Source organism: Phocoenobacter atlanticus subsp. cyclopteri, assembly GCF_018343795.1.
GTDB classification, from domain to species: domain Bacteria; phylum Pseudomonadota; class Gammaproteobacteria; order Enterobacterales; family Pasteurellaceae; genus Phocoenobacter; species Phocoenobacter atlanticus.
Genome location: NZ_CP074346.1, coordinates 1,441,787 through 1,672,472, shown reverse-complemented (window position 1 = coordinate 1,672,472; position 230,686 = coordinate 1,441,787). Strand labels below are relative to the sequence as shown.

Below are 230,686 nucleotides of genomic sequence, written 5' to 3'. Positions count from 1 at the left end.
CAAGAAATTAAAACTCAGGTTTTAGCTCAAAATGGTAAAACGATTGTACTTGGAGGGATCTTTCAAAATATGCTTTCTAAGGAAAAAGATGCAGTACCTTTATTAGGAAGCCTACCGATATTAAAGCATTTATTTAGTCATACCAAAGATAAGGTGGCTAAACGTGAACTCGTCATTTTTGTCACGCCACATATAATTAATCCTCAGTAGTAATATTGGCTGAAAAGTTTTTATAGTTTACTTATTTATTATGGAGTTTGTAAATGAAATCAGAGTTAGTTAAAATAAAAAAAGAAACAATAAGAGAAGCGGGTAAATTATTACTTGATTTTACCAAAATTATTGTTGCTATTGCAGTGATTACGCCATTTGTACAAAATAATAATGTTGAGGTATTTCCTTTTCTATCTGCAAGTATTTCAATGGTTACAGGTTTATATTTAATAAACAAAGGAGCAAAAAATGGATAGTTTAACGATTGTATCAGGTGTTATTGCATTATTTGGTCTTTTATTTGCATTATATGTGCATTTTTCTACTAAATGATTTATAAAAGACGGTCACTTTCTCAGTCTAATATTTTCCCCTATCCGTTGAATTTATGATAGAATTCGCTACCGTTCCACCTCATGTTTAAAAATAATACAGCCAGCGGTCAGATCTTTAACAAATTTTGCAAAATTATACTTTATAGAGGTTATATGAAAGTTTCTCCACGTCGTCGAGCTCGTGAATGTGCGGTACAAGCACTGTATTCTTGGTTTATATCTAAAAATTCAATTGAAGAAGTTGAAGTTTCGTTTATGACAGATCAAGATATGAAAGGTGTTGACGTTCCTTATTTTCTTAAATTATTACGTGGTACAGTTGAACATATCACAGAGGTTGATGCAGCTTTTCAACCTTATTTAGATCGTAGTCAAGATGATCTTGATCCTATTGAATATTCCATTTTACGAGTAGCAAGCTACGAATTAAAATTCCAACTTGATGTGCCTTATAAAGTGGTGATCAATGAAGCGATTGAAGTGGCTAAAGTATTTGGTTCTGATGATAGCCATAAATATGTAAACGGTATTTTAGATAAATTAGCACCTGCATTAGGGCGTAAATAAGATTTCTAAAATGAATGAATTTGATGTAATTAAGCACTACTTTAATCGTCAGAAAGCAAAACAATCTTCTGTATTCGCGATTGGCGATGATTGTGCCATCATCGAATTAGCATTACAACAACAGTTAGCCATTACCACAGATACTTTAGCTGTTGGAACACATTTTCTTCCTGAGATCTCTCCTTATGATTTAGCCTATAAATCTGTTGCTGTCAATTTAAGTGATTTGGCGGCAATGGGGGCAATACCCAAATGGATTTCATTAGCTTTAACCTTACCAAAGGTGGATCATCAATGGTTAGCCGAATTTAGCAAAGGGTTATTTGCTATTTTAGATCACTACAATGTAGAATTAATTGGCGGTGACACAACCAAAGGTGCATTATCCATTACAATTACCGCTCAAGGGGTATTAGACAAAGGTACGGGGTTATATCGTCATAAAGCACAACTGAATGATTTGATTTTTGTATCAGGAACACTCGGTGACAGTAAAGCAGGTTTAGCACTATTATTTAATCAAACTAAAAATGACACAGAGCAACAACAATACTTATTACAACGTCATTTAAACCCTACTCCTAGGATAGAACTAGGTCTGTTACTTAATCAATATTCGCAATGTGCGATTGATATTTCAGATGGACTGTTGGCAGATTTAGGACATATTTTAGCGCGTAGTCAATGTGGTGCAGAACTGAATTTGCAAGATTTGCCCCTGTCATTACCGCTTGTAAATGAATATCCACGACTAGCAGAAACTTTTGCTTTAACGGGAGGGGAAGATTATGAACTTTGCTTTACTATTCCTCCTAACAAGGTAGAGGCTTTTAAGCAAGCCCTTGCTCACTTAAACATAAAATGTAGCTGTATTGGTAAAATCATCCAATCTGGCTTAACTTTATTAAGAGAGGGTAAAGAAGAGCCGTTTCCTGTACAAGCAGGATTTGACCATTTTTCATAAAAAATAAAAGGTAACAAAATAATGAAACCGATTAATCTCAAAAATCCCATTCATTTATTCGCTTTTGGTTTTGGTTCAGGTTTAATCAAGCCCGCCCCAGGTACTTGGGGAACATTAGTCGGTATGATTTTTGCAATTTTTTTATGGAATCTTACCGCTTCCCCGCTTTTTTTTATGATCCTTACTGTGATTTCTTTTATTTTAGGTTGCTATATCTGTGAAAAAACCAGTCAAGACTTAGGTATTCACGATGATGGGCGTATTGTATGGGATGAAATTGTTGCTATATTTTTAATTTTTGCTTTTTTACCTCAGTATGATTATATCTTTTATGGACTTACGTTTATTGTATTCCGCTTTTTTGATATTGTTAAACCCTATCCGATAAAGCAGTTTGATCAAACACTAAAAGGCGGTTTAGGAATTATGGTTGATGATATTTTAGCTGCTGTTTATACTATTTCGATCCTTTATATTCTGAACTACATTTTGTAGGTATGATTTAGGTAAAATTATGTTATTAACCCTTTTCTTTGTACAACTAGCAGGACTAGTAAGCCCAGGTCCTGATTTTTTCTATATTAGTCGTCGAGCGGCGAGTAGTAATAGCCGTAATGCAATATTTGCTGCAATAGGTATTTCTTTAGGGGTCGCTTTTTGGGCAATTGTCGTTATTTTTGGATTTGGGCTTTTGATAAAAGAGATGCCTTTTTTGAACTGTCTTATTATGATTTTAGGAGGGAGTTTTCTTAGCTATACAGGTTTTAAAATGGCAAGAGTAAAAGAAAATGCTCAATTTGATGAAAAGACCTTTATTGAAAAAACGTCTGCTAAAAAAGAAATTTTAGATGGTTTAATGATTAATCTAGCCAATGCAAAAGTAGTGGTCTTTTTTAGTAGTATATTATCCGGTTATGCTTCTCAACTTGTTAATATTGAAGATTATTTTTTAGTGTTAGCAATGTTATCTTTTAGTACTTTAATCTATTTTTCCCTCGTTGCACTATTATTCTCTCGTCAAGTTATTTGTAAATTTTATGCAAAATATAACCGCTATATTGATAATGTAGCTGGGCTAGTTTTCCTCTTTTTTGGGTTGAATTTGATTTATAATGGACTACTGTTTTTTGTTTAAAGAAATAAATAAAATTTACCTAATAATAGTTAAAGAGTGTTAAACTAGTCTGTTAAATAAAAAATTATTTGATCGAAACAAAGAAAACAAGTTAGGAAATAAATTAAAATGATAACATTTGAAGAACTCGATTTAGCGCCAGAATTATTAAAAGCGGTAAAGCAAAAAGGGTATAAAACACCAACGGTCATTCAGCAAAATACCATTCCAGTAGCAATGGAAGGACGTGATTTGCTGGGTTCTGCCCCAACAGGAACAGGGAAAACAGCGGCATTTTTATTGCCAGCGATCCAACATTTATTAGATTATCCTCGTAGACATTCAGGTCCACCACGTATTTTAATTTTAACGCCAACCCGTGAATTAGCAATGCAAGTGTCAGGGCAGGCAAAAGAGTTAGCGGAATTTACTCATTTAGATATTGCCACTATTACAGGTGGTGTGGCGTATCAAAATCACGGTGAAGTGTTTAACCATAATCAAGATATTTTGGTAGCAACCCCTGGTCGATTATTACAATATATTAAAGAAGAAAATTTTGATTGTCGTGCGGTTGAAATCTTAATTTTTGATGAAGCCGACAGAATGTTACAAATGGGTTATGGGCAAGATGCAGAAACCATAGCTGCCGAAACACGTTGGCGTAAACATACGTGGTTATTTTCAGCCACCCTTGAAGGTGATTTGCTCACAGATTTTGCAGATCGTATTTTGACTGAACCAGAACATATTGATGCAGATCCTAGCCGTCGTGAACGTAAGAAAATTACCCAATGGTATTATCATAGTGATAATTTAGAGCATAAAACTAAGCAGTTAGCCCGTTTTATTAGTGAAAATAATGTAGAGAAAGCGATTGTATTTGTACGTCGTCGTGAAATGACCCGTGAATTGAGTGATATTTTACGTAAGCGTGGTTTACGTTCAACTTACCTTGAGGGGGAAATGGCACAAACTTTACGTACTCAAGCGATCGAGCGTTTGAAAGAGGGTGTAGTAAATATATTGGTTGCAACAGATGTTGCTGCACGAGGGATTGATATCGATGATATAGATTTTGTGATTAACTTTGATTTACCTTATAACGCTGATGCTTATTTACACCGTATTGGGCGTACTGCTCGAGCAGGTAAAAAAGGCAGTGCTATTTCACTGGTTGAAGCCCACGATTATAAATTATTAGGAAAAATTAAACGTTATACTGATGAAGTGTTGAAAGCACGTATTATTGAAGGGTTAGAGCCTCGCACTAAAGCACCAAAAGACGGTGAAACAGCCTCAAAATCGAAAAAAGAGAAAGCAAGAATAAAGAAAAAGAGAGAGACTAAAAAAGACGAGAAAAAAGTAAAAGTAAAAATTCGAACGAAGGATACCAAAAATATTGGTAAACGTAGAAAACCTAAGGCAGAAGCACCTAAAATCGAAACAATAACAGAGTAGTTTAAAATCAAGCGGTGAGATTTGATTAAAAATTTGCAAATTTTGATCTTGATCTTACCGCTTAGTTTATTCTGTCAGACATCAATTATGTTACAAATAAATGATGGCGTTTATACTAAAGTTGAGTACAATATAAACATCACAATGAGAGAAAATAGAGTGTTATTTATGATGAAATTTAAAAAGAATTTAAAACAATGGCTTGTTGCATTCGCAATGATCAGTTTAACGGCTTGTTCTTCTATCGATCCTGAAACAGGAGCAAGAAAAGATCCGTTAGAAGGATTTAATCGAGCGATGTGGGCAGTGAATTATAAAGTATTAGATCCTTATATTTTAAAACCTGTTGCAAAAGGGTGGCGTGATTATATGCCAAGTCCAATAAAAACCGGCTTAACAAATGTGTCAAGTAATTTGGCAGAACCTGCTAGTTTTTTAAATCGCTTATTGCAAGGTGATGTAGAAAAAGCGGTCGTACATCTTAATCGCTTTTTGATAAATAGTACCTTTGGTTTAGGGGGCTTAATTGATTTTGCGAGTTCTAGTGAGCCTTTAAAATTAAAAGAAGTACGCACTTTTTCTCATACGTTAGGTAAATATGGAATGGGTGATGGACCTTATATTATGTTACCCATTCTTGGACCTAAATCACCAAGGGATCTCTTGTCTGAAGTAGATTACACTTATCCTATTTTATCTTTACTCACTTTCCCTGCAACAATTGGTAAGAAAGTGGTGGATGGCGTAGATCAAAGAGCCAAATTATTAGAGCAAGATGAAATATTAAAACAATCTCAAGATCCTTATATCATTGTTCGTGAGGCTTATTTCCAGCATAAAAACTTTGAATTAAGAGATGGAAAGCCAAAGCAAGAAGAAGTGAAAGAGAGACAATTCTCAGAAGCCGAATTGGAAGGGATAGACTAATCAGTGTATTAATGATTATTTAATAAAGGACAGATAAGTGCATTTACGTTCAATTATTCGTATTATGGGGATTTTAGTGATGTGTTTTTCACTCACTATGCTTGTTCCTGCAGTGGTTGCGCTGATTTATGGAGATGGAGAAGGAACAACCTTTGTTAAATCATTTCTAATCAGTATTTCTGTCGGTTTTTTATTTTGGTGGAGTTGCCGTTATCACAAAGATGAGTTACGTTCTCGTGAAGGATTTTTAATTGTTGTTGCATTTTGGTTTGTTCTAGGCTGTATTGCAGCATTACCTTTGTTTCTTGCAAATAGCCTTGATATGAGTACCGCAGATGTGTTATTTGAATCCTTTTCTGCTTTAACAACAACAGGTGCAACGGTAATGTCTGGTTTAGATGAATTACCCAAAGCGATTTTATTTCACCGCCAGTTTACCCAGTTTGTTGGAGGAATGGGAATTATCGTGTTAGCGGTTGCCGTTATTCCTTTACTTGGGGTTGGAGGAACACAACTCTATAAAGCGGAGTCTTCAGGTCCTTTAAAAGATCAAAAAATTCTACCCAGAATTGCTGAAATTGCAAAATTATTATGGTTGCTTTATTCCTTTATGATTTTAGCTTGTGCGTTATCTTACTGGTTAGCAGGAATGTCTGTCTTTGATGCCATAGGACATAGTTTTTCGACTATCTCAAATGGGGGATTTTCTACCCACGATGCGAATATGGGATTTTTCCAGAATTCATCAATTCATATTATTGCCACTGTTTTTATGCTGATTGCGGGTTGTAACTTTTCACTGCATATTTTAGCTGCGATGAATTGGCGAAAAGGTCAGATTTCTAAAATCTACTTTGGTGATCCTGAATTTCGTTTTTTTGTATTATCACAACTCTTTTTTATCTCATTATTTTCAATTGGATTATATTTAACGACGTCAGATTATTCGTTTGCTAAAGCTTTTGAGCTAGGGTCATTACAATTAGTTTCAATGTCAATGACAGCAGGTTTCACCATTTTTGATTTTAATGAATTATCTCCATTTTTAGGGATATTGTTATTATTTTCTGCCGCTGTGGGCGGTTGTGCAGGTTCAACCTCTGGTGGATTAAAAGCCATTCGGGTACTTGTGTTATGGCTACAAGTTAAACGTGAATTAAAACAACTGGTTCATCCTAGTTTAGTTAATTCCATTAAATTGGATAAAAGTGCTTTGCCAATACGTATTATAGAAAGTATTTGGGCTTTCTTTATTGTATTTATACTGGTTTTCTTCGGCTGTACTTTTGTTGCAATGCTGTTTGGAATGGAAGCTTTTGATGCTCTTGGAGGTGTGTGGGCGACTATTACAAATGCAGGTCCAGGGATTGGAATGACGAGTTTGGGTTTTGCTAATACCCCAGATGGGGCAAAATATGTGTTTATTTTTGCAATGGTTGCGGGGCGTTTAGAATTTTTCTCTTTGCTGGTGTTATTTACTCCTGCATTTTGGAAGACATAAACAAATATTTTTGTAAAAAGTATTGACAAAGTGACCGCTTTGTTTCATTCTTAAACCACTTTAATTTTTACAACAATTTTAAAATGAATAAATTTATGACAATTATTACCACCACCATTACCATTATGGAAACATAGTGCGGGTTGTTGCGTTTTAATAATTGAATAAAAAATTACACAAAACAATAAATAAGAAACCCGCTAACAAGCGGGTTTTTTTATAACTAAATTTATAAAAAATAATGAGGGAAAAAATATGCGAGTTCTTAAATTTGGGGGTACATCACTGGCTAATGCACAACGTTTTATGCAAGCTGCTGATATTATTGAAAATGCACATTTAAGTGATCAAGCTGCAGTTGTATTATCCGCACCAGCAAAAGTCACTAATCATTTAGTCGCAATTATAGAAAATGCAAAAAATCAGCAACAAGTGACCGCTTGTTTAACAGAGTTAGAGGTCATATTTTTTGCGATTATTGAAGGATTATATCAAGCTAATGCAAAATTAGATCGTGAAGCATTACTTTCTTTGGTTAATACGGAATTAACTCAAATTAAATACTTAGCAGATGAAATTATCAAAACAGGAAAATGTGAAGATAAAATGAGTGCCACAGTACATTGTCGAGGTGAGAAATTATCTATTGCGATAATGCAAGGCTGGTTTGAAGCAAAAGGGTATGGGGTCACAAATATTGATCCTGTTAAAAACTTGCTTGCAAGAGGTGATTATTTAGAATCTTCTGTGGATATTGCAAAATCAATGGAACGTATTGATGTTAAGGCTATTCCTAATAAAAATTTAGTGTTAATGGCAGGTTTTACTGCAGGCAATGAGCAGGGAGAACTGGTCTTATTAGGACGCAATGGTTCAGATTATTCCGCTGCCTGTTTAAGTGCTTGTTTAAACGCAGAGCGTTGCGAAATTTGGACAGATGTTGATGGTGTCTATACTTGTGATCCTCGTCTGGTACCTGATGCGATTTGCTTAGAAACAATGAGCTATCAAGAAGCAATGGAATTAGCCTATTTTGGTGCAAAAGTGATCCACCCAAGAACCATTGCACCATTGGTTGCCCAGCAAATTCCTTGTGTGATTAAAAATACCGCCAATCCTGAAGGAAAAGGCACCTCCATTGGGCATATTAGCAATGATAATGTAATGGTAAAAGGGATTACTAATCTTGATAATATGGCAATGTTTAACGTCTCAGGTTCTGGTATGCAAGGAATGGTGGGAATGGCTGCACGTATTTTTTCTGTGATGTCTAGTGCAGGGATTTCTATTATTTTAATCACTCAATCCTCTTCAGAATACAGTATTAGTTTTTGTGTGGCGGATAAATATGCAAATAACGCCTTATCAGCATTAGAAAGTGAATTTGAACAAGAGCTATCTCAACAGTTACTCGATCCTATTGAGGTAATGCAAAATCTATCTATTGTGTCAGTCGTCGGAGATGGAATGCAGTCCGTCAAAGGATTAGCTGCTCGCTTTTTCTCTGCACTTGCTCAAGTAAATATCAATATTATTGCTATTGCTCAAGGTTCATCAGAACGTTCTATTTCTGCGGTTGTACCAATGAATAAAGCCGTTGAAGCGGTAAAAGCTACGCATCAAATTCTGTTTAGCAATAAAAAAGTGATTAACCTTTGCTTATTTGGTGTAGGGGGAGTAGGAGCAAATTTAATTGAACAAATTAAAAATCAGCAAAGTTACCTTGCGAATAAAGATATTGAAATTAATCTCTGTATGTTGGCAAATTCAAGCAAAGCCATTTTTAATAAAGATGGTGTGGCGCTGACAAATTGGCAATCACAACTTGCTAATGCGACACAATCATCAGATTTTGATACCTTATTAGCTTTTGTGAAACAACACCATATTGTTAATCCCGTCTTTGTGGATTGTACCACGTCGCAAGTGGTGGCGAATCTCTATGCAAAAGCATTAAAAGAGGGCTTTCACGTGGTGACACCAAATAAAAAAGCCAATACATCAGATTATGCGTACTATCAACAACTGCGTGAAAATGCACGTCGCAGCCATCATAAATTTTTGTATGAAACGAATGTGGGTGCAGGGTTGCCCGTAATTGAGAACTTACAACATTTACTTGCAGCAGGTGATGAAGTACAACGTTTTGAGGGTATTTTGTCAGGCTCACTCTCTTTTATTTTTGGTTTACTTGAAGAAGGTTTAACCCTTTCGCAAGCAACGGTATTGGCAAAACAAAAAGGATTTACAGAACCTGATCCTCGTGATGATTTGTCGGGTGAGGATGTTGCGCGTAAATTATTAATTTTAGCACGTGAAATTGGCTTACCTTTAGAACTGGCAGATATTGAAGTCGAAGGCATACTACCACAAGGTTTTGCACAAGGAAAATCAACGTCAGAGTTTTTACAATTATTACCCGAACTTGATCAAAAATTTGCAAAAAATGTTGAACAAGCCACCGCTTGTAATAAAGTATTGCGTTATGTTGGATCAATAGATAACGGTAAATGTAAAGTGTCAATCAAAGCAGTAGATAGTGATGATCCACTATTTAAAGTGAAAAATGGTGAGAATGCACTGGCATTTTATACCCACTATTATTCTCCAATTCCATTGTTATTACGTGGCTATGGAGCGGGTAATGATGTCACCGCAGCAGGTATTTTTGCCGATATTTTACGTACATTAAGATACGTACATTAAGATAAGGAGCAAAGCAATGGCATTACGAATTTATGCACCTGCAACCAGTGCAAATATCAGTGTAGGATTTGATTTATTAGGTGCTGCCGTTTCTCCAATAGATGGTTCATTACTTGGAGATATGGTCGAAATTGATGATTGTCACACTCTCTTTGAATTTGAAAGTGTTGGGCGATTTGTTAAAAAATTACCTAAAGAGCGAGAAAAAAATATTGTCTATCAAGCCTATGTTTTATTTAGTGAAAGGTTAAAATTACGAGGTGGAAAGGTTAAAAAACTACGTTTAACCTTAGAAAAAAATATGCCAATTGGTTCAGGATTAGGGTCGAGTGCCTGTTCTATTGTTGCGGCATTAGTGGCGCTTAACCAATTTCATCACAATCCATTTACTGAAATGGAATTATTGGAAATGATGGGGCAGTTAGAAGGACGAATTTCAGGCAGTATTCATTATGATAATGTTGCACCTTGTTATTTAGGTGGTTTACAGCTAATGGTTGACGGACAAGGGAGTATTTGTCAATCTTTACCTTTTTTTGAAAATTGGTATTGGATACTCGCTTATCCCGGAATAAAGGTTTCTACGGCGAAAGCACGAGCCATTTTACCAGAAAATTATTCACGTCAAGATATCGTCGCTCAAGCTCGTTATTTAGGGAGCTTTATCCACGCTTGCCATACTAAACAGGAGGCTTTAGCCACAGAAATGATGCGAGATGTGATTGCTGAGCCTTACCGTGAGCAACTATTACCAAACTTTGCTACCATACGCCAACAATCTAAAGATCTCGGCGCATTGGCTGTGGGTATCTCAGGCTCTGGTCCTACGATGTATGCAATTGCTTCAAGCCTTGAAGATGCTTATAGATTATCCAGTTACCTTGAAAATAACTATTTACAAAATGATTCGGGTTTTGTACATATTTGTAAGGTTGATAGCGAGGGAGCGAGAGCGTTAGGGTAATCAATACAAAGGGATGAAAAATAAATCCGATTTATAGGGGAGACTGCCCTATAAATCGGATTTGCTTTGATGAAAGTTATTACTAACTTACTTTAATTTTACTTAACTTAATTATAAAATACCTAAAAAGGATAATAGAATAGAAAGCCCAAATGTAATGGCAATCAACATAATAGGATTAAAACGTTTTTTAGTAAGCAGATAATACATACTTAATACATAGCCTAATCCTAAAATATTTGGAAAAATCTTATCAAAAAAGTCTGTTTGAACAGAAACGGTTTTTTGAGCATTGACCACTATCTCACTGATAACATTAATATGGACATAGGACGCAATTAAACCACCGATTACAGTGACCCCTAAAATAGTTGCCCCTTTTGCGATAATATCGGACTCTTTCTTAATGCGTTCAACAGCATTTATTCCTAAATTATACCCAAGATGGGTTAAAGGAATGCGTAATAGCCAAATGGCAAGGTAAACCGCAAAAAATAAAATGGGTCCAAGTACGCTACCTGACATTGCCAAAGAAGCACATACCCCTGCCATAATTGGTAACAAGGTGAACCAAAATATCGCATCACCAATCCCTGCTAAAGGAGCAAATAATGCCAGTTTCAGCCCTTTGATTGTAGCTCGTTTTTCTTTTGCTTCTTCTAATGAAACAAGTAATCCCATTAAAAAGCCAACAAGGTTTGGATGGGTATTGATAAATTCCAAATTATCATTCATTGCATCAGAAAGATCTTTTTTATCTTTATGAATTTTCTTTAACAAAGGTAATTGTGAGTATAGAAAACCACAAGATTGCATTCTTTCATAGTTAAAACTTGCTTGCAAAAATGATGAACGAATAGCAAGTTTGGTAATATCTGATTTGGTAATAACTTTATTAGATTCCATCTTCTTCGTCCTCCACTTTTCGTGTGATTGTACTAATACTGGATAATATCTGACTACGCTCTTTACCAATGTTATACATTAACATTGCAAGAGCAAACCCTACTGCTGCTACTGGAAGTAAGTTTGAGAAGGTTAAGAAACTCGCCATTACAAATCCAATAATGAGGTAAGTAACATATTCCAGTTTGAGTAATACTTTTAATAACATACCAAAACCAACTGCTGGTAAAATTCCTCCTGTTACTTCAAATCCGTGAGTAAGCCATTGAGGTAAACTATTCACAAACACTTTCATTGGTTCTTGAGCAATATAAACACATAAGAACACAACAATGGCATAAATACATCCAATAATTGCAGTAGTGGTTATGTTTATTTTTGCAATACTTTGTACATCTGCGTTATCAGCCGCTTCATCAGCTTTAACCATAAAAATAGTAAATGCCGAGTAGCAGAATAAAATGATATATTGCATTAAAAAGCTAAATGGTAAAGCCAAAGCCATAGAAGCCTGTGGGGTTGATCCTGTGGTATAAGCGAGTACCGTTCCCATTACACCTGCCAAAATAGGATTTGGTGGTTGTACGCCTCCTGCTGGTGTTAAACCTGCAAAAGCAAGTTCAGTTAAACCACCAACCATTAAACCTGTTTGTAAATCACCTAAAATGGTACCTGTTAAAGTGGCAACGATAATTGGTCTAAAAATAAAAAGTGCCTCAAACCAAAAATCAATACCAACAATTAAAGCCATTATGGCAATTCCAATCCCTTGTAACAAAGTAATTTCCATAATTTTCTCCTTAATCTGATGAGTTAAATTATTTAATAAATTCCTTACTATCTCCGGGAACGTCCTGTATATACAGCTCAACGCCATAATCTCGGATTTTGTGTAAATAGTCTAAGTCTGTTTCATCAACATAGACTTTTTTACTTAATTGTGTTTTTCCTTTTGAAAAGTGCATATTACCAATATTCACTTCTTCAATCGGTACACCCCCTTCAATCAGCTTCCAAGCAACTTCTGGAGTTGGAACAACAATAAAAATTTTCTGTCGATCTGAAGCTTTATGAATAACGTTAATCATTTTTTCAATACTGAAAAAACGCACACCAGCACCTGAGGTTTGCAAAACACTTGCCATAAGTTGCTGTTGAAGTGGATCTTCTGCGACATCATCATCAACGACTACAACAAGATTAGATTGAAGGGTCATTACCCAAGTCATTCCAACTTGTCCGTGAATTAAACGATTGTCTATACGAGTGAGTAAGATAGGCATAGTCTCTCCCTATTCGATTATAAAGAATAAATAAAAAGATTGACCGATTATAGATCGGAATTTTCCCATTAGTAATTAGTAATTAGTAATTATGTGATCAATGTCACACTTTTTCTACAAAAAATACCATTATTTAATAAAAAATATGTTTATTTTTGTTGTTTTGCTGTTATTTTTTGAAATTTTGGGTATTTTTAATTTCAACCACTATTGCCTGATAAGGATTTTCCGTATCGATTTTCCAACGGATATTACACTCAGCCAGTAACATTCCATATACTCGATCAGTCAGTTTACCTTGTTGATAAGCAGGGCGTGGATCTTGTGCGATAACGTCTCGGATAAATGCAATCGGATCATCGATCTGATATTTTGCAAATTTTTGACAAGATGTGACCGCTTGTTTCGCCTCTTGCGTAAAGGTGACGGTTAATTTTGGGGTAGGTTTATGTTGTGCAAAACCAGATTTGGCATTGACTTCGCTATCAGCATAGGCGAGATAAGGTTTAATATCTAAAATTGGCGTACCGTCAACTAAATCCACACTGCCTAAATAGAGCAACACGTCTCCATTTTTATAGTCGATTTTTTCTAATGTCACTTTTGATAAACCAATGGGATTAGGGCGATGAGTAGAGCGACTTGCAAATACACCCACTCGTTGATTACCCCCTAAACGAGGAGGTCGCACTGTGGTTTGTACTTTACCTTGTGGAATATGATGAAATTGAAATAATAACCATAAATGGCTAAATTCACTGAGTCCTCGAACACTCTCTTCTGTATTGTAAGGAGGAAGTAAACGCAATATCCCCTTACCCTCAGCCACTAAATTAGGTTGGCGTGGCACAGAAAATTTTTCACCGTAAGGCGTATGAATAATTCCCACTGGATAGCACGTAATTGGTTGAAGTTCCATCATATCGTCAATTTCCTTTAAAAAATTAAAAAATAATATGTCATTTTATAATAAAATAGCTCATTATAAGGAAACTAAATCATAAATAAAATTTTAACCCACAATGACGATGAATAAACTCTCTACACTTTCTATTTGGATTAGCACCGCACGTCCAAAAACCTTGCCTTTAGCTTTAGCCTCTATTTTAGTTGGCTCAGCATTAGCGTCATCGGTCGGTGCATTTAATGGTATTACCACTTTTTTGGCTTTTTTAACTACCCTGTTATTGCAAATTCTCTCTAACTTTGCAAATGATTATGGTGATCATATTCAAGGTTCTGACACTGCTGAGCGTATAGGTCCATTAAGAGCCATTCAACAAGGTGAAATTACCAAAGAGCAACTGAAAAAAGCGATTTATATACTAATAGGGCTTTCTTTACTTAGCGGTTTAACATTAATTATTTATGCTTATCAGTCGTGGCAGGATCTGGTTGTTTTTGGTGTATTGGGTGTGCTGGCGATTATTTGTGCAATTACTTATACTGTTGGTAGAAAACCTTATGGATATATGGGGTTAGGCGATATTTCTGTATTGGTTTTCTTTGGCTTTTTAGCCGTATCTGGAACATTCTATTTACAGGTTCATTCTTTATCAATGATTATTTTTCTTCCTGCCTTTAGCTGTGGATTACTTTCAGTTGCAGTACTCAATATCAATAATCTAAGGGATATTCATCAAGATAAAGTGGCAGGAAAAAATACGATTATTGTACGTTTAGGATCAAAAAAAGGCTGTATTTATCATATCTTATTATTAACACTAGCGGTCACTTGTTACTTAATTTTTGCAATTTTAACGCAACAATCTTGGCAAGGTTTTCTTTTCCTTATCACCACGCCGTTATTAGTTAAGCACGCTTTAACCGTTTATCGTCATCAAGATCCTTGCGAACTTCGTCCTTTATTGGGGCAAATGGCAGGCTTAGCTTTAATCACTAACTTTATTTTTAGCTTAGGAATAATGTTATAGCGTAAAGAATCAGATTGATGTTAATTCTGTCATTGACCAACGTGGTTTTACATTAATGCTTAAATCACTTTGCTCACCATTTTTAAGGCGTAAAAAACCAGCGTAAGCAATCATCGCACCATTATCTGTACAAAATTCAGGGCGAGGGTAAAAAACGTTGCCTTGTTGCTTTTTCATCAATTCTGCAAGGTTGTGTCGAAGTTGTTTATTGGCACTAACTCCACCAGCGACCACTAAACGTTTATAACCTGTTTGTTTCAATGCTCGGCGACATTTAATCATCAAGGTATCTACAACGGCATCTTGGAAGGCATAAGCGATATCACAACGAGTTTGTTCGTTTAATATACCTTGTTCAGCAATCTGTTTATGAATAGTATTAGCGGTTGCTGTTTTTAGACCAGAAAAACTAAAATCTAATCCAGGTCTATCTGTCATAGGGCGAGGAAATTTAAAACGTTCTGCTGTACCTTGCTCTGCCAATTTTGAGAGTGCAACACCTGCTGGATAGTCTAATCCAAGCAATTTCCCTGTTTTATCAAAGGCCTCACCTGCAGCATCATCAATAGATTCACCAAGCAGTTCGTAATTTCCCACATTTTCAACTTTAATTAATTGAGTATGTCCCCCTGAAACTAACAATGCAATAAAAGGAAACTCAGGAGGATTTTCTTCGAGCATTGGAGCGAGTAGATGTCCTTCCATATGATGTACGCCAAGTGCAGGTATATTCCACGCATAAGCCAATGAACGAGCGATGGTTGAACCCACTAATAATGCACCGACCAAACCTGGTCCAGCCGTATAAGCAATACCATCAATTTGATCAGCCGTTAAATTGGCTTCATCAAGAGCGGCTTGAATTAAAGGTAATGTTTTACGAATATGATCCCGTGAGGCAAGTTCCGGTACAACGCCACCATAATCAGCGTGCATTTCAATTTGACTATAAAGTTGATTGGCAATCAACCCTTGTTGTTCATCATAAATGGCGATGCCGGTTTCATCACACGAGGTTTCAATTCCTAAAATTCTCATTGTCAGTTTGTTATTCCTAAAAAATAAAGCCCTCTTTCATTAATGAAAGAGGGGGAGTGTAAATAAAAATTTGTAAAAAAGTTTAAAAATGTGACCGCTTAAAAACTTTCTCTATATGCTGGTTTTTTTGGCGTTTTAAATTTTTGTTTTTCAGTAGATTTAATTAGGTCTGCTGTTTTTTGTGCGGAGTCTTTAATTCCCATTTTCTCAAATGCATTTTTTAAATAAGGAAGTGCATCAATGGTTGCTTTACTATCAGGGAAATAACGAAGCATTTCTTCAATACGATTTACAATAGCAACATAAGCTTCACGTTTTTGGTAGTATTTAACAATTTCGAGCTCGTGTTCTGCAAGACGATTTTTTAAATAGACCATCCACTGTTTTGCTTCAGCAGCATATTTACTATTAGGGAAATTATTCGCAATAACTTGGAAATTTCCATAGGCATCACGTGTAGATTTAATGGCTCGAGAAGAACGATTAACTTTAAAGAAATCTTGAATAAAATTATCGCCTAAACGCACATTCGATAATCCTACAAGGTAATAAACATAATCCATTTTTGTACTATTTGGATTGTTGCGAGCAAAACGCTCTGCAGCTTCAATGACTTTGTAATATTCTTTAGTTTGATAATAAGAGTACATTAAATCTAATTGTGTTTGTGCTCGATGAGCATTATATTTAAAATTACCATCAATGGCTTCTAAATACCGAATAGCAGAACTGTAATTTTCGTCTTTTAAATAAGTTTGTGCTTTGTTATAAAGAGTTTGATAAGGAAGAGTTTCAAAGTCTTTTTTTGAACTTGAACAGCCTGTTAGCAATACTCCTGCTAAAATAATGAAAGACAATGATTTTAATTGTTGCATAATAAATTTACCTAAAGTTAATGTATAATTTTGTTAGACTTGCTATTATTCGCTAAGTTCATTTGTTCTATTTTATAGAACATCACTTAATAATACAATAAATTGGAATTTAAATGGCTCAAGAAATTACATTAAAAACTGAAATCTCATTAGATTTAATCGGTTCTCGCTTAGATCAAGCATTAGCACAAAGTTTTCCCGATTATTCTCGTACTCGTTTGAAGGCGTGGATTGATAATGATCGTGTAAAAGTGAATGGTAAAATTGTAAATAAAGCACGTGAAAAAGTTTTTGGTGGAGAAGAGATTGAAATTCTTGCTGAAATGGAAGATGAAGTTCGTTTTGAAGCACAAAATATTGCACTTGATATTGTTTATGAAGATGAAGATATTTTGGTGATTAATAAACCTAAAGGTCTTGTCGTTCATCCTGGTGCTGGCAATCCAGACGGTACGGTGTTAAATGCACTGTTACATCATCACCCTGCGATTATTGAAGTCCCTCGTGCAGGTATTGTACATCGTTTAGATAAGGATACCACAGGCTTAATGGTGGTTGCAAAAACCATTCCCGCACAAACTCATTTAGTCGCAGCATTACAAAAACGCCGTATTACGCGTGAATATGAAGCTATCGCCAGTGGTGTGATGACACAAGGTGGAAAAGTTGATGAACCAATGGCTCGTCACCCAACCAAACGTATTGCAATGGCGGTACACCCAATGGGAAAACCTGCGGTTACTCACTATCGTATTATGCAAAAGTTCCGTAATCATACACGTTTACGTTTACGCTTAGAAACGGGGAGAACCCATCAAATTCGTGTGCATATGGCACATATTGCTCATCCATTGTTAGGCGATCAAGTTTATGGCGGACGTCCACGCCCACCAAAAGGTGCGAGTGAAGAATTTTTAACTGTGCTACGTGATTTCCAACGTCAAGCACTGCACGCAGCAATGCTTCGCTTAGAGCATCCAATAACGAAAGAAATAATGGAGTGGCACGCACCATTGCCTGATGATTTTGTAGAATTACTAGAGGCTCTGAAAACGGATTATGAGTTGTATAAAGAAGAGTTAGATTATTAGCGATTATCTAGATGTGCTTTAATCAACTGAATAAACGCCTCACCAAAACGTTCTAATTTACGTTCACCGACCCCATTTATGGCTAACATTTCATTAGGGGTTTGAGGCGTAAATTCTGCCATCTCTTGTAAGGTGGCATCGTTAAACACAATATAAGGCGGAATATTTTCCCTATCGGCAATCTGTTTACGTAAAAAGCGTAAACGGGCAAACAGATCTTTATCATAACGACGATTAGTTGCTTTGGTTGATAGTATCGTACTACTTGAAATACCTAAGCGAGGCATTGCAAGAGCAAGTGGTTCTTCGCCTCGTAAAAATGGACGTGCATTTTTGGTTAATTGTAGTGAAGAATGCTCCATTATATTTTGTTTAATCAGCCCTAAATGAATAAGCTGGCGAATAACACTGATCCAATATTCTTGATTTTTTTCTTTACCAATGCCAAATACGGAAAGTTGATCGTGGTGATGATCTTTAATTTTCTGATTATTTAAGCCTCGAAGCACACCCACAATATGGTGTAATCCAAATACTTGACCTGTTCGATAAATTGCAGACATCACTTTTTGAGCATCGACTAAGCCATCGTATTTTTTAGGTGGATCTAAACAAATATCACAGTTTTTACAAGGTTCTTGACGTAATTCGCCAAAATAGTTGAGTAATACTAAGCGGCGACAAGTTTGTGATTCTGCAAAATCTTTAATGGTATTCAGTTTATGCTGTTCGATCTTACGTTGTTCATTTTCAGGTTTTTCCAATAAGACTTTTTGTAGCCAACCATAATCCGCAGGATCGTAAAATAGCATTGCCTCTGCGGGTAAGTCATCACGTCCTGCACGCCCTGTTTCTTGATAGTAAGATTCTATACTACGAGGTAAATCAAAATGTACCACAAAACGCACATTAGATTTATTAATTCCCATTCCAAAAGCTACCGTTGCAACGACCACTTGAATATCATCTCGCTGAAAGGCATTTTGTACGGTAGATCGCTCAAGCACTGACATTCCGGCGTGATAGCCCATTACCTTGATACCACGAGAGGCTAGTTTTTCCGTAATACTCTCTACTTTTTTACGACTACCACAATAAACAATGCCACTTTTTCCTTGCTGCTTGTCTAAAAACTTGGCTAACTGATTAAGTGGCTTAAATTTTTCTTGAATAGTGTAACGAATATTAGGGCGATCAAAACTACCCAAGTAAGTATGAGGATCGTTAAGCTGTAAATGGGTAATAATATCAGCACGAGTAGCTGGATCCGCTGTTGCGGTAAGTGCCATAAGCGGTATGTTTGGAAAGGTTTTTCGCAAACCGCCAAGCAAGGTATATTCAGGACGAAAATCGTGTCCCCACTGTGAAATACAATGTGCTTCATCAACCGCAATTAAATTAATTTTACAATGGGAAATAAAGTGATAAAAATTATTGGTCATCACTTTTTCTGGAGAAATATAAAGTAATTTTAGTCTTCCAGATATTGCTTTTTGTTCAATTTGTTGTTGTTCTTCAAAGCCTTGAGTTGAGTTAAGATAAGCGGCTTCAATACCGTCTGTTAAAAGTTGATCGACCTGATCTTTCATCAATGAAATTAAAGGTGAGATCACTAAGGTGATCCCCTCTAAGCATAGTGCAGGCACTTGATAGCAAAGGGACTTTCCTCCACCTGTGGTAATAATAACCAAACAATCTTTATTAGATAATACTGCCTCAATAACTTCTTGTTGCCCAGTTCTAAAAGATTGGTAGCCAAAAACACTATGTAAAATATTTTTGGCTTTGATCATTAAAGGATTAGTCATTATTGAAAAGAAACGATTTCACCGTGTTTTTTCACAGCTTGTTCAAGGTGAGTCCAAAAAGAATGACCTTCACGATCAATCCATTGTCCATTTTGATATTTAAAGTGTAAACCACCCAATTTACTCGCTAGCCATAGCTCTAACATCGCTTCTTGTTTGTTAATGACTATTTGTGAATTATCAGCAAATATAATTTCCATCACTGAACCGTGCATTTCACAATCTACATCACAATCTTGTTCTTCAAGTTGTTCTTCAATGGTGAGCCAAGTTTGTTCAACAATTTGATGAAATTCTTGAGTATTCATTTAACTATTCCTAAATTAACAGATAAAAAACGGAAGCGTTGAGCTTCCGTCTTTTAACCATAAATAAATTATTTTGCACGGAAAGTAATACGACCTTTTTGTAAATCGTATGGGGTCATTTCAACAGTGACTTTATCTCCTGTTAAAATACGAATATAATTTTTACGCATTTTTCCAGAAATATGAGCAGTCACAATATGTCCATTTTCTAATTCAACACGAAACATCGTATTTGGTAAGGTTTCTAAAATTGTACCCTGCATTTCAATGCAATCTTCTTTTGCCATTTATTCCTCTTTTGTTTGATTGACTTTATAAAATAATAAAACTTCGTTATTATACTCTCAACCGACCGAATTTCAATCATTAAAAAATAACAATTTAAGCCAACAATATAAAGGTTATTATGCAAAACATCATTTTTATCTACTCAAAAAATCTGACAACAGAAAAAATAGTACAGTTTGAGCAAAAATCAGGGTTGAAAATACTGAAAAAGTTAGATTACTTAGCGTATAAAATTGCATTTTTTAATGCAAATCTTACCGCTTCCTTGCAACAACTTGCCACACAAATTGAGTGTGATATTAGCTCGTTAGATATTACACCAACCTTAGCACAACAAGGATTATTGGTAATGGATATGGATTCCACCGCCATTAAAATAGAATGTATCGATGAAATTGCCAAACTGGCTGGTACAGGGGAATTGGTCTCTTCAATCACCGCAAGTGCAATGCGAGGCGAGTTAGATTTTGAGCAAAGTTTACGCCAAAGAGTAGCAACATTAGAAAATGCCTCGGAAGAAATTTTGCAAAAAGTTCGTCAAATGTTACCGCTTATGGACGGTTTTGAAACGCTGATTAACACATTAAAACAAGCCAATTGGAAAATGGCTATCGCCTCAGGGGGCTTTGATTATTTTGCGGATTACTTAAAACAGAAATATCAGCTTGATGATGCCGTTTCTAATCAGCTTGAAATACAAAATGGGAAATTGACAGGTAAAGTATTAGGCAAAGTGGTGGATGCACAATATAAAGCAGAAACCCTACAACGTCTTGCTCAAGAATTTAATATTCCGCCAACTCAATGGGTTGCAGTGGGTGATGGGGCAAATGATTTACCAATGCTCAACACTGCCAGTTTAGGTATTGCATTACACGCTAAACCAAAGGTTCAAGAACAGGCACAATTTGTGGTAAACTTTGGGGACTTAACCGCCATTGCATTATTATTAAATGCAAAGCACTTATTTAATCAATCATCTTTATAAATAGAAGGAAAATAAAATGCCATCTTTTGATATTGTATCTGAAATTACTATGCACGAAGTACGTAACGCTGTAGAAAATGCCAATCGTGAATTAACTAACCGTTGGGATTTTCGTAATGTTACTGCGACGATTGAACTCAATGAAGGGAAAGAGAGTATTAAGCTAACCTCTGAGTCCGACTTCCAAGTAGAACAGTTGCTGGATATTTTACGCAATGCAATGATTAAACGTAGCATTGAACCCTCATCATTAGAAATTCCTGATGATTATGAACATAGCGGAAAAATGTACAGCAAGGAAGTCACGCTGAAACAAGGAATTGAAAAAGAGATGGCGAAAAAAATTATTAAATTAATTAAAGACGCAAAATTAAAAGTACAAACCCAAATACAAGGTGAACAAGTTCGAGTCACTGGAAAGTCTCGCGATGACTTACAAAAAACGATTCAACTTGTAAAAGGTGCTGAATTAGGACAACCGTTTCAGTTTGAGAATTTTAGAGATTAAGTTGGTTTCAAAAAGCTATCTGGTTAATTATTTTAGTCAGATAGCTACAACATAATTAACCTAATACTGATTGATGCTTAGCATGTGTATTATACCAACCAGGTATTGGGCTTTCAGCAAATTCATTAACAATAGCTAAAATACCCTCAAAATCTGGGTGTCCTCTCAGCTTCCCATTATCTCCAAATAATTCATAGCCTCTAAAAATTTTTTGATATTGGGTAAATATTTGTGAATCAGTTTTCCAATTATTTGGTAAGTCTCTCCCAAATAAACCGCTTGAACCAAATGGAAATAGATGTTTAACATAATGACCTTCTTGTGTATTGCAAGGTTCTTTTTGTTGGGGGATGGTCATTTGATTAATGGCTTGAAAATGGTCATAACCAAGTTTCTTTAGTAATTTAATTTCTAAAATTAATTTCTCAAAACTTGTTTTTTCTGACTCTAAAGAAATATAGTCTGGTCTTTGCTCAAAATCTAATAAGGCTTTCAAACAAGCTAAATCCATTCCTTCAATATCGATTTTCAGATAATAAGGAATGCCATATTGTGCTAAACATTCAGAAAAATTAATAGCAGGTACCTCAATGGTTTCACTAGATGTAGAATACACTTGTGCATTTCTAATTGCCCACTCTTTTACTACAGTACCCCAAACAGGATTTTGATTATTTTTAAAAAATATGACGTTATAGTTAGTGTTGTTCCCTAAATCAGAGGTCTTAAAATCAATAATAGCCCCTTCAATAATGATGAGCTGTCCTGTCTGAATAGCATTTTTAAATCTTATTTTACATTGTTTAACTAAAGAAGGATTCGCTTCAAATCCAATCACATTAAACCCTTTTTTTAGGTAAAAATCGGTATCTTCTCCTTGACACATACCTACATCATAAATTAGCTTTTGTGTTGCGTGTTGCATCAGTGTTCCTTATTTGGCTTATTATAGGTAATAGTTATTGGTGTTCTTCCTTTTGTTGTACTTTGTAATGCCATTTGGCATTGTTTTAAACGTGTTACAATTGTATTTGTTATATTATTAGCATGAGCAATAACCTCTTCAGTGATAAGAGGATGATGTTCATTAAATAATACTGCGCGTAATAATCTTTCTGCGTGCATACCTTCTCGGCAATAGAGTTGAACACCTTGGTATTCTTCTTCAAATAATGTGCCTATCATTGCTGTTTTTTCAAATGCAATACCTAATGCACCATCTTCACCACCTAAATGTTTAAATAATTCATCTTGAGGAAAACCACCACAAGCCAATAAAATGTTCCGCCTAAAAATTGTGTTTCCTGCACCAGTCATTTGTAACGTTTCCCACGCTATTGGAAAATTAGGATGTTCTGACAATAGAGGAGATAAATTAATAGGTATAAATTTTAATCGAATTAAGCTCAATTCTGGTAAATAATGAAATGCCTCTGCAATAGGGTATAATGCTCCTTTCTGATAGGTATCATCAGCATCTAAAAAAGCGACTAACTCTGCTTGGCTATGTAATGTCGCCCAGTTCCTCGCACAAGCTACACCACTATTTTCTGGCATTTTTAAGGTAATAATATGCGGATGCTCTGCTTTTAGTCTTTGCATTATTTGCCAAGTATTATCTGTTGAGCCATCATCAACTAAAATAATATGTTGATAATTATTTTGTTGTAAACAGCTAGCAACAGCTCTTTCCAATGTATCACTTGCTTGATAACAAGGTATAACAATATCTAACGTAGGTAAAACAGAAATATTCATTATGCTCAATTATTGAAAAATAGTGTTGCACATTATAGCTAATAAAAAGCCATTGATCTAATTGATTATTAAACAAGCTCTAAGTATAATGCGAAAGAGTTTCTAATAAAAAATAAACCCTATAATGAATGAAAGTCGATTAGTCGGTTATGTTATCAATTTGGATCGTCACTCTGAACGAATTAAACGATTCTATCAGCAAGATGAGGCTGATTTTTTCACACGAGTCTCTGCTATTGATAAAAATATCCTTAACATTTTAGAAGATAATAGTTTATTTTTTAATCTGCAAAAAACCTTTGAATTGATTAACCGCTATCCAGCAACAGGTGAAATTGCTTGCACGTTATCTCATATAAAATGTTGGAAAGAGATTGCGAATAATTACACCCTTTCAGATAATGAATTTGCTTTAATTGCTGAAGATGATTTATTGTTAACACCTTATTTTAAACATAAAGTAAGAGCTGTTATTCAGCTATTAACAGAAATGCCAAATGTTGAATTGGTTATTTTACAAAAGTTAGGATTGCATAATCCAAGCTGGAGAATAACAGAAAGTGGTAACTCACTTACTTATTTTACGCCTCAAAACTATATGTACTGTAACAGTGATGGTTCTTCTCTTTATTTAATTAAAAAGTTGTTAGCAAAAAAATTGATATCATATTTACAATCTCAAAAACCTTATTGGCTTGCTGATCAATTTTCATTATTTGTAGAATTACAAAATATCTTAATGATCAAACCGTCAATTGGTTATGTTGATGAAACAATTGAGTCTGATATTGAGCAAGAAAGGGAACTTCTCAGGCAACAATACACTGACTTTAATGATTTTTTTCTTAAAAACACACACACAACAAATGAAAAATAAAACACAACAAAAATTTAACGTTGCAGTTATCAGTGCAACTGTAGGTAGAACTTCCTTACATAAGTGCATACAATCAGTGCAACAACAAAGCTATCCAGTGACACATTATATCTATATTGATGGTCCTGAATATGTGCAAGCGTCACGTGAAATTTTAAAAAATTATCCTAATGTTAACGTGATTGTGATGGAAAATAATACGGGAGCTGGTGGTTATCACAATAGTTATATTAATGCCAGAGCTTGTAATGAAATAGAAGCAGATATTTTTTGTTTTTTAGATGATGATAATTTTTATGATTCTAATCATATAGAAACTATTGTGAATGCTTTTAAGGAAGAACCTAACACAGATATCGCTTATGTAAACAGACGTTTTGTGGATAAATTTAATACTTATATTTGTGATGATAATTCATATAGTTTGGGGATCTTTGAACAACAAAATGAAGTTACCTTACCTATTAAATACAAAGGATATCAACAGACAATAAAAGCTATTATCAATAAACCTTTTATGAAATTAGTAGATACTAACTGTATGGCAATGTCAAAATCTTATGCCAAACGTCACGGTAGTGATTGGTCAGACAAAGGGAATGATATGTATGTATGGCAACAAGCCTTAGCTCGAAAAGCCAATTTGTTTGGTACAGGACAATGTACGGTTAATTATTTTATTGAATTACAAAGCACCTATGGTAAGGACTTTTTCCCTAGATTAGGTAAACTGTTAGGAATGGAAATCGTGACTGAACAAGATATTTTTGAGTTAGAAAAAGTATTTTTAATTGCAGTTAATAATACTGTTCCTAAAATGATAGGTCATAGTTTATGGCAGACTAAGGTGAAAGTAGGATATCTCACATAAATAGTTTTTCACTTTTTAGGCTAAACATACTAGAATAAAGAGGTTTGGTCGATTATGTTTAAAAAGGAAACAAAATGACACAAGAATATTTAGATTTTGAGTTACCTATTGCAGAACTTGAAGCAAAAATTGAAGCGTTACGTTCAACTGTAAATTCTGATGATAAAATTAATATTGATGATGAAATTAAACGTCTTCAAAAAAAATGTAATGAACTTACAAAAAAAACATTTGGTGATTTAGATGCGTGGCAAATCACCAAAATGGCTCGCCACCCAAACCGCCCCTATACTCTTGATTATATTGAGCGTATTTTTACTGAGTTTGATGAATTGGCAGGAGATCGTGCTTATGCAGATGATCGTGCAATTGTAGGTGGAATGGCTCGTCTTGATGGACGTCCTGTAATGATTATTGGGCACCAAAAAGGACGTAGTGTAAAACAAAAAGTATTACGCAACTTTGGAATGCCAGCACCTGAAGGTTATCGTAAGGCATTACGTTTAATGAAAATGGCAGAGCGTTTTAATATGCCGATTATCACTTTTATTGATACCCCAGGAGCATATCCAGGAGTAGGTGCTGAAGAACGTGGACAAGCTGAAGCCATTGCCCATAATCTTCGTGAAATGTCAAAATTATCTGTACCTGTTATTTGTACGGTAATCGGTGAAGGTGGTTCAGGTGGTGCGTTAGCCATTGGTGTGGGCGATAAAATTAATATGCTGCAATATGCGATTTATTCTGTGATTTCTCCTGAAGGTTGTGCGTCTATTTTATGGAAAGATGCAGAAAAAGCCTCAACCGCAGCAGAAACAATGGGTTTAACAGCGACGCGATTAAAAGAATTAAAATTGATTGATAGTGTTATTGAAGAGCCATTTGGCGGTGCTCAAAAGGATTTCGATGAAATCGCTCAAAATGTAAAACAGTGTTTACTTAAAGATTTAGACGATCTTGATACAATGTCTACAGAAGAACTTTTAGAGCGTCGTTATGCTCGATTAATGAGTTATGGTGCTTAAAATAAGTGGTAAGATGATGAAAGAATTTAATTATAAAAAAGGTTTATTATGAAAAATGTTTTGTCCATTCAATCTCACGTTGTCTACGGTTATGCGGGTAATAAAGCTGCGGTTTTTCCAATGCAAATGTTGGGCATTGATACTTGGGCGTTAAATACTGTGCAATTTTCCAACCATACCCAATATGGTAAATGGACAGGTATGGTTATACCCCAAGAGCAAATTACAGAAATTGTACAAGGTATTGATAATATTAATGCTTTAGCTGAGTGTGATGCGGTGCTTTCAGGTTATATCGGTGCGGCTAGTCAAGGTAGTGCAATTTTAGAGGCTGTGGCTAAAATTAAAGCCAAAAATCCAAATGCAATTTATTTTTGTGATCCCGTAATGGGACATCCTGATAAGGGCTGCATTGTGGCTGATGGTGTTGCAGAGTTTTTACGTGATGAAGCAATGGTAAAAGCAGATATTATTGCCCCAAATCTTGTAGAACTACGTGAGTTAACAGGATTGGAAGTAGAAAATTTTGATCAAGCCTTAAGAGCCGTTAAAGCTATTCAATCGAAAGGGGTTAAAAAAATCTTAGTTAAGCATTTAAGCAAAGTAGGGCAAGATCCTAATCAATTTGAAATGTTATTAGCAAACGAAGAAGGTATTTGGCACATTAGTCGTCCATTGCATACTTTTAAAGCAAAAGATCCTGTGGGAGTGGGTGATTTGACCAGTGGTATCTTTTTAGCGAATTTATTAAACGGAAAATCTGATTTAGAGGCTTTTGAACATACTGCTAATGCTGTAAATGATGTAATGACGGTCACTCAAAAAAGTGGTAAATATGAATTACAAATTATCGCTGCTCGTGAGTTTATTGCTCAGCCAATAAGCCAGTATAAAGCGGTAAAAATTAGCTAAATATGGGCTAAATTAAATATTAAGGGATACGTTTAATGAAACAGTATCCTTTAATTTTTTATCATTCTATGATTGACGACATAATGTTAATGTTTCCTCAATCAACCTTAACGCAATGGTTCCTTTTGGTGGTAATGGAGGTAACGGTTTATCATAATCAAACCATCCTGCATCAAAAATTTCCTCTTCTTGTAAGGTAATTTCGCCGCTCTCATAATCCGCTAAAAAACCTAACATTAAAGAATCTGGAAATGCCCAAGGTTGGCTACCAAAATAACGGATATTTTTAATTTTTATTCCTGTTTCTTCAAATACTTCACGTTCCACGGCTTGTTCTAAGGTTTCTCCTGTTTCAACAAAACCCGCTAAATTGGTATAAATGGTGCCTTTATGACGTAAATGGTTTGCCAATAAGATTTGATTATCTCGTTTTATTGCAACAATAATTGAGGGGCTAATTTTAGGATAAACACGGCTACCGCAAGCATCACAATGTAATGCCATTTCATCACTTGCTTTATAAAAAGGTTCTCCACAGCTACCGCAAAAACGATTTTTTGTAAAAAAATGATTTAAACTGACCGCTTTGTTTAATAAATAAAAATGTTGTTCTGATTGAAACAGTTGTGAACGAAGAGTAACAAAATGTTCATTTAATTCATTCTCTTGTGTGGGAATAAGCCATACAGGAAAACCATTATATTGAGCAATTTCAATTCCTTTTTTTCCTTCTAAACCACAGGATTGAGCAGTACCAAAGGGAATGTTATTATTGGGTAAATAAAGTTGAGATTGGTAAACGTGTAACCAATAACACTGTTGATGTTGAGGTAATAATTTCATCTAATTATCCTTAATATCAGTAAATTTTGCATTTGTGAGTTGGGCTAAATCTTGTGGAGCAAGTTCAATATCCAGCCCTCGCTTTCCGCCTGACACAAAAATAGTATTAAATTGCTGTGCTGAGCTATCAATAATGGTGGCTAGGCGTTTCTTTTGCCCCAATGGACTAATACCTCCCAGCAAATAACCTGTTGTTTTTTGTGCTACGGTTTTATCCGCCATTTCCATTTTTTTAATTGCTAATGATTGTGCCGCTTTCTTTAAATTAAGGTGAGAAGAAACAGGAACAATCATCACCGCCAATTTTTTCTGATCACCATTTTGAGCCACTAATAATGTCTTAAACACTTGTTGTGGATTTAATCCTAACTTATCTACCACTTCTTGTCCAAAATCAGATGTATTAGGATCGTGATCATAAGGATGAAGTATAAAGGGTATTTTGTGCTTTTTAAGTAAATTTACAGCGGGTGTCATTATTTTATTATCCTCAAAAATGAAATGAAGCGGTATGATTTTAATACTTTTTTGCAAAAAAAGGTAAATTTTTAATTTAATCATATCGCTTATTTTGATAATCAAATGTAGAATGAAGTGTTTATTATTTTAAAAGAGAATTAATATGTCAGATATTCAATTAGCAATTGTCAGTGATTTTCATACCGCTGAAAAATTATTGGAAGCACTAGAAAAAACGAACCTTAGTTTTGATAAAGTTTGTGCCGTTGAACTTGAAGTCTTTAACGAAGAGCAAGGGTTACGTTTTAATCATTCAAGTCTTGAGCAACTTAAATTAGATGAGGTAAATTGGTCACAGTTTAGCTATGTTCTTTTTGCGGGTAAGCCAAGTAATGCAGAACTGTTAGCTGAAATGGCTCAAGCAGGTTGTGTAGTACTGGATTTATATGGTTTAACAGCGTTAATTAGCGATGTGCCTGTTATTGTGCCTAGTGTGAATGATGAAGACTTAGTTAATTTACGTGAGCGTAATATTGTGGCGTTAGCTAATCCTCAAATTAGCCAGTTGGCTTTGGCATTAAAACCATTAAGAGATCAACCTATTCAACAAGTCTTTGTGACCTCTTTACTTTCAAGTGCCTATTTTGGTGAGAAAAAAGTGCAACAATTAGCAGGGCAAACTGCTCAGTTATTAAATGGTGTGCCATTAGATAGTGATATGTCACGAGTGGCTTTTGATACGGTCCCAAGTAATATGCAAGATGATGAGTCAACGTTACCTTTTTCTAAAGCTTTTGTATTGCAACTTGCAAAAATTATGCCAAATCTTACCGCTTGTACCACTTTTCATAGTGTTCAAGTTCCCTTGTTTTATGGTGCATCACAAATGGTAACTGTGCAATCTGAATTTCCACTTGATGCAATAGAATTAAGTGAGCAATGGAAACAGCAATCTTGGATTACCTTTAATGAAGAAGTGGTTATTACACCAGTAAAAAATGGTGAAGATGAAGAGACAAACACACTTCAAATTAGTCAATTAATCAGTAAAGATGAAAATGCTATTCAATTTTGGAGTGTCAATGATGAACAACGCTTTAGTGTGGCATTTTTAGGTATAAAATTATTAGAATTAGTACTTCATTATTAAAAAATATTGCTCTCAATAATCTATTTTATTTTTGGATATCCATTTAAGGCAGAAATTTGTTATACTTAGTGAAAATATCTGATGAGGTAAATATTCACAATGTATAGTAAAAAAATGTGGGGATTATTGGGAGCGATCATTTTGACAGGTTGTCACTTTCAAACAACAGAACCTTCTCAAGATGTTATTTCACCAGTAGCTACTCCAAAAGTAAATAATCAAAAAGCGTTGTCTCAGGTTGATGAAACCGCGGTAAAAATAAAAGCATTAGATTTTTCAAAACCTGTTAATTTTCAGCAAGCAGCAGATTATGTTTTACAACATTCTGATAAGTTACTGGCTGCTCAAACAGGCTGGCAAGCAAGTCAATTACAAGCGGATTCGCTAGATTTACATCAGCCTATGGTAATGATTGGTGGTATGGTGGGGCGTTATAATGTAGAAACGGATATAAATACAGCAGGTTTGACTGAGCGATTAGATAGTTATAAAAAACTTTTATCTAATCCTCAGATGTTAGGAAAATTACAGCAAATTGCACCAAATATGATAGGTAATATTGCTGAATTACAAAAACTCTCTAGTTTAGGCATAATGCCTGAAATTCCCTCTAATATTCATTTACAAAAACAAGATAATTTCTCAAATGCTCATTTGATGGCACTACTACCACTTTATACGGGGGGGCGTATCAATGCTATTCAAGAGTTTGCACAGGGACGAGCCGATGCAAATGCCACTGAAGTGGTAACCACCAAAGAAGAACTACTAAAAACCTTGATTAAACGTTATTTTCAGGTGCAGTTAGCGGAACGTGTTGTTAAAGTGCGAGAAGTTGCGTTGAAGTCAGTTAAAGGGCATAGTCATTCGGCAAAACGTATGCAGCAGTTGGGTATGATTTCCAAAGTACAACGTTTACAAGCAGTTGCTGCACTCTCTGATGCTGAATTTCAGTTAGATAAAGCCAAAGATAATTTACGCCTTGCACAACGAGCATTAAATTCCTTATTACAAGGTAAAAATATTAATACAGCAACAACATTATTTGTAAAAAACATAAATTAGCACCGCTATCCACATTTCAAACTAAGGCACAGGCACATTACCCCATTTTTGCTCAAATTAAAGCCAAAAGAAAGCAAGCAAAAGCAATGGAGCAGTTAAGTGATGCCGCTTGGAAACCAAGTGTTGCCGCTTTTGGTTCTTATCAACTTGATAAAGATCATAATTGGGTGGTTGGTATCAATGCTCGTTGGACATTACACAGTTCTGTGGATAGAAGCAAAATTCAACAAGCAGCACAAATGACATTAAGGCAAGTTGATGCGATTTATCGTCAGGTAGAAAAAGATATTAATTTGTTAGTAGAAAAAAACTGGCTTGCTGTTGATGATACTCGCCAACGTTATCAATCTCTTGCGAAAGAAGAAACGCTCGCACAACAAGTTCTTAAATTACATCGAGCAGGTTTTAAAGAGGGTATCAATACAGTTATTGAATTAAATGATGCACAAGCAAAATTAGTTAAAATTCAAACTGAACGTGCTAATGTGGCTTATGAGTATGTAATAGCATTGGCAGAATTATTAGAATCAACAGGAAATCTTCACACTTTTGTCGATTATATTCCAACAAGTTTAAAGCATTAAAATAAAGTGAGAAAACAATGAAAGAAAACACTAAAAAAGCACTGAAACCTATTTTAGGATTAGTTATATTAGGTCTTGTTATTGTCTTTATTATTTGTGGATATTTAAAGGTCTCTGAGCCTGAACCTGTAGTATTACAGGGGCAAATGGAAGCCCACGAGGTAAATATTGCCAGTAAAATATCTGGACGTATTGATAAAATTTATATTCAAGAAGGCGATAAAATCACAAAAGGCTCACCAATTTTACATTTTGATAGCCCAGAAATTGCCGCCAAAGTCGCTCAAGCTGAAGCTGTTCGAGATGCCGCCTCCTCGGTAGCAAATAAAGCGGAAGCTGGAGCAAGAACCCAAGAAAAAGAAATGGCATTTAAACAAATGCAACGTGCAAAAGCAGGCTTAGATGTAATGAACAAAACGTGGAAAAGGGTTAATACATTAACAAAAGAAGGATTATTAAGCCAACAAAAAGCCGATGAAGTCAAAGCGAAATACCTAAGTTCACAAAAATTATATGAAATAGCAAAAGCACAATATGAAATGGCACAAGAAGGCGCGAGAAAAGAAGATATTTCTGCTGCAAAAGCCAAAGCTCGTCAGGGGCAAGCGGTGTTTGATGAAGCGCTTGTTGCAAAAGATGAAATGCAATTAAAAAGTCCTGTTGATGGTGAAATCGCAGAAATCATACCAAATGTAGGTGAAATTATTGCTAAAGGTGTACCTGTTGTTACAGTCGTGAATTTACAAGAGCAACGTTTAGAGTTAAACGTCCGTGAAGATTACCTTAAATATTTTGCGATTAACCAAACCTTTGAAGGAACTATCCCTGCATTAGACAATTTAAAAGTGACTTTTAAAGTCTATGCAAGTTCTGTCTTACCTGATTTTGCGACGTGGCGACCAACTCGTACTGATCAAGGTTTTGATATGCGTACATTTTTAGTTAAATCACATCCTGAAAAACCGATCGAAAAAATGCGACCAGGGATGAGTGTATTGGTTGAGTTACCGAGAGGTAAGTAATCTATGTTGAGTTTGTGGCGTATCTTTGTACGTAGTGCGATATGGGAATGGCGAATTATCCAACGTCACCGAGTAGAGCGAGTATTGCTGGTTTTACTACCAGCACTGACTATTGGCATAATTTGGTATACCTTTTCAGCTTCACAAGTTCGTAATTTACCCATTGGCGTGATTGACAAAGATAATACAACGTTATCTCGAAAATTGATTTCAATGGTTGATGCTTCGCCGAATGTTGCAGTTACTACACATTTTCGAGATGCTCAAGAAATGAAACTCGCCATACAAGATACTGAAGTTTATGCAACATTAATTATTCCAGCAGATTTTTCACATCGTATTCATCAACTTAAAGTAAGCCCTGTTAATTTAGTTGTAAATGCACAATATGGTACACATTCAGGGATCATTCAATCTGGTGTTGGCAGTGCCGTCAGAACATTTTCAGCTGGTATTGAACTACGTTTACGAACCAAAATGGGAATGATGAAACAACAAGCTCTTGATAGTCTTATTCCAATTAAACCCAATGTCAAAATGGCATTTAATCAATCTCTTAATTATCAACAATTCTTGGCAAGTACGATTATTCCTGCATTATTGCATATCTTAGCCACAGTAGTAGGTGTTGGTGTGATAGGGCGAGAATTACGCCACAGTACGCTTGGTTGGTGGTTTGCAGGTGTATCCAAATACGAAAGTGAGCAAGTTCCTCGTATTTTAGCTCTTTTTGTGGCTTTAAAAGGTAAATTATTTTGGCACTCATTAATATTTTGTACTTGGATTACCATTGCAATTATACTGGCTACTTGGCACAATCCACCATCTTTTGAAAATTTATGTATCACCATATTGAATGGCTGGTTATTAATGATTATTTCCTTATGGCTTGGCGTGGTATTAACTGTAACAACAATGTCTAACCGAATGGGTTTATCTAATGCAGGAATTATCACTGCCCCTGCCTTTGCATTTTCAGGTGTAACCTATCCGTTAGTGGCAATGCCTAAAGTTGCGCAAATTATTGCAACAATGTTACCGCTTACCCACTATCTACAATCGCAAATTGCTCAAATTCAAACTCAACAAAATTGGCATTTAGGATTAGCAACCAGTTATGGTTTTATTATTGCTATTATTATAATGATGATATTAGCAACACTATTTACAGCAATAGCATTAAAACGTAAGCATCGTTGGGGTATGAGGTAAAAAAATGAATACATTTATTGCCGCAATACGAGACACATTTAAAAGTATTTTTACGGATGCTGGAGTATTACTTCTTCTCATTATTGCCCCCATTATCTATGGGTTATACTACCCCTTACCTTATAGCACTGAAATTGTACGAAATGTACCAGTGGCGATTGTTGATAATGCTCACGATAGTTTATCTCGTAAAATGATCCGAATGATCACCGCTACACCAACAGTGACAGCAAAGGTAGTTAGTGATGAAAGGCAAGCCAAAGAGTTATTACTTGAAGATAAAATAATGGCATTAATGGTTATTCCTGAAAATTTACAACGCAACGTAATTTTAGGGAAACCAGCAACCGTCAATATGATAGGTAATGGAAACTATGTTCTTGCCAGTAAATACGCACAACAATCTATGGCAAGTGCAGTACTCGCACTATCCGCAGGTATTGAAATTAAAAAATTATTACCTTTTGTAAAAAGTTATCAAAACGTGACCGCTATTAGAGATCCCGTCCCCTTACAAATTCAGCCTCTTTACAACCAAACAGAAGGTTATGGAAGTTATGTTGTACCTGCAGTAGCTTGGTTAATTCTACAACAAACGTTACTCATTGCCTGTGCAATGTTAGTGAGTACTTGGTATGAAAATCACAAAGCCTATGCTTCTGCAACTCAATGGTTGGGTCGATTAACTACTATTAGTATTATTCATTATGTTATCTGTTTGGGTTATACAGGGAGTATGTTTAGTTTTTGGGGATACCCTTCAGGAGCAAATCCAATCGGGAATTTATTTTTGATTGCATTATTCTCCCCTTGTGTGGCGACTTTAGGTTGCTTATTGGGGTTACTGATTAAAGACCGTGAACGAACAATGCAAATTTTAGTTTTTTCAGCCTTGCCAATGTATTTTATGAGTGGGTTTTCTTGGCCCGCAGATCTATTACCAATCCCCTTACAATATTTGCGTTGGATTTTCCCTAGCACCAGTGTTATTCAAGCAGGTGTTAGCTTAAATCAACTGGGTGGCACAGTGCTTGATAATCTTCATTATTTTATTGCACTAGGAATCATTACTTGGCTTGGTTTAGCAATGCTATTTTGGTTTGGAAAAAAAGAATAAAAATGTTAACATTTTGTAAATTTTTATAAAAATATGACCGCTTCAAGGAACAATTAATGAAATTATCTGTTACTCAACAGCTTCTTAAAGAAGCTCGCTGGGCGTTGGCTCTTACTGTTTTTTATATTGTGGGTTGGGTTGGATTTGGTTATTTTTCTCCAGCAGGCAAAGGAATGTTAGGTTTTCCTATTTGGTTTGAGTTTGCTTGTATTTACTTCCCTCTATTATTCATTTTTATCACCTTTACTGTTGTAAAAGTCGTTTACAAAGAAATGGACCTTGAGGTAGATGATGAATCTTGATATGTTAGTTCCCTTAATTGCTTACTTGCTATTTGTATTTGGTGTAGCATTTTACGCTTATCAAAAACGTAAAGGACAAAGTTTCTTAAACGAATATTATATGGGTAGTCGCTCAATGTCTGGCTTTGTATTAGCAATGACAACAGCGGCAACTTATGTAGGTGCAAGTTCTTTTATTGGCGGACCAGGTGCGGCTTATAAATTTGGTTTAGGTTGGGTTTTATTGGCAATGATCCAAGTCCCAGTGGTTATATTAACTTTAGGGGTGTTAGGGAAACGCTTTGCCATATTGGCACGTAAAACTAACAGCGTCACTATTAATGATTTACTTTATGCACGTTATAAAAATCGTTTTGTTGTTTGGGTCGCCAGTTTCTCATTACTGATTTCTTTCTTTGCAATGATGACGGTGCAATTTTTTGGTGCAGGACGTTTACTTGAAACAACTTTAGGTATTCCCTATCAAACCGCAATTTTAATTTTTGCGTTAACCGTTGGAATTTATACCTTTATTGGTGGTTTTCGTGCCGTCGTACTCACGGATACTATTCAAGGTATTGTAATGATAGTGGGAACCACCTTATTACTTGGTGGAGTCATTTATGCAACTGGTGGGGTAAGTGCTGCAATCAAAACATTAGAAAATATTGATCCAAATTTAATTAGCCCTTATGGGATTGAAGCTCGTCCGCTGGATTTTACTTTTATGTTATCATTTTGGGTACTTGTTTGCTTTGGAATTATGGGATTACCAACCCTTGTGGTCAGAAGTATGGCGTATAAAGATAGCAAGGCATTACATCAAGGCATTATTATTGGAACCGTTGTTGTCGCATTTTTAATGTTAGGAATGCATTTATCTGGTGTGCTGGGGCGTGCTTTAGATCCAAATTTAACGGTGTCTGATAAAATTATTCCAACACTAATGCTACAAGTAATGCCTCCTATGGTAGCAGGTATTTTTCTGGCAGCACCAATGGCAGCCATAATGTCTTCTATTGATTCAATGTTAATCCAAGCTTCTTCAACGTTAATTAAAGATTTATACATTGCCATCAAACCAGAAGCTATTCATAACGAAACCAAAATTAAACGACTTTCTACCTTAACCACCTTAATCTTTACCTTATTACTTATTATTGCAGCACTCAATCCACCTGATATGTTAATTTGGCTAAATTTAAATGCGTTAGGAGGATTAGAAGCGACTTTCTTTTGGGTAATTCTACTTGGTTTTTTATGGAAAAAAGCCAATGCAATGGGGGCTATTTTCTCTATGATAGGTGGTTTAGGGAGTTATGGTATGTTAGTGATAACAGAAATTAAACTCTTTAATTTCCACGCTATTGTACCAGCGATATTTGTTGGATTAATCGCATTTTTGATTGGGAATATACTACAAGCTAAAAAATAATTCATTTCTCCAAAAGAGGGGATATGAAAAAATAGGGTTCAAAACTATCTTTGAACCCTAAACCGAGACTGTCTCCTAAACTGTGTAACTGCAATTTAGTTAAAGATAATCAGCTAAGCGATCATCAAACTCAATCATAAACTTATTGAGAGCTAATTTCCAGTCTCTAATTGGCATTGTCCATTTTTTAGAGGCATTTTGAATAGCCAGATAAACAACTTTTTTTGCTGAGTCATCTGTTGGGAATAATTTTCTTTTATTGATGACTTTGCGAATAACACTATTGACAGACTCAATAGCATTCGTCGTATAAATGGCTTTTCTGATGTCCTGTGGGTAGTTAAACAAGGTATTCAGGTTATCCCAGTGTTTATACCAAGACCGTGATATTTGCGGATATTTATCATCATAAGTATTCGCAAAATTCTCTAATTCCTGCAAGGCTTCATCTTCTGTCGCAGATTGATAAATTTTCTTTAAATCTCGAGCAACTGCTTTATAGTCCTTATAAGGCACATATTTCATAGAATTACGCACCATATGGACGATACAAAGCTGGATTTTAGTTTTTGGATAAACGGTATTAATCGCATCAGGAAAGCCCGTTAAACCATCAACACAAGCAATAAGGATATCTTTTACACCACGATTTTGTAATTCTGTCAGCATCCCTAACCAAAATTTAGTTCCTTCATTTTCAGATATCCACAACCCTAGAAGCTCCTTTTGTCCTTGCATATTAATGCCTAAGGCAAGGTAAATTGCCTTGTTAATCACACGTTTATCTTGACGGACTTTAACAACGATACAGTCTAAATAAACAATAGGATAGACATCATCAAGGGGGCGAGATTGCCACTCGATAACATCATCTAATAGTGCATCTGTCACACGTGATACCAGTGTAGGTGAGATTTCAGTCCCATACAGGTCTGACACGGTTTCAGTGATTTCTCGGGTACTCATTCCTTGTGAATATAAATAGATAATTTTTGAGTCGAGTGTCGGTACTCTTGTTTGTCGTTTTTTGATGATTTCAGGTTCAAAAGTCCCTTCTCTATCACGCGGAGTATCGATAGAAAATTTACCTTCTTCGGTATAGACTGTTTTGGATGTCACCCCATTTCTGCTATTGCTACCTTTACGTATACCATTCTTTTGATAGCCAAGATGTTCATCTAATTCAGCATTGAGTGATTTCTCAAAGAAACGTTTGTGCAATAGCTGAGTTGCATTTGCGATATCTTCTTGTGAATCTAGTTGTTCAAGTAGGGCTTCGATTTGGTCGGTTATATTTGTTTTTTTCATGTTAGTATCCACCTTAATGTTTTTTGTATATTAAAACAGATACATAGTTATTTTTATAGTCTCCCTAAACCTATCAAACTACATTAAATCAACAGAATTACCATTGATAACCAGCACCTAATGTTGTACCAACGCTTCCACCAGATGTTGAATTAAGCGAACCTTTAATAATCCATTTTCCATCATTAGAAATTGTTGAAATACCTATTGCTATAGCATTCGCTCCTTTGTAGTTTGAGCCTGCAACAGCAACCATATTTTTACCCGGTAAATAAGCTTGTGGTAAACCTGCTACTGCCATTGAGCCAGCAATACCTTTATTAGCTTGTTTTTCAACATAGTTAATCGTATTTTTGACTTCATTAAGTTGAGAAACATTAACAGCATCCGTCGGGGCGGTACCGTTAGCTACACCGTGAATTTGATTTTTCCCCATATGGATAGTGATCTTACCAGTATCTGTTTTCTTCATAATCACATTACCAATATTTAGCTGATCAAATTTACTATTTGGTATTGTTGCACTATTATTAGTATGGCTACCTTTAGGGCTTTGGATACCTTGATCACCTTTATCTCCTTTGTCACCTTTCGGTCCTTGGATATCTCGGTCGCCTTTCTCTCCTTTGGCACCAGTATCCCCTTTAGGACCTTTCAGCCCTTGAATACCTTGGTCGCCTTTGTCACCTTTTGCTCCAGTGTCTCCTTTAGGTCCTTGAATACCTTGGTCGCCTTTGTCACCTTTTGCTCCAGTATCTCCTTTAGGACCTTTCAGCCCCTGAATACCTTGATCACCTTTTTCTCCTTTGTCCCCTTTATCTCCCTTAAAATTAGGATCATTTTTAAGTGCATCTTTATCTAATGTGACTAAGGCAATATCTTTACCGTCTTTTGTTGTTTTTTGAACTTTTAAGCCATCACCAAAATCAAAAGCAAGACTAGAAAGATTGATATCCGTTCCTTGCGTATAGTTTGCTCCATTTAAAGAACCACCATTATAAAAACTGATAGTAGGTAATGTCACCGCTTGTCTTAATTGGGCAACGTTAACCGCATCAGTATCATTTGTACCTGCCGCTAGTCCTGTAATTTGTCTTGTGTATTTACTTGTACCATCAGTATCACCAATTGCTAATGCACCTAATGTAGATTTCCAAGTTGCTGTATCATCTGCTCCATTTCTACCACTTACATCTATTCCTTTAGTACCCGGCATTCCTATAGCTTTTGCGTATGATCCTAATGCAATTCCACCTTGAATATTCGCTTCAGCATCAAAACCTAAGGCAATTGTTTTATTTGCCACTGCTTTTGATCTATAACCAATAGCAACGGCTTCTTCAGTACCTTGTCGCCATTGCCGAACAATATCTTCTGATGCAGATTTATCGGCGAAACCAGCTATTGTTCCCGCACCTATTGCAATTGCTCCTTTTGAAAGTGCTTGAGCACCATCAATAAATTTATAGGTTTGATCAGGTTGTTTATCGTTATAGCCCCCCATTGCAATTGAACCATCACCAATGGCTTTATTACGATATCCCAATGCTGTTGAATTAAACCCATAGGAGTGGTTTTCTTCGCCTAACCCAAAAGCATACCAGCCATCCACTTCATTTTGTTTACCTATTGCTACATAGCCATCTGATGTTGCTTTATTACTATTACTTTCAATCCCATCTCGATGACTTTTGTTATTATCTAAACCAACCATCAAGGAATGTTTTCCCTGTGCAATATTATTTTTACCAAATGCTAAAGCATATTCTCCTGCAACATAATTATTTTCTCCTCCTAAAATAGCACCATAAGTGCCACCATCAATTTTATTATTTACACCACCAATAAGTGTTGCCATATTTGCATTCACAATATTTCTCTGAGCAGAATTTGTACTCATTACAATACTATTATTTCCTTTCATAATATCTTCTGGTTTAGCATTTTGAGGTATATTTTCAGGAAGTGGATTAAAGGTTGTAAATGCCATCGAATGATCACCAATGACTTTTGCCCCTGCACCAACTGCTAATGAATTAATACCCATAGAATGAGCATCTCGTCCAATTGCAATAGCACTTGTTGGCTCTGGACCAAATTCCCGTTTCGTTGCTTGAGCATTATGACCAATGGCAATGGTGTTATCTGCTCCTACAATAGCATTGTGACCAACTGCAACCACATTATTAGGACGACAATCATCACTGTTTGGATTATTAGGATCTGTATTTACCATCGCTCCTTGACCGAGCAATACTTTAACAAAAGTGGTATCGGGTATTTTACCGTTACAGGTATCATTATAATGCCCCACATAACCATCTTGAAAATCAGTAGGAGCTGCATAAACCTGACAAGAGGCGAGGGCTAACCCTATAGCCAAGCAAAGAGAAGATTTTTTGTATGTATGTATGTATGTATGTATGTATGGTTTTTCATAAAACACCCCATTATATTAGTTGATTTATATAGTTTTGGATAAAGATTAACCTGCCCAAAAATATACATTTGATTGAGGGCATAGAAAAGGATGATTTTTTTACATTTTAGGGATGATTTTTTGATTTTTGTGATATATATCACAGATTAAAATTAAGATAATATCAATTTTTCATATAATTCATTGATGTGTAAGTATTGTATAGACAGGGTATGCCCTGTCTATTTGCTATATATTTTGTACAATCATACGTTTTACATTTATTAATTAGCCACTGCACTTTGCCATTCTGCTTGCCATTTTCTTAATGTATCTACATTAGGTAAAGATACATTTAAGGCTTTATATACAGGCATAGTCGCAAAAGCAGGATCAATATAATCCACAATAACAGGTTTCATTATGTTATGTGTCGCAATCACTTTTTGTACTTCTTTTTTGTGTAAAAAAGCCAAAAATTGGCGGGCTAATTTTTGTTGTTTACTGCTTTTCAAAATAGCGGCTACTTCAATTTGAGATAAATGCCCTTCAGAAAAATCTGCTGCAACATAATCATCATTTTTATCATACCAATGGTGATAGAGCGGCGAAGTGCTATAACTTAATACCATATCAGATTCACCTTTTAAAAATGCACCATAAGTTTCAGACCAACCTTTACCGATAGTCACAGTATGGTTAGCTAAATTTTGCCACGCTGTTTTTACTTTATCGCCATAAACACTGTTCATCCAGACTAATAAACCACGCCCAACTGTGCTGGTGCGAGGATCTTGATAAATGATTTTTATATCTTGACGATTGACCAATTCTGCCAAACTTTTAGGTGGGGTTTTTAATTTTTGTTTGTTATACACAAACGCAAACTCACCAAAATCATAAGGATAAAAAGTGTCATTCGTCCATTGTTGTGGCAAATTTAAATCAACGATTTTTAATTGATGTTTAGCGAATAAGTTTGATTTTTCCGCTTCTTGCAACGAAAAGTTATCTAATCCTAACATTACATCTGCTTTCGTTTTCTTACCCTCTAAACGAATACGATTAAACATTGTAATACCATCTTGAAATGGCATAAATTTCAGGTTACAACCACACTCTTTTTCAAAAAAAGGTGTTAATACTGGTGCCGCTCCCCATTCTGCCGTAAATGAATCATAGGTATAAACCGTTAATGTTGGCGTATTCGCTAAAACCGTAGTGGATAATACAAGTGTGGAAAGGATAACGAGTTGATGGTGTTTCATTTGATTTCCTTCTAAAAAATAAAAATAGAAGGATTTAAAACAGAATAATTAAATTGAACTGCCTCAAATCCCTACGCTGATATTACTCAGATCAGGTTCTATGGGTATTTCTCAGCTTTTGTAAAAAGTCACTAAAATGTAACCGCTTACCAGCACCCCAATGAGAACAGTAAGATTATAGAAAAAAGATCGTGATGATACAAGCTTAAACTTAATCAGTTAGAGGCGGTGAGATGTGATCAATTATTTGTAAATTTTTAGAATTATCTTACCGCTTATTTTATATAGCCACAAAAAAGTACGCCTGTCGCAGATAAAGCAAACAAAACCCTACAATAAAATTTAATTGCATCAACATCTGTTAAATTATGCTTAAAAACGAATAAGAAGTCTAGACGGCTATATTCATTATTTGTTAGAATGAGCCTTGAAATTTATTATTAAATTATAAGGACCCCTTAAATGGCAGATTGGAGTGGCGAATATATTAGCCCTTATGTTGAGCACGGTAAGAAAAGTGAACATGTTCGTAAAGTCACCGTTTCTATTCCAGTGAAAGTACTAGAAATTTTAACGAATGAGCGAACTCGTCGTCAAATAAATAATCTCCGCCACGCAACCAATAGTGAATTGCTTTGTGAGGCTTTCTTACATGCTTTTACAGGGCAACCCCTTCCAACAGATGAAGATTTAATGAAAGCCCGTCACGATGAAATTCCAGAAGAAGCGAAGTTAAAAATGCAAGAACTAGGTATTGATCCAAAAGACTGGCAATACTAAAGAATCAATTTGCAAATTTTGATAACTATCTTACCGCTTGATTTTAAAGGAGAATAAATGTTTCTATATATTGTCGATCTGCTTGGTACGGCTATTTTTGCGGTTTCTGGTGTTTCAATGGCATTTAGATTAAAAATGGATGCTGTCGGGGTTTTAGTGTTGGCGAGTGTCGTTGCCATTGGAGGGGGAACTATTCGAGATATTGTATTAGATGTTCCTGTTTTTTGGCTTACTGATAATAACTATATTTGGGTGGTCATTGCAACTTGTATACTAATGATTGTATTCACTAAAAAACCTACCCGTCTACCTTGGTATATCTTGCCCGTTTCTGATGCTTTTGGATTAGCATTTTTTGCTATTATGGGGGCTGAAAAGGCACTGCATTATGGTTTTTCCCCTACTGTTGCGGTATTAATGGGGACACTCACAGGATGTGGTGGTGGTGCAATTCGAGATGTATTGGCAGGTCAAATTCCCTTTATTTTTCAAAAAGAAATTTATGCCTCTGCTTGTATTATGGGCGCTACTGTATACTGTTTATTAGATTATTCTCACTTACCACGTTTTGTAAATGTTATTGTCGGAATTGTAGTAGTATTAGCTATTCGTTTAACCGCAATAAAATGGCAACTTTCTTTACCTACTTTTTCTAAAGATTAAAAATATCCATAAAAAAACCCACCAAAGCGGTGGGTTTTTCATAAGATTTTACTAATCCTTTAATTAGTGTACGCCGTGCATACGTTTTTTCAAGAATTTAGACATTAATACGATAATCACTGCTGCACCTACTGGAATTAATGTAAATAGCAAGAAGAAGCCTGATAATCCCATCATTTCATTTAATGCATCGATTGAGCTTGCAGTGTAACCTGATAATAAATTACCGATAAATGCGGCAAACAACCAAACACCGAACATTAAGCCTACGAAACGTTTTGGTGATAATTTACTTACATAAGATAAGCCGATTGGTGATAAACATAATTCGCCCATTGTATGTAAGAAGTAAGCTGCAATTAACCAGAACATTGAAACTGATGCCTCTGCAACACCTGATTTAATACTCATTGAACCATAAGCTAAGAAACCAAAACCTGCTGCGAGTAAGATCATTGCAATTGCGAATTTCATTGGACCTGATGGATTGAATTTAGTATCCCAAATTTTAGAAACTAATGGTGCAAATGCGATAATAAAGAATGAATTTAAAATACCAAACCAAGAAGCAGGTACTTCAATTTGATCCGTTGAGCTAAATTCACCGTATAATTTCCAAATCACAATCCCCCAAATAATCACAAAACTGGTCATTAAGAAACTGTTTGATAGTGCAATTTTTGAGAAAGTTTGTTTAACTAATAAACCTAAAACCCAAGTGACAATAATCACTGGTACAACCGTTAAGAAGAAGTTTGCCCATACAAAGATAGTCGCCCACTCACCCGTTAAAACACGTTGTGTATAGTCTTTTGCAAAAATGGTCATTGATGAACCCGCTTGCTCAAATGCCCACCAGAATACAATAGTGAATAATGCAAATACACCTACTGCAATTAAACGATCTTTTTCTGTTCCAGTAAGAGATTCTTTTGTTACTTCTTTGCTTTCTGCATTTTCAGCAACGACTTTTTTGTGCAGTGAACCGATTTGACCGAATAATGCTTTTGAGAAGTAGAATTGAAGTAAACCGAATAACATAAAGATACCCGCTAAACCGAAGCCGTAAGACCAACCCACAGTTTCACCTACATAACCACAAAGCATAATACCTAAAAATGCACCTGCATTAATACCCATATAGAAAATGGTATAAGCACTGTCTTTTTTCGATTCTTTTTTGTAAAGATCACCGACCATTGTCGAGATATTTGGCTTAAATAGACCGTTACCTAATACAAGCAAGGTTAAACCAAGATAGAATGACCATTGTCCAGCAAATTCAAAGGCAAGGGATAAATGCCCTAAGGTCATTAAAAATGCACCACCAACAATGGCAACTCTTGCACCCGTTAAACTGTCTGCAATATAACCACCGATTAAGGGTGTAAAATAAACTAATGAGCTGTACCACGCATATAACACACCCGCATCTTCACGAGACCAAGCCCAACCACCTTCATCAAGGGCTGAAACTAAGAAAAGCACTAACAATGCACGCATTCCGTAGTAACTAAAACGTTCCCACATTTCAGTAAAAAATAACACAAATAATCCCGCTGGGTGATTTAACACCTTAGGATTAATCTTATTATCAATAGTCACTTCCGACATAATTTAAACCTCCTAATAATAAAAAAACTTACGTAAATTATCGTTTTTTATAATAAAAAACAAGTATCAGATAGCATATTTCCGACATAAATTAGAGCAAGATCATACTTTTTAATAAAACTTTCTCATTTTTCATCAAAGTTTAAGATTGAACTTGAATACGTCTATATTTGAGTAAGTAAATTTTAGGGAAAAATATAATTTTTTATGATGTTCTTAAAGAAGATATCATTATGTTTAACAATTAGCTATTTACAAAATCGTTTTTTTATAGTAGAAATATTGAGCTTACTTTTGACTGGAAATAGAAGCAAATTTAAAATAAAAAAAAGGAGTTACTTATGCAAACATATTTTATTCGTTCTTTATTAGCCACAGCTGTTTTAGTTGGGCTTTCAAACTATTCAATTGCAGCAAATGTGCCACAAGGTACTGAGCTTGCAAAAAAACAAGAAATCACTATCAATAATGGGGCAGAGCCAGCTAGTTTTGATCCTCATAAAATTGAGGGGGTTCCAGAATCACAAGTCGTTTATCAATTATTTGAAGGGTTGGTAACTAAAAATTCAGATGGAAAAATTGAACCAGGAGTTGCTAAATCTTGGGAAAGTTCTGATGATTTTAAAACTTGGACATTCTATTTACGTGATGATGCCAAGTGGTCGAATGGCGATCCTGTGACTGCTCAAGATTTTGTTTATTCATGGCAACGTGTTGTGTCACCAAGTACCGCTTCACCTTATGCAAGTTATGTGACATTCTTACAAGTTGAAAATGCCCAAGATATTATTGACGGTAAAAAAGAGGCAAAAACTTTAGGTGTCGAAGCCAAAGACAATCATACATTTGTGGTGTATTTAAGTGCTCCTGTACCTTATGCGGTTGGCTTAGTGGCTCACTCATCGCTCCTACCTGTAAACCCAAAAGTGGTCGAGAAATTTGGGGAACAATGGGTTAAACAAGAAAAAATTGTCGGTAATGGTGCGTATAAATTAGCTGGACATGTCATCAATGAAAAAATTGAATTTGTTCGTAATCCATTTTATTGGAATGATAAAGAAACTGTGATTGATAAAGCCACTTTCTTAGAAATTCCTAATCCAACTACTGATGTGGCTCGTTATCGTGCATTTGATTTAGATATCACTAGCTACGCTTTACCACCAGAACAGTTCTCTACATTCAAAAAAGAAATTCCAGATGAATTATTTGTTGTAAGGACATTGGCAACTTATATTTATGAAATAAATAATAAAAAATTTACCGATATTCGTGTGCGCAAAGCATTAAATTTAGCCTTAGATCGTAAAATTATTACAGATAAAGTAATGGGACAAGGTCAAACCCCAACTTATGTGTTTACTCCAACTTATATTGAAGAAGGTGAAAAAATTCAACAGCCTGAATACAGTAAACAGAGTATGAAAGAACGTAATGCTGAGGCAATTAAGTTGTTAGAGGAAGCAGGATATAGCAAAGCAAATCCACTTAAATTCACAATTTTATACAACACTAGTGATAACCATAAAAAAGTGGCCATTGCAGCTGCTTCTATTTGGAAACAAAATACCAAAGGCTTAGTTAATGTAAAACTGGAAAACCAAGAATGGAAAACCTATTTGGATAGCCGTCATAATGCTAGCTATGATATTGCTCGTGCAGGTTGGAGTGCAGATTATAACCAAGCGACAACCTTTGGAAATTATTTCTTGTCTAATTCAAGTAATAATACTGCTTTTTATAACAGTAAAAGTTACGATGATGCAATAAATAGTTCTTATAAGGCAAAAGATGCTGCTAGTCGTGCTGAAGCATATGCGAAAGCAGAAGAACAGTTAGCAAAAGATTTTGCGATTGTGCCAATTTATAACTATGTAAATGTTCGCTTAGCAAAACCTTATGTGAAAGGTTATAGTGGTAAAGATCCATTGGATAATATCTTTTTGAAAAACTTATATATTATAAAACACTAAAAAAGTAAGCGGTCTGATTTTTACTAAAATTTGCAAATTTTAATTAATAACTGACCGCTTATTTTTTATCTTGGAGATATTACTTATGTTAAAATTTATTTTAAAACGGATTTTGGAAGCTATTCCAACATTATTTATTTTAATTACGTTTTCATTTTTTTTAATGCGTCTTGCACCGGGAAATCCTTTTTCATCAGAAAAAGCATATCCACCTGAAGTAATGGCAAATATAGAAGCGAAATATCATTTGAACGAACCACTTTATAAACAGTATGGTTTATATTTAGAAAATCTGGTTCACGGCGATTTTGGTCCTTCTTTTAAATATAAAGATCAAAGTGTAAATGACTTATTAGCTTCTGCTTTTCCTGTTTCACTTAAACTAGGATCAATTGCCTTTATTTTTGCTGTTTTATTAGGTATAACCGCTGGTGTTATTGCTGCATTAAAGCAAAATAGTAAATGGGATTATATTGTAATGGGTTTTGCAATGACTGGGGTAATAATGCCAAGTTTTGTATTTGCCCCATTGCTTGTATTATTTTTCGCCATTTATATGAAGTGGTTGCCTGCTGGTGGTTGGAATGGGGGCGAAATTTACTATATGGTGTTACCCGTGTTATCTCTGACAATCGGCTATCTGGCTGGAATTGCACGTATCACACGTGGTTCAATGATAGAAGTATTACATTCTAATTATATTCGTACTGCAAAAGCCAAAGGACTATCCCTTAGAAAAATTATTTTTACACACGCTTTAAAACCAGCTCTTTTACCTGTTATCACTTATTTAGGTCCTGCTTTTGTGGGGATTATTACAGGTTCAATGGTCATAGAAAGTGTATTTGGTTTACCTGGTATCGGACAACTTTTTGTAAATGGTGCATTAAATCGTGATTACTCATTAGTATTAAGTTTAACAATTTTGGTGGGTTCATTAACTATTATCTTTAATGCCTTAGTAGATATTTTCTATGCCATTATTGACCCTAAAATTCGTTATTCATAAGGAAAATAAAATGTTAGTGAATGATAAAAAGAATGAAGAATTTATAACCCAATTAGCAGAAAATGTCACAGAAAAAATAGAAAATAATGCTATTGTTGGGCGTAGTTTATGGCAAGATGCGAATCGTCGCTTTTTTAGAAATAAAGCAGCTGTAACTAGCTTAATTCTGTTGTGTTTAATTGTACTATTTATTATTTTTGTCCCAATGTTAATGCCGTTTAGCTATGAAGATACCGATTGGAATATGATGGGGGTTGCACCTGATTTTGAATCTGGACACTATTTGGGCACAGATTCATCAGGGCGAGATTTATTGGTTCGTATTGCTATTGGTGGCAGAATTTCGCTTATGGTTGGTATTTTAGGTGCGATTATTTCGGTATTAATTGGTACAATTTATGGTGCAATTTCAGGTTATGTGGGGGGAAGAACAGATTCAATTATGATGCGTTTGATTGAAATCCTTAGTTCATTTCCTTTTATGTTCTTTATTATTTTACTTGTTACTTTCTTTGGACAAAATATTCTGTTAATCTTTATTGCTATTGGAGCAATAGCATGGTTAAGTCTAGCTCGTATCGTACGAGGACAAACCTTGAGTTTGAAAAATAAAGAATTTATTGAAGCAGCAAAAGTAACAGGTGTAAGTAATACTAAAATTGTTTCTAAACATATTATCCCTAATGTATTGGGTATTGTTGCAGTTTATGCCTCTTTAGAAGTACCAAATTTAATTCTATTTGAATCATTTTTAAGTTTCTTAGGATTAGGTACACAAGAGCCGATGAGTAGTTGGGGAGCATTATTAAGTGATGGTGCAGCACAAATGGAAACATCGCCTTGGTTATTGATTTTCCCAGCACTGTTTCTATGCTTAACACTATTTTGTTTCAACTTTATCGGTGATGGATTACGTGATGCGTTAGATCCAAAAGATAAGTAATTATAACCTATTGATGCAAACACAAATAAAAAATAACAGGATATAAAAATGAAATTACTTAAAGTAAAAGATTTAAATGTTTTCCTTAAAACTGATGATGCATTAGTACACGCTGTGCAAGGTATCTCTTTTGAGGTAGAAAAAGGACAAACACTAGGTATTGTTGGAGAATCAGGTTCAGGAAAATCTGTTACCTCTATGTCTATTATGCAACTGTTACCTGAAAATATCGTCTCTTATGGTGATAACGCTGAAATTATTTTTGAAGATAAATCAATTTTAACCCTTTCAGAAAAAGCAATGCGTGATTTACGTGGTGGGCGTATTGGAATGATTTTCCAAGAACCAATGACGTCATTGAATCCGTTTATGCGAATTGGTTCTCAGATCGTGGAATCTGTGATGACCCACCAACCTCAACTTTCTAAAAAAGAAGCAAAACAATTAACACTAGACACCTTAAATATTGTAAAAATTCCAGATGCAGAGAAAAAAATGGATTGCTATCCACACGAATTCTCTGGTGGTCAACTACAAAGAATTATGATTGCAATGGCAATTATCAATAAACCAGATTTATTGATTGCTGATGAACCTACTACTGCTCTTGATGTTACAACTCAAGCTGAAATTCTTGATTTAATAATGGATCTTCAAAAAGAGATGGGGATGGCAATCATCTTAATTTCACACGACCTACGCCTTGTGCATAATTACAGCGACAATGTCTGTGTGATGCAAAATGGAAAAATTATTGAGCAAGGAGATACCGATGACGTTTTTAATAATCCTCAACATTCCTACACTCAAGAGTTGCTTAATCCAATTCCTGACACCTTAAAACCTGCTCCAGACGAAAATGCGAAAGAGCTGATCGTGCTTAAAAATGTAGATGTCGATTACATCGTACAACGCTCTTGGTTTGGTAAACCGAAGAAAGTATTTAATGCGGTTAAAAATATTTCTTTGAATCTTAAAAAAGGTGAAACACTGGGTATTGTGGGCGAATCAGGTTCTGGGAAATCCACACTTGGGCGTGCGGTAATGCAAATTTTAGATTATCAAGGTGACATTTATTTTGATGATCGTGATATACCTTTACTTTCTAAAGAAGATCGTCAAGCGCTGAAAAAAGATATGCAAATGGTCTTCCAAGACCCATTTAATTCTCTTTCTCCTCGTTTAACTGTAGGAGAAATCATTGGGGAAGGATTATTAGTTCATTTTCCTAAAATGAGCAAACAAGAACGCCGTGAACGAGTAATGAAAATGTTAGAAGAGGTTAACTTAGCGCCTTCTATGATTAACCGTTACCCTCACGAATTTTCAGGAGGACAACGTCAGCGTATTGCTATTGCTCGAGCAATGATTTTAGAACCAAAGTTTGTCTTACTTGATGAACCCACCTCTGCGCTTGACCGCTCAACGCAATTAACGGTGATTGAATTATTAAACAGTTTACAGAAGAAATATGGCTTAAGTTATTTGTTTATTAGTCACGATTTGTCTGTGGTTAAAGCATTAAGTAATCACGTAATGGTAATGCAACAAGGTGAAGTGGTGGAAAGTGGTGATACACAACAAATTTTCCATAATCCTCAACACCCTTATACTCAACGTTTGATTAAGGCTTCTAATCTATAACAAGTAAGCGGTTACTTTCTTATCAAAATTTACAAACAGCAAATCGGTTTATTTATACCATTTGCTGTTTTTAATTTATCTGATACGCAACTATTTAAACTTTACTGTTCCAGAGGCGTGACTAATAATGGTTTCTTTACCCGCTTCTAGTGGTAAGCTATCTTCATCTTGAAAACTTGATTTTGAAGTATAAGTCATTTGTGCCATTTGACCACGATAAAGTCTAGGCGTATTATTAATGCTATCTAATTGAATATTAACTAAAAGATAACTTTCCGCATTTAATCCTTTTTTAATGATTTCTGCTTTATGCTGTAATTTTTTGATCATCTCCGCCGTCATTTCATCTTCTAACACTGCACGCTTTTCAGGAGAAACACTAAAATCGATAGAGTTTAATGCAATTTCATCACCTAGCCCATTAAGTAATTTTTCCATTGCCTCAAAATCTTTACTTTTAAATCGAATATCTCCTTGTGCTTCCCATCCTTTTACTTTTTCTTTTTTGTAATGAGGATAGTTTTGGATACCTGTTGCTTCCACTTCAATGGTTGGGTATTTCTTTGCCAGTTCCAGTACTTCATTTAAATTTTTAGAAACAAAGGCTCTTAATTCAACTAAAGATTTTCCTGTTTTACGACTGTACACAGAAGCAGACATTAAATCTTTATCCACCGTACGACGCACTTCAGTAGAAAACTGGAACGTAGAGTTGTACTCATCATTACTCTTTTTTTCTTGTGCTAAAGCACTAAAACTAGCAATTATAAGCGGTAAGATAATAAGATATTTTTGCAATTTCATTGGTGCTCCTTAATCGTTTAAGATTGGTTTTGCTTGGATGAGTTATTGTGGAATGAGTTCCCATTTTTATTGTGTATAAAAATAAACCAAGCGGTAACATTTTGATCAAAATTTGCAAATTTTGAATAATATATTACCGCTTCAACACTACTCTAATGTAATAGCTTGTTTAATTTTTTTCAGTGCTGCCGCTTCTAGCTGACGTACTCTTTCCGCAGAAATACTGTATTTATCCGCTAAATCTTGTAATGTTGCTTTATTGTCGTCTAACCAACGAGTTTTAATGATTTCTTGACTTCTCTCATCTAAAGTCGCTAACGCATAGGCAAGTTTGGCTGTTGCTTGTCCGCTATATTGCTCATCTTCAATATCATCAGCAAAATTAGAGTTATCATCCTCCAAATACATAGAAGGAACATAAGCCTCATCACTATCTTCATTGGTAGGTAAATCAAATCCCATATCTTGACCCGTCATACGAGATTCCATTTCTTTCACATCAGAAGGCTGTACTCCTAACTCATTAGCAACGTGCTTAACTTCTTCTTCATTAAACCACGCTAAACGGTGTTTATTTTTACGTAAATTAAAGAATAATTTACGTTGTGCTTTGGTGGTGGCAACTTTTACAATTCGCCAATTTTTCAGTACATATTCGTGAATTTCTGCTTTTACCCAATGTACGGCAAAAGAAACTAAACGAACGCCTACTTCAGGATTAAAACGTTTTACTGCCTTCATCAATCCAATATTGCCCTCTTGAATTAAATCCGCCAGTGGTAAACCATAGCCCATATAACCACGAGCAATATGTACCACAAAGCGAAGATGAGAAAGGATTAATTGTTTTGCTGCTTCAATATCTTCATCATAGTATAAGCGTTCTGCTAGCTCTTTTTCTTCTTCAGCGGTTAAAACAGGATATTGATTAGCCATACGAATATAACTATCCAAATTACCTTGAGGAATTAACATACTGTTTGCAAAATCATCACGTTTTGCAGGTAAATGTTTTTCTTTTGCTTCAAGTAATTTAGTTTCTTGGGTATCACTCATTCTATTTCCTTAATTTGCAATCAAGTAGCTATATTAACATAGAAAACAAAATTGCAAAAAAGTTTACAGATCTTACCGCTTCTGATAGAATTGTTTTTCTTAAGATTTTTTAAGAATGGGGCTGATTCAGGATTCGACGGGATTAGCGAAGCCCAAAGTGCATGTCGAGGTGCGGTAGGCCTCGTAAATAAACCGCAAAAAAATAGTCGCAAACGACGAAAACTACGCACTAGCAGCTTAATAACCTGCTTAGAGCCTTCTCTCCCTAGCTTTAGCTTGTAAGACGGGGATCAAGAGGAGTCAAAACCAAACAAGATCGTGTGGAAGCCGCAACTTGAGGATCGAAGCATTAAATTAAACCAAGTTCGCTTACTTATCGCGTGTCTATCCGCAGTGAGTAAGTTAAATTAAAGATTAGACTAAACATGTAGTACTGACGGTAGAGAAATTTCGGACGGGGGTTCAACTCCCCCCAGCTCCACCAAATCAATAATTTCACATCAACGCACATTCGTTTTAAACCCTTATTTATCAATGCTTAAAGCCTCATTTATGCTCTCTCGTGCGTTTCCATTCGTACACGTAACCACAATTTTTAGTAACACAAATGGTAACACGGTGTTATAATCTTAAAATACTGTGTTACAAAAATCACTTTAAAGCCTTATATATCAATGCTTATAGCGTTTTACTTGAAAGTAATATTGTTCAATAAAATGTGTTACATAGATTTTTACAACTCTTGATAATACAAGGCTTATAGCTATTTTTCTTTATTGGGTGTTGTGTTACCAAAATTTACACTGTGTTACTAAAAATCAGAAAACTGTGTTACCAAAAAAGGGGTTATTATGGCTAAGGTAGTAAAATCACTTACTAATACCGAGATAGAAAAAGCAAAGCCAAAAGATAAAGAATATAATTTATCAGACGGTGGCGGACTTCAATTAAGAATAAAAACAAATAATAGCAAGGTGTGGCTATTTAATTATTGTCAACCTATTACAAAGAAAAGAACTAATCTCAAAATAGGAAACTATCCAGCCATTACGCTGGCACAGGCAAGAAAACAGAGAGACGAATATAAGGCGTTACTATCACAAAACATAGATCCACAGGCACATCGCCAAAAGTTACAAGATGAACAACTTAATAAAGTAACAAATACATTTAAAAAGGTGGCGTTTGATTGGTTTGAGCATAGAAAGACAAGGGCTAATTTTAGCGACAACACAGCAAAGGACGTATGGCGAATGATTGAAAAGCACTTGTTCCCACACTTTGCCGATTTGCCTATTACTGAAATAACCGCACCGCTTGCCATTAAAACATTTAAACCGTTACAGGATAAAGGAACGCTTGAAACATTAAAGCGTTGTATTCAAAAACTAAACGAGATAATGACATATGCTCTACACAGGGAAATAATACCCCATAATCCTACCGCCAATCTTTCAAAAGAGTTTGACAGTCCAGTAGTGAAGCATTTTAAAACAATTACGCCTGATGATTTACCTGAATTTATGAATGCGTTGAATAAGGCACAGATACACATATCAACACGCAATTTGATCTTATGGCAATTACTCACAATGACACGACCTAATGAAAGTGCCACAGCTAAATTTGAAGACATAGATGAAAAAAATAAGATATGGACCTTATATATTAAAAAAGGGATTAAAGAAAATAATCAAGGGCGTATCCACAAGGTTACTCTATCACGCCAAGTAATGGCATTGCTGCAGGAAATTAAAAAAACTAGTCACGGCGTTTATTTATTCCCACATTATTCTAATCCGATAACACATTGTAATACTCAAACGGCAAATAGTGCGATTAAGAGAATGGGTTTTAATGGTAAACTAGTGGCACACGGTTTACGCTCTATTGCTAGCACATATCTAAATGAAAAAGGGTATCCGCCTGATTTGATAGAGGTTGCCCTGAGCCATATAAATAGTGATAAAGTACGAATGGCATATAATAGAGCCGAATACATATCACAACGTAGAAAAATGTTGCAGGATTGGGCAGATTTTGTTGATGAATGTTCACAGAATAGAATACCGCAATATCATCTAAAAATAGTTAATGAGTAATATCAAGCCGTTAGTTTTCGCTAACGGTTTTTTTATATATATTTTTTATTACTCCGTAAAAATAATTTTTTTAAAAAGTTAAACAATTTTACAATTATACAACCTAAGCGTTGATTTATAAGGTTTTTTTAGGGTGGTAGAAAAGTTGTAAAGTTGTATATTTTTTTAGAGTGATAAAAAATGGTGAAAAAAGGGCTTTTTTTGTGTGATTTTGGGTGATAAAAAATGGTAAAAATAATGACCTTGCCTTTTGAAATACGGTTATTATGACCTTAGTTGAAAATTAGCATTGAGTAACCAAGCCAAATTTGGATCGGTTGATAATATCAAGGGGTATTCTCAAATTGAATACACCATCTTAATATACAGAACGCAATTTTGCGTTTTGTTCTAAAAACAAACAATTATTCGATGCGTATAAGAAAGCCTTTTACCCACCACTATCACAGAATAAAAGATAACGCTCCGTTCTTTCTCATTCTTTTACATTCATTTTTACGCTTGCAGGATAATTAAAAATAACTGATAATATATACAGTGACTTTAAATATCTTACTATTATGAAACTACTCAATGAAATAAACCGCTTAAAAACTGAAATTCAAGAATTAAGACCACTCTCACAGGCTGAACTAAAACGCTTGCGAGATGAGTTTATTATTGAAAATAGCTACAACTCAAACGCAATAGAGGGTAATACCTTAACCCTAAGAGAAACAGCCTTGATTTTAAATGAGGGCGTTACAATCGCAGAAAAGCCGCTTAAACATCACTTAGACATAATAGGCTATAAAGACGCATTTAATTATTTATTTGACGTGGTGGCGGATAATGAGTCATTAAGTGAGCGAGTTATCAAAGATATTCATAGCTTAGTTTTGATGAACGATAGTCAAAATAAAGGTAAGTATCGACAAATACAAGTGCGAATTATGGGAAGCCATCACGAGCCAACCGAACCGCATTTTATTACAGAGCAAATAACTAATCTTATTCAACACTACCGCCAAGAATTAAAGCTAAAACACCCCTTAGAAGCAATTAGCGAGTTTCATTTAGCTTTTGAAAGCATACACCCATTTATTGACGGAAACGGACGTACAGGGCGGTTATTATTGAATTTTGAGTTATTAAAGAATGGTTACTTGCCTATTGATATTAAATTCACAGATAGAGCCAAATACTACGCTTGTTTTGATGACTATCACGAAACTAAGCACGCTAAAATGTTCACGCAATTAGTGGCGGAGTATCAAAAATCAGAACAGGAAAGATATTTAAAAATTGTTAATGGTTAATACCTGATTTAGGTAATTTTTATACCTGATTTCGGTATTTTTTACCTGATTTAGGTAAATAAATTTGAGTGGCTAGGCGTGGATTAATTACCCAAGCCGAAAGAGTAAAACCCTATTACTTTGCCATTCTCTTACTTTAGGGGATACGCTAGGGAGCGTTTAATGGGATGTTATAAAAAGCCTGATTTTTGTCCTGAGTGGTTCGATTTAGGTAATTATGATGGATTAAAAAATGCAGAGAGTTCTTTTATAGATTTTCTTTTAAATCATAAAAGTATCGCTTATAGAAATGAATTAGCTCATAAAAATAGACAAGTTGATGAAAATGAACCAATTGATACAGAAGATACTACTCAATTTTATAATTCTGAAACAATTTTACCATTTTTAGAAGTAGCTCCAATAGTTCAGCATCCTTGTTATTCAATAGAGCCTAAATTCATAGATAAGGATTTTGTAGTAAAGAGTTTAGATTTTAAAGAACTATGCGATATATACATAGGCACATATGATTTTAATGAGCCTGGTGGTAAAAGAGCTATTTTAAATAAAATCAAAGAGCAAATGGATAATGGAGATACTCAACCATTGGGATATTATGACGATGATAATATTTTAAATAAAGAGATAAACGAATGTAATGACGTTATTGCGTATGGTAGTTATTGGAAAATTGATCTAGCTTATTCTGATGAAGTTATTATTGAAAATATTAAAAAGCACCTTTTAGAAATAAGAAGCAAGCAAGGTGATAAAAGACATAAACTATCGAATAGTAAGGTCAAGGCTATTTTACAATATAATATTATTCCTTGTATTGATTTGATTTTGTGGCAAACAGTTACAAATATAAAACTAACAGATCAACAAATGACAGATTTATTATTTCCTAATAGCGAATATTATATCGATAATTTTAGGCAAACAATAAAACCTAAAGCAATTGAATTTTTACAGAATGCTCATTTATATATAATAGGCAATAGATAAAAATATAAACAATAAATAAGAATAAGCACCAACAGAATTTACTGATAAATTTAGTTGGTGTTTTTTTATAAGTATTTTTCAACAACTAATTTTTATTAAGATAAATCATCTATTGGATTTTATTAAGAATAAATATTTATTTTTATTATCTCGAACCCCGCTATCAATCCCTTTAAATTACCCCAACACCACAGGCGAACTCACCGCCAAGCGTGGTTATTTAATTCATTTATTTAATTAAACAAGGGGGAAACCTTATGACAAATCAAAACGAAGTTGAAAAACTTTACTCAATCAAAGAACTTCAAGCGTTAGGTTTTGGTTCACGTTCTTACATTGATGAACTAGTAAAAAAAGGCAAGCTAACACGCATTAAATTAGGTGTAAATACACGATTTAAAGCAAGTGAAATCAATCGCTTTATTGCAGAGCAACAAGGTTAATAAGGTGGCAATTATGACAAATAGTGTTACTTACTTAGACCAACCAAAAAAGAAATTTAGAAAACCTGAACAATTTTTAAAGGTAACTAAATTATTAATCACAGGTAGCTTTTCAAGTCTTGATAGCCAAATGTTATGGCAAATTAGCCCACGCAACAAAATCTATGACTTAGAGAAAATGCTACCGCTAGGAATGGAAATCAAGCGAACTAAAACCAAGAACCCAAATTGTGAAGAATGTATTGCTTATAACGTTTACAGCATTCCTGATTTAAAAACAATGAAAAAGGTTATTGAGATTTACAAATCTAAAGGTGGCGAACTCACAGAGATTGAAGAACAGTACGCATTATCAAGATTTAAAGATGAACCAAAGGAACAGGGGGCAAATGATGAATTGTTTAACTAATACAACTGATTTAACTAATCCATTACAGGCATTTATCCCAGTGATTAAAGACTATCATCAAGGTGTGGCAGTTCAATATGTTAATGCTAGGGATTTACATTCATTTTTAGAAAGTAAACAAGAATTTGCTAACTGGATAAAAAACAATATCAAATTGTATGGATTTAAAAAGAATGCTGATTATTTTTTGCTTGATAAATTTGTCAAGCAAACAGGACGTGGCGGACATAATAAAATCGAATACAAAATCACGTTATCAATGGCGAAAGAATTATCAATGGTAGAGCGTAATAAACAGGGAAAACTTGCTAGACAGTATTTTATTCAATGTGAAGAAGCATTATCACAAATCGCCCCAAGTGTGGCGGAAGAATTACGCAAGCAGTGGCTTATTGAAAGACAAGCAACTAAAACAGCTTATCAAAGAATGTGTGACGCTCTTTATAAGCACCGCCAAAGACAAGGAAAAATAACCAACCCTTGCCATTATTCAAATGAAGCTAACTTAATCAACCGCCTTGTGTTAGATATGCCACTAGTTAAATGGAAGCAGGCTAATAATATCACTGACGATAAAGACCTAAGAAGCCATTTTAACGCTGAGCAGTTATCTAAGGTTGAATATTTAGAGAATGCTAACGGCTTTCTACTCGATGATAATCAACCGTTTGATGTACGCAAAGCAAAATTAAAAGCAATGCTAAATAATAGATTTATAGGAGCGTAAGAAATGACTGAGCTCACACTGAAGCAAGAATTATTTTGTAAAAAATATATTGAATTAGGTAACGCAAGCGAGGCATATCGACAAAGCTATAACGCTGAAAATATGAAAGATGACACAGTACACCGTAAGGCATTTGATTTACTTGAAAACGGCAAGATTACGGCAAGGTTGAACGAATTAAGGAAAGAGCATTTAAAACACCATAACATTACCGTAGATAGCCTTGTTTTAGGTTTAGATTTAGACCTAGATTTAGATTTAGATTTAGAAAGGATTAGAAGTGATGGAGATAACCTTTTTTCGGATTTAGAGCGAATTTTAAAAAGCGACTAAATGAAGCCGTAGAACAGGGTTTGTATCAAGTAATACGAGCAAAAAAAGGCTCTATTAAGCGTAGAGAGAGAATAACAGGCAACAAAAAGCCCTATCATACACAACAGGGCTATTAAACAGTGTTACTTAATTTTGACTACTTACATTTACGGATTGTTATCAAAGCAATCTTAAGGAATTAATAATGAAATTATCTAAGCACCTTGATAACGCTATGAATTATAGCAAATTATCATCAAAAAGTAACCGCTTATCACTGGAATATTTAGCGTATGCTTTATCAGTGTTGGCGGATAGAAATCAAACAACCGTTAGAAATATTGATTTATATCAATTTACAAATCAAGGCGAGTTAAGTTATATTATTAACGTTGTAGCAAAATCTACAACCGAGCCTGAGAACTCGAATAACTTAACCGTGGCGAACAGTAGCACGCCTTTTCATCGTGCTTTTTTTGTTCGTAGCATACGCACACCAAAAGAAAATAATCGCTTAAATTTAGCGGTTAGCTTTCTCTCAATGGTAGCGTGTAATGGGAAAGGTTCGCCCTTTGCTACATTCCACGGTTTTGTAGTTTCTCAGCCCGTTACACGTTACCGCCCAAACCTGAGAAATAAAGCGGTAACTTCAAATAATTTAATCGTGGAGTTATTAGCAATGATCTATTTATTACTATGTGTCAATCGCACAAAACCAACCTTTAATACTGAAGTAGTACGCATTAAAGCACCAAATGAAGATGAAGCACGTTTTAAACTAACGGCAGATTATCAGCTATTGGCAGTATGTGGGCGTATCAATTCACACAAAGCACAAAATTTAGTCGCTCAAATTGAGCCACTAAAATTTAATCATAGAACCCAACAAAGCCCAAATCTAAATACGATCACCCCTATAGGCATTGATAATAAAGGCATTAGGTCAGATTTGCCTCTCAATACGATCACCCTTAAAAACCAACCATCAATGATAGATAACGTATTCCAGCTACAAGGAGGAATTTATGCGTAATTCAAGCCCAGTTAATGACATTCAAAATATTTATTGCTCACTTGAGCAAGCTAAGTCAGTAATAGAATTAATGACAATTTATTACACAGACACAGGAGATTTAGATATTCCTGAAGATGTAAAAATCAATCTATTATGGACGGTTCAAGGCTTATTAGAGAAAAGCATAGAGCAAACTAAAAAAGCAGAAGAGAAAGCAATCACAACAGAAAGAAAGGCGGTACAAAATGGCTAATTTAACTCTTAAACAACAGGATTTACTATCACAAAATATTGACCAAGCACACTCAACCATTATGTTTTTACTTGACCATTTCGAAGAAAACGATCACGAGTTTAAATTTACAGGTGAGATAACGCATAATCAGTTATGGCTTGTTCAAACCTTATTAGAAAACGCCCAAAAAGCAATGAGAGGGGGTGAATAATGACAAAGCAAGCAACTAAAAAGCCCTTGAATATTCTTAGCTTTAAAATGGCACAGCTAAACAGGCAATTTGAGTTAACCAATCAAGCAAAAAAGCGTTGTAAAGAGAATTACCCTGATGACTATCATCACAAAATTAAAATGCGTGGTGAGTGTTTAGAATTGGTTAAACGCTTGAAAGCAGGTAAAGAGATTTACAAGCAATTAGCACAAGGGAAAACATTATCAAAAAATGAAGCCAAAGCATTTAAAGAATTTAAGCAAGCCCTTAGTTATTTAATCTATCATTATGAAAATGTGGCGGACTATGTAACTAAATGCGAGGATAAAAAATAGCAAAAGGTGGTTATATGGGAAAAACGGCTCAAGATAGACGATTATCAGTTAAGCGTAAGCGACAAGATGAGTTTAGCCGTTCTGTTAATGGTGCTACTTTTACACCATTTAGGCACGACCTAGCAAGGAGTGAAGAATTTAAAAACCTTTCACCCACAGCGGTCAAAGTATTTACTATTTTGCTAGGACAATACAACGGTAAAAATAACGGTGATTTATCCGCACCGCTTACCCAATCAAAAGAAGTGTTTAATCTATCTAACAAATCATTGCTGAAAGGCGTTAATGAACTGATTAAATACGAATTTATAGAGTTGACAAGGCAGGGCGGTAAAAATCAATGTAATCTTTATGCCCTGACTTGCTTACCGATTAACAGCCTAAGAAGTAAGATTGACTTAATTCCTAGTCAAAGACCCAGTGACAAATGGAAAAAAGCTAATTAATCAAATCAAAGGAGTGTAATTTCTTTACATTCCTTTTTATTATCCATTTAAACCGTCCTAAATCGAGCATAAAGACAACAAAACTACTCTTCCCTTGCTATTGTATTGGTTAATCAAAAAATCCCTGTATAAGCCGTTAAATTCGTTTTTGTGTTCAATCAATCATTACGCTAATTTTTTATTCTTCTTTGCCATTTTTTTGGCTAAAATGACCCAAATTATTTTATCACTCTATTTTTGACTATTTTTTATCATAAAAATATAAAAAGTGTCATTGTTAAAATAAGTATATGGTATAAGTTATATAAAGGTGTGTAAATTTTACATATCAGAAATAGTAAAAAATGGGCTGACATAAGTAAAATTTACTTATCAGAACGCTAAAATTGAACAAATAATAAACGATGATAAGTAAAAATTACTTATCAGATAAGTAAAATTTACTTATCAAAAAATCGAAATTATTTATAATAAAGTATATTACAATAAACAGACAGGGATAGCCGTTGCATTTGATAAGGATAACTCATATATAACAGCTTATATTCCAACTAATGATAAAAGACCGCAACTGGATAACTATCTTAAAACAGGTAATTTACAATGATTGAATACAAAGAAAATTATGAGCTATACAAAATGGCAAAGCTATTTGTGTCTGGCAAGTTGTCTGCTATACAGTTTGTTGATGATTATATGGATATGCACGATAATAGTCCATTCGGTAAGGAAAAAGTAACAATTAGTGATGATGACTTTGTGAAAGATCCTTGCTTGCTAAGTAGTATATATTTACATTGTGATACACACGAAAGTATGAATGTAAACAATCCATACACTGATGATGAATTAAAAGAAGTAGTTAAAATCTTTTTATTAGCTAATAGTGTTGATGATGGATACAAGGAAATAACTGAGAAAGGTTTATTGAAATAATGTAACAAACGATCTTAGAAATCAATCATTAGAATTTAAACAATTTAAAATTAACCGACCGTTTACATAGAGATATGTAAGCGGTTTTTTATGCTCACTTTTTGGAAGAAACAAATCAATGAAATAAGTTGCTTAGAAAGAGGTTTTTGAGCATTATAAAAAAAGAGAATATTACTAACTGTATAGTATCGCTTTCTAAACGAATATAACGAAGTAAAGTCATTTTTTATTTTGATATTTTAAGTTTTTAGTTATAAGATAAAAATACCCCGCCAAAACTAGAGATGAAAACAAATAAAAACTAGCATTTTTATAGGTGACTTTTGATTTTGGTAACACAAATGGTAACACAGCTCAAAACTGAATTATAAAAGATCTAGTATTTTCAATAGTTAAAGCTATGCGTTTCAACTCCCCCCAGCTCAATTCAATCAAACCCTTTAATTTTTTCTTTTGTTTCGGTTGCTCCAAAAATAAAAGTATGAAACAATCTATACCATTCAAGATTATTTTAAAATAAGGCGGTCAAATTGATCGATTCTGATGGATACCGCCCAAATGTTGGTATCGTTATTTGTAATAAAAATGGACAAGTTCTATGGGCAAAACGGTTTGGTCAAAACTCTTGGCAGTTTCCACAAGGGGGCGTAAAAGAAGGTGAAAACATTGAAACAGCAATGTACCGTGAGCTTTATGAAGAAGTTGGTTTAACAAAAAATGAAGTACGATTACTCTGGGCATCCAAATATTGGTTAAGATATAAATTACCTAAACGTTTAATTCGTAATGAAGGTACGCGTCCTGTTTGTATTGGGCAAAAACAGCGTTGGTTTTTATTACAACTGGTGGCACCAGAAAGCAAAATACGTTTAGATACAATGAAAAACCCAGAATTTGATGGATGGCAATGGGTGAGTTTTTGGTATCCTGTGCGCCAGGTCGTCTCTTTTAAACGTGAGGTATATCGCAAAGCGATGAAAGAATTCGCTCAAATTCTAATGATAAATAATACTGAGCAAACAGATAATATCAATAATAACTACCATCCAAAACGTAATCCTCACCGAAATTCGTGGAGGAAGCGTTGATGTCAGTAACACTCTTTATTGCATTTATAGTACTAGGTGCAGTATCTGGAATGTTAGCAGGGTTATTTGGTATTGGTGGCGGAATGGTGATCGTTCCTGCTTTAGTTTATTTATTGCCTAAAATGGGGATTCCAGATCAATTGATTATGTCAATGGCTCTTGGTATCTCTTTTTCTACTATTGTAGTCAATACCTTCTCAGCTGCTCAACACCACCATAAATTTGGTAATATTGATTTTTCAGTGGCAAAATTTTTTATTCCACCTTTGATGATTATGGGCTTTTTAACAACTTCAATAGTAACAGGCTTACCCAAGCATATTATTACCAAAGCCTTTGCTATATTAATGCTTTATTTATCGATAAAAATGTTTTTATCAATAAAAAAATCCCAAAAGGTAACAAAAGAATTAACCAAATCATCAATGATAATTGCAGGGGGAACTATTGGGGTTTTAGCAAGTATTGGTGGCATTGCGGGTGGTGGTTTTACCGTCCCTTTTCTAGAAAATAGAGGGCTTCCTCTCAAAAAAGCGATTGGCACCTCCGCATTATGTGGTTGTTTGCTCGGCTTAACAGGAATGTTTAGCTTTATTTTTCACGGCTATAATGCCCCTAATTTACCTGATTATTCATTAGGTTATGTTTATTTACCCGCTTTGCTATGTATTGTCTCTATTTCATTTTTTACTTCAAAATTAGGGGCAAGATTAACGACAAAATTACCCGTAAGCATATTAAAAAAGGCATTTGCATTATTGTTAATTGGCATTGCAATTAATATGTTTTTTAAATACTAAATTTCAAATAAAAGAGCAAAAATGTACGAAAATTATTTAATTTATCCAAATATCGATCCAATTATCTTTCAAATCGGTCCTCTTGCGTTACGATGGTATGGCTTAATGTATCTTATTGGTTTTGCTTTTGCCTATTGGTTGGGTACTCGCAGAGCTAAACAATCTGATGGCTTATGGACAGTTGAGCAAGTCGATCAATTACTTTATAACGGATTTTTTGGCGTTATATTAGGTGGGCGCATTGGGGATGTATTCTTCTATAGCTTTGATAAACTTCTTCAAGACCCTCTTTATTTATTCCGTATTTGGGAAGGAGGAATGTCGTTTCACGGTGGTTTGATTGGGGTAATCATTGCAATGCTTTGGACAGCTCGTCGCCAAAAAAATACATTTTGGGAAACCGCTGATTTTGCCGCACCACTGATCCCTTTTGGTTTAGGAATGGGGCGATTAGGTAACTTTATTAATGGTGAATTATGGGGAAGAACTACTGATGTGCCTTGGGCGATGATTTTCCCACACGTTGATTATCAACCACGTCATCCATCGCAAATTTATGAATTTTTACTCGAAGGCGTGGTGTTATTTACAATTTTAAATTTCTTTATCCGTAAACCTCGTCCACTTGGTGCTGTATCAGGGCTATTTTTACTGTGCTATGGGATTTTTCGCTTTATCGTTGAAAATTTCAGAGAACCAGATATGTCCCTTACCCTTGATTTAGGGATTATCACACGTGGACAAACATTGTCACTACCGATGATTGTTTTGGGAATTTTAATTATGGTTATTGCTTATAAACGCAACAAAAAATAATCCTAAAATATCACACATAAGCGGTCATTTTTTCCTGAATATTTACAAATTCTTAATAAAAAATGACCGCTTTATTTTTCTTATCAAAAAGATTAAAATTTTGCTACACATTTATTTTGAGGATAGTATAATGCAACCAGCAACCAGAACAGCATAGCTGTACAAGCCTTTCTTAGCAACCTTGATAACACACTTTGGAACGCTGCCGATAAACTTCGTAATAATTTAGACGCCGCCAACTACAAACATATCGTTCTCGGTTTTATCTTTTTAAAATACGTCTCCGACACCTTCACCGCTCATCAAGCCAAACTTTTAACACAATTTCAAGATCCTGATGACGAGCTTTATTTAGATCCTGAATTTTTTGATGAATCAATGCAACAAAGTGAACTCAGTCAGCGTGAATATTACACCAAAGACAATATTTTCTGGGTGCCTGAAAAAGCCCGCTGGGAGACCATAAAATCCCTGTGTAATACAAATATCGGCGATGAATTACCGTGGGGGAGCAAATTTAAAGGCGTAGCGTTGCTGATTGATGACGCGTTTGAAGCCATTGAACAAGAAAATCCAAAACTTAAAGGGGTATTGCAACGTATCGCCAGTTTTGGGGTGGCGGAGAACACCCTGATCGGCTTAGTCAATACTTTTTCAGATACCAACTTCACCACGCCAACCCACAATGGCGAACCGATCCACCTACACGCCAAAGATATTCTCGGACACGTTTATGAATATTTTTTAGGGCAATTTGCCCTTGCAGAAGGTAAAAAAGGCGGACAATATTTTACCCCAAAATCTATCGTTACCCTGATTGTTGAAATGCTCGAACCTTACCAAGGACGCATTTACGACCCTGCAATGGGCAGTGGCGGATTTTTTGTTTCTACGGATAAATTTATTCAATCCCACTCGGGCAATCGCAATGCTATTTCTATTTATGGGCAAGAATCCAACCCAACCACACGCAAATTAGCGGTAATGAATATGGCGATTCGTGGTATTGATTTTGACTTCGGCACTCGCAATGAAGACACCCTAAGAAATCCGTTACATATTGATAAAAAAATGGATTTCATTATGGCAAATCCACCTTTTAATATTAAAGAATGGTGGAGCGAAAGTTTGGCGGACGACCCACGCTGGAAATTTGGCACACCGCCTGAAAGCAACGCCAACTTTGCGTGGTTGCAACATATGATTTACCACCTATCCGAAAAAGGCAAAATGGCACTGCTACTCGCCAACGGCTCAATGAGTAGCCAAACCAACAACGAAGGGGAAATCCGCAAAAATATCATCAATGCCGATTTGATTGATTGTATGGTCGCTTTACCGGGGCAACTGTTCACCAACACCCAAATTCCCGCCTGTATCTGGTTTTTAAACAAAAACAAAACCCGCAAAGGCGAAGTGCTATTTATTGACGCTCGCAATATCGGTTATATGAAAGACCGTGTACTACGAGATTTTGCTGATGATGATATCCAAAAAATCGCCGACACCTATCACAAATGGCAACAATCCACCGACTATGAAGATATCGCAGGCTTTTGCAAATCTGCCACATTAAACGACATTGCCGACAATGATTTTGTACTCACCGCAGGACGCTATGTCGGCGCAGAAGAAATCGAAGATGACGGCATACCTTTTGCAGAAAATATGCAAAATCTCACCGCTTGCTTGCGTAAACAATTTGCACAAGGACAAGAATTAGAACAACAAATCGAACAAAACTTAAAAAGTTTAGGGTTTTAAATATCGTTGAAATTATCGAATGTAGGGGCGTATTGCATACGCCCAAACAACATATAAAAAATAATAGATTGAAATAACACGAAAAAATACAGGGCGTATGCAATACGCCCCTACAAAGCGGTTAAAAACATTTAGATTTTTACAAAAAATAAGAGAATAAAATTATGAGTAATTGGGAAAAAGTTAAATTGTCAGATATAGCCCTAAGCCTAAATACAGGTTTAGATGCTATTCGCAGAGCCCCTATTCTTGAATATGAAACAAACTTGAAATGTTTAAGAATTCAAGATATCTCTCAAAATAAACCATTTAATTTATGGGGATATACAGAAGTAAAGCCTGATGATTTTAAAAAATATCAATTAAAATATGGAGATATTATTATTGCTAGAACAGGAGGCTCTATTGGAGTAAATAAAATCATAGATCGTGATTTGCAAGCTGTTTTTAATAATGGCTTGGCAAGAATAAGAATTAGTGAAGATAAAATTACTTCACATTATTTATATTATGCAATGCAACTGGATAATTTTAAAAATCATATAAAAGCAATTTCATCAGGAACTGTTGCACAACCAAATATGAAAGTTGGAGATTTAGGATTATATGAATTTCTTTTGCCTGAAATTAAAACTCAAAAAGAGATTGTTGATATATTAGATAAATTAGACAAAAAAATCCAACTCAACACCGAAACCAACCAAACCCTAGAAAATATCGCACAAGCGATATTCAAAAGTTGGTTTATTGATTTTGACCCTGTACACACCAAAGCAAACGCACTCGCAAACGGTGACGATATCCAAACCGCCAACCGTAAAGCGATGATGACCCTATCAGGCAAAACAGACACCGAGCTTACCGAAATGGCACAACAATCCCCCACCGAGTACGCCCAACTACACCAAACCGCCCAAGCCTTCCCAAGTGAATTTGGAGAAAATGGATTGCCGTTGGGGTGGGAGATGACAACATTCGGTAAAGTTTCTCAATGTTTTGATAGTAAAAGAGTACCGTTATCAAAAAGACAACGAGCAGAAAGGCAAGGAAATATTCCATATTATGGAGCTACATCTGTTATGGATTATGTGAATGACGCTATTTTTGATGATACCTATCTTTTAATTGGTGAAGATGGATCAGTATTAAAAGAAAATGGAACACCTTTTATTCAGTATATTTGGGGCAAATCTTGGGTAAATAATCACGCTCACGTTTTACAAGGTATTGATAGTATTAGTACAGAGCAACTTATGTTATTTATGCAAGATACGGATATTACACCTTATGTAACAGGTGCAGTACAGCTGAAATTAAATCAAAAGAATATGAATAGTATTCCATTTATTAAAGCCACAGAGAAAATAAATAATCTATTCAATGAATATATTTCACCATTTTATAAAATTATTAAAAATAATCTTGAAAAAAGTAGAAATTTGGAGAGAATAAGAAATATACTATTACCTAAGTTATTAAATAGAAAGATTTGAATAAGAGGAAGATATATGAATATAGATACTTTTTTTAAAACAGTACAAAGAATGCTATCTACAAGCCCTACTATTATATGGGGATCTGGTGCAACAGTACCATTAGGATTGCCTACAATGCCTATGCTGAGTAAAGAATTAGCTGATAAAATTAAAAAATTTAATGGTAATAATAAAAATCTTGAACAAGAATTATCTGATCCTAAATATATTAATGATCTTGATGAGATCAGAAAAATTATATGGAATACTATCCACCAAAAAGATATAGAAGTCAGAAATAAAGTTATTGAAGATAGAGATGGTTATATTCAGTCTGTAAAAAATTTAGTGTGTTACCTTAAGAAACCACACCCTGAATTAGTTAATATTATAACTACAAATTATGATAGAGTTCTTGAAACTATATTATCATATTATGATATAACTTTTACTGATGGATTTATTGATAAAGATTTATCAACATTTAATGAAGATTTATTTTTAAATAAAAATATTGTGAATATTATAAAAGTACATGGTTCTTTAAACTGGTTTAACATATCAGGGAGTGTAAAATTTTCTCCTAGTTTAGTAGAGAATAAAGACTTAAAAATTATTATTCCAAGTAGCTTAAAGTATCAAGAAGCGTATGAATCTCCTTACAGAGAGCTTATACAAAAATCCGATCAAATTATTCAACAATCAAAAAGCTTTTTAATTGTTGGTTTTGGATTTAATGATAAGCATCTTACACCCAAAGTAAAACAAAGAGTTGAAAACAATATACCGATAGTTGTTATTACTAAAGAAATTACAGATAGTTGTAAAGCGGAATTAATAAATGCACAACAATATCTTTTAATTGAAGAAGGAAAAAGTACTAATACTCAAGTTACCTATAAAAATAATACCGATATTTCTGTAATGGAAATAGAGGGTGATTATTGGAAATTAGATAAATTTATGGAGATTTTACAATGAAAGAGCAACCACTATTAGGCAAGATACAAAGTGTAGATACTGGAACTGTAAGCATATCTTCTGACAATGAAGATATGCTTAATGGATTACAAATAAATCATATTGTGAAAATACAATCTACTCGCAATGGTGAAGAAATCATAGGTTTAATTACAAAAGTTATGAGAAAAGCAATTGAGAATAATGAAGAAAATGGAGGTCAAATATCATTAGAAAATATAATTAAAGTTAATCTTGTTGGAACATTATATAAAAAATCAGGAACAGAAAATAATAAATTTAAACGAACTTTAACTACCTTACCAAGTGTTGATGCAAAGTGTTGGCTACTAGCAGATGATGAGTTATCTGAATTTATGATGGCTATTTCACATAGTAGTAAAAATCCTTTGACCATTGGTAAATATACCCTATCAGAAAATGCCCTTGCAAATTTAGATGGTAATAAGTTTTTTCAACGACATGCCATAATTGTAGGAGGAACAGGATCTGGAAAGTCATACACAGTTGCTAATATTTTAGAAAAAACAGCTCTCCTCACTTCTTCTAATGCATTAGTATTTGACTTACATGGGGAGTATTCTCCATTATCAGAAATAGAAAATGTAATGTTATTAAAAGTAGCTGGAGCAAATGATACTTTAGATATGGATAATACAATATTTCTTCCATACTGGTTATTATCTTACGAAGAAATGGAGTCACTATTATTGGATAGAAGCGATAGTAATGCTCCAAATCAAGCTCGTGCATTATTTGATGCAATTATAAATGAAAAGAAATCATTATTAGCTGCCAATGGTCAAGCAGATATACTAGCTAATTTTACTATTGATAGTCCTATACCGTACGACATAACAAATGTTATTACATCATTAAAAAGTCTAGATGAGGAAATGATAGATGGAACTAGATCAAAAATAAAAGGACCTCTGAATGGAAAATTAGTGCGTTTTATTCAACGACTAGAAAGTAAAATCACAGACAAAAGACTTAATTTTATTTTTAATAATTATTCTCAGTTTTTAGATCATCATTGGTTTGAGAGTTTAGTTAAAAAAATAATGGGATTTGAAAATAAAAAAGGTTTAAAAATCATTGATCTTTCAGAAGTTCCTTCAGATATTTTACCTCTAATTACTGGACTAATTGCAAGATTAATATTTTCTATTCAACAATGGTCAGATAAAGATAAGCGTCATCCAATAGCAATGTTTTGTGATGAAGCCCATTTATATATTCCAGCTTCACCTAAAAGTAGTTCTGAAGAAAAAGGATTACATACTTTTGAACGTATTGCTAAAGAAGGAAGAAAATATGGTGTTTCATTAGTTGTTATTAGTCAGCGCCCATCAGATGTAAATAAAACAGTATTAAGTCAATGTGGAAATTTTATTGCTATGAGGTTGACTAACCCTGATGATCAAAATGTTATTAAAAGACTATTTCCAGATAATTTGGGAGGATTATCAGATATTTTACCAATTCTAGATATTGGAGAGAGTCTTATAGTTGGTGATGCTTGTATGCTTCCAAGTAAAATTATTATTGATGAACCTCAAATTAAACCTGCATCAGCAACTATTGATTTTTGGGATATTTGGGGAGAGGCTAATTCTAAATCTGATGAAAATCTATCTAATGCAATAAATGCATTAAGAAAGCAAAGTAAAAATTAAAGTGCAAAAGCCCCCTTTTGAAATAACCAACACAGCCCTTAATCTTGTCGTCCAAATATCCGAGAAAATCGGACGTTTGCAGGCGGATTATGACAAGCAGTTGCATTTGCGAAAAAATAACCGCTTACGCTCAATTCAAGCGTCTTTGGCAATTGAAAATAACTCGATGAGCCTTGAACAAGTTACCGATATTATCAATGGTAAACGTGTTTTAGGCGAGCCGAAAGACATTCAAGAAGTGAAAAATGCCTATGAGGCGTATGAAAAAATATTGCGTTTCTCGCCTTATTCCGTCAAAGATTTTTTAACGGCTCACCGTTTAATGACACAAGGGCTAATCAAAGACGCAGGAAAATTCCGTTTAAGCGATGTGGGGATTTTTAACCATAAAGGGGACGTTATTCATATGGGGGCAAGACCTGAATTTGTCCCTAAATTAGTAAAAGATTTATTTGCTTGGGCAAAAAATGATGATACACCTGCGTTAATTAAAAGTTGTGTGATCCATTATGAATTAGAACTTATCCACCCTTTTGCAGACGGCAATGGGCGAATGGGACGCTTGTGGCAAAATGTATTATTAAGCCAAAGTAACCCTGTATTTGCGTGGCTACCGATTGAAACTATGGTGTATGAATATCAAGATGAATATTATGCAACATTAAGACAAGCCGATAAAACAAGCAGTGCAACGGTGTTTATTGAGTTTATGCTTTCTATCATTTTAAAAGCCATTCAATCTTATCCTGAAAAACAAATGAGCGATATAATGAGCGATATAATGAGCGATAAATTTTCACTTCCTGAAAAAGAGGCTTACTCAAAAATTGTTCATTATTTAAAAAACAATGCAACGATCAACAATCAACAAGCCCAACAATTACTGAAAAAATCCGCCCCAACTGTAAGACGTTATTTGAATAAATTTGTGCTGAATAATTTATTGTGTGCAAGGGGGGAGAATAAAGCGAGGGTTTATTTTAAAAGTGAAACATAAAAACTACACCGATAGAAAAATGCACTTTTCTATCGGTGTTAGTTATTTTTTATTAAAAACAAGCGGTTAAATTTTAACAAAAATTTGTAAAATTAAGTTTAATCTAAGATGGTATCGAAGATTAAACTTAAAAATGGCGGAATTATTATTAACCAATACCCAAATAAATTTTTATTAGCAGAAAATTTAATGGCTCTGCCGATAACCTACATATAGGAAAATATTTTATGAAACTTAACACACCGATAAATGAAGATCTTATTGAGCAACTAGCAATTAAACAATTAAACAATTAAAAATGCTCGGTTGGGGGTATCAATATGGCAAGGATATTCCGATTGATGAGCAGTTATCCATTGATGGGGCGTGGCGTTCTCGTGGGTCACAGGTGGTGTTTAAGCCGTTGTTAAAGCAAGCGTTGGTGCGTTTAAATTCGGATATTCCTGAGTCTGTGATTGACGAAGTGGTGCAGAAAATTTGCTTTTCCGATAGTAGCGATTTGGCGTTACAAAATCAGACGGCTTATGGCTGGTTGCGTAATGGGGTAGCGGTGAGCTATCAAAAAGAGGGTGAGCAAATCAGTGATGTGGTGCGTTTGATTGATTTTCAAAATGTAGCGAATAATGATTTTTTAGTGGTTAATCAATTAACTATTGCGGGGCGAAAAGGCAATCGCCGTCCTGATGTCATCGCTTATATTAACGGCTTGCCGATTGTGGTGTTTGAGTTGAAAAATCCCCTTATCGAAGAAGCGGATATTAGCAAGGCATATTCTCAGTTACAAACCTATAAAGATGAAATCACGGATCTGTTTATTTTTAACCAAGTGTTAGTAATCTCTGATCACACCCAAGCTCGTGTAGGATCGGTTACAGCAGATTTTGAGCGTTTTACACCGTGGCGAGTGGTGGACGAGAAGCAAAACAGCGTGCGAGTGCATTTTGAAAATGAATTAGAAAGTTTGCTTAATGGTTTATTCTCGCCTGAGATTTTGTTGGATTATATCCAAAATTTTACGGTGTTTGAGAAGAATGAAAAAGGAAAAATCATCAAAAAAATCGCTGCTTATCATCAATATTATGGCGTAAATGAGGCAGTGCAATCCACTGAAATTGCGATCAAGGGGAATAAAAAAATCGGTGTGGTGTGGCATACCCAAGGCAGTGGCAAATCTTTATCAATGCTGTTTTATACGGGCAAAGTGTTATCTCAAAAAGCGTTAGGCAATCCAACCATTGTGGTGGTAACGGATCGCAATGATCTTGATGGTCAATTATTTAAAACCTTTTGTGAAGGGCAAGCGATTTTAAAACAAACACCGATCCAAGCCCAAAATAGCGAGGAATTACGCCTAGAACTCGCCAAACGAGAAGCGGGCGGTGTGATTTTTACCACTATTCAAAAATTTGGATTGAGCGATGAAGAAGAAAGCCACCCTGTTTTAAATTTTCGCTCAAATATTATTGTGATTACCGATGAAGCCCACCGCTCGCAATATGGTTTTAATCAAAAAATTAACGCACAAGGGCAATATCGTGCGGGCTTTGCTAAACATTTACGCAGTGCGTTGCCGAATGCCTCTTTTTTAGGTTTTACAGGCACGCCGATTGAAATGGAAGATCGTGATACGCAAGAAGTTTTTGGAAAATATGTGTCGATTTACGATTTTCAAGATGCAGTGGAAGACGGTGCGACAGTGCCGATTATTTATGAGGCACGTCAAATCAGTTTAAATGAAAGCAACGAGTTTGATCGCTTGATGAGAGAGGCGAGGGATTTGCTCGATGATGAGGATAGCCCTGAATTTCGCTTGCGTGAAAAACTAATGGGGACTGATGAGCGTTTGGATAAATTGGCGAAGGATTTTATTCATCATTTTTCAGAGCGTAATGCGGTATTTGAGGGCAAGGCGATGTTGGTGGCGATGAGCCGTGATATTTGTGTAAAACTTTATCAAAAAATAACCGCTTTACACCCAGAATGGCACAGTGAAGATGTTAATCAAGGAGCGATTAAAATTGTAATGACCAGCAATGCCAGTGATCCACAGACGTGGCAAATCCATAATAAAGATAAGAAAGTGTTAGAAAAACGCTTTAAAGACCCTGATGATCCGTTAAAAGTGGTGATTGTACGTGATATGTGGCTCACAGGGTTTGATGCCCCTTGTTGCCATACGATGTATATCGACAAGCCGATGAAAGGGCATAATTTAATGCAAGCCATCGCAAGAGTAAACCGTGTGTTTCGTAATAAAAGCCGTGAAAATGGCGGGTTGATTGTGGATTATGTGGGGCTAACGGAAGAATTACGAGAAGCAACCGCAAATTATACCAACGCAAACGGCAAAGGATCGGTTAAGCAGGATATTGACGCTATTTTTGACAAAATGTGTGAGTATATTTCTATTATTCGTGGGCAATTTGCGAGCGTGGTTGATGGCAAAAAATTCAGCCTTGATGAGGTGTTAAAAATCACAAATCCACAGCAATTATTGACGGAAATTTTAAAGGGGGCGAATCATATTGTTGGGTTAGATCGTGTTAGTTCATCTCCAAATGCTCCAAATAAAAAAGAAGCAACACCACGCAAAAAAGCCTTTTTAGAAGCGGTTCGCTTAGCTAAAAAAGGGCTTTCTTTATGCGGTGCATTACCCCAAGCTACACCTTATAAACAAGAACTTGCTTTTTATGATGCCGTGCGAGCGACCATTATCAAAAACAGTGCCACCAAAGATCCAAAAACAGGTAAAAATGGACAGCAATTAAAATTAGTCTCCTTGATCAACCAAGCAGTTACTTCTGATGGCGTGGTGGATCTTTTTGATTTACTCGGACAAGAACGCCCAAATATCAATTTGTTATCCGATGAATTTTTAGATGTGATCCGCCAAAGCCCGACCAAAGATTTGTGGACATCTGCGATTGAGCGTTATTTGAAATCTAAAATCAATGAATTAAGTGGTGCAAATTTAACTACCAAAGCAGATTTTGAGCAACGTTTAAAAGAGGCGATGAATCAATATCACAACCATAATTTATCGGTGTTAGACATAATCGAAGAATTGATCGGCTTGGCGAAAGAATTTGATGAACAAAGCAAACGTGGGCAAAAATTAGGATTAAGCGAAGCAGAATTAGCCTTTTATGACGCCCTTGCTAAAAATGAGAGTGCCAAGGCATTGATGGGCGATTTAACCTTAATTAAACTGGCACGAGAAATTACCGATAAACTACGCAAATCGGCGACGATTGACTGGCAATATAAAGAAGGCGTAAAAGCCAAAATGCGAATTTTAGTACGTCGAATGCTGATGATTTATAAGTATCCACCAGATAAGCAAGAAGATGCGATTAAGTATGTGTTAGAACAGGCGGAGGCGATTGCGGAGATGCTCTAATCATATAACATTATTGCTCCTTGTATAAAAGTATGAAACAATCTATACATATTAGTTTTTAAGTTGATGACTGCTTTAACAAAATAAAACAAGCGGTAAGATCTTAACAAAAATTTACAAATTTTATTAATAAGGAACGTAAATGAAAATTTTAATCAGTAATGATGATGGTATCCATGCGAAGGGTATCAATGTATTAGCAGAAACCTTACGTGATGCAGGACATAATGTAACGATAATTGCACCAGATAGAAATAGAAGTGCGGCATCAAGTTGTTTAACCTTGGTTGATCCATTGCGAGTAAAAAAACTCTCTGAACAGAATTATACTGTTGTCGCAGGTACACCAGCAGATTGTGTACACTTAGCATTAAATGGTTTTTTTGAAGAAGAATTTGATTTGGTTGTCTCTGGGATTAATCACGGTGCTAATTTAGGTGATGATGTAATTTATTCAGGAACAGTTGCCGCTGCCCTTGAAGGTCGTCATTTACCATTACCTTCGATTGCGGTTTCTCTAGTAGAAAAAAATGATTCAACTTATCTTGTATCAGGCGAGCATTATTTTGAAACTGCGGCTAAAGTGGTTCTTGATTTACTGCAAAAAATACAAGTCAATCTTCTTCCAAATAAACAAATTTTGAATGTAAATGTTCCAAATGTGCCTTATTCAAAATTAGCAGGTATCGAAATTACTCGCTGTGGAAATCGTCTTGCTGATGCAAAAGTGATTAAAGAAAAAGATCCGAGAGATGCAACTGTTTATTGGATTGGACCAAGTGGTACTCCGAGTGATAATGGAGAAGGAACAGACTTTTTTGCTGTCAAACAAAATAAGGTATCTATCACACCAATCCAAGCAGATATGACGGCTTATCAATCTATTTTAGCGTTAAAAGAAAAATTTTAAATGAAACTATTTGGCACAATTTATGATAAGGTAATGGAGTGGTCATCACACCGTTTGGCGTGGCTATGGTTAAGTCTTGTCAGTTTTATTGAGGCAATATTTTTCCCTATTCCACCTGATGTAATGCTTATTCCAATGTCGATGAGTCAGCCTAAATTAGCAACTCGTTATGCAATTTATACCACGATCGCCTCTGTAATGGGTGGAATGATCGGTTATGGCATTGGATTTTATGCCTTTGATTGGGTAAAAGACATTATTTTTGGTTGGGGTTATCAAGCTCAATTTGATAAAACACTCACTTGGTTTGAACAATGGGGCATTTTAGTTGTCTTTTTAGCAGGGTTCTCACCAATTCCGTATAAAATATTTACGATTTGTGCAGGTGTAATGCAAATGTTGTTTTTACCTTTTGTATTAACAGCGACAATCTCTCGTTTTCTACGTTTTTTGTTAGTAGCAAGATTATCAGCGTGGGGGGGAGAAAAATATGCACATAAAATTCGAAAATCTATTGAAATTATAGGCTGGGCGGTTGTATTATTCGTCGTCATCGTTTATTCTTTCTACCAATTTTTTAAATAAAAGGTACAAATACAATGAAAAAATCATTTTTATTATTTCCGATTATGGCACTGACTTTGACCGCTTGTACAACGTATGCTCCAACAATTGAAGATGATATTCCACCGCCAGCAGAAGTTGGAACAGTAAGTGGCGGTTGGCAGAATACTGACACCATTGAGCAACCCGCTCCTCCAGTATATCAACAAGAAATACCTGTTAGTCGTCCTGTATCTCAAGTGAATAATACTTTTAATATTCCAAGAGATGCCAATGGTAAACCTGATTATAGTCAAATTGCTAAAGGCTCTTATACTGGAGACGCTTACACAGTTCAAAAGGGTGATACTTTATTCTTTGTTTCTTATTTAGCAGGAAAAGATAAAGAAGAAATTGCACGTTTAAACAATTTAACTTATCCATACACTTTATCAATTGGACAAGTCTTAATACTTAAATAATAAATACAAAATAGAGATTGATGTAATGAAAAAACTTGTTTTATTTTTTCCACTCACGATGATTGCATTGACAGCTTGTGGCTCTAATCGAGCAGCACCTGTTGAATATGCTTCTGGTTCAGGACGCAATATACAGCTTCCACCACCAGTAAATGTAGTTAATCACAATGTAAGACTTCAACGTGCAAAAATGCCGTCTTCTATGAATACCGCATCAAAACCTATTCAGAAAGAGATTTTAAAACCATCGGCTATATCTACAAAAAAAGTAGTAAGAAAAATAACCCGAAAAATAAAAGTGAAAGAAAAGGAAATTGAGAGAAAAATAAAAATCCCTCGTGATAGTACAACACATAAACCAATTTATAGCCAAATTGATAAAGGCTCTTATGATGGCAATGTGTATACTGTTCGTAAAGGTGATACTCTATTTCTTGTCGCCTATATAGCAGGTAAAGATGTAAAAGAAGTCGCTAAATTGAATGGATTAAAAGAGCCTTACTCATTAAGTATTGGTCAAAAAATTAAACTTTCTAGTGGTTATACCGAAAAAGTAGTGACTAAAAAAGTGGTAGTTGAAAAACCTGTAAAACAAGAACCTAATGTTACTTATACACAAGCAGCTAATGGTACTGCTTATGGTTCAGATGGAACAGTCAAAGGACCAATAAAAGCAACCACAAATACAGCAACACCAACAGCAACACAAATAAGTGTCTCAAATAGTCACTCACTACCTGTTGCTGACACTGAATCCATAAAATGGCATTGGCCAACAGCTGGACGTGTTATTTCTTCTTTTTCTTCAGTAGATGGGGGAAATAAAGGAATTGATCTTACTGGTTCCAAAGGGCAAGCCGTTAAAGCAGCAGCGAAAGGTCGAGTAGTTTATGCCGGTAATGCACTACAAGGTTATGGCAACCTAATAATTATCAAGCATAGTGATAATTATTTAAGTGCTTATGCGCATAATGATGAAATTTTAGTGGATGAAAACGATACTGTAAAATTAGGACAACGTATTGCAACAATGGGTAATACAGGGACTAACACCACAAAATTACACTTTGAAATTCGTTATAAAGGTAAATCGGTTAATCCAATGGATTACTTACCTAGACGTTAATTTGTAAATTGTTGATGAGATCTTACCGCTTGCACTTTCTAGTGTTAGCGGTATTTTCATATTAGCAAATCATAAAACTTAAGGATTAAAAAATGAATTTAGCCTATCTAAATGGTGAGCCTAAGCAAGCGGGTCGATTAAAAGCAGAATTTGCAGATTTTATTGTGAGAGAAGAATTGGGTTACGATCTTGCTAATGAAGGAGAATTTGTTGCGGTTAAGGTGCGTAAAACCAATGCCAACACCTTATTTGTAGGGGAAAAATTAGCAAAATTTGCGGGTATTTCTGCAAAAAATATGAGTTATGCTGGCTTAAAAGATCGCAATGCCATCACAGAACAATGGTTTTGTTTACACTTAGCAGGTAAGGAAACACCAGATTTTAGCCAGTTTTCAGAAGAAGGTGTCGAGATTTTAGAGGTGACTCGCCATAATCGTAAAATTCGTGTGGGAGCGTTAGTGGGTAATCATTTTGAGCTTTTATTAAGAGAGGTAAAGCAAACGGATGAGTTGGTTCAACGCTTAACCCAAATCCAAGCGGTTGGATTTCCTAACTATTTTACCGAACAACGCTTCGGACGAGATGGCAATAATTTAATTCAAGCCCAACGTTGGGCGAATGGTGAAATTAAAGTTAAAGATCGTAAAAAACGCAGTTTTTATCTTTCAGCCGCACGTAGTGATATTTTCAATCAAGTGGTTTCAGCCCGTATTCAAGAAAACCTTATATCACTAGTTGTAAATAATGATTTACTACAACTTGCAGGCTCAAATAGTTTCTTTCAAGCGACAGAAAATGAGTTAGCAGAATTACAACAACGTTTAACGGATAATGATTTATTGCTGACTGCTCCACTGATCGGCGAAGACTCCTTAGACAAACCAGCCCCACAACCTGAGCAACAAATTATTGCACAACACCAATCTTTTATTGAATTGATGAAAGAGGTAAGAATGAAAGCTTCTCGCCGAGCAATGTTGTGTAAACCACAAAATTTTGAATGGCAATTTGTTGATGATGGACTGAAATTAAACTTCTTTTTAGAGTCAGGAAGTTATGCGACTGCGTTAGTGAGAGAGTTGGTTCTAACGGATTAACGAGTTAATTATGCAGTCATTTATATTTTAAAAATATCAGGAGCTAATAATGAAAACATTAATAACTTGCATATTTGTACTATCAAATTTTTTGATCAGTTATGAAAATGCACAAGAAAACCCATTAATGGATAAAGTTAATAGTGAAATCTTAAAGTTAGAAATGATGATTGATATTTCTAATATGCAGTTTGAAGTTGCGCCAATACAGGGTAAAAAATCTTTTTCTGTAAATGATGCGCCTACTTTTATAGATTTAAAAAGAAAAGTAAGTATTGATAAAAATAAAATTCAGCATTTCTTTGATGCTCTTGATGTTTATTCTAAAATATATTATCCCTACAATATCATTATTTTGAAACCTCATTTGTATGATTTAGTGAAAGTGATTAATAAAGATAATTCTTATTGGAGTCGTAATTACAATAATATCCCTATTTTTAAAGCAATATCTGTGGAATATCTTGATGGTAGTCATAAAAATATTGAAACTTTGGTGCTATCAAAAAGTTCGGTTGAGAAAAAATATATGGTTACTGACAAAGATAGTGGTAAAGAATATTCCTACTCAAAAACTGACAATGCGACTGAAATTGAAAAAATTGTATTAAACAGCAGTTTTGCTGAAAAAAAACTTTGTTTTAGAAAATCCAAAACCAATTAAATCAATAAAATTTACTATTGATTTTCCATTAGAAAATGTAGAAACAAAAACATTATCAGAAAAAAATAAAATCATTCATACTGAATTTGGTGATATTAAATTAATACAGATGGTAAATAACAAAGTGGTGCTTGAATATCCACAAACATTAAGTAAATTAATTAAGATTAGAGGTATTTATAAAGATGGAAGGATCTTAAGAGACAGAAGTGCTTCTTCACATACCGTGTTATCTGAAAAACAACAACAGTTTGTTCATCAGTATTTAGAGATGCTAAAAGAGGCAAAAAAACAGATCATTAATAAGACGATTAAAACGGAAAAATTATTACAACAATATATTAATAAACACACACCAATACAAGCACCTTTAAAATTAAAAATACGTAAAAGTCTTACATTTAGTGGGGAGTTGAATGAAATTGATGTGCTGATTTCAAAAGAAATGAAGATAGAAAAATTTACGAGCACTTATAAAATCAAACCCTTAGCGAATAAAAATCATCATCTAATTGCGATTGATTTTAACACAGGAAAGCAAGGCATTCTCAATAGCAAGGGTAAATGGGTGGTTAAGCCAACCTTTATAAGACTTTTTCATAAAATAGCCAATATTTATTGTGGAAAAATGACTGAAAATTCAGATATAGCTTATTTTTATCTTAATCCTAAAACTTCAAAAATGGAAAAATTGCCTTATTTTATCCCTTTTAATACTTATTATAATGATAAAAAATATGTACAAATTGCAGGTTCTGATATTAGCAATGCTAAACGAGGTTTGTTAGATATAACAAATATGAAAGTGTTATTAAGTCCTACTGTAAGAGATTTAGATGTTAATAAATATTTTTATGTTGAAACAATAAAAGAATCTTCTAATAAGATCACTAATTTATATCGTTTTTCTGATAATAAGAAAATCTTAAGTTTCGGTCAAAATGAATATAGTAGAATCGAATTAGCTGATGACAGAATAATTTTAAAGAAATTAATACCTACTGCTATAAGTAATGCATATTCAACAAAATATTATCTCTTAGATCAGAATGGGAAAAGACTCAATAAAATGACTATCAAAGATATTGAGTCTTGGTCAATGAAATTTCATAATGGTTATTTACTTGTTAAAGATAAAAATGATAAGTTTATGTTTATAGATAAAAATGCTAAAAAAGCACCTTTTGATGTTTCAAAATACAAAGATGTTGAGCCATTTAGAGAAGGTTATGCAAGAATTTGTAAGAAGTTTAATAAAGAGTGTGGCTTTATCAATACAAAGGGAAAGCTTGTGATACCAATAAAATATGGTTGGGGAGATAGAACGTTTTATAAAGGTTATACAAGAGTAGCGTTACTAGATGGACAAAATTTATTTTTAATTAATCAAAAAGGGGAAAAAGTCGCTGACTTTCCAAAATTCACAGAGTATGAACGAGGAAGGAGAAATACAAAAGATGATAATAAAACATATTGGTTTGATAACCGAGTTTTTAATTATAAAGGTGAAGAAACAACGGAAAGAGACAGTCAGTAAAGAGATTATTTATCAATGATAGCGGTAAGATGATCACAACTTCTTGCAAATATTTTAATAAAATAAAAATTTTTACCTTTATCAATATTGCTTTAAACTTTTAGAAGGAAACAGAATGAGAAGAAAATGTGGTGTAATCAGCTTGTTCTTTTTAATAGGAGCTATCACATTCATTTTTTATAAAGATAAAAATAATTTAGAAAATTCTGTATGGAAATATTGTGGTAATGGAAAGGGAGATATTGCAGATGTACTTGACTTCAGAAAGCAAAACTATTTTATTATAAAAAATAACAGTATTTATGTTAAAGAGACTTTAATTGGTATGATTGATAGAATCGAATATTACTACATAGAACGCAGGTTATTTGTTGAGAGTCTCGCAGGAGATATAGGTAGATATTGTGAAAAATAAGTTGATTTGTTGATGAAGGGTTGAAATTAAACTTCTTTTTAGAGTCAGGAAGTTATGCGACTGCGTTAGTGAGAGAGTTGGTTTTGACTGATTAAATAAGAAATACATACACATACTGAATATTAAAAAGAGAGAAGTTTATAAAAAGATATCAAAATACTTTTTACAATAGGTATGTTATTCATTATTACTGCCTATCACTCTTCTATTATATGGAATTACGTTTATGGAAAACAAGCGGTAAGATGTTGATAAAAATTTGCAAATAATTGATCACATCTCACCGCTTAAAACAAGAAAATCATTTTGAGAGTAGCACTGTGATAAAATATAAAGAGCTTAAACCAACAGGATTTTTACAAAATTTCATAGAATGTTTTTGGGATTATAAGACTGATAAAGCCATTCAACACACTATCCTACCAGATGGTTACTTTGATTTAATTGCTGAATTTGAAGATAACCTTTTAACAAAAGTAAAACTTACAGGCATTTGGACTACACCAAAACATATCGACATACCTAAAAATAAAACTTTTATTGCAATACGTTTTAAGATCTTAGCTGCTGAATATATTTTTCAAAGAGAGATAAAATCAATTTTAGATACTGAACACACTCTTCCTTTTCATTTTTGGAATCTTAACAGTTTCCAACACAATGAATTTGAACGATTTGTTAGTCATACTACACATCATATTGAGAATGTAATAACACAGATTAAAAATATAGATAATAGAAAATTGACATTATTTGATCTTATCTATCAACAGAATGTAAAAACAGTAACGGAATTATCGGAACAGGTTTTTTGGAGTAGCAGACAAATTAATCGTTACTTTAGTAAACAATTTGGTTTTTCGTTAAAAAATTTCTTAAAAATTATTCGTTTTAAATCCTCCTATAAACAGATTTCAGCAGGAAAACTAACTCCTAACAATGGATATTCTGATCAATCTCACTTTATCAAAGAAGTAAAGCAATACGCTGGTGTTACCCCTAAAGAACTATACAAAAATGAAAACGACCGATTTTTACAATTATCAACACTAAATAAATGATAATTTTGTGTTTGATTTTTTAACTGATAAAAAGAGGTAACTATGAAAATCAACAAATTATCACCCAATTTAGCGGTAAAGGACATTAATGAAACTGTTCATTTTTATACTGAGCATTTTGGATTTACATTAGTTATGGCGGTGCCTGAAAGCCAAGATGGTGTCGAACAGACATTAGATAAAAATAAAGCCTATGTGTACGCAATGATCCAAAAAGACAATATTGAATTAATGTTACAGCGTTTAGACTCTTTCCAACAGGATATGACTTTTTGCAAAGCCTCTACTACTGGAGCAACTGTTTCATTCTATATGGAAATTGACGGCATTAGTAAATTACATCAATCATTGAAAAATAAAAATCTCACCATCACTGACCTAAAAACAACTTGGTATGGAATGAAAGAATTTTATGTACAAGATTTAAATGGTTATATTCTTGGTTTTGCAGAAAAAGTGGAATAATGATGAAATCCCAAAATGATCAAGTTCAAACATTTTTGAATGACATATTAAGTGTTGATAACGAAAAATATCTTATTTTAAACCAAATACGTGAAATAGTTTTTGAAAACCATCAAGCAACTGGTGAAAGAATCATTTATGGTGGTATTATGTTTTCAATTAATAATAAAGATTTTGGTGGTTTATTTGTCAGGAAACAACATATTTCTTTCGAGTTTGTCGAAGGCTTTTTAATGGGAGATCCTAATAAATTATTGGAAGGTACTGGGAAATACCGCCGACATCTAAAAATTAGAACAATAGATGATCTTCAAAATAAAAATGTGGAATATTTTATAAAACAAGCGGTAAGATAATTCTAAAAATTTGCAGATTTAAAAAAATAAAGGCAGGGTTGAATTCCTGCCTTTCTATTTTAATCGAATTTATTAAGCAATAATTATTGCCCATAATAGGCATTTGCACCGTGTTTACGTAGATAATGTTTATCCAATAATTCTTGTTGCATTGATTGGATATTTGGACGAATTTGGGTGGTGACAAAGTTCATATAAGCCAATTCTTCTAGTACAACGGAATTATGCACCGCATCATTGGCGTCTTTGCCCCATACGAATGGTCCGTGTGAATGTACAATTACTGCTGGGATTTGATCCGCTTGAATATGGCGTTTTTGGAAAGTTTCAACGATCACTTTTCCTGTTTCTAACTCATATTCGCCAGCAATTTCAGCAGGGGTCATTTTACGGGTGCAAGGAATGGTACCGTAGAAATAATCGCCGTGCGTTGTACCGAGTGCGAGTAAATCTTCGCCTGCTTGTGCCCAAGCCGTTGCGTGACGTGAGTGAGTATGCACAATTCCGCCGATATTAGGGAATTGGCGATAAAGCTCCAAGTGAGTTGGCGTATCTGATGATGGTTTTAGTTTGCCTTCTACCACTTTACCAGTGAATAAATCTACTACTACCATATCATCAGCCGTCATTTCATCGTATTCCACACCTGATGGCTTGATAACCACTAAGTTTGTTTCACGATCAATTTCACTCACGTTACCCCAAGTGAATGTGACTAATTTATGTTTTGGTAATTCAAGGTTTGCTTTTAATACTTTTTCTTTTAACGCTTCTAACATTGGAAGCCTCCTTCTTTCATTTTTTGTTCGATCCAACGGCGTGCATTGATAATTTCAGCGATTGGCTCTTCAGCTTTTTCTGTCCACATTTCAATTAAGAATGCACCACGATAATTTAATTTATTTAGAATATTGAAGAATTTTACAAAATCCACACAACCATCGCCAAATGGGACATCTCTAAATTGCCCTTTGCAGGTTTCGGTGACTTTGTAGGTATCTTTTAGATGTAAGGCTGAAATTTTATTGATACCTAGGGTTAATTCTTCTTCAACGTTATCATTCCACGCTGAAAGATTGCCAATATCAGGATAAACGGTAAACCAAGGGGAGTCGATGATTTGATCCCATTTTTTCCAACGAGAAATTGAACTCATAAATTTGGTATCCATAATTTCTACTGCAAGGGTTACCTGATTACTTGCTGCAAGCGTTACCGCCCATTCAAGCCCTTCTTGAAAACGTTGGATTGTGCCTTCGTCTTGCTCTTCGTAATAAACATCGTAACCTGCAAGTTGAATGGTACGAATACCTAAATCCACCGCTAATTGAATGGCTTTTTCCATCATTGTGTAAGCTTCTTTGCGAATGGCTTCATCTCGGCTACCAAATGGGAAACGGCGATGCCCAGATAAACACATTGACGGAATAGTTACGCCAGTAGTCATAATCGCTTTTACTAGCTCTAAGCGTTGTTCTTTTGTCCAATCTAAACGAGCTAAACGCTCATCGGTTTCATCAATAGAAATTTCGACAAAATCAAACCCACACGCTTTTGCAATAGATAATCTATCTTGCCAACTGATATTTTTTGGCAAGGCTTTTTCATAGATCCCTAATTTATGTTTTCTCATTTTTTTGTCCTATTAAATTGTGCTTTTAAGCAAGAATAATGTGTAATCCTTGCTCTGTTAATTCTTTAATAATAGTTGGGTCTGCTTCTTTTCCTGTAATTAAAATATCGATATTTTTTAACTCAGCAAACAGCATTCCTACTCGCTTACCTAACTTTGAGCTATCCAGTAAAACAACCAACTTTTCCACTTTTTCTAACATTTTCTGTTCAGAATTAGCAATTAACATATCATTTTTATATAAGCCCTCGTGTGAAAGCCCTTTACCACTAGTGAAAAGAATATCCGCAGCATAATCATCTGAACTACTATTTAGAGAAAGCATAATGGCTTGATTTTTATTATATTGTCCACCCATAATGACGACATTATGATGATCATTACTAATAAGGGTATTTGCAAGCGGTAAGTAATTGGTAATAATTTGCAAATTTTTGCCACATAAACTTTCACCCAGCATCAACATTGTTGAACCACAAGTAAGGATTACGCTGGTATCCTCTTTGCACAACTTATTTGCTGCAATGGCAATGCGTTTTTTTTCTTCAAGATTATTGATATTTTTTTTTATAATAGGTGAGCTGGTTGAATAATAAGTCGCATTTAAAGACTCTGCACCATTGCGTACTTTTTTTAATCTACCTTGTTGATCTAATTTTGTAATATCTCGACGAGCAGTAGCAGGAGAAATACCCAACAAATCAATAATTTCAGCTGTGGCTAAATACTTTCGTTCATTAACTAATTTAAGCAGTTGTTGTTGTCTATAATTTTCATTCATATTTTTATTTCTCTAATTAAAATTTATGCCAATTATAATGAACAGCAAAAAAGAAACCACCCCAATTAAGGGGTGGTAAAGTATATTAAAGAATACTTTTAAATGGTACATTTGGCTCTTGCTCAAAACAATCATCAAAACCACGTGGGTGATGGTAATCAATTAAATCTTTATCACGAGGATAAACATATTTGCCGCCCACTTCCCAAATAAATGGGTGGAATTTATATTGTAAGCGATCTTTACGCATTCTATATAATGCTAAAATTTCATCGGTGCTTGCTTGGAAGTTTGACCATACATCGTGGTGTACAGGAATAACTACTTTTGCTTGTAAGGCTTCTGCCATACGAAGTAAATCAATAGAAGTCATTTTATCCATAATACCAACTGGATTTTCACCGTAGTTGTTTAATACAACATCAATGTCGTGTTCTTTACCGTGTTTAGCAAATTGAACAGAATAATGTGAATCAGCACCGTGATAAATATTACCACCTGGTGTTTTGAAAATGTAGTTTACACATTTTTTACCCATTTCTTCATCACTTGGGCAAAGACCTAATAATTCTCCACCTTGTGCATCAGCTCCTTGAACTGGAAGTGTGACTAAACAGGTTCTATCAAAACCGTCTAATGCAACAATTTCCATATCTTTGATTTTCACTGTATCGCCTGGTTTAACAGTAATACAACGCTCTGCTGGTACACCCCATTTTTGCCAAATATCAGTACAGTATTCTGGACCAATAAATTTAACGTGATCAAGTTTTGGGTTATTGATAACCGCTGCGGCAACATTGATATCAATATGATCACTATGATAGTGTGAGGCTAATAAGAAATCTAACTCTTCAATTGCAAATGGGTCAATAACAACAGGACTTGTACGTAAGTTTGGTTGTAATTTACGCACACCTGACATATTCGCCATTTGGTGTCCACGTACCATATCTTTTACTTTTTTAGTATTTTTTCCACGGAAACACCATAGATCCATACATACGTTTGCCCCTGCGGGTGTTTTGATCCAAATTGAGCAGTTACCTAACCACCACATCGCAAAACTTTTTTCTGGCACTACCTCTGCAGCAATTTCTTCATTTAACCACGTTCCCCACTCTGGAAAAGTTGAAAGAATCCAGCTTTCTCTTGTTATTTCTTGTACTTTTGACATTTTAATTTACTCCTGATAAAAAACGATAATAAGAAATCACAAATAATCATACATAATCATTTTGATTTATTCAATCTTTTTTTTCTAAACTGTGATTTAGGTCAAATTTTATATTTTTTTCATTTTTCAAAGGAATAAAAGCGATTTATTTATGATTTTCACTGAATAATAATCTTTTTTTATCAAAAATATTTAAATATAAAATGTGATCTTGTTCACAAATAATCAAATTTAATCTTTTTTAATCGTCTATTAAGGCGTATTATAGTGATGATTACGCAAATTTTGATTTTCTATATCATAATATAATAGTGATTATTGAAAATCGCTAATCGTTTCAACTACTATTTTTTACTCACAAAAAGGAAATGACTTATGGAGTTTGTTACAGAAATCCTGATTTTCCTAAAAGATCAAGTGCTATCTAAAGCACCACTCTTATTAGGTATCGTTGCTTGTATTGGTTATATTTTATTGAAAAAAGATACCACTACAATTCTTAAGGGAACTATTAAAACTATAGCTGGTTTTATGCTTGTACAAGTAGGTGCTGGCACACTTGTTAAAGGCTTTAAACCAATTATCTTAAAACTTAATGAAGTACATGGTTTAACAGGGGCAATTGTTGACCCATACACTGCTATGCAAGCGACCATTACCACAATGGCAGATAATTATGCTTGGGTAGGTTATGCCGTACTTGGAGCATTAGCATTAAATATTCTTTTAGTTGCATTTAGACGTTTCACTGGTATTCGTACTATTATGCTTACTGGACACATTATGTTCCAACAAGCAGGTTTAGTGGCGGTATTCTATATGATTATTGGTGCAACAATGTGGGAAACCATTATTTATACCAGTGTATTAATGGCACTTTATTGGGGTATTTCTGCAAATATTATGTATCAACCAACACAGGCTGTTACAGGTGGAGCAGGGTTCTCAATTGGTCACCAACAACAAATTGCATCTTGGATCGCGGTTAAAGTTGCACCTAAATTAGGTGATAAAGATGACAGTGTTGAACATATGAAATTACCAAACTGGTTGCATATTTTCCACGATAGCGTATCAGCAACTGCGATTGTAATGACCGTATTCTTCGGTATTATTTTACTGTCATTTGGTTTAGATAACTTACAAGTAATGGCGGGTAAAACACACTGGACAATCTATATTCTTGAAACAGGGCTTAAATTTGCGGTCGCTATTCAAATTATCGTAACAGGTGTACGTATGTTCGTCGCAGAACTTTTAGAAGCTTTCAAAGGTATTTCTGAGCGTTTAATTCCAAATGCAGTATTAGCGATTGACTGTGCAGCAATTTACGCATTCTCTCCAAATGCAATGGTATTCGGCTTTATGTGGGGTGCTATCGGTCAGTTTGTTGCTGTTGGTATTCTTCTTGGTATGGATGCGAGTATTCTTATCATTCCAGGCTTTATCCCAATGTTCTTCTCTAACGCAACAATCGGGGTATTTGCAAACCGCTTTGGTGGTTGGAAAGCTGTTATGAAAGTTTGTTTTGTAATGGGTATGATCGAAATCTTAGGTTCTGCTTGGGTAATCCAAATGCTTGCTGATCAAGGTACAATCTTTAATGGTTGGATGGGAATGGCTGACTGGGCATTATTCTGGCCACCAATCTTACAAGGTATCATCTCTATCCCATTCTTCTTCTTTGTTATTGTTGCCGCAGCATTAGTTTATATGTTCTTTGCATCAAAACAATTACGTACAGATGAAGCAGCAGCACAAGCTCAAGGTAAAACATTAGATCAATATTATGGATTTGGTATTGAAGAAGATGAAGCGGTCACTTCTGAGGAAGTTTTTACAAATTCTCAAAGTAGTGCAAAAGCTGTTCGTATCTTAGCAGTATGTGGTTCTGGTCAAGGCTCATCAATGATGATGAAAATGAAAATCAAAAACTACCTTGATAAACGTGGTATTCCAAATGAAATGGATTCTTGTGCGGTTACCGATTATAAAGGTAAACTAGCAAACGTAGATATCGTCGTTTCTTCACAGCATCTTGCGAATGAAATTGATGGTGGCGACAAAGTATCTGTATTAGGTGTTAAAAATATGCTTAACCCTAACTCATTTGGTGATGAATTGGTTGAATTAATCAATAAACACAACGCAAGTTAATCATCAACTGCGATTAATTTTAGAGCGAATCTAAAATAGTTAAAACAGCCCCTAGAGAATAATTTCTAGGGGCTCTGTTCTTAAAATTGAAAAAATATTAAAAAGGTATTTAAAATGAATTTAAAACAATCTCTGATTGAGAATAACTCAATTAAATTAAACCAAACCGCCACTAGCTGGGAAGAGGCAATTAAAATTGGTACCGATATGTTAGTTGATTCTGGTGCGATTGAACCTCGTTATTATGACAACATTATCAATAAAGTAAAAGAAATGGGGCCTTACATCATCTTAGCACCAGGGTTAGCAATGCCTCACGCTCGCCCAGAAGAAGGCGTAATTAAAACTGCTTTTGCATTAGTCACATTGACTGAATCCGTTTTCTTTGATGGTGAAGATGAAGGTGTAAAAGTACTGATTACTTTATCAGGTAGCTCATCTGACGAACATATGCAAGGCATTATGGAAATTACCCAAGTGCTAGAAGATGAGGATCCTGAAAGTGAAACCGGAGTTGATTTAGCAAAAATTTTACGTTGCCAAACAAACGAAGATGTATATAGCATTATTGATGAAGCATTAAATAAATAAGGAACACAAAATGTCAAAACCATTATTACAAATCGCATTAGATTCATTAAGTCTTGAAAAAGCAGTAGCAGATGCAAAAGCAGCGGAAAAAACCGTAGATATTATTGAAGTAGGTACGATTTTAGCTTGTGCCGAAGGAATGAAAGCAGTAAAAACTTTACGAGCATTACACCCAGATCACATTTTGGTGTGTGATTTAAAAACTACCGACGGTGGTGCAATTTTAGCAAAAATGGCATTTGAATCAGGTGCAGACTGGTTAACCGTATCAGCAGCAGCACACCCAGCAACCAAAGCAGCTTGTAAAAAAGTGGCTGATGATTTCAACGCAGCAAACCCTGATTTAAAAGTGAAAAAAGAAATTCAAATTGAAATCTACGGCAACTGGACATTTGAAGATGCACAAGAATGGGTAGATTTAGGCGTGAAACAAGCAATTTACCACCGCTCTCGTGATGCTGAATTAGCAGGTAAAGGCTGGACAACAGAAGACATTGAAAAAATGAAAAAACTGGCTGATTTAGGCTTAGAACTTTCAATCACTGGCGGAATCGTGCCACAAGAAATCCATTTATTCAAAGAAATTACCAATGCGAAAGTATTTATCGCAGGGCGTGCATTAGTGGGCGAAAAAGGGAAAGAAACTGCAGAAGCGATTCGTACAGAAATCAACAAATACTGGGTTTAAGAAACTTAAATTAGGTATAAAAAAACCTGCTTATTTTCACTGAATAAGCAGGTTTTTTATATGAATAATTAACTTGTTATGAGCGTTTCATTATTTCAAAAAATTCATTATTTGTTTTTGCTACCATTAATTTATCAATCAAAAATTCCATTGCAGAAACTTCATCCATAGGATTAATAATTTTACGTAGTACCCACATTTTTTGAAGCTCATCAGGAGTGGTAATCAGATCTTCCTTACGAGTACCAGAAGGGTTAAAGTTAATTGCGGGGAATACACGTTTTTCAGCAATTTTACGAGAAAGATGTAATTCCATATTCCCCGTACCTTTAAATTCTTCAAAGATAACTTCATCCATTTTTGAACCCGTATCGACAAGGGCAGTTGCAATAATAGTTAAGCTTCCCCCTTCTTCGATGTTACGAGCAGAGCCGAAGAAACGTTTCGGACGGTGCAGTGCATTCGCATCGACACCACCAGATAAGATTTTGCCTGATGATGGGGTAACCGTATTGTAAGCTCGAGCTAAACGAGTTATAGAATCTAACAAAATAACCACATCTTTTTTATGCTCAACTAAACGTTTTGCTTTTTCAATTACCATTTCCGCTACTTGCACGTGGCGAGAAGCTGGTTCATCAAAAGTAGAGGCGATGACTTCTCCTTTTACAGAACGAGTCATCTCTGTTACTTCTTCAGGTCGTTCATCAATAAGTAACACAATCAGTTCACATTCAGGGTAGTTTGCTGTAATGCTTTGAGCAATATTTTGTAGTAAAACTGTTTTACCCGCCTTTGGTGGTGCAACAATCAGACCACGCTGTCCTTTACCGATAGGTGCGGCTAAATCCAAAATACGAGCCGTTAAATCTTCACTTGAACCATTGCCTCGCTCCATTTTTAAACGAGAATTAGGATGTAGAGGAGTTAAGTTTTCAAATAATATTTTATTGCGGGAAATTTCAGGCTTGTCATCATTGACTTTGGCGACTTTAAGAAGGGCAAAATAGCGTTCTCCATCTTTAGGCGGTCTTATTTTCCCTTCAATACTATCACCGGTTTGCATATTAAAACGGCGAATTTGACTAGGAGAAACATAAATGTCGTCAGGACCCGCTAAATATGAGCTGTCGTTCGAACGTAAAAAACCAAAACCATCAGGTAAGATTTCTAATACGCCTTTGCCAAAGATGTCTTCACCACTTTTTGCGTGTTGTTTTAAAATCGCAAAAATGATGTCTTGTTTACGTAAACGACCTAGATTTTCTAAGCCTTGTGATTCGCCTAATTTCAGAAGTTCTGAGACTGGCATTGTTTTTAATTGAGTTAAATGCATAGGAAAGTTTTTTATTTTATAATTTAAATTAAAGTTTGAACAGAATAAACAAGTTTTGTCCAGAAATGGTTTTCACCAAGAATTTAGGTTGCCTAGATTACCTTTATTTTTGTCAATTTGCAAATTTTTTATTAAATTACGTGAAAGTTTTTTGAGTGAGATCGTGTTATTTTTTAAATAACGCTAAATAAACGGATAAACTTCGACTTTAGCTTACTTTTACGAAAGTAGTTTATATGAAAAATGGCAAATTATTCTATTTATTTGCCATTTTTTTGACACATAAATGTAAAATTTCATCATAGCCTTTTGATATATAATCATTATGTTTAACATTATTATTTTTAAGATCGTTTATTGCCTCATAAATACCCTGTATCATACTTTGAGTATCAGTAAGTGTCCAACACTGAGCATTTAAATGATAAAAATTTTGTTTTAAATCAGAAGCAAAAAGAATGCCGTTGTAATAAGCATAAATATTATGATCTAACATTTTATTTAATGTGTTTGCTCTAATTTGTTTAATTGGTTGGGTAATTTCGCCATTATAAAATTGTGTCACACCTTTAATAAAAGCGTCAATATCATAGGCGTTATCTACTTTATCTTGATAAGTCTGAGAGGCTGAACCATATCCAACAGCATAAGATTTTTGATCAAGTTTATCTTTTGCGATTGATTGAAAATAAGGTGATTGATTACAAGCAGTTATAATAAATAATCCCATTATTAAGCAGATTGTTGAAATAATTTTTTGCATTGTATTACCCTCTTTTATTAAAAATCTGCTACTATTCTATCCTAAATAATGTTGTTGAGGAAATAAAAAATGAAACAGTATTTAGACTTATGCCAAAGAATTATTGAGCAAGGAAAATGGATTGAAAACAAAAGGACAGGAAAGCGTTGTTTAACCGTCATTAATGCGGATTTAACCTATGATGTAGCACAGGGGGAATTTCCTCTTGTTACAACACGAAAGAGCTTTTGGAAAGCAGCAATTGCAGAATTACTCGGTTATATTCGTGGTTATGATAGTGCTGCCGATTTTCGTCAATTAGGCTCTAAATCGTGGGATGCGAATGCCAATCAAAACACAGAATGGCTAGCAAATCCTCATCGTAAAGGTGAAGATGATATGGGATTAGTTTATGGTGCTGTGGGACGAAACTTTCCTAAACCAGATGGTGGTAGTGTTGATTTATTACGCCAAATTGTTGATGATCTGAAACAAGGAATTGATAACAGAGGAGAAATCTATACTTTTTATCATCCAGGTGCTTTCCATTTAGGCTGTTTACGTCCTTGTTTGCATAGTCATCACTTTTCACTACTTGATGGCACGCTTTATTTAAATAGTACTCAACGTTCTGCTGATGTGCCACTTGGCTTAAATTGGAATATGGTACAATGTTACACTTTCCTTGCTTTAATGGCTCAAATAACAGGACATCAAGCAGGGCAAGCTTATCACAAAATTGTCAATGCACATATCTACGAAGATCAGCTTGAATTAATGAGAGACGTACAATTAAAACGGACACCCTTAAAAGCCCCTAAATTAAAAATAAACCCTAATATAAAAACATTAGAAGATTTAGAAACTTGGGTAACATTAGATGATTTTGATGTTGAGGGATATGAAAGTTACGATCCAATCAAATATCCTTTTTCTGTTTAGTGTCCTCAAGGCTATTTTGGTTTTTACCTAAAACACTTAATATAAAAAAGAGAAAACAAGCGGTATGATTTTCATCAAAATTTGCAAGTTTTCTCTTTCAAATCAAAAAAGTATTTAATTACTTCTCTTCAGTCACCGCAACTCTTGGTGCTGAATGTACGTGACTAACAGCACTTGAATGACCACCAAATCCTTTACCATAAAAATAGTAACGAGATTCTTGCCATTCAGTTACATTAACAGCATCATTTAACTCTTTTGATGATTCTGCTAATGTCATTACTGCTGTTGTATGCTGAACTCTTGAAATAGTGCCAAGTTTCCAATCAAATTGATAGCTACTTTGATATGCTTTAGTTTCAGTTTCAGTTTCAGTTTCAGTTTCAGGCGTAATTTCAACAATATTATCTTGGGGTTTTGATTTAGATACTCTATCATTTTTTTCTGCAACTAAATCTCTTTCCGATTCTTGAGAAATCACATTTCCTAAAGGTGTGGAAGAACTTGTATTACGCTCTTCTACAACAACAGGGGTGACTGGTGTTAAAGAACCATTTTTTTGTTGTGCTAACATCTCATCAACAGAAAGGAAACGAGGTTTTTCATCTGTTTTTACTTTTGCTGGTTTTTCAGTTTTAATCCAAACTTTTCCACTCGCAAATTCAGGTGACATTACTGCAGAAGTTAATTTCATCGTCGTATTATTAGATTGACGACGACGTTGATTGCCAATACGTAAATGACGAGGAGAGCGGCGACGAGAATGCTCTTTGTCACTATTCTCTTGCGGCTTAACAACTTCTGGTGCAACTTCTGGTTGTAATGGCGGTGACGCTACGATCACATTTTCTATAACAGGTTGAACTTCTATCGTTTCTTTAATCTCAGGAACAATATCTACGTTACTATTTTTACTGATTTCTGGTGTATTTGTGGCTCGAATTTTTTTACGTAGATCACGGCGCTGACGACGTTCTTCAATTTGAACTTGATTTTGCTCTTTAGCAACTTTTTTCTCAGGTTGTTTTTTTTCTGCTACCGTAACAACTTCTTCAATAACATTGTTGCCTTTTTTCGTCGTGTTATTGTTACTATGTTTTTTGGTTTTTACATTATCAGAGGTTGATTTAGGCTCATTATTACGAGCAGGATATTCTTTTCGGTTACGACGATCTCGCTGATTACGTCCTCTATTATTATTGTTACGTTTATTTTTCTTAGGTGTAACTTTTTCCTCTTCAACAGTAAATATACCTTTAATCTTACTAATGATGCGACTAAGCAATGATACTCTTTTCACTTTAGGTGTTGGTGCAGGTTGTAAATTTAAGTCACTGTTTTGCAATACTGTTTCAACAGTAATAATAGGTTCATTATTTATCGCTGTATTTTCTGTGGTGAATGTTGGTGTTGTATTTTCGTCATCTTTAACTTGGTAGAATTTAGCTAAATCATAACTTAATGTCGAAGAAATTTCATTTTCACGTAAACGATAAATATTAAAATGCGGTGTTTCAATATTTTCATTTGGTACAATCATAATATTGACATTATGACGTTTTTCAATACTATCCACAGCTTTACGCTTTTCATTTAATAAGTATGAAGCGACTTCAACTGGTACAACAGCGTGTACTTGTTTTGAATTTTCTTTAATTGCCTCTTCTTCAACTAAACGTAAGATTGACAGTGCAATAGAATCGTTATCACGCACTTTACCCGTTCCTTGACAACGAGAACAAATATGTGAAGAAGCTTCACTTAATGAAGAACTTAAACGCTGACGAGACATTTCAAGCAAGCCAAAACGGGAAATTCGACTAAATTGAATTCTAGCACGATCTTGTTGAACGGCTTCTCGAATACGATTTTCGACTTCACGCTGATGACGAATAGGTGTCATATCAATAAAGTCAATAACAATTAAACCGCCTAAATCACGTAAACGCATTTGACGAGCAATCTCATCAGCAGCTTCAAGATTGGTGGTTAATGCGGTTTCTTCAATGTCACTACCACGAGTCGCTCTTGCAGAGTTAATATCAACAGCAGTTAATGCTTCTGTCGCATCAATAACAATAGAACCACCAGAAGGTAAACGCACTTCTCTTTGGAAGGCGGATTCAATTTGTGATTCAATCTGATAATGGCTAAATAATGGGACTTCGCCTTCGTATAGTTTCACTCGATTGATAAAATCAGGACGTACTAAGCGGATGTGATTTTTTGCTTTCTCAAAAATCTTTTTACTATCTATTAAAATTTCACCAATATCGCGGCGTAAATAATCACGAATGGCACGTACAATAACATCACTTTCTTGATGAATTAAAAATGGTGCAGGACGTGAGCTTGCTGCTTTTTTGATGGCTTCCCAATGATGTAATAAAACTTGTAAATCCCACTGTAATTCTTCTGGTGATTTTCCAACACCAGCCGTTCTTACAATTAAGCCCATATCATTAGGTACATCTAAGTTACTTAACGTTTCTTTTAATTCTTGACGTTCTTCACCCTCAATTCGGCGAGAAATCCCTCCTGCTCGAGGATTATTAGGCATTAAAACTAAATAGCTTCCAGCTAAAGAAATAAAGGTTGTCAATGCAGCTCCTTTATTACCACGCTCTTCTTTGCTAACTTGGATAATAACTTCTTGCCCTTCTTTGATTACATTTTTAATGCTTGGGCTACCTTGAAATACATAACCATCAGGAAAGTATTCACGAGAAATTTCTTTTAAAGGAAGGAAACCGTGTCGATCTGTTCCATAATCAACAAATGCTGCTTCTAAACTTGGTTCAACACGAGTGATTTTTCCTTTATAGATATTTGATTTTTTTTGCTCGTGTCCCGGACTTTCAATATCTAAATCAAATAGGCGTTGCCCATCAACAAGGGCAACTCGCAACTCTTCTTTTTGGGTTGCATTAATAAGCATTCTTTTCATTGTATTTTCTCTTAATCTTTTTATGTCTCTTTTTAATGCCAATCTCACGACTGTTCAAAGAGATAAATTATTTTAAACTCATTATTACGTCTTACATTTATATTTTGCGTAATCTTTTATTTATTGCATATGGTGGTTGAAAATTAACCGTTAAATTTCTTTTATTTTTTATAAAATTTTTAAATAAATAAAAGAGGTTAATTATGACATTTATCGTGGTTGATAAGCAAGGGCATTATAAATTATTTTGAAATGTTTTATATGATAGGCAAAAAAAACGCTGATTATTTCTAATCAGCGTTTAAAATATGGCTCCTCCTGCTGGACTTGAACCAGCGACATATGGATTAACAGTCCACCGTTCTACCGACTGAACTAAGGAGGAATAGATGGTGCCTCGAGGCGGAATCGAACCACCGACACGAGGATTTTCAATCCTCTGCTCTACCGACTGAGCTATCGAGGCATCTCGTCGTTTGCGGAGCGTATTAAACCGTTTTTTCTTTCCTTCGTCAAATACTTTTTTTAAAAAAAACCAAAAAAACAGTTTAACAGATCGCTTTATATACAAATTGTATAAAAAAACAATATTTTATCTTGCCTTTTTATATTCTTCATACGCTTTATTTACTTTTAATAAATAATTTCTCGCTTGTGAAGATGGATGTGCAGTGGTTAAAATTCGATATACTGCACTTGGAGATAAATGATTAATTCTTTCAATGGCAGCTGACTTATTTCTATCAAAAACTTTTAATACCGCTCCTGCACCACTATTATAAGATGAAATCATTGCATAACGTTTTGAAACGGGATGAGTGATACCAGCTAAATATTCATTTTTCAAAATGTGTAAATAGTGTACTCCTGCATCAATATTCTTTTGTGGATTATAGAGATAATCACGACTCGGTTTTCCCCATTGTCCTTTATGTTCAAATACATCACGCCCAGCTGAACGAGGTACAACTTGCATTAAACCAATTGCGTTAGCATAACTTACAGCGTAAGGGTTAAAACTTGATTCGGTACGCATAATGGCTAAAATTAAATTAGGTTGAATACCATAAGTTTGAGATGCTTGACGAATAATAGGAAGATATTTTCTTGCACGAGCCTCTATATGATTTGCGATCATCATAATGGTGACATAAGTCACGGTTCGTCCATTTTTCAAACGACGTTGCTTTAATTTATTCTGTAATAAATAAGTAGCAAAGTTATTTGCTATTATTATATTTGTTACAGGATGATTTAAGTGATCAACTACCTGTTCTTGTAAGAATGGGCTGCTACTTATTGGCGTATCTCCTGCAGCAAAAAGATCGATGCCAGAAGCATCATTACCCATTAAAAGAGTATGAATAATCGCATTTCGTAAATGAGCTGTATTACCTAATGTTTCAATTGTAATACGCCCATCATCAAAACTAATATGTGAACGAGTATAAAATCTGTCGGTATATTTAACGTAATCTTTTTTACTGGCAACAAGTAACTCATTTACGCCCCAAATTTTATCGATATTACGTGAAAATTGTCCAGTTAAAATATCTAATCCACGTGTATCTTTAGTATAAATCTGCGTCTTATTTTTATTTGAACTTCCACAAGCAACTAAAAAGGGAATAATCAGAAAAGCACAAAACTTTTTTATTTTCATTTAGTTATCCTCAGGAACATAGCCTTCAATGTGAACATCTTTACCTTCAAATAGAAAGTTAACCATCTCTTGTTCTAATAATTTACGATGTTCAATATCCATCATATTCAATTTTTTTTCATTCACTAACATCGTTTGTTTTTTCATCCATTCAGACCACGCTTGCTTACTAATTGAATTAAAAATCCGTTGACCTAATTCTCCCGGATAAAGCTGAAAATCAAGACCTTCTGCTTCTTTTTTTAAGTACTCACAAAATACTTGACGAGCCATTGTTATACCTCTTTTTATTTATTCTTTAATTCATTTAAAATTCGTTTAATAGGTGTTGCCAACCCTACTTCGCTTGGATTTTCCAAATCATACCAATAATCTTGCTTTAAAGATATATTTACGCCATAAATTCCAGATTTTTCTGCCACTTTAAGCGGTATGATGTGATGATTTTTTTGCAAATCTAAATTAACCAAAACGGGAATAATATCCAAATGAAAATGGCTAAATGTATGACGAAATGCAATCTGTTGTTCTATTACAGTGTGTAAATTTTTATCATAAAGTGACCGCTTAAGATCCGTTAATGTATTAAATTGAGGGAAAGCAAATAATCCTCCCCATAACCCTTTATCTGCTCTTTTTTCCAATAAAACTTTTGAACCTTGTTTTAAAATGAGAAAATAACGCTGTTTTTCAGGTAATACTTTCTTTGGTTTTTTAGTGGGATATTGCTCCCAAAGTTGCATTTGATTTGTCTTACAATCCTTTTCTACGGGACAAAGGCGACACTTTGGTTTAGTTCGGGTACAAATCATTGCCCCTAAATCCATCATTGCTTGATTAAAATCAGTCGCTCCTTTATTAGGTGTGATTTGTGTAGAAAGTTCCCATAATTTATTTTCAACCGCTTTTTTTCCACTCCAGCCCTCAACCATAAAAAAACGAGCCAACACTCGCTTTACATTACCATCTAAAATGGGGTGAGGTTCTCCTAAAACGGAAGATAAGATTGCACCTGCCGTACTTCTTCCAATTCCTGATAATGCTAATACATCCTTAAAATCAGTAGGAAACTGACCTTCAAATTCATCTCGAATTTGAACAGCTGCCTTGTGTAAATTTCTTGCTCTGGCGTAATAACCAAGCCCTGTCCATAGATGCAAAACCTCATCAATATTGGCATTCGCTAAGTCAACAACGGTGGGAAAGCGAGCAATAAATCGCTCAAAATAAGGGATAACAGTGGCAACTTGAGTTTGTTGTAACATCACTTCTGAAAGCCATACACTGTAAAGCGTCTTATTGTGTTGCCAAGGTAAATTTTTGCGACCGTATTGCTGATACCATTTCAATACAGGTTCTGCAAAACAAAAATCTGACTTCATTTGAATAAATACTTAATAACTAAAACTAAGTATCTAACTTAGATTGTATTAATTTAACCATCTGTTGCATTGCTTCCTGTGGTGCTTGTTCTTGATTCATTAACCAACGAAACAGTTCAGGATCCGTAAATTTCAACATTTCCACAAAGGTATTTTGTTGTTCTTGTGACAAATTATCAAAATGATTTTTATAAAATGGCATTATCATTTCATCTAATTCACGCATACCACGACGGCATTCCCACTCAATTCTAAAACGATTAAAACTCATTATTTTACCTCTTTTATTCTAAGCTCTTTGGGTACTTCAAAAATAGTATTTTCTTCACAGCCCTCTAATTCTTTGATCGTATTTGCACCGAGAGATTTTAAATGTGAAACAACGGATTGTACCAACACTTCTGGTGCAGATGCCCCTGCGGTAATACCGATGGTTTCCACATTTTCAAGCCAATTGGGATCAATATCTTCTGCCCCATCAATTAATTTTGCAGGTGTTCCCATTCGAGAAGCTAATTCAGCTAAACGGTTAGAATTAGAAGAGTTTTTAGACCCCACTACTAACACCAGTTGTGATTGTTGTGCTAAATCTCGTACTGCCTGCTGACGATTAGTTGTAGCATAACAAATATCGTTTTTACGAGGACCTTGAATTGCAGGATATTTTTGCTTTAATTCTTCAATTACATCAATAGTATCATCAATGGATAATGTGGTTTGAGTCATAAAAGCCAAACTGTCATCTTCATTTACAGATAATTTTGCGACATCTTCGACAGATTCAACCAAATAAATTCCACCCTCTTGATTATCATATTGTCCCATTGTGCCTTCTACTTCGGGGTGACCCTCGTGTCCAATCAAAATCGCTTTCGTCCCTTTTCGGCTTGCTCTTGCTACTTGCATATGAACTTTGGTCACTAAAGGACAAGTTGCATCAAACACTTTTAAATTACGACTTTTTGCTTCATTTCGTACTGCTTGAGACACACCGTGGGCGGAAAAAATCACAATCGCATCATCAGGTACATCATCGAGTTCCTCAACAAAAATTGCCCCTTTCTGCTTTAATCCTTCCACCACAAAGCGATTATGTACCACTTCGTGACGTACATAAATTGGTGCACCGTGAATTTCTAAGGCTAATTCCACAATAGAAATAGCACGATCAACCCCTGCACAAAAGCCTCTAGGATTGGCTAATAAAATTTTCATTTAATCACTCTTTTTCTGTTTTTTTCCATCTAAAAAACTTTCTAGGATCAACAATCCCGCCCCCATCACAATACCAATATCGGCAATATTAAAAACAGGATAATGATAAATATCCCAATAAAAATCTAAAAAATCAACTACATAGCCGTTATATAAACGATCAATTCCATTTGCTAATGCACCACCAATAATCAACGCATAAGCACTATTTGAAAGCTTTTGTGAATAACGATTTTTGCGTAATAATACGATCAACACCGTAGAAATAATGACCGCTAAACTAATAAAAACGTATTTTTGCCAACCTGAATGTTCTGCTAAAAAGCTAAACGCCGCCCCAGTGTTACGTACATAAGTTAAATTAAAGATAGGTAAAAGAGTGATGCTCTCATAAAGTGCAAAACTTTTTACCACTAAATATTTAGTCAATAAATCAACCACAAGTACGACTACACTTAACCAAAGCCAATAAACGCCTGATTTTTCTGTTATTTTATTCATTAATTAAATAGCCTCTTCATTTTCTTCACTGGTACGAATACGGATGACTCGCTCAATCTCGGAGACAAAAATTTTACCATCACCAATTTTTCCAGTCTGTGCGGTTTCAATAATAGCTTCAATGCAAGGTTCAACTAAATCATTGGTTACCACAATTTCTAGCTTTACTTTTGGCATAAAATCAATCGCATATTCTGCACCACGATAGAGCTCAGTATGTCCTTTTTGACGTCCAAATCCTTTTACTTCGGTCACCGTCATTCCTGTAATTCCAATATCAGATAATGATTCACGCACATCATCAAGTTTAAATGGTTTGATTATTGCTTCTATTTTTTTCATCGTCTTATCATTCATTTAGTGGCTAATGGGAGGGATTATAATACATAAGCGGTCAGATTTTTATAAAAATTTACCAAATTTAGATATAAGTAGTTGAGAAATCTATAAGATTATAATTTCTGTTTTGACGTATCGATCACATTTTTAAAAAATTTATTATGTAACTATTGCCAAATCGTTTTTTTTGCACAATCCGATCGATTTTTAATCTAAGAAAATAACAGAGGTTTATTATGAAAAAAACATTATTAGTAATTGCAATATCAACGGTTTTAACTGCTTGTGGAAGTGGTGGCAGTGGTGGAAGTAATTCTAACAACAAAGTAGTTGATACTAAAAAGGATACACAAACGACAAATCCAATCGTTAATAACGATACGACCAAGAAAGATACAACCCTAAAAGGTGTGGTGCTAAAGGATATCTCTAAGGCAGATATAAATAAATTTGAGCTTAATGGTAAAACAATTATGTTAATTCCTAATGGTTTTAATGTAGCACGTTTCCTTACTAACAGTGGTGGTAGCTTTAATGGTGATACCTTAACTAAGTCTGTGAGTGGTACAAAATATGCTGAAACACGTTTTGGTATCTTAGCACCAAAAGGTGCTGATGTAGTTGGATTTAGCCAAGGTAAGGTGACAGCATTAAGTGATATGCCAACGAAGAATGCAGTGGTTAAATATCTTGGTGATTTTGTTGTCTATGAAAATAAGGAGTTTGAAACAGGTACCGTTGATATCGATGTAAATTTTGGACTTAAAATATTAAGATTGATGCCTTTGCAGATGGTTCGGATAAAGTAATTAAAACAGCAAAAGGTACAATTTCAGGAAACCAATTTACTGTTGATTCAGGGAGAGGTAAAGGTCAATTTTATGGCTCAAAAGCAGCTGAGTTAAGCGGTGTTTATAAAGATGGTGATATCGTAGCAAGTTTTGGAGCTAAAAAACAATAACCAAGCGGTACGATTTATATCAAAATTTACCAAATAAATTAACAGGGGAGCTTGCTCCCTTGTTTTGTCATTGTCTGTCCATAAATGAGTTTGTCCCTTTATTTATTTTAAATAGTTATTGATAAAACTCGTTATTTTTGTACAATCACTGATAGTTTTTTAGTTTATTTTAAATATAGGGCTTATTATGAAAAAATTAATATTAACAACAGCGATATCTTTAGTTTTAACTGCTTGTGGTAGTAGTGGAGGCGGTAACAGTAACAGTGGTTCTGCTGATAACATAAAATCTGCTAAGGTTGAAGGTGTTTTATTCGCTTATGATTTACAAAATCCTGTTAAGAAGCAATCAAAAGATCCTGCTGGAGATATTACCGAATATGACGATTATGAGTTAAAAATGACCCGATTGTCTAAAGATAAGGATATTAACCACATTCAAATCAATTCAGTATCTATTCAATTAGAGCCTAATGGAGATGAAAAATATACAGATTATTATGATGGGACTGGAATGGATACAGTAAAAGTGGGTCAGGTTTTACGTTCTGTTACAAGTGGTAATACGTATAAATATATGCGTTTTGGTGTGCATGATGTTTTTGATTATGATCCAAATAATCCAGCAGATCATGATGATGATCAAAAAACATTTGGAATATTTGTACAAGGCTATGCCACTCAAAATATGCCAACCGCAGATGCAGGTATCGTGACTTATACAGGTGATGCTTATGGTGGAACTGAAGCACTTACTAAAGGTAAAAGTAAGATCGATGTCAACTTTGGAAATAAAACGTTGAAAGGAACATTGTCTGATTGGCAAAATTATAAGTTCTTGGCTGAAGAAGATAAAGCACAACCTATTCATTTTAGTGCCAATATTAAAGGTAATAAATTTGAAGGACAAAATGTAAAAGGTAACTTCTTTGGAGATAATGCAGCTGAAGTGGGCGGTATTTATTATAATAAGCAAAAAGAAGAAGGAGCGGTTTTTGGTGCTAAAAGACCGTAACCAAGCGGTACGATTTATATCAAAATTTACCAAAAAACATTGTTGTAGAGACGTAGTATGCTACGTCTCTACGATATGAATGATATTAAAAGCTTAATTAAATAAAAGAATTTAAATGAAAAAAACACTAGTGAGTATTTTAACCCTTTCCGTCATTTCCACCTCTATGCTAGCAAAAGATTATACACCCGCAGATTATAAGTCTGAAACTAATCCAGATCTTCAGGTTATCGATAAAATTGATAAATTTGCAAAAAATGATCATAAAGCAACCGCTTCAATGCCTCAAAAAAAGAGTAATGCTGTAAAAGTAAACGCACAAAACTTACTGGCTAATCCTTCTTTATTAAAGCGGGCAATGCGAAGTGTGGTTTTGACTAAGCAGATAGAGGGGCTTTCGGTTATATTACCCATTTATCAAAAATTAGCTGATGCTTATCCATTATTGATCACTTATGCAAAAGGACTTTTAGCACACTCAAACGGGCAGTTTGATGAGGCAATCAATCATTATCGTAAAATTATTGCAAGTAACCCTGAAATGTCGGTGGTACGTTTAGATTTGGCGACAGCATTATACACTAATCAGCAAAAGCAAACCGCTTACGATCAACTTAAAAAATTACAAAGTGAACCTTTGCCTCCTAATGTGGAGAAAATGGTTAGTCAGATGATGATGAACATTGAACGTGAACAAGATTGGCAGTGGAATGCTAATTTTTATGTTCGCAATGAACGTAATATTAACAATGCACCCAAAGAGCGAGAAATTAACTATAAAGGCGGTAAAATAACCACACCACAACCAGAAAAAGCACAGGGCATACATTTAGATTTAAGTGCATCAAAACGCTTTAATTTAAAAGGCAATTTTTATAGCAATTTGCAGTTAGATTTGAATAGTGACTTATTTTGGAATAACCATAAATACGATGATGTTTCCGCTCAACTTGGGGTAGGAATAGGCTATCAAACAGCAAAATTTACGACTGAAATTCAACCCTTTGCTAAAAAACGTTTTTATGCAACGGATCCTTATTCTGTTAGCTATGGAGCAAGTGGATTTGAAAGTTATCAATTTACACCACGTTTTAAACTGTCTAATAATTGGTCGTGGGAGTACGAAAAATTTGATACCAGAAAACACTTAAATGGTCAGCGTCAATTTGTGGGGCTTTCCGCCTTTTTTATGCGAAATTCACAACAATATTGGCTAGCGGGAATTAATCTTTATAATAAACAAGCACGAGATCAAGATGACGCTTTTATTCGTAAGGGAGCTTATATTGGTTTAGGACAAGAGTGGCAAGGTGGTTTGTCATCTAAGTTGATTTTATCATTGGGAAAGCGTGATTATAAAGGTGTAGATATTTTTAATATTAAACGCTCTGACAAAGAGTATTCAGCAAAGGTGTCACTATGGCATCGTAATTGGCACTGGCTTGGTGTGACGCCTCGTTTGGTGCTATCTTGGAATAAGACGAGCAGTAATCATTTTTTATATAATACTCAAGACAGTAAAGTAAATATTGAGTTTTCCAGATCATTTTAAACTATCAATATAGCGGGTAGATGTTAGATAAAATTTGCAAATTTCAATCAACATCTGACCGCTTTATATATCATTATTTGCGTAATTTAACGGTTTCAACTTGATGGTTTATACCTTTGGTTAAAATTAGATTTGCCCTTTCTCTCGTAGGTAAAATATTTTTCTTTAAATTTAATCCGTTGATCTCATCCCAAATTTGTGACGCAGTTTCAATGGCTTCTCGTTCAGAGAGCTGAGAATAATGATGAAAATAAGAGTTTGGATCAGCAAAAGCACCACGTCTAAATTTTAAGAAACGATTGATATACCATTCTTTTAAATATTTTTCTTTTGCATCAACATAAATAGCAAAATCTACTAAATCAGACACAAACACATTATTAGATTTTATTCCGGTTTGTAAGACATTAAGCCCTTCTAAGATCAAAATATCTGGTTGATCGACAGTTTCAAATTGATCAGGGATGATATCGTAAGTAAGGTGCGAATAAACTGGCGCAGTAACATTAGGCTTCCCTGATTTTACATCGGAAACAAATTGAATTAAGCGTTGTGTATTATAAGACTCAGGAAACCCTTTTTTATTTAGTAAATTTTTTTCTGTTAATTCTGCAAGAGGATATAAAAAACCATCTGTTGTGATTAAATCGACTTTTCTTTCTTTCGGCCATTGAGATAATAACGCTTGTAAAATACGAGCAGAGGTACTTTTTCCAACAGAAACACTTCCTGCTAGACTGATAATATAAGGGAATTTTTGAGGAGAAACACCAAGGAAGCGATGTAATACTGCCTGACGTTGAATATTTTCATCAATATAATAGTTAATCAAACGTGCTAAGGGCAAGTAAATCGTACTTACTTCATCTAAAGACAAGTCTTCATCAAAACCCAGTAGTGGCTTTAAATCTTGTTCTGTTAATTTTAAGGGAACAGATTTTCTTAATTCTGACCACTGTTGTCGATTAAATGTTAAAAAAGGTGTTGTCTTGCTATTTGTTTTTGAAAGCATAATTTTTTATTAATCTATTATAGATAATTTGGTTATCAAAATTTAGGCAGAGATTTTACAGGATAAAGTGACAAAATAGTGTAAAAAGATGAAAAATCTCTCAATAAAGCAACATTTTGAACGGTAAATAATCAAAAGAACAAAAAAAAAGGATTTTTTTAAAAAAAAGACTTGCACAGTTCGTCAGAATTTCTATAATACGCACCACTTGCTTACGCAATGCCGACTTAGCTCAGTAGGTAGAGCAACTGACTTGTAATCAGTAGGTCACCAGTTCGATTCCGGTAGTCGGCACCATTATTACGTAAATAAGTAGTCTATATTTTGGAGGGGTTCCCGAGCGGCCAAAGGGGGCAGACTGTAAATCTGTTGGCTCAGCCTTCGAAGGTTCGAATCCTTCTCCCTCCACCATTTCTATTTACGCTAATAGGACAGATAAAATTTAGCCGCGGGCATCGTATAGTGGCTATTACCTCAGCCTTCCAAGCTGATGACGCGGGTTCGATTCCCGCTGCCCGCTCCAGTGTCGCTGATATAGCTCAGTTGGTAGAGCACACCCTTGGTAAGGGTGAGATCGGCGGTTCGACTCCGCCTATCAGCACCATCTTTTCCATTTTTATTTTCCTTATTTTAGTGTTATAATAGAAACTCAACAAATTTATTTTTATTTGGTTAATGTGGTGACTACCATTGTAACCGTGTTTGTTTTAGAGGGACTTTATAATGTCTAAACAGAAATTTGAACGTACAAAACCGCACGTAAACGTGGGAACAATCGGCCACGTTGACCACGGTAAAACAACTTTAACTGCTGCAATCACAACTGTTTTAGCTAAAAAAACAGGTGGTGAAGCACGTGATTTTGCACAAATAGATAATGCGCCAGAAGAAAAAGCGCGTGGTATCACTATCAATACTTCACACGTTGAGTATGATACAGAAACTCGTCACTATGCACACGTTGACTGTCCAGGACACGCGGACTATGTGAAAAATATGATCACTGGTGCTGCACAAATCGACGGCGCTATCTTAGTAGTTGCTGCAACTGATGGTCCAATGCCACAAACTCGTGAGCACATCCTTTTAGGTCGCCAAGTAGGTGTTCCATACATCATCGTATTCTTAAACAAATGTGATATGGTTGATGATGAAGAATTATTAGAATTAGTTGAAATGGAAGTACGTGAACTTCTTTCTGACTATGATTTCCCTGGTGATGACACGCCAATCGTACGTGGTTCTGCGTTAAAAGCGTTAGAAGGCGAAGCAGAATGGGAAGAAAAAATCCTTGAATTAGCAGACCATTTAGATAGCTACATTCCAGAGCCAGAACGTGCAATTGACCAACCATTCCTATTACCAATTGAAGATGTATTCTCAATTTCAGGTCGTGGAACAGTAGTAACTGGTCGTGTTGAGCGTGGTGTGGTTCGTACTGGTGATGAAGTAGAAATCGTTGGTATCAAAGAAACAACAAGAACAGTTGTAACGGGTGTTGAAATGTTCCGTAAATTACTAGACGAAGGTCGTGCTGGTGAGAACGTAGGTGCATTATTACGTGGTACAAAACGTGAAGAAATCGAACGTGGTCAAGTACTTGCTAAACCAGGTTCAATCACGCCACACACAGACTTCACATCAGAAGTTTATGTATTAAGTAAAGATGAAGGTGGACGTCATACGCCATTCTTTAAAGGTTACCGTCCACAGTTCTATTTCCGTACAACTGATGTAACTGGTACTATCGAATTACCAGAAGGCGTAGAAATGGTAATGCCAGGTGATAACATTCAAATGGTAGTAAGCCTAATTCACCCAATTGCAATGGACGAAGGTTTACGCTTCGCTATCCGTGAAGGTGGACGTACAGTAGGTGCGGGTGTTGTTGCTAAAATTGTTAAATAATTAGTTTTATTTAAAATAGTAAAATGCGAAAAGAAGGCGTATCGGAAGATGCGCCTTTTTGTATTTATATTTCTAGGTTTGAAGCGGTATGATTTTTATATAAATTTACGAAAATGAATGCTCAAATTTAAAACCTGTTATATCTACTTTTAGAATGGATATTCTATCCTTATGCCAATCACCTAATACAATACGAGTAAACAAGCGGTCAGATTTATTTGAAAATTTGCAATAATGAATATCTTGTTTATGGGTATGTCCGTGAATTAACCATTCTGCTTGATATTTTTGTACAATTTTAGTCGTAAAAGGTGTATTCACATCCATTATTTCATAAGCTTTAGATTGTTTATCCAAACGGCTTTTATTACGAATTTTATTGGCAATATTAATACGTAAACCTAATGGTAAGTACAGGAATAATTTTTGAATCCATTTTCGATGGACTGTTTTACGAAACTTTTGGTAGTTAATATCATCAATACATAAGGTATCACCGTGACAAAGTAAGGTTTTTTTACCAAATAAATCAATTAATTGGTAATCAGGCAATAGCGTTATCTTTGATTTTTTTGCGAAATCCTTTCCAATAAGAAAATCACGATTTCCACAAATAAAGTAGCTTTTTGTTCCCTGTTGAGCAAGGTTATTCAGTGCTTGTGTAATTGTTGTGATCAATTCAGATTGTTCATCATCACCAATCCAAAAATCAAATAGGTCGCCTAAAATATAAAGCGCTTTGGCAAGCGGTGCTTTTTTTTCTAAAAATTGTAAAAAATGTTGGGTGATCTCTGGTTGAGATTCACTTAAATGTAAATCCGAAATAAAATAATAATGCATATAGGTTATATTAAAAAAATTGAAAAGTTATAAAATTTTTTGAAAAAGTCACCGTTATGAGTGAATTTTTGTTAAAATAGCACAAATTAGAAAAAATACAAACGATACCTTATTATTTTGAAAAGGAATAGAAATGACAATAGCACGTATTCACTCTTTTGAGTCTTGTGGCACAGTGGATGGACCTGGAATTCGCTTTATTTTATTTTTACAAGGTTGTTTGATGCGTTGTAAATATTTTCATAACCGTGATACTTGGGATCTACACGGCGGTAAAGAAATTACTGTTGAAGAACTGATGAAAGAAGTTGTTACCTACAAGCATTTTATGAATGCAACTGGAGGAGGAGTAACGGCTTCAGGCGGTGAAGCTGTCTTACAGATGGAATTTGTCCGAGATTGGTTTCGAGCCTGTAAAGAAGAAGGGATTAATACTTGTTTAGATACTAATGGTTTTGTTCGAAATTATAATGAAGTTGTAGATGAAATGCTGGAAGTCACAGATTTAGTGTTATTAGATTTGAAACAACTTAATGATAATATTCATAAAAATTTAATTGGTGTTTCTAATAAGCGAACACTTGAATTTGCTCGATATTTATACAAAAAGAAAAAGCCTACTTGGATCCGCTATGTTGTTGTACCTGGTTATACCGATGATGATGATTCTGTACACCGTTTAGGTCAATTTATTGAGGGAATGGACAATATTGAAAAAGTAGAATTACTTCCTTATCATCGTTTAGGTGAACATAAATGGAAAACAATGGGCGAAGATTATGAACTTTCCGATGTGCAACCACCGACGAAAGAACAACTAGAACGCATTCAAAAAATTTTAACTGGTTATGGTCATATTGTGAAGTTCTGATAATCGTATAAAGATTTTGTGAAAGTGGTCCGACCGAACTCATCTCTCGTACATTAGTAATTGATTTATAAGAATTTATTTATGTATTAATTTAATACGTACTACAAAGAATACTACAAAAATATTTCTATTCTTTTGAACTATACTACGTTCAATAAATCGTACATATTGTAATAACTCTATTTTCTTTTATCAATCGTTTATACTTCTTATGCTTGCTTTATTTCTTACTTGATTTGTGTAAATTTCCACAAAATTAATGGAAATTTCCATTATTCTTATATAAATATATACATATTTGAAAATAATGCAAAATTTGCATAAAAATGCGTAATTTTTTCAGGATAAAAAGATCTAAACAAAGCCCCGTCTAGCCTGAAAGGATCACCTTTTATTATTTGCGTAATAAAAGCACGATTTGGTGCGCAAGCGTGGCGAGGGAATGATTGCCCAATTTTGCATTTAGACGTCTAAACATCCATACGCTTTGCTTTGGACTTCTAGACGTTTAAATGATGTGATTTTAGCGTTCTAGACGTCTATTTTCGCATAACAACACTAAGCCTTGCCTATTTTTTCAAAAGAATAATTATGCAGTTTTTAAGCATAAAAAAATACAGCACCTTGTCGCACTGTATTTTCTCTGTAAGGATCGGATTATTCTTTCTTGTTGTCTTTGCTTTCTATTCTTTCTAGCAACTCATATTCTTCAAAAGTGATCACTTCTCGCCCGAGCCAAGTGTTGATTTCTTTTAGTCGGCGTTGCAGTAATTTAATCTCGTTGATAAAAAAGACTTTCGCTGCTTTTTCTACGTCCCCAAATCCCCCCGTGTTGGTTGGGATTATTCCCATTAGTTGCGGTGGAACTCGGTGGGCGGCTAAAATATCATCTCGACTGGTGTTCTTGATATTTAAAAATTCATCTTTACCCACTGCGTCAGATAATGGAATGACTTTAATTCCGCCGTCCTTTCCTGCTGGGGCGTGAACAAATAGATTTTTAAAATTCCCTTTACCTTTCGCTTGCTCTAATTGTTTCTTGATTCGTTTCCCTTCATCTGTTCCTATTCCTGCGTCATTTACATAAATAATTGAACCCGCGTGAGCTCCATTCACATAATATTTACGGCGGAACAATGTCGCACTTTTATTGAGTAACAGGGATTGCAATGCTCCCAAATAAGACGGCATACCATAAACTTCTTGATTTAAGTCAGGTTGATATAAGTGAAAAATACTATCATCAGGAAATTCATAATCATCAACGCCATTCACCACTTGATAATATTTCCCTTGCTCAACACCCACACGCACATATTTCGCAAGCGGTGCAGTAACTTTCAGCGGTTCGCCTAATTTATTACGTTGTACTTGCAAATAAGCATTGCCAAAAAATAAAAAGTCCTGCACAAATTTTTCAAGTTGGGTGTAGCTTAAAAGGTCGGTTGTAGTAATAGTGCTAAGTAAAATATTTTTCTTCACATCAATCGCACTTTCGTGATGAGTGGACGCCCCTCGTAATTTTGCCAAGCTATTAAAACTAATCGGCGGTTCATAATATTTATCGTGCATTAACACGCTTTCAAAATAATTGAGAATATCCGCACGATCAAGCATTGGGGTTGGTTCGCCCAAGCTAAAAGAAAAGGTTTGTACACTTTCACAAGCGGTCGTTTTTCTGTGATTTTTTGCAAATTTTTTAGATTTTTTCATTGTTGATCCTGTTAGTAAGCAGAAATTGTGACACGGCTTGATGTTGCCGTTTCGCCAAATGGTACATTTAAAAGGGCGTGCATAATTGCCCAAGCAATATCGCCGTGACTAGCATCTTCCGAACGGTCAGATACATAGGTCATTTTCGTACCACTGCGGGTCGGTTGGCGTTTGATAGTCATAAAGCTAATTGGAATGACTTGGCTATCAAATTTTAAACTGCGTTTTTGAATTAAGTTACGAGCCTTCAACACCATTTCATTTTTTAATTTAGGGTTATAAGATAAACCGACGGCATCAGGACGGAATTTAAGCACTTCTTGATATACCCCTGTCCCCATACCTGTTGCGTCAATCGTGATTTTTGTGATGTTGTAGCTTTCGCAATAATGCTTAATATGTTTAGCTTGTTGTTCGTAATCTTCTGAATGATAGGTTTGCGTGTGCAATATTCGATATTCGCCCCCTTCTACTTTCGGCGGTGCAATTAACGCCAGTGCTGCTCTATCGCCAGTAAATGCTGGATCATAACCGAGCCACACTTCACGATTGCCAAATGGGCGAGCGTAACCTTCAAAAGGTTTATAATCCGTCCATTCTGTCATTGAACAGACTTGGCAATTTTCTAACTCTTTGTATTTAAAGACGCTCAGGTTATCGTCCATAAATTCACACATAAATAGCTGATTAAATTCTTCTTCCGAATTCTCGAATTTCAAATCTTCAATATTGAAAAGATTACAGCCTCCACGCTCCGCATCATAAATATTCACAATTTGTCGCCATTGACGGTCAGGGCATAATTTACCGTACATTAAATGTTCGTGAGAAATATTGATATTCACTCGGTCAGCTTTGGCACGTCCTTTATTAAATGCTTTACCACTCCAAAACGCATAGGCAGGGTGGGCTTTGGTGGTTGGGGTTGAAAAGTAAGTTTGGCGATATTGCTTTTGTGATGCCATCGCACTCGCTACTTTTCGCATTTCATCAAATTTCGGTACCCAAAAGATTTCATCAAAATATAAATTTCCGTGATAACTTTGGGCGGTGGCTGAGTTCGTGCCTAAGAAATACAACTCTGCCCCATTAGGTAATAAAATCGTTTCGCCTTTCAGTTCCACATCTGCCACACGTCTTGCATAAGCGGTAATATAAGAACGGAACATCAATGCTTGCTTTTTACTGGCAGATAAAAAGATTTGATTACGCCCTGTTTTCAGTGCGTCCACAAATGCTTCGTGGGCAAAATAGTAAGTTGCACCGATTTGACGAGATTTCAAAATGGTGCGAATGCGGTTAGTCAGCCCAGCTGTGTACCACATTTTTTGATAATCAAACATCGTCTTATCAAATTCAGTAATCAACAGCGTTTTTTGTTCTTCTGAAATTGGATTTTTATCGCCTGTTTTACGGTTCTCAACATTTTGATTACGGCGTTTTAGTTTAGGGTTTAAATCCGTTTCATTGCCTTCGCCATAAGAATATTTTTTAATTCTGGCGACACCTTCCATTTGACGGCGTAATAAATCAATTTCCTTGAAATCGCTCCCTGTCTTATTTTCTTTTAGGATCAATAAACAAAGGCGATTTTCAATCGCCATTTCCACACGCCCAACAGGGGCTTTATCTTCCCAGTTTTCTCGTTTTTTCCAACTTGCCACCGTGTTATAAGGCAAATCCAACTGTTTTGCGATTTCTGAAATTTTATAGCCAGCAAAAAACATCACTTGAGCTTTGCGTTTCTTTTCAGCCGTTTCTAATTCGTCGTTTTGTTCCATTCTCTTTAATAGGTTAATTATTTTAAGAGAGTGTAGAAAAGGGCATTTAATAAAAATATCGCTTTGATTTGTAAAAACTTTTTTCACAATCCAAAGGGATAGAACAAAGTAAATAACATTGGCAAGATTTAGCAGAATTCAATTTATGTTACTGAAACAGGAAAACGCAATGCCGAAAAAAACACAAAAATGGTTTGTTGTTGCAACAGAGGGGGCAACCACAGACGGACGCACAATCAATCGCACCTGGATTGAGCAAATGGCGAAAAATTATGACCCTAAAAATAAACTAGGGGCAAGAATTAACTTAGAACACATTAAGTTCAGATTTATGTATAAAGATGAACCCCATTCAAAATGCTACGGTGACGTAACTGCCTTAAAAACCGCAGAAAATGAAGAGGGCAAATTGCAATTACTGGCACAGATTGACCCAACCGATGAGCTGAAAAAGCTCAATAAAGAGCGTCAAAAAATCTACACTTCTGTTGAAATTGATCCAAATTTTGCTGATTCAGGTGAAGCTTATTTAGTTGGTTTAGCGGTAACGGATAACCCTGCAAGTTTAGGGACTGAAATGCTTACCTTTGCAAGTAAAGCAACTGATAATCCTTTTAAAAGTAAAAAAGAAAGACCTGAAAACTTATTTAGTGCTGCTATTGAGACCGCCTTTGAATTTTCAGAAGAAAAAGAAGAATTTAAAGTGTTGGATAAACTGAAAAACTTATTTGCCAAGAAAGAAAAAACCGACAATCAAGTTTTTGCTGATCACCAAGAAGCCATTGAGTTTTTAGGTAAAAAAATGGATGAACAAGCAGAAGAATTAGCAAGTTTGAAAAGTGAAAATGAAGCACTTTCTGCAAAATTTACAGAAAATCAGACCGCTTATGAAAAGCTACAAAATACATTTAATCAATTACGCAAAGAGCCTGAACAGGAGTTTACTCGTCCTGTTGTAACAGGTGCTGAAAAAGATACCACTTTTGAATTTTAATCAAGGATAACCGAATGAATAATATTACACGTGAACAACTGAATGCTTATCGTCAATGTGTTGCGGAAGCAAATGGTATTACATTTGCCGACACTAGCACCAAATTCACTGTTGAGCCAAGTATTCAACAAAAATTAGAAACCAAAGTACAAGAATCATCAGAATTTTTATCAAAAATTAACATTGTTCCTGTTGATGAAATGTCAGGCGAATTACTGGGTTTAGGGATTGCAGGCACATTAGCAAGCACAACAGACACTTCAACATCGAAAACAGGACGTGAAACCCAAGATTTAACAAATATGGATTCACGTCAATATCACTGTAAACAAATCAATTATGATACCCATATCACTTACGGTCAGTTAGATTTATGGGCGAAATTCCCTGATTTTAAAAAACGCATTGCTGACTTAAAAACTAAGCGAATTGCCTTAGACCGTATTATGATTGGTTTTAATGGAACAAGCCATTCTAAAACGTCAAATCGTACAACTAACCCTCTGTTACAGGACGTGCAAAAAGGTTGGTTACAACAAATCCGTGACGACGCCCCTGAACGTCATTTCAAAGAAGAAACACAGGGAACGAGTGTAATTAAAGTGGGTAAAGGGCAAACTTACCAAAACCTTGACGCCGTTGTTTATTCTGCGGTCAATGATTTTATTGCAACGTGGCACCAAGAAGATACCGAGCTTGTCGCAATTATGGGGCGTGATTTATTAGCTGATAAATATTTCCCATTAGTCAATGATATTGAACAGCCGACAGAAAGAATGGCTGCGGATATTATTATCAGCCAAAAACGTGTTGGGGGATTACAAGCGGTGCGTGTACCGTCATTCCCTAAAAATACCATTTTAATTACGCGTCTTGATAACCTTTCTATCTATTATCAAAACGGTAAAAATCGCCGAGCAATTATTGATAATGTGAAGTTTGATCGCATTGAAGATTATATGTCATCAAATGATGCCTTTGTGGTTGAAAACCTTGATTGTGTGGCGTTAATTGAAAATCTTGTTTTTGAAGATAAACCAAAAACTGAACCAACAGAGAGCGTAGGCGGTTAATTATGCGACCAACCCAAGCTCATTTTTTGCGAGTGAGTGCAGAAAAGGAAAGTAAAGCGGAACTAGAACACCTAGAAAACGCCACCGAGTATGAAAAAATGCTTTATCTACTCGCACGCTACAAAAAAGAAATCAGTAATATTCAGTCCCGTGAACAGCTGGCTGAAATTAAAAAGAAAATCCTGCCTGAATTTCTACCTTGGATAGAGGGGGCGTTGACAGGTGGCACAGGTAAGCAAGATCACGTCTTAATGACGTGGCAAGTTTGGGCGATTGACTGTGATGAATTTCATCTTGCACTGCAAATTGCAGATTATGCAATTCATCAAGATTTAGCATTGCCATCAAACTTTTCACGAACAGTACCGACTATGCTTGCTGAAGAATTTGCAGATAAAGCAAAGAAAAAACATAGTGCAAACCAACGCTTTGAAGTCAGTTATCTTGAGCAAGTGCAACGCTTAACAGCAGATTGTGACATCTTCGACGAAAGCCGAGCGAGATTACTGCGTGAACTGGGTCTTGAACAAATACATACTGATCCAAAGCAAGCACTAGCAACGCTTGAAAGAGCCTTGCAATTAGACAACAATATCGGTGTAAAAGGCGAAATTAAAAAACTACGCAAACAGCTAGAAAAAGCCGACAACACCGAATAACCGAGCATTCCTCGAAGCCAAGCAGGGCGGAAGTCTAAGAATAATTTAATTATTTTGAACGATTTCCCCACCCTGCTATTTTTTTAAGGATTTTAGAATGAGCAAAGTAATCTCAGTTCCTTTTAATGAAAGATATCAAAACACTGATAGCACAGAGCAACAAGAAGATCAGGTAATCACAAATAATAAGTTTTTTCCTGATATTTCTTTATTCAATGCTCGCAATTCAATGCGAATAGACGGCACTGTAACCAATCAACGTTTATTAATGGCATTAGTTGAAGCAATGGCAACTGTTAATCAAGATTTAAGAGCGTTTAGGCAAAAGTGTCAAGCAGATAATATTGCGACAATTTCAGAAGCCGATGATGAAGTAATTAACGGACAAAGTGTGCTGGAACAACGCTACCAGAGAGCCGTCTATTGCTATGCAGTGGCAAATTTATATGAACGTTATTCAAGCTACGATTTAACACGAGATGGCGAGAATAAAAGCGAGTTACTCAATCAAAGTGTGGACGAATTACGGCGTGACGCACAATACGCTATTAAAGATATTCTCGGCGAAATTAGAATAACAGCGGAGTTAATCTAATGAAAGTAGTAAAAGCAGTGCAGGGCGACACGTTGGACATAGTTGTCTATAGACATCTCGGACAACAGCAACAGTGTATTGTTGAACAGTGTTTAGAATTAAACCCTAAACTTGCAAACGATATAGTTTTGAATGAGGGGCAAAATGTGGTTTTACCCGCTGTTGCAATTAAAAAACCGACAAAACAAACAATACAATTATGGAGTTAATTTTATGCCAGATAAAACTGCAAATATGTCATTTTTTGGATCTATAGTCGCTGCAATAAGTGGTTTTACAATTAATGACTGGAGTGCAATCTTTGGTATTTTATTTGGACTTGGGACATTTCTAATCAATCTACACTATAAACGCAAAGAAGATATGCATAGAAAACTTGAACTTGAAATAGAAATACAGAAGCTAAGGAAACAAGAAAATGAAAAAAATTAAAATAGCAGGGGCTATTGTTTGCTCAGTAATAACAGTAATCGGCATTGTTAAAACACAATATCCGCAGATCAAAGTAAGCAAACAAGGTTTAGAAGTAATCGGCAATGCGGAGGGTTGCAGAGCCAAACCTTATACTTGCCCAGCTAACCATCTCACAGTAGGAATTGGCTCAACAGAATACAGCGGACATAAAATTCAACGCAATAAAACTTACTCATTACAAGAAATTGCAGAGCGTTGGAAAGACGATTTAATCATCGCACAACAATGTGTAGAAGACTATGCCAACGGAGATGAAATGCCACAAGGAGCTTATGACTCCCTTGTTTCTATTACGTTTAATGTTGGTTGCAGAACAATGAAAAAATCCACACTTTTTCGATTAGCTAAGCAGGGCTACAGCCCCAAAATGTGCGTCCAATTCCCTCGCTGGGTGTATGCAGGCGGACGTAAATTAAAAGGATTAATCAAACGCAGAGCAAAAGAAAAAGCATTGTGCTTAGGGGGTTAAGATGTGGCTAACAAATATCAAGATTTTCTTAAAAATAGGTGTGCTTTTTATATTAATCTCTCAGATGATTTATATTAAAAACTTACAACAATCAGTAAAAAAACATCAAGCACAAACAGAATTAGCACAACAAAAAGCAGATCACTACGCAGAAGCAAATCAACAGCTAGCACAGCGTAATATACAAAATATCGAAATGTTGGAACAGTTTCAACAACAAAATCAAGCGTTATCACAACAGATACTAAGTAAACTTGATGAGCAAGAACAACAGCAAGCAAGATTAAAAGAGGTACTAAATGAAAAGCAAAATAAAAATTGGAGTAATAGCGTTATCCCTGCTGATGTTAGTCGCTTGCTCAACACAAAAAACAGCAATTACAGAAGTCAGCAAAGTAAAACAAATACCCGTAATTTGCCCTCAAACTCCAATTTGCCGAATGCCACTAATAAAATTCAAAACAAATAAAAATTTGGTAATGGGAGTTGAAAAGCTGATGAATACAATCAGTTTATGCGAAATCAGATTAAACGCAATCAATCAATGTATTGCAAATTATAACAATAGTTTAAGAGAACAATAATGAGTGACGCAATAGATAAAGCACAAGAATTACAAGATTTACTAAATAAAAACGCATTAAAAAAACACAAAGACAAGGCGTGCCTTGTCTCTACGCATTTCTGTGAAGATTGTGATATTGAAATCCCTGAAAAACGAAGAGAAGCAATTAAAGGCGTATGCCGTTGTGTAAATTGCCAAGAAATTTTTGAAGCAAAAAACAAACACTGGAAAAGATAATGTATAAGCCTGACAGACTAAGAAAGCTATTAAGCAAGCGTATCCCATATTTTAAACAAAACCCCGACGCCTTACAGTTGTTCTATGCCAATGGATATATTCACAGCACAGGGGCAACAAGTTTAAGCTGGCAATATCATTATGATTTAGAAATTATTATTGAAGACTTTCCTGACTCTCCTGATCTAATTTTTCTTGCTGTGCAAGAATTTATAAAAGTTGAACAAGCAGAATTAGTACTTAATCCTAATAAACAGCAAGATGTTAAGTTTGAAGCAGATCCAAATAATAACGAAACATACGACTTATCAATTACTATTCCGCTTTCTGAACGAGTGATTGTCAGTGTCGAAAACAATGCGTATCAAATCAAACACGCTGAAGAGCCACAACCGACAGAATGGCAGGAAATAGAACGCATACAGATTTATGTCAGAAATGAACAAGATAAAAATAAATATGATAAACAGTTTGATAGTAACGACAAACAATGATGATTGGAACGGTTTTTAAGTAATGAGCGATTTAAACCAAGCAAACCAAATTACAGAGCGTTTTGACGCACTATTAAAAAGCATTGCCCCAACGCAACGCCGACAGCTGGCACGTGAAATTGGTAAAAAGTTAGCACAATCTAACCGCTCAAGAATACAAAAACAACAAAACCCTGATGGTACCGCTTTTGCACCCAGAAAAAAACGCATAAAAACCAAAAAGGGCAAAATAAAACGCAACGCAATGTTTAAAAAATTGCGTACTGCTCGATTTATGAAAATAGTTGCAAATGCTAATGGGGTAAGTGTGGGATTTAAAGGACAAACCGCCTATATAGCAAGCCGTCACCAGTTTGGGAAAGAGGGTTTTGTGGATAAGAAAAAGGGAATTAAGCACAAGTATGACCAAAGAGAACTACTAGGATTTGGTGATCAGGATCTAGAAATAGTGGAAGATGGAATTTTAAAGGCGTTGAGTGGGTAGATAGCTGAATAAGTAAGAAAGGAGATAATTAATGTTAAATAACTTAAAAATGAAATATCAATCCATTAAGCCCATTTCTTTCATTTTTTCTTCTAACTGCTCCATTTCTCTATTAAAATCAGGGTCTAGAAGAATTGATGAATCATCTACTATTCTTTGGCTCATTTTAATATATTGGTCAGTAAGTTCTATTTCTAATGCCTCTCTTTCTAATTCTCTCGTTCGTGCATCTGTTGTTCGAGAAGGAGTTGAGAAAAGACAACCTGCAACCACACCTAAAGCAAAATCACCTAAGTCCATAAACCACCCACTATTAAAAGTTAAATTTTGATTGATTATAAAAACGGGATTAAACAATGTCAAATAATTTAAAACTCCAAGTAATGCTTGAAGCAATGGATAAATTATCCGCTCCATTCAAAAATGCACAAAAACAGATTAGTAAAACAAGCAAGTTACTTAATGAAAGTAAACAAGCTCTAAGAGGGTTTGAAAAAGAGCAAGGTAAAATAGATTCATTTAAAAAAATGAGGGATGAACTTCATTTACAAACTGAAACTGTAAAAAAATTAAAAGACAACACAATAGAGTATAGAACATCATTAGATCAATTAAAAAACACAAGAACAGAATTATCTGCACAACAAAAAAAATTAAATCGTCAATTAAATTCTGCATTAAATGACAACAGAATAGACGAAGTAAAGAAACTTCAAGAAGAATTAAAATTAACAGATAAAAATTATGAAAAAGTGCGGTCATCTATCAACTCAATGAATAAGAGATTAAGAGAAGAACAAAGTGCTTTGAAAAACACATCCAAAGAAACACATAAGAAATATACTCAACTTCGACATTTAAAAAAGGAACTTGAAGCAAGCGGGGTTGATATCCATCAGCTTGGCAAATCTGAAAAAGATTTGGCTAATAAAATGCGTTCTGCAACCAAAGAAATCGAAAAACAACAAAAAGCGATAGAGCGATTAAATAAAGCCAAAGCACGACAGATACGCTATAAAGCAAACGTAGAAAAATTTAAAAATACGAGCCAAAACCTACAAGGATTTGGGCAAAAAAACTTAATGATGGCAACAGCGGGGGGATTTACCGGTGCTAAAATGCTAACACCTGCAATTAATTTTGAAGCTGAAATGTCGCGTGTTCAAGCACTGACTAACCTTAATAAAAATTCTGCAGAATTTAAACGCTTAAAAACACAGGCTGATAATTTAGGTGCAACAACATCTTTTACTGCTTCTGATGTTGCAAGGGGACAAGGCTTTCTTGCAATGGCTGGCTTTAAAGCAGATGAAATTGAAAAAGCAATGAAACCTATTTTAAATATGACCAAAGCATCAGGAATGGAAATGGGACGAGTTTCTGATATTGGAAGTGATATTTTAAGTGGCTTTGGTTTTGATGCTTCTCAAATGGGAAAGGTTGCAGATGTGCTTACTCATACAACCATTACTTCAAATACTAATCTTGAATTACTTGGCGACACAATGAAATACATCGGTCCTATTTCTGCTAAAACAGGGCAAAACTTTGAAATGATGGCTTCAATGGTTGGGTTATTAGGTAATGTAGGGATTAAAGGTTCTCAAGCTGGTACTGCATTAAGGGCAATGCTTAATAGACTAGCAGGACCTGCAAAAGCAGGAGCAAAAGAATTAAAGAAATTAGGGGTTTCTGTTTCTGATAAAAAAGGAAATATGAGAGAACTTCCTGATATTCTCACAGATATTTATAAAAAAACAAAACACCTAGGAAACCAAAAACAACTTGATTTAATTAAAAAAATCTTTGGAGAAGAAGCCGCAACAGCTGCAATTGAATTAATTCAAAAAGCAGGTGAAGGGCAAATTAAAAAAGTGGCTGATGCAACTAAAAAATCGCAAGGAACAGGTGAGCGAGTTGCTAAAACAATGAGTGATAACTTAAAAGGCGATCTTGCTAATTTAAATTCAGCTCGTGAAGCAATTAGTAATTCTATTTATGAAACAATAAAAGAGCCTTTACGTGAAACAATAAATAGTATTACAGGTGTTTTAAGAAAAATAAATGAGTGGGTAAAAGCACACCCTAAACTTACTGCAAAACTTGCAAAATTTGGTGGGATTGTGACCGCTTTGGCTGGTACGCTTGGGGCATTAGCAATATCATTTTCTTTTATTCTATACCCTATCGCACGTGCAGGATTAGGAATTGCAAGATATACTGGTTTATTAAAACTAGCAGAAAAAGCAAATGAAAAATTTACCCTTTCAAATATTAAAGCTAAAAAACATTTATTTACTTTTCAAGGTACAAAAAATGGAATTAAGTCTGTAATCACAGGGTTATCATCATTCCCAACTGCTTCAAAATCAGCCTTTACAAAAGCAGGTGGGGCTATGATGAAGTTTTTGGGAAATTTTAAAAAAGTAGGTTTTTGGATAAAGATGGTTAAAATTGCCTTGTTCAGTGCTATTTTGCCTATTAAAGCCTTATTATTAGGATTGAGTGTTTTATTCTCACCTATTGGGATTGCGATTGGATTAATAGGTGCTGCATTAGTCGGTGTAGGAATGATCATCTACAAATACTGGCAACCAATAAAAGCATTTTTTATCGGTTTTTGGCAAGGCTTAACAGAGGCATTATCACCAGTTTTAGAGAGATTTAAGCCTCTCGGCGAGTTGCTGGGCTGGATAGGGGAGAAAATCAAAGCCTGTTGGGATTGGTTTATACAACTTATCTCACCAGTAAGTGATGTTACAGGGAAATTTGAGGGGGCGACAAATGCAGGTAAACGCTTTGGTGAAATTGTCGGCGGTGCAATCGGTCTTATTATGACACCTTTAAATATTGTATTAGACACTATTAAAATGGTTAAAGAAAGCCTAGAAAATTTCTCTATTGACGGTATAACGCAAAGTGCGAAAAATTTTGGTAATTCAACCCTTGATACAATGACTGGATTTTGGAATAAAATATGGGGGGATGATGAACCACCTAAAACCGTGCAAAAAGTTCAAAAAACAAAACAGTTATCAGGTGCTGATGAAGTTTTAAATACTTTCTCATCAGGCGGTTTTGTTGGTCCAGGTGGAAAATATGAGCCAAAAGGTATTGTTCACGGCGGTGAATATGTAATGACAGCTGAAGCAACAAAACGTTTGGGAATAGCTAACTTAAATAAACTTAACTATGGCAAAGCGACCGCCCTCGCTACTCTTGCAAGTTCTGTGGCTTTAGCTCAGCCAATGAATGTAAAAGTTGATAATCGTCCTTTACTTTCTGCCAGCAAGCCACAGGCTCAAGCAGTTGCACCAGTGAACCAAAATATCAATATAACAATTAATGCAGGACCAGGACAAAGTGAACAAGAAATAGCAAGAATAGTTATGCGAAAACTGGAAGAAGCACAGCGACAAGCACAAGCAAAAGCAAGAAGTAGTTATTTCGATAGATAGCAATAAAAAAAGAGGTGTAGTATATACGCCTCTTTAAGATAAAATCAATTATTGCCAAGTCAGATCAGGTTTTCTATGATTTTTGGCACAATCCGTCAAAAAAGAATTGATAAGAGTTTGATAGGGTAAATCTGTTTCTATTGCTAATTGTTTAAAATAAGCAATAGCTTCATCATCTAGCCTAATTGTGACCGCTGTTTTCTTTCTAGTATAAGGATTTTTAACTGCATTACTAAAATCATATTCATTACGCATAACAACCTCCTAAATATTGTCTGCTCTCTTTCTTCGTTGCTTTACGTGCTGAAATAATACGTATTACATCTGAACGTTCACAATGCACAACAACAAGAATATTGTGTTTTTTACTACGTCCTAACAAAATAAAACGTTCTTCACCAAATGAGTGATCAGGATCTGGAATTAATAACGCCTCGCTATCTTCAAAAACTGTTTCAGCTTCTTTAAAGCTAACACAATGTTTAATTAGATTACTTTCTGCTTTGTTGTTATCCCATTCAAACTTTAACATTTCATCCCCCCTCTCTTTTGTACATATGTTATATGTACACTAAATTAGTGTCAATAGATTATTTAAAAAATATCGCTCATTGTTATATAAAAAATCACAACCAAAGAAACTTTTAAATTTGTCTCACATCATCAAAAATCATTTTATTTAAACCACTCTTTTATATAAATGAATTTTACGCTTTCAGATTTATCACGACGCTTAGAACATATAGTGCGGTTAGGCACTATTGAAAAAGTTGATCTTAAAAAAGCCCTTGTTCGTGTGAAAACTGGAGATATTTTAACGGACTGGTTACCGATTTTATCATTAAGAGCAGGTACAACAAGAACGTGGTCACCGCCGACAAAAGGTGAACAATGTATTGTTTTATCAGCAAGTGGTGAAATGACAACAGCAGTGGTGTTATACGGTATTTATGCTAGCAACGCACCGAGTACAAATGGCGATGAACATTTAATTGAATTTGAAGACGGTGCAATTTGTAAATATAACCAAAAAACACACCGCTTGGAAATGACAGGAATTGCAACGGCGTACATTCAAGCAAGCAAAAGCGTGACAGCAGATACCCCTTATTTTGAATGTACTGGTGACGCACATATCGGCGGGAAATTAACGGTGGGATCAACCATTAAAGCAGGGGGGGATATTTCAAGTGATAAATACACATTAAATACACACTATCACACCCCAGTTGTGCCACCAATAGGATAAATAATGAACAAACAAACAGGCGAACGTTTAACAGATGAAAAAGCACATATTCAGCAATCAATACAAGATATTTTATTGACTGCGGTTGGCTCTCGTGTAATGCGAAGAGACTACGGCAGTTATTTGTACAAACTGATTGACCGCCCCATCTCGCACGCTCTTACATTACAAATTAGTGCGTGTTGTGTAATGGCTTTGAAAAAATGGGAACATCGAATTGAAGTCACACGTTTTTTAGTGAGTTTTAATCAAGATATGGAAAAACCAGCAATCACCGCTGAAATTGAAGCAACGATAAAAGACGGTGGAAATACAAAATTGAAAGCGGGAATACAATTAGTATGAGTAATATAATCAATCTTGCTGAGTTACCAGCACCCAAAATTATTGAAGAAATAGATTTTGAAACATTGCTTGAAAGCAGAAAAGCACGCTTTATCTCACTTTTTGAAACAGAGCAAGAAAAAGCATTTTGGACACACCGTTTAGAGTTTGAGAGTGAACCCGTTGTTAAACTGCTAGAAGAGAATGCGTATCTTGAAATGCTACTTAGAGCAAGAATTAACAATGCGTCTAAGTCTGTAATGCTCGCTTATGCGTCAGAGTCAGAGTTAGATCATTTAGGTGCATTGTTTAACGTTAAGCGTTTGATTATACAGCAAGAAGACTTAACAACAGAATCACCAACATTGGCGATTTATGAAAGTGATGAACGTTTTAGAAAACGCATTCAATTAGCATTAGAAAGTAAAACAACAGCTGGCTCAGTCGGTAGTTATTTTTATCATACGCTCACATCAAGTGCCGATATTCAAGACGCTTATATTAGCACACCCAGTGCTGGAAAAGTCTTAGTGACTGTCCTAGCAACAAAAAAATACGGTAATGCAGACAGTTCTTTATTAGAAAAAGTGAAATTTTATCTAAACGAAGAAGAAATAAGACCACTTACAGATACTGTTATTGTTGAACCAGCGGAAACAGTGCAATACAACATTACTGCACAAATTACGTTATTTCACAATGCACTAGAAAGCGTAGTGCTTGAAGAAGTAAATAAAAAAATTAACAAGTACAAAGAAAAACAGTATGCACTGGGCAGAGATATTACAAAGTCAGGCATATTCTCAGCATTACATCAGAGCGGTGTCCAAAATGTACATTTAATTGAGCCAGCAAATGACATTGTGATAACACAACAACAGGTTGCAGATTGTCAGCAAATAAACATAACAGTGAGTGGACGAGATGAATAGAAGTCTATTGCCGCCGTCATCAAGTAAATTAGAAAAACGGCTTTCTTTAACATTTGCAGATATTAATAAACTTCCTGTTGAGATCAACAGACTGTGGAGTGCCGACAACTGTCCTGCTCATCTTTTACCTTATCTTGCGTGGTCACTTTCTGTTGATGAGTGGGACGAAAACTGGAGCGATGAACACAAGAGATAAACCATTAAAAATTCTACTTTTGTGCATAAACACAAAGGAACAGTGGCAAGTATTCGCCGAGTCTTAAAAAGTGCAGGTTATGGTGATGTGGAAATTATAGAAGGCATTGTTATACAGAAATATAACAACACCATTAAATATGATGGCAAACATACATACGGCAGTAAAAATAAACACTGGGCTGAATATCGTGTTTTATTAAAACGTCCTGTTTCAATAGGGCAAGCAGGACAAATTAAACGAATATTAAAACACACAGCCCCTGCACGCTGTGTCTTAACTGGTTTGGATTATGAACTAGCAAGCCACTTATACAACAATGAAATTAACTTTAACGGACAATACAATTACGGAGTAGCTTAAAATGGCAAATTTACAAGAAAACCCGAACTGGGCAGAAGGTATCTATCAACTTGAAAAAACCGATCCTGTGGTCGGTGGTGCAGATGGTATTGCAAATCGACAAGCAAAACAGCTTGCAGACAGGACTGCATATTTAAAACAACAATTAGAAAGTGATAAATTAAAGTTACAAAACTTAGAACAAGACTATGCGCCAAAGCATAGCCCAGAATTAACAGGTGTTCCAACTGCACCAACAGCTTCACAGGACACCAATAATACCCAAGTCGCTAATACCTCATTTGTAAAAACAGCAATTTCAAATCTAGTGGGTTCAGCCCCTGCTTCACTTAATACATTAGCAGAATTAGCAACAGCACTAGGTGAGGACGGAAATTTAAAAGAGACTTTGCTTAATTTAATAAGTCAAAAAGTTTCTAAATCTGGCGATACAATGACTGGTGACTTATTCATTAATATATCAAAAGTATTAACAGAAGATGATTTTCAAGTGAAAGCATTAACAAGTGAAAATTTTAATGATATCTGGAAAGTAGGAATATATCATCGCGGTAGACAATGGGGGAATGGTGATTTAACAGTTTTAAATTATCCCAAAAATATTGCAGGTGTTTTATTTGTTAAAGGATTTAGTGAAACATTCATTCATCAAGAGTATCGAACCAATGAGGGTGAACTTTATATACGTCACTTTGCAAATAATGAATGGTCAGAATGGGAATTATTAAATCCTAGGACTGTACAAAATTTAACACAAAATGGTTGGAAGAAATTACCTAGTGGATTAATTTTGCAATGGGGATATGTCAATAATCAGCAAGGCTATGAGCATTCTAGACGATATAATTTTAATATAAGTTTTACACAAAACTGCTTTGGTTTTTTTATCACAAGCATAGATAATTTGAAAGAATTAGGACATCATTATGCAAATACTCATAATGACTCTAGTTATACAACAAGTGCTACAGTTAAGAATGTAAATGCAAATAGTTTTGAGGCGTGGATCGATGATAATTCAGGAAGTTGTAAGTTTTACTGGTTCGCGATAGGACAATAAGTAAAGGAGGTTAATATGTATTTTTATGATGTAAATAGACAAGTATTTTTAACAGATGAAATTCATCAAGTACCAGAACTTTCAATAGAAGTTTCAGATGATGATTTTCAATATTTCATTGAAGAAAGAGCGAAAGGAAAAGAAATTTATATTAAAGATAATCAATTATTTTTAACACCCGTTAAACCGTCTAAACATCACAAGTGGAATGGTTCTGAATGGATTTTAACAGAAGAAGATAAAGCAAGAATTCTCAAAAAAGAACAAAAAAAGGCTTGGCTTAACATTCGAGAACACAGAGACAAAATGAGCGAGTCAGGAGTGAAAGTAAATGATAAGTGGTTTCACACTGATGAACGCTCACACTTGCGATTGATGACACTGCAACAACTCCCAACAATACCACCTGATCTACTTTGGAAAACAATGGACGGCTCTTTTGTGACAATGACAGAAGAATTACTCTCTAATGTAATTGATGCTCGTTTGTTGACGGAAATTGCAAACTTCAAAAATGGAGAGAAGCATAAAATGCGAATGTTGCAGTCAGAAAATCCACTAGAGTATGATTTTAGCGACGGATGGTGTGAAATTTATCAGGAGGTAGAAGATGAATAAGATTTATCTCGGATTCTACAAAGGTAAAGGAAACTTTGTAGATAGAATAATTAGGTTTTTTACCAAAGGCAAGTACTCACACTGTGAGTTAATTATAGAAAGAAAAAACATCTACGGCGGTCGTTATCACTTCAATGAAAAAATCTCTTATGATTGTTACTCATCAAGCCCAAGAGATGGAGGGGTGAGGCTTAAAAACATTAACATCAATTCTGAAAATTGGGATTTAGTACAACTAGAAAACGTTACAGAACAACAAATCATAAGTTACTTTCAACAAACCAAAGGCAAAAAATACGATCTTTGGGGAGCAATCGGAGTCTGTCTCGGAATTAAAGATGAACGAGATAAATATTTTTGTTCCGAGTGGTGTTTTAATGTGATATTTGGCAGTGATCAAGGCTGGCGATTTAGTCCTAACCAACTCTCAGCCCTTGTTTAATTTGTAGAAAACTCTTTCACAATCGCAACCGCTCGCTATCAAGCAAGCGGTTTTTTATTCTTTGTTTGACCTATTTTTTTAATTAAATCAAACAGGAATAAACGAATATGGCTGATGAATATCTACACGGCGTCCGAGTCACTGAAATTTCAGAGGGAACTCGTACAGTTCGAACAGTCTCAACGGCAATTATCGGTATTGTTTGTACCGCTGATGACGCAGAAGATGAGACATTTCCCCTTAACAAAGCAATTCTCACTACCAACCCACAATCTTTAATGAGTAAAGCAGGTAAAGGTGGCACACTTTATCGCACACTTGAAGCTATCTCAACAATTGTACGTACTCCGTGCGTTATTGTGCGAGTGCCTGAAGATGAAGAAAATCTAACCGCTAATATCATAGGGACAATCGGCGAGGACGGTGTCGGCACAGGTATGAAAGCGTTCTTATCTGCACAAGCAACACTTGGCGTGAAACCTCGTATTTTTGCAATTCCACAACTTGATACTCTTGATGTCGCCACTCAACTTGTTGCTGTGGCGAAGAAATTACACGGAATGGCATATATTAAGTGTAATGCAAATAATAAAGAAGAAGCTGTGCAATATCGCAGAAACTTTGGCGATCGTGAAGCAATGCTGATTTATGGTGATTTTACTAATTTCAATACACAAAAAAATACTAGTGATACGGCTTATGCAACCGCTTATGCAGTCGGTTTACGAGCGTATGCAGATAAAGAATTAGGCTGGCACACAACCATTTCAAATTTACTGATCAATGGGGTAAGTGGTGTTACAAAAGCAATTAGTTTTGATATTCAAGACAGCTCAACAGACGCAAACTTTTTAAACTCAAAAGAGGTGTGTTGTGTAATTAATTACAATGGTTTTCGAATTTGGGGAAGTCGGACTTGTTCAACAGATAGTTTATTTGCTTTTGAACAAGCCACACGCACCGCACAAATTATACGTGACACTATCGGCGAGGCGTATGACTGGGCGATTGATAAACCGCTCACACCGACTTTAGTTAAAGATATGCTTGAGATGATTAACGCTAAAATGCGTTTTTGGAAGTCACAAGGCTATATTGTAGACGGTAAAGCGTGGGTGGACTGGGACGAGAACACAAAAGAAACATTAAAAGATGGCAAGTTTTACATTAAATATAATTACTGCCCTGTTCCAAGTTTAGAAAATTTAAACTTAAAACAATATATTACAGATGAATATCTTGCAAACTTTGCAAGTGCTGTGGCAACGGCTTAAGGAGTATAAAAAATGGCATTACCAAGAGTCTTAAAATTAGCAAATGTCTATCTTAACGGCGATTCATTCTATAGCGTTTCAACAGAAGTGGAATTGCCAAAATTGAAAAGCAAAACAGAGGGTTATCGCTCAGGCGGAATGTTTACTGAAGTTGATATCAATTTAGGGATCGAAAAATTAGAGCTTACTCATAAATACGCAGGCACTGATGAACGTTTCTACACGGGTTTTGCAGAAGCAGAAATCAGCAAAGAAATGATTCGTTTTGCTGGAAGTTATGAGCAAGATGACACTGGAGAAGTAACCCCAGTTGAAGTACTAATGCGAGGAAGACATACAGAAATTGATGGTGGAAATAGTAAAGTAGGGGAAATTACAGATACTACAATTAAGTCTTCACTTACTTATTATAAATTAACTGTGGGGGGCAAGGAAATTATTGAGATTGATGCTCTCACTCCAGTAATCAAAAAAGAAGGAAAAGATATCTATCAAAAACATCGTGAAGCGATAGGTCTCTAATATTTAATTTAACGGGCGTGGAATACGCCCAATTCACAAAGGAAAAAACAAAATGAAAGAGAAAAAAGTAACACTAACTAAACCGATCAAACGTGGTGATAAAAAAATCACAGATATTACTGTCTTAAAGCCCAACGTTTTATCATTAAAAGGATTGAAATTGCTGGATGTTATGCAATTTGATGTTAATGCCTTAACAGTACTATTACCACGCGTGACCAAGCCAATGCTGACTAAAGCAGATATTGAACAGCTTGAAATTGCTGATTTCACAAAACTATCAACAGAACTTGCAGGCTTTTTTGGTGCAGAAAATGAAGATGGTGAAGAGGGAAAGGACGAAGCAACACTGAATGCTTAATCCCTGCCTGTGTTGAAGACGCCATTGCAGATATTGCTACCGTTTTTCATTGGCAACCCAGCGTTTTTGATGAAATGTACCTAGATGAATTGATGGAATGGCGAGAGCAAGCACGCAAACGTACGGAAACAGAAGAACAATAATTGTAGAGTCAGGGCAAGCCCTGACTTTATAGCAATATAGCAAAGGTTAAAATAATGCTACAAAATTCTGCAATGATGAGCTTGGGCTATTTTGTCTTTACACGCTCAACAATCCCATACCAATCAACCAGCAGTGATCTAAAATGGCGACACCCCACAAATTCAGTCGTGGGAAATTTACCACGGACACAATTCACTGGAAAAGAAAGCGAGACAATCACGATCTCAGGCACGCTTATGCCAGAAATCACAGGCGGTAATTTAAGCATTAAGCAGTTAGAATTGATGGCAGAAAAAGGCACCCCATACCCTTTAATCGACGGCTCAAGCTTTATGATCATTGGTTGGTTTGTGATTGAGAGTATCCAACACTCGGGCAGTTTTTTCTTTGGTGATGGTAAAGCACGCAAGATAGAATTTTCGATGACACTAAAACGTACTGATGATTCGATTTTAAGTGATATTGTTGATGATGTAATGAGTTATTTATAATGAAAACAAATGCTTTAATCAATGATTTATTAAAAAATAACAATCATAAAATCCCTGTTATTTCTCTTTCTGTTAGCACAAAAGAGCAAAAAACCGATATTTCACAATTAATTTCTCACCGATTAATTAATTTAACATTAACAGATTCCAGAGGCTTTGAAGCTGATCAGCTTGATTTAACTTTAGATGATAGCGACGGTTTACTTGAATTACCGCCTAGAAATGCGATTCTAACATTAGGCTTTGGGTGGCAGTCTGAAAGTATCGTTTACAAGGGCAAATATACTGTTGATGAGATTGAACACAGTGGAAGCCCTGACCAAGTCACAATCAGGGCAAGAAGTGCAGATATGCGAGGAACGTTACTTGATAGAAAAGATCGCTCCTTTCATAAAAAAACTATTAAACAGATTGTGGAATTAATTGCTGATGAAAATAAATTAACAGCAATGGTCGGGCAAAATTTTACGCAACAAGTTATTGACCACATCGATCAAACGGGTGAAAGTTCTATTAATTTCCTTAGTCGATTAGCAAAAGAATATGACGCAATCGCAACAGTTAAAAATGGCAACTTACTTTTTATTGAAGCTGGAGAATGCAAAACTGCAAGCGGTAAGATGTTACCTGAAATTTACATCACAAGAAATCAAGGTGATCAGCATAGATACAGTATAGCAGAGGGTGAAAATTACAAAGCAGTAAAAGCTTATTATCATAATACGGACACAGGAAAACGTGGCGAGGTGTATTTTGATGATAATACAAAAATAGAAAAGACACGTAAAAAAATAGCACTAAAACAAACCAAGCCAGCAATCACGGATTCAGATAATATTAAGCGATTATCACACACTTACAAAACTGAGCAATCAGCACGTAAAGCAGTGGTTAGAGAGTTTAAAAAATTAGGACGTGGGACCGCAAATTTTAGTTTAACATTGGCACAAGGAAACCCTGACTTAATGCCAGAACTTCCTTTAAAGTTGTTCGGATTTAAAAAAGAAATTGATATTAATAACTGGGTAATTAAACAAGTCGTGCATTCTATCAGTGCTGACAGCGGATACACTACTTCTATTGAGTGTGAGTTGAAGAGTGAATAAAAACGGTGCGATTGCACCGTTTCTAAAAATGGAATTATTACTTAATTCTATCAGATAAAATATCAAAATACTGCTCAAATAATTTTTGGTACCAAGCTATTTTTACACAATGTTTATCAGTATCAAAACCATCTGCAATAATCTGTTCATTATAACAACGCTGTTCTAACACAATCAGTGTTGGAGGCTCCTTGTTATCAATAGCAAACATTCTTGTTTCAATTTCTGTTATCAAATCATCAGAAAGCAAATTTTTAAGTAAATCTGTTTCTAATTGTGAAAATGTTTGTAAAAATGATTGATGATCTCGTGCTTTGTTGCCGAAGCCAATCACTAAGCTAAGAGCAGAAAAAATAGTTAAAATGAAACTCAATATCAGAGCTAAATTTGGGTAGGTCGTTGCATAAGAATAGACTGCACTAGAACTTAATACAATACTAATAAAATTAGTCATTCGTTCCCAAAAATTAAAAAAGCGAATACGATACTGATGATAACGTTGTGAACGGCGAATATCAAAAAGGAGAGATTTTTTACGTTGCTCCAAGACTTCTGTTGATTTTTTCATTTTTCTTATCCTCATCATTTGGATTTGGTCTAGTTCGTCTTGTGAAGTGATCATCTTCACACTGTGTTAGTCTATAACCATTCACCTTTTTTACTCCTCTTTTTAATTGTTTAATCAGCTTTAACAACTCTATCATTTCTTCTTATCTGCTTTCTTCCCTTTCTTCTTACTTGATTTTGCTTTTGGCATATTCTGACCATTTTTACCGCAAATTTTTTCGCAAGGAATACCGTCCTTATCTCTGTCTAACCTTGTCATACCGCACTGTTTTAAGTAATAAACGGCTTCAGAGCAAGATGTCATCTGCTTACAATATTTTTTATCTCCGCAAGAATAGGCAAAAGCAGAGGCAGAAAAAATGGCAAGAGTTAAGATTAAAAATTGTTTTTTCATTTTAAGTCCCTCTATTTATTTTGCAGAACAAAAAGCTGTACCTAAATTGACCCACTCACCTGTTTGTACTAATTTTTGTATATCAACAACTCTCACCATTACATTTTTACCTTTGAAACCTCTATCATAAAGTTCTAAGCAAACATATTGTGCATAACCATCACGATTAGTATTGTCATTAATTACACCAACTTTAAATGTATTTGAAGATGTCCATATAGCGTCTATTACTTTCGGTTCACTATCGCTGATAAAATAGTTTTTTACCTCTTCCCTTGCTTTATCTAAATTATCCGCACTTGCAAAAGGAACACAGGTAAATAAAGTAATAATTGTTAGTAGTTTTTTCATTTTAAGTTCTCCTTATTTTTAGTCTTGTAAATAAATATCCCTAAATTCTTCTTCACTATAAATAATTGCACCTTGTCTTTCTGCTTGGGCTTTTTTAGTTGGACCTGCATTGCTACCACAAACTAAAATATCTAAATTTTGCGTAACTGATTTCCTTATGATAAATTCACCTGTTAATTCAGTATCTAGTTCTAATCCTTCTCTATCTGCTTTTTTAAAGCCTGTAAAACACACTTCAAGAGTAGGCTCTTTATATTCATAATTTAAATAATCATCAAGTTCAATGTCATAATTATCTCTTAGCCAATCTTCTTTTGTTGAAATTAAACCTGTTTCTAATTCAATAATTTCATCGCCAATTCTTTCAATTTTAAAGGTTCGTGTATCTCGTCTATTTAAGTCATAACCTTCTAAGTAAGTTTCATCCACTTCTCTTACACGCACTTTTCTACGAGTTGGATTGCCGTGATAGTCCACATAATCAAATTCGATAACATCTCTATTGATAGTACTTTGTTTTAGTACTGTTTTTACTTTTTTAGGTTCTTTTATAATTTCAGGTTTTGGTTCAGGCTTAGGTTCAAAAATACTTTGTGTTGGTTTAGCCTCTAAGATACTTTGACTTTTATCAGATTTATTTCTAGGTTCTGTTTTAAAAGGCTTTATTGTTTTTTCTAGCACTTTTTCCTGTTTTCTATTTTTAATCTTCTCCCATATTCCATAACAACCACCAAAAACTAAGAAAAGAAGAAAAAGAACTGCTGTTACATCTTCACCTAAGATTTTACTCATTAGAGTAAGTACAAGGCATAAAACAATCCAATAGAAAAAACACTTTAACATTTTGAACCCCTTATTTGATTAAATAATAATTGCTACAAAATCTATTCTTTTTTAAACCGCTTATGATTATTTAAAAATCATCTTCATACGGATCATTTAAATCACTTATTGTGACTTTATCTGAAAAATTTTTATTCACAGTCATATCACCTGCACTTGCATTTATATTTTTAGAGTTATCAGCTGTTACATTTTGAGTTACTTTCTCAGGCTTACCTAAACTATCAACCCCCCCAATGAGAAAAGTTAATACTGTTGTTTTTTGTTCAGAAGCAAGTTGTCGGAATTTGTCTAATAAAAAGGCTTCTTCATTATCTAGGGTATTCATTGAAGGAGTGCCCGTTATTACATAGTTAATATCAACACCTAATTTTTCTGCCTTTTGTAAATATTCAATATTTGGAAGGCGAGTACCTTTTTCATAATTAAATTGAGAGTTTTTTGTTACTCCACATAAAATGCCGAATTCTTCCTGCTTAAAGCCTAATTTTAAACGTTCGTTTTTTAATCTATCAAAATACATAAAACCTCCAAAACACAAAAATAATTAATCAAATGATTTAAATTTTTCTTGCAATCACACAAACGAGTGATTAAAATAGACCTATAACGTAACAAAACGACGTTACACCAAAATAAAATATTCAGATTATAACACGCTTTTAAGCGTAATAGGGGGATTTTGTGGAACTAACAACAGACCATAAACAAAAAGTGCTACAAGCCAAAAAGATGATTTTAATGCAAGGATTAAGCATTAAAGAATGGGAAGAACAAAACGGATTTGATCCACGTAATGTGTATGCGTTATTTCAAGGACGACGCTCAGGACAACGTGGCGAAAGTTTAAAAATTGCATTGAAGTTGGGGTTTTATGATGAATGAAGAATTAAAAGAAGTGTTTCCTTTCGGAAATGAGAATGAAATAAGAAAAACGACACTAACTTATTTGAAAGGTAGAAAAGCTGAGTGCTTAACAAGAAAAGAAATTGATTTAATTAGAAAATTTTTAACAACAGCATTAGATAACGGTATAGAAAATGCGCTTAAAACTCTTGAAAAATTTGAAGATAAATTAAATCAAACAGAAAAAATGATTAAAGCAGAACAAGAAAACAGAGCGATAAGCAAGATGATGGTGAAACTTAAGGAACATCTTGAAGATCCCTCCTCCACGTTTGAAGATTTTATTGCAAGTGTGAGTAAGTAGGTTTAATTAGGTATTAGGGGAAGACGTAGAAACCTACGTCTTAAAAGGAAATAAAAATGAAATTATTTAGTTTTTCGCAACTGCTCTATTTTTTCAGGGTAGGTATAAATCAAGTCAATAATGGCTGTAAGCAAACTAATAATTTCTTGTGCTTGAAGTTCGGTAAATTCTTCATCTTCGTGAACTGCTTCATTTCCAAGTATTCGCAAGGTGTGAACCCAATTTTTAATAGATTCGGTTATTGCTTCACTTTCAAGCAACTGATGAAGCATTTTGTTGAGTTTGTCTTTTTTAATTGTTGGCAATTTATCTCGACAAATCGTTTCAAGTACTTTACGAGATTGTATAACTTGTAAAGTTGGGGAAGAAGTTGAATATAAATCATTAAGTGTTTTTTCAACTTTTTCAGGTAAGTATTTAGGTAGATTAAAATCTACTTTAGGGTAACGGTCAATAATTACCATTCTGTGATTAATCACCTGACCCCATTTATGATGTTTAAAACTAAATTTGGCACTAAAAGGCTCTTCTTTAAATTCGTACTTTATAGGATTAAAGACTATTTCAGGGCTAAGACAATTAAGAAAAGCGGATATTTCTCTGGCTTCTGGTGGGCGTTGATGAATAACACCATCAATTTTAACAAATTCTTCAAGCCAGCGAATATCAAAAATTTGTGGGTGGTTGCAATTACAACAACTGCACATTAAACGAAACAATTTGTTACTTTCACGAAAATAAGTTTGTTGGTTTTCAACATATTTTTCAGAGAAAGGCTGACAAGACATAACGTGGAAATTTGCGTTTACTGTTTTGCAGTTTGTACAAGTTTGATTAGTAATTTTATGGAAATAAGACATATGAACCCTAAAGAAATTGATGACTATTTGAGATTTATTTTAGCACTACCTTGTAGTAATGAGAAGAAAATAAGACAAATTATGCTCTATTACCTTGATGGTAATTCTCATCTTCACGCAGATGTTTTTTTAGGTTTGCTAGATATTTATTTTGAGAAAGAACAAGACAAACAACAAGACAAACAACAAGACAAACAAATCATCCCTACCGATATTGTGGCAAGTATGATTGAGTAGGTTTTTAACTAAGAGGAATGAAACAATGAACAACGAAGATAAACAGCAAATCACGGAAATTTCATTAATCGAAGCAACAGGGGAAACATTATGAAAACTAAAATAGCTTGTATTCAATGTGGAGATAGTCGCTCATTAATAGGATTTAAATATATTCCTAATAAATATAGATGTGATAAATGTAATTTAGAGTTCCACTTAAATTCAGCGGATATGAATATTCAAGATATTACACAAAAACAACAGGGCTCTAAAATGAATGAGAAAAAATTTACACAAGAAGAAATTAAGCGTATCGCAGAAACAACGGCTACACCAAAAGAAATTGCAATGATGAGAGCCGTTCTTAAAATTGCTAAAACAAAAGGTTTTGAGTTTGCACAAAGCGTTATTGATGATGAACAACAACGTTTGGATTTTGTTATTGCTTCTGCTCTTGTACCTGATTTACAGCTTGAAAATATACGCGATAAGGTTCCGCAGACATCTTTATCAACTGAATTAAGTCTTGAACATATTGATCATCGTTTGAAAAAGGTTGAACAAGCTCATCTAAACGATCAGAAAATTTCTGAAATAGTTTCTCAAAAGATGAAAGATCTAAATGAGACAAAGAAAGATAAACAGCCATTTCAGACTGAAACCTTGAAGATTCTGCAAGAAGAACACCAAACAAGTTGGCAATATCACGACGGCGATTCATTTGTGTCTCTAGGTCAGTCACACGTTTTAAAAGATCGTCTGTAGTCATAACTTAGTCCTTTTTAAGTAGTTAAAAATCGGATTATAAAACAAAATTTAGGTGTTAGGGGAAAGAATATGAATGTAGCGTTAAATTGTGGTAATTGTGGAAGTGCTAATTTGCGAGTTAGGACTTCCGAAAAAATCGGCTTACTTACGGTTGATATTGTCGGCTACTGCAACAACTGTGGCTCAAAGCACGAGATAGTGGCGAGTATTAAAAAAGTAAGTACTCCGATTTATCAAGAACGTCCTGAAGTGTTACGTATCAACAAGCCTTTAATGAAAGTTGATTTGAATACAAAAGACCTGTTCGAAGAAAAATAACTAATCCATAAACCGATTAATAAATAAACGGCTTAATGTAAAAAATTAGGTCGTGGTTTTTTACAACCTAAATTTAGTGATTTGAGTTTTTTATAAACAAATTTAGAACAATAGGAGTACAAAAATGAGAAAGCCAAATAGTAGAAAACAACGCAATTTGCAATGGCGTTTTTATCGCAATATGCGAAAGCATAGAGCAAATACGCTGGGATTAGAAAAGCAGGTGCGAGCATTAAAAGATGATGTTAATACATTAATGCAGGCAACAGAAGAACAGCGTAAAAAAATTAATGAAATAATTGAAGAGCGGAATGCGTGGGCTGAATTTTTTCGTGAATATTTTAAAGTTGGAGAAGAAAAGAAAGCCCCTTTTATTATCCGTGTTTGGAAAGAGGTTTTTGCTAAGTAGTTAGGGGGTTAGCAATGAAAATCAATAGTTGGACAGCATTGCGTCAGCAGTTTGAAAAAAACAGACAAGCAGAACAAACGCCGAAAACAACACAAGATTGGTTTTTATTGCGTGATCGTTGGGCAAGTTATACCGACTCTCATCGTCGGTTTGTTCTAAAAGTTGCAGGTGTCGAGGTTGATAGCTCGCAGTCATTAGATGTTTTGCCGAAAGATTACATTAAAGCAATTTCTCAGGCAATTGTAGATATTAATGTTTATTCGCAAGCAGATCGTTCTATTTATTATCGTTTAACTAAAGTGTTAAAACAGGTTTGGAAAGGGGATGAATAATGATGATTAATACAAATAAGCTAGATATAGCGGTTAGATTTTATCAGTTTTTTACATATTTATATTTTAAAACTGGCAACTATGAATACTGGATAAAGGGCATTAAAGCGTTAGATGAAGCAATTAATTTAAGAAAGGAGGGCTATTAAATGGGTATCAAAGTAAAACAGTTTAAAGAAAAAGTTGAGGGCGGTTTTCTCGCAAATCGTGACACATTAAACAGAGATTTAAAGCTCTATTTCGATAATCTTTATAACGATTTTTCAAAGATGTTCGACAAACATTCAACGTCACTAGAAGACAATGAAGAAGTCATAATTAAAGTAACTTGTACAACGAGGGTGATTAGAGATGAAGACTAAAACTATTTTAATATCAGGCAATTATAAGATTAAACAAAAAGAGTGTGAACCGTGTTTCGTCGTTTTTGCTAAGACTAATGTGATTGATTGTTTTTTTACTGAAAGCCAAGCAATTAATCATATTGAACGCTTAAAAGAGATTGAACAAAAAGGGAGAGCTTGCTAATGGCTGGCTGGGATTCGCAGGCTCAACAGCAACGAGCCGAAGAAGTTTATCAGCGAAATTTGCAAAATATTGCTGAAAAGTTACCGCTTAACAATAATGTTAAGCCACAGTTTGATGATAAACAAGTAACAAATAATCAGCTTGAATTGTTTGATTTGGTGGGGAAAGACAGTTTTGATTATGTCGAGGCATTGTTAAGAAAGCTACCGACAAAACGTCAGCGTGAGTATTTTCGTGGTTTGTATTTACGAGCTTATAAAAGCGTTAAAGACGATGGTTCTATTGGCTTTGCGATTGGGAATAAACAACGTGCTTATGCAAACTGTTATCTGCGTGATTTATTTGATAAGCATTTAAATTTGGTGTTAGACCAGTATCAGGTTGATTTTTCTTGGTTAGATAGAAGTGTTTCCGAACAACGTGCTTATGATATTTACCGTGAAATTGAAGAGGGTAAAAAAGCTGAAGCGATGGCAAAAGAAGTGGGAAAAGATTATCAAAAATTTTCAAGACCAAACAAAATCAAGGGGATTTTAAACCACTGCTTAGGGCGTAAACGCAAAAAGAATATGCTAGATAAAAAAGCAGAAATTCCTTTTTTCTTACTCAATGAGCAACGTTTAAAAGACATCTCAAAAAAATTAGCAGATATTTTTTTAAATTTGCAAACAGACTTCTTTACACATCTTGCGAATAGTGGCAAAGCATTTTCTGAAGAAGATATTGATCAGGTAATGGAAGATTGCTTTGTTGAATGCGGTGAGATGTGTAAAAAGGTTTGCATTGAAATGCCGTATTGGAAAACCTTTGAGAAAACCGATAACCCAAAAGTGAATCAAATGCAAATTGCATTGAGCAAAATCACCAGTGAAACATTTTGGTTTAAGCAACTTCGTACACTGCAAAAAAGAATGGTTGAACATATTGCGATTGCGTGCGGTGAAGTACAAAAGAAAGTTAGCCCTTATATTTCAAAAGACGGTTTGCGTGATTGGAAAATGCAAATGCGTAAAAACTATGATTTTTTAAAAGAGATGATCGTTGAAAACATTGAAGAGCCTGAGGAACAAGTAGCGTTGTTGGATATGTTTTTACGCTCTAATTCAAACCCACAACTAAGAAGAATTGAAATGATGACACGCTTAAGAGGTGTTGAGGAATGGGCAGAAGAAAACGGGCTTGTGGCTCTTTTCTTAACTTTAACTGCACCGAGCAAATACCACGCTCAGCTTTCAACTGGTGGACGTAACCCAAAATGGAATGGTGCAAGCCCACGAGCCACACATCTATATTTAAACACAGTATGGCAACAATACCGAGCATTACTGAATAAATATGGGATTAAAGGGAGTGGAATGCGAGTAGCAGAACCTCATCACGATGCAACTCCCCACTGGCATTTACTCTTTTTTGTACCCGTGCAACACAAAGAAAAAGCCATTGAACTTTTTAAGATGAAAGCACTAGAGGAAGACGGTGACGAAGCAGGAGCCAAAAAACATCGTTGCAAAGTGGAAGAATGCGACAAAAAGAAAGGGACCCCAACGGGCTATATTGCCAAATATATTGCAAAAAATATTGATGGTTTTGCTGATGATGACGTAATGAGTGATGAAGTAAAAGATATTGATTTAAAAGAAAACTCAAAACGTGCGAGAGCGTGGGCGAGTTTATGGGGCATTCGTCAATTTCAGTTTTATGGGGCAGGCAATATTTCGGTATGGCGTGAATTACGTCGCTGTTTAACTGGCAAGATTTCTGATAAGAAATTGGAAGAATTACGTTTATTTGCTGATATGGGGGAATATGCGTGCTACTTACAAGGACAAGGTGGGGCATTAGTTAAACGTACCGATCAATATGCAAATCTTTGCTATGAAGAGTGTGACGCTAATCAATATGGTGAAGTCAGCAAAAAAATCACAGGGATAAGATCTGCATTTGAAAGTGTGAAAACACGTTTAAAGAAATGGGTCATCAAAAAAGCAGTTAAGCAAGATGAACGTTCGCAAGATGAACGTTCACCAAAAATTGGTGAGCGTAGCGAAGCAAAAAATACGGAGCTTTGCTCCGCTTGGACTTGTGTCAATAACTGTAACCCTATTCATAGCAAGGGTTTAGGCTATATTTCAGTTAGTGATTACTTACATCAAAGACCTAAGGAGGTGGAAAAATTGAAAATGGCGTTAAGGTGGCGTGGCATTCCTGAAAATTGGATAAATAATAATCATATTTATTCATTATTAAAAGGTGGATCAGTTAAGTTAAACAATTATCAGAGTATTGAATACGATGGTAATGAGATTAGATTTTGTTAAAAAGAGGGGGAAAGTATGAATAAGTTCACGAATGAAGATTGTTTTGAAGGTATGAAAAAATACCCTGACAATTATTTTAATTTAGCCATAGTCGATCCGCCTTATTTTTCGGGTCCTGAGAAGAGAAAATTTTATGGCAAAAAAGAAAGCCCTATCGGTGTTCAAAGAATCTATAAAGAAACGGATACTTGGGAATTGCCAACTAAAGAATATTTTGATGAGTTATTTAGAGTAAGTAAACATCAGATTATCTGGGGCGTAAATTATTTTAATAATTACAAATTTGGTTCTGGCCGTATTGTTTGGGACAAGTGCAACGGTAAGAGTCCATTTAGTGATTGCGAAATTGCATACTGCAGTAAACACGATAGTGTGAGACAGTTCAAATATATGTGGAACGGGATGATGCAGGGAAAATCTATAGATGAAGGGCATATACAACAAGGAAATAAAAAATTAAACGAAAAAAGGATACATCCGACACAAAAACCAGTAAATCTTTATCTGTGGCTACTGCAGAAGTATGCAAAAGCTGGACATAAAATTTTAGATACTCACGTTGGTAGTGCAAGTAGTTTAATCGCTTGTGAACAACTAGGTTTTGAGTATGTCGGCTTTGAACTTAATTCACATTATTTCGAACTCGCTAAAAATAGAATATTAAGAGAAAAGGAGTAAACAATGACAAGACAAACAATGGACACTGACAGCTGGGCGACACCTTTTTGGGTAATCTGTTTTGCTGAAGTGTATTTTTTAAATTGTAACATATTGAACAATAAGGGCTTTGGATTAGATGCAGCTGCAAGTGAGTTTAATAGAAAGTGTAAGAAATTCATATCAAAAGAGGAAAATGCACTTAATGTGGATTGGACAAGTAAGAGTAAACGTATCTGGTGCAATCCACCTTACTCTAATCCGCTCCCTTTTATTGAAAAAGCAATTACAGAATCAGAAAAAGGAGCAAAAGTAGTAATGCTTTTAAATGTAGATAACTCGACCAAATGGTTTGCTAAATGTGTTCAACACGCAAATAAAATTGTATTTGTAACAGAAAGTCGCATTCCATTTTTACACAGTGAAACTGGGTTAGAAACGAAAGGGGCAAGACGTCCGCAAATGTTTGTCTTTTTTGATAAAACAAAAAGGGAGAAGCTATCAACAGACTATGTTCCTCTTAATGAAATAAGACAAATTGCACATTATAGAACTTAAAAATAAGGAAAAACTATGAAAAATAAAACAGTACAACAAACGATAGTAGATCGTGGTGCGGTTTATGGGGATTTTTGTGAAACCGCTTATATTTCTCAAAAATTAAAAGGAGCATTAAAAACTGGAAACTTAGATAAAGAAATAAGAATTACCACGCAACAAAGAGAGGCGTTAGAAATGATCTGTGTAAAAATAGCACGTATTGTTACAGGTGATCCAAATTATGAAGACAACTGGCGAGATATTGCGGGTTATGCGATGTTAGGGGGAAATTTAACAGGGGAAAATAACAATGAGTAAAACAATCACTTTAACCAAAATAAATAATAGTGAAATAGCAATTGATAAGGGCAAAACAATGGGTAAATTTATTAAATTAAAACGTGTTGAATGTGTTGATGATGAAGTCATTGACTTGAATAAACGTATTAATATTAATACTCAGCATATCTATTATTTTGAGTATGACGAAGATTTAAAAGCAACAAGAATTTACGTTCATAACGAGTATATTTTTGTTAAAGAAACAGATGATGAAATTATTAAGTTGATGGAGGGCTGTAATGATTGGGGTCATAAAATTTGTATAGAAGAACCAAGTCCAAAGTTGGTAGGTTCTGAATTAGCTAAAAAACTAGCAAAAGATAAGTATATTCTTGCTTATGTATCTGATACTAGTGATGATCACGCACGAGAAAATAAAATCATAGAGGCAATTATGTATGAAGAGCCAGAAGATTTTAATGATAAGATTTTTGTATCAGAAGACATGTGTGATTATAGTCATTTTGCAGTACCTGTGAAATTAACAAAAAATGGAACAGTTGAAATAACTGAAGAGGACCTAGAAAATGAATAAAGCAATTATTATAGGTCGTCTCGGTAATGACCCAACAATTCATCAAGGAACAAATGGCGATTGTATCGCAACTATCAGCATTGCCACTTCTGAAAAGTGGCAAGATAAACAAACAGGTGAGATGAAAGAGCATACTGAATGGCATAGGGTTGTATTTTATGGACGCCGTGCGGAAATCGTGCGTGATTATCTTAAAAAGGGATCACAAGTTGCAGTAGAGGGTAAATTACAAACGCATAAATGGACAGACAATGCGGGCATTGAACGTTACACAACAGAAATTATTGCAAGTAGTTTGCAAATGTTAGGAAGTAAGCAAGATAATGCAACGACTACACCGCAGAAACCAACGCAAAATCAATATGCAAAGGCAAAAGGTAAAGCTGAAACTTATCAAGCACCGAAGCCTAACAATAATTTTGATGATGATATACCGTTTTAAATTGGGGGTGAGTAATGAAAAAATCAACACAGATAAATCAATTATTAACATTAAGTGAAGTTGTGGAGTTGGTAGGTATTGGTGTAACAAGTATCTATAAATATATGAAACAAGGTAAGTTTCCACAGCCAAAAAGAATAGGTAAACGTGCGGTTCGTTGGCGTTTATCGGATATTGAAGAGTATATAAATTCTTAGACAATGAAAAATGACCGCATTAGGCGGTCTTTTTATTAAGAATAATCATAATCTAGGGCTACAATTTTCTACAAAATCTCCCCAAAGTTGCATTACTGGTTTTCTTTGTTCTAAGTAATCAGAGCGGTTATAAGCCTTTCGAACACTATTTTTTATTCCGTGAGATAGACAGGCTTCAATCACTTCGTGATTTAATAATTGTTCACTCAAGTACGTGTCGGCTAACGCTCGCAAGCCGTGAGCAGTGAGATGCCCTTTGTATCCCATTAAAGATATCGACCTATTTGCAGTTTGTGAACTCATTGGCTGTATTTTGTTTATAATACTCGTAAATACAAATTGTTGATGCCCTGTGATTTCTTTCATTTTTTCAAGTTGTGAAAGGGCTTGGGTAGAAAGTGGCACTGTATGCGGTTTCTTTCCCCCTTTCATTTTCTCGGCTGGAATAGTCCAAAGTTTTTTATAAAAATCTATTTCACACCATTCTACTGTTACAGCTTCTTTTGGGCGAACCATTGTAAGAAGTTGCCATTTTATGAGTATTTTTGTCATCGATGATACATTACTATATGTTAATTTACTTAAAAAAGTAGGTAACTCTTCAGGGCGAATGGTAGGATTATTTGTTATTGGCTGTCTTGTAAATGAGTTGCCAACATTTATACATTTATTAAACTCAAGTATTCCACAGTTCACTGCAAAATCCATAATTTCATTAAGTAAACGGGCGGTTCTGTGTAGAGTATCACCGACTCCCCTAGCCTGCAAAGGTTCCAATGTTTGGATCACAAGTTGTGGAGTAATTTCTGTGATTGGATAATATGCTAATTTAGGAAATAGATGATTTTCTAAACGTTGCCAGTTTTTCAGCATTGTTTGTTCTTTTACTTCTGGTGCTTTCTTCTTTTTCCATTTTTCAGCAATTTTTATAAACGTATTTTCTTGACTTGATAATGCATCATTCTCTAACTTCTGTCTATAAAGTTGTGGATCTATACGTTGAGCAAGTAAAGAAAGGTATTCATCTCTCAATGCTCTTGCTTGTAATAATGTTACTGCTGGATATTTTCCCAAACTTAAATCATTACGCTTCTTGTTAAACGGTCGTGAATAATTAAATCGCCACAGCTTGCTTTTATTGGGATTTACAAGCAAGTAAAGTCCCTTGCCATCATTCAGACGGTAAGGCTTTTCTTTTGGTTTAGCATTATTTACTTCAGTGTTCGTTAAAGGTTTTACTATCTTTGGCATTTTGTAGTACGTTATTTTATCTTTTGAGTAAGTTACTACAAAAAATACTACAAAAAAACACGAAAGTAAACAAAGGACAACAAAAGAGGGCGAAAGAAGTCAAAAAAACAAAATGTTTTAAGGGTTTATAAATAAAGAGTTTTATAAAAGATGGCGAAAGAAAACGAAAGATGACAAAATTGTTGATGGTCCCCCCGACCGGACTTGAACCAGTGACCAATCGATTATGAGTCGACTGCTCTAACCAACTGAGCTACGGGGGGATTTCAATGTTAAAAGCGAATGCATTATAGTGAAAAAAATCATAAAAAGCTATCGTTTATGGTGCGTTAGAATAAAAAATAGCCTTTATTTCTTAAATCTTTTTTATATCAAATTGAGTGAGATCAATATAATCCACGGTGTGATAAAATTTACTTAAAGCGTGACGAAGTTGCTCCGTTCGTATTGGTAGTCCATTTTCTGCATAATCTTTAACTTGTTGATACACCGCTTGTTTAAATAAACGATTATCTCCTGCATTTCCTGTTAAGTTATCAGCACTGGCAAAATAGCGAAAATTTGCAGCAGTTGAAAGTATCCATTCAATGGCTTGAGGTTTCACTTCAAATTTTTCAAATTCACGTTGCTGCTGCTCAGAGCGACCATCTGGCTCATACCAATAGCCAAAATCTTCTAATTTATGACGCTCTTTTCCTGCAATTAACCAATGTGAAACCTCGTGTAAGGCACTGCTGTAATAACCTTTAGCAAACAAAATAACATTATAATCACGTTCAGAAAGTTTACCATTTTCTTCTAAAAATTGAGGAAGGTAAATAGGATAGTCACCACCAAAATCAAGTTTGATGTTATATTCTTTAAAAAAAGTTTTATTGAAAATCTGGATTAAATCTTCAACATTATGGTTGTCTTGATTCATCATTAATTTGAATATAAAAATAAAGGGGATTATAGCCTAACTTTTGTAAAGAGATAATAGTTATTTTTTGATTGAGATTGTAATAATATTGATTTTTATTTAAGAAGACTTTGATTATCTCAAATTATCGAACATTTTTTCTGTGATATTTAAAAAAACGCTCCTAAAAAGAAGCGTTTGTAAAGAATGATTAAAAACGAATATTAGTTTTTACGACCCGAACGACGACGATCTAACTCGGTTAAATGTCTCTTACGGATACGAATTGATTTTGGTGTAACCTCAACTAATTCATCATCATCAATAAATTCAATCGCTTGTTCAAGCGTAAACTTAATAGGTGTCGTTAATGAAATAGCCTCATCTTTACCAGATGCACGCATATTCGTTAATTTTTTACCTTGTAAACAGTTTACTGTTAAATCATTTGAACGGCTATGAATACCGATAATTTGACCCTCATAAACTTCTACTGCGTGTTCAATTAATAATTTACCACGTTCTTGTAAATTAAATAATGCGAATGCCAATGCTTTACCTGTTGCATTTGAAATTAATACACCATTTTTACGCTGACCAATTTCACCTGCTTTAACATCATCATAATGGCTAAAGCTTGCATAAAGTAAACCAGTACCAGAAGTCATTGTCATAAATTCACTACGGAAACCGATTAAACCACGACTTGGAATAATATACTCAATACGAGTACGCCCTTTACCGTCTGAAGACATATCTTTCACTTCACCTTTACGCATACCCAATGCTTCCATTACAGCACCTTGATGTTGCTCTTCCACATCTACAGTCACTTGCTCAAAAGGTTCTTGTTTACGTCCATCAATTTCACGGAAAATTACTTTAGGACGAGACACTGCTAATTCATAGCCTTCTCGACGCATATTTTCAATTAATACTGATAAATGAAGTTCACCACGACCAGAAACACGGAATGCATCTGGATCTTCTGTTTCTTCAACACGCAATGCAACATTATGTACCAGTTCTTTACGTAAACGCTCTAAAATCTGACGAGAAGTAACAAATTTACCTTCTTTACCACAGAATGGTGAAGTGTTTACACAGAAGAACATTGTTACTGTTGGTTCATCAACACTTAATGCAGGCAAGGCATCAACATTATTCACATCACAAAGTGTATCAGAAATGTTTAATTCTCCTAAACCAGTGATTGCAACGATATCTCCTGCGTGAGCGATTTCGGCTTCATAACGCTCTAAACCTAAATGGCTTAATACTTGTCCAATTTTACCATTACGACGTTTACCTTCACTATTAATTAAAGTCACTTGTTGATTTGGTTTAACTGATCCACGTTTAATACGCCCAATCCCAATTACACCAACATAACTATTATAATCAAGTTGAGAAATTTGCATTTGGAAAGTGCCATTTGTTTCCACTTTTGGTGGTTCAACGTGCTTGACAATTGCTTTGAATAACGGCGTCATATCTGCTTCAAGGCTTTCGTGTTCAAGACCTGCTACACCATTTAATGCTGAGGCATAAATAATTGGAAAATCTAATTGTTCATCTGTTGCATCAAGATTGACAAATAAATCAAAAATTTGATCTACTACCCAATCAGGTCTTGCTCCTGGGCGATCGACTTTATTAATTACTAAAATTGGTTTTAAACCGTGAGCAAACGCTTTTTGGGTGACAAAACGAGTTTGCGGCATAGGACCATCAAAAGCATCAACCACTAATAGAACAGAGTCTACCATTGAAAGTACTCGCTCTACTTCACCACCGAAATCGGCATGTCCCGGAGTATCTACAATATTAATGTGGTAGTCATTCCAGTTAATTGCGGTATTTTTTGCTAAAATTGTAATTCCACGTTCTTTTTCAAGATCATTTGAATCCATTACTCGCTCATCAACGTCACCACGAGTTTCTCCAAAAGTACCAGACTGTTGAAGAAGCTTATCTACTAATGTTGTTTTACCGTGATCGACGTGAGCAATAATTGCGATATTACGCAATTTATTTATATCTAAATTTTGTGTCATTTTATTATCTTAAAGTTGTTTGTTTAAAAAAGTTGTGCAAAATATTTTTTACATAACAAGCAATTATACCGTTAATTGTGTTTAATAGATAGTCATTTCATTCGTTAAATAAAATAGCAAGTTAAGGTGAAACTACGTCGTTAATCTTACTTTTACTATATTTATTTCTTATTCTTATTTTTATTTTCTTATTATTGGTTTGTTTTTACATCAGAAACCCTTATTTCTATGATTTTTTATTGTATTTATTTTATTTTATTTTACAATGAGGAAAGTTGGTATGATTTTTTATATAACTATCAGCTAGTGATAAAAGGATATTATCAGACTCAAGCATCTAGGGAAAGATAATCAAATATCTAAGGAAAGATAATCAAATTAAAAAGGAATTTTTTATGAACCAAGTCTACAAAATTGTGTTTAATCAAGCAACAAAAACGCATACAGTAATTTCAGAGTTAGCCAAAAGCAGAACCAAAGCTCAAAGTCAACATTCTAAAAGTAAGAAAAGCTTAACTCTAGGATTAGTAACATCGCTTTTAATCAGTGGTAATTTGGCATTTGCGGAAGAATTGAACTCTCCATATGGAAAATCAATAGGAATAAATAGCCTAGCATTAGGTTATCAAGCAATTTCAACGGGACATGAATCTAATGCAATAGGTGAATATGCAGTTTCAGAAGGAAACTTCTCATCTGCATTAGGTTATCGAGCTAAATCTAAAGGAGATTCATCTCAAGCAATAGGAGCTTCTTCAGTTTCGGAGGGAGTTAATTCATTTGCAATCGGAAGAAATGCAAATTCGAAAGGGCTATCTTCATATGTAATAGGTGAAGATGCAGTTTCAGAAGGAAACTTCTCAACTGCATTAGGCTATCAAGCTAAATCTAAAGGAGAGTCATCTCAAGCAATAGGATCTGCTGCAGTTTCGGGGGGAGTTAGTTCATTTGCAATCGGAACACAAGCAAATTCGAAAGGGATATCTTCATATGCAATAGGTGAAAGTGCAGTTTCAGAAGGAGCTAATTCATTTGCAATCGGAAGAAATGCAACTTCGAGAGGGGAATATTCATATGTAATAGGTGAAAATGCAGTTTCAGAAGGAAATTTCTCAACTGCATTAGGTTATCAAGCTAAATCTAAAGGAAAGTTATCTCAAGCAATAGGAACTGCTTCAGTTTCGGAGGGAATTAATTCATTTGCAATCGGAACACAAGCAAATTCGAAAGGGATATCTTCATATGCAATAGGACATAAGGCAGTAGCATCAAATGAAAATTCGTTAGCGATAGGTAATGATTCATATGCTAAAGGAGTAAATGCAGTTGCATTAGGAACTTCAGCAACGACAACATTAGATAATGCCGTGGCATTAGGTTATGCCTCAGAGGCAACTATTGATAAGGGTAAAGCGGGGTACGATTTCTTGACAGACAGATCTAAGTTCTTTAGATATAATACAGGAATTTGGAAAGCAACTCACGCAGCAGTATCAGTAGGTAAATCAGATGCAAGTGTTACAAGACAAATAAATGGACTAGCAGCAGGTACAGAAGATGCTGATGCAGTAAATGTAGCTCAAATTAAAGCATTAGAAGTAGGAAAAGGTAAAATATTAGATACAACTCCTGATCAACATAAGACAGTTACAGGTAAAACAGTATTCGAACACTTAAAAGCTAATCACTATACTAAGACAGAAGTTACTAAGAAAGATGCAAGTAACTTGAATGATGTAGATGTAACTGCTTGGACAAACAAGTTAAATACGAGGGCAAATTTGACTACTCCAACAGGTAAATTAGTTACGGATGAACAAGTTAAAAAAGCCTTGGATACTAAACTTGAGACTAAGGATATCAAAGATATTACTAGTTCAGATCAGTCCATTAGTATTGGCACAAATAGAAATGTTGCTACAGGCAAGGTTGACTTGAAAGTGAATGTAGATGATTCAAGTATTACCGTCAAAAATGGTAAAGTATCTGTAAAAGATGGTGGCATTTCAACGAATAAACTTGTAGATAATGCAGTAACGACAGCTAAGATTAAAGATGCTAATATAACAAAAGTTAAATTAGCTACGAATGTGACAGATATTCTTAATAAAGTCGGTGCTGGAAAAATTGAAGCAGGCGATATGAACACTGTGACAGGTGATACTGTTAAAAAATATGTTGATAGAAAAGTGGACAATGTTGATAGAAAATTGGACAATGCTATTGCTGGAGTTAAGAAAAGTATAGTTAGAGTTGCCGATGATGTGAAAGAAATAAAGGCTGGAGTTGCAGGAGCAATGGCAACAGCTGGACTGCCACAGGCTTATTTACCTGGTCATAGTATGGTTGCAGCAGCAGGTTCAACCTATAAAGGAGCAACAGCTATCGCTCTGGGTGTTTCAACTATCTCAGATAATAGAAAATGGATTGTTAAGGGAACGGTCAATTCAAATTCAAGTGGAGATGTTGGTGCAACTTTAGGTGCTGGCTACCAATGGTAAGTTTTAATTTAATTATTGATATTTAGTTATTAATAATTGGTTATTATTTTGAATAAAATGCTCTCTTCAATTGAAGAGAGCATTTTATTGTTAGAGTGGATCGATTTATTTAAAAGAAAATAATTTTTCTTTAATCTATGTCATAGAAAAATTAATTTACTATAGGGAAAGTGAATGAAGCTGTAAAAATACTTCGAAAGAGACTGAAGTTGTGATGAATTATCTTTTTATGGGCTATGTCATCAAATAGTAATGAATAAATATGTAATCTTGCATTGTAAAGGTAGCATTATTCACAAAGCAAGTGGTAGAATACTGAACTCTATAAACTATTCACAATATTAGCGGTATGATTCTTGTGAAAATTTGCAAATTTTTACAAGAAAGTGACCGCTTTAACAAGAAAGAAAAAATTATGATTTGGTATAAAGCTCTATTTTCCTTCCAAGGTCGTTTAAATCGTAAAGGATTTTGGATTGGCGTTGGATTAAATTTTTTATTCTTATTGATAATGGCAAATTTTATTATAGAAATTGAGACTTTGACAACATTGACAGTTTTACCCTTATTCGTATCAATGTATAGTTTTATTGCGATTATTATTAAGCGATTACATGATCGCAATCGTTCTGCAAAAGCACTTTTTATCTTAGTGGTGCCGATCTTATGTTATTTTACTTCCTTCGGCGCTCAAGGCAAGATGGCTTGGGCGTTGGGAGTAGTAATGCCGGTGTTTATTTCCACAACGTTACTTTTAGAGTGGGGTTGTTTCAAAAGTTTTCCTGACGCCAATGAATATGGTGAGCAGGGACTTTCTATTACATTTAAAGAATAAATTATGACTATAAAATTAAATTATCAAAAAACGCACTTTTTAATGAGTGCTCCAGATATTCATCATCTTCCTGAAGATGTTGGTGTTGAAATCGCTTTTGCTGGGCGTTCGAATGCAGGTAAATCGACAGCATTAAATGTACTGACTAATCAAAAAAGTCTGGCAAAAACCTCAAAAACACCAGGGCGAACTCAATTAATTAACTTATTTGAGGTTGAACCAAATTGTAAAATTGTAGATTTACCGGGTTATGGGTATGCTGCAGTGCCAGAGCAGGTGAAAATAAAATGGCAAAAATCGTTGGGAGAATATTTACAGCAACGTGAATGTTTGAAAGGAATTGTGATTTTAATGGATATTCGCCACCCTCTTAAAGCACTCGATCAACAAATGATTGAATGGGCGGTAGCATCTGATTTACCCATTTTACTGTTTTTAACGAAAGCAGATAAATTAAATCAAAGTGAACGTAATAAACAGTTAAAAATAGTGAGAGAAGCTATTTTACCTTTTCAGGGAAATATTGAAGTAGAATGTTATTCTGCACTGAAACGAACAGGTATCGATAAGCTTGCCAACAAACTAAATAGTTGGTTTGCTGAAATAATGATAGAACAAACAGATGCAACAGAGGAATAAAATTATGTATAACCAAGCAGAGTTAGATCAAGAAACCAATGAAATTATCACTGATTTATTCAATGATGGCAGTGATCCTAATGCACTTTATATTGTAGAGCATCATATTGCCCATAGAAATTTTGATAAATTAGAAAAACTGGTGATTGATATTTTTAAATTAGGCTATGAAATTGCGGATGCAGAAGAGTTTGAGGAAGAAGATGGTTCGACAATTTTCTGTTGTGATGTTGTCAGTGAAATTGAATTGAAACCAGAATTAATTGCTAAACAGCAACAAGAAATTTTACCGCTTATTGAAGAAGCGGGAGCAGAATATGAGGGCTGGGGCACTTATTTTGAAGATCCAAATGCACCAGATGAAGACGATGATGATATACAATTTTATGATGATGAGGAATAACGGTTCTTAATTATCAATAAAGATTATAAGTAACAGGTTTTTCCATTTTCGATTTTTATTACATTATCAAATAGATTTTGTACTTCATTAAGTTGGTGGGTGACCATCAACAAGGTGAGATGGTGTGTTTCACACACTTTAGCGACAAGACTTTGAAGCTCTTGGCGACGTTGTGGGTCAAGAGCGGAAAAGGGTTCATCCAGTAGTAAAATAGGTTTATGTTGTAACAAGGTTCTTGCCAGTGCAACACGCTGTTTTTGTCCGCCAGAAAGTTGATCACAACGGCGATTTATCAAGTCATCAATTCCCATTTGAGTGGCAATATCTGTGACTTTTTCCTTTTGTTCCGCGGTTAATTTTAAACGAGGCTCTAAGCCTAATCCAATATTCTGCATTACCGTGAGATGGGAAAAAATATTGTTATCTTGAAATAACATTGCCACAGGACGTTGTGTCACAGAGGTGGAAAAATGATTTTCTCCATTAAGCCACAACTCGCCAGAAGTTGCTTGTTCAAAACCTGCAATTAAATTTAATAGTGTACTTTTCCCTGCCCCGCTTTCACCAACAATAGCGACTTTTTTACCTTTTTTAATCTGTAAATTAAATTGCATTGGCATTTGTGGATAATCGAAATTGAGGTTAAGTTTAATCATTAATAATTCTCTTTTCTTTAATACATAAAAAAGGTAACAAAGCACATAACATTAGCACTAAAGCGGTCACCGCAGCATCTTCAGTATGATAACTGCCAAGTTGTTGATAAAGCAAGTAGGGGAGTGAACTAAAATCAGGTGTACCAAAAAATGCAATAATAGAAAAACTGCCTAAACTGGCAGACATTGCAAAGGCAAACGCATTGATAAGCGGTCGAATTAAATAAGGCTTCTCTACAATCCACCAACGATTTACTCCTTTCAAATTCAAGGTTTGAGCCAGATTATTGTAACGAGCGAAAGCTTGATACATTGGTGAAAAGAGTAGCCGATAGATATAGGGTAGGAGTACTAAACCATTACACAAACCAACAATTAATAATAGCTGAGAAGTAGACAGTTCTGTTTCCATAAAAAATAAAAACAGACCAACCGCAAGTAAAAACACAGGTAAAATAAGCGGATAAGTTGTGACACCGGCAAGTAAACTTTGAGCCAATTTTTTATGATGAAAAGCTAATTGACGCGTTTCTAAAATTAATAAATAAGTAATCGTAATCACACTAATTGAGGCGATGATGCTAATAGATAAAGAGTAGCCAAATGCAATCCATAACGCAGGATTAAGTAATTTTCCTATAAAATTAGATACGATAACAGCTTCCCATACTATGCTCATAAGCGGTACGATTATTGCAAAAATTTGCAAAAATAATACCGCTTGTAAAAATAATTTAGACCAACCCAATGGCTTTGGTAACCAGTATTGTGTAGGGTGAGTAATAACTTTGGATGAAAAAGCGTAGCGTGTGGTGATATCCATTATAAGTTGTAAAAATACGCCTATAACAAGCTGAACCCCAATAAGTATTATTGCTTTTGTAAAATCAAATTCAAAAGTGACCGCTTGGTAAATGGCGACTTCTAAAGTGCTGTATTTGGGGCTACCACCAAGCATCAACACAATTGGAAAGCTAGTAAAACAGAGCAAAAAAACATTACTAAAGGCATAGGGTAAAATGCCTTTTAAGTGAGGTAATTCTACAATTTTAAAATAATTCCAACCTGTTAATCTTAGTTGAGAGGCGAGCTTAAATTGATTTTCAGAAATGAGTTGTAAACCTTCAAGGGTATATTTTGTTACCAGAGGAATGTTGAGTAGCAAATGAGCAATTAAAATACCCTGTAGTCCATAAATGGAAAATGACCATTGTATTCCCAAATAATCAAGGAGTTGTGCAATCCAGCCAGAATGCCCCCATATCCCCACGACGGCAAAAATAACAACAAGGGAAGGAAGTGACCAGACAAAACTGATGAGTCTATATAGAAAACCTTTACCTTTAAAATTCAAATAGAAAAAGGAGCGAGCTAATAAAATGCCAAGAAAAGTTGCAAGTACAGCAGATAATCCAGCTTGAATAACACTATATTTTACAATTTTTAAACTTTCTGAGACTGACCAAAAGGTATTTTCATTACTATGAGAGATAAAAGCATAAAAGCTGATACCATATAAGAATAAGATCAGAATATAAATGAGCCAAGCAGAAGATGTTGTAAAATAGCGTAACATAGTTTAATCAATGAAAAATAAGCGGTCAGATCTTAACAGTTTTTTGCAAATTTAGGGTAAATTGATCATCAAATTTTAGTTTAAATCTATTTTTTATATAAAAATTTTGATGAAACTTGATCTAATTAAAGATATTTGTATATTTTTGAATGCTTTTTTTTACTATTTGTAGTAAAGTTATTAAGATTTTTGGTAAATATAACCCAAAAACAGATTTTATTACTTTGAAAAAATCAATGAGGATTTAGTTATGTATTCAAAAGATGTAAAAATCGTTGGTGCTAATGGTTTGCACACTCGTCCAGCTGCTGAGTTTGTAAAAGCGGCAAAAGGTTTCGAGTCAAAAATTGAAGTGACAGTTGCAGGTAAAAGTGCAAGTGCGAAAAGTTTATTTAAACTTCAAACATTAGGATTAACGCAAGGAACCGTTATTACTATTTCTGCTGAAGGTGAAGATGAACAAAAAGCAGTGGATTTCTTAGTAGAACTTATCCCTACTTTAGAATAATTATTTCTATTTAAAAACAGCTTTCTGGAAACAGAAAGTTGTTTTGTTACATTTAAACATACACAAAGGATACATTATGATTTCAGGTATCGCTGCCTCTCCAGGTGTTGTATTTGGTAAAGCACTTGTCTTAAAAGAAGAACCTATTGTTCTTAACTCTCATAAAATTTTAGCGGATCAAGTTGAAGCGGAAAAAGCGAAGTTTTTTGCAGGTCGTGATAAAGCCGCCGCTCAATTAATTGCAATTAAAGAAAAAGCAAAACAAACGCTTGGCGAAGAGAAAGAAGCTATTTTTGAAGGTCATTTAATGATCTTAGAAGATGAAGAGCTTGAAGAAGAAATTTTAGCTTATTTAGAGGGAAATCTTGTTACTGCGGATGTCGCAACAAGTAAAATTATTGATATGCAAGTTTCAATGCTTGCTGATTTAGATGATGAATATCTAAAAGAGCGTGCAGGTGACATCAGCGATATTGGTAACCGTCTGTTACGCAATATTCTGGGTATGACAATTGTTGATTTGGGAGATATTCACGAAGAAGTCATTCTTGTTGCTTATGATTTAACACCTTCTGAAACAGCCCAGCTAAACCTTGATAAAGTACTTGGTTTTGTTACTGATATTGGTGGACGTACTTCTCATACCTCTATTATGGCTCGTTCATTAGAGTTACCTGCCATTGTAGGAACCAATAATATTACGTCTCTGGTAAAAACTGGAGATATGCTAATTCTTGATGCAGAAAATAATATGGTTCATATTAATCCTGAAAATGAATTAATTGAGCAATTTAAAGCATTAAAAGAAAAAGTTGAGCAAGAAAAAGTAGAGTTAGCAAAACTAAAAGACTTACCTGCTGAAACCTTAGATGGTCATCATATTGAAGTCGCATCAAATATTGGGACAATTCGTGATGTTGATGGTGCGTTACGTAACGGTTCTGAGGCTATTGGTTTATATCGTACAGAATTTTTGTTTATGGATCGTTCTGCTCTTCCAACAGAAGAAGAGCAATTTGAAGCCTATAAAGAAATTGTACAAGCAATGGATGGTAAACGTGTTATTTTACGCACAATGGATATCGGCGGTGATAAAGAATTACCTTATATGGACTTCCCTAAAGAAATGAATCCATTTTTAGGCTGGCGTGCTGTTCGTATAGGTTTGACTGATGAATATAGCCATATTTTAAAAGATCAATTACGAGCAGTATTACGTGCTTCAGCATTTGGGAAACTTGCAGTAATGTTCCCAATGGTTATTTCAGTAGAAGAAATTCGTACCTTAAAAGCATTAATTGAAGAGTTTAAAGCTGAATTACGTACTGAGAATGTGGCTTTTGATGAAAATCTTGAAATTGGTGTAATGGTTGAAACACCATCTGCGGCAATCAATGCTCGTCATTTAGCGAAAGAAGTGGATTTCTTTAGTATTGGAACCAATGACTTAACCCAGTATCTCTTAGCGGTGGATCGTGGAAATGAATATATCGCTCATCTTTATAATCCATTAGCTCCGTCAGTTTTAAATGTAATCAAGCAAGTTATTGATGCGTCACATAAAGAAGGTAAGTGGACCGGTATGTGCGGTGAGCTTGCTGGAGATGAACGTGCCGTTGCATTATTATTGGGTATGGGATTAGATGAATTTAGTATGAGTGCAATTTCAGTTCCTCGTATTAAAAAATTGGTACGTAATATGAATTATGCAGAGGCAAAAATATTAGCCGATAAAGCATTAGCTTGTCCAACAGCCCAAGAGATTGAACAACTAGTGGATAGTTTTTACGAAAAATTAAACTAAATACTTACAAATGGTCTATTTTGTATAGAATATACTTAGTTTTTATATTTTAGATATTATTAAGTCCCAACATACAGGAGATTATTATGGGTTTTTTAGATAAGTTATTTGGTTCAAAAAAAACAGAAGCCAAAGAAGTAAAAATTTATGCACCACTTACTGGTGAAATCGTCAGTCTTGAAGATGTGCCTGATGTGGTTTTCTCTGAAAAAATAGTCGGTGACGGTGTTGCAATTCGTCCAACAGGGGATACGTTAGTTGCACCAGTAAACGGTACCATTGGTAAAATTTTTGAAACTAATCACGCATTCTCTATTGAATCAGAAGATGGTGTTGAGTTGTTTGTCCATTTTGGTGTAGATACTGTTGAGTTAAAAAGTGAAGGTTTTACTCGTATTGCAGCTGAAGGGCAAAAAGTGAAAGTAGGTGATCCTATTATTAAATTTGATTTAGCACTACTTGAAGAAAAAGCAAAATCAGTATTAACACCAGTTGTGATTTCAAATATGGATGAAATCAGCAATTTAGTGAAAAAATCAGGTGATGTCGTTGAAGGTAAAACAGTTGTTTTAACGTTAACTAAATAATTTACCGATTATTTTAGGATAAACAAACCACGGTAAATACCGTGGTTTTTGTGTTTTAATCAGTAGGAGATAAAATGAATTACCAATCTTATCCAGCACCAAGTTATTTACAAAAATTAAAAATTGCAGTGCATTATATATTGCCACAGCTTGCTTTAACCCAAGTTGCAGGTTGGTTTGCAGAAAAAAAATGGGGAGTGGTCACTCATACGATTATTAATGTATTTGCGAAATTTTATAAAGTGAATTTATCAGAAGCAGAAAAAGAAAAACCACAAGATTACGCTTCTTTTAACGAATTTTTTATTCGTCCACTGAAAGCAAATGCCCGCCCTATCGTTGAACAGAAAAACGTTCTTTGTTTTCCAGCTGACGGTAAAGTAAGCCAATTAGGGCAGATTAAAGATAATCAATTACTTCAAGCAAAAGGGCATAATTTTACGTTAGAAACCTTACTTGCGAATGATGATGAATTAGTTGAAAAATTCCGAAATGGACAATTTATTACCACCTATTTATCACCAACAGATTACCATCGTGTACATATGCCTTGTGACGGTGTATTACGTAAAATGATTTATGTACCGGGTGAGCTTTTTTCTGTTAATCCATTTTTAGCAAACCATATCCCTGATTTATTTGCTCGTAACGAACGTGTCATTTGTGAATTTGATACTGAATTTGGTTCAATGGTACAAATTTTGGTGGGAGCGACCATTACGGCGAGTATGAGTACCGTTTGGGCAGGTGTAATTAATCCACCTCGTTCAAAAGAGGTAAAAGTATGGGAATATTCAGCAGAAGGTGAAGAGGCTATTTCATTGAAAAAAGGACAAGAAATGGGTGCTTTCCGTTTAGGGTCTACGGTGATCAACTTATTCCCACAAAGTAAAATTGAATTAGATAGTTCACTTGTTGAAGGAAGTGGAACAAAAATGGGTGAGAAGCTCGGTATTCAATTATAATTTTACTGACAAGCGGTGGGATAATATAAATTTTTTGCAAAATTTATTGAAAATCATACCGCTTGTTTTAGATTTTTTTCACTATTAACTGGTTTGATGTCTTTTTATTTCATCACAAAATGACATTAGTTATTTTATAATAGCCAGTGAAATCAATAAGTAACAAAGGATATAAAATGACAAATTTTGCAATGGTTTTTCCAGGTCAAGGTTCACAATCAATCGGTATGTTAAGTGAACTTGCGACACAATTTCCAATCGTAGAAGAGACCTTTAAAGAAGCCTCACAAGTATTGGGTTATGATTTATGGGATTTAGTTCAAAACGGTTCAGCAGAACAATTGAATGAGACACATCGTACGCAACCAGCACTGTTAACGAGTTCTGTGGCGATTTATCGTGTATGGCAACAACAATATCCAGATTTGAAACCAAGTGTAATGGCAGGGCATAGTTTAGGGGAATATTCCGCTTTAGTGTGTGCGGGCGTTATTCCTTTTAAAGAGGCGGTAAAATTAGTGGAATTGCGTGGTCAATTTATGCAACAAGCGGTACCTACAGGGACAGGGGCAATGTATGCAATCATTGGTTTAGACAATGAAACGATTATTAAAGCTTGTGAGCAGGCTCAAAGTCAAGCAAATGCCGGTGAAGTAGTATCTGCGGTAAACTTTAATTCTGTTGGACAAGTGGTAATTGCAGGTTCTAAAGACGCAGTAGAAAAAGCGGCTGAATTATGTAAAGAAGCAGGGGCAAAACGCACGTTACCTTTAGCCGTAAGCGTGCCTTCACATTGTGCGTTAATGAAACCAGCAGCAGATAAACTGGCAGAAGAATTAGTTAAAATTGAATTTTCAGCTCCGCAAATTCCCGTTATCAATAATGTAAATGTGGCGGTTGAAACTAATGTGGCGAGTATTCGTTTAGCGTTAATTGAACAACTTTACAGTCCTGTTCGTTGGACGGAAACTGTGGAAAAAATGGCAGAGCAAGGTGTGGAAACACTTTATGAAATTGGTGCTGGCAAAGTATTGACAGGTTTAACCAAACGTATTGTGAAAACCTTAAATGCTCAAGCTGTGAATGATATTGCTTCATTAGAAGCAGTTAAAAAATAAGGAAATTAAAATGACAAAAAAAATTGCATTAGTCACAGGCGCGACTCGTGGTATTGGGCGAGCAATTGCACAAGAATTAGTGACCAAAGGGCATTTTGTTATTGGTACTGCTACTTCTGAAAATGGAGCAAATACCATTTCTGATTACTTAGGCGAAAGCGGTAAAGGTTTAGTACTAAATGTGGCAGATGTTGAATCTATCGAAGCCGTTTTAAAACAAATTAAAACTGAATTTGGTGATATTGATGTATTAGTCAATAATGCAGGTATCACGCGTGATAATCTGTTAATGCGAATGAAAGAGGATGAGTGGTTTGATATTATGCAAACGAACTTAACGTCGGTATTCCGTTTATCAAAAGCTGTATTGCGTGCAATGATGAAAAAACGTTTTGGACGTATTATTACTATTGGTTCGGTAGTTGGTTCAATGGGAAATCCAGGTCAAACTAACTATTGTGCAGCAAAAGCAGGTTTAGTAGGTTTTTCAAAATCTTTAGCTAAAGAAGTGGCGGCTCGTGGCATTACGGTAAACGTCGTTGCACCGGGTTTTATTGCGACAGATATGACCGAAGAGCTAAATGAAGATCAGAAAAATGCTATTTTAAGCCAAATCCCAGCAGGTCAATTAGGGCAAGCAGAGGATATTGCTAAAGCGGTATCATTCTTAGCTTCAGAAGATGCTCGTTACATTACAGGGGAAACTTTGAATGTGAACGGTGGATTATATATGAGCTAATATAGTCTGATTTTAATTTGTTATAAAAATAAAATGGTTTCTCAATTTCAACAAAAATTGCAACAATTAATCACACCATCACAAAAGTTACTTGTAGCCTTAAGTGGTGGTGTGGATTCTGTTGTTTTGTTAGATTTACTTTGTAAAACTCAAGATAAATCAACATTGAGAGCCATTTATATTCATCACGGTTTAAGCAAAAATGCAGACGATTGGGCGGATTTTTGTCAGCAACTTTGCGATCAATATAGTATTGAATTAGTTATCAAAAAAGTTACCGTTGATGCGACAAAAAACATTGAAAATAGTGCCAGAACAGCACGTTATCAAGCCATTAGAGAAATAATTTCAAGTGATGAGATGTTGGTAACGGCACATCACTTAGATGATCAAACAGAAACCTTTTTTCTTGCATTAAAACGAGGCAATGGTTTAAAAGGATTATCTGCAATGCAGGAAGTTAGCTATTCACATCATTTCCCATTATTGCGTCCTTTACTTGCATTTTCTAAGCAGGAACTAACCGCTTATGCTAAAGAAAATCGTCTTAAGTGGATTGAAGATGAAAGTAATTTTAATACTGATTTTGATCGTAATTTTTTACGTCAAGAGGTTTTACCATTATTAAATCAACGCTGGAAACAGTTTCCCAGAATGGTGTCTCGTAGTGCGAAACATTGCGAAAACCAGCAATTACTCTTAGAAGAATTATTAAATGATGAGTTGCATAAAGTCGCAAATTTTGCAAAAAAATCATTAAATGTGACCGCTTTCTCTCACTTTTCAATACTTAAACAGCAACAGTTATTACGGTTGTGGTTAGAAAAATGTGATGTGATAATCCCTAGTGTGGCTCAATTAGCGCAATTAACGAATTTTATTCATATATCAGCAGATAAAAATCCACAATTAAAATTAGGTAAGCATATTATTCGCCGTTATCAATCACAGCTTTTTATTACTACCGAATTAGTGGATATTCCCCCTTTTTCAGAATACCTTGCTCCTAATAAGGGAATTAGGTTGCCCCATAACCTTGCAGAAATTACTCATTTTGGGGATCATCTTTTTTGTAAATTTTCACAACGAAGTGACCGCTATCTATTGCCTCAAGAATTGGCTAATCAAACACTAGAAATAAAATTAGGTTGTGTAGGTAAAGTAAAAGTACATAATAAATCACAACGTGAAGAGATGAAAAAAATTTGGCAACAACATCAAATTCCTACTTGGCTACGTTCTCGTACTCCTGTTGTTTTTTTTGAAGATCAATTATTAATGGTATTGCAATAAATTATATTCGCTTATTTATGTTTAAAATACACGAAATGCTAATATAAGTTTCATTTAATGAAAGAATAGTATTGATCCTAATTTATTTTTTACTACAATGGAGTTTCATTAAAAATATAACAATGGAGAAAACACAATGAATTTTCAAGATTTACACGCAGTTGCAGAGGAGTTTGGTGCTCCTATTTTTGTGTATGATGCACACAAAATCATTTCACAATATCAACGATTAACTAATGCGTTTTCTAATGTTCCAAAATTAAGGGTGCATTATGCAGTTAAAGCACTTTCTAATATATCCATTTTAGCGTTACTTAAAAAATTAGGTAGTTGTGTTGATACAGTCTCTATTGGAGAGGTCAAATTAGCCCTTAAAGCAGGGTTTGAACCTCAGCAGATTATATTTACACCCAATGGCGTTTCTTTATTAGAGATTGAAACTGTTGCACAGTATGGGGTACAAATTAATATTGATAATTTGAGTATGCTTGAAGAATTTGGTGAAAAATATCCAGCTATTCCTGTTTGTGTCCGTATTAATCCACATATTATGGCAGGAGGAAATTCTAATATTTCAGTGGGGCATATTGATTCAAAATTTGGCATTAGTATTCACCAGTTACCTCTTATTTTACGCATTGTTGAAAATACAGGAATGCGAATTAATGGCATACATATGCACACGGGGTCAGATATTTTAGATATTGAAGTTTTTTTACAAGCTGCAGAAATTTTATTTGATACAGCAATGCAATTTGCTGATTTAGAATTTATCGATTTTGGTAGTGGTTTTAAAGTGCCTTATAAGAAAGATGATATTGAAACGGATATTGAACTTTTAGGGGAAGAGCTTGGTGCTAGATTTAATAAATTTTGTACTGAGTATGGGCGAGAATTAACACTTGCTTTTGAACCCGGTAAATTTTTGGTGAGTGAGTCTGGATATTTCCTCGCGAAGGTAAATACGATTAAGCAAACGACATCCACAATTTTTGCACAAATCGATAGTGGTTTTAACCATCTTATACGCCCAATGCTCTATGGTGCGTATCATCATATAACAAATATTTCTAATGTTGATGGGAAACTAAGATTTTATTCGGTAGTGGGCTATATTTGTGAAACGGATACTTTTGCGTCTAATCGCCGTATTGCAGAGATCAAGCAAGAGGATATTTTGTGTTTTCATAATGCAGGTGCATATTGTTTTATGATGTCTAATAATTATAATTCACGTTTACGTCCAGCAGAAGTGTTATGGCACAATGGTAAAGGACATCTTATTCGTGAGCAGGAAACTTTTGAGGATTTGGTTCTTCATCAAAAAAGGGTAGAAATAGATATTTAGTGAAATTATTATGCTGAATAATCTCTTAAATTTAGAACTTGATCACAAAAAAAACTTTCTTTTAGTGCTAAAATAAACAAGCAATTAACATTTATTTAACTATACAATTTAACTATACGAAAGGATAAAAAAATATGAATAGTAAATTACGTCAAGCTGCTCTTGATTTTCACGAATTTCCAATTCCTGGAAAAATTGAAGTTACTCCAACTAAATCCCTTGCAACTCAACGAGATCTCGCTCTTGCCTATTCACCGGGCGTCGCAGAGCCTTGTTTAGAAATTGAAAAAGATCCTTTAACAGCCTATAAATATACGGCGAAAGGAAATTTAGTTGCGGTAATTTCTAATGGTACGGCTGTTTTAGGTTTAGGAAATATCGGTGCGTTAGCGGGTAAACCAGTAATGGAAGGTAAAGGCGTACTATTCAAAAAATTTGCGGGTATTGATGTTTTTGATATTGAAGTCGCAGAAAAAGATCCTGAAAAATTTGTCGAAATTGTGGCAGCCTTAGAACCAACTTTTGGGGGAATTAACCTTGAAGATATTAAGGCACCAGAATGTTTTTATATTGAACAGAAATTGCGTGAGCGTTTGAATATTCCTGTATTCCACGATGACCAACACGGTACAGCAATTATCAGTGCCGCTGCGGTTATCAATGCGTTGCGTATTGTAGATAAAAAAATTGATGAAGTGCGTTTAGTGGCTTCTGGTGCTGGTGCGGCGTCGATTGCTTGTTTAAATCTACTCGTTTCATTAGGTATGAAACGTGAAAATATTACCGTTTGTGATTCTAAGGGTGTGATTTATAAAGATCGTGACGATCGTATGGATGAAACTAAGAAATCGTATGCGATTGACGATAATGGTTGGCGAACATTGGCAGACGCCATTCCAAATGCGGATGTGTTCTTAGGCTGTTCAGCAGCAGGGGCATTAAAACCTGAAATGGTTAAACAAATGGCTGCACATCCACTTATTCTCGCTCTTGCTAACCCAGATCCTGAAATTACGCCACCAGAAGCCAAAGCGGTGCGTCCTGATGCGATAGTGTGTACAGGTCGTTCGGATTATCCAAACCAAGTAAATAACGTGCTTTGTTTCCCATTCATTTTCCGTGGGGCATTAGACGTGGGTGCAACCGCAATTAATGAAGAAATGAAACGTGCAGCAGTTTATGCGATTGCAGATTTAGCCCTTGCAGAGCAAAGTGATGTGGTTGCATCTGCTTATGGTGATGAAGCGGCGACTTTTGGGGCTGATTATGTTATTCCTCGTCCATTTGATCCTCGTTTAATTACTCGTATTGCCCCTGCTGTGGCGAAAGCCGCAATAGATTCAGGCGTAGCAACTCGTCCTATTCAAGATTGGGAAGCTTATAAAGAGAAATTATCGCAATTTGTGTATAAAACGAATCTCTTTATGAAACCCATTTTCAATCAAGCAAAAGCGAATAAAAAACGCATTATTTTAGCGGAAGGGGAAGAAAATAAAGCCTTACAAGCAACTCAAGAAATTGTATCTATGGGGCTTGCTTACCCAGTGTTAGTTGGTCGCCCCGCTGTTATTGAGGAAAAAATTCAAAAACTAGGTTTACACTTAGAAGTAGGTAAAGACTTTGAGTTAATTAATAATGATCATAACCCTTATTATGAAGAATGTTGGACACATTATTATAATAAAATGAAACGTAAAGGAATTACTCAAGCTATTGCTCAGCGTGTAATGACCTCAAATACAACGGTTATTGCTGCAACATTAGTTGATTTAGGTTATGCAGATGGTTTAGTTTGTGGCTTGTTTGGTTCATACAGTAAGCACTTAACTTCAATTAAAGATGTCTTAGGTTTGAAAGAGGGGGTGAAAACACCAGCTGCATTAAATAGTTTAGTATTATCATCAGGTAACGTATTTTTAACTGATACTTATGTTAATGCAAATCCAACCGCAGAAGAACTGGCGGAAATTACCTTAATGGCAGCAGAAGAAGTCTGTCGTTTTGGTATTCAACCAAAAGTTGCACTGCTATCTCATTCTAATTATGGCGCATCAGATCAACTGGGTGCACCAAAAATGCGAAAAACCCTCGAGTTAGTCAATGAAGCAGATCCAAGCTTAATGATTGATGGTGAAATGCACGGTGATTTAGCACTTTCTGAAGAATTACGTCAAGACATTATGCCTGATAGTCCATTAAAAGGATCCGCAAATTTATTAGTAATGCCAAATTTAGAAGCAGCACGTATTAGTTATAACTTATTGAGAGGAACAACTACTGCAATCACAGTGGGACCAATCTTAATGGGAATGAATAAGTCAGCACAAATTTTAAATCCAATATCATCAGTACGCCGTATAATTAATATGGTGGCCTATGCTGCAGTAAAAGCACATAGTGATAGTAAAGGATAATCGCAATTTAATTTAAAATATGCTAAATTAAATGCCATTCTTTCATTAAATAGAATGGCGTTTTTTTATGATTATTCAAGCTATCTTAGTTTCTATGGGTGCAATGTTTGGAGCGTTATCTCGCTGGCAAATAGGGGTCTGGTTACAACCTGTTTTTAATCACTTCCATTTTGGTACCTTGATTGCGAATCTTTTAGGTTGTTTTCTGATTGGCATTGCATTAGGGTTAAACTTACACGATTCTCATAAACTACTTTTTATTACTGGATTTTTAGGGAGTTTTACGACATTTTCTACTTTTTCAGCCGAAATTAGCACTAAAATTTTGGAAGATAAATGGTTGCATGCCATTAATATTTTAGGGTTACATCTAGTTTTGGGTATTGTCGCAACTGTATTTGGATTGTGGATCAGTAGGGTAATAAGCGGTTAGATTTATATAAAATTTTGCAAAATTCTATAAAATTGCTTAACAATTTGATCTATATTCAGTAAATCTTTTAAGAAAATGCTATAATCCCAATGTTTTTATTTTTAAATTATTAAGAGGAAATCATAATGTCAGTAACTAAAATGACCGATCTAGACCTTGCTGGTAAGCGTTTATTTATTCGAGCAGATTTAAATGTACCAGTTAAAGACGGTAAAGTAACATCTGATGCACGTATCCGTGCAACACTTCCTACATTAAAATTAGCCTTAGAAAAAGGGGCGAAAGTGATGGTAACTTCTCACTTAGGTCGTCCAACAGAAGGCGAGGTTGAAGAAAAATTCTCTTTACAACCTGTGGTTGATTATTTAAATGACGTATTAGATGTGCCTGTTCGTTTAGAAAAAGATTATTTAAACGGCGTGGATGTTAAAGAAAACGAAATCGTTGTATTAGAAAACGTGCGTTTTAACAAAGGCGAGAAAAAAAATGATCCTGAATTAGGTAAAAAATATGCGGCACTTTGTGATGTATTCGTAATGGACGCATTTGGTACAGCACACCGTGCACAAGGTTCTACTTATGGCGTGGCTGAATATGCACCAGCGGCTTGTGCAGGTCCATTATTAGCAGCAGAATTAGACGCATTAGGCAAAGCATTAAAAGAGCCAGCTCGTCCAATGGTGGCAATCGTAGGTGGTTCAAAAGTTTCAACGAAATTAGAAGTGTTAAATTCACTTTCTCAAATTGCTGATCAAATCATCGTAGGTGGTGGTATCGCAAATACCTTTATTGCGGCAGCAGGTCACAACGTAGGTAAATCACTTTACGAAGAAGATTTAGTGCCAGTTGCTCAAAAATTAGCAGAAACCACAGATATTCCAGTTCCTGTTGATGTGCGTGTGGGTACAGAATTTTCTGAAACTGCACCAGCCACTGAAAAATCAGTAACAGAAGTAACAGATGAAGAATCTATCTTTGATATCGGCGATAAATCAGCAGAACAATTAGCTGAAATCATCAAAAATGCAAAAACCATTCTTTGGAATGGTCCTGTGGGCGTATTCGAATTCCCTAACTTCCGTAGAGGTACAGAAATTATTTCAAATGCTATCGCAGAAAGTGAAGGTTTCTCTATTGCAGGTGGTGGCGATACCTTAGCTGCAATTGATTTATTTGGAATTAAAGATAAAATTTCATATATCTCAACAGGTGGTGGTGCATTCTTAGAATTCGTTGAAGGTAAAGTATTACCAGCTGTAGAAATCTTAGAGAAACGTGCCAAAGCATAATCAAACATCACCCCTATAAATGGCTTGTAGGGGCAAAAATATATTAAAAATTTTTAAACACAGAGGAAATATAAAATATGGCTAAATTATTAGACATCGTAAAACCAGGCGTTGTAACAGGCGATGACGTACAAAAAGTTTTTGCTTATGCAAAAGAACATAACTTTGCAATCCCAGCAGTAAACTGTGTCGGTTCTGATTCTGTAAACGTGGTTTTAGAAACAGCTGCTCGTGTAAAATCGCCAGTAATTGTTCAGTTCTCAAACGGTGGTTCATCTTTCTACGCAGGTAAAGGAATCAAACCAACAAGTGGTCAACGCCCAGATGTTCTAGGTGCGATTGCTGGTGCAAAACACGTTCATACCTTAGCAGAAGAATACGGTGTACCAGTCATTTTACATACCGATCACTGTGCGAAAAAATTACTTCCTTGGATCGACGGCTTATTAGATGCTGGCGAAAAACATTTCGCAGAAACAGGTAAACCATTATTCTCATCTCATATGATCGATCTTTCAGAAGAACCAATGAATGAAAATATGGCAATCTGTCGTGATTACTTAGCTCGTATGGATAAAATGGGAATGACCCTTGAAATCGAAATCGGTATCACAGGTGGAGAAGAAGACGGTGTGGATAATTCAGATGTTGATGAGTCAGAATTATATACAAAACCATCAGAAGTGCTTTATGTTTACGATCAATTAAGCGAAATCAGCCCACGTTTCACTATCGCTGCGGCATTCGGTAACGTTCACGGTGTTTATAAACCAGGTAATGTGAAATTAAAACCATCTATCTTAGGCGAATCACAAAAATTCGTTTCAGCTGAACGTAATCTTCCTGAAAAATCATTAGATTTCGTATTCCACGGTGGTTCAGGTTCATCTCGTGAAGAAATTCGTGAAGCAATCAGCTACGGTGCAATCAAAATGAACATCGATACAGATACACAATGGGCATCTTGGAATGGTATCTTAGATTTCTATAAAGCAAACGAAGCTTACCTTCAAGCACAATTAGGTAACCCAGAAGGTCCTGATGCACCAAACAAAAAATACTACGATCCACGTGTTTGGTTACGCAAAATGGAAGAATCTATGTCTAAACGCTTAGAGCAATCTTTCGAAGACTTAAACTGTGTAAACGTTCTATAATTTGCAAATTTTAAGCAAAATCAGACCGCTTGTTTAAGCGGTCTTTGTTTATTGTTGTATAGTTTCAGAGAAAGAGGATGAAATGACATCATTACTTGAAGTGAAGAGTCTCAATAAATGTTTTATTGAGTCGATTGGTTTATTTCGTAATCAGAAAATATGTGCTGTAAATGATATTTCTTTTAGTCTTGAGCGAGGTGAAACTTTAGCCGTTGTTGGAGAGAATGGTTCAGGAAAATCGACTTTAGTAAAAATGATTGCAGGTGTGATTAAGCCCACTTCTGGAGAAATACATTTTTTGGGTCGCCTGTTGACTTTTGGAGATTATAAATTTCGAGCCAAGCATATCAGAATGTTATTTCAAGATCCAAATAGTGCTTTCGATCCAAATTATAATATTGGACAAATTTTGGACTCTCCTCTTAAACTTGCCACAGATTTTGATGAAGCCACACGTAATACAAAAATTTTTGAGACGTTAGAACTTGTGGGGTTACACTCAGAACATGCCTTAATGCCAATTAGTGAAGCGTCAAGCAATCAAAAACAACGAGTCGCATTTGCTCGAGCATTAATATTAGAACCTGATATTATAGTTATTGATGATACTCTTAGTACTTTAGATTTTTCATTACGCATTCAAATAATCAATCTAATGTTAAAACTTCAACAAAAACAAGGTATCGCCTATATTTATGTAGGACAGCATCTCGGTATTGCTAAACATATTTCAGATAAACTTCTTGTTATTCAAGAGGGTAAATCCATTGAATATGGTAATACCAAAGATATTTTACTTAATCCTCAAACCACTTTTATGTCACGCTTAATCGATAGCCATTTTGGTAAAAAGCTAACAGAAGAAGCGTGGGCAGAGTAGTAAGAATTAATATTTAAACAACCGTTTGGATTAATGCTGAGACATCTTCTGGAAATTGTTGGGCATTAATCATTTTAATGACATCATTGTGTGTATGACGGTTATGATCATAGAGTACAACAATACTTGTGTCTTGTGGCTGTAAGAAATTAGTTTCACCAAATTCTGTATAGCGAGTTGCCCCAATACTAATAATAGCTTGGGTAGGGTAATCAGCTTGTTTTAATAAATTAGTAATATTATTCATTGGATCTTCATCAGGTTGATTATTCATTCTATCGATAATCCAAGTTAATAATTGTTGATGAAAGTAGCTATAACCCACAGTTGGGCTATCCACACCATATTCTGTTAATTTCCCATCACGTTGATGAAAACAAGCAATATGATAATGGTCTAAATTCCCTCCCCGTTCAAAGCGGTCAATTTTGATCCAATTTTTACTTATTCCCTTTGAATTTGTCCCCCAATTTTTCTTTTCACAAATTTTACGTGCATTTGGACGACGAATAGAGCAGTCATTATAAGCAGCAAAATGAGAGGGTTTAATTTCTACCACTTTATTATTCCGATAAACTAACTCACAAATGAGTGCAACTTCAGGCTCAATTTGGAGATTATCCGCATCTTCTAAGTGAGGAAAACTTAATTTATCGTTTGATAACGGATAAGTAGAGAGAAATTGCTCTGATTGACTTAACTTGTTACTCGGAATATAAAAAGGAAAAATGGCTTTTGGTTGAATAGCATTTTGAGTTTTTACCTTGACGAAATCAGCAGCTTCTCCTGCTTGTTCCAAATGTCCAGCAAAATTACCCGCTACACCCAATCCAATAAATTGTTGTTTTTTCATAATGACCATACCCCTGTGTATAAAATTAGATTTAATTATAAGAATAAAATAAGCAATGATAAATATAAACTTTCTTATTGACTTAAATTAATGAAAAAATATAATGCAGACACAAATTAACTTCCATCACGAAATACTTATGTCTAAAATATCAAAACATTCCATTTTCTTTCCTATTTTATTTTTTATCATCATTAATTTGGTCATTCTTTCTGTCAGCCGTGTAGGTTTATCTGTTTGGCAAATAGAGAGAGTGAGTGCAGTCAATGGTTGGTTACCCTTATTATTACAAGGTCTTCGTATTGATATTTCAGCACTCTGTTGGTTATTTGGTATTCCGACTTTATTAAGTGTTTTATTTCTCTCTTCAAACGTTGTTGGACAGGTTTGCAAGATGATATTAAGAGTATGGCTTACTGTTGGTAGTACCTTTATTCTATTTATGGAACTGTCTACTCCTGCTTTTATTGAAACTTATGATATACGTCCTAACCGTTTATTTATAGAATATTTACTTTATCCAAAAGAAGTGTTTACAATGTTGATTAATGGACATCTTGTTGCTGTATTATCAAGTGCCATTATTACAACCTTAGCCGCTATTCTTTATTGGAAATTGTCAGCTAAAGTGGTTAAATCGCTTTATTATCCAAATTGGAAATGGCGTCCCGTTATAGCGTTAATTGTTGCGGTAATTACCTTTGTTGGTGCACGTTCGAGTTTCGCACATCGAGGAATGAATCCCGCAATGGTTGCATTTTCAAGCGATCCGCTAGTTAATTCATTAGTGTTAAATTCAGGTTATTCTGTTTTATTTGCAGTTCAACAATTAAAAGATGAAAATTCATCTTCTGAACAATATGGGAAAATGTCTGCAAAAGAGATGTTTGCTACTATTAAACAGAGTCAGCTACGACCTATTTCAGACTACATTTCAGAAGACATTCCAACACTTTCTTATAATGAAGCAACTTATAAAGGTAAACCTAAAAATATTGTGATTATTTTAGAAGAAAGTTTAGGTGCTCAGTTTATTGGAATATTAGGTGGAAAACCACTTTCACCAGAATTTGATAAGTTAGCTCAAGAAGGTTGGTTGTTTGAAAATATGTATGCCACAGGTACTCGCTCAGTCAGAGGAATTGAGGCGGTGATAGCAGGATTTACCCCAACACCAGCACGTTCAACCGTTAAACTCGCCAAAAGCCAGCGTAATTTTTTTACTATTGCTGAATTATTAAGTAGAAAAGGTTATGAAACGTCTTTTATTTATGGGGGAGAAAAGCATTTTGATAATATGGCAAGTTTCTTTTATGGGAATGGCTTTGAGACCATTATAGATGAAAATGATTATACTAACCCTGAGTTTGTTGGCTCTTGGGGAGTGAGTGATGAAGATCTTTTTAAGAAAGCACATCACTTATTTAATCAGTGGAGCAAAGAAGATAAACCATTTTTTAGCTTAGTTTTTTCATCTAGCAATCACGATCCCTTTGAATTTCCTGATGGAAAAATTGCTTTATACGATAAAGAAAAACAAACACGTAATAATGCAGCAAAATATGCAGATTATGCGTTGGGACAATTTTTCAAATTAGCAAAGAATTCAACATATTGGGAAGATACCCTCTTTTTAATCATTGCTGATCACGACTCTCGTGTGGCTGGTGCATCACTAGTTCCTATTCAACATTTTCATATTCCAGCATTAATTTTAGGTAATGGTGTTGCTATTCAAAAAGATAAGCGATTAGTGAGTCAAATTGATGTTCCTCCCACTTTATTATCTTTAGCTGGAATTAGTGGTGCTTATCCGATGCTTGGTTATGATTTAACTAAAAATATTGATCCAAATCGTGCCTTTATGCAATATAACCAAACACAGGCAATGATGAAAGGTAATGATATTGTGGTATTAGAACCTAAAACTACTGCGAAAGGTTATACTTACAATCATCAAACTCAACGTCTAGAAGAAAAAGAATTACCTCAAAGTATGAAAAAAGAAGCCCTTGCTTATGCACTAGTGGGAAGCTATTTATATAATCAGCAATTATATAAATTACCTAAAGAGAAAAATTCTAATAAAAATTAATATTGGTAAGTGGTCACATTTTGAGTTGTATGTGACCACTATATGTTATTTGTTTTCATATAACTAATTGATATAAAAATTAAATTTGTAAATTTTTGATTTAATCTACCCGCTATATTTATGCTTAAGAATTGTGGAGTTGTTAGATTTTAAATACTACCTTACTCTAATTAAAGTATGTTCTTACCCTGCAAGAATAAAGGTAAATCATTAATAATTAATCATTCATATTGTGTATTTTATGTTAAAATTGGTCAATTAAAATTTACTAAGGATTTTCTATGAATAAATTAAAACTGTTTGGTGCATTGGCATTGGCATTGTTTTTATTGAGTGGATGTAGTCAAGAACCGGAGCAAATCAGTCTTGAAGGAAAAACGATGGGAACGACTTATCATATTAAATATATTGATGAGCATACCAAAGAATTGCTTAAACCAGCAGAGATAAAAAAAGAAATAGATCATTTATTGGTAGGGGTGAATAATGCGATGTCTACCTATCAAAAAGATTCTGAAATTAGTCGTTTTAATCAATCGATAGAAATAAATAAACCTTTTGTGATTTCTAAAGACTTTGCAACAGTTGTTAAAAGTGCATTTGAGTTAAATAAAATCACTCAAGGTGCGTTAGATATTACCGTTGGACCTTTAGTCAATTTATGGGGATTTGGACCTGATAAACGATTAAATCAAGCACCAACAGAACAACAAATCGCAGAAAAATCACAAGCAGTTGGAATTAATAAAATTAGACTTTTGTCTGAAAATAATCAATTTAGTTTAGTAAAAACTCACTCAAAGGTGTATATTGATACTTCTTCGATTGCAAAAGGATTTGGCGTTGATAAATTGGCACAATATTTAGAACAACTAGGCATTGAAAATTATCTTGTAGAGATTGGTGGCGAGCTAAGAGCCAAAGGGAAGAATATACATAAAGATGATTGGCAAATTGCTATAGAAAAACCAACTTTAGTGCAGGGTCAAGAAATTCAAATTTTAGTGCCGATTAGTAACTTAGGTATAGCTACATCAGGAAGTTATCGTAATTATTTTGAAGATGACGAAGGAAATCGTTTATCGCATATTATTGATCCAAAACAGCTAAAACCAATTAGCCATAATCTTGCCTCTATTACCGTATTAGCAAATACATCAATGAAAGCAGATGGTTTAGCGACAGGGTTGTTTGTACTTGGTACAGATAAAGCATTAGAAATTGCAGAAAGAGAGCATTTAGCGATTTTTTTAATTATTAAAACAGATAATGGCTATGAGACTAAAATGTCGAGTGAATTTAAGAAATTAACACATTTATAATTGATTATTTGGAGTGATAAATGGAAACTATTTTATTAACCTTTGGCTTTTTTCTTGCAATCATTTTTGCAATGTCAATTGGCTATATTGTTAAAGGTAAAACAATTAAAGGAAGTTGTGGGGGGATTTCTGCATTAGGAATGGAAAAAATGTGTGACTGTGAAGAGCCTTGTGATAACTTAAAAGATAAGGTTGAAAAAGGTCAAGCTGATCCAGCAGAACTTGAGCGTTTTAATCAAGATCCTTCTTTTTATGAAGTGAAGTAAAGGGTATGAAATCACAAACATTTGTAAATAATTGCTCACAAGTGACCGCTTGCCAGTTAACTGAAAATGCGACGAAAAAGGTTATCTGTGGAATGTCTGGTGGTGTGGATTCTTCCGTTTCTGCTTTTATTCTTCAACAACAAGGTTACCAAGTGGAAGGCTTGTTTATGAAAAATTGGGAAGAAGATGATGATACCGATTATTGTACCGCTGCGGCTGATTTAGCTGATGCTCAAGCGGTATGTGATAAGTTAGGCATTAAACTACATAAAATTAACTTTGCCGCAGAATATTGGGATAATGTCTTTGAACACTTTTTAAGTGAATATAAAGCAGGACGAACACCAAATCCTGATATTTTATGCAATAAAGAGATCAAATTTAAAGCCTTTTTAGAATATGCAGCAGAAGATTTAGGTGCTGATTATATTGCAACAGGGCATTATGTACGTCGTCGTGATCTTGAGGGACAATCTCAATTATTACGTGGTTTAGATAGTAATAAAGATCAAAGTTATTTTTTATATACTTTAAGTAAAGATCAAGTAGCTCAAAGTTTATTTCCCGTCGGTGAACTAGAAAAACCGATTGTTCGCCAAATTGCCGAGGATTTAGGTTTAGTCACTGCGGAGAAAAAAGATTCCACAGGGATCTGTTTTATAGGTGAGCGTAAGTTTAAAGACTTTTTAGCCCGCTATCTTCCTGCTCAAGTCGGTAATATCAAAACCATTGATGGTGAAGTAATAGGTCAACATCAAGGCTTGATGTATCACACCTTGGGGCAGCGTAAAGGTTTAGGTATTGGAGGCTTAAAAAATAAATCTGAAGAGCCTTGGTATGTGGTAGAGAAAGATTTAATCAATAATGAGCTGATTGTGGCACAGGGACACGATAACAGTGCATTACTTTCAACAGGTTTAATTGCTCAACAATTACATTGGGTCGATCGTCAACCTATTCGTAAAAATTTACGTTGTACTGTCAAAACACGTTATCGCCAAACTGATGTTGCTTGTGAAATTCAGCCTATTGATGATGATACCATTAAGGTCATTTTTGATGAGCCTCAAATTGCGGTTACACCCGGTCAATCCGCTGTTTTTTACCTTGATGAAATTTGTTTAGGTGGTGGAGTAATTGAGGAACAATTAAAAATCTAATTTTATTAGATAAGTTTTGGTTAGATATTATAAAGGTTTTGGCGTTGGAGCAATCAGATAACGTGCTAATTGTTCACTCCATAAAATATTCATATCCATTTGATATACTTCTGATAGTGCATTATTTTTAACTAACTCTTCAGGGGTAAAATCACCCACTTTTTTTCCTTTATTTAATAGCAAAATATGATCGCTAAATTGCAAAGTAAGGGATAGATCGTGCATAACAGCAATAATGGTTAAGCCTTGTTCTTGAAGATCTTTCAATAAATACATTAGATTATATTGATGATGAATATCGAGATGATTAGTGGGTTCATCTAAAAAGAGAATTTTACCCGTTAGATCTTCATCAGGATAAGCCAAAATTTGAGCAAGGGTTCGAGCAATCTGGACTCGATGTTGTTCTCCACCAGATAATGTAGCATATTCTTGCTTTCTTAAATTAAGAATACCCATTTTTTCTAAACAGTGTTGAACCACTGCTTGATTTTGTTTTTTACAACATTGATAGCGATAAGGTTCACGTCCGAGATCAACAATATCTTCAACCTGAATATTAAAAGGAATATGAATAAGTTGTGGCAAAACGGCTCTTTTCTTAGCAAGTACCAAGCGGTCAGTTGTTCGTAAGTTTTTACCATTTAATGAAATAGTCCCTTTGTTAGGGGGAATATCACCGTTGATCAGATTTAAACAAGTGGTTTTTCCTGCACCATTAGGACCAATAATAGCGTTAAATGAGCCCTGAATAATCTCTAAATTTAGGTGATCGATTAAATTTTTATGCTGTACAGTAAAGGTTAAATTTTCAGTCGCTAGAATAATACTCATCTTGTCCCTCGCCAAACTAAGAAACCTAAGAATGGGGCACCAATCATTGCCGTTAAAATACCAATAGGAAGTTCTGCTGGCATTATAATTGTACGAGAAATCACATCAGATAAGGTCAATAATATTGCCCCAAATAAAAAAGAAGCAGGCAGTACAACTCGATGGTCACTTCCTACTAATTTACGCACAATATGGGGAACGATTAGCCCAATAAAACCTATTCCACCCGAAAATGCCACGCAAACCCCCACGAGCAAAGCGACTAATAGGATTTGACGTTTTTTGGCTTTTTCAATATCAAAACCTAAATGCCCTGCCACATTTTCACCAAGCATTAAGGCATTTAAAATTGCGGAATCTTGCCACAAAAGAGGAAGGGTAACAATACAAACTAAACTTAAAACTGCTAATTTTTCCCAATCAAAAGCGGTTAAACTTCCCATCCCCCAAAAAGCGATGGATCGTAATTGAATATCATCGGCAACATAAGTCAGTAAACCAGTTAAAGCACCAGTTAAGGCACCAAAAGCAATACCTATTAATAGCATTGAAGAGATATTGAGTACACCGCCTCGTTTAGAGAAAGAATACAGTAACATCGTCATTCCCCAACCACCTAAAAAAGCAAAAAAAGGTAATGCAAAATTACTTGAAACAATGGAGAGAGGTAAAAATAAACTGCCTAAAACAATAAATAAGGTGGCAGAAAAGGATGCACCAGACATTACACCAATAATACCTGGATCAACAAGGGGGTTGCGAAATAACCCTTGCATTACTGCCCCTGTAATCGCTAATGTACCGCCCACTAATACAGCGGCAATCACACGAGGAAAACGAATATTGACTAAAACTTGCCAAATCGTATTATCTGTTGTTGTCGCCTCACCACTGAGTAAGCGGATGATAGTGGCATTCTCTACCTCTATTGCCCCAATACGACAGCCTAAATAAATACTAAATAATAATAAAAAAATAAATAGACTAAAAATGGATGTTCTAGAAAAAAATATTTTTTTATATTTAGAGCAATATTCGTCAATCATTACACTATGCTTTTGTCATTTTAACTAACTGAACTCGTGCGGCATTAACGTCTAAAGCCTCTTCTTCAAAAGCAATAAAATGAAGATGATTATGATATGAAATAGTGACACCAAATTGATTGACCGCAACCATTTCAGGTGCAACAGCTAATTGTAACTTGATATCATTTTGAGTAAGGCATTTTTCCATTGCTTCAATATGATCTTTATTCATATGCTCAATAATTTTTAACTCCGTTTCTTCATCAAATGATGATGCTCTTTTTATTACTTCAGGCTCTACCCACGCAATTCGTCCAAACCCTAAAATTACTCGAGCCATCTTTACATTTAAACGATAAAACTTAAATTCGTGAAATTTTTCATACATTTTTGCTCTTGGATAATGACGAAAATAACTGTGTTTTACTCGCATTAAATCTTCTTGATCTTTAATTTCAAGTAAATCGCCCATTACCCCTAATCGCCAGCCTGTTTCAATACGATGATTACGTTTTACTTCACGCATAAATAATGAAACCTTTGAATTTTCAGTAATATTTTTGGTACGTTCTGCAACCGCTGCGGTGTAAATAACAGGACAACCAGTATGATCAATAATAAAAGGGGTAACCGATCCCATTGGATAACCTGCAGATTTGCTCTCTTCACGACTAATTGTACTTAATTCACCTGCAAAGTTAGTGAGATAAATCTTCTGTGCATCAATATCTCCTGTACTATAACGGTCGTGTTGCTTTATATTTTTGTCTGTAATTTTTGGCTCTGATGATCCCATCATTTTATTTCTCCTCTTGAGAGACACATTCTTTTGCTGCTTGAGCAACCTCTTTTGCTGGTTGAGTAAGATCCGGACCAAAGCCTAACCCTTCCACAATTCCAATAGTAAAAACACAGCCTTTCTGACCTGCTTTTGTTACCGCAAGTTTAGTATATTTATCTAATGCTTTGGTTAGTGTTGCTGGATTACGATCTTTCCCACTATGAGAAGCAATAATAATCATATCCATATCACTCACAGATAATGCTTCTAAAGATACTGGCTTAACACTTTTAAACTGTGATTTGAAAATATTTTGACTGCCTACAATATCAATCATTCCATCACCTGCGGTTTCATCACCAAATCCCATAAATCGATCAACCCCACCATCCATAAAGAACGCTATTTTAGGTTGAGTAGGATAACTCTCAATAATTTTAGTTATTTCTGCTTTATCTTTATTGATACGTTCAATCAGTGGTTTTGCTTGCTCTGTTGCATTTAAGGTACTCGCAATTAACTGAATATCATCAATAACGCCATCAAGCGATTTTTTATCTGTTATTGTAATGGTTTTGACTTTTGATGATTTTAATTGAGAGATCACATTTGGTGGACCAGTATCAGGTGCTAGAACAACTAAATCAGGATGCATTGCTAAAATACCTTCCGATGATAATGCTCGGCGATAGCCAATTTTAGGCTTCTTCTTCATAATATCAGCAGGTAAAGTACTTGTGGTATCCACTGCAACCAAGTCATCTGCCAATCCTAATTCAGCAATAATTTGAGAGGCATTGCCAGTCGTCGAAACAATACGATGATAAGATTCTGCATTGATTGATGCAGAAAGTGTTGTTAAAACAAATAAAGCACTGATTTTTCTTTTATTCAATGCTTCTGAGTGTAAATTAGCGATCAGTGTTTTTATAAACATAAAATTAGCTTTCCTTTTCAAAATTTAATTATCCGTAAATATTATCATTTGTATTTATTATGGTGTCAATAAATTTTATGAAAATGTTTCATTTGTTAATAATTTGTGTAAAATAAACTTCGTTAACCAGCTCTTGCTATTTTTGAAAAAACAAGTAAGATACGCTTCCTAATTTTCACTTGGGTTCCCTAACCCCAAATTTATTTTTCATCAAAAAGGACACAATTATGCTTTTAAATATTGACTTTTCAGATCGTCAAAAACGTCGCTCATTATTACTATTATCGCTTTTTCATATTTTTATTCTTGCAATTAGTAATTATCTGGTACAACTTACCTTTGAAATAAAAATCCCCTTTACTGATTTAGCGATACCAACCACTTGGGGAACGTTTTCATTTCCTTTTATTTTTTTGGCGACAGATTTAACTGTACGAGTATTTGGCACAAAATTGGCACGCCGAATTATTTTTTTAGTAATGTTTCCTGCTTTAATTGTTAGTTACATTATGTCTGTTATTTTCTTTGAAGCACAGTTTCAAGGTTTTAATTCATTAGCTAATTTTAATTTCTTTGTTTTTCGTATTGCCCTAGCAAGCTTTACTGCTTATATTATTGGGCAGCTAATGGATATTTTTATATTTAATAAACTTCGTCAAAAATCACGCTGGTGGATTGCTCCAACGTCATCAACATTATTTGGTAGTTTGGTTGATACTTTAGTGTTCTTTGCAGTGGCATTTTATCAATGTGCAGATCCTTACCTAGCAGAACATTGGTTTGATCTGGGTATTGTCGATTATTTTGTCAAAATCTCGGTGAGTATGGCACTTTTCTTGCCACTTTATGGTGTCTTATTAACCATTATTATTAAGAAGTTTGATTTAGCAACAGCGGAATAAATTTGCAAAAAATATACAACAAGTAACCGCTTATGATATTATCCACAAACTGTAAATTTATTTTGCTAAATAAAAGGGAGTATTTTATGAAATTAAGACAATACATTTGTATCGTTGCTTTATCAATATCTGCGATTGGTATAACAGGCTGTACATCAACAAGTCAAATTAATAATGAAGCGGCCAATAGTTATATGAAAGTGGTTTCACAAGCTAAATCAAAAGGTGTTGTTGATACTCAATCTCAAACTGCTAAACGAGTTAAAACGATTTTTAACCGAATGGTTCCTTATGCTAAAAAAGCCAACCAAACGGGCGTGCCATTTAATTGGGAAATGACCGTAGTCAAATCTAAAGAGCTGAACGCTTGGGCGATGCCGGGTGGAAAAATGATGGTTTATACTGGGTTGGTTGATAAATTAAACCTTTCTAATCCTGAAATTGCGACTGTTATCGGACACGAAATGGCTCACGCATTAAAAGAACATAGTAAATCTTCTCGCTCTGTAAGTGTGGTTACAGGTATTGCCGCAACTATTGGTAAGGTCGCACTTTCAACGCAAGGTATTTCAACAAATGTAGGTGGCTTTGATATCGTTGATATTACAAAAGATCTTGCATTAGATAAACCTTTCTCTCGTCACCACGAAACAGAAGCTGATGAAGTTGGTTTGATGTTGATGGCTCAATCAGGTTATGATCCAAGTGCTGCTCCAAATGTATGGACAAAAATGAGTAAAGCTGTTGGTGGAGCAGGGATTTCTATTTTTTCTACTCATCCAACTAATGCTGAGCGTCAAGCCAATTTACAACGCTTATTACCTGAAGCAATGAAACTTTATAAAGCAGCGAAAAAATAATTCTTAATACACAAAAAAGCCCTTATTGATTAAGGGCTTTCTTTTAGTTATTTTAATTTACACAATTAACGCATCGTCACAAATTCTTCCGAACCTGTTGGGTGGATTGCTACGGTGTTATCAAAGTCGGCTTTTGTTGCACCCATTTTGATTGCCACCGCAAAACCTTGAATCATCTCATCCACACCAAAGCCGATACCGTGTAAGCCGACAATTTTCTCATCTTTACCTGCACAAACCAACTTCATTTTGCAAGGCTGACGGTGTTGAGTTACCGCAGTGTACATTGCCGTAAATGATGAAGTGTAAACTTTCACGTTTTCTTCGCCATATTGCTCAATCGCTTGTGGTTCGGTTAAACCGATCGTACCAATCGCTGGGTGGCTGAATACCACCGTTGGAATCAAGCTGTAATCTAAATGCTCGTTTGGTTTATTATTGAATAAACGCTCAGATAAACGACGTCCCGCTGCCACTGCCACAGGGGTCAATTCCACGCCACCTTCAATAATATCGCCGACCGCATAAATGCCTTCAACGTTGGTATTTTGGAATTTATCCACTTTGATAAAGCCACGTGCGTTTGTTTCCACGCCTGTTACATCAAGGTTGATCACGTCCGTTGCTGGCTGACGACCGATTGCCCAAATTAAGCAATCTACGGTTTGCTCACGACCGTCTTCTAATTTTAAGGTTACTGAACCATCTGCATTTTTAACCACTTCTTGTGGAATTGCTTGGGTGTGTAATTGAATGCCGTCTTGGGCTAACACTTCTAATAAGGTATCCACAATGAACGGATCAAAAGTACGCAATGGACTATGCTTACGCACAAATAAATGAGCCTCAGCGCCTAAGCTATTTAATACGCCTGCAAGTTCTACGGCGATATAACCTGCACCCACCACAGCCACACGTTTAGGTAATTCGGTTAATTCAAAGAAACCGTTAGAATCAATACCGTATTCTGCCCCTTTAATATTTGGACGTGTTGGACGACCACCCGTTGCGATCAAAATATGCTCCGCCGTGATTTGTTCGCCGTTCACTTCAACGGTATTTTTATTCACAAATTTCGCAAAACCCTTGATCACATCGATATTATTTTTGGCTAACACATTGTTATAAGACTGATGAATACGCCCGATATAAGCTTGACGATTTTCGATTAATTTTGAAAAATTAAAGTTTTTCAAATCAACATTAAAACCATAATCAGGAGCATAAAGTTTAATTGCTTCTGCAATTTGTGCCCCGTGCCACATTACTTTTTTTGGCACACAGCCTACGTTCACGCAAGTACCACCTAAATCTTGTGCTTCAATAATCGCACATTTTTTGCCATAGCTTGCTGCACGGTTAATTGAGGCAATACCACCGCTACCACCACCGATAGCGATATAATCATAATGTTTTGTCATAGTTTGTTCCTGTTGTATAAGTGTATAAGCGGTAACATTTGATAAAGATTTTACCAAATTTAAAATAGAAAAGAACCCTTTTAATTTGATAGGATTTATTGATTGATTATGAATATGGAAAATAGAGCGTATAGGAAGTCACGATGAAATTGTTTAGTTTAGTTTAGTTTTTGGTTTTTTTCAGCTATAATTTCACAAAGATTTTTATACTACATCAATCATTTTAAGGAAACAATATGGGTTTTTTAACAGGTAAACGTATTTTAGTCACAGGTTTAGCAAGTAATCGTTCTATTGCTTATGGTATTGCTCAAGCTTTTGCTCGTGAGGGGGCTGAGTTAGCCTTCACTTATCTAAACGATAAATTAAAACCTCGTGTGGAAAAATTTGCACAAGAGTTTGGAGCAAAAATTGTATTGCCTTTAGATGTGGCGAGTGATGAAAATATCACGGAATGTTTTTCAGAATTAAATAAACATTGGGATAAATTTGACGGTTTTGTTCACGCAATTGGTTTTGCTCCAGCGGATCAATTAGAGGGTGATTATGTCAATGCTGCCACTCGTGAAGGATTTAAAATTGCACACGATATTAGTGCATATAGTTTTGTTGCGATGGCTCAAGTGGCTCGTCCTATGTTAAATCCAAATTCAGCATTATTAACCCTTTCTTATTTAGGGGCAGAGCGTTCAATTCCTAACTATAACGTGATGTGTTTAGCAAAAGCGTCACTTGAGGCGAGTACACGTGTGATGGCGGCAGATTTAGGTAAAGAAGGCATTCGTGTCAATGCAATTTCAGCAGGTCCAATTCGTACTTTAGCGGCTTCTGGCATTAAAGATTTCAAAAAAATGCTTTCTACTTTTGAAAAATCAGCACCACTGAAACGTACTGTGACTATTGAAGATGTGGGTAATTCAGCTGCATTTTTATGTTCTGATTTAGCCTCTGGTGTAACTGGCGAAATTTTACACGTTGATGCAGGCTTTAGTACTACGGCAATGTCAAATTTAAGTGAGTAAGTATGAGTGTAAAGACATAGCATTAGGCTATGTCTTTACACAATTTTTATCAAAATATATCACTAGGATTATTGAAAGAACTGTTCAATTTGTTCATTAGTTAAATGCCCAGCTTGAGATTTTTTGATGTTAAGATCTTTATCTAAAATGATACTTGAAGGATAACCACGAATTCTGGCTCGTTTAATAATTTCCCCTTTTTCATCAAGTAATACGGTGATGTTTTTATACTCTAATCCTTTATACCATTGAATAAATTTCTCAGTCGGTTTTTCACCTCTGTGAGTTGGCGAAACAAGGGTAATTACTTCAAAATTTTTGCCTTTTTCTGCACTTAATTTATCAATATCAGCTAATCCAGCTAAACAGAATGGACACCACGATGCCCAAACTTTCACATAAACGTCTTTACCCTTATATTGATTAAGAGAAATAGACTGATTATTCAAATCTTTAAGTGGAATATCCGCTAAGCTTATTTGTGCATTGGCAGTGATTGAGAATAGTGCCAGCAATATAGAAAAATATTTTTTCATTTTTTGTTCCTTACATAAAGATATTTAAGTTATTCGTAATCAGCAAAATACCCATTAAGATAATCAGTACGCCACCAAAAATTTTGAATTTACCAAGATGATTATTTAATACTTTGGCTTTTTTCAATAATTCTTCTGAGAAGAATGAGAAAATCACAAAAGGTGTGGCAAGTCCAAGTACATATACAAACATCATTGTTACTCCATAAAATGCCGAACTATCTTGGCTTGATAGAGCTAATACTGAAGCTAGAATGGGACCGATACAGGGTGTCCAACCTAAGCTAAATGTTAGTCCTAAAATAAAGGCTTCAATCGAGGCACTTTTGCCTGAGGTTTTAATTTCTACGGTTTTGGTTCTTTCTAAAAATCCGAATTTAATGATATCTAATTGATGAATACCAAGAATAATGACGATTACCCCTGCGACAACAAGGGTGGTATCATTAAAGAGCAGGTCACCTAAAAAACTAAAACTAAATCCGAGTCCAATAAAAGTAACAGATAAGCCTAAAATAAATAGAAATGTATTGAGGATTTTTTTGCCCCCTTTACTTAAAATACCAAAATAGATCGGCATAATCGGAAAAATACACGGCGATAAAAAAGAGGCGAGCCCCGCTAAAAATACACTACTAATTACTAATTGTTGTTCAATCATTTTATTTTGCTTGTCCTGTTATTTGGTTGATTAAATAGCCATATCCTTCGGCTTCCATTTGTTCTAATGGAATAAATTTAATTGCGGCACTGTTAATGCAATAGCGTAAGCCACCTTTGTCTTTTGGACCGTCATCAAAAACGTGTCCTAAGTGTGCTTGACCACTACGGCTTAAAACTTCGGTTCTGACCATATTAAAGCTGGTATCGTCATCATAATTTACGACATCTTTATCGATTGGCTTGGTAAAACTTGGCCAACCACAGCCCGATTCAAATTTATCCATTGATGAAAATAACGGTTCGCCAGTGGTGACATCTACATAAATACCGTCTTTAAAATTATCCCAATATTCATTACTGAACGAATGCTCAGTGTTTTTCTTTTGGGTAACGCTGTATTGTAACGGCGTTAATTTTTCTTTTAATTCGTTATCGCTTGGCTTTGGGTAATCATTTGGATCAATGATGACCTTGTTCGCTTTCTCTAAATCAATATGGCAATAACCATTCGGATTTTTTGCTAAATAATCCTGATGATAGTCTTCCGCTAATACATAATTTTTTAACGGCTCAACTTCGACTTGAATTTTATCTTGATATTTTTTCTGTTGTTGCTCAATCACTTTTGATACAACGGCTTTATCCATCTCATTTTGGTAGTAAACGCCAGTACGATATTGTCTACCACGATCGTTGCCTTGTTTATTTACACTGGTCGGATCGATCACTTGAAAATAGTATTTTAATAATTTTTCTAACGAAACTTTATTGGCGTCGTAAGTAACTTTTACCGTTTCAGCGTGATCGGTTTTCCCGATAAGCTGATAAGTGGTTTGAGATGTTTTGCCATTTGCATAGCCTGAAACCGCATCTTTTACGCCATATATTTTTTCCATATAGGCTTCAATACCCCAGAAACAACCGCCCGCTAAGTAAATATGTTGCAAGTTTTCAGTTTGTGTTTGCGTCATCATTGTATGCTCCATTGTTTTTTCGTTTTCATTATTTGCGGTTACCTTTAACGATAATAGCGTTAAAGGAATGAATAATAAATAGCTTAATTTCATTGAGTATCCTTTTATTTAAAAATAATTTCTGCTTAAAAGTTTTTATCCTTTATAATGTTAGTCGTAGTAATCACAAAATGCTTACACATTTTTTTATATTTTTTTAAGGAAGTAAAAATAGTGATAAATAATGCAATCAATAATTCCTTTTCTGATCAGCAATTAAACGAAATTCGAGAGCAGATGTTAAAATTTGCTTACTTACAACTTAACAATAGTGATATTGCAGAAGATATGGTTCAAGAGGCATTATTAGGTGCTTTAAATAATATTACTCACTTTAAACGTCAAGCAGCACTTAAGACATGGATCTTTGCAATTTTAAAAAATAAGATTATTGATTATCTGCGTCAAAAAGATCGCTTAGTGCTAGAAAGTGATTTAATCACAGAAGAGAATGAAAATACATTTTTTGATCAAAAAGATCACTGGAAACCACAATATAGTCAAACGTCGTGGCAAGATAATGAAGATAAAATTTACTCAAAAGAATTTTGGTTGATTTTTGAAGCCTGTTTAACTCATTTACCAGCAAAGCAAGCTCAGGTCTTTATGATGAGAGAGTATTTAGACTTTCCATCCAAAGAAATTTGTGAAACCGTTAAAATCACAACGAGTAATTTACATATTTTTTTATATCGTGCCAGATTACAATTACAGCATTGTTTGTCTAGAAAGTTAAAATTGGAGGATTAAAAATGAAATGTTTACAAGTCACGCAATTAGTTTCACAATCCCACGAAAGAAAATTAAAATTCAATGAAAAGTGTGGAGTGATGGTTCATTTAGTTATTTGTCCTCAATGTCGTCATTTTAAACAAAATTGTCAACAAATGAGTGAAATTATGAAAAAATTTGCGAATGAAGAGTAAAACAAGCGGTAAGATAAAAAGAAAAATTTGCAAATTTTGTGTTTTATCTTACCGCTAGGGCAAGGCAAGATAGCACTTAAAACCTAATAAAAATTTTTACAAAATATTATGGGTATAAATCTAGCGGGTAGATTAAATCGAAAATTTACAAAATTCAATTCCTTATTTTGTAAATTTCTGTTTCTTTTTTGAGTCATAAGGCGATATAATGTAAACAGTTAGATTGAATTTTAACTAGTTTTTTTTATTTTTTTCTTCTTGCTATAAGGAAACTTGCAATGAATACTCTAAACAAACAAACAAACAAACAAACAAACAAACAAACAAACAAACAAACAAACAAACAAAGCTAAAATTTGCCTATCTTAGTTCCTTTGTGCTTTTCTCTTTTCACCAGCTTTTGCAGATGCTCAACCTATTATTGCTCAAAAAATAGATTTAGGAGTGTCATCTGGAGAGGTTTCTGCTTTTAGTGGTGATAACACAGTTGTGGGTATTTTTACTTTTGGCAACCACCCTAACGACAAGTCCATAATTTTATCAGGTCCAAATTGGACAAAACGAACTACATTAGGGACATTTAACCCAGATAATAGTGGGTCAAGTACCCTTCTCTATTTAAATGATGATGGCACTGTTGCGGCGGGTAATGCGAAGAATGATAATGAACGAGATCCTAGAGGGCGAGGCATCATTTGGTCAGGTCCAAATTGGGCAACTAAAACAGAGTTAGGTTCATTAAGAGCAGATAATACGGGAATTTCTTCGGTTGCGGGCTTAAGCAGTGATGGTACTATTGCGGCGGGGGATACTAAAAAAGATGGTGAGAATAAATTTAGGGCGATCGTTTGGTCAGGACCAAACTGGGCAACAAAAACAGATTTAGGAACATTAAAAAGAGATAATAGAGGATACTCAGGTGTCAATGGTTTAAGTCGTGATGGTACTATTATAGTGGGTTCTGCTTTCAATGATAATAATCAAACAAGAGGCATTGTTTGGTCGGGACCAAATTGGGGTACAAAAACGGACTTAGGCACATTAAAAACCGATAATAGTGGAGAATCTTGGGTAAGTACTTTGAGTGGTGATGGTATGGTTGTAGGTGGAGCGGCTCAAAATGATAATAATGAACAGAGAGCCACCCTTTGGTCAGGACCAAATTGGACTACCAAAACTGACTTAGGTACATTAAAAGCCGATAATAGTGGAGGAGCTTGGGTTTGGGTTTTAAATGATGATGGTACTATTGCTGGAGGCACGGCTCCAAATGATAATAATGAACAGAGAGCCATCCTTTGGTCAGGACCAAATTGGACAACCAAAACTGACTTAGGCACATTAAAAGCGGATAATAGTGGAAATTCTAGCGTTACTGCTTTAAGTCGTGATGGCCGTTTTGCGGGAGGGACTGCTGAAGATGAGAATGGTGTTTCTAGAGCAACCGTTTGGAAAGTGAAAAACATAAATAATCTAACAAAAATAGATATTGAACACACCAAATTAAGTATGGTGTATTTGGGTAATGATGCACTTGGTGTCACTTCTTTACAAACGCATATCTTACAACGCTTACAACAAAGTCGCTATTTAAAAAAAGGTAAAATAGGTTACAGCATTCGTCAAGATGTAGCAGGTCAAAAAGGTAATAAAACAGCCAGTGTTGGGTTGGGTTTATCTTATGGTTTTGGAAAGGGGATAACAGCAGGAATTAACTTTGATAAAAGTTTATCACGCCAATTACCAGAAAGTTATAAAACAGACGGAAATACAGGATTAGGGCTGTTTGCTAACTGGAAAAATAATCATTGGTTTATTGAAACAGCAGCAGCGTGGCAAAGAGACAGAGTAAAAGTGAAACGCCCATTATTGCCAAATACAGAAGAGGGAAGTAACAAAACCACAATGAAAGGTTCTGCATTTTCTTTCACAACTGGATATGATTTTGGCAAAATATCGGTTTATAGTTCATTGCGTTATAACCACATTACTCGTGATGCTTATGTAGAAAAGAATGCTGAATTTGCGGCGAGTTTTGAAAAAATTAACTATACAGATACTGCTTTGGCATTAGGGGTTGAAGGCAGATTGCCATTAACACATAAACTAAGTTTATTAGCCAGTGCGGAAGTAGAGCAGCAATTAACAGGAGATAATCCAACCTATACAGTTTCAATGCCTTTTGTGGGAGGATTTAGCAAGACAGCCAAAATCACTAAAACACGTGGACGAGTACAAACAGGGTTAAGCTATAATATCAACCCTGCTCTTTCAGTGAGTTTTATGCCTTATTATGAACGAACTGCTTTTGGTTACAATGGCTGGGGAACATCGTTACAGTTAAAAGGAACGTTTTAATTTAATTGTTAATTAAAATTAATCTGCACTCAATTGGGTGCAGATTTTTTTATGCTAGAAGAAAATGAAGAGAACTTAATATCTTTTCGTTGTAGTATTTGTCAGGTATATCAAAAAATAGTATTAGTTTGCCTTAGGGTAACCATAAATTTTTACCTATTGATTTTTATTAGATTTGAATATTATCTTGCTCTAATTAAAGTATGATTTTGCCTCCCCGCTAGGGTTATTGCATTCATTTTATTGAAATAACAGAAAAGCCCCCCATATTAGGGTTTTATTATTGATATATTTAAAATAGAGTTGGAGATTAAGTTATGATGAGAATGTTTTTATTCCTCGCAACCAATATGGGAGTTATGGTTGTTTTAGGAATTATTTTAAGTTTTACAGGAATTGAGCGTAGCAGTTTAACTGGCTTGTTATTAATGGCAACAATGTTTGGATTTGCGGGTTCTATTATTTCGTTATTTTTATCCAAAACAATGGCACTGCGTTCTGTGGGAGCGGAAATTATTCAAACCCCTCGCAACAATGCAGAGCAGTGGTTAATGGATACCGTACAACGTCAAACAGAGCAAGCAGGTATTCCAATGGTTGATGTCGCTATTTATCATTCTGCCGATGTGAATGCTTTTGCAACTGGGGCAACGAAGAAAAGTTCCCTTGTTGCAGTAAGTACAGGTTTACTTAATACAATGACACAAGAGGAAGCAGAGGCAGTGATTGCTCACGAGGTATCACATATTGCCAATGGTGATATGGTGACAATGACTTTATTACAAGGTGTGTTAAATACTTTTGTGATTTTTATCTCTAGAGTGATTGCAAGTGTGATTTCTCGAGGCGAGAATGGGCAAAGTCGCAGTACTGGAATGTATTTTCTGGTTTCGATGGTGTTGGAATTTGCATTAGGTATATTAGCGAGTATGATTGCAATGTGGTTTTCTCGTTATCGTGAATTTAGAGCAGATGCAGGTTCAGCCAGTTTAGTTGGAAAAGAAAAAATGATTGCAGCATTGCAACGGTTACAATCTATTCACGAACCACAAGAAATGCAAGGTTCATTGTCTGCTTTTATGATTAATGTAACAAGCAAAGAATTATTTAGCAGCCATCCACCATTAGAAAAACGAATTGAAGCATTAAGAAATTTATCTCAGTTTGAACAAGCAAAGTAAGGAAAATAAAATGGAAAAACAGTATCCAGAAACAATCTTTAGTAAAATTATTAGCAAAGAAATTCCTGCAGATATCGTCTATCAAGATGAGTTAGTCACGGCTTTTAGAGATATCTCGCCTCAAGCTAAAACACATATTTTAATTATTCCTAATAAATTTATTCCAACAGTTAATCACGTGACTACAGAAGATGAGTTGGTACTAGGACGCTTGATGACAGTAGCCGCAAAGATTGCCAAAGAAGAAGGCATTGCAGAAGAGGGCTATCGCTTAGTAATGAATTGTAATAAACACGGTGGACAAGAAGTGTTTCATATTCATTTACATCTTATTGGCGGTGAGCAACTGGGAAAAATGGTTTAAAAAATAGGTAAAGTTCAGTGAAAAAAGCAACCTTATTCCAAATAGCCACAATATTTATTTCTTTGATATTGTTAAGTGGTTGTATTAGTAAAAACACCGATTCACTCGGTGTGACAACCAATCGACCATTAGTTAATATTGCAGAGAATATTGCCTCACAGCTTGATGTAGATGCAGATGTGGAGTATTTGGCTATAAAAAACAGTTCAACTAAAGAAGTGAGTTTAGCCTATAAATTGTTTTGGTATAGTCAACGAGGGACAACCCAAGTTGGAACAGATGAATGGCATAATTTAGCGTTAAAGCCTTCCCAAAAACAACAGATTGAGCTAAATAAACCAACACAGCAAAGTTATTATTATCGTATTTATATACGTAAAAACTAATTTAAATGAACCTAGAAAATTGGCTTGAAAACTATTTTAAACAAGCGGTCACATTTGTAAAAAATTCTGCAAATCTAACCGCTTGTAGTCAAATAATTGAGCTGGAGAATGGCGAGTGTTATATTCTTCATCAACAAAGTGAACGAGCAACAAACTTAGGGATTAATTATGGATTAGAATGGCAAATTTTAAACACTATCACACCGCTTAATATTGCTCCTAACGTGCTTTATCATAATCAAGAATTTACGCTATTAAGCTATATTAAAGGGGCAGAAGTTACTCAATTTTCACTCCCTTTACTCTCTCAATTAGCACAACATCTTGCTAAGTTACATCAATTTAATGATCAACAAGCGGTACGATCTTTACAGAAATTTGCAAATTTCGATATTGTAGAGCGTTGTTATTTTTTGTATCAACAGTTATCACCACAACAAAAAAAGCATATTGATATCTCCATATTAAAACAGATCAAATTAAAACCAGTTAAACCTTTTGCAAAGGGTATCTGTCACCACGATTTACATTTAGGTAATTTTATAGAAAACGATGGTCAATTATTTTTAATTGATTGGGAATATGCCGCTGTTTCAGATCCTGCGTTGGATATCGCTCTTTTTTTTAATGCCAATAAGCTGACAACAAAGCAGAAAAATTATTTTTTTGATTATTATCTGGAGCTAACCAAATTTAATCAACAGGCATTTAAATCAAAAATTAATGAATACCAAGTGGTGGTTAACCTATTAAACCAAGTGTGGGAAGAAGTAGCGAAATAAAAAATCCCTCATCTTTCTAATAGAATGATGAGGGAAGTAAATTTTTTATTAAACTACATAAACCAACCTGTTGTAGTGACAGTCTTCTTATCAAAGAATTTTATCATACCGACGACTACACGAAAGATGTACCATATTCCAATGATAAATAGCAGGATAATTCCAATACCGATAAAAGAGAGAATGAAACCAATAATAGTACTAATAAATACCATAAAGAAAGTACGAATTAAGTAAGTAATATGTGATTCATAAAAGGTTCCTTTCATTTCATCACGCTTTACATAAGCAACAATAAAGCCAACAAAAGCTAGTGTAACACCAGAAAAAATACTTATCGCATATAAAATATAGATAGCTAACATCCAATTTTGTTGAGATTGATTTGCTGAAACTAAATCTGTTGTATTTTGATTAAGAACAGTCATTTTTCTTTCCTTTTTTACAACAATAATAAAAATCCCTTTAACTTATGTGGTTAAAGGGACGTTGTTTAATTAAAAATTCGCATTTCGTGGTGCACGTGGGAATGGGATAACATCACGAATATTTTGTAAACCTGTTACATAAACAATCAAACGTTCAAACCCTAATCCAAAGCCTGAATGAGGTACTGAACCGTATTTACGTAAATCACGGTACCACCAGTAATCTTCAGGGTTTAATCCCATTTCTTCCATACGTGCATCTAACACCTCTAAACGCTCTTCACGTTGTGAACCACCGATGATCTCGCCAATTCCGGGTGCTAAAACATCCATTGCAGCAACGGTTTTACCGTCATCATTTAAACGCATATAGAAAGCTTTAATATCTTTTGGATAGTTTTTTACCACCACTGGCGATTTAAAGTGTTCTTCTGCTAAATAGCGTTCGTGTTCTGATGAAAGATCAATTCCCCATTCAACGGCAAATTCAAATTTTTTGCCTGATTTTAATAATACATCAATCGCATCAGTGTAATCAATTTGAGCAAAATCAGAATTCACAAAACTTTCTAAACGTGCAATAACGCTTTTATCAATGTGTTTAGCGAAGAATTGTAAATCATCAGCACGTTCTGTTAAAACGGCGTTAAATACATATTTCAACATTCTTTCTGCAAGGGCTGCATTGTCTGCTAAATTAGCAAAAGCCACTTCAGGTTCCACCATCCAAAATTCAGCGAGATGACGTGTAGTATTTGAGTTTTCCGCACGGAATGTTGGACCAAAAGTATATACTTTACTTAATGCACAAGCATAGGTTTCAGCATTTAATTGACCAGATACCGTTAAAAATGCTTCTTTACCAAAGAAATCTTCATTAAAGTCAATCTCACCTTTTTCTGTACGAGGTAAGTTTTCTAAGTCTAAGGTAGAAATACGGAACATTTCGCCCGCACCTTCGGTGTCAGAAGCAGTGATTAGTGGTGTTGCCACCCAGTAAAAACCTTCTTCGTGGAAGAAACGATGGATGGCTTGTGCTAAACAGTGGCGAACACGAGTCACCGCGCCAATTAAATTTGTACGAGGGCGTAAGTGGGCAACTTCACGTAAATACTCCATAGAGTGACGTTTTGCTGCCATTGGGTAAGTATCAGGATCTTCAACCCAACCCACCACTTTAACTTGTGTTGCGTGAAGTTCAACGGCTTGCCCTTTTGCAGGTGATTCAACAACCGTCCCAGTTACCTCGACAGAGCAACCTGCGGTAAGTTTTAATACTTCTTGTTGATAATTTTCAATATCGTTATTAACGATAGCCTGAATAGGATCAAAACAAGACCCATCATAGACCGCAAGGAAAGATAATCCTGCTTTAGAATCACGGCGAGTACGTACCCAACCACGAACAGTAATTGTTTTACCAACGGTAATTTTTTCTGATAACACATCAGAAATAGAAGAAAATTGTGACATTATTACCTCAATATATTTTAATTATTTTGTTAGTTTAAATGGAAAATTGGAATATGGCGTACCATTTACTTTTATTGTTAAAGTATAGTCCCCTAAAGGGTCTTCTTTTGAAAAATACCAACAGTTATTACTGATAAAACCATCTTGAGAACTTTCTTTTTTTGAAAGAAGAGTATGTTTTGTTTTATTACTATTTGTGATTATTTTACTTATTCCATTATCAAAATAGCCATTTGGTGGAGAGGTAAATTCCTCTACAATGTCATACTGAGTATTAGCTTCAAGATCACTGATATCCCAACATAAACGAGTCTTTTTCTTTGAAATAGAAATAGTATTTGTTTCTGAAGAATTATCAATGTGTATTTTTACGTTCGGTTCTGCAAAACTTGTTTGAGTACTAAATAGTAAAATAAGACCAGTAATGAGTGTTGCTAAGTTTAATTTTTTCATAGTGATTTCCATTATAGAGTTAAATTTGTTTGCTAGATTGTTCACGTAACTGTTTTGCAACGAGATTAATTGCTTCTCCGTGTGCCATTCCTTGCTGTACGAGTTGTTGAATTTTTTCAACTGCTTGTTGCTGTTGTTCGTGGGTTAACTCAAGCTGAGTATCATTATACATCTTTTCTTTCCTCTTTTTCTAGTATTACCAACTTCCACCAGCACCACCGCCACCAGAACTTCCTCCGCCGAAGCCACCGCCTCCGCCAAAGCCTCCACTTCCAAAACCACTGTTGCCCCCACCAAATCTACCAGAATGATGAGACATTGAGCCAATACCCCCTAGTGAGCTTGGACTTATATAGTGATTTTTACGTCCAATACTATTAAAAATAACAAATAATAGGAATGCAACGCCTAAGAAAATAAAGAAACCATCAAAGGGATCGGCTTTCTCTTTTTCTAATTCTAGCGGTTTATATTCTCCCTTTGTTGCTTGAATAATGGCAGATAAGCCACTTGCAATACCTTCTGCATATTTGTTCTTTTTGAAAAAGGGAACAATATTATGGCGAATAATGGTTGAAGCGATTATGTCAGGCAATGCACCTTCTAAACCTCTACCTGTTGCAATAAAAAGTTTATGATCATTTTTGGCAATCAGTAATAATACGCCATTATTTTCTTTTTGGCGTCCAATTCCCCATTTATTAAATAAATTAAAGCTATAACTAGAAACGTCTTCTCCCTCAGTAGACGGAATAATTACAACTGCAATTTGTGAACTGGTTTGTTGTCCATAATTTACAAGTGCTGTTTCTAATTGTTGTTGTTCCGATTGGGTTAATGTTTTGGTGTAATCAGAGACATATTGAAAAGGTTTTGGCACATCAGGGTAATTTGCTTGAGCAGATAAACTGATAAAAAGAGCAAAGATAATGCCAATATGTAATAAAATACGCTTTATCATTTTATAATGACCTCATTTGAAAGTTCATCAATATCATCAGTTTGAATTGGGTAATATTTTACGAGTTGAGTTTCCACTTCTTTAATCCCATTGCAAATTGCTTGGGTAAAGTTACCGCGTTGACATTGCTGTTTCATTGCATCATACACCGCTTGCCAAAACTCATCACCGACTTTCTGATGAATACCTTTATCACCAATTACTGCCACATAATGCGGTTTAAAAGATAAATAGATTAACACCGCATTGTGTTGTGCCGTTTGATACATTTCTAATTCATTAAACAGTTGTTCAGCACGCTCAATCGCAGAATGGGTTTTTGCTTTACGTTCTACCACAACCCGTAATTCAGCGGAGGTGTGTTGTTCTAAATGAGCAATGGCTTGTTCAATTTGTTGTGTATCAACAGGTAATTTTTTACTAAAAAAAGAAAAGAGTTTCATCGTGTTACCATTAGTATAAATGACATCAAGCGGTTAGATTTTTACAAAAATTTGCAAATTTTTCATCAGATCTTACCGCTTGCTAAGTCAATCATTTTAATTAAAGTTTACCGTTGGTGCATTTTCCGCACCTGCACTTGCTTTAAATTGTGGTTTTGATTGAAAACCAAATAAAGCTGCAAACAATTTAGTTGGGAATTGACGTACTTTTTTATTATATTCTTTTACGGCATTATTAAAGTTATTGCGAGCCATATTAATACGATTTTCTGTTCCTTCCAATTGAACTTGAAGATTTAAAAATCCCTCGTGTGCTTTTAATTCAGGGTATCTTTCTACACTAACTAATAAACGAGCTAATGCTGAGTTTACGCCTTGTTGAGCTTGTTGGAATTTTTCCATCTGTTCTGGTGTTGCTTTGCTTGGGTCGATAGTGGTTTGCGTTGCTTTCGCACGAGCTTCAATCACTGCACTTAAGGTCTCTTTTTCAAAATTAGCTTGCCCTTTGACGGTATTCACTAAATTAGGAATTAAGTCTGCACGGCGTTGATAAGCTGACTCCACATTTCCCCAAACAGAATTGATATCTTCTTCTGCTGTAACTAAACCGTTATAACTATTTTTTAAGGTAAAACCACCCAAAACAGTGATAACGACTAAGCCGATTAAAATCCACTTTTTCATAAATTAAGCTCCCAATAGATAGAAAAAAACAGATAGAAAAAAAGCGAGCATTTAACCGCTCGCTTCGTATTAAGTTTTGAAATTAACGACGTAAACCTAAACGTGCGATAGTGTCTGCATAACGATTTAGATCCGTACGTTTTAAGTAATCTAAAAGTTTACGACGGCGTGAAACCATTTTCAATAGACCACGACGACCGTGATGGTCTTTTTTGTGCTCTTTAAAGTGATTTTGTAAATGGTTAATTTGAGCAGTTAAAAGAGCGATTTGAACTTCAGATGAACCAGTATCTTTTTCATCACGACCAAATTCAGCAACGATTTTTGCTTTTGCTTCTGCACTTAGAGACATATTTTTACTCCTAAAATAAGTAAGTTAAAATTCATCAATAGCCGATCTCTAATTCAGCTATGACACAGAATAGCTAATTTTAAAGTAATATGATAAAAAATCAATAATTATTATTGTATATTACTATTAGAAAAATAAGCATAAAAATGTGATCATGCCTACAAAAGTCAACAAAAAATGTGAAAATATGATTTAGAATGAGATACAATCGAAATTAATTTTGAAACAGAGTATTGTTATGAAAATAAAACTGCTATTTTTAACCTTATTTTATGGTACTTCTTCACTAGCACAAAATCTTCCAGTATCAGATAATATCTTAAAACAGTCTGAGTTACGGCAAGCAACTATTAATCGTCAATTAGAAAAAACACCAAATAAGCCTACTACTTTATCTGTACCACGCTCTCAACATATCTCTCAAAATAATCATTCAATATGTTTTCCAATTAAAAAAATTGATTTTAATGTGTTAGGTAATACAGCACCTATTTCAGATTTTTATTCTATCATTACTAATGCATTAAATTCACAGAATTTAACATACCAGAAAATAACATCGTTGAAGTTTGAATTATTTGAACAGCCCCATTTTATTCCTTGCTTAAGCCTAAATGATATACGTATGTTAAATACAACTATTCAAAATAATATCATTACCAAAGGGTGGATTACCAGCCGCCTATTTATACCTAATCAATCATTAACTGATCGTACTTTAGAATTCTCTTTAATGCAGGGATTACTGAATAATATTGTTATCGATAAAAATAATATAGAAAAGACTTATGCGAATAGAGCAAATTTATTTACAGCATTTCCAAATGATAAAAATAAACCATTAAATTTACGTGATTTAGAGCAAGGGTTAGATAATTTACGTCGCTTACAAACTGTAAAAGCTGAAATTAATATTATCCCAAGCACACAACAAAATATGAGTGATGTAAAAGTACTTTGGCAACAACAAAAATATCCTATCCGAGTTAATTTTTCTTTTGATGATAGTGGTAGTAAATCAACAGGTAAGTATTTAGGCACAATTTCTATAGTGTGGGATAATCCTCTACACCTTAATGATATATTATCGGTAAGTTATACGCATAATTTAACATCAGGAAAAAAAGCAACAGATCCTAATGGTAAAGTAGACAAAGGAAAAACATCAAGTTATTCCATTGGGTACAGCGTTCCTTTTGGTTATTGGTTAGTTGATATGGGTATTAACCATTATTTTTATGACCAAGCAGTTATAGGAGTTAATCGTAATTATCATTATACTGGTACCAGTAATCAAGCTCACCTTAATTTATCAAAAGTGATATACAGAGATAATCAGCATAAAATAACTGCCCAATTAGGCGGTTGGTTTAAAGAGAATAAAAGCTATATTGATGATGTGGAAATTGATGTTCAACATCGTCGTACAGCAGGTTGGCAAGCAAATATTTCAAGTCACAGTTATTTTAAACTTGGGACACTTATTAGCAGTTTAACTTACAAACGAGGTACTCGAGCATTTAATGCTATTACCGCACCTGAAGAGTTATTTAATGAAGGTACTGCTAAATCTAAAATATGGATAGCGAATATTGATTGGCAAATGCCGTTTAAAGTTGGACATCAACAGTTTAGCTGGCATAGTCAATTACAAGGACAGTTCAATCAAACAGCACTGACCATACAAGACAATTTTAGTATAGGTAGTCGTTACAATGTACGAGGTTTTACTGGTGAACAAACATTATCAGCAGAACAGGGTTGGTATTTAAGAAATGATATTGTATGGCAATATAATGATAATCATCGAGTTTATCTTGGGTTAGATGTTGGAAAAGTTTTTGGAGATAAAAATAAAAATTTAGTAAGTGATACTCTTAGCGGTATGACATTAGGTTTTAATGGACAATACAAACATTATGGTAATTGGCATTATGATCTATTTATTTCCACACCTCAGGGCAAAATCATACTTGAACAATAATTAACCAAATATAAGTTGCTCTCTTATTTTATCTGACCATCCAGCTCGTTGTAGTTTACTCTTCATACTATCTTTGATTGGACTTAAACGAGCTAAATTCATCGCAAAACGCCTAAATATCGCCATATTTTCAGGGGCATTTTCTCGACGAATTCTTGATTCATCTTCTTTAAAAATCACATCAAGTACCCAGTGTGAACTGTTTTCAATACTCCAATGACTTCTTATTGCTTTTGCTACTATCTCAGGTGCAACAGGCAAAGAACTTATATAATAAGAGACTTCTTCACTCTTTTTTTCTTTGATTGTTCGTTTTCTAACAACTTCTATAATTGAATTTAAATTTGACCAACCATTTGTTTGTTCTAACCAGTCAGTTACAGCTAATTGTGTATAGGTTCTTTCTTCTAATCGCCCATGTTCACCATCAATCTGTTCAAATTTATTTTGTTCAATTAAAACAGGTGTATCTCGACGAGTTTTATGATAAAAACTTTCTATTTCTTGCAGTAGTTTTTTTTGATTATCTTTTACTTGAAGGACATAATCACCGCCTTTTTTATCAATTGCTTTTGTCACTTTTTTCAAGCAATGCATAGCATCAGCAGTAACAATATTTCCTTTTATTTCTAGGATTTCAATCAACTCTAAAACCGTTTCAACTTCATTCTTTTTACCTTTAGATTTACTTTGACTTAGCACTAGTTTCTGATCTGTCGCATAGGCTGAAACACTGTGTAATGCAGTCTTTCTATCACCATCAAAGGAATGACGAAGTGTTTTTCCATCAAATGCAATGACACTTTGTCCATTGGCTTCTCGTATTTCATTAACCCAACGCATAAAACAATGAGTTAACTCTTGTGGGTCTAGGGAACTTACAATCCTAGCAATCGTATCATCGACTGGAATACCATTTTCAAATGCCCTAAATTTACGTAACCACTGGAGTTTTTCATCACCAAATAACTTAATACCTTTCCAACCTTCCGCCCCTGATAAAATGGCGGTTACTGTTAGAAATATAATATCCAGTAAGTCATGTTTTTTATTAATATGTGAACGAGTATCTTCTAATTGATTAAAGTGCTCAATAAATGCCATTTTATGTCTCCTTTTATATAAAGGAGTATTTGATCATAAATTAAAGTTATATTCAATTAAAGTATGATCTTGCCCTGAATACGTTAGGTAATCAACCTACGGATGTATATAAGTTATACGATAAAGATGGAAATTTCCTTAAATATGGAATTTCTAAAGACCATAACACTAGATATAGTAAAAAAGAGTTAAACTTAGGGCGAACTAAACAATTAGGAACAAAAAAGATACCAAGGAAACGAGCAGAAAAAATAGAGCGTTATTTAACGGAGAAAAAACCAGGGATAATGAATAAAGAATCTTGGGCAGGAAAAAGAGATCCTAATCATCCTAATTATGATCCGAATTATATTCCTAAGTATAAAAGAAAAAACAATAAATAATAATTGGAGGTATTAAAAATGAGTTTAATCGGATTTAGTGCACAAATATGTGCTTATAATAAAGAGTCCCAAAGAATATTTGGAGCATCTCATGTGCTACTTAATAGAATTTTTCTTTCAGATGAAAAAATGTGTGGATATTTTAAGAATTTAGAGTATTTTTCTATTATTTTTCGTATTTGTGGTAAGGAAGGTGACTTTGATGGCGGAGAAGGTCCTGAGTTTTTGAAGAAAGTTCGGGGTGAGCAGGTTTATACCATTGATTTAACAATTCCAGTTTCTGCTTGGCAAAATAAAACAGAAATAGAAATAAGAGAGTATTTGGTTAATGGCATAAGTCAGTGTTTTGAATTGCTTAAGAAAAAAGCAATCAAAATAAAAGAAGTCATTGATGAAGAAAAATTAGATAATGATTTTAAATTAGGGTTACAAAAATATATGAATACACCTTTGCCTGAAATACCAGATTAAATTCGGATATTAAAAATATAAAGGATATAAAATATGACTAAAAAATATTTTTTACTACAAATAATGTCAGTAATATTATTTATTACTGTAGGTAATACTTCATTAGCAATAGATATGCAAGAAGCAAATCAAGAAACTATTGATGGAATAGTTGTTGGTTCTTTTACTCTTGGCAAAGAGCCAAAAGAAGAAGATTATAATAAGAAAAAAGCACATCAAGATGCTGAGTCTTTTGCAAAAATAAGTTTTAAGGAAATAAATGATCTCTTTGATATAGATGAAGAAAAATAACAGGTGGTTATTTTGGTGGAATAGTGCGAGCTAAAGATAGAAAATTTGTATTTTTATATATAAATATGGGGGTTACTTTAAAGAATGGTGAAAAAATTAATATTTATAAATCATCATTTATGGGTAAAACTAAGAAAAATACTAATGAATATTTTGTTGTATGTGCGAGTGATGAAGAAATGAAGCCACTGACAGGTGCTTGCCTTAAAAAAGTAGAAGAAGTTTTTGATATTAAGAGAAAAGATATGATTATGGAATAAGAGTATTTTTAGTAAATTCTTTTAGGTTTTAATGGTAGTTTTCAAAATTTACTTCAAAAATCTAGGTTTTGAGCATTACTATTCCTTGTTTTTGAGGGCAGTTAAAAATTGCAAATTTTTATTTAAATCACACCGCTCTACACGTATCTTTATTATAGATATTTTTTATTCTATTAAGATAGTTAATATGTTCTTTAAAAACTTAGTAAACTTAAAGCTATTCATTTTGCATATTTAGATATTGATACACCAAATACCAATATCACAGGTGAAATCAGTATTGGCAATGCTAGTTGGGAAATGAGTGAGTTACAAAGTGAAGATGTAGTAGCTAAAAATACTCACACCGCTTCACCAAATGAATTAATGGATTCAGCTAAAAATAATTTAGCCAATCAATCCTCTACTTTAAGTCATTTAAATGTTAATTTTGATGATGGCAAAAAGGACTATTTAACGCCGAGTTTAGCAGATAAAAGAAATGAGTATTTGAATAAAATTTCAGAGAAAGATTATTCATTTAATCATAAATCATCAAAAATAAATTGGTCTTCAAATACTAAAGAGATTAAGATTAAGATTAAGATAAAGGCGATACCTTCAACCTCATTCGAGCCATCAAATAACTCGTTACACAAAGTTGGAAAAATCACCACCGAGGCTATCCCATCAACTTCATTGGGACAATCAACTGATACACAATTAAGTGTCAATATGTCATCCACTCATTCTCCAGAATTGGACGAATTTAAAGCAGATGTCTCCTCTATCGCATCGTTGATTAATACGACACAGAAAGTGAATTGGCCTTCCATTACTTCACCAAAATTTAATGGCGGTGAGTTGAAGATAAATACATCTAAAATCACTTCTGTTGAAAAAAATAATGGGAGTCGTTTATCAATTGATGAAATTTCGCCTATTACTCCTTCAAAAGATTATATTCCTAATATCAAACTGAATATAGATAACAGTATCAGTATAAATACCAGTTTAGAAAGAAAACTACATCCAAAGATTAATGCGGATATTCATTTTGATAAAAATAATGTTGATAGGATTGATAATCAAAATAAGGTAAATGGTTTTAAAGATGACTACTCTGCTCGTCAGAAACAGCCAAAACCAAAGGCTTTTGAAAGTAATGGTGGTGTGGATTATGAGAGTGGGTTGGCAACAAATACATCTAGAAATACCAATAAATATAAACCTTCTGCTATAGGAATGGGGTATGGTGAAGAAGATGTATATAAAAAGGTTGCTCCTAGAGTAGATAAAATGACTAGTAGTATGGAGATTACTGATGAAGCTAGAGAGTTTAGTGAGATGGTACTTAGCTTTACTCCTGTAGGTGATTTTCAAAATATAGTAAACAAAAGTGGGTGGGAATTTGCAGTTGCTTGTATTAGTGCAATTCCTGTAGCAAAAGTAATTAAATTTGTGAAAAAATTAAATAAGACTCCAATAAATAATATTGGTAAAAATAATATTCATTTTAATGAAGAGCTACATAAGAAAATTAGTAATAAAGGGCAAGTAAAGAAAGCTTACTCTGGTAATAATATAGGAAAAAATAATCGCAGATTTAATAAAGAGTTACATAAAAATATTAATAAACGAGGAGAAATTGAAAAAGCTAGAAATAAGGCAAAGGCACAAAATTGGAAGGATGAAAAAGGTTGGGATATATATCCTGATAACACCAAAGATTTTGATGGATTACCAGGTACATATAAGAAGCAGCAATTTCAAGAGGGAGATATATTAACGAGGTATGTTCATAAAAAAAGGAAAAATTATAATCCAATAGAAGATACAGGTAGATATACTGCTCCAGAAGGCGTTCCTTTTGAGAAAAGAGCGATGCTAGGTAAAGAATCTGATTATGAAATTTTTAAATTCAAGGTTAAAAAACCTTTTGATAGTTCAAGAAGTAAGGTAACTCCTTGGTTTGATAAAAAGGGGTTGGGAATACAGGATCATCATACTCCTATTAATAAGTTGGTAGATCCTGATAGAGGTTATTTAGAATTTATAGGAAAGTAGTATGAAAACAGAAGAATTAATGCAGTTTTATTTGCTTGATTTTATGAAAAAATCAACTCAAGAGTGGTATTCAATGGTTGCTAATACCTTATGTATTTTTGATGATGCAGACGAATATGGTTTCTATGATTATGTAAATTGTTTTTTTATAGATGAAAAACAGTTAATTATTAAAAATAAATCTCCTCGAGATAGTTTTCTTTTGCTCTGTTTTCTTGCCCAAAAAGAAAATTGTAAAGCCCCTGATATTATGCAGTGGCTTAGTGGGATATCTTCAAAAGAAGAATATATTCAGCGAGAAAAATATATCAGGAAAAAAATAGCGTACCTTCAGCCTTGTAGCGTAGTATTTGAAGAAGAAGGAAAAGATATTTTTGAAGAGGATATAAGCTATGATTGGTATGGACCGACTCTTTTTGTAAAGGAAAAAGCAGACAGCTATGAAATTTATCATGATTATTACCCAGAAAGAAGTAATCATAGAATACAAGAGACTGTCGCAATTATTTATGATAAATCTTTGCTTTATCCTTACCTATTAAATAAGCAATTTTTTCTGTTACTTAATCGTGCTAGAGGTGAGTTACCATTACTTGATTAATAAACTAAATTATTATGCTTATTTTATGACCCAAAGAGTAGATAATACTATTTTAATAGCGGTTAGATTTACTTTATTTTTTGTAAAATAGAGTGAGTTATTTAACTTAATTATTTCTGATAAATTAGGAGATTAGAGAAATGAAGAAAACACAAATAATTTTATTGCTCGCATTATTTACTACTATTGGTAATAGTGTACAAGCAGTGATAAAAAAATTAACTGATGAGACTATTGATGGAGTTCGTGTAATATCTTTTACAAATGATAAGAATATACCAAAAGAAGAGTATAATAAAAAAAGGCACATTCAGAGGCTAAGTTTTTGGCAAAAACAAATCTTATTGATATTAGTAATTTGTATGAAATAGATAAAACTAAAATAGGGGGAGGTTATTCTGGGAATATAGTGAAAGTTAGAAATCGGAAGTTTGTATTTTTGTATGCAAAGACAGATTTTTATTTAAAAAATGAAGAGGGAATGATTACAGTTTATAAATCTGCTTTTATCGGTCAGACTCTAAATAAAGCTAATGATTATTTAGTTGTATGTTCTAGTTATGAAGAAATGAAGCCACTGACAGGATATTGTCTTAAAAAAGTAGAAGAAGTTTTTGATATTAAGAAAAAAGAGCTGTTTGTAGAATAAGTGTAGTTTATGCTTATTCAGTCTTTAAACCGTAAAAAATAATTCTATATTTAAGAAGGATTTAAAATGAAAATTAAATTAATTGCTTTTTTTGTATTACTTTTTCCTGTGTTATCTATAGCAGAAGATAGAGTAAATAATTTAGGATATAGTGAATATAGGAAAATTGTTAATGAAGAGTTTAAAGCTAAACAAATAAATTATTACCAACTTCCAAAGTCTATAATCCGTAAAGAAAAAGAGGGGTTGTATAAATTTAATGATGACTTTTTTGTGGGATTAAAATTTGATGATAAAGATAATATAACCACTGTTTTATCTACATTATTTATTAATGATGGAAAGAGAATTGAAACTGATTTATCTCCATTAGTTATATTAGCTTCATCAGTACAAGGAAAGCCAATAAATGATGATGTGAGTAGGCAACTTTTGGAGATCTTATCTCAAGCAATAAAAATGTCTAAAAAGGACAAAGAAAGAGTAGATTTATATTTTACTTATCAAAAAAGAAATTATGGTGTTAGTTTTGAATATAATGATCCCGTTGTGGTTATTTATTCTAAGACTAAATAAAGAGACTTAAGAGTATAAAAATGGTAAATTTCGAACTGAATGTAACCGCTATATTTTATCAATTATTAAACCCATTGACGTATTATGGAAGCAGGATATGGCTCTATTTGACAACATATATTTATGGAAATATTAAATTTAATATTCCCATATATGATGACGATAATATTAGATTAGTAATAATAACTAAAATTAGAAAGTATAGCGTAAACCTGTTGAAAACTCGTGGCTATTAATTTTTACCTTACTATTATCTATTTTAAATTTACCCCAATAGTTGTAATGATAACCTACATCAAGATCTAAATTTGGCATTAAGTTGTAACTTGTACCAACTAAAAGACCTAAACCAACTTTCGATTTACTATATTTGTGAGTATTGATATTTTGGTTACGTGTATTGCTCTCTTTAGAAATAAATTTCCAATGATTTGATGAAATTCTTGCACCGATATAAGGTGTTACTGGTAGATCAAGAGAAAAGTCATAGATAGCAGATACACCAAAACTATTAAATTTCTGAGTAAATTTATCCATTCTATTATTATTTAATTTTTCAGAGATTGTTTTATTTTTGTAATGTGTATAGTCTAACGCTACACGAACATCACCAAAGTTATAACCAAGACTAAGGCGTGGTGATAAACCTTTTGATTTTTCTTTGTGATTTTCAGACTTTATTTTGATTGATGAATAACCTAAATCACCTTGCACATAAATTCCTTGTTGTGCAATTACTGACGTAGTTAGACCCAAAGATAACGCTGTAATTAAAAATGCTTTTTTCATTTGTTTACTCCATTAGTTAAAATTTAAAAGCGGAGGCATTATGCAGAAGTAATCTTAATCATACAACAATAATTTTTGCTATTTAGCATAATAATTCAGCGTATGGTTGATAGAACGTTGTATTTTGCATAATTTTATAAAAATGTTACCGCTGATCTTTAAATAAAAATCTGTTATTATTATAGTTATTCTCATTTGTTTAGAAAAATAATGAATATTCAATCAATTTTAAAGTTAAGTTTAATTAGTAGTATTTGGATTATTTCTGCTTGTACATCAATATTAGATGCGCCTACGCAGGTTAAAAATAAAGTCACAATTTCACATTCCGATTCTCAATGGAAGGCACAACTAACTCAACTTAAAAAAATAAAATCATACCAAACCAAAGGACAATTTGGGTATATTTCAACACAGCCGAAAGAACGTTTTTCTTCTTTATTTAATTGGAAATATCAAGATCCTCAACATTTTAATTTTATTCTTTCTTCAAGTTTATCCAGTCAATCTCTCACTCTCAATCGTCACCCACAAGGTCTGACAATTTCAGATAATAAAGGTCGAACACGAACAGGCAAGGATACAAATCAACTTATTAAAAATATGGTAGGATTTAGTTTTCCCATTGAACAATTTGGTGATTGGTTAAAAGGCTTGCCAAGTGCCACTTCTGATTATATTGTGAATGAAAAACGTCAGTTATCTCAATTTAACTATGCGTTGAATGGGCAACGTTGGCAAGTGAGTTATGTGGCATATCACGAAGATAAACAACCGAATTTACCTAAATTAATCATTCTACAAAACAGTCAACAAACCTTAAAAATTCGCATAGATAACTGGAAATATTAAGATGATTTTACCAAGCCCCGCCAAGCTAAATTTATTTTTATATATTAATGGTCAACGACCTGATGGTTATCACGAGCTACAAACCCTTTTTCAGTTTTTAGATTTTGGCGATGAAATTGAAATTGAAGTGACTCAAGAAAGTAAAATTGAATTATTAAATGAAATTGAAAGTGTCCCTACTGAGCAAAATTTAATTTATAAAGCGGCAAAATTATTACAAAATCATCCCGCTTACACTAATCCTAAATTGGGTGCAAAAATGACTGTTACTAAAAGGTTACCAATGGGGGGAGGATTGGGGGGAGGCTCATCCAATGCAGCAACAGTCTTAGTGGGTTTAAACTATTTATGGAAATTAGGACTTTCATTACAAGAATTAGCGGATTTAGGTTTGATTTTAGGAGCTGATGTGCCAATTTTTGTACAAGGGCGAGCAGCTTTGGCTGAAGGAGTGGGGGAGCGATTAACTTTTTGTGAACCCCAACAAAAGTGGTATTTAGTTTTAAAACCAGATGTACACATTTCGACTAAAACAATTTTTAGTAATCCTAATCTTCCAAGAAATACCCCAAAATTTACGTTAGATCAATTATTAATAAAAAAATGGGAAAACGATTGCGAAAAAGTTGTTAAAGATCACTATTCAGAGGTTGAATATCTTATTAACTGGTTGGTACAATATGCCCCGACTAGGCTTACAGGTACAGGTGCTTGTATTTTTTCTGAATTTGATACAAAGGAAGCAGCAGAGAAAGTCTTTTTATCAAAGCCAGAAGGAGTGACTGGCTTTATTGCAAGAGGGAAAAACATCTCTCCTTTGCATCAAAAACTGAATTTATTTTTTTTAACTACTAGAGGTTCTTACACAATGTCCGATCTTCAAATTTTCGCAGGGAATGCGGTTCCTGAACTTGCAAACCGAATTGCAAACCGTCTTTATACTTCGCTAGGAAATGCAACGGTTAGCCGTTTCAGTGATGGTGAAATTCAAGTACAAATTAATGAAAATGTCCGAGGTGGAGATATCTTTATCATTCAATCCACTTGTGCACCAACTAATGATAATTTAATGGAATTAGTGGTAATGATTGATGCCCTTCGCCGTGCATCTGCAGGTCGTATTACCGCAGTTATCCCTTATTTTGGTTATGCAAGACAAGATCGTCGCGTACGCTCAGCGCGTGTTCCAATTACCGCAAAAGTAGTGGCAGACTTTCTTTCAAGTGTAGGCGTCGATCGAGTGTTAACTTGTGACCTACACGCAGAGCAAATTCAAGGTTTCTTTGATGTGCCTGTTGATAACGTATTTGGTTCACCAGTATTAATTGATGACATTTTAAAGAAAAGTGATTTAGTTAATCCAATTGTCGTCTCCCCTGATATTGGTGGTGTAGTACGAGCAAGAGCAGTAGCAAAACTGTTAAACGATACTGATATGGCGATTATTGATAAGCGTCGTCCAAAAGCAAATGTCGCACAAGTAATGCACATTATTGGTGATGTTAACGATCGTGATTGTATTTTGGTTGATGATATGATTGATACTGGTGGCACATTAGGTAAAGCGGCGGAAGCCTTAAAAGAACGTGGTGCAAGACGAGTATTTGCTTATGCAACACACCCTGTCCTATCTGGTAATGCAGTTAAGAATTTAAGTAATCCTGCATTAGATGAAATTGTGGTGACGGATACTATTGGTTTAACACCAGAAATCCTTGCATTAGGTAAAGTAAGACAATTAACTTTATCAGGAATGTTGGCAGAAGCGATTCGTCGTATTAGCAATGAAGAGTCAATTTCAGCAATGTTTGGTGCTTAATTGTTATAAGACCCGATGGAAACATTGGGTTTTTTATAGGAAAAAATCCATAATATGTCCCAATATAGCGGTCATATCAAACCAATAATTTGCAAATTGATAATAAAACGCTGTAAATAAATTGATGGGGCATTTAATTTTACGACAATATTCACACCCTGTACGTTGCGGTCAGATATACGCAAACTAACGTTTGCTAATGCTGATCCTGCAATTATTTATTATAAATCAAAAGCTTATAGAAAGTATCCTCCCACTGCTCAATATAGAAACGTCCACAAAACATCATTAGACATAAAATATAGCGGTCACATCAGACTAAAAATTTACAAATTGATAATAAAACACTGTAAATGGATTGACAATATTAATAGTTTTATTTAAATTACTAACCAGTCAGTTAGTAATGGTTTTGATATAGGGTAAGTAATGAAAAGAGCAAATAATGAAGCTGGAAAAATTTTTAGAGAGCAAACCATCTTAGATGCAGCCCTTACTCTATTTGCTAATAAAGGTTTTCAAGCAACTAAGATGGAAGACATTGCTACTGTTGTAGGTATTTCCAAAGGCACTATTTATCTCTATTTTGATAATAAAGAAGCATTGTTTCGTAAGCTGATTACTCAACAAATTGGTGAAAAAATGCAAGATTGGGTAATAAAACTTCAAGAAGCACAAACGTTATCAGATGTGTTTGAACAAATGGCGGATGAAATGGTGATTCTAATTACTGAAACACCTTTACCAAAATTATTGCGTATTTTAATCAGTGAATCAGCAATTTTTCCTGAAATGGTTATGTTTTACCGTAAATCTGTGATTAAACCTTGGCAGATCGCTTGGAGTCAAAAATTGGGAAATGATGAGCAGGCACAATGCTTGTTTAAATTAATAATGGCTCCTTATGTTTTTAGTATTTTATCGCAGGAAATATTTTTTGCTGATCAACCAAATGATAAAGAAGCATTACGGCACTTGTTTATGACTCAATTTAAGATGATTGAAAATTTGTTGCAGGCAAAAAATTAAACTATTTTACTTAAATATACCCATAAAATGGAGGAACTCTATGTTTAATGATAATAGAAAGAATAGTTATCAATATGGGATATGGTCTGGCTCATTATGGAGTTTAGCCTTTATTTTTGTATTAGGTATAATTTCTCTTATATTAATAGCACCATTCTCTCAAGCAACTTCCCCATCATCAACAAACCTTAGTGAAACTAGCAAAAATACTGCTCATTATTATACTGGTTATATCGAAGGGGATTATCGATTTATTGCTGCACCTAGTTCAGGTTGGTTAGAAGTAATACCTCATCGTGTGGGGGAACACTTATCAGCGAAAGAGCTTGCTTTTGTTATAGAAGATGAATTACAGCAGTTAGATGTGGATAAAGCACAGGCACAGGTTAATACTGCAAAAGGGCAATTAATGGATTTAAAAAGTGGTAAACGTGATGAAGTTATCGCTAAACTTAATGCTCAACGTGATGTATTACAAACTAAACTTACTCAAGCTATTATTGATGCTAAGCGTAACAAAAAGTTAGTGGCACAAAAATCGATTTCTTTGATTGAAGCACAACATTCACAAATAAAAGTTGATGAGCTTAAGAAACAGATTGACGTTATTGATGCGGACATTGCACTTGCTCGGCTTTCTGCACGTGATGGGGCATTAATGAGTGGACAATCACAATTAGCATTAGCACAGGCGAGGCTAGCACAGGCTAAAATAGCACAAGCACGGCGTAAAGTTTATAGTCGCATAGAAGGTGAGATTAGTGCAATTTATCGTCATACAGGTGAATGGGTACAAGCAGGTCAAGTTGTCATAAAACTGTTACCCACAAATGCTCGAAAAGTAGTCTTTTATGTGTCAGAAGAGGAAATCAGCCATTGGAAAATTAATGATAAAGTTATGGTGAGTGCTGATGGTGCTTCGCCACGAATGGCGACTATTCGTGAAATAGATGATAGAGCGAGTTTTACACCTCCTGTGATTTACAGTGAAGATACTCGTACCAAGTTAGTATTTCGTGTGGTGGCATATTTTGATAATGATGAAGAAAGTTTACCTGTAGGATTACCAGTGAGTGTTTATGATGTCTGATTTTGCAATTGATGTAACAGGTTTATGTAAATCATTTAATGGTAAAGTTGCTGTAGATAATATCTCTATTGCTCAACCTAAAGGCAGTGTTTGGGGATTTTTAGGTCCTAATGGTTCAGGTAAAACAACTTGTATTCGTTTATTGTGTGGTTTGCTACAGGCAGATAAGGGAGAGGGGCAATGTTTGGGGTTTAATTTTCGTCAGCAATCAAGGGAAATTAAGCGTCGTACTGGTTATATGACACAACATTTTAGCTTTTGGCAGGATTTAACGGTACGAGAGAATTTAATGTTTGTTGCTCAGCTTTATAATTTACCTAAAGCTCGTCAGTTAGTTGCAGAACAAATGGAAACCTTTGGACTAACACTACGCCAACACGAACTTGCTGCAGCATTATCAGGAGGTTGGAAGCAAAGACTGGCATTGGCAGCAGTAACCCTCCATAGACCACAGCTTCTGCTACTAGATGAACCAACTGCTGGTGTAGATCCACGAGCAAGACAAGAGTTTTGGGCAATGATCCACGATTTTTCTCAATTACAAGGCATTACTGTTTTAGTCTCCACACATTATATGGACGAAGCAGAACGCTGTGATCATATTGTTTATTTAGCTTATGGTCAGCTACTGGTACAAGGACGAGTTGATGAAATTATTTATCGTTCAGGTTTACAAGCACGACATAGTCGTTTGGGTGATGATGTTAGGCAGTATTTACCTATACTGCAAGCAGATCCTAATATTGAAAGGGCAACGTTTTATGGTGGTAGATTACACGTAGTAAACCGTGATCCTCATCTGCTTGATACAACATTACACCGTCTTTATCATCACCTTGAATGGGAGTCTGAAACGCCTACACTTGATGATGCTTTTATTAGTTTAGAATTAGACAGTGGAGGGGATAAGCGATGAAAAACTCTTTCCGTTCTGTATTGGCTCGTATTGGTGCGATGGTGTATAAAGAGTGGCAACAAATGCGTCGTGATCGTCTAACTTTTGGTATGTTAATTGGGATTCCAGTTATCCAACTGATTTTGTTTGGCTATGCGGTTAATTTACAACCAAAAAATTTACCACTTGCGGTACATAGTGAGGAACATACTGATATTACTCGAAGTATTATTGCGACTATGACGCACTCGGATTATTTTGATTTAGTTATCGAAGAGCCAAATGCCTCGAAAACAACGGCTTTGTTGCAAGCAGGTAAAGTTAATTATGTTCTCTCCATTCCAGCAGGGTTTTCTCAAGCAGTTGTTCGTGGTGAGCGACCTTCTTTATTACTTGAAATTGATGCCAGTGATCCTGCTACAAGTGGTGTAGGTGCGTATTTTTCAGGAATGATTACTTATGCACTTCAACCTTTTATGAATGATCCTCGACAAATTCCCCCAACGGTTTCACCTGTTAATATTGTGGTTCACAATGTTTTTAATTCACAGCTTGAAACTCGATTTAATGTTGTTCCGGGGTTGTTAGGAGTTATTATTACAATGACAGGTATTATGATCACGGCTATTACGATGACACGTGAACGAGAGCGTGGCACGATGGAAAATTTACTTGCAATGCCTGTTCGCCCATTTGAAGTAATGATCGGAAAAGTCATTCCATATATTATGGTGGGTTTATTGCAATCACTAATGATTATTGGTGCTGCTCTGTGGCTATTTAATGTACCTTTTATTGGCGATACAACTGTTTTAATTGCTGGATTATTACTGTTCTTATTTACTAATCTGACATTAGGATTTACTTTTAGTACTATTGCCACTTCGCAGTTACAAGCACTACAAATGACGTTCTTTTTCTTTCTGCCCTCAATAATGTTATCAGGTTTTATGTTTACTTTTCGTGGTATGCCAATTTGGGCACAGTATTTAGGAGAAGTCTTACCCCTTACCCATTTTTTACGGATTATTCGTGGGGTAATGCTAAAAGATGCCAGTTGGCAGATGTTAATAGCAGAATTTGGTGCAATTTTAGTATTTTGGTTATTCTCTATTTCAATTGCGATGTTACGCTACAAAAGAACATTAAACTAATTTTAATCATACAAACTTGGGTCATCTTCATTTGGACGAGTTTTAAAGCGTCTATGTAGCCACATATACTGTTCAGGAGCATTCATTATTTCTTTTTCTACCACTTTATTCATTAAGGTAGCGGTGTCAATATCATCTGTACAGTGACTGAAATCGACAGGGGGGCTGACCGTTAATGTATAACCTGTTCCATCAGTGTTACGAATAGGTGAAAATGGAATAACAACAGCGTTGGGAGCAGAACGTAGTAACATTCTCGTACCAGTCGTTGTTGCTGTTTTTTTTACGTTGAAGAAAGGAACAAATACACTAGACTTGCTACCATAGTCGTGATCAGGTGCATACCAAATCATCTCTCCTTGACGCAGTGCTTTAATCATTCCTCGTAAGTCATTGCGGTTTAACATTGCTTTATTAGAACGCACTCGTCCACGAAATTGAATCCAATCAAGCAAAGGATTATCATTAGGGCGATAAACACCAATACCTTGATGGTGTAATCCCATAATTCTTGCTCCTAACTCTAAGGTTAAAAAATGTACGCCAACTAAAATAATCCCTTTTTGATCTTTTTCAGCTTGTTTAAGGTGTTCTATTCCTTCAAATTTTGACCATTTTAGAATTCGTTTATCCGACCAAAACCACGCCATTCCTGTTTCAATGATAGCCATTCCGACAGATTCAATATTTTTTTCAACAAGCTGTTCGATTTCTTGTTTTGAATAATTAGGAAAGCAAGGTTCAAGGTTACGTTTTGCAATAGCGGTACGATATTTTCCGAATTTTGCAATTTTGAAAATAGCACTTAGTCCTTTACCGATTTTTAGCAAAATAGGATAAGGAAGCAATAAGATTAGGTGAAAAAAAACTAATCCAAGCCATAGTCCCCAATATTTGGGGTGTAAAAATTGCATTTGAAAAGGAGGAAACTGTGTTTTATTTGCCATTTTTATTATTTATTAAATAAAATTTCCTCAATTTTACCTGAATTTTGTCATTATTGTAATAAATTGTATGCATAAATATATTGCAAACAAGACAGTGCATATTCTGTCTCTACGTGAAGCATTGAATTTATAAATATATCGTAAAGACAAGGCATACCTTGTCTTGTCCCTACATACAATCTCACCCTATTATTGACGAGTACTATCTATTCTATTTAACAGAGAAATTACCTTTTCATCAGCAAAAATTTCATCTACCGTTCTACTCAATTTCCGACGCCAGTTTGGGTATTCATCACTCGTCCCTGGAATATTCACTGGTTCAAGCATATTCAACCAATCTTCAGGTTGTGTACCAAATAACGCACTGTTGGTATTCGCCACATAATGTTGTAATTGATGTGTGAAATTTTGGCTCACATTTTTGCAAGTTTCTTCTAAAATGTGACCGCTTGTTTCTACAGCGTGACGGATTTTTTGCTTCGCAACTACACGATCTTTTCTTAGTTGTTTAAGTAGATCTTCATTCGGATAGATCCCAAATTTTTCGCCTAATTCAAAATCGTAATCTTGCCAATACCCTTTAACTGTTGCTAAATCGTGGGTACTTAACGTGGTCATTGCTTGATAAGGGTAATCTTGTAATCGCTTGCTACCGTTTTCATCAAATTCAAAATAGAAAATGTTATACGCCAAAATGCCTTTTTGTTCTAAGGCTTCAAGCATTCCATCAGGTACAATCCCTAATGCTTCCGCAATAATTAAGCATTGATGACGCTGACTTTCAAGGGCTAAAATAGCGAGTAAATCATCTAGTGGGTAACGTACATAAGCCCCATCTTTGGCTGGTACGCCTTTGGTTGCCCACCATAAACGTGCAAAACCTAAAATATGGTCAATTCGCAACGCGCCACAATGTTGCATATTGGCACGCAATAAATCAATAAAAGGCTGATAACCACGTTGTTGTAGCACATCTGGGTGCATTGGTGATAATCCCCAATTTTGTCCTTGTGGTGCCATAATATCAGGCGGTGCACCAACAGAGGCATCTAATACATAAAGTGCTTTATCTGCCCACGTTTCTGCACCATTGGCTGAAACGCCCACCGCTAAATCACGGTAAAAACCTATCGGCATTTTTAATTTTTTCGCTAATTTATCGCACTCAGCTAATTGCTGTTGGGCGATAAATTGTAGCCACATATAAAAACGTACTAAATCGCTGTGTTCTTGCTTAAATTTTGCAACCGCTGGGGAATGATAATCGTGATATTCGCTGTCCCAAGAATCCCAGCCCCATTGATTTTCTAATTGTTCACAACGGTATTGATGAAGTGCATCAAAGGTCGCTTGAATAAGAAAATTTTCGCCATTTTGTTGAATAAAGCCTTCAAAATCAGCTTGATTTTGGGTTTTAAAAGTTTCAAAAGCGAGTTTTAAGCCTTGTAATTTTAGCTGTATAACTTTTGTGTAATCCACATAATCGGCATTTCTGACATCTGTCAGTTGTTGCTGAATTTCTTGTGAATTAAACCAACTTTGTGCTTTTTTACATTGTTGAAAAGCGGTCACTTTGTTTACGTCAATATAGATAATATTTTGCCATAAACGAGAAGAAGGACTATAAGGACTGGCACTTTCAGGGTTTGCAGGGAATAAAGAATGAATAGGATTTAACCCCACAAAATCGCCACCTTGCTGTGCAATTTTCGTTAAAAATTGTTGTAGATCCCCAAAATCACCGATTCCCCAGTTCTCTTTTGAGCGTAAAGTATAAAGCTGTAAAATCGATCCCCATAGTTTTTTACCCTGTTGCAATTCAACTGGTTGAAACGCTTTTTCTGGGGTAACGATAATCTGGCATTCAAAGGTCTGTTTTTCCGCTTTAATAGTTAAAATGTGATAGCCCAATGGAAGATTTCTCGGCAAATTGACTGAATAATTAAAAATATAGCCTGAACGTGTTTCACCATTTTCTAATGTCAGCTGCCAATAGTCGTCCACTTTTTCATTTTTAGTAAAATTAAGATCAAAAGTGACCGCTTGATTTTGTTTGACGACTTTTACAAAAGGTATGGCTCGCTGAGATTGCGGCTCGCCCAACAAGTTGGCAATGCGTTGATATACCTCTGGACTTGAATAACTACGCTCTCCTTTTTCATCAATAAAATAAGGGTAAATATATGGGTGTTGTTTTATCATTTTTATTCTCCTAACCTTTTACACCACCAGATGTTAAACCACCCACTAACCAACGTTGTGCCAAAATAAAGACTAAGGTAATTGGAATAGCAGAAAGAATAGCAGCAGCGGCAAAATCGCCCCATAAATAATTTTGTGGGTTTAAATACTGTTGCATACCCACCGCTAAAGTATAATTGTCCACATCTCGTAATAGTAACGAGGCAACGGGTACTTCAATAATAGAAGAAATAAAAGATAAAATAAAGACCACCGCTAAAATAGGGACTGATAATGGCAATAAAATTAAGCGGAAAGTCTGCCAAGGGGTTGCACCATCTAAGGCTGCCGCTTCTTCTAAAGAAACATCAATGGTTTCAAAATATCCCTTAATTGTCCAAACGTGCATTGCAATTCCACCTAAATAAGCAAAAATTACGCCACCGTGCGTATTCAATCCTAAGAATGGAATGTAATCACTTAAACGGTCAAATAACGCATATAATGCGACTAATGAGAGTACCGCAGGGAACATTTGAAAAATTAACATTCCTTGTAACAATACGCCTTTTCCTGCAAATTTTAAACGTGCGAAAGCATAAGCTGATGTTGTGGAAAAAATTAATGTTAGAACAGCGGTCACTGTCGCCACTTTTACAGAGTTCCATAACCATAATAAAACAGGAAAAGGAGGTGGTGTGACTGTTCCATCAGCGTGTGTCACAGGAAGTCCCAATGCTAACTTCCAATGCTCAAAAGAGATCGTACTAGGAATAATTTCTCCTAGTGCTAAATTACCCGGTCTTAATGAAATGCCGATAATCATCAACATTGGGAACAAAATTAATGCACAAAATAAAATTAAAAATAAGTGTGTTGAAAATAAACGTACTTTTATGGATTTTTCTTGAACCATTGCCATTTTATCTTCCTCCTAATCTTGCTGTAATTTGGTTAAACGAATTTGGAATAAGGCAAGAATACTGACCAGTAAGAAGATAATCACTGCAATTGCCGCTGCTAAACCAAAGTCTTGTGATCCGCTACCTTCAAAGGCGATACGGTAAGTATAACTTACAAGTAAATCAGTATGCCCTGCTGGGGTGGTTGTGCCAACCATATTTGGACCGCCTAAGGTTAATAATTGAATTAATACAAAGTTATTAAAGTTAAACGCAAAACTGGCAATCATCAATGGCATCAGTGGTTTTAATAACATTGGCATTGTGATTTTGGTAAAATTTTGCCACATTGTCGCACCGTCAATGGCAGAGGCTTCATACAAATCATTTGGAATGGCTTTGAGTAAGCCCATACAAACAATCATCATATAAGGGTAACCCAACCACGTATTTACAATTAATAGCATTGATTTGGCTAAAGTTGGATCATTAAACCATTCAGGGCGAATACCAAATAATTGGTTAAGAATTAAGTTTATTTCCCCAAAACTTTGGTTGAACAATCCTTTAAATACCAGAATGGAAATAAAACCTGGTACGGCATAAGGTAAAATTAGCAATAAGCGATAAACGGCTTTACCTTTCAGAGGCTCCCACTGCACCAGTGAGGCAAAAATCATTCCTAAAAATACAGTAAAAATAACAGTTAAGAAAGCAAAAATCACTGTCAAAATAAAGATTTTAACAAAAGGTTCTTGTACGCCTTTATCCGTTAAAATTTTAATGTAATTACTCCAACCTGCCGCAACGATATAACCCGGTTCTAAACGCTGTTCAACAAACTGCCCTTGTTCATCAATTTTTTGAAAGAAACCAATTTCATTATTTGCTTTATATTTTTCGCCTGTTTCATTATTGATTAAAATTTGCGAATTTTGATCAAAATCGTACCGCTTCTTCTGTTCCGTAAATTGACGTAATGAACTCATTGTTAAGCTTTCATTTGATGGTAGTACAACATTAACCGCTTGTAAATGAGTACGATTTTTTATGATAACTTTTAATGGTGCAACTTTACCTTCTGGTAATTGTGCCACTTCATTGACGGATAATTCTTTTGGTAATTTTGCTAAATCAATTGGTGCAGAAAGATAATTTTTTTGTAATTTTGTATTGTTAAGTATAAGTTGATATTGATTGTTTTCGACTGCGAATAGTTTAAAATTAAAACGCTCTCCAAAAGCAAATTTTTGTGATTGTAATTGTGATACAACTTGTTCAAAGCTCAATCTATTTGCACCACTATAATTAGTAAATGCAATAATGACTGTCATCAATAACGGAAAAACAATAAAAATTCCAATTGCGGATACACCCGGATAAAGATAACGCCAACGATATGCTCTGCCATTACTGAACACATAAATACCAGAGGTTAAAACAACCAACACAAGCAGTGCAAATATAATCTCACCTTGTAAATAAATGGTAAAAACAAGATAAAAGGCTAATAAATAAAGCAAACCAATGCAGAGGCGTTTTCCCCAAATTTGAAGATTTGTTGGTGGTGTTTCAATGGAAGTAAGCATATTTTCGTCCTAGCAATAAACTTATGATGGGATTTGTAGAGACAGGGCATACCCTGTCCCTACGGTTTAATTTATTATATTTTAATTTTAGACAGGGCGTGCCCTGTCTCTACGGAGTATTTTAATTACTCTTTTTCGATCTTCGCTTGTGCTTCATCAAGTGCTGCTTTAACACTTTGACGACCTGTTACCGCATTCGTAATCGCCGCTTTTTCTGAATACCAGAAACGGCTCATTTCAGGAATGTTTGGCATCACTTCACCGTTTTCCGCATTTTGCATTGTTGCTGCAATACGTGGATCTTTGGCTAACACTTTTTGATAGCTTTTTAGTGCTACCGCACCTAATGCAACATCTTTGTTTACTGTTTCTAAACCGCTATCTGTTAATAAATAGTTTTCCATAAACTCTTTAACCAGATCTTTATTTGGACTTGCTGCATTAACTCCTGCACTTAATACGCCAACAAATGGTTTACCTGCTTTACCGTTTAATTTAGGTAATACTGCTACGCCATAGTTGATACCGCTTTTCTCAATATTTGCCCAAGCCCAAGGACCATTAATTGTTAACGCTGTTTGACCTTTATTAAAGCCCGCTTCTGCAACGGCATAGTCAGTATCTTTGTTGATCACTTTTTGTTTCACTAAATCAACCACAAACTGTAACCCTTTTTGTGCTGCTTTATTGTTCACGCCAATATCTTTTGCATCATAACCTTTATCGGTTAATTTGAATGCGTAAGCACCTTGTGAAGAGATAATTGGCCAAGTGAAGTAAGGTTCAGCTAAGTTCCACATAATCGCTGATTTACCGTCTTTTTTAAGTTTTTTATCTAACTCAACGACTTCTTTCCACGTTTTAGGTGGTGTTGGCACTAAGTCTTTGTTATAGATTAAAGATAAAGATTCCACTGCGATTGGGTAAGCAATTTGTTTACCTTTATAACTTGTTGCTTTCCAACCAATATCAGATAATTTTGCTTTAAACGCGGCACTTGGTTGAATTTCTGCAAGCAAACCTGCTTGTGCATAGCCACCAAAACGGTCGTGAGCAAAATAATCACATCTGGACCATCACCAGAAGCGGCTACTTGTGGATATACTTCTTCTAATTTAGAAGGATGCTCGACAACAACTTTTACACCTGTATCCGCTTCAAACTTTTTACCCACTTCAGCTAAACCGTTGTAACCTTTGTCTGCATTGATCCAAATGTTGATTTGACCTTCAACCATTTTTGCATACACACCTTGTGCCACAGATAAACCTGCTAATACGGCAAGGGCTGTTTTTGTTAAATTTCTCATAACATTTTCCTCTTTGTTTGTTGATATATAAAGAAACTAAGATAATTCGAGCAGTATAATGAAATAATTAGATTTAAAAGACCTCATCCCCCCTTCTCATCCCCTATTATTTTTTTTGTGAACTTGATCATACTTCTTACATTATTATCGAATATTTGTGACAGAGATCACAAAAAAATAATCTAATTTCGTGATCTATATCACAAAAAAACACTTTATTTGCACAAAAAAAGACCGCTTATATTTTATGATTTTTTTTATCCAAGTATGATTTTTTTGCTAGATAATATTATTATATTAGTTTTCAATAAAAAAGAGAGGATAAATACAATGGCTGATGTTCGATTAGTAAATGTAAGCAAATCTTATGGTGATATCCATATTTCAAAAGATGTAAATCTTGAGATAAAAGAAGGCGAATTTGTGGTTTTCGTTGGACCTTCTGGTTGTGGAAAATCAACGTTACTGCGTATGATAGCAGGCTTAGAAGATATTACAACGGGAGATCTGTTTATTGGTGATACAAGAATGAATGATATTCCACCTGCCAAACGTAATATTGGTATGGTGTTCCAATCTTATGCTCTTTACCCTAATTTAAGCGTGGCTGAGAATATGTCTTTTGGATTGAAATTAGCGAAAGCAAGTAAGTCAGATATTGATAAAAGAGTTAATCAAGTGTCTGAAATCTTGCAACTTGCTCACTTATTAGAACGTAAACCAAAAGAGCTTTCAGGGGGACAACGTCAACGTGTGGCGATTGGGCGAACCTTAGTTTCTCAACCAGAAGTGTTTTTGTTAGATGAACCACTTTCTAATTTAGATGCGGCATTACGTGTGCAAATGCGTGTCGAAATTTCAAAGCTCCACAAACGTTTAAACCGCACAATGATTTACGTTACTCACGATCAAATTGAAGCGATGACCCTTGCGGATAAAATTGTCGTTTTAAAAGCAGGAGGCGTGGCACAAGTCGGTAAACCATTAGATCTTTATCATTATCCAGCTAATCGCTTTGTGGCAGGGTTTATTGGTTCACCAAAAATGAATTTCTTACCTGTGAAAGTCATTGATGTGCGTGAGGGAGGAGTAAAAATTGAATTACCAGATTCTACGCATCTTAATTTTTGGGTACCTGTGGAAAGTTGCGGTGTAAAAGTGGGTGATAATCTTTCACTTGGACTTCGCCCTGAGCATTTATTACCTTCTGATCAAGCTGAAATTTGTATTAAAGGAAAAGTAAAAGTGGTGGAACAGCTTGGTAATGAAACCCAAATTCATATTGAAATGCCACCGATTAAACAAAACCTTGTTTATCGCCAAAATGATATTGTATTAGTCTCAGAAGACGATGAGATAGCTATTGGGATTGATCCAAATCGTTGCCATCTATTTAAGGAAGATGGTACAGCTTGCAAGCGATTATTTAAAGAGCTTGGGGTGTAAGTATTTTTTCATAGTAATCACAAAAACAAAAACTTTATTCTATTTACTTAATCATAAGGAGTCTGTTATGAATAAAAAAACTTTACTTGCAGCGGTTATTTCTGGTGCGATTATGTCAAGTTCTGCTTTTGCGGTAGATTTTCACGGTTATGCTCGTTCAGGTATTGGCTGGACAAGTGGGGGTGGGGAAAAAACTACTTTTAAAGCTGACGGTGCTGGTGCTAAATACCGTTTAGGTAACGAAAATGATACCTATGCTGAATTTAAGTTAGGGCAAGAATTATACAAAGACGGTGAAAAAAGTATCTATTTTGATACAAACGTAGCCTATGGTGGTATTTTACAACAAAATGACTGGGAAGATACCAAACCTGCACTTCGTGAGATTAACGTTCAATTTAAAAACTTTGCAGATAGCTTACCGGGTGCAACACTATGGGCTGGTAAACGTTTCTATCAACGCCATGATGTACATATGAACGACTTCTATTACTGGGATATTTCAGGTCCAGGTGCAGGGGTTGAAAATATTGATCTAGACTTTGGTAAACTCTCTCTTGCTGTTACTCGTGATACTGAACACGGTGGAGCGGTACTTGGTGCAGATAAAAATGTTTATAACGATATTTTTGATGTGCGTTTAGCGGGTATTGAAACTAATGAAAATGGTTCATTAGAATTTGGTATTGATTATGGTAGAGCTCACGTTAAATATGGTACTAAATTTGCAGATGGTGCTTCTAAAAATGGTTATATGCTAACCGCTGAGCATACTCAAGGTAATTTCTTTGGTGGTTTCAACAAATTCACTGTTCAATATGCCACAGATTCAATGACTTCTTGGAACAATGGTCACTCACAAGGAGCAAGTGTTAATAATAAAGGATCTATGTTACGTGTAATTGACCAAGGTGTGGTTAAGCTAGGTGATAAAGTTGAAACAATGTATGCTTTAATTTATCAAAAAACAGACTTAGATAATAAACAAGGTAGTACTTGGTATTCAGCAGGTATTCGTCCAATGTATAAATGGAATAAAACAATGAGTTCATTGCTTGAATTAGGCTATGATGTTGTTAAAAAACAATCAAATAAAGAGGAAAATCACGTCTTTAAAACAACTTTAGCTCAACAGTGGCAAGCAGGTGACAGTATTTGGGCAAGACCAGCAATTCGTGTATTTGGAACCTATGCAAAATCAGATAATGCAGGTAAAAAAGACGATGACTTTGTTTACGGTGTTCAATTTGAAGCGTGGTGGTAATATTTCCACAATACACCTTTAAGTAAATAATAAGCGGTTACATTCTTCCATTTTTTTGCAAAAAATTGATAAGATCTAACCGCTTATTTTGTATAAATACTACAAAACCATAGGAAATATTATGAAAAATAAAATTACTCTTTTGATTTCAACCTTCTTCGCAGTGTCAGTATTGGCAAGTCCTTCTCAGTTAGATCAAACTAAGTTACAAAATCTTAATTGGCAAAATGTGAATTTATCACAACAACAAGTGACTGATATTACATCAAATCAAGTTAAACATTTTATTTCTTCTATTGCAGGTTTTGATAGTGCAGTTATTGGCTATAAAATTCCTGCTAATCAAGGAACAATAAAAGTAAATATTAGTAGTTTAGTGGTTGATAACGATCATATTTTTGTTCCTAATATGTTAGTACTTGATGCGAATTTTAATCCATCTGTTACTTATCCTGCCTCAACCTTTAAACTTGCTGAGGCTCGTGGTTTGGATGAACCTCAATTAACAGCACAATTAAGTTTAACTCCAACAGCAAATCAAGATTATCTTTACTTATTGATCTATACTACAAAACAAGATTTAGAAAAAACAACCACTATTACTCACCCAGCCAAACTTTATGCAAAAGCAAAAGGTAATCAACCGCCAGCAATTAATGATCTTCAAGTCAAACATACTAATTCTGGAAAAATCAAAATTGAAATTGATGGTGTACAAACCAGCCAATTTATTGGGTTAAATGGTCCACTTTTTGAAGCCAAACAACCACAAGCAACGGTTGTAGGGAAACAACAAAAAGCAACCCCAAAACGCACTCAAAAAGTAGAAAACAGCACTGAACAATATTTTAATAATGCCGTTCTTAGTGCATTGAAAAATAACGATATTAGTAAAGCAATGAACCTAGTGAATGAAGCAGAACAGTTAGGATTAACGCAACCACGTAAAATATTCCTTAAAAAAGTTGCTGCTAAGAAATAATATTCAAGGAGTAGCACAATGAAAAAATGGTTATTATTACCTGCCGTTATATCGAGCATTGCCTATGCTGAACAATGGCAAAACACACTGTTTCCTCATTTTGAAAAACAGCAAAAGTCTGTTTCTCAAGCTAGAGCAGATTTGGAAAAAGGTAATTATCCACTACAATTTCATTTTGATAAAAAATGCTATCAGCCTGAAAAAAATATCAAGTTAAATACCGCTTTATCCCTTGTTCCTTGTAAGGATAAAAAGGTAAATTTGCGTATTTTTAGAAAAGGGCAATATATCGCCACTATCAATATGCAAGAGGCTACTCCTACATTAAAAGTAACGGTCAAACCTATTGAGGCACCTAAAAAAATAACCAAGACTTGTCCTGTTTGGAATAAAAAACCTATCACTATTGATGTATCCTCTACCTTTAAAAATGGTGAAAAAGTACGAGATTTCTATTCAGGACAAGTTACCTCTGTAAAAGAGGGAAAAATTACAATGTTCCCCGATCCTAATGCAAACGGATTATTACTTTTAGAGCCTGCTAATTCGATGATTAAACCTACTTTTGATTGGCATAATGCCATTGTTTATTTTGTACTGACTGATCGCTTTTATAATGGCAATACTGCCAATGATCATAGTTATGGACGTAAAAATGATGGAATGCAAGAAATTGGTACTTTTCACGGTGGCGATCTCAAAGGTTTAACCCAAAAGTTAGATTATTTATCAGAACTTGGTATCAATACCATTTGGATCAGCTCACCCTTAGAGCAAATTCACGGTTGGGTTGGTGGTGGCTCTCAAGGGGATTTTCCACACTATGGCTATCACGGTTATTATCATCTGGATTGGACAAAAATCGATGCCAATATGGGGACAGAGCAAGAGTTAAAAGCATTTGTTGATCAAGCTCATAAAAAAGGTATTCGTGTACTATTTGATATCGTAATGAACCATACTGGCTATGCAACGTTGGCGGATATGCAACAGTTTAAGTTTGGTAAACTTTATTTAGATGATCAAGAAGCCGAAAAAACATTGGGTAAAAAATGGACAGATTGGACACCAAAAGCCAATGAAAATTGGCATAAATTTAATGAGTATATTCATTTTGGCAATAAAGACGGTTGGAAAAACTGGTGGGGTAAAGCTTGGGTGCGTTCCGATATTGGCGATTATGATGGAGCAAAATTTAATGAGCTGCAAATGTCACTTGCCTCATTACCTGATTTGAAAACAGAGGCGGAACAAGCGGTAACATTACCTGCATTTTTTGCAAAAAAAGAAACTAATGCTAAAAATTTAGACAATGCCAAAGTACGTGATTATCTGATTACTTGGTTAAGTGATTGGGTACGTAAATATGGTATTGATGGTTTTCGTGTTGATACGGCGAAACACGTTGAAAAAAGTACGTGGCTCGCCTTAAAAAATGCCTCTTCAAAAGCTTTAAAAGAATGGCAAAAAAATCACAAAAATTTTGGTAATAATTTTTGGATGACAGGAGAAGCGTGGGGTTTAGGCGTAATGAAAAATGATTATTACCAAAATGGTTTTGATGCGATGATCAATTTTGATTTCCAAAATGAAGCTCAAAAATCCTTAGATTGTTTTGCAAATATTGGAGAAACCTATCAATTAATGAGCAACAAATTAACCGATTTTAATGTGTTAAGTTATCTTTCTTCCCACGATACAGAGCTGTTTTTTGATAAAGCGAGTAAACAAGATTTAAACAAACAAAAAATAGCAGGCAGTTTATTAATGCTCTCTCCGGGTGCAGTACAAATTTATTATGGTGATGAAACCGCTCGTCCATTTGGTGCAACAGGATCAGATCCATTGCAAGGCACACGCTCAGATATGAACTGGGAAGATCTAACCAAACCAGAGCATCAAGCATTATTTAACCATTGGAAAAAATTAACTCATTTCAGAAAAAAACATATTGCAGTTGGAAAAGGAAAAAATATCACACTTGAAACCCAAAATTATTTTGCATTTAGTCGTCAGTATGATAAAGACAAAGTAATGGTTGTTTGGGTGGGTAAATAAAAAATTGAAACTTGATTTTAATAGCATTTTTGACTATCTTGTATGGTTTGATTTAAGCATAGTCTTAAATAAAATTTAATCAATGGAGAAAAAACACAATGCCAAATGGCACAAATCTAAATAAAGGTAATATTAAAGGCTTATTTCCTTTATTTGCTTTTTTAATCACTTATATCCTTGTTAGGGTAATCTCGGGAAGTTTTGAAACAATGCCGATTATGGTCGGTATTTCTATCGGGTGTTTAGTTGCTTTTTTCTTAAATGATAAAGACCATAAAATTTCGTTCACTAAAAAAGTTGCTATTTTTTGTAAAGGTGGTGGCGAAGAAACCCTTATTTTGATGGTGATTATTTTCCTATTGGCTGGAGCATTTTATAGTGTCGCTAATTCAATGCACGCCGTAGATGCTATCGTCAATATCGGATTGAGCATCTTGCCTTCAAATATTATTTTACCCGGTTTATTTGTGGTGTCTTGTATCCTTAGTTTTGCAATGGGAACGTCAATGGGGACGGTTTCAACCTTGGCACCGATTGCCATTGGTATAGCAACTAAAATCGGGATTGATATTCCATTAGTTGCGGGTCTCGTAATTGGTGGAGCAATGTTTGGGGATAACCTTTCTTTCATTTCGGACACCACCATTGCAGCAACTCGAACCCAAGAAGTCACAATGAAAGAGAAATTTAAAGTCAATTTCTTAATGGTACTGCCTGCGATTATTATCAATATTGCCTTATTATTGCTTGTTGATGTAAATACAACTGCTGCTACGGAACACCTTGATTTTAATTTACTGAATATCCTACCTTATGCAATTATTATCGTACTTTCTTTGGTGGGGATGCACGTGATTCCTGTAATGGGATTGGGGATTTTATCAGGTTTAATTATTGGTGTTATTCATCAAGATTTCACTCTGCTTGAAAGTTTTAAAGTAATTCATACAGGAATGGTTTGGATGGAAGATATGGCGTTAATTGCCGTATTAGTGGGTGGTATGGTGGCATTGATGAAATATTTAGGTGGGATTGATTACCTACTTTATCACTTAACCAAAAATGTAAAAAGTGTAAGAGCAGGTGAATTTAGTATCGCAACGCTTGTCAGTTTATTAGATATTGCGACCACGAATAATACCATTTCAATTATTGTATCTGGTCCGATTGCTAAAAATATCGGCAATGAAATTGGGATAAATAGAAGTCGAATTGCGGCAATTTTAGATCTCTTTTCTTCGGCATTTAGTGGTTTATCGCCATTTGGTGGGCAATTATTGGTAATGGCGGGATTATGCTCTATTTCTCCAATCGATATTATTCCTTATGTTTGGTATTGTATGCTAATGTTAATTTTTGGTATTTTCTTTATTATGATTGGTTGGCCAAATATTAAAAGAAAGAAGTAAGCTAAAAAACTTTATACTTGTTTAGTGGCTGTATTTTATTGCAGTCATTATATTAATACAACGGAGGTAAAATGCAGTCACTAGCAAAATTGATTCCAACGAAACTGATTTCAAGTAAACAAAACCAAACTCATTCTAATCATAATATTGAACGGACACTTTTGTTGACAGAGCTAGATAAGGTATATTCTTATCCACTCACCCTCATTATCGCTCCTGCTGGTTATGGTAAAACAACCCTTATCTCTCAATGGAAAGAGCGCCAGTCTCATACAGGTTGGTATGCGTTAGATAAAAGTGATAATAAAGCAGAGCAATTTTCTCGCTATTTTACTGCCGCATTGGTGCAAGCCTGTGGTATAGAAATTAAAAATCTAAATTATCAAAATGATTTGATTGATTATTTCTCACAATTATTAGTAAAATTAAATAACATCAACATTAGTTTTAGTTTAATTATTGATGATTATCATCATATTGAAAATAGTGAAATTCATAATGCGTTACGGTTTTGGTTAAAAAACCAACCAAGCACGATGAATTTAATTATTCTTTCTCGTTTAGTCCCTCCTTTGAGTATTACCAATTTACGTATTCACGAACAACTTTTAGAAATTAATATGACTCAGCTAGCTTTTACTCATAAGGAAGCGGGACAATTTTTTGAATTAAAATTAAATGATAGTTTTTCACAAGAAGCGATATTTACGGTATGTGAACAAGTGGAAGGTTGGGCTACTGGTTTACAACTCGTTAGTTTTATTTTGCAACAAAATACCGATCTTATTAAAACACCACAAAAGTTATTTGCTAAACTTAATCAACACCATATTGCAGATTATCTTAATGAAGAGATTTTTCATTATATTGATCCTGAATTAAAACAATTTATGCAACGTTGTGCTATTTTACATTCTATGAATGAAAGATTAGCCATTGCGATTACACAAGATAAGAATAGTGCCAGAAAATTAGATGAATTGGAAAAAAAAGGGCTATTTATTCAGCGAATAGATAATAATGATGGTGATATTTGGTGGAAATTTCATCCTATTTTGTCCTCTTATCTTACTCAAAGTTGCCGTTTAGAATTGCCAGATGAATGGAAAAAACTTAATCAATGTGCAGCAATGGAATGGTTAAAGTTGGGCTTTTGCCAAGAAGCGATTTATCATTCTCAACGAGTAGCAGACACCGAAATGTTATACCAAATTCTTCAACAGCACGGTTGGCCGTTATTTCATCAAGGACAATTAAAGTTATTAGAAGATAGCTTAAATAATCTTCCCTCAGAGTTAATGTGGCAATATCCTACCTTAGTTCTGCTTAAAGCGTGGGTGACCCAAAGCCAACATCGTTATCAAGAAGTCAGTGGAATTTTGCAAAAATGTAATACAAACTCACCGCTTATGGAACATTATCAAGGCAAATTTGATGCACTACGAGGACAAGTTGCGTTAAATGAAGGTGATGATGAACTGGCTTATAAACTGGCAAGTAGTGCTCTTTTAGCTCTTCCTCAAGAATTTAGCTATGCTCGAATTGTGGCGATTTCAGTGATTGCAGAAGCTCAACATTGTCGTGGTAATTTGAAAGTAGCAATGACACAAATGAAACAAGTCGAAAAAATGGCACTTTCACAACATACTTGTCATCACTGGTTATGGTCTAAGTTGCAACAAGCAGAAATCCTTTCGGCTCAAGGTTTTTTGCAGTCGGCTTATGATTTGCTAAAAGAAACAACATTGCAGGCAGAAACTTTTCATCAAATTCCGATGCACGAATTTTTATTACGCTTAAAAGGGCAAATTCAATGGGAGTGGCATAATCTTGAACAAGCAGAAGCAATGGCAAATGCTGGGATTGACATTTTAGAAAAAGAAGATGAAAAACTACAATGTTTAGCACTCCTTGCTAAAATTTCATTGGTACGAGGTGATCTTGATAATGCTAAACGCTTGATTGAAGAGTGCCAACATTCAATCAATTACTTTCCAGCCCATAAAGACTGGACAGCAACACTTGATGAAATTCAGGTGCTTTATGCTCAAATGACCAATGATCCTTCTCAGTTAGATAGCTGGTTAGTAAAAACAACTTTACCAACCAGAGCCTCAAACCACTTTACACAGCGTCAATCTCGTAATATTGCACGTGCTTATTTATTACAAAATAAACCAGAACAAGCACTTGATATCTTAAATACCATTTTGCATACGGCAGAAAATTTAAAATTAACCAGCGATATCCAACGTGCGTTAATTTTAAGAAATTTAGTTTTTGTTCATCAAAACAAAAAAGAGTTAGCTCAAAAAGATTTAATTCGAGCATTGGAAATGAGCCAGCAAACGAATTTTATTAGTGCTTTTGTGATTGAAGGCGATGTGATGGCACAACAAATCCGCCAACTGTTACAGATGAATATTTTGGATGAGTTTTCAACACCTAAAACACAATTTATTTTACGCAGTATCAATCAACATAATCGTCATAAATTTGCACACTTTGATCAACAATTTGTTCAAAGGCTCCTTGAAAATCCACAAGTGCCTGAACTGTTGAAAATTAGTCCTCTTACTGCTCGTGAATGGCAAGTGTTAGGGCTAATTTATTCAGGTTATAGCAACGAACAAATCTCTCAAGAACTTGTAGTAGCAATGACAACAATTAAAACCCATATTCGTAATTTATACCAAAAAATTGGGGTAAATAATCGCAGTGAAGCCATTGAATATACTAAAAATTTATTGGTGTTAATGGGATACCATTAAAAAGAGGTAAACCTTAAAACTAGATAAAGGAAATTTAAGGTTTTTATGGCGTTCTTAAGGTGTGGAACAGTGAATTATTTTTTATTTTATCTGTCTTATGCTAGCTAATGTTTATATTAATATTAAGGAAAATATAATGAAAAAATCATTTTTAAGTTATCTTATTTCAACAGTATTTGCGGTGACAGTGACTTCACAAGCAGTCAGTGATGAAATAAAAAATACTGAAACCTCTATTTTTCAAAATCAACAACTATCTGGCTTTAAAATTATCAGTAATAATATTAAAAAAAGCCCAGCAGATAATGCGACTTATCAAGGCATTCAGCTTGATAATGGAATGACAGTGTTGTTGATTTCTGATCCAAAAGCGAATAAATCGTTAATGTCAGCGGCGTTACCAATAGGTTCAATGGAAGATCCTGTTTCCCAACAAGGTTTAGCTCATTATTTGGAGCATATGGCATTAATGGGTTCAAAAAAATTCCCAGAAACCAATGGGTTAGATCATTTTTTAAGTAAGAATGGAGGCAGAAATAATGCCTCTACGTCAAAATCTCGTACCGCTTATTATCTAGAAGTAAATAATAATGCTTTTAATGAAGCCGTTACTCGCTTAGCGGATGCATTGGCGGAGCCTCTATTGTCAGAAGTAAATGCAAAAAAAGAATTGAATGCGGTTAATGCTGAAATGGTTCGAGCCAAATCAAGTGATGGTTATTTGATGTATAGCGTGAATTTAGCCACGTCAAACCCAAACCATCCAATTACTAAATTTGCAGTGGGTAATAAAGAGAGTTTGTCTGATAAACCAGAAAGTAAATTACAAAATGAATTACAGCAATTTTATCAAAAATATTATTCTGCAAATTTAGTTAAAGCAGTGCTTTATTCTGACCAGTCAATCGAAAAATTACAGCAATTAGCCGTTAAAACATTAGGGTTAATGAAAAACAAACATTTGCAAAAACCAACTATAAACGTACCGCTTTATCGTGAACAGGATAAAGGGATAATGATTTCTTATAAGCCAATTAAACCACGTAAATTATTGGCGGTGAGTTTCGATTTTCCTAATAATGAAGACAAATTTAAATCTAAAACAAATACCTATATTAGTTATATGCTAAATAATAATACAGAAGGCACATTGTCTGATTATTTAATTACACAAGGCTTGTCTTCAAGTGGTATTCAAGCAGGGGCTGATCCAAATGTAAGTCGCAATCGTGGTGATTTAACGATTTATGTTGAACTGACCGAGAAAGGTTTAGAGCAAAAAGATCAGATTATTTCATTGATTTTTCAACAAATTGAACAGCTTAAAAAAGCAGGCATTCAAGAAAGCTATTTTAAAGAAATGAAGCAAAGTTTAGCTCAATCTTTTGAGCATTTACAGGTAGAAAAGCATTTAGGCTTTGTGGAACAAATTACGGATGCAATGCTTTCTTATCCATTAGAAAATGTGATCAATGCAGGTTTTGAAACCCAAGCAATGGATCAAAAAGAAATTGCTGAAAAATTAGCAGAAATGACATTAGATAATGCACGTATTTTGTTGATGAATAAAAAGGTGAAAACAGATAAACAAACACCTTATATGAATGCCCCTTATTCTGTGATGAAATTTAGCCCTGAACAAAAATCAAAATGGTTAGACTTTAGTCATAACCCAACCATTAAACTACCTAAGTTGAATCCTTATTTCGTGGAAGATTTTTCACTAAATAAAATGGAACAGTCTCGTGTAAAACCACAAAAACTGAAATATGATAAAGGTGAAAAAATTTATGCAATGGGCAGTCATTATTTTCCAAAAGAACCTAAAGCGATTATTAGTTTAAGTTTTGGAATTTCCCCTAAAAATAAAGCATTAAAACCTCAAATGACGGTGGCGTTGTTAAACTATATGAATGGCTTAGCTCAAACTAAGCTAGCATTTCAATCTTCTGTGGCGGGTATTGAGACCTCATTTTATTACGGTGAAAATGGAGTCGGTGCTAATCTATCGGGCTATACACAAAATTTTGAAAAACTATTACAAGACGGTTTAATACAAATGAAAACTTTTGTTTTAACAGAGGCTGATTTGCAACAAGGGAAGCAGAAAATTTTAGAGGCGTTAGCTCGTGAGAAAAAAGAGAATAGTTTAAATCAAGCAGCAGGAGTTTTTTACAAGTTAGCAAGTTATCCTTATTTTGATAGAGAGAAGCAGAAAAAAGCACTTGCGGAGGTGTCGTTAGAAGATGTTAAGCAAATGCGAAATCATTTATTGAATGATACGACTGGAATTGAAGTGCTTTCTGTCGGAAATTTAACAGATAAGCAGGTAAAAAACTTAACTAAAACCGCAGAAAAAATAGTAGCCAATAGTAAAACAGCATTAAATTATAATTATTTTGTTGATTTTCGTGATGTCACACAAAAAATTAATTATGTGCAACAAGTACCCAATGAAGATAACGCATTAGTATTGATTTATTTGGTAAAAGGAAATGACAGATTAATGGATAATGTTCGTTCTATGTTATTAAATGACATTATTTCTCGCTGGTATTTTAATGATTTGCGTACAGATAAGCAGCTTGGTTATGTTGTTGCTTCTCGACGTATTTATACTGGAAAAACTTCTGGCTTATCATTTATGGTGCAAAGTCCAAATACAACACCAAAAGGGATAATGCAACACAATGAACGCTTTTTTAAGGAAAGTGAGCAGAAACTCAATGCTTTAACAGATAAAGAATTTGAACAATATCGTGCGAGCTTGTTAGAAAAATTACAACGTAAACCAGAGTCTTTGGAGCAAGAATTTAGTCACTTTGTGACTGATTTTAATCACAATAA

Annotated in this window: 242 protein-coding genes, 7 tRNA genes, 1 other RNA gene, 5 pseudogenes and 1 riboswitch (2 of these 256 cut by a window edge); of the genes and pseudogenes, 177 read left to right on the top strand and 78 right to left on the bottom strand. The window is 34.7% G+C overall.

The genetic code is table 11. The features are described 5' to 3' along the window. The 11 genes from pilQ to thrB all read left to right on the top strand — a co-directional run. Positions 1 to 210, top strand: partial view of a type IV pilus secretin PilQ gene (pilQ, locus tag KGI96_RS08070; protein WP_211599087.1) — the 3' portion only. It extends 864 nt beyond the left edge of the window; the window shows 210 of its 1,074 coding nt (coding positions 865–1,074); its start codon lies beyond the left edge, outside the window; it ends in the stop codon at positions 208 to 210. A gap of 53 nt (positions 211 to 263) precedes the next feature. Further along, positions 264 to 470: a hypothetical protein gene (locus KGI96_RS08065; RefSeq protein WP_211599086.1), complete on the top strand. Its 207-nt coding sequence runs from the start codon at positions 264 to 266 to the stop codon at positions 468 to 470. Positions 471 to 701: 231 nt separating this feature from the next. After that, positions 702 to 1,115 carry a transcription antitermination factor NusB gene (nusB, locus tag KGI96_RS08060; protein ID WP_211599085.1) on the top strand — a complete coding sequence of 138 codons (414 nt, stop codon included), beginning with the start codon at positions 702 to 704 and terminating at the stop codon, positions 1,113 to 1,115. Positions 1,116 to 1,125: 10 nt separating this feature from the next. Next, positions 1,126 to 2,079, top strand: a complete 954-nt coding sequence (thiL, locus tag KGI96_RS08055; RefSeq protein WP_211599084.1) for a thiamine-phosphate kinase — start codon at positions 1,126 to 1,128, stop codon at positions 2,077 to 2,079. A gap of 21 nt (positions 2,080 to 2,100) precedes the next feature. Further along, positions 2,101 to 2,574 (top strand): phosphatidylglycerophosphatase A family protein, encoded by a 474-nt coding sequence (locus KGI96_RS08050; RefSeq protein ID WP_211599083.1) that lies wholly within the window; start codon positions 2,101 to 2,103, stop codon positions 2,572 to 2,574. Between the two features lie 19 nt (positions 2,575 to 2,593). Beyond that, positions 2,594 to 3,214 carry a LysE family transporter gene (locus KGI96_RS08045; protein ID WP_211599082.1) on the top strand — a complete coding sequence of 207 codons (621 nt, stop codon included), beginning with the start codon at positions 2,594 to 2,596 and terminating at the stop codon, positions 3,212 to 3,214. A 108-nt stretch (positions 3,215 to 3,322) separates the two neighbouring features. Further along, positions 3,323 to 4,654, top strand: coding sequence for an ATP-dependent RNA helicase SrmB (gene srmB, locus KGI96_RS08040; RefSeq protein WP_211599081.1), 1,332 nt, complete (start codon positions 3,323 to 3,325; stop codon positions 4,652 to 4,654). Positions 4,655 to 4,825: 171 nt separating this feature from the next. Beyond that, positions 4,826 to 5,581, top strand: a complete 756-nt coding sequence (locus KGI96_RS08035; protein WP_211599097.1) for an MlaA family lipoprotein — start codon at positions 4,826 to 4,828, stop codon at positions 5,579 to 5,581. A 37-nt stretch (positions 5,582 to 5,618) separates the two neighbouring features. Beyond that, positions 5,619 to 7,082 carry a TrkH family potassium uptake protein gene (locus tag KGI96_RS08030; protein WP_211599080.1) on the top strand — a complete coding sequence of 488 codons (1,464 nt, stop codon included), beginning with the start codon at positions 5,619 to 5,621 and terminating at the stop codon, positions 7,080 to 7,082. A 255-nt stretch (positions 7,083 to 7,337) separates the two neighbouring features. After that, on the top strand, positions 7,338 to 9,788 hold the full coding sequence (gene thrA / locus KGI96_RS08025) for a bifunctional aspartate kinase/homoserine dehydrogenase I (protein ID WP_211599079.1): 2,451 nt from the start codon (positions 7,338 to 7,340) through the stop codon (positions 9,786 to 9,788). A 16-nt stretch (positions 9,789 to 9,804) separates the two neighbouring features. Beyond that, entirely contained in the window at positions 9,805 to 10,752 is a 948-nt protein-coding gene (gene thrB, locus KGI96_RS08020; protein ID WP_211599078.1) for a homoserine kinase, read from the top strand. A 111-nt stretch (positions 10,753 to 10,863) separates the two neighbouring features. Here thrB and agaD read toward each other — a convergent pair whose 3' ends face one another. The 4 genes from agaD to tsaA form a co-directional block, all read right to left on the bottom strand. Beyond that, positions 10,864 to 11,658 carry a PTS galactosamine transporter subunit IID gene (gene agaD / locus KGI96_RS08015; RefSeq protein ID WP_090920479.1) on the bottom strand — a complete coding sequence of 265 codons (795 nt, stop codon included), beginning with the start codon at positions 11,656 to 11,658 and terminating at the stop codon, positions 10,864 to 10,866. Beyond that, positions 11,648 to 12,448 (bottom strand): PTS galactosamine transporter subunit IIC, encoded by an 801-nt coding sequence (gene agaC / locus KGI96_RS08010; protein ID WP_211599077.1) that lies wholly within the window; start codon positions 12,446 to 12,448, stop codon positions 11,648 to 11,650. The genes agaD and agaC overlap by 11 nt, the downstream gene beginning before the upstream one ends. Before the next feature lie 28 nt (positions 12,449 to 12,476). Then, positions 12,477 to 12,941: a PTS galactosamine transporter subunit IIB gene (agaB, locus tag KGI96_RS08005; protein WP_090920488.1), complete on the bottom strand. Its 465-nt coding sequence runs from the start codon at positions 12,939 to 12,941 to the stop codon at positions 12,477 to 12,479. 169 nt (positions 12,942 to 13,110) lie between these two features. Next, positions 13,111 to 13,863 carry a tRNA (N6-threonylcarbamoyladenosine(37)-N6)-methyltransferase TrmO gene (gene tsaA, locus KGI96_RS08000; RefSeq protein ID WP_211599076.1) on the bottom strand — a complete coding sequence of 251 codons (753 nt, stop codon included), beginning with the start codon at positions 13,861 to 13,863 and terminating at the stop codon, positions 13,111 to 13,113. A gap of 106 nt (positions 13,864 to 13,969) precedes the next feature. On the opposite strand from tsaA, the gene KGI96_RS07995 reads away from it, so the two are divergent. Then, positions 13,970 to 14,875, top strand: a complete 906-nt coding sequence (locus KGI96_RS07995; protein WP_211599075.1) for a 1,4-dihydroxy-2-naphthoate polyprenyltransferase — start codon at positions 13,970 to 13,972, stop codon at positions 14,873 to 14,875. 9 nt (positions 14,876 to 14,884) lie between these two features. On the opposite strand, the gene tsaD is transcribed toward KGI96_RS07995, so the two are convergent. Both tsaD and KGI96_RS07985 read right to left on the bottom strand, forming a co-directional pair. Then, positions 14,885 to 15,913 (bottom strand): tRNA (adenosine(37)-N6)-threonylcarbamoyltransferase complex transferase subunit TsaD, encoded by a 1,029-nt coding sequence (tsaD, locus tag KGI96_RS07990; protein ID WP_211599074.1) that lies wholly within the window; start codon positions 15,911 to 15,913, stop codon positions 14,885 to 14,887. Positions 15,914 to 16,011: 98 nt separating this feature from the next. Next, positions 16,012 to 16,788 (bottom strand): outer membrane protein assembly factor BamD, encoded by a 777-nt coding sequence (locus tag KGI96_RS07985; protein ID WP_211599073.1) that lies wholly within the window; start codon positions 16,786 to 16,788, stop codon positions 16,012 to 16,014. Positions 16,789 to 16,901: 113 nt separating this feature from the next. Between KGI96_RS07985 and rluD the strand changes: the two genes are divergently transcribed. Next, the gene (gene rluD, locus KGI96_RS07980) at positions 16,902 to 17,879 is read left to right on the top strand and encodes a 23S rRNA pseudouridine(1911/1915/1917) synthase RluD (protein ID WP_211599072.1); all 978 of its coding nucleotides are present in this window, start codon (positions 16,902 to 16,904) and stop codon (positions 17,877 to 17,879) included. Here rluD and recQ read toward each other — a convergent pair. The 3 genes from recQ to infA all read right to left on the bottom strand — a co-directional run bounded on the left by recQ (position 17,876) and on the right by infA (position 20,282). Further along, positions 17,876 to 19,687, bottom strand: coding sequence for an ATP-dependent DNA helicase RecQ (gene recQ, locus KGI96_RS07975; protein ID WP_229577149.1), 1,812 nt, complete (start codon positions 19,685 to 19,687; stop codon positions 17,876 to 17,878). The two genes, rluD and recQ, sit on opposite strands and share 4 nt — an antisense overlap. After that, positions 19,687 to 19,995, bottom strand: coding sequence for an iron donor protein CyaY (gene cyaY / locus KGI96_RS07970; RefSeq protein ID WP_211599071.1), 309 nt, complete (start codon positions 19,993 to 19,995; stop codon positions 19,687 to 19,689). The genes recQ and cyaY overlap by 1 nt, the downstream gene beginning before the upstream one ends. Positions 19,996 to 20,063: 68 nt before the next feature. Further along, the gene (infA, locus tag KGI96_RS07965) at positions 20,064 to 20,282 is read right to left on the bottom strand and encodes a translation initiation factor IF-1 (RefSeq protein WP_211599070.1); all 219 of its coding nucleotides are present in this window, start codon (positions 20,280 to 20,282) and stop codon (positions 20,064 to 20,066) included. A gap of 119 nt (positions 20,283 to 20,401) precedes the next feature. Here infA and serB point away from each other — a divergent pair, with 119 nt between their 5' ends. Together serB and KGI96_RS07955 are read left to right on the top strand one after the other, a co-directional pair. After that, positions 20,402 to 21,271: a phosphoserine phosphatase SerB gene (gene serB, locus KGI96_RS07960; protein WP_211599069.1), complete on the top strand. Its 870-nt coding sequence runs from the start codon at positions 20,402 to 20,404 to the stop codon at positions 21,269 to 21,271. Between the two features lie 16 nt (positions 21,272 to 21,287). Then, positions 21,288 to 21,779 carry a YajQ family cyclic di-GMP-binding protein gene (locus KGI96_RS07955; protein WP_211599068.1) on the top strand — a complete coding sequence of 164 codons (492 nt, stop codon included), beginning with the start codon at positions 21,288 to 21,290 and terminating at the stop codon, positions 21,777 to 21,779. A 55-nt stretch (positions 21,780 to 21,834) separates the two neighbouring features. Here the strand turns inward: KGI96_RS07955 and KGI96_RS07950 are convergent, their stop codons facing one another. Next, the gene (locus KGI96_RS07950) at positions 21,835 to 22,704 is read right to left on the bottom strand and encodes an FkbM family methyltransferase (protein ID WP_213156427.1); all 870 of its coding nucleotides are present in this window, start codon (positions 22,702 to 22,704) and stop codon (positions 21,835 to 21,837) included. Continuing rightward, complete coding sequence (locus KGI96_RS07945) at positions 22,704 to 23,537, bottom strand: glycosyltransferase family 2 protein (protein ID WP_211599066.1); 834 nt, start codon at positions 23,535 to 23,537, stop codon at positions 22,704 to 22,706. Before KGI96_RS07945 ends, KGI96_RS07950 begins: the two co-directional genes overlap by 1 nt. A gap of 124 nt (positions 23,538 to 23,661) precedes the next feature. Between KGI96_RS07945 and KGI96_RS07940 the strand changes: the two genes are divergently transcribed. From KGI96_RS07940 to pdxY, 4 genes are all read left to right on the top strand, one after another. Then, positions 23,662 to 24,414: a glycosyltransferase family 25 protein gene (locus KGI96_RS07940; protein ID WP_211599065.1), complete on the top strand. Its 753-nt coding sequence runs from the start codon at positions 23,662 to 23,664 to the stop codon at positions 24,412 to 24,414. Then, complete coding sequence (locus KGI96_RS07935) at positions 24,404 to 25,285, top strand: glycosyltransferase family 2 protein (protein ID WP_211599064.1); 882 nt, start codon at positions 24,404 to 24,406, stop codon at positions 25,283 to 25,285. Before KGI96_RS07940 ends, KGI96_RS07935 begins: the two co-directional genes overlap by 11 nt. Before the next feature lie 74 nt (positions 25,286 to 25,359). Beyond that, positions 25,360 to 26,310 (top strand): acetyl-CoA carboxylase carboxyl transferase subunit alpha, encoded by a 951-nt coding sequence (accA, locus tag KGI96_RS07930; RefSeq protein ID WP_211599063.1) that lies wholly within the window; start codon positions 25,360 to 25,362, stop codon positions 26,308 to 26,310. Positions 26,311 to 26,358: 48 nt separating this feature from the next. Then, on the top strand, positions 26,359 to 27,222 hold the full coding sequence (pdxY, locus tag KGI96_RS07925) for a pyridoxal kinase PdxY (protein WP_211599062.1): 864 nt from the start codon (positions 26,359 to 26,361) through the stop codon (positions 27,220 to 27,222). Between the two features lie 66 nt (positions 27,223 to 27,288). Here pdxY and nudC read toward each other — a convergent pair whose 3' ends face one another. Both nudC and ybaK read right to left on the bottom strand, forming a co-directional pair. Next, a complete protein-coding gene (gene nudC, locus KGI96_RS07920; RefSeq protein ID WP_211599061.1) occupies positions 27,289 to 28,065 on the bottom strand; it encodes an NAD(+) diphosphatase in 777 nt (258 codons plus the stop codon). Then, positions 28,066 to 28,542, bottom strand: coding sequence for a Cys-tRNA(Pro)/Cys-tRNA(Cys) deacylase YbaK (gene ybaK / locus KGI96_RS07915; protein ID WP_211599060.1), 477 nt, complete (start codon positions 28,540 to 28,542; stop codon positions 28,066 to 28,068). 145 nt (positions 28,543 to 28,687) lie between these two features. On the opposite strand from ybaK, the gene KGI96_RS07910 reads away from it, so the two are divergent. The 8 genes from KGI96_RS07910 to panF all read left to right on the top strand — a co-directional run bounded on the left by KGI96_RS07910 (position 28,688) and on the right by panF (position 36,390). After that, positions 28,688 to 29,674, top strand: coding sequence for an oxidoreductase (locus KGI96_RS07910; protein WP_211599059.1), 987 nt, complete (start codon positions 28,688 to 28,690; stop codon positions 29,672 to 29,674). A gap of 99 nt (positions 29,675 to 29,773) precedes the next feature. Beyond that, on the top strand, positions 29,774 to 30,739 hold the full coding sequence (locus KGI96_RS07905; RefSeq protein ID WP_213156425.1) for a TolC family protein: 966 nt from the start codon (positions 29,774 to 29,776) through the stop codon (positions 30,737 to 30,739). Next, positions 30,715 to 31,323, top strand: a complete 609-nt coding sequence (locus KGI96_RS07900; protein WP_213156590.1) for a TolC family protein — start codon at positions 30,715 to 30,717, stop codon at positions 31,321 to 31,323. The genes KGI96_RS07905 and KGI96_RS07900 overlap by 25 nt, the downstream gene beginning before the upstream one ends. A 17-nt stretch (positions 31,324 to 31,340) precedes the next feature. Further along, positions 31,341 to 32,345 (top strand): HlyD family secretion protein, encoded by a 1,005-nt coding sequence (locus tag KGI96_RS07895; RefSeq protein WP_211599057.1) that lies wholly within the window; start codon positions 31,341 to 31,343, stop codon positions 32,343 to 32,345. A gap of 3 nt (positions 32,346 to 32,348) precedes the next feature. Further along, on the top strand, positions 32,349 to 33,557 hold the full coding sequence (locus tag KGI96_RS07890) for an ABC transporter permease (protein ID WP_211599056.1): 1,209 nt from the start codon (positions 32,349 to 32,351) through the stop codon (positions 33,555 to 33,557). Between the two features lie 4 nt (positions 33,558 to 33,561). Beyond that, the gene (locus tag KGI96_RS07885; RefSeq protein WP_211599055.1) at positions 33,562 to 34,674 is read left to right on the top strand and encodes an ABC transporter permease; all 1,113 of its coding nucleotides are present in this window, start codon (positions 33,562 to 33,564) and stop codon (positions 34,672 to 34,674) included. A gap of 56 nt (positions 34,675 to 34,730) precedes the next feature. Next, on the top strand, positions 34,731 to 34,976 hold the full coding sequence (locus tag KGI96_RS07880; RefSeq protein ID WP_211599054.1) for a YhdT family protein: 246 nt from the start codon (positions 34,731 to 34,733) through the stop codon (positions 34,974 to 34,976). Beyond that, on the top strand, positions 34,966 to 36,390 hold the full coding sequence (panF, locus tag KGI96_RS07875) for a sodium/pantothenate symporter (RefSeq protein ID WP_211599095.1): 1,425 nt from the start codon (positions 34,966 to 34,968) through the stop codon (positions 36,388 to 36,390). Before KGI96_RS07880 ends, panF begins: the two co-directional genes overlap by 11 nt. A gap of 99 nt (positions 36,391 to 36,489) precedes the next feature. Here panF and KGI96_RS07870 read toward each other — a convergent pair whose 3' ends face one another. The 3 genes from KGI96_RS07870 to thiB form a co-directional block, all read right to left on the bottom strand. Continuing rightward, complete coding sequence (locus KGI96_RS07870; protein WP_213156424.1) at positions 36,490 to 37,698, bottom strand: IS256 family transposase; 1,209 nt, start codon at positions 37,696 to 37,698, stop codon at positions 36,490 to 36,492. Positions 37,699 to 37,795: 97 nt separating this feature from the next. Beyond that, positions 37,796 to 40,081 (bottom strand): YadA-like family protein, encoded by a 2,286-nt coding sequence (locus KGI96_RS07865; protein WP_213156423.1) that lies wholly within the window; start codon positions 40,079 to 40,081, stop codon positions 37,796 to 37,798. 320 nt (positions 40,082 to 40,401) lie between these two features. Further along, a complete protein-coding gene (gene thiB, locus KGI96_RS07860) occupies positions 40,402 to 41,385 on the bottom strand; it encodes a thiamine ABC transporter substrate binding subunit (protein ID WP_211597006.1) in 984 nt (327 codons plus the stop codon). 50 nt (positions 41,386 to 41,435) lie between these two features. Beyond that, positions 41,436 to 41,555, bottom strand: a riboswitch (TPP riboswitch). A gap of 292 nt (positions 41,556 to 41,847) precedes the next feature. Here thiB and metJ point away from each other — a divergent pair. Both metJ and KGI96_RS07850 read left to right on the top strand, forming a co-directional pair. Further along, entirely contained in the window at positions 41,848 to 42,165 is a 318-nt protein-coding gene (gene metJ, locus KGI96_RS07855; RefSeq protein ID WP_211597007.1) for a met regulon transcriptional regulator MetJ, read from the top strand. Positions 42,166 to 42,222: 57 nt separating this feature from the next. Next, a complete protein-coding gene (locus KGI96_RS07850) occupies positions 42,223 to 42,828 on the top strand; it encodes a trimeric intracellular cation channel family protein (RefSeq protein ID WP_211597008.1) in 606 nt (201 codons plus the stop codon). Positions 42,829 to 42,891: 63 nt separating this feature from the next. Here KGI96_RS07850 and KGI96_RS07845 read toward each other — a convergent pair whose 3' ends face one another. Beyond that, complete coding sequence (locus KGI96_RS07845) at positions 42,892 to 44,442, bottom strand: peptide MFS transporter (protein WP_211597009.1); 1,551 nt, start codon at positions 44,440 to 44,442, stop codon at positions 42,892 to 42,894. A gap of 341 nt (positions 44,443 to 44,783) precedes the next feature. Here KGI96_RS07845 and KGI96_RS07840 point away from each other — a divergent pair, with 341 nt between their 5' ends. The 4 genes from KGI96_RS07840 to KGI96_RS07825 all read left to right on the top strand — a co-directional run bounded on the left by KGI96_RS07840 (position 44,784) and on the right by KGI96_RS07825 (position 50,011). Next, positions 44,784 to 46,415: an ABC transporter substrate-binding protein gene (locus KGI96_RS07840; RefSeq protein ID WP_213156422.1), complete on the top strand. Its 1,632-nt coding sequence runs from the start codon at positions 44,784 to 44,786 to the stop codon at positions 46,413 to 46,415. Positions 46,416 to 46,500: 85 nt separating this feature from the next. Next, a complete protein-coding gene (gene oppB, locus KGI96_RS07835) occupies positions 46,501 to 47,424 on the top strand; it encodes an oligopeptide ABC transporter permease OppB (protein ID WP_211597011.1) in 924 nt (307 codons plus the stop codon). 10 nt (positions 47,425 to 47,434) lie between these two features. Further along, positions 47,435 to 48,367, top strand: a complete 933-nt coding sequence (oppC, locus tag KGI96_RS07830; RefSeq protein ID WP_211597012.1) for an oligopeptide ABC transporter permease OppC — start codon at positions 47,435 to 47,437, stop codon at positions 48,365 to 48,367. 48 nt (positions 48,368 to 48,415) lie between these two features. Further along, on the top strand, positions 48,416 to 50,011 hold the full coding sequence (locus tag KGI96_RS07825) for an ABC transporter ATP-binding protein (RefSeq protein WP_213156420.1): 1,596 nt from the start codon (positions 48,416 to 48,418) through the stop codon (positions 50,009 to 50,011). A 90-nt stretch (positions 50,012 to 50,101) separates the two neighbouring features. Here the strand turns inward: KGI96_RS07825 and KGI96_RS07820 are convergent, their stop codons facing one another. Together KGI96_RS07820 and rpoH are read right to left on the bottom strand one after the other, a co-directional pair. Continuing rightward, positions 50,102 to 50,815, bottom strand: a complete 714-nt coding sequence (locus tag KGI96_RS07820; RefSeq protein WP_211597014.1) for an SIMPL domain-containing protein — start codon at positions 50,813 to 50,815, stop codon at positions 50,102 to 50,104. 147 nt (positions 50,816 to 50,962) lie between these two features. Continuing rightward, a complete protein-coding gene (gene rpoH / locus KGI96_RS07815; protein WP_211597015.1) occupies positions 50,963 to 51,871 on the bottom strand; it encodes an RNA polymerase sigma factor RpoH in 909 nt (302 codons plus the stop codon). A 117-nt stretch (positions 51,872 to 51,988) separates the two neighbouring features. Here rpoH and ssrA point away from each other — a divergent pair. The 34 genes and pseudogenes from ssrA (at position 51,989) to KGI96_RS07645 (ending at position 82,986) form a co-directional block, all read left to right on the top strand. Further along, positions 51,989 to 52,355, top strand: a transfer-messenger RNA (tmRNA) gene (gene ssrA, locus KGI96_RS07810). A 367-nt stretch (positions 52,356 to 52,722) separates the two neighbouring features. Next, entirely contained in the window at positions 52,723 to 53,973 is a 1,251-nt protein-coding gene (locus tag KGI96_RS07805) for an integrase arm-type DNA-binding domain-containing protein (RefSeq protein WP_211597016.1), read from the top strand. 560 nt (positions 53,974 to 54,533) lie between these two features. Next, positions 54,534 to 55,271 carry a Fic family protein gene (locus KGI96_RS07800; RefSeq protein WP_211597017.1) on the top strand — a complete coding sequence of 246 codons (738 nt, stop codon included), beginning with the start codon at positions 54,534 to 54,536 and terminating at the stop codon, positions 55,269 to 55,271. A gap of 162 nt (positions 55,272 to 55,433) precedes the next feature. Continuing rightward, positions 55,434 to 56,261 carry a DUF6387 family protein gene (locus tag KGI96_RS07795; protein WP_213156419.1) on the top strand — a complete coding sequence of 276 codons (828 nt, stop codon included), beginning with the start codon at positions 55,434 to 55,436 and terminating at the stop codon, positions 56,259 to 56,261. Positions 56,262 to 56,518: 257 nt separating this feature from the next. After that, positions 56,519 to 56,704 (top strand): helix-turn-helix transcriptional regulator, encoded by a 186-nt coding sequence (locus KGI96_RS07790; RefSeq protein WP_211597019.1) that lies wholly within the window; start codon positions 56,519 to 56,521, stop codon positions 56,702 to 56,704. Positions 56,705 to 56,717: 13 nt separating this feature from the next. Then, positions 56,718 to 57,113 carry a hypothetical protein gene (locus KGI96_RS07785; RefSeq protein WP_211597020.1) on the top strand — a complete coding sequence of 132 codons (396 nt, stop codon included), beginning with the start codon at positions 56,718 to 56,720 and terminating at the stop codon, positions 57,111 to 57,113. After that, positions 57,094 to 57,840: an antA/AntB antirepressor family protein gene (locus tag KGI96_RS07780; RefSeq protein ID WP_213156417.1), complete on the top strand. Its 747-nt coding sequence runs from the start codon at positions 57,094 to 57,096 to the stop codon at positions 57,838 to 57,840. Before KGI96_RS07785 ends, KGI96_RS07780 begins: the two co-directional genes overlap by 20 nt. Positions 57,841 to 57,843: 3 nt before the next feature. Next, positions 57,844 to 58,173 (top strand): terminase small subunit, encoded by a 330-nt coding sequence (locus tag KGI96_RS07775; RefSeq protein ID WP_211599450.1) that lies wholly within the window; start codon positions 57,844 to 57,846, stop codon positions 58,171 to 58,173. 184 nt (positions 58,174 to 58,357) lie between these two features. Further along, positions 58,358 to 59,185: a host cell division inhibitor Icd-like protein gene (locus tag KGI96_RS07770; protein ID WP_229577146.1), complete on the top strand. Its 828-nt coding sequence runs from the start codon at positions 58,358 to 58,360 to the stop codon at positions 59,183 to 59,185. Continuing rightward, complete coding sequence (locus KGI96_RS07765; RefSeq protein ID WP_211599451.1) at positions 59,178 to 59,420, top strand: hypothetical protein; 243 nt, start codon at positions 59,178 to 59,180, stop codon at positions 59,418 to 59,420. The genes KGI96_RS07770 and KGI96_RS07765 overlap by 8 nt, the downstream gene beginning before the upstream one ends. Beyond that, the gene (locus KGI96_RS07760; RefSeq protein ID WP_211599452.1) at positions 59,413 to 59,613 is read left to right on the top strand and encodes a hypothetical protein; all 201 of its coding nucleotides are present in this window, start codon (positions 59,413 to 59,415) and stop codon (positions 59,611 to 59,613) included. Before KGI96_RS07765 ends, KGI96_RS07760 begins: the two co-directional genes overlap by 8 nt. Next, positions 59,613 to 59,948, top strand: coding sequence for a hypothetical protein (locus KGI96_RS07755; RefSeq protein ID WP_211599453.1), 336 nt, complete (start codon positions 59,613 to 59,615; stop codon positions 59,946 to 59,948). The genes KGI96_RS07760 and KGI96_RS07755 overlap by 1 nt, the downstream gene beginning before the upstream one ends. 14 nt (positions 59,949 to 59,962) lie before the next feature. Then, positions 59,963 to 60,394, top strand: a complete 432-nt coding sequence (locus tag KGI96_RS07750; RefSeq protein ID WP_211599454.1) for an ArsR family transcriptional regulator — start codon at positions 59,963 to 59,965, stop codon at positions 60,392 to 60,394. A gap of 639 nt (positions 60,395 to 61,033) precedes the next feature. Further along, a complete protein-coding gene (locus KGI96_RS07745) occupies positions 61,034 to 61,330 on the top strand; it encodes a colicin immunity domain-containing protein (protein ID WP_213156415.1) in 297 nt (98 codons plus the stop codon). Positions 61,331 to 61,860: 530 nt separating this feature from the next. Then, positions 61,861 to 62,361, top strand: a pseudogene (rppH, locus tag KGI96_RS07740) (RNA pyrophosphohydrolase); the annotation flags it as partial. A gap of 56 nt (positions 62,362 to 62,417) precedes the next feature. After that, on the top strand, positions 62,418 to 63,218 hold the full coding sequence (locus tag KGI96_RS07735) for a sulfite exporter TauE/SafE family protein (RefSeq protein WP_211597538.1): 801 nt from the start codon (positions 62,418 to 62,420) through the stop codon (positions 63,216 to 63,218). A gap of 21 nt (positions 63,219 to 63,239) precedes the next feature. Then, positions 63,240 to 64,034 (top strand): prolipoprotein diacylglyceryl transferase, encoded by a 795-nt coding sequence (gene lgt, locus KGI96_RS07730; RefSeq protein WP_211597539.1) that lies wholly within the window; start codon positions 63,240 to 63,242, stop codon positions 64,032 to 64,034. Positions 64,035 to 64,187: 153 nt separating this feature from the next. Then, positions 64,188 to 65,798, top strand: a complete 1,611-nt coding sequence (locus KGI96_RS07725; RefSeq protein WP_213156589.1) for a class I SAM-dependent DNA methyltransferase — start codon at positions 64,188 to 64,190, stop codon at positions 65,796 to 65,798. Between the two features lie 164 nt (positions 65,799 to 65,962). Beyond that, entirely contained in the window at positions 65,963 to 67,291 is a 1,329-nt protein-coding gene (locus KGI96_RS07720) for a restriction endonuclease subunit S (RefSeq protein ID WP_211597540.1), read from the top strand. 15 nt (positions 67,292 to 67,306) lie between these two features. After that, positions 67,307 to 68,254 (top strand): SIR2 family protein, encoded by a 948-nt coding sequence (locus KGI96_RS07715; RefSeq protein WP_211597541.1) that lies wholly within the window; start codon positions 67,307 to 67,309, stop codon positions 68,252 to 68,254. Continuing rightward, entirely contained in the window at positions 68,251 to 69,933 is a 1,683-nt protein-coding gene (locus KGI96_RS07710; protein WP_211597542.1) for an ATP-binding protein, read from the top strand. Before KGI96_RS07715 ends, KGI96_RS07710 begins: the two co-directional genes overlap by 4 nt. 1 nt (position 69,934) lies before the next feature. Beyond that, positions 69,935 to 70,930 (top strand): Fic family protein, encoded by a 996-nt coding sequence (locus tag KGI96_RS07705; protein ID WP_211597543.1) that lies wholly within the window; start codon positions 69,935 to 69,937, stop codon positions 70,928 to 70,930. Positions 70,931 to 71,213: 283 nt separating this feature from the next. Beyond that, entirely contained in the window at positions 71,214 to 74,330 is a 3,117-nt protein-coding gene (locus KGI96_RS07700; protein WP_370685842.1) for a type I restriction endonuclease subunit R, read from the top strand. A gap of 142 nt (positions 74,331 to 74,472) precedes the next feature. After that, positions 74,473 to 75,240, top strand: coding sequence for a 5'/3'-nucleotidase SurE (gene surE / locus KGI96_RS07695; RefSeq protein ID WP_211597544.1), 768 nt, complete (start codon positions 74,473 to 74,475; stop codon positions 75,238 to 75,240). Beyond that, positions 75,241 to 75,825, top strand: coding sequence for a YqaA family protein (locus KGI96_RS07690; protein ID WP_211597545.1), 585 nt, complete (start codon positions 75,241 to 75,243; stop codon positions 75,823 to 75,825). Between the two features lie 14 nt (positions 75,826 to 75,839). After that, positions 75,840 to 76,265 carry a LysM peptidoglycan-binding domain-containing protein gene (locus tag KGI96_RS07685; protein ID WP_211597546.1) on the top strand — a complete coding sequence of 142 codons (426 nt, stop codon included), beginning with the start codon at positions 75,840 to 75,842 and terminating at the stop codon, positions 76,263 to 76,265. 25 nt (positions 76,266 to 76,290) lie between these two features. Further along, positions 76,291 to 77,391: a peptidoglycan DD-metalloendopeptidase family protein gene (locus KGI96_RS07680; RefSeq protein ID WP_211597547.1), complete on the top strand. Its 1,101-nt coding sequence runs from the start codon at positions 76,291 to 76,293 to the stop codon at positions 77,389 to 77,391. Positions 77,392 to 77,483: 92 nt separating this feature from the next. Continuing rightward, on the top strand, positions 77,484 to 78,488 hold the full coding sequence (truD, locus tag KGI96_RS07675) for a tRNA pseudouridine(13) synthase TruD (protein WP_211597548.1): 1,005 nt from the start codon (positions 77,484 to 77,486) through the stop codon (positions 78,486 to 78,488). A 49-nt stretch (positions 78,489 to 78,537) separates the two neighbouring features. Next, positions 78,538 to 79,152, top strand: coding sequence for a hypothetical protein (locus KGI96_RS07670; protein ID WP_211597549.1), 615 nt, complete (start codon positions 78,538 to 78,540; stop codon positions 79,150 to 79,152). Continuing rightward, positions 79,109 to 80,689, top strand: coding sequence for a WG repeat-containing protein (locus KGI96_RS07665; protein WP_211597550.1), 1,581 nt, complete (start codon positions 79,109 to 79,111; stop codon positions 80,687 to 80,689). Before KGI96_RS07670 ends, KGI96_RS07665 begins: the two co-directional genes overlap by 44 nt. Positions 80,690 to 80,804: 115 nt before the next feature. Further along, the gene (locus KGI96_RS07660) at positions 80,805 to 81,104 is read left to right on the top strand and encodes a hypothetical protein (protein ID WP_211597551.1); all 300 of its coding nucleotides are present in this window, start codon (positions 80,805 to 80,807) and stop codon (positions 81,102 to 81,104) included. 320 nt (positions 81,105 to 81,424) lie between these two features. Then, positions 81,425 to 82,165: a helix-turn-helix domain-containing protein gene (locus tag KGI96_RS07655; RefSeq protein WP_211597552.1), complete on the top strand. Its 741-nt coding sequence runs from the start codon at positions 81,425 to 81,427 to the stop codon at positions 82,163 to 82,165. 42 nt (positions 82,166 to 82,207) lie between these two features. Continuing rightward, on the top strand, positions 82,208 to 82,630 hold the full coding sequence (locus KGI96_RS07650) for a VOC family protein (protein WP_211597553.1): 423 nt from the start codon (positions 82,208 to 82,210) through the stop codon (positions 82,628 to 82,630). Then, complete coding sequence (locus KGI96_RS07645; protein ID WP_211597554.1) at positions 82,630 to 82,986, top strand: DUF1801 domain-containing protein; 357 nt, start codon at positions 82,630 to 82,632, stop codon at positions 82,984 to 82,986. Before KGI96_RS07650 ends, KGI96_RS07645 begins: the two co-directional genes overlap by 1 nt. 83 nt (positions 82,987 to 83,069) lie before the next feature. Here the strand turns inward: KGI96_RS07645 and araD are convergent, their stop codons facing one another. The 4 genes from araD to ulaG all read right to left on the bottom strand — a co-directional run bounded on the left by araD (position 83,070) and on the right by ulaG (position 86,577). Continuing rightward, a complete protein-coding gene (araD, locus tag KGI96_RS07640) occupies positions 83,070 to 83,765 on the bottom strand; it encodes an L-ribulose-5-phosphate 4-epimerase (RefSeq protein ID WP_211597555.1) in 696 nt (231 codons plus the stop codon). Beyond that, entirely contained in the window at positions 83,759 to 84,619 is an 861-nt protein-coding gene (locus KGI96_RS07635) for an L-ribulose-5-phosphate 3-epimerase (protein WP_211597556.1), read from the bottom strand. The genes araD and KGI96_RS07635 overlap by 7 nt, the downstream gene beginning before the upstream one ends. Before the next feature lie 25 nt (positions 84,620 to 84,644). Beyond that, positions 84,645 to 85,400: an HTH-type transcriptional regulator UlaR gene (gene ulaR / locus KGI96_RS07630; RefSeq protein ID WP_211597557.1), complete on the bottom strand. Its 756-nt coding sequence runs from the start codon at positions 85,398 to 85,400 to the stop codon at positions 84,645 to 84,647. 85 nt (positions 85,401 to 85,485) lie between these two features. Beyond that, positions 85,486 to 86,577, bottom strand: a complete 1,092-nt coding sequence (gene ulaG / locus KGI96_RS07625) for an L-ascorbate 6-phosphate lactonase (protein ID WP_211597558.1) — start codon at positions 86,575 to 86,577, stop codon at positions 85,486 to 85,488. 375 nt (positions 86,578 to 86,952) lie between these two features. On the opposite strand from ulaG, the gene KGI96_RS07620 reads away from it, so the two are divergent. The 3 genes from KGI96_RS07620 (at position 86,953) to KGI96_RS07610 (ending at position 90,013) form a co-directional block, all read left to right on the top strand. After that, entirely contained in the window at positions 86,953 to 88,734 is a 1,782-nt protein-coding gene (locus tag KGI96_RS07620) for a PTS ascorbate-specific subunit IIBC (protein WP_211597559.1), read from the top strand. A gap of 114 nt (positions 88,735 to 88,848) precedes the next feature. Next, the gene (locus KGI96_RS07615) at positions 88,849 to 89,325 is read left to right on the top strand and encodes a PTS sugar transporter subunit IIA (protein WP_211597560.1); all 477 of its coding nucleotides are present in this window, start codon (positions 88,849 to 88,851) and stop codon (positions 89,323 to 89,325) included. Between the two features lie 10 nt (positions 89,326 to 89,335). Beyond that, positions 89,336 to 90,013 (top strand): 3-keto-L-gulonate-6-phosphate decarboxylase UlaD, encoded by a 678-nt coding sequence (locus tag KGI96_RS07610; RefSeq protein ID WP_211597561.1) that lies wholly within the window; start codon positions 89,336 to 89,338, stop codon positions 90,011 to 90,013. Between the two features lie 76 nt (positions 90,014 to 90,089). Here KGI96_RS07610 and rho read toward each other — a convergent pair whose 3' ends face one another. Both rho and KGI96_RS07600 read right to left on the bottom strand, forming a co-directional pair. After that, positions 90,090 to 91,349, bottom strand: coding sequence for a transcription termination factor Rho (gene rho, locus KGI96_RS07605; protein ID WP_211597562.1), 1,260 nt, complete (start codon positions 91,347 to 91,349; stop codon positions 90,090 to 90,092). A gap of 256 nt (positions 91,350 to 91,605) precedes the next feature. Beyond that, complete coding sequence (locus tag KGI96_RS07600; protein ID WP_211597563.1) at positions 91,606 to 92,112, bottom strand: hypothetical protein; 507 nt, start codon at positions 92,110 to 92,112, stop codon at positions 91,606 to 91,608. A gap of 69 nt (positions 92,113 to 92,181) precedes the next feature. On the opposite strand from KGI96_RS07600, the gene KGI96_RS07595 reads away from it, so the two are divergent. Further along, positions 92,182 to 93,033: a thymidylate synthase gene (locus KGI96_RS07595; protein WP_211597564.1), complete on the top strand. Its 852-nt coding sequence runs from the start codon at positions 92,182 to 92,184 to the stop codon at positions 93,031 to 93,033. A gap of 118 nt (positions 93,034 to 93,151) precedes the next feature. Here KGI96_RS07595 and rne read toward each other — a convergent pair whose 3' ends face one another. The 10 genes from rne to glnB form a co-directional block, all read right to left on the bottom strand. Further along, complete coding sequence (rne, locus tag KGI96_RS07590; protein ID WP_211597565.1) at positions 93,152 to 95,980, bottom strand: ribonuclease E; 2,829 nt, start codon at positions 95,978 to 95,980, stop codon at positions 93,152 to 93,154. A gap of 309 nt (positions 95,981 to 96,289) precedes the next feature. Then, a tRNA-Asn gene (locus KGI96_RS07585) sits at positions 96,290 to 96,365 on the bottom strand. A gap of 5 nt (positions 96,366 to 96,370) precedes the next feature. Further along, positions 96,371 to 96,446, bottom strand: a tRNA-Phe gene (locus KGI96_RS07580). A gap of 126 nt (positions 96,447 to 96,572) precedes the next feature. After that, on the bottom strand, positions 96,573 to 97,643 hold the full coding sequence (mltC, locus tag KGI96_RS07575) for a membrane-bound lytic murein transglycosylase MltC (RefSeq protein WP_211597566.1): 1,071 nt from the start codon (positions 97,641 to 97,643) through the stop codon (positions 96,573 to 96,575). Further along, positions 97,644 to 97,916, bottom strand: coding sequence for an oxidative damage protection protein (locus KGI96_RS07570; RefSeq protein WP_211597567.1), 273 nt, complete (start codon positions 97,914 to 97,916; stop codon positions 97,644 to 97,646). It abuts the gene before it with no gap. 14 nt (positions 97,917 to 97,930) lie between these two features. Next, the gene (gene mutY / locus KGI96_RS07565) at positions 97,931 to 99,025 is read right to left on the bottom strand and encodes an A/G-specific adenine glycosylase (protein ID WP_211597568.1); all 1,095 of its coding nucleotides are present in this window, start codon (positions 99,023 to 99,025) and stop codon (positions 97,931 to 97,933) included. 25 nt (positions 99,026 to 99,050) lie between these two features. Further along, a complete protein-coding gene (locus KGI96_RS07560; protein WP_211597664.1) occupies positions 99,051 to 99,299 on the bottom strand; it encodes an FAD assembly factor SdhE in 249 nt (82 codons plus the stop codon). Further along, positions 99,296 to 100,240 (bottom strand): 4-hydroxy-3-methylbut-2-enyl diphosphate reductase, encoded by a 945-nt coding sequence (gene ispH / locus KGI96_RS07555; RefSeq protein WP_211597569.1) that lies wholly within the window; start codon positions 100,238 to 100,240, stop codon positions 99,296 to 99,298. Before ispH ends, KGI96_RS07560 begins: the two co-directional genes overlap by 4 nt. Beyond that, positions 100,241 to 100,732 carry a signal peptidase II gene (lspA, locus tag KGI96_RS07550; RefSeq protein WP_211597665.1) on the bottom strand — a complete coding sequence of 164 codons (492 nt, stop codon included), beginning with the start codon at positions 100,730 to 100,732 and terminating at the stop codon, positions 100,241 to 100,243. A gap of 12 nt (positions 100,733 to 100,744) precedes the next feature. Beyond that, positions 100,745 to 101,083: a nitrogen regulatory protein P-II gene (gene glnB, locus KGI96_RS07545; RefSeq protein WP_211597570.1), complete on the bottom strand. Its 339-nt coding sequence runs from the start codon at positions 101,081 to 101,083 to the stop codon at positions 100,745 to 100,747. A 233-nt stretch (positions 101,084 to 101,316) separates the two neighbouring features. Here glnB and KGI96_RS07540 point away from each other — a divergent pair, with 233 nt between their 5' ends. The 4 genes from KGI96_RS07540 (at position 101,317) to KGI96_RS07525 (ending at position 104,608) form a co-directional block, all read left to right on the top strand. Continuing rightward, positions 101,317 to 101,889: a hypothetical protein gene (locus tag KGI96_RS07540; protein ID WP_211597571.1), complete on the top strand. Its 573-nt coding sequence runs from the start codon at positions 101,317 to 101,319 to the stop codon at positions 101,887 to 101,889. Then, the gene (locus KGI96_RS11270; protein WP_211597666.1) at positions 101,850 to 102,041 is read left to right on the top strand and encodes a transferrin-binding protein-like solute binding protein; all 192 of its coding nucleotides are present in this window, start codon (positions 101,850 to 101,852) and stop codon (positions 102,039 to 102,041) included. Before KGI96_RS07540 ends, KGI96_RS11270 begins: the two co-directional genes overlap by 40 nt. Positions 102,042 to 102,228: 187 nt before the next feature. Then, entirely contained in the window at positions 102,229 to 103,056 is an 828-nt protein-coding gene (locus KGI96_RS07530) for a transferrin-binding protein-like solute binding protein (RefSeq protein ID WP_211597572.1), read from the top strand. A gap of 115 nt (positions 103,057 to 103,171) precedes the next feature. Next, positions 103,172 to 104,608, top strand: coding sequence for a surface lipoprotein assembly modifier (locus KGI96_RS07525; RefSeq protein ID WP_211597573.1), 1,437 nt, complete (start codon positions 103,172 to 103,174; stop codon positions 104,606 to 104,608). 73 nt (positions 104,609 to 104,681) lie between these two features. On the opposite strand, the gene coaA is transcribed toward KGI96_RS07525, so the two are convergent. Next, positions 104,682 to 105,620 carry a type I pantothenate kinase gene (coaA, locus tag KGI96_RS07520; protein ID WP_249111410.1) on the bottom strand — a complete coding sequence of 313 codons (939 nt, stop codon included), beginning with the start codon at positions 105,618 to 105,620 and terminating at the stop codon, positions 104,682 to 104,684. Positions 105,621 to 105,841: 221 nt separating this feature from the next. Between coaA and KGI96_RS07515 the strand changes: the two genes are divergently transcribed. From KGI96_RS07515 to tuf, 5 genes are all read left to right on the top strand, one after another. Further along, positions 105,842 to 105,917, top strand: a tRNA-Thr gene (locus tag KGI96_RS07515). A 29-nt stretch (positions 105,918 to 105,946) separates the two neighbouring features. After that, a tRNA-Tyr gene (locus tag KGI96_RS07510) sits at positions 105,947 to 106,031 on the top strand. A 37-nt stretch (positions 106,032 to 106,068) separates the two neighbouring features. Next, a tRNA-Gly gene (locus KGI96_RS07505) sits at positions 106,069 to 106,143 on the top strand. A gap of 5 nt (positions 106,144 to 106,148) precedes the next feature. Then, positions 106,149 to 106,224: transfer RNA gene (locus KGI96_RS07500), tRNA-Thr, on the top strand. 119 nt (positions 106,225 to 106,343) lie between these two features. Next, complete coding sequence (gene tuf / locus KGI96_RS07495) at positions 106,344 to 107,528, top strand: elongation factor Tu (RefSeq protein ID WP_213156414.1); 1,185 nt, start codon at positions 106,344 to 106,346, stop codon at positions 107,526 to 107,528. A gap of 105 nt (positions 107,529 to 107,633) precedes the next feature. Here the strand turns inward: tuf and lpxH are convergent, their stop codons facing one another. After that, positions 107,634 to 108,368 carry a UDP-2,3-diacylglucosamine diphosphatase gene (lpxH, locus tag KGI96_RS07490; protein ID WP_211597574.1) on the bottom strand — a complete coding sequence of 245 codons (735 nt, stop codon included), beginning with the start codon at positions 108,366 to 108,368 and terminating at the stop codon, positions 107,634 to 107,636. 133 nt (positions 108,369 to 108,501) lie between these two features. On the opposite strand from lpxH, the gene pflA reads away from it, so the two are divergent. Then, on the top strand, positions 108,502 to 109,239 hold the full coding sequence (pflA, locus tag KGI96_RS07485) for a pyruvate formate lyase 1-activating protein (RefSeq protein WP_211597575.1): 738 nt from the start codon (positions 108,502 to 108,504) through the stop codon (positions 109,237 to 109,239). Between the two features lie 657 nt (positions 109,240 to 109,896). Here the strand turns inward: pflA and KGI96_RS07480 are convergent. Both KGI96_RS07480 and KGI96_RS07475 read right to left on the bottom strand, forming a co-directional pair. Next, on the bottom strand, positions 109,897 to 110,952 hold the full coding sequence (locus KGI96_RS07480; RefSeq protein ID WP_229577144.1) for a phage portal protein: 1,056 nt from the start codon (positions 110,950 to 110,952) through the stop codon (positions 109,897 to 109,899). A gap of 11 nt (positions 110,953 to 110,963) precedes the next feature. Next, positions 110,964 to 112,733 (bottom strand): terminase large subunit domain-containing protein, encoded by a 1,770-nt coding sequence (locus tag KGI96_RS07475; RefSeq protein ID WP_211597576.1) that lies wholly within the window; start codon positions 112,731 to 112,733, stop codon positions 110,964 to 110,966. A 169-nt stretch (positions 112,734 to 112,902) separates the two neighbouring features. On the opposite strand from KGI96_RS07475, the gene KGI96_RS07470 reads away from it, so the two are divergent. From KGI96_RS07470 to KGI96_RS07420, 11 genes are all read left to right on the top strand, one after another. Beyond that, positions 112,903 to 113,727, top strand: a complete 825-nt coding sequence (locus tag KGI96_RS07470; protein ID WP_211597577.1) for a GPO family capsid scaffolding protein — start codon at positions 112,903 to 112,905, stop codon at positions 113,725 to 113,727. Positions 113,728 to 113,741: 14 nt separating this feature from the next. Next, the gene (locus KGI96_RS07465) at positions 113,742 to 114,800 is read left to right on the top strand and encodes a phage major capsid protein, P2 family (protein WP_211597578.1); all 1,059 of its coding nucleotides are present in this window, start codon (positions 113,742 to 113,744) and stop codon (positions 114,798 to 114,800) included. 2 nt (positions 114,801 to 114,802) lie between these two features. Continuing rightward, positions 114,803 to 115,459, top strand: a complete 657-nt coding sequence (gpM, locus tag KGI96_RS07460) for a phage terminase small subunit (RefSeq protein ID WP_211597579.1) — start codon at positions 114,803 to 114,805, stop codon at positions 115,457 to 115,459. 97 nt (positions 115,460 to 115,556) lie between these two features. Then, the gene (locus tag KGI96_RS07455; protein ID WP_211597580.1) at positions 115,557 to 116,054 is read left to right on the top strand and encodes a head completion/stabilization protein; all 498 of its coding nucleotides are present in this window, start codon (positions 115,557 to 115,559) and stop codon (positions 116,052 to 116,054) included. Beyond that, on the top strand, positions 116,054 to 116,263 hold the full coding sequence (locus KGI96_RS07450) for a tail protein X (RefSeq protein ID WP_211597581.1): 210 nt from the start codon (positions 116,054 to 116,056) through the stop codon (positions 116,261 to 116,263). Before KGI96_RS07455 ends, KGI96_RS07450 begins: the two co-directional genes overlap by 1 nt. A 4-nt stretch (positions 116,264 to 116,267) precedes the next feature. Continuing rightward, complete coding sequence (locus KGI96_RS07445) at positions 116,268 to 116,486, top strand: HP1 family phage holin (RefSeq protein ID WP_229577141.1); 219 nt, start codon at positions 116,268 to 116,270, stop codon at positions 116,484 to 116,486. Beyond that, complete coding sequence (locus KGI96_RS07440) at positions 116,473 to 116,997, top strand: lysozyme (protein WP_211597582.1); 525 nt, start codon at positions 116,473 to 116,475, stop codon at positions 116,995 to 116,997. The genes KGI96_RS07445 and KGI96_RS07440 overlap by 14 nt, the downstream gene beginning before the upstream one ends. A gap of 299 nt (positions 116,998 to 117,296) precedes the next feature. Next, complete coding sequence (gene lysC, locus KGI96_RS11265) at positions 117,297 to 117,581, top strand: Rz1-like lysis system protein LysC (RefSeq protein ID WP_213156412.1); 285 nt, start codon at positions 117,297 to 117,299, stop codon at positions 117,579 to 117,581. Next, a complete protein-coding gene (locus KGI96_RS07430) occupies positions 117,581 to 117,799 on the top strand; it encodes a TraR/DksA family transcriptional regulator (RefSeq protein WP_211597584.1) in 219 nt (72 codons plus the stop codon). The genes lysC and KGI96_RS07430 overlap by 1 nt, the downstream gene beginning before the upstream one ends. Continuing rightward, a complete protein-coding gene (locus tag KGI96_RS07425; RefSeq protein WP_211597585.1) occupies positions 117,799 to 118,293 on the top strand; it encodes a phage tail protein in 495 nt (164 codons plus the stop codon). The genes KGI96_RS07430 and KGI96_RS07425 overlap by 1 nt, the downstream gene beginning before the upstream one ends. A 22-nt stretch (positions 118,294 to 118,315) precedes the next feature. Then, positions 118,316 to 118,777 carry a phage virion morphogenesis protein gene (locus KGI96_RS07420; RefSeq protein ID WP_211597586.1) on the top strand — a complete coding sequence of 154 codons (462 nt, stop codon included), beginning with the start codon at positions 118,316 to 118,318 and terminating at the stop codon, positions 118,775 to 118,777. A 57-nt stretch (positions 118,778 to 118,834) separates the two neighbouring features. Here the strand turns inward: KGI96_RS07420 and KGI96_RS07415 are convergent, their stop codons facing one another. Further along, complete coding sequence (locus KGI96_RS07415; protein ID WP_211597587.1) at positions 118,835 to 119,077, bottom strand: hypothetical protein; 243 nt, start codon at positions 119,075 to 119,077, stop codon at positions 118,835 to 118,837. A 56-nt stretch (positions 119,078 to 119,133) separates the two neighbouring features. On the opposite strand from KGI96_RS07415, the gene KGI96_RS07410 reads away from it, so the two are divergent. After that, positions 119,134 to 122,235, top strand: a complete 3,102-nt coding sequence (locus tag KGI96_RS07410; protein ID WP_211597588.1) for a phage tail tape measure protein — start codon at positions 119,134 to 119,136, stop codon at positions 122,233 to 122,235. Positions 122,236 to 122,283: 48 nt separating this feature from the next. On the opposite strand, the gene KGI96_RS07405 is transcribed toward KGI96_RS07410, so the two are convergent. Both KGI96_RS07405 and KGI96_RS07400 read right to left on the bottom strand, forming a co-directional pair. Then, positions 122,284 to 122,490, bottom strand: coding sequence for a BrnA antitoxin family protein (locus tag KGI96_RS07405; protein WP_211597589.1), 207 nt, complete (start codon positions 122,488 to 122,490; stop codon positions 122,284 to 122,286). Continuing rightward, on the bottom strand, positions 122,483 to 122,767 hold the full coding sequence (locus KGI96_RS07400) for a BrnT family toxin (protein ID WP_211597590.1): 285 nt from the start codon (positions 122,765 to 122,767) through the stop codon (positions 122,483 to 122,485). The genes KGI96_RS07405 and KGI96_RS07400 overlap by 8 nt, the downstream gene beginning before the upstream one ends. A gap of 168 nt (positions 122,768 to 122,935) precedes the next feature. Here KGI96_RS07400 and KGI96_RS07395 point away from each other — a divergent pair, with 168 nt between their 5' ends. The 13 genes and pseudogenes from KGI96_RS07395 (at position 122,936) to KGI96_RS07335 (ending at position 131,317) form a co-directional block, all read left to right on the top strand. Next, positions 122,936 to 123,484: a phage baseplate assembly protein V gene (locus KGI96_RS07395; protein ID WP_211597591.1), complete on the top strand. Its 549-nt coding sequence runs from the start codon at positions 122,936 to 122,938 to the stop codon at positions 123,482 to 123,484. Between the two features lie 3 nt (positions 123,485 to 123,487). Then, the gene (locus tag KGI96_RS07390) at positions 123,488 to 123,829 is read left to right on the top strand and encodes a GPW/gp25 family protein (RefSeq protein ID WP_211597592.1); all 342 of its coding nucleotides are present in this window, start codon (positions 123,488 to 123,490) and stop codon (positions 123,827 to 123,829) included. Beyond that, a complete protein-coding gene (locus tag KGI96_RS07385) occupies positions 123,826 to 124,740 on the top strand; it encodes a baseplate assembly protein (RefSeq protein WP_211597593.1) in 915 nt (304 codons plus the stop codon). The genes KGI96_RS07390 and KGI96_RS07385 overlap by 4 nt, the downstream gene beginning before the upstream one ends. Beyond that, positions 124,733 to 125,299, top strand: a pseudogene (locus tag KGI96_RS07380) (phage tail protein I). The gene KGI96_RS07385 and the pseudogene KGI96_RS07380 overlap by 8 nt, the downstream one beginning before the upstream one ends. A gap of 1 nt (position 125,300) precedes the next feature. Beyond that, positions 125,301 to 126,359, top strand: a complete 1,059-nt coding sequence (locus KGI96_RS07375) for a pyocin knob domain-containing protein (RefSeq protein ID WP_211597594.1) — start codon at positions 125,301 to 125,303, stop codon at positions 126,357 to 126,359. 15 nt (positions 126,360 to 126,374) lie between these two features. Then, entirely contained in the window at positions 126,375 to 126,977 is a 603-nt protein-coding gene (locus KGI96_RS07370) for a DUF4376 domain-containing protein (protein ID WP_211597595.1), read from the top strand. After that, positions 126,970 to 127,419: an enoyl-CoA hydratase gene (locus KGI96_RS07365; RefSeq protein WP_211597596.1), complete on the top strand. Its 450-nt coding sequence runs from the start codon at positions 126,970 to 126,972 to the stop codon at positions 127,417 to 127,419. Before KGI96_RS07370 ends, KGI96_RS07365 begins: the two co-directional genes overlap by 8 nt. 107 nt (positions 127,420 to 127,526) lie before the next feature. Further along, complete coding sequence (locus tag KGI96_RS07360) at positions 127,527 to 128,693, top strand: phage tail sheath protein (RefSeq protein ID WP_211597597.1); 1,167 nt, start codon at positions 127,527 to 127,529, stop codon at positions 128,691 to 128,693. Positions 128,694 to 128,705: 12 nt separating this feature from the next. Further along, the gene (locus KGI96_RS07355) at positions 128,706 to 129,215 is read left to right on the top strand and encodes a phage major tail tube protein (RefSeq protein WP_211597598.1); all 510 of its coding nucleotides are present in this window, start codon (positions 128,706 to 128,708) and stop codon (positions 129,213 to 129,215) included. A 52-nt stretch (positions 129,216 to 129,267) separates the two neighbouring features. Next, entirely contained in the window at positions 129,268 to 129,576 is a 309-nt protein-coding gene (locus tag KGI96_RS07350; RefSeq protein WP_211597599.1) for a phage tail assembly protein, read from the top strand. After that, on the top strand, positions 129,576 to 129,719 hold the full coding sequence (locus KGI96_RS07345; RefSeq protein WP_370685840.1) for a GpE family phage tail protein: 144 nt from the start codon (positions 129,576 to 129,578) through the stop codon (positions 129,717 to 129,719). Before KGI96_RS07350 ends, KGI96_RS07345 begins: the two co-directional genes overlap by 1 nt. 54 nt (positions 129,720 to 129,773) lie before the next feature. Continuing rightward, positions 129,774 to 130,211, top strand: a complete 438-nt coding sequence (locus KGI96_RS07340) for a phage tail protein (protein WP_211597600.1) — start codon at positions 129,774 to 129,776, stop codon at positions 130,209 to 130,211. Continuing rightward, the gene (locus KGI96_RS07335; protein ID WP_249111411.1) at positions 130,211 to 131,317 is read left to right on the top strand and encodes a phage late control D family protein; all 1,107 of its coding nucleotides are present in this window, start codon (positions 130,211 to 130,213) and stop codon (positions 131,315 to 131,317) included. The genes KGI96_RS07340 and KGI96_RS07335 overlap by 1 nt, the downstream gene beginning before the upstream one ends. Positions 131,318 to 131,354: 37 nt before the next feature. Here the strand turns inward: KGI96_RS07335 and KGI96_RS07330 are convergent, their stop codons facing one another. The 5 genes from KGI96_RS07330 to KGI96_RS07310 form a co-directional block, all read right to left on the bottom strand. Further along, positions 131,355 to 131,885, bottom strand: a complete 531-nt coding sequence (locus tag KGI96_RS07330) for a hypothetical protein (protein ID WP_211597601.1) — start codon at positions 131,883 to 131,885, stop codon at positions 131,355 to 131,357. Positions 131,886 to 132,017: 132 nt separating this feature from the next. Continuing rightward, complete coding sequence (locus KGI96_RS07325; RefSeq protein WP_211597602.1) at positions 132,018 to 132,278, bottom strand: excalibur calcium-binding domain-containing protein; 261 nt, start codon at positions 132,276 to 132,278, stop codon at positions 132,018 to 132,020. 15 nt (positions 132,279 to 132,293) lie between these two features. Further along, a complete protein-coding gene (locus KGI96_RS07320) occupies positions 132,294 to 132,629 on the bottom strand; it encodes a hypothetical protein (protein WP_211597603.1) in 336 nt (111 codons plus the stop codon). Positions 132,630 to 132,647: 18 nt separating this feature from the next. Then, on the bottom strand, positions 132,648 to 133,472 hold the full coding sequence (locus tag KGI96_RS07315) for a WYL domain-containing protein (RefSeq protein ID WP_213156411.1): 825 nt from the start codon (positions 133,470 to 133,472) through the stop codon (positions 132,648 to 132,650). 70 nt (positions 133,473 to 133,542) lie between these two features. Next, on the bottom strand, positions 133,543 to 133,995 hold the full coding sequence (locus KGI96_RS07310) for a helix-turn-helix domain-containing protein (RefSeq protein WP_211597605.1): 453 nt from the start codon (positions 133,993 to 133,995) through the stop codon (positions 133,543 to 133,545). Positions 133,996 to 134,156: 161 nt separating this feature from the next. On the opposite strand from KGI96_RS07310, the gene KGI96_RS07305 reads away from it, so the two are divergent. Further along, positions 134,157 to 134,357 (top strand): helix-turn-helix domain-containing protein, encoded by a 201-nt coding sequence (locus KGI96_RS07305; RefSeq protein WP_211597606.1) that lies wholly within the window; start codon positions 134,157 to 134,159, stop codon positions 134,355 to 134,357. Beyond that, entirely contained in the window at positions 134,347 to 134,682 is a 336-nt protein-coding gene (locus KGI96_RS07300) for a hypothetical protein (protein WP_211597607.1), read from the top strand. Before KGI96_RS07305 ends, KGI96_RS07300 begins: the two co-directional genes overlap by 11 nt. Before the next feature lie 62 nt (positions 134,683 to 134,744). Here KGI96_RS07300 and KGI96_RS07295 read toward each other — a convergent pair whose 3' ends face one another. Further along, positions 134,745 to 135,542 carry a DUF4145 domain-containing protein gene (locus KGI96_RS07295; RefSeq protein WP_211597608.1) on the bottom strand — a complete coding sequence of 266 codons (798 nt, stop codon included), beginning with the start codon at positions 135,540 to 135,542 and terminating at the stop codon, positions 134,745 to 134,747. On the opposite strand from KGI96_RS07295, the gene KGI96_RS07290 reads away from it, so the two are divergent. The 15 genes from KGI96_RS07290 to KGI96_RS07220 all read left to right on the top strand — a co-directional run bounded on the left by KGI96_RS07290 (position 135,543) and on the right by KGI96_RS07220 (position 143,147). Next, positions 135,543 to 135,779, top strand: a complete 237-nt coding sequence (locus KGI96_RS07290) for a hypothetical protein (protein ID WP_211597609.1) — start codon at positions 135,543 to 135,545, stop codon at positions 135,777 to 135,779. Between the two features lie 90 nt (positions 135,780 to 135,869). Then, positions 135,870 to 136,526 carry a hypothetical protein gene (locus KGI96_RS07285; protein ID WP_211597610.1) on the top strand — a complete coding sequence of 219 codons (657 nt, stop codon included), beginning with the start codon at positions 135,870 to 135,872 and terminating at the stop codon, positions 136,524 to 136,526. 114 nt (positions 136,527 to 136,640) lie between these two features. Then, entirely contained in the window at positions 136,641 to 136,847 is a 207-nt protein-coding gene (locus tag KGI96_RS07280) for a hypothetical protein (protein WP_229577139.1), read from the top strand. Between the two features lie 124 nt (positions 136,848 to 136,971). Next, positions 136,972 to 137,256 carry a hypothetical protein gene (locus KGI96_RS07275; RefSeq protein ID WP_211597612.1) on the top strand — a complete coding sequence of 95 codons (285 nt, stop codon included), beginning with the start codon at positions 136,972 to 136,974 and terminating at the stop codon, positions 137,254 to 137,256. Between the two features lie 14 nt (positions 137,257 to 137,270). Continuing rightward, positions 137,271 to 137,588: a hypothetical protein gene (locus KGI96_RS07270; RefSeq protein ID WP_211597613.1), complete on the top strand. Its 318-nt coding sequence runs from the start codon at positions 137,271 to 137,273 to the stop codon at positions 137,586 to 137,588. Then, positions 137,588 to 137,737 (top strand): hypothetical protein, encoded by a 150-nt coding sequence (locus KGI96_RS07265; protein ID WP_211597614.1) that lies wholly within the window; start codon positions 137,588 to 137,590, stop codon positions 137,735 to 137,737. The genes KGI96_RS07270 and KGI96_RS07265 overlap by 1 nt, the downstream gene beginning before the upstream one ends. Beyond that, on the top strand, positions 137,738 to 137,950 hold the full coding sequence (locus tag KGI96_RS07260) for a hypothetical protein (RefSeq protein ID WP_211597615.1): 213 nt from the start codon (positions 137,738 to 137,740) through the stop codon (positions 137,948 to 137,950). Beyond that, complete coding sequence (locus KGI96_RS07255; RefSeq protein WP_211597616.1) at positions 137,940 to 138,116, top strand: hypothetical protein; 177 nt, start codon at positions 137,940 to 137,942, stop codon at positions 138,114 to 138,116. The genes KGI96_RS07260 and KGI96_RS07255 overlap by 11 nt, the downstream gene beginning before the upstream one ends. After that, a complete protein-coding gene (locus KGI96_RS07250; RefSeq protein ID WP_213156409.1) occupies positions 138,116 to 140,434 on the top strand; it encodes a replication endonuclease in 2,319 nt (772 codons plus the stop codon). The genes KGI96_RS07255 and KGI96_RS07250 overlap by 1 nt, the downstream gene beginning before the upstream one ends. Positions 140,435 to 140,449: 15 nt before the next feature. Then, a complete protein-coding gene (locus tag KGI96_RS07245; RefSeq protein WP_211597618.1) occupies positions 140,450 to 141,112 on the top strand; it encodes a DNA-methyltransferase in 663 nt (220 codons plus the stop codon). Positions 141,113 to 141,115: 3 nt separating this feature from the next. Continuing rightward, positions 141,116 to 141,649, top strand: a complete 534-nt coding sequence (locus KGI96_RS07240; protein WP_211597619.1) for a phage N-6-adenine-methyltransferase — start codon at positions 141,116 to 141,118, stop codon at positions 141,647 to 141,649. Between the two features lie 15 nt (positions 141,650 to 141,664). Then, entirely contained in the window at positions 141,665 to 141,949 is a 285-nt protein-coding gene (locus KGI96_RS07235) for a DUF6378 domain-containing protein (protein ID WP_211597620.1), read from the top strand. Then, the gene (locus tag KGI96_RS07230; protein WP_211597621.1) at positions 141,942 to 142,508 is read left to right on the top strand and encodes a hypothetical protein; all 567 of its coding nucleotides are present in this window, start codon (positions 141,942 to 141,944) and stop codon (positions 142,506 to 142,508) included. Before KGI96_RS07235 ends, KGI96_RS07230 begins: the two co-directional genes overlap by 8 nt. Then, complete coding sequence (gene ssb / locus KGI96_RS07225) at positions 142,501 to 142,950, top strand: single-stranded DNA-binding protein (protein ID WP_211597622.1); 450 nt, start codon at positions 142,501 to 142,503, stop codon at positions 142,948 to 142,950. The genes KGI96_RS07230 and ssb overlap by 8 nt, the downstream gene beginning before the upstream one ends. A 14-nt stretch (positions 142,951 to 142,964) precedes the next feature. Then, positions 142,965 to 143,147, top strand: coding sequence for a helix-turn-helix transcriptional regulator (locus KGI96_RS07220; RefSeq protein ID WP_211597623.1), 183 nt, complete (start codon positions 142,965 to 142,967; stop codon positions 143,145 to 143,147). Positions 143,148 to 143,192: 45 nt separating this feature from the next. Here the strand turns inward: KGI96_RS07220 and KGI96_RS07215 are convergent, their stop codons facing one another. The 4 genes from KGI96_RS07215 to typA form a co-directional block, all read right to left on the bottom strand. Next, a complete protein-coding gene (locus KGI96_RS07215) occupies positions 143,193 to 144,398 on the bottom strand; it encodes a tyrosine-type recombinase/integrase (protein WP_211597624.1) in 1,206 nt (401 codons plus the stop codon). A 186-nt stretch (positions 144,399 to 144,584) separates the two neighbouring features. Continuing rightward, a tRNA-Ile gene (locus tag KGI96_RS07210) sits at positions 144,585 to 144,661 on the bottom strand. Between the two features lie 92 nt (positions 144,662 to 144,753). Further along, the gene (locus tag KGI96_RS07205) at positions 144,754 to 145,320 is read right to left on the bottom strand and encodes an elongation factor P hydroxylase (RefSeq protein ID WP_211597672.1); all 567 of its coding nucleotides are present in this window, start codon (positions 145,318 to 145,320) and stop codon (positions 144,754 to 144,756) included. Between the two features lie 203 nt (positions 145,321 to 145,523). Continuing rightward, positions 145,524 to 147,356, bottom strand: a complete 1,833-nt coding sequence (gene typA, locus KGI96_RS07200; protein ID WP_211597625.1) for a translational GTPase TypA — start codon at positions 147,354 to 147,356, stop codon at positions 145,524 to 145,526. Between the two features lie 395 nt (positions 147,357 to 147,751). Here typA and KGI96_RS07195 point away from each other — a divergent pair, with 395 nt between their 5' ends. The 4 genes from KGI96_RS07195 (at position 147,752) to rraB (ending at position 151,734) form a co-directional block, all read left to right on the top strand. After that, entirely contained in the window at positions 147,752 to 149,857 is a 2,106-nt protein-coding gene (locus tag KGI96_RS07195; RefSeq protein WP_211597626.1) for a YadA-like family protein, read from the top strand. 415 nt (positions 149,858 to 150,272) lie between these two features. Then, on the top strand, positions 150,273 to 150,692 hold the full coding sequence (locus KGI96_RS07190) for a DUF805 domain-containing protein (protein ID WP_211597627.1): 420 nt from the start codon (positions 150,273 to 150,275) through the stop codon (positions 150,690 to 150,692). Beyond that, positions 150,693 to 151,331, top strand: a complete 639-nt coding sequence (gene yihA / locus KGI96_RS07185) for a ribosome biogenesis GTP-binding protein YihA/YsxC (RefSeq protein ID WP_211597673.1) — start codon at positions 150,693 to 150,695, stop codon at positions 151,329 to 151,331. Positions 151,332 to 151,335: 4 nt separating this feature from the next. After that, positions 151,336 to 151,734 (top strand): ribonuclease E inhibitor RraB, encoded by a 399-nt coding sequence (rraB, locus tag KGI96_RS07180; RefSeq protein WP_211597628.1) that lies wholly within the window; start codon positions 151,336 to 151,338, stop codon positions 151,732 to 151,734. A gap of 23 nt (positions 151,735 to 151,757) precedes the next feature. On the opposite strand, the gene thiQ is transcribed toward rraB, so the two are convergent. Then, complete coding sequence (thiQ, locus tag KGI96_RS07175) at positions 151,758 to 152,390, bottom strand: thiamine ABC transporter ATP-binding protein (RefSeq protein WP_211597629.1); 633 nt, start codon at positions 152,388 to 152,390, stop codon at positions 151,758 to 151,760. Continuing rightward, positions 152,383 to 153,966 carry a thiamine/thiamine pyrophosphate ABC transporter permease ThiP gene (thiP, locus tag KGI96_RS07170; protein ID WP_211597630.1) on the bottom strand — a complete coding sequence of 528 codons (1,584 nt, stop codon included), beginning with the start codon at positions 153,964 to 153,966 and terminating at the stop codon, positions 152,383 to 152,385. The genes thiQ and thiP overlap by 8 nt, the downstream gene beginning before the upstream one ends. Positions 153,967 to 154,216: 250 nt before the next feature. Between thiP and KGI96_RS07165 the strand changes: the two genes are divergently transcribed. From KGI96_RS07165 to KGI96_RS07105, 13 genes and pseudogenes are all read left to right on the top strand, one after another. Next, positions 154,217 to 154,474 carry an HPr family phosphocarrier protein gene (locus tag KGI96_RS07165; RefSeq protein ID WP_211597631.1) on the top strand — a complete coding sequence of 86 codons (258 nt, stop codon included), beginning with the start codon at positions 154,217 to 154,219 and terminating at the stop codon, positions 154,472 to 154,474. A 76-nt stretch (positions 154,475 to 154,550) separates the two neighbouring features. Further along, the gene (gene ptsI / locus KGI96_RS07160) at positions 154,551 to 156,278 is read left to right on the top strand and encodes a phosphoenolpyruvate-protein phosphotransferase PtsI (protein ID WP_211597632.1); all 1,728 of its coding nucleotides are present in this window, start codon (positions 154,551 to 154,553) and stop codon (positions 156,276 to 156,278) included. Positions 156,279 to 156,364: 86 nt separating this feature from the next. Further along, entirely contained in the window at positions 156,365 to 156,865 is a 501-nt protein-coding gene (crr, locus tag KGI96_RS07155) for a PTS glucose transporter subunit IIA (protein ID WP_211597633.1), read from the top strand. A gap of 74 nt (positions 156,866 to 156,939) precedes the next feature. After that, complete coding sequence (gene asd, locus KGI96_RS07150; protein WP_211597634.1) at positions 156,940 to 157,830, top strand: archaetidylserine decarboxylase; 891 nt, start codon at positions 156,940 to 156,942, stop codon at positions 157,828 to 157,830. 176 nt (positions 157,831 to 158,006) lie between these two features. Beyond that, the gene (gene fabD / locus KGI96_RS07145) at positions 158,007 to 158,948 is read left to right on the top strand and encodes an ACP S-malonyltransferase (RefSeq protein WP_211597635.1); all 942 of its coding nucleotides are present in this window, start codon (positions 158,007 to 158,009) and stop codon (positions 158,946 to 158,948) included. Positions 158,949 to 158,958: 10 nt separating this feature from the next. Continuing rightward, positions 158,959 to 159,687, top strand: coding sequence for a 3-oxoacyl-ACP reductase FabG (gene fabG / locus KGI96_RS07140; protein ID WP_211597636.1), 729 nt, complete (start codon positions 158,959 to 158,961; stop codon positions 159,685 to 159,687). 33 nt (positions 159,688 to 159,720) lie between these two features. Next, positions 159,721 to 160,980, top strand: a complete 1,260-nt coding sequence (gene tilS / locus KGI96_RS07135) for a tRNA lysidine(34) synthetase TilS (RefSeq protein ID WP_211597637.1) — start codon at positions 159,721 to 159,723, stop codon at positions 160,978 to 160,980. 130 nt (positions 160,981 to 161,110) lie between these two features. Then, positions 161,111 to 162,328: pseudogene (gene lysA, locus KGI96_RS07130) on the top strand (diaminopimelate decarboxylase); the annotation flags it as partial. 134 nt (positions 162,329 to 162,462) lie between these two features. Next, complete coding sequence (locus KGI96_RS07125) at positions 162,463 to 164,742, top strand: NADP-dependent malic enzyme (RefSeq protein ID WP_211597639.1); 2,280 nt, start codon at positions 162,463 to 162,465, stop codon at positions 164,740 to 164,742. Between the two features lie 73 nt (positions 164,743 to 164,815). Beyond that, a complete protein-coding gene (locus tag KGI96_RS07120) occupies positions 164,816 to 165,175 on the top strand; it encodes a fluoride efflux transporter FluC (RefSeq protein WP_211597674.1) in 360 nt (119 codons plus the stop codon). 125 nt (positions 165,176 to 165,300) lie between these two features. Continuing rightward, a complete protein-coding gene (gene pgk / locus KGI96_RS07115; RefSeq protein WP_211597640.1) occupies positions 165,301 to 166,464 on the top strand; it encodes a phosphoglycerate kinase in 1,164 nt (387 codons plus the stop codon). 77 nt (positions 166,465 to 166,541) lie between these two features. Then, entirely contained in the window at positions 166,542 to 167,621 is a 1,080-nt protein-coding gene (gene fbaA / locus KGI96_RS07110; protein WP_211597641.1) for a class II fructose-bisphosphate aldolase, read from the top strand. A gap of 82 nt (positions 167,622 to 167,703) precedes the next feature. After that, complete coding sequence (locus KGI96_RS07105; protein WP_211597642.1) at positions 167,704 to 168,501, top strand: peptide ABC transporter ATP-binding protein; 798 nt, start codon at positions 167,704 to 167,706, stop codon at positions 168,499 to 168,501. 13 nt (positions 168,502 to 168,514) lie between these two features. On the opposite strand, the gene KGI96_RS07100 is transcribed toward KGI96_RS07105, so the two are convergent. Then, positions 168,515 to 169,354 (bottom strand): DUF5718 family protein, encoded by an 840-nt coding sequence (locus KGI96_RS07100; RefSeq protein WP_211597643.1) that lies wholly within the window; start codon positions 169,352 to 169,354, stop codon positions 168,515 to 168,517. Between the two features lie 103 nt (positions 169,355 to 169,457). Between KGI96_RS07100 and KGI96_RS07095 the strand changes: the two genes are divergently transcribed. The 4 genes from KGI96_RS07095 to mnmA all read left to right on the top strand — a co-directional run bounded on the left by KGI96_RS07095 (position 169,458) and on the right by mnmA (position 174,197). Next, positions 169,458 to 171,449, top strand: a complete 1,992-nt coding sequence (locus tag KGI96_RS07095) for an LTA synthase family protein (protein ID WP_211597644.1) — start codon at positions 169,458 to 169,460, stop codon at positions 171,447 to 171,449. 281 nt (positions 171,450 to 171,730) lie between these two features. Then, positions 171,731 to 172,771, top strand: a complete 1,041-nt coding sequence (locus tag KGI96_RS07090) for an FAD:protein FMN transferase (RefSeq protein WP_211597645.1) — start codon at positions 171,731 to 171,733, stop codon at positions 172,769 to 172,771. Positions 172,772 to 172,791: 20 nt separating this feature from the next. After that, on the top strand, positions 172,792 to 173,037 hold the full coding sequence (nqrM, locus tag KGI96_RS07085) for a (Na+)-NQR maturation NqrM (RefSeq protein ID WP_211597646.1): 246 nt from the start codon (positions 172,792 to 172,794) through the stop codon (positions 173,035 to 173,037). A 5-nt stretch (positions 173,038 to 173,042) separates the two neighbouring features. Next, positions 173,043 to 174,197 carry a tRNA 2-thiouridine(34) synthase MnmA gene (mnmA, locus tag KGI96_RS07080; protein WP_211597647.1) on the top strand — a complete coding sequence of 385 codons (1,155 nt, stop codon included), beginning with the start codon at positions 173,043 to 173,045 and terminating at the stop codon, positions 174,195 to 174,197. A 27-nt stretch (positions 174,198 to 174,224) separates the two neighbouring features. Here mnmA and KGI96_RS07075 read toward each other — a convergent pair whose 3' ends face one another. The 4 genes from KGI96_RS07075 to KGI96_RS07060 are packed head-to-tail and all read right to left on the bottom strand — an operon-like array spanning position 174,225 to position 177,777. Then, positions 174,225 to 175,031 (bottom strand): ATP-binding cassette domain-containing protein, encoded by an 807-nt coding sequence (locus tag KGI96_RS07075; RefSeq protein ID WP_211597648.1) that lies wholly within the window; start codon positions 175,029 to 175,031, stop codon positions 174,225 to 174,227. Further along, a complete protein-coding gene (locus KGI96_RS07070; RefSeq protein ID WP_211597649.1) occupies positions 175,028 to 176,077 on the bottom strand; it encodes a FecCD family ABC transporter permease in 1,050 nt (349 codons plus the stop codon). Before KGI96_RS07070 ends, KGI96_RS07075 begins: the two co-directional genes overlap by 4 nt. 4 nt (positions 176,078 to 176,081) lie before the next feature. Beyond that, positions 176,082 to 176,858 carry a HugZ family pyridoxamine 5'-phosphate oxidase gene (locus KGI96_RS07065; protein WP_211597650.1) on the bottom strand — a complete coding sequence of 259 codons (777 nt, stop codon included), beginning with the start codon at positions 176,856 to 176,858 and terminating at the stop codon, positions 176,082 to 176,084. 1 nt (position 176,859) lies between these two features. Beyond that, complete coding sequence (locus KGI96_RS07060) at positions 176,860 to 177,777, bottom strand: heme/hemin ABC transporter substrate-binding protein (protein ID WP_211597651.1); 918 nt, start codon at positions 177,775 to 177,777, stop codon at positions 176,860 to 176,862. Between the two features lie 227 nt (positions 177,778 to 178,004). Here KGI96_RS07060 and KGI96_RS07055 point away from each other — a divergent pair, with 227 nt between their 5' ends. Together KGI96_RS07055 and KGI96_RS07050 are read left to right on the top strand one after the other, a co-directional pair. Continuing rightward, positions 178,005 to 178,679, top strand: a complete 675-nt coding sequence (locus KGI96_RS07055) for a 7-cyano-7-deazaguanine/7-aminomethyl-7-deazaguanine transporter (RefSeq protein ID WP_211597652.1) — start codon at positions 178,005 to 178,007, stop codon at positions 178,677 to 178,679. A gap of 86 nt (positions 178,680 to 178,765) precedes the next feature. Further along, on the top strand, positions 178,766 to 179,539 hold the full coding sequence (locus KGI96_RS07050; RefSeq protein ID WP_211597653.1) for a M48 family metallopeptidase: 774 nt from the start codon (positions 178,766 to 178,768) through the stop codon (positions 179,537 to 179,539). Between the two features lie 65 nt (positions 179,540 to 179,604). Here the strand turns inward: KGI96_RS07050 and gorA are convergent, their stop codons facing one another. Next, on the bottom strand, positions 179,605 to 180,960 hold the full coding sequence (gene gorA / locus KGI96_RS07045; protein ID WP_211597654.1) for a glutathione-disulfide reductase: 1,356 nt from the start codon (positions 180,958 to 180,960) through the stop codon (positions 179,605 to 179,607). Positions 180,961 to 181,196: 236 nt separating this feature from the next. On the opposite strand from gorA, the gene KGI96_RS07040 reads away from it, so the two are divergent. Further along, the gene (locus tag KGI96_RS07040; RefSeq protein ID WP_211597655.1) at positions 181,197 to 181,982 is read left to right on the top strand and encodes an enoyl-ACP reductase FabI; all 786 of its coding nucleotides are present in this window, start codon (positions 181,197 to 181,199) and stop codon (positions 181,980 to 181,982) included. Between the two features lie 68 nt (positions 181,983 to 182,050). On the opposite strand, the gene KGI96_RS07035 is transcribed toward KGI96_RS07040, so the two are convergent. Genes KGI96_RS07035 through msrB form a run of 3 tightly spaced genes read right to left on the bottom strand, consistent with a single transcriptional unit; the run spans position 182,051 to position 184,248 of the window. Beyond that, complete coding sequence (locus tag KGI96_RS07035) at positions 182,051 to 182,518, bottom strand: redoxin family protein (RefSeq protein ID WP_211597656.1); 468 nt, start codon at positions 182,516 to 182,518, stop codon at positions 182,051 to 182,053. A 10-nt stretch (positions 182,519 to 182,528) separates the two neighbouring features. Further along, on the bottom strand, positions 182,529 to 183,179 hold the full coding sequence (locus tag KGI96_RS07030; RefSeq protein WP_211597657.1) for a cytochrome c biogenesis protein CcdA: 651 nt from the start codon (positions 183,177 to 183,179) through the stop codon (positions 182,529 to 182,531). Position 183,180: 1 nt separating this feature from the next. After that, positions 183,181 to 184,248: a peptide-methionine (R)-S-oxide reductase MsrB gene (gene msrB / locus KGI96_RS07025; RefSeq protein ID WP_211597658.1), complete on the bottom strand. Its 1,068-nt coding sequence runs from the start codon at positions 184,246 to 184,248 to the stop codon at positions 183,181 to 183,183. 120 nt (positions 184,249 to 184,368) lie between these two features. Between msrB and KGI96_RS07020 the strand changes: the two genes are divergently transcribed. From KGI96_RS07020 to KGI96_RS06990, 7 genes are all read left to right on the top strand, one after another. Next, complete coding sequence (locus KGI96_RS07020) at positions 184,369 to 184,944, top strand: sigma-70 family RNA polymerase sigma factor (RefSeq protein WP_267873262.1); 576 nt, start codon at positions 184,369 to 184,371, stop codon at positions 184,942 to 184,944. A gap of 2 nt (positions 184,945 to 184,946) precedes the next feature. Beyond that, positions 184,947 to 185,120 carry an anti-sigma factor family protein gene (locus KGI96_RS07015; protein WP_211597660.1) on the top strand — a complete coding sequence of 58 codons (174 nt, stop codon included), beginning with the start codon at positions 184,947 to 184,949 and terminating at the stop codon, positions 185,118 to 185,120. A 444-nt stretch (positions 185,121 to 185,564) separates the two neighbouring features. Then, positions 185,565 to 187,478: an autotransporter domain-containing protein gene (locus KGI96_RS07010; RefSeq protein WP_213156407.1), complete on the top strand. Its 1,914-nt coding sequence runs from the start codon at positions 185,565 to 185,567 to the stop codon at positions 187,476 to 187,478. 317 nt (positions 187,479 to 187,795) lie between these two features. Further along, a complete protein-coding gene (gene htpX / locus KGI96_RS07005) occupies positions 187,796 to 188,659 on the top strand; it encodes a protease HtpX (protein WP_211599415.1) in 864 nt (287 codons plus the stop codon). A gap of 10 nt (positions 188,660 to 188,669) precedes the next feature. Next, complete coding sequence (locus KGI96_RS07000; protein ID WP_211599414.1) at positions 188,670 to 189,023, top strand: HIT domain-containing protein; 354 nt, start codon at positions 188,670 to 188,672, stop codon at positions 189,021 to 189,023. 17 nt (positions 189,024 to 189,040) lie between these two features. Then, positions 189,041 to 189,409 carry a DUF1425 domain-containing protein gene (locus tag KGI96_RS06995; RefSeq protein WP_211599413.1) on the top strand — a complete coding sequence of 123 codons (369 nt, stop codon included), beginning with the start codon at positions 189,041 to 189,043 and terminating at the stop codon, positions 189,407 to 189,409. A gap of 5 nt (positions 189,410 to 189,414) precedes the next feature. Next, complete coding sequence (locus KGI96_RS06990) at positions 189,415 to 190,191, top strand: phosphotransferase (protein ID WP_213156406.1); 777 nt, start codon at positions 189,415 to 189,417, stop codon at positions 190,189 to 190,191. Positions 190,192 to 190,244: 53 nt separating this feature from the next. Here the strand turns inward: KGI96_RS06990 and KGI96_RS06985 are convergent, their stop codons facing one another. The 8 genes from KGI96_RS06985 to rpsO form a co-directional block, all read right to left on the bottom strand. Then, positions 190,245 to 190,619: a DUF4870 family protein gene (locus KGI96_RS06985; protein ID WP_211599411.1), complete on the bottom strand. Its 375-nt coding sequence runs from the start codon at positions 190,617 to 190,619 to the stop codon at positions 190,245 to 190,247. A 69-nt stretch (positions 190,620 to 190,688) separates the two neighbouring features. Next, positions 190,689 to 192,092 (bottom strand): asparagine--tRNA ligase, encoded by a 1,404-nt coding sequence (asnS, locus tag KGI96_RS06980; protein WP_211599410.1) that lies wholly within the window; start codon positions 192,090 to 192,092, stop codon positions 190,689 to 190,691. Positions 192,093 to 192,113: 21 nt separating this feature from the next. Further along, the gene (locus tag KGI96_RS06975) at positions 192,114 to 192,545 is read right to left on the bottom strand and encodes a PM0630 family protein (RefSeq protein ID WP_211599409.1); all 432 of its coding nucleotides are present in this window, start codon (positions 192,543 to 192,545) and stop codon (positions 192,114 to 192,116) included. Between the two features lie 19 nt (positions 192,546 to 192,564). After that, positions 192,565 to 192,717, bottom strand: a complete 153-nt coding sequence (locus KGI96_RS06970; protein ID WP_211599408.1) for a YoaH family protein — start codon at positions 192,715 to 192,717, stop codon at positions 192,565 to 192,567. 24 nt (positions 192,718 to 192,741) lie between these two features. Then, positions 192,742 to 193,506 (bottom strand): TPM domain-containing protein, encoded by a 765-nt coding sequence (locus tag KGI96_RS06965; protein ID WP_211599407.1) that lies wholly within the window; start codon positions 193,504 to 193,506, stop codon positions 192,742 to 192,744. Next, positions 193,503 to 193,949, bottom strand: a complete 447-nt coding sequence (locus tag KGI96_RS06960) for a TPM domain-containing protein (protein ID WP_211599406.1) — start codon at positions 193,947 to 193,949, stop codon at positions 193,503 to 193,505. The genes KGI96_RS06965 and KGI96_RS06960 overlap by 4 nt, the downstream gene beginning before the upstream one ends. Before the next feature lie 96 nt (positions 193,950 to 194,045). Further along, positions 194,046 to 194,633: a LemA family protein gene (locus KGI96_RS06955; protein WP_211599405.1), complete on the bottom strand. Its 588-nt coding sequence runs from the start codon at positions 194,631 to 194,633 to the stop codon at positions 194,046 to 194,048. Between the two features lie 82 nt (positions 194,634 to 194,715). After that, positions 194,716 to 194,985, bottom strand: a complete 270-nt coding sequence (gene rpsO / locus KGI96_RS06950; protein WP_090921316.1) for a 30S ribosomal protein S15 — start codon at positions 194,983 to 194,985, stop codon at positions 194,716 to 194,718. Between the two features lie 238 nt (positions 194,986 to 195,223). On the opposite strand from rpsO, the gene KGI96_RS06945 reads away from it, so the two are divergent. After that, on the top strand, positions 195,224 to 196,969 hold the full coding sequence (locus KGI96_RS06945) for a ShlB/FhaC/HecB family hemolysin secretion/activation protein (protein ID WP_211599404.1): 1,746 nt from the start codon (positions 195,224 to 195,226) through the stop codon (positions 196,967 to 196,969). On the opposite strand, the gene KGI96_RS06940 is transcribed toward KGI96_RS06945, so the two are convergent. Then, positions 196,970 to 198,073: an ISAs1 family transposase gene (locus tag KGI96_RS06940; RefSeq protein ID WP_213156405.1), complete on the bottom strand. Its 1,104-nt coding sequence runs from the start codon at positions 198,071 to 198,073 to the stop codon at positions 196,970 to 196,972. It abuts the gene before it with no gap. A 401-nt stretch (positions 198,074 to 198,474) separates the two neighbouring features. Between KGI96_RS06940 and KGI96_RS06935 the strand changes: the two genes are divergently transcribed. The 8 genes from KGI96_RS06935 to KGI96_RS06900 all read left to right on the top strand — a co-directional run bounded on the left by KGI96_RS06935 (position 198,475) and on the right by KGI96_RS06900 (position 203,350). After that, complete coding sequence (locus KGI96_RS06935; RefSeq protein ID WP_211597912.1) at positions 198,475 to 198,927, top strand: Imm44 family immunity protein; 453 nt, start codon at positions 198,475 to 198,477, stop codon at positions 198,925 to 198,927. Between the two features lie 33 nt (positions 198,928 to 198,960). Next, the gene (locus KGI96_RS06930) at positions 198,961 to 199,218 is read left to right on the top strand and encodes a hypothetical protein (protein ID WP_213156403.1); all 258 of its coding nucleotides are present in this window, start codon (positions 198,961 to 198,963) and stop codon (positions 199,216 to 199,218) included. Between the two features lie 23 nt (positions 199,219 to 199,241). Continuing rightward, complete coding sequence (locus tag KGI96_RS06925; protein WP_213156402.1) at positions 199,242 to 199,478, top strand: hypothetical protein; 237 nt, start codon at positions 199,242 to 199,244, stop codon at positions 199,476 to 199,478. Positions 199,479 to 199,778: 300 nt separating this feature from the next. Beyond that, complete coding sequence (locus KGI96_RS06920) at positions 199,779 to 201,524, top strand: TNT domain-containing protein (protein WP_211597910.1); 1,746 nt, start codon at positions 199,779 to 199,781, stop codon at positions 201,522 to 201,524. A 1-nt stretch (position 201,525) separates the two neighbouring features. Continuing rightward, a complete protein-coding gene (locus KGI96_RS06915; protein WP_211597909.1) occupies positions 201,526 to 202,125 on the top strand; it encodes a hypothetical protein in 600 nt (199 codons plus the stop codon). 140 nt (positions 202,126 to 202,265) lie between these two features. Continuing rightward, the gene (locus tag KGI96_RS06910; protein ID WP_211597908.1) at positions 202,266 to 202,496 is read left to right on the top strand and encodes a hypothetical protein; all 231 of its coding nucleotides are present in this window, start codon (positions 202,266 to 202,268) and stop codon (positions 202,494 to 202,496) included. Beyond that, positions 202,451 to 202,774, top strand: a complete 324-nt coding sequence (locus KGI96_RS06905) for a hypothetical protein (RefSeq protein ID WP_211597907.1) — start codon at positions 202,451 to 202,453, stop codon at positions 202,772 to 202,774. The genes KGI96_RS06910 and KGI96_RS06905 overlap by 46 nt, the downstream gene beginning before the upstream one ends. A gap of 66 nt (positions 202,775 to 202,840) precedes the next feature. Next, positions 202,841 to 203,350, top strand: a complete 510-nt coding sequence (locus tag KGI96_RS06900) for a hypothetical protein (protein WP_211597906.1) — start codon at positions 202,841 to 202,843, stop codon at positions 203,348 to 203,350. A gap of 192 nt (positions 203,351 to 203,542) precedes the next feature. Here KGI96_RS06900 and KGI96_RS06895 read toward each other — a convergent pair whose 3' ends face one another. After that, positions 203,543 to 204,139: an opacity family porin gene (locus tag KGI96_RS06895; RefSeq protein WP_211597905.1), complete on the bottom strand. Its 597-nt coding sequence runs from the start codon at positions 204,137 to 204,139 to the stop codon at positions 203,543 to 203,545. 216 nt (positions 204,140 to 204,355) lie between these two features. Between KGI96_RS06895 and lolB the strand changes: the two genes are divergently transcribed. The 7 genes and pseudogenes from lolB to KGI96_RS06860 all read left to right on the top strand — a co-directional run bounded on the left by lolB (position 204,356) and on the right by KGI96_RS06860 (position 210,978). Beyond that, the gene (lolB, locus tag KGI96_RS06890) at positions 204,356 to 204,991 is read left to right on the top strand and encodes a lipoprotein insertase outer membrane protein LolB (protein WP_211597916.1); all 636 of its coding nucleotides are present in this window, start codon (positions 204,356 to 204,358) and stop codon (positions 204,989 to 204,991) included. 1 nt (position 204,992) lies between these two features. Further along, positions 204,993 to 205,829, top strand: a pseudogene (ispE, locus tag KGI96_RS06885) (4-(cytidine 5'-diphospho)-2-C-methyl-D-erythritol kinase); the annotation flags it as partial. Between the two features lie 30 nt (positions 205,830 to 205,859). After that, a complete protein-coding gene (locus KGI96_RS06880; RefSeq protein ID WP_211597915.1) occupies positions 205,860 to 206,810 on the top strand; it encodes a ribose-phosphate pyrophosphokinase in 951 nt (316 codons plus the stop codon). 429 nt (positions 206,811 to 207,239) lie between these two features. Beyond that, positions 207,240 to 207,839, top strand: a complete 600-nt coding sequence (locus KGI96_RS06875; RefSeq protein ID WP_211597904.1) for a TetR/AcrR family transcriptional regulator — start codon at positions 207,240 to 207,242, stop codon at positions 207,837 to 207,839. Positions 207,840 to 207,879: 40 nt separating this feature from the next. After that, a complete protein-coding gene (locus KGI96_RS06870) occupies positions 207,880 to 208,929 on the top strand; it encodes an HlyD family secretion protein (RefSeq protein ID WP_211597903.1) in 1,050 nt (349 codons plus the stop codon). Next, positions 208,919 to 209,845 carry an ABC transporter ATP-binding protein gene (locus KGI96_RS11325; RefSeq protein WP_211597902.1) on the top strand — a complete coding sequence of 309 codons (927 nt, stop codon included), beginning with the start codon at positions 208,919 to 208,921 and terminating at the stop codon, positions 209,843 to 209,845. Before KGI96_RS06870 ends, KGI96_RS11325 begins: the two co-directional genes overlap by 11 nt. Further along, positions 209,842 to 210,978, top strand: coding sequence for an ABC transporter permease (locus KGI96_RS06860; RefSeq protein WP_211597901.1), 1,137 nt, complete (start codon positions 209,842 to 209,844; stop codon positions 210,976 to 210,978). Before KGI96_RS11325 ends, KGI96_RS06860 begins: the two co-directional genes overlap by 4 nt. 2 nt (positions 210,979 to 210,980) lie before the next feature. On the opposite strand, the gene lpxL is transcribed toward KGI96_RS06860, so the two are convergent. The 5 genes and pseudogenes from lpxL to malE all read right to left on the bottom strand — a co-directional run bounded on the left by lpxL (position 210,981) and on the right by malE (position 217,909). After that, a complete protein-coding gene (lpxL, locus tag KGI96_RS06855) occupies positions 210,981 to 211,925 on the bottom strand; it encodes an LpxL/LpxP family Kdo(2)-lipid IV(A) lauroyl/palmitoleoyl acyltransferase (RefSeq protein ID WP_211597900.1) in 945 nt (314 codons plus the stop codon). A gap of 189 nt (positions 211,926 to 212,114) precedes the next feature. Next, positions 212,115 to 214,130, bottom strand: a complete 2,016-nt coding sequence (gene malQ, locus KGI96_RS06850) for a 4-alpha-glucanotransferase (protein ID WP_211597899.1) — start codon at positions 214,128 to 214,130, stop codon at positions 212,115 to 212,117. Positions 214,131 to 214,140: 10 nt separating this feature from the next. Beyond that, positions 214,141 to 215,031, bottom strand: a complete 891-nt coding sequence (malG, locus tag KGI96_RS06845) for a maltose ABC transporter permease MalG (protein ID WP_211597898.1) — start codon at positions 215,029 to 215,031, stop codon at positions 214,141 to 214,143. 12 nt (positions 215,032 to 215,043) lie between these two features. Next, on the bottom strand, positions 215,044 to 216,600 hold the full coding sequence (gene malF / locus KGI96_RS06840; RefSeq protein WP_211597897.1) for a maltose ABC transporter permease MalF: 1,557 nt from the start codon (positions 216,598 to 216,600) through the stop codon (positions 215,044 to 215,046). Between the two features lie 125 nt (positions 216,601 to 216,725). Continuing rightward, positions 216,726 to 217,909, bottom strand: a pseudogene (gene malE / locus KGI96_RS06835) (maltose/maltodextrin ABC transporter substrate-binding protein MalE). Positions 217,910 to 218,239: 330 nt separating this feature from the next. Here malE and malK point away from each other — a divergent pair. The 7 genes from malK to ptrA form a co-directional block, all read left to right on the top strand. Continuing rightward, positions 218,240 to 219,355 (top strand): maltose/maltodextrin ABC transporter ATP-binding protein MalK, encoded by a 1,116-nt coding sequence (gene malK / locus KGI96_RS06830; RefSeq protein ID WP_211597895.1) that lies wholly within the window; start codon positions 218,240 to 218,242, stop codon positions 219,353 to 219,355. 67 nt (positions 219,356 to 219,422) lie between these two features. Next, complete coding sequence (locus tag KGI96_RS06825) at positions 219,423 to 220,619, top strand: maltoporin (RefSeq protein ID WP_211597894.1); 1,197 nt, start codon at positions 219,423 to 219,425, stop codon at positions 220,617 to 220,619. 121 nt (positions 220,620 to 220,740) lie between these two features. Then, the gene (gene malM / locus KGI96_RS06820; RefSeq protein WP_211597893.1) at positions 220,741 to 221,601 is read left to right on the top strand and encodes a maltose operon protein MalM; all 861 of its coding nucleotides are present in this window, start codon (positions 220,741 to 220,743) and stop codon (positions 221,599 to 221,601) included. Between the two features lie 18 nt (positions 221,602 to 221,619). Further along, positions 221,620 to 223,659, top strand: a complete 2,040-nt coding sequence (locus tag KGI96_RS06815) for an alpha-amylase (protein WP_211597892.1) — start codon at positions 221,620 to 221,622, stop codon at positions 223,657 to 223,659. A 98-nt stretch (positions 223,660 to 223,757) separates the two neighbouring features. Continuing rightward, a complete protein-coding gene (locus tag KGI96_RS06810) occupies positions 223,758 to 225,068 on the top strand; it encodes a Na+/H+ antiporter NhaC family protein (protein ID WP_211597891.1) in 1,311 nt (436 codons plus the stop codon). 71 nt (positions 225,069 to 225,139) lie between these two features. Then, positions 225,140 to 227,839, top strand: a complete 2,700-nt coding sequence (gene malT / locus KGI96_RS06805; protein WP_211597890.1) for an HTH-type transcriptional regulator MalT — start codon at positions 225,140 to 225,142, stop codon at positions 227,837 to 227,839. Between the two features lie 136 nt (positions 227,840 to 227,975). Continuing rightward, positions 227,976 to 230,686: the 5' portion of a pitrilysin gene (gene ptrA / locus KGI96_RS06800; protein ID WP_211597889.1), read on the top strand. Its footprint extends 229 nt past the window's final position; only the first 2,711 of its 2,940 coding nucleotides appear in the window; it begins with the start codon at positions 227,976 to 227,978; its stop codon lies off the right edge, out of view.

Bases quoted from the DNA above. Each gene is read 5' to 3' on its own strand.
- ssb (WP_211597622.1), top strand. From the start codon at position 142,501: ATGAATAAAGCAATTATTATAGGTCGTCTCGGTAATGACCCAACAATT.
- KGI96_RS07315 (WP_213156411.1), bottom strand. From the start codon at position 133,472: ATGTTAAAGTGTTTTTTCTATTGGATTGTTTTATGCCTTGTACTTACT.
- KGI96_RS07265 (WP_211597614.1), top strand. From the start codon at position 137,588: ATGATGATTAATACAAATAAGCTAGATATAGCGGTTAGATTTTATCAG.
- KGI96_RS07905 (WP_213156425.1), top strand. From the start codon at position 29,774: ATGTATAGTAAAAAAATGTGGGGATTATTGGGAGCGATCATTTTGACA.
- KGI96_RS07075 (WP_211597648.1), bottom strand. From the start codon at position 175,031: ATGAGTATTATTCTAGCGACTGAAAATTTAACCTTTACTGTACAGCAT.
- crr (WP_211597633.1), top strand. From the start codon at position 156,365: ATGGGTTTTTTAGATAAGTTATTTGGTTCAAAAAAAACAGAAGCCAAA.
- KGI96_RS06910 (WP_211597908.1), top strand. From the start codon at position 202,266: ATGAAGAAAACACAAATAATTTTATTGCTCGCATTATTTACTACTATT.
- KGI96_RS07395 (WP_211597591.1), top strand. From the start codon at position 122,936: ATGAATTTTACGCTTTCAGATTTATCACGACGCTTAGAACATATAGTG.
- KGI96_RS06935 (WP_211597912.1), top strand. From the start codon at position 198,475: ATGAGTTTAATCGGATTTAGTGCACAAATATGTGCTTATAATAAAGAG.
- mltC (WP_211597566.1), bottom strand. From the start codon at position 97,643: ATGAAAATAAAAAAGTTTTGTGCTTTTCTGATTATTCCCTTTTTAGTT.
- KGI96_RS07820 (WP_211597014.1), bottom strand. From the start codon at position 50,815: ATGAAATTGCAAAAATATCTTATTATCTTACCGCTTATAATTGCTAGT.
- KGI96_RS07310 (WP_211597605.1), bottom strand. From the start codon at position 133,995: ATGTATTTTGATAGATTAAAAAACGAACGTTTAAAATTAGGCTTTAAG.
- KGI96_RS07095 (WP_211597644.1), top strand. From the start codon at position 169,458: ATGCAGACACAAATTAACTTCCATCACGAAATACTTATGTCTAAAATA.
- accA (WP_211599063.1), top strand. From the start codon at position 25,360: ATGACACAAGAATATTTAGATTTTGAGTTACCTATTGCAGAACTTGAA.
- KGI96_RS07480 (WP_229577144.1), bottom strand. From the start codon at position 110,952: ATGAAAAAATCTAAAAAATTTGCAAAAAATCACAGAAAAACGACCGCT.
- msrB (WP_211597658.1), bottom strand. From the start codon at position 184,248: ATGAAATTAAGCTATTTATTATTCATTCCTTTAACGCTATTATCGTTA.
- KGI96_RS11325 (WP_211597902.1), top strand. From the start codon at position 208,919: ATGATGTCTGATTTTGCAATTGATGTAACAGGTTTATGTAAATCATTT.
- KGI96_RS07190 (WP_211597627.1), top strand. From the start codon at position 150,273: ATGATTTGGTATAAAGCTCTATTTTCCTTCCAAGGTCGTTTAAATCGT.
- KGI96_RS06960 (WP_211599406.1), bottom strand. From the start codon at position 193,949: ATGAAACTCTTTTCTTTTTTTAGTAAAAAATTACCTGTTGATACACAA.
- KGI96_RS07595 (WP_211597564.1), top strand. From the start codon at position 92,182: ATGAAACAGTATTTAGACTTATGCCAAAGAATTATTGAGCAAGGAAAA.
- KGI96_RS06860 (WP_211597901.1), top strand. From the start codon at position 209,842: ATGAAAAACTCTTTCCGTTCTGTATTGGCTCGTATTGGTGCGATGGTG.
- KGI96_RS07825 (WP_213156420.1), top strand. From the start codon at position 48,416: ATGAAATTACTTAAAGTAAAAGATTTAAATGTTTTCCTTAAAACTGAT.
- KGI96_RS07790 (WP_211597019.1), top strand. From the start codon at position 56,519: ATGACAAATCAAAACGAAGTTGAAAAACTTTACTCAATCAAAGAACTT.
- KGI96_RS07765 (WP_211599451.1), top strand. From the start codon at position 59,178: ATGCGTAATTCAAGCCCAGTTAATGACATTCAAAATATTTATTGCTCA.
- agaB (WP_090920488.1), bottom strand. From the start codon at position 12,941: ATGCCTATCTTACTCACTCGTATAGACAATCGTTTAATTCACGGACAA.
- oppB (WP_211597011.1), top strand. From the start codon at position 46,501: ATGTTAAAATTTATTTTAAAACGGATTTTGGAAGCTATTCCAACATTA.
- KGI96_RS07995 (WP_211599075.1), top strand. From the start codon at position 13,970: ATGAATAAACTCTCTACACTTTCTATTTGGATTAGCACCGCACGTCCA.
- KGI96_RS07390 (WP_211597592.1), top strand. From the start codon at position 123,488: ATGAACAAACAAACAGGCGAACGTTTAACAGATGAAAAAGCACATATT.
- coaA (WP_249111410.1), bottom strand. From the start codon at position 105,620: ATGCTTTCAAAAACAAATAGCAAGACAACACCTTTTTTAACATTTAAT.
- KGI96_RS07685 (WP_211597546.1), top strand. From the start codon at position 75,840: ATGAAAAAATCATTTTTATTATTTCCGATTATGGCACTGACTTTGACC.
- typA (WP_211597625.1), bottom strand. From the start codon at position 147,356: ATGACACAAAATTTAGATATAAATAAATTGCGTAATATCGCAATTATT.
- asd (WP_211597634.1), top strand. From the start codon at position 156,940: ATGAATTACCAATCTTATCCAGCACCAAGTTATTTACAAAAATTAAAA.
- KGI96_RS07385 (WP_211597593.1), top strand. From the start codon at position 123,826: ATGAGTAATATAATCAATCTTGCTGAGTTACCAGCACCCAAAATTATT.
- nqrM (WP_211597646.1), top strand. From the start codon at position 172,792: ATGGAAACTATTTTATTAACCTTTGGCTTTTTTCTTGCAATCATTTTT.
- KGI96_RS07420 (WP_211597586.1), top strand. From the start codon at position 118,316: ATGAGCGATTTAAACCAAGCAAACCAAATTACAGAGCGTTTTGACGCA.
- pflA (WP_211597575.1), top strand. From the start codon at position 108,502: ATGACAATAGCACGTATTCACTCTTTTGAGTCTTGTGGCACAGTGGAT.
- KGI96_RS06990 (WP_213156406.1), top strand. From the start codon at position 189,415: ATGAACCTAGAAAATTGGCTTGAAAACTATTTTAAACAAGCGGTCACA.
- KGI96_RS07245 (WP_211597618.1), top strand. From the start codon at position 140,450: ATGAATAAGTTCACGAATGAAGATTGTTTTGAAGGTATGAAAAAATAC.
- KGI96_RS07645 (WP_211597554.1), top strand. From the start codon at position 82,630: ATGATGAAATCCCAAAATGATCAAGTTCAAACATTTTTGAATGACATA.
- KGI96_RS06975 (WP_211599409.1), bottom strand. From the start codon at position 192,545: ATGAAAAAATTAAACTTAGCAACACTCATTACTGGTCTTATTTTACTA.
- KGI96_RS07255 (WP_211597616.1), top strand. From the start codon at position 137,940: ATGAAGACTAAAACTATTTTAATATCAGGCAATTATAAGATTAAACAA.
- panF (WP_211599095.1), top strand. From the start codon at position 34,966: ATGAATCTTGATATGTTAGTTCCCTTAATTGCTTACTTGCTATTTGTA.
- KGI96_RS06900 (WP_211597906.1), top strand. From the start codon at position 202,841: ATGAAAATTAAATTAATTGCTTTTTTTGTATTACTTTTTCCTGTGTTA.
- fabG (WP_211597636.1), top strand. From the start codon at position 158,959: ATGACAAAAAAAATTGCATTAGTCACAGGCGCGACTCGTGGTATTGGG.
- KGI96_RS07745 (WP_213156415.1), top strand. From the start codon at position 61,034: ATGGCAAAGCTATTTGTGTCTGGCAAGTTGTCTGCTATACAGTTTGTT.
- KGI96_RS07985 (WP_211599073.1), bottom strand. From the start codon at position 16,788: ATGCAACAATTAAAATCATTGTCTTTCATTATTTTAGCAGGAGTATTG.
- ptsI (WP_211597632.1), top strand. From the start codon at position 154,551: ATGATTTCAGGTATCGCTGCCTCTCCAGGTGTTGTATTTGGTAAAGCA.
- KGI96_RS07000 (WP_211599414.1), top strand. From the start codon at position 188,670: ATGGAAAAACAGTATCCAGAAACAATCTTTAGTAAAATTATTAGCAAA.
- malK (WP_211597895.1), top strand. From the start codon at position 218,240: ATGGCTGATGTTCGATTAGTAAATGTAAGCAAATCTTATGGTGATATC.
- thiL (WP_211599084.1), top strand. From the start codon at position 1,126: ATGAATGAATTTGATGTAATTAAGCACTACTTTAATCGTCAGAAAGCA.
- KGI96_RS07465 (WP_211597578.1), top strand. From the start codon at position 113,742: ATGAATAATATTACACGTGAACAACTGAATGCTTATCGTCAATGTGTT.
- tsaA (WP_211599076.1), bottom strand. From the start codon at position 13,863: ATGATGGAACTTCAACCAATTACGTGCTATCCAGTGGGAATTATTCAT.
- KGI96_RS07615 (WP_211597560.1), top strand. From the start codon at position 88,849: ATGAATTTAAAACAATCTCTGATTGAGAATAACTCAATTAAATTAAAC.
- tilS (WP_211597637.1), top strand. From the start codon at position 159,721: ATGGTTTCTCAATTTCAACAAAAATTGCAACAATTAATCACACCATCA.
- KGI96_RS06940 (WP_213156405.1), bottom strand. From the start codon at position 198,073: ATGGCATTTATTGAGCACTTTAATCAATTAGAAGATACTCGTTCACAT.
- rpsO (WP_090921316.1), bottom strand. From the start codon at position 194,985: ATGTCTCTAAGTGCAGAAGCAAAAGCAAAAATCGTTGCTGAATTTGGT.
- KGI96_RS07410 (WP_211597588.1), top strand. From the start codon at position 119,134: ATGTCAAATAATTTAAAACTCCAAGTAATGCTTGAAGCAATGGATAAA.
- KGI96_RS07775 (WP_211599450.1), top strand. From the start codon at position 57,844: ATGACTGAGCTCACACTGAAGCAAGAATTATTTTGTAAAAAATATATT.
- thiQ (WP_211597629.1), bottom strand. From the start codon at position 152,390: ATGATTAAACTTAACCTCAATTTCGATTATCCACAAATGCCAATGCAA.
- KGI96_RS07060 (WP_211597651.1), bottom strand. From the start codon at position 177,777: ATGTTTATAAAAACACTGATCGCTAATTTACACTCAGAAGCATTGAAT.
- KGI96_RS07600 (WP_211597563.1), bottom strand. From the start codon at position 92,112: ATGCAAAAAATTATTTCAACAATCTGCTTAATAATGGGATTATTTATT.
- KGI96_RS07870 (WP_213156424.1), bottom strand. From the start codon at position 37,698: ATGAAAAAAACAAATATAACCGACCAAATCGAAGCCCTACTTGAACAA.
- KGI96_RS08065 (WP_211599086.1), top strand. From the start codon at position 264: ATGAAATCAGAGTTAGTTAAAATAAAAAAAGAAACAATAAGAGAAGCG.
- KGI96_RS07270 (WP_211597613.1), top strand. From the start codon at position 137,271: ATGAAAATCAATAGTTGGACAGCATTGCGTCAGCAGTTTGAAAAAAAC.
- KGI96_RS07440 (WP_211597582.1), top strand. From the start codon at position 116,473: ATGAAAAAAATTAAAATAGCAGGGGCTATTGTTTGCTCAGTAATAACA.
- lysC (WP_213156412.1), top strand. From the start codon at position 117,297: ATGAAAAGCAAAATAAAAATTGGAGTAATAGCGTTATCCCTGCTGATG.
- KGI96_RS07450 (WP_211597581.1), top strand. From the start codon at position 116,054: ATGAAAGTAGTAAAAGCAGTGCAGGGCGACACGTTGGACATAGTTGTC.
- KGI96_RS07805 (WP_211597016.1), top strand. From the start codon at position 52,723: ATGGCTAAGGTAGTAAAATCACTTACTAATACCGAGATAGAAAAAGCA.
- htpX (WP_211599415.1), top strand. From the start codon at position 187,796: ATGATGAGAATGTTTTTATTCCTCGCAACCAATATGGGAGTTATGGTT.
- KGI96_RS07375 (WP_211597594.1), top strand. From the start codon at position 125,301: ATGGCAAATTTACAAGAAAACCCGAACTGGGCAGAAGGTATCTATCAA.
- KGI96_RS07650 (WP_211597553.1), top strand. From the start codon at position 82,208: ATGAAAATCAACAAATTATCACCCAATTTAGCGGTAAAGGACATTAAT.
- KGI96_RS07750 (WP_211599454.1), top strand. From the start codon at position 59,963: ATGGGAAAAACGGCTCAAGATAGACGATTATCAGTTAAGCGTAAGCGA.
- KGI96_RS07240 (WP_211597619.1), top strand. From the start codon at position 141,116: ATGACAAGACAAACAATGGACACTGACAGCTGGGCGACACCTTTTTGG.
- KGI96_RS06955 (WP_211599405.1), bottom strand. From the start codon at position 194,633: ATGAAAAAGTGGATTTTAATCGGCTTAGTCGTTATCACTGTTTTGGGT.
- KGI96_RS07430 (WP_211597584.1), top strand. From the start codon at position 117,581: ATGAGTGACGCAATAGATAAAGCACAAGAATTACAAGATTTACTAAAT.
- KGI96_RS06870 (WP_211597903.1), top strand. From the start codon at position 207,880: ATGTTTAATGATAATAGAAAGAATAGTTATCAATATGGGATATGGTCT.
- recQ (WP_229577149.1), bottom strand. From the start codon at position 19,687: ATGACTAATCCTTTAATGATCAAAGCCAAAAATATTTTACATAGTGTT.
- KGI96_RS07690 (WP_211597545.1), top strand. From the start codon at position 75,241: ATGAAACTATTTGGCACAATTTATGATAAGGTAATGGAGTGGTCATCA.
- KGI96_RS07415 (WP_211597587.1), bottom strand. From the start codon at position 119,077: ATGGACTTAGGTGATTTTGCTTTAGGTGTGGTTGCAGGTTGTCTTTTC.
- KGI96_RS07040 (WP_211597655.1), top strand. From the start codon at position 181,197: ATGGGTTTTTTAACAGGTAAACGTATTTTAGTCACAGGTTTAGCAAGT.
- KGI96_RS07885 (WP_211599055.1), top strand. From the start codon at position 33,562: ATGAATACATTTATTGCCGCAATACGAGACACATTTAAAAGTATTTTT.
- KGI96_RS07470 (WP_211597577.1), top strand. From the start codon at position 112,903: ATGCCGAAAAAAACACAAAAATGGTTTGTTGTTGCAACAGAGGGGGCA.
- rpoH (WP_211597015.1), bottom strand. From the start codon at position 51,871: ATGAGTGATACCCAAGAAACTAAATTACTTGAAGCAAAAGAAAAACAT.
- KGI96_RS07950 (WP_213156427.1), bottom strand. From the start codon at position 22,704: ATGCAACACGCAACACAAAAGCTAATTTATGATGTAGGTATGTGTCAA.
- KGI96_RS06920 (WP_211597910.1), top strand. From the start codon at position 199,779: ATGAGTGAGTTACAAAGTGAAGATGTAGTAGCTAAAAATACTCACACC.
- truD (WP_211597548.1), top strand. From the start codon at position 77,484: ATGAATTTAGCCTATCTAAATGGTGAGCCTAAGCAAGCGGGTCGATTA.
- KGI96_RS07755 (WP_211599453.1), top strand. From the start codon at position 59,613: ATGACAAAGCAAGCAACTAAAAAGCCCTTGAATATTCTTAGCTTTAAA.
- KGI96_RS06815 (WP_211597892.1), top strand. From the start codon at position 221,620: ATGAAAAAATGGTTATTATTACCTGCCGTTATATCGAGCATTGCCTAT.
- rho (WP_211597562.1), bottom strand. From the start codon at position 91,349: ATGCATTTAACTCAATTAAAAACAATGCCAGTCTCAGAACTTCTGAAA.
- fbaA (WP_211597641.1), top strand. From the start codon at position 166,542: ATGGCTAAATTATTAGACATCGTAAAACCAGGCGTTGTAACAGGCGAT.
- KGI96_RS07890 (WP_211599056.1), top strand. From the start codon at position 32,349: ATGTTGAGTTTGTGGCGTATCTTTGTACGTAGTGCGATATGGGAATGG.
- KGI96_RS07400 (WP_211597590.1), bottom strand. From the start codon at position 122,767: ATGTTAAAGTTTGAATGGGATAACAACAAAGCAGAAAGTAATCTAATT.
- KGI96_RS07910 (WP_211599059.1), top strand. From the start codon at position 28,688: ATGTCAGATATTCAATTAGCAATTGTCAGTGATTTTCATACCGCTGAA.
- KGI96_RS07260 (WP_211597615.1), top strand. From the start codon at position 137,738: ATGGGTATCAAAGTAAAACAGTTTAAAGAAAAAGTTGAGGGCGGTTTT.
- KGI96_RS07780 (WP_213156417.1), top strand. From the start codon at position 57,094: ATGATGAATTGTTTAACTAATACAACTGATTTAACTAATCCATTACAG.
- thrA (WP_211599079.1), top strand. From the start codon at position 7,338: ATGCGAGTTCTTAAATTTGGGGGTACATCACTGGCTAATGCACAACGT.
- oppC (WP_211597012.1), top strand. From the start codon at position 47,435: ATGTTAGTGAATGATAAAAAGAATGAAGAATTTATAACCCAATTAGCA.
- KGI96_RS07295 (WP_211597608.1), bottom strand. From the start codon at position 135,542: ATGTCTTATTTCCATAAAATTACTAATCAAACTTGTACAAACTGCAAA.
- araD (WP_211597555.1), bottom strand. From the start codon at position 83,765: ATGTTAGAAGCGTTAAAAGAAAAAGTATTAAAAGCAAACCTTGAATTA.
- KGI96_RS07425 (WP_211597585.1), top strand. From the start codon at position 117,799: ATGTATAAGCCTGACAGACTAAGAAAGCTATTAAGCAAGCGTATCCCA.
- thrB (WP_211599078.1), top strand. From the start codon at position 9,805: ATGGCATTACGAATTTATGCACCTGCAACCAGTGCAAATATCAGTGTA.
- agaC (WP_211599077.1), bottom strand. From the start codon at position 12,448: ATGGAAATTACTTTGTTACAAGGGATTGGAATTGCCATAATGGCTTTA.
- KGI96_RS06875 (WP_211597904.1), top strand. From the start codon at position 207,240: ATGAAAAGAGCAAATAATGAAGCTGGAAAAATTTTTAGAGAGCAAACC.
- KGI96_RS07340 (WP_211597600.1), top strand. From the start codon at position 129,774: ATGCTACAAAATTCTGCAATGATGAGCTTGGGCTATTTTGTCTTTACA.
- tuf (WP_213156414.1), top strand. From the start codon at position 106,344: ATGTCTAAACAGAAATTTGAACGTACAAAACCGCACGTAAACGTGGGA.
- pdxY (WP_211599062.1), top strand. From the start codon at position 26,359: ATGAAAAATGTTTTGTCCATTCAATCTCACGTTGTCTACGGTTATGCG.
- KGI96_RS07300 (WP_211597607.1), top strand. From the start codon at position 134,347: ATGATGAATGAAGAATTAAAAGAAGTGTTTCCTTTCGGAAATGAGAAT.
- KGI96_RS07660 (WP_211597551.1), top strand. From the start codon at position 80,805: ATGAGAAGAAAATGTGGTGTAATCAGCTTGTTCTTTTTAATAGGAGCT.
- KGI96_RS07895 (WP_211599057.1), top strand. From the start codon at position 31,341: ATGAAAGAAAACACTAAAAAAGCACTGAAACCTATTTTAGGATTAGTT.
- ybaK (WP_211599060.1), bottom strand. From the start codon at position 28,542: ATGACACCCGCTGTAAATTTACTTAAAAAGCACAAAATACCCTTTATA.
- KGI96_RS07215 (WP_211597624.1), bottom strand. From the start codon at position 144,398: ATGCCAAAGATAGTAAAACCTTTAACGAACACTGAAGTAAATAATGCT.
- lgt (WP_211597539.1), top strand. From the start codon at position 63,240: ATGTACGAAAATTATTTAATTTATCCAAATATCGATCCAATTATCTTT.
- KGI96_RS07800 (WP_211597017.1), top strand. From the start codon at position 54,534: ATGAAACTACTCAATGAAATAAACCGCTTAAAAACTGAAATTCAAGAA.
- KGI96_RS07285 (WP_211597610.1), top strand. From the start codon at position 135,870: ATGAAAACTAAAATAGCTTGTATTCAATGTGGAGATAGTCGCTCATTA.
- KGI96_RS07945 (WP_211599066.1), bottom strand. From the start codon at position 23,537: ATGAATATTTCTGTTTTACCTACGTTAGATATTGTTATACCTTGTTAT.
- KGI96_RS07370 (WP_211597595.1), top strand. From the start codon at position 126,375: ATGTATTTTTATGATGTAAATAGACAAGTATTTTTAACAGATGAAATT.
- ulaG (WP_211597558.1), bottom strand. From the start codon at position 86,577: ATGTCAAAAGTACAAGAAATAACAAGAGAAAGCTGGATTCTTTCAACT.
- KGI96_RS07680 (WP_211597547.1), top strand. From the start codon at position 76,291: ATGAAAAAACTTGTTTTATTTTTTCCACTCACGATGATTGCATTGACA.
- tsaD (WP_211599074.1), bottom strand. From the start codon at position 15,913: ATGAGAATTTTAGGAATTGAAACCTCGTGTGATGAAACCGGCATCGCC.
- KGI96_RS07760 (WP_211599452.1), top strand. From the start codon at position 59,413: ATGGCTAATTTAACTCTTAAACAACAGGATTTACTATCACAAAATATT.
- KGI96_RS07715 (WP_211597541.1), top strand. From the start codon at position 67,307: ATGAATATAGATACTTTTTTTAAAACAGTACAAAGAATGCTATCTACA.
- KGI96_RS07670 (WP_211597549.1), top strand. From the start codon at position 78,538: ATGAAAACATTAATAACTTGCATATTTGTACTATCAAATTTTTTGATC.
- KGI96_RS07365 (WP_211597596.1), top strand. From the start codon at position 126,970: ATGAATAAGATTTATCTCGGATTCTACAAAGGTAAAGGAAACTTTGTA.
- KGI96_RS07330 (WP_211597601.1), bottom strand. From the start codon at position 131,885: ATGAAAAAATCAACAGAAGTCTTGGAGCAACGTAAAAAATCTCTCCTT.
- KGI96_RS07570 (WP_211597567.1), bottom strand. From the start codon at position 97,916: ATGGCTCGTCAAGTATTTTGTGAGTACTTAAAAAAAGAAGCAGAAGGT.
- KGI96_RS06880 (WP_211597915.1), top strand. From the start codon at position 205,860: ATGTCCGATCTTCAAATTTTCGCAGGGAATGCGGTTCCTGAACTTGCA.
- agaD (WP_090920479.1), bottom strand. From the start codon at position 11,658: ATGGAATCTAATAAAGTTATTACCAAATCAGATATTACCAAACTTGCT.
- rraB (WP_211597628.1), top strand. From the start codon at position 151,336: ATGTATAACCAAGCAGAGTTAGATCAAGAAACCAATGAAATTATCACT.
- fabD (WP_211597635.1), top strand. From the start codon at position 158,007: ATGACAAATTTTGCAATGGTTTTTCCAGGTCAAGGTTCACAATCAATC.
- KGI96_RS07880 (WP_211599054.1), top strand. From the start codon at position 34,731: ATGAAATTATCTGTTACTCAACAGCTTCTTAAAGAAGCTCGCTGGGCG.
- mutY (WP_211597568.1), bottom strand. From the start codon at position 99,025: ATGAAGTCAGATTTTTGTTTTGCAGAACCTGTATTGAAATGGTATCAG.
- KGI96_RS07940 (WP_211599065.1), top strand. From the start codon at position 23,662: ATGAATGAAAGTCGATTAGTCGGTTATGTTATCAATTTGGATCGTCAC.
- KGI96_RS07165 (WP_211597631.1), top strand. From the start codon at position 154,217: ATGTATTCAAAAGATGTAAAAATCGTTGGTGCTAATGGTTTGCACACT.
- gpM (WP_211597579.1), top strand. From the start codon at position 114,803: ATGCGACCAACCCAAGCTCATTTTTTGCGAGTGAGTGCAGAAAAGGAA.
- KGI96_RS07455 (WP_211597580.1), top strand. From the start codon at position 115,557: ATGAGCAAAGTAATCTCAGTTCCTTTTAATGAAAGATATCAAAACACT.
- malG (WP_211597898.1), bottom strand. From the start codon at position 215,031: ATGGCAATGGTTCAAGAAAAATCCATAAAAGTACGTTTATTTTCAACA.
- KGI96_RS07015 (WP_211597660.1), top strand. From the start codon at position 184,947: ATGAAATGTTTACAAGTCACGCAATTAGTTTCACAATCCCACGAAAGA.
- srmB (WP_211599081.1), top strand. From the start codon at position 3,323: ATGATAACATTTGAAGAACTCGATTTAGCGCCAGAATTATTAAAAGCG.
- rne (WP_211597565.1), bottom strand. From the start codon at position 95,980: ATGAAAAGAATGCTTATTAATGCAACCCAAAAAGAAGAGTTGCGAGTT.
- KGI96_RS06895 (WP_211597905.1), bottom strand. From the start codon at position 204,139: ATGAAAAAAGCATTTTTAATTACAGCGTTATCTTTGGGTCTAACTACG.
- KGI96_RS07290 (WP_211597609.1), top strand. From the start codon at position 135,543: ATGAACCCTAAAGAAATTGATGACTATTTGAGATTTATTTTAGCACTA.
- KGI96_RS07100 (WP_211597643.1), bottom strand. From the start codon at position 169,354: ATGAAAAAACAACAATTTATTGGATTGGGTGTAGCGGGTAATTTTGCT.
- KGI96_RS07635 (WP_211597556.1), bottom strand. From the start codon at position 84,619: ATGAGAAAACATAAATTAGGGATCTATGAAAAAGCCTTGCCAAAAAAT.
- metJ (WP_211597007.1), top strand. From the start codon at position 41,848: ATGGCAGATTGGAGTGGCGAATATATTAGCCCTTATGTTGAGCACGGT.
- KGI96_RS07445 (WP_229577141.1), top strand. From the start codon at position 116,268: ATGCCAGATAAAACTGCAAATATGTCATTTTTTGGATCTATAGTCGCT.
- KGI96_RS07405 (WP_211597589.1), bottom strand. From the start codon at position 122,490: ATGCGTAATGAATATGATTTTAGTAATGCAGTTAAAAATCCTTATACT.
- KGI96_RS07030 (WP_211597657.1), bottom strand. From the start codon at position 183,179: ATGATTGAACAACAATTAGTAATTAGTAGTGTATTTTTAGCGGGGCTC.
- KGI96_RS06970 (WP_211599408.1), bottom strand. From the start codon at position 192,717: ATGTATAATGATACTCAGCTTGAGTTAACCCACGAACAACAGCAACAA.
- KGI96_RS07335 (WP_249111411.1), top strand. From the start codon at position 130,211: ATGAAAACAAATGCTTTAATCAATGATTTATTAAAAAATAACAATCAT.
- malQ (WP_211597899.1), bottom strand. From the start codon at position 214,130: ATGATAAAACAACACCCATATATTTACCCTTATTTTATTGATGAAAAA.
- KGI96_RS07355 (WP_211597598.1), top strand. From the start codon at position 128,706: ATGGCATTACCAAGAGTCTTAAAATTAGCAAATGTCTATCTTAACGGC.
- gorA (WP_211597654.1), bottom strand. From the start codon at position 180,960: ATGACAAAACATTATGATTATATCGCTATCGGTGGTGGTAGCGGTGGT.
- KGI96_RS07770 (WP_229577146.1), top strand. From the start codon at position 58,358: ATGAAATTATCTAAGCACCTTGATAACGCTATGAATTATAGCAAATTA.
- KGI96_RS07105 (WP_211597642.1), top strand. From the start codon at position 167,704: ATGACATCATTACTTGAAGTGAAGAGTCTCAATAAATGTTTTATTGAG.
- KGI96_RS07035 (WP_211597656.1), bottom strand. From the start codon at position 182,518: ATGAAAAAATATTTTTCTATATTGCTGGCACTATTCTCAATCACTGCC.
- glnB (WP_211597570.1), bottom strand. From the start codon at position 101,083: ATGAAAAAAATAGAAGCAATAATCAAACCATTTAAACTTGATGATGTG.
- KGI96_RS07235 (WP_211597620.1), top strand. From the start codon at position 141,665: ATGAAAAATAAAACAGTACAACAAACGATAGTAGATCGTGGTGCGGTT.
- KGI96_RS07710 (WP_211597542.1), top strand. From the start codon at position 68,251: ATGAAAGAGCAACCACTATTAGGCAAGATACAAAGTGTAGATACTGGA.
- pgk (WP_211597640.1), top strand. From the start codon at position 165,301: ATGTCAGTAACTAAAATGACCGATCTAGACCTTGCTGGTAAGCGTTTA.
- KGI96_RS07325 (WP_211597602.1), bottom strand. From the start codon at position 132,278: ATGAAAAAACAATTTTTAATCTTAACTCTTGCCATTTTTTCTGCCTCT.
- KGI96_RS07230 (WP_211597621.1), top strand. From the start codon at position 141,942: ATGAGTAAAACAATCACTTTAACCAAAATAAATAATAGTGAAATAGCA.
- nusB (WP_211599085.1), top strand. From the start codon at position 702: ATGAAAGTTTCTCCACGTCGTCGAGCTCGTGAATGTGCGGTACAAGCA.
- KGI96_RS07250 (WP_213156409.1), top strand. From the start codon at position 138,116: ATGGCTGGCTGGGATTCGCAGGCTCAACAGCAACGAGCCGAAGAAGTT.
- KGI96_RS08045 (WP_211599082.1), top strand. From the start codon at position 2,594: ATGTTATTAACCCTTTTCTTTGTACAACTAGCAGGACTAGTAAGCCCA.
- KGI96_RS06915 (WP_211597909.1), top strand. From the start codon at position 201,526: ATGAAAACAGAAGAATTAATGCAGTTTTATTTGCTTGATTTTATGAAA.
- KGI96_RS07125 (WP_211597639.1), top strand. From the start codon at position 162,463: ATGAATAGTAAATTACGTCAAGCTGCTCTTGATTTTCACGAATTTCCA.
- asnS (WP_211599410.1), bottom strand. From the start codon at position 192,092: ATGTCACAATTTTCTTCTATTTCTGATGTGTTATCAGAAAAAATTACC.
- KGI96_RS07275 (WP_211597612.1), top strand. From the start codon at position 136,972: ATGAGAAAGCCAAATAGTAGAAAACAACGCAATTTGCAATGGCGTTTT.
- KGI96_RS08035 (WP_211599097.1), top strand. From the start codon at position 4,826: ATGAAATTTAAAAAGAATTTAAAACAATGGCTTGTTGCATTCGCAATG.
- ulaR (WP_211597557.1), bottom strand. From the start codon at position 85,400: ATGAATGAAAATTATAGACAACAACAACTGCTTAAATTAGTTAATGAA.
- serB (WP_211599069.1), top strand. From the start codon at position 20,402: ATGCAAAACATCATTTTTATCTACTCAAAAAATCTGACAACAGAAAAA.
- KGI96_RS06945 (WP_211599404.1), top strand. From the start codon at position 195,224: ATGAAAATAAAACTGCTATTTTTAACCTTATTTTATGGTACTTCTTCA.
- infA (WP_211599070.1), bottom strand. From the start codon at position 20,282: ATGGCAAAAGAAGATTGCATTGAAATGCAGGGTACAATTTTAGAAACC.
- KGI96_RS06825 (WP_211597894.1), top strand. From the start codon at position 219,423: ATGAATAAAAAAACTTTACTTGCAGCGGTTATTTCTGGTGCGATTATG.
- KGI96_RS07845 (WP_211597009.1), bottom strand. From the start codon at position 44,442: ATGTCGGAAGTGACTATTGATAATAAGATTAATCCTAAGGTGTTAAAT.
- KGI96_RS07350 (WP_211597599.1), top strand. From the start codon at position 129,268: ATGAAAGAGAAAAAAGTAACACTAACTAAACCGATCAAACGTGGTGAT.
- KGI96_RS07205 (WP_211597672.1), bottom strand. From the start codon at position 145,320: ATGAATCAAGACAACCATAATGTTGAAGATTTAATCCAGATTTTCAAT.
- KGI96_RS07530 (WP_211597572.1), top strand. From the start codon at position 102,229: ATGAAAAAATTAATATTAACAACAGCGATATCTTTAGTTTTAACTGCT.
- KGI96_RS07720 (WP_211597540.1), top strand. From the start codon at position 65,963: ATGAGTAATTGGGAAAAAGTTAAATTGTCAGATATAGCCCTAAGCCTA.
- thiB (WP_211597006.1), bottom strand. From the start codon at position 41,385: ATGAAACACCATCAACTCGTTATCCTTTCCACACTTGTATTATCCACT.
- KGI96_RS07850 (WP_211597008.1), top strand. From the start codon at position 42,223: ATGTTTCTATATATTGTCGATCTGCTTGGTACGGCTATTTTTGCGGTT.
- KGI96_RS07055 (WP_211597652.1), top strand. From the start codon at position 178,005: ATGCTTTTAAATATTGACTTTTCAGATCGTCAAAAACGTCGCTCATTA.
- mnmA (WP_211597647.1), top strand. From the start codon at position 173,043: ATGAAATCACAAACATTTGTAAATAATTGCTCACAAGTGACCGCTTGC.
- KGI96_RS07735 (WP_211597538.1), top strand. From the start codon at position 62,418: ATGTCAGTAACACTCTTTATTGCATTTATAGTACTAGGTGCAGTATCT.
- KGI96_RS07475 (WP_211597576.1), bottom strand. From the start codon at position 112,733: ATGGAACAAAACGACGAATTAGAAACGGCTGAAAAGAAACGCAAAGCT.
- KGI96_RS07610 (WP_211597561.1), top strand. From the start codon at position 89,336: ATGTCAAAACCATTATTACAAATCGCATTAGATTCATTAAGTCTTGAA.
- KGI96_RS07320 (WP_211597603.1), bottom strand. From the start codon at position 132,629: ATGAAAAAACTACTAACAATTATTACTTTATTTACCTGTGTTCCTTTT.
- lpxH (WP_211597574.1), bottom strand. From the start codon at position 108,368: ATGCATTATTATTTTATTTCGGATTTACATTTAAGTGAATCTCAACCA.
- KGI96_RS07935 (WP_211599064.1), top strand. From the start codon at position 24,404: ATGAAAAATAAAACACAACAAAAATTTAACGTTGCAGTTATCAGTGCA.
- KGI96_RS07785 (WP_211597020.1), top strand. From the start codon at position 56,718: ATGACAAATAGTGTTACTTACTTAGACCAACCAAAAAAGAAATTTAGA.
- cyaY (WP_211599071.1), bottom strand. From the start codon at position 19,995: ATGAATACTCAAGAATTTCATCAAATTGTTGAACAAACTTGGCTCACC.
- KGI96_RS07090 (WP_211597645.1), top strand. From the start codon at position 171,731: ATGAATAAATTAAAACTGTTTGGTGCATTGGCATTGGCATTGTTTTTA.
- KGI96_RS07620 (WP_211597559.1), top strand. From the start codon at position 86,953: ATGGAGTTTGTTACAGAAATCCTGATTTTCCTAAAAGATCAAGTGCTA.
- KGI96_RS07525 (WP_211597573.1), top strand. From the start codon at position 103,172: ATGAAAAAAACACTAGTGAGTATTTTAACCCTTTCCGTCATTTCCACC.
- ispH (WP_211597569.1), bottom strand. From the start codon at position 100,240: ATGAAAATTTTATTAGCCAATCCTAGAGGCTTTTGTGCAGGGGTTGAT.
- KGI96_RS08050 (WP_211599083.1), top strand. From the start codon at position 2,101: ATGAAACCGATTAATCTCAAAAATCCCATTCATTTATTCGCTTTTGGT.
- KGI96_RS07195 (WP_211597626.1), top strand. From the start codon at position 147,752: ATGAACCAAGTCTACAAAATTGTGTTTAATCAAGCAACAAAAACGCAT.
- surE (WP_211597544.1), top strand. From the start codon at position 74,473: ATGAAAATTTTAATCAGTAATGATGATGGTATCCATGCGAAGGGTATC.
- lpxL (WP_211597900.1), bottom strand. From the start codon at position 211,925: ATGGCAAATAAAACACAGTTTCCTCCTTTTCAAATGCAATTTTTACAC.
- KGI96_RS07840 (WP_213156422.1), top strand. From the start codon at position 44,784: ATGCAAACATATTTTATTCGTTCTTTATTAGCCACAGCTGTTTTAGTT.
- KGI96_RS07220 (WP_211597623.1), top strand. From the start codon at position 142,965: ATGAAAAAATCAACACAGATAAATCAATTATTAACATTAAGTGAAGTT.
- thiP (WP_211597630.1), bottom strand. From the start codon at position 153,966: ATGTTACGCTATTTTACAACATCTTCTGCTTGGCTCATTTATATTCTG.
- KGI96_RS06965 (WP_211599407.1), bottom strand. From the start codon at position 193,506: ATGATAAAGCGTATTTTATTACATATTGGCATTATCTTTGCTCTTTTT.
- KGI96_RS06985 (WP_211599411.1), bottom strand. From the start codon at position 190,619: ATGACTGTTCTTAATCAAAATACAACAGATTTAGTTTCAGCAAATCAA.
- malM (WP_211597893.1), top strand. From the start codon at position 220,741: ATGAAAAATAAAATTACTCTTTTGATTTCAACCTTCTTCGCAGTGTCA.
- KGI96_RS07540 (WP_211597571.1), top strand. From the start codon at position 101,317: ATGAAAAAAACATTATTAGTAATTGCAATATCAACGGTTTTAACTGCT.
- nudC (WP_211599061.1), bottom strand. From the start codon at position 28,065: ATGAAATTATTACCTCAACATCAACAGTGTTATTGGTTACACGTTTAC.
- KGI96_RS07065 (WP_211597650.1), bottom strand. From the start codon at position 176,858: ATGATGGGATCATCAGAGCCAAAAATTACAGACAAAAATATAAAGCAA.
- malF (WP_211597897.1), bottom strand. From the start codon at position 216,600: ATGCTTACTTCCATTGAAACACCACCAACAAATCTTCAAATTTGGGGA.
- rluD (WP_211599072.1), top strand. From the start codon at position 16,902: ATGGCTCAAGAAATTACATTAAAAACTGAAATCTCATTAGATTTAATC.
- malT (WP_211597890.1), top strand. From the start codon at position 225,140: ATGCAGTCACTAGCAAAATTGATTCCAACGAAACTGATTTCAAGTAAA.
- KGI96_RS07955 (WP_211599068.1), top strand. From the start codon at position 21,288: ATGCCATCTTTTGATATTGTATCTGAAATTACTATGCACGAAGTACGT.
- KGI96_RS07795 (WP_213156419.1), top strand. From the start codon at position 55,434: ATGGGATGTTATAAAAAGCCTGATTTTTGTCCTGAGTGGTTCGATTTA.
- KGI96_RS07070 (WP_211597649.1), bottom strand. From the start codon at position 176,077: ATGATTGACGAATATTGCTCTAAATATAAAAAAATATTTTTTTCTAGA.
- KGI96_RS06930 (WP_213156403.1), top strand. From the start codon at position 198,961: ATGACTAAAAAATATTTTTTACTACAAATAATGTCAGTAATATTATTT.
- KGI96_RS07360 (WP_211597597.1), top strand. From the start codon at position 127,527: ATGGCTGATGAATATCTACACGGCGTCCGAGTCACTGAAATTTCAGAG.
- KGI96_RS07050 (WP_211597653.1), top strand. From the start codon at position 178,766: ATGAAATTAAGACAATACATTTGTATCGTTGCTTTATCAATATCTGCG.
- KGI96_RS06810 (WP_211597891.1), top strand. From the start codon at position 223,758: ATGCCAAATGGCACAAATCTAAATAAAGGTAATATTAAAGGCTTATTT.